At 41.5% G+C, this 230,686-nt stretch carries 202 protein-coding genes, 1 tRNA gene, 3 rRNA genes and 15 pseudogenes (2 of these 221 running past the window's edge); 136 read left to right on the top strand and 85 right to left on the bottom strand.

Going from position 1 to position 230,686, the window contains the following annotated elements; translation table 11 throughout:
* The 3 genes from ACX27_RS33600 to ACX27_RS33590 form a co-directional block, all read left to right on the top strand.
* On the top strand, positions 1-228 hold the 3' portion of the coding sequence (locus ACX27_RS33600; protein WP_235526572.1) for a cupin domain-containing protein. It extends 171 nt beyond the left edge of the window; the window shows 228 of its 399 coding nt (coding positions 172-399); its start codon lies off the left edge, out of view; its stop codon occupies positions 226-228.
* Positions 183-482, top strand: a complete 300-nt coding sequence (locus tag ACX27_RS33595) for a JmjC domain-containing protein (RefSeq protein WP_235526571.1) — start codon at positions 183-185, stop codon at positions 480-482. Before ACX27_RS33600 ends, ACX27_RS33595 begins: the two co-directional genes overlap by 46 nt.
* Positions 483-560: 78 nt before the next feature.
* Positions 561-851, top strand: coding sequence for a hypothetical protein (locus ACX27_RS33590; RefSeq protein WP_235526570.1), 291 nt, complete (start codon positions 561-563; stop codon positions 849-851).
* Between the two features lie 246 nt (positions 852-1,097).
* Here ACX27_RS33590 and ACX27_RS09480 read toward each other — a convergent pair whose 3' ends face one another.
* The gene (locus ACX27_RS09480) at positions 1,098-2,414 is read right to left on the bottom strand and encodes a Tudor-knot domain-containing protein (RefSeq protein WP_062291351.1); all 1,317 of its coding nucleotides are present in this window, start codon (positions 2,412-2,414) and stop codon (positions 1,098-1,100) included.
* A 179-nt stretch (positions 2,415-2,593) separates the two neighbouring features.
* Between ACX27_RS09480 and ACX27_RS09475 the strand changes: the two genes are divergently transcribed.
* The gene (locus ACX27_RS09475; RefSeq protein WP_062291348.1) at positions 2,594-3,412 is read left to right on the top strand and encodes a Uma2 family endonuclease; all 819 of its coding nucleotides are present in this window, start codon (positions 2,594-2,596) and stop codon (positions 3,410-3,412) included.
* An 89-nt stretch (positions 3,413-3,501) separates the two neighbouring features.
* On the opposite strand, the gene ACX27_RS09470 is transcribed toward ACX27_RS09475, so the two are convergent.
* Positions 3,502-4,626, bottom strand: coding sequence for a site-2 protease family protein (locus ACX27_RS09470; protein WP_062291345.1), 1,125 nt, complete (start codon positions 4,624-4,626; stop codon positions 3,502-3,504).
* 221 nt (positions 4,627-4,847) lie between these two features.
* Positions 4,848-5,906, bottom strand: coding sequence for an RNA 3'-terminal phosphate cyclase (gene rtcA, locus ACX27_RS09465; RefSeq protein WP_062291342.1), 1,059 nt, complete (start codon positions 5,904-5,906; stop codon positions 4,848-4,850).
* Between the two features lie 516 nt (positions 5,907-6,422).
* Here rtcA and ACX27_RS09460 point away from each other — a divergent pair.
* Positions 6,423-8,597, top strand: a complete 2,175-nt coding sequence (locus ACX27_RS09460) for a di-heme oxidoredictase family protein (RefSeq protein WP_083468706.1) — start codon at positions 6,423-6,425, stop codon at positions 8,595-8,597.
* Positions 8,598-8,917: 320 nt separating this feature from the next.
* Here ACX27_RS09460 and ACX27_RS09455 read toward each other — a convergent pair.
* Positions 8,918-9,407, bottom strand: a pseudogene (locus tag ACX27_RS09455) (hypothetical protein).
* A gap of 164 nt (positions 9,408-9,571) precedes the next feature.
* On the opposite strand from ACX27_RS09455, the gene ACX27_RS09450 reads away from it, so the two are divergent.
* Positions 9,572-11,419 (top strand): serine/threonine protein kinase, encoded by a 1,848-nt coding sequence (locus ACX27_RS09450; protein WP_062291340.1) that lies wholly within the window; start codon positions 9,572-9,574, stop codon positions 11,417-11,419.
* Positions 11,420-11,560: 141 nt separating this feature from the next.
* Here the strand turns inward: ACX27_RS09450 and rbfA are convergent, their stop codons facing one another.
* Positions 11,561-11,965, bottom strand: coding sequence for a 30S ribosome-binding factor RbfA (rbfA, locus tag ACX27_RS09445; protein ID WP_062291338.1), 405 nt, complete (start codon positions 11,963-11,965; stop codon positions 11,561-11,563).
* A gap of 177 nt (positions 11,966-12,142) precedes the next feature.
* Complete coding sequence (locus ACX27_RS09440) at positions 12,143-12,349, bottom strand: DUF751 family protein (RefSeq protein WP_062291335.1); 207 nt, start codon at positions 12,347-12,349, stop codon at positions 12,143-12,145.
* Positions 12,350-12,511: 162 nt separating this feature from the next.
* On the opposite strand from ACX27_RS09440, the gene ACX27_RS09435 reads away from it, so the two are divergent.
* Positions 12,512-13,345, top strand: coding sequence for a DNA adenine methylase (locus tag ACX27_RS09435; RefSeq protein WP_062291332.1), 834 nt, complete (start codon positions 12,512-12,514; stop codon positions 13,343-13,345).
* Here ACX27_RS09435 and ACX27_RS09430 read toward each other — a convergent pair.
* From ACX27_RS09430 to ACX27_RS09420, 3 genes are all read right to left on the bottom strand, one after another.
* Positions 13,342-13,818, bottom strand: a complete 477-nt coding sequence (locus ACX27_RS09430) for a PD-(D/E)XK nuclease superfamily protein (protein WP_062291329.1) — start codon at positions 13,816-13,818, stop codon at positions 13,342-13,344. The two genes, ACX27_RS09435 and ACX27_RS09430, sit on opposite strands and share 4 nt — an antisense overlap.
* A 256-nt stretch (positions 13,819-14,074) precedes the next feature.
* Positions 14,075-15,292, bottom strand: coding sequence for a HetZ-related protein (locus tag ACX27_RS09425; RefSeq protein ID WP_062291326.1), 1,218 nt, complete (start codon positions 15,290-15,292; stop codon positions 14,075-14,077).
* Between the two features lie 372 nt (positions 15,293-15,664).
* The gene (locus ACX27_RS09420; protein ID WP_062291323.1) at positions 15,665-16,333 is read right to left on the bottom strand and encodes an L-threonylcarbamoyladenylate synthase; all 669 of its coding nucleotides are present in this window, start codon (positions 16,331-16,333) and stop codon (positions 15,665-15,667) included.
* Positions 16,334-16,421: 88 nt separating this feature from the next.
* On the opposite strand from ACX27_RS09420, the gene larC reads away from it, so the two are divergent.
* Positions 16,422-17,687 (top strand): nickel pincer cofactor biosynthesis protein LarC, encoded by a 1,266-nt coding sequence (larC, locus tag ACX27_RS09415; RefSeq protein ID WP_062291320.1) that lies wholly within the window; start codon positions 16,422-16,424, stop codon positions 17,685-17,687.
* Between the two features lie 90 nt (positions 17,688-17,777).
* On the opposite strand, the gene ACX27_RS09410 is transcribed toward larC, so the two are convergent.
* Positions 17,778-18,347, bottom strand: a complete 570-nt coding sequence (locus ACX27_RS09410; protein ID WP_062291317.1) for a hypothetical protein — start codon at positions 18,345-18,347, stop codon at positions 17,778-17,780.
* A gap of 75 nt (positions 18,348-18,422) precedes the next feature.
* Positions 18,423-18,938 carry a DUF6658 family protein gene (locus ACX27_RS09405; RefSeq protein WP_062291314.1) on the bottom strand — a complete coding sequence of 172 codons (516 nt, stop codon included), beginning with the start codon at positions 18,936-18,938 and terminating at the stop codon, positions 18,423-18,425.
* A gap of 526 nt (positions 18,939-19,464) precedes the next feature.
* On the opposite strand from ACX27_RS09405, the gene ACX27_RS09400 reads away from it, so the two are divergent.
* Positions 19,465-20,403: a lysylphosphatidylglycerol synthase transmembrane domain-containing protein gene (locus ACX27_RS09400; protein WP_062291311.1), complete on the top strand. Its 939-nt coding sequence runs from the start codon at positions 19,465-19,467 to the stop codon at positions 20,401-20,403.
* Positions 20,404-20,416: 13 nt separating this feature from the next.
* Here ACX27_RS09400 and ACX27_RS09395 read toward each other — a convergent pair whose 3' ends face one another.
* The 4 genes from ACX27_RS09395 to ACX27_RS09380 are packed head-to-tail and all read right to left on the bottom strand — an operon-like array spanning position 20,417 to position 22,417.
* Positions 20,417-20,644, bottom strand: coding sequence for a DUF167 domain-containing protein (locus tag ACX27_RS09395; RefSeq protein ID WP_062291308.1), 228 nt, complete (start codon positions 20,642-20,644; stop codon positions 20,417-20,419).
* A complete protein-coding gene (locus ACX27_RS09390; RefSeq protein WP_062291306.1) occupies positions 20,616-21,041 on the bottom strand; it encodes a ribosomal maturation YjgA family protein in 426 nt (141 codons plus the stop codon). The genes ACX27_RS09395 and ACX27_RS09390 overlap by 29 nt, the downstream gene beginning before the upstream one ends.
* A gap of 60 nt (positions 21,042-21,101) precedes the next feature.
* Positions 21,102-21,650 carry a DUF2231 domain-containing protein gene (locus tag ACX27_RS09385; RefSeq protein ID WP_062298243.1) on the bottom strand — a complete coding sequence of 183 codons (549 nt, stop codon included), beginning with the start codon at positions 21,648-21,650 and terminating at the stop codon, positions 21,102-21,104.
* 26 nt (positions 21,651-21,676) lie between these two features.
* On the bottom strand, positions 21,677-22,417 hold the full coding sequence (locus ACX27_RS09380) for an LmeA family phospholipid-binding protein (RefSeq protein ID WP_062291303.1): 741 nt from the start codon (positions 22,415-22,417) through the stop codon (positions 21,677-21,679).
* Between the two features lie 259 nt (positions 22,418-22,676).
* Between ACX27_RS09380 and ACX27_RS09375 the strand changes: the two genes are divergently transcribed.
* Positions 22,677-23,732: a hemerythrin domain-containing protein gene (locus ACX27_RS09375; RefSeq protein ID WP_062291300.1), complete on the top strand. Its 1,056-nt coding sequence runs from the start codon at positions 22,677-22,679 to the stop codon at positions 23,730-23,732.
* A 154-nt stretch (positions 23,733-23,886) separates the two neighbouring features.
* On the opposite strand, the gene rrf is transcribed toward ACX27_RS09375, so the two are convergent.
* The 3 genes from rrf to ACX27_RS09360 form a co-directional block, all read right to left on the bottom strand.
* Positions 23,887-24,003, bottom strand: a 5S ribosomal RNA gene (rrf, locus tag ACX27_RS09370).
* A gap of 100 nt (positions 24,004-24,103) precedes the next feature.
* Positions 24,104-26,924: ribosomal RNA gene (locus tag ACX27_RS09365) — 23S ribosomal RNA — on the bottom strand.
* A 340-nt stretch (positions 26,925-27,264) separates the two neighbouring features.
* A 16S ribosomal RNA gene (locus ACX27_RS09360) occupies positions 27,265-28,750 on the bottom strand.
* The 16S, 23S and 5S rRNA genes sit together here, the layout of an rRNA operon.
* Positions 28,751-29,127: 377 nt before the next feature.
* Here ACX27_RS09360 and ACX27_RS32325 point away from each other — a divergent pair.
* From ACX27_RS32325 to dhaL, 3 genes and pseudogenes are all read left to right on the top strand, one after another.
* Entirely contained in the window at positions 29,128-29,301 is a 174-nt protein-coding gene (locus ACX27_RS32325; protein ID WP_158507362.1) for a hypothetical protein, read from the top strand.
* Positions 29,302-29,322: 21 nt separating this feature from the next.
* Positions 29,323-30,396, top strand: a complete 1,074-nt coding sequence (gene dhaK, locus ACX27_RS09355; RefSeq protein WP_062291297.1) for a dihydroxyacetone kinase subunit DhaK — start codon at positions 29,323-29,325, stop codon at positions 30,394-30,396.
* Between the two features lies 1 nt (position 30,397).
* A pseudogene (dhaL, locus tag ACX27_RS09350) lies at positions 30,398-31,034 on the top strand (dihydroxyacetone kinase subunit DhaL).
* Between the two features lie 41 nt (positions 31,035-31,075).
* On the opposite strand, the gene ACX27_RS09345 reads toward dhaL, so the two are convergent.
* From ACX27_RS09345 to ACX27_RS09325, 5 genes are all read right to left on the bottom strand, one after another.
* On the bottom strand, positions 31,076-31,891 hold the full coding sequence (locus ACX27_RS09345; protein ID WP_062291296.1) for a carbon-nitrogen hydrolase family protein: 816 nt from the start codon (positions 31,889-31,891) through the stop codon (positions 31,076-31,078).
* 383 nt (positions 31,892-32,274) lie between these two features.
* On the bottom strand, positions 32,275-32,493 hold the full coding sequence (locus ACX27_RS09340) for a type II toxin-antitoxin system HicB family antitoxin (RefSeq protein ID WP_062291293.1): 219 nt from the start codon (positions 32,491-32,493) through the stop codon (positions 32,275-32,277).
* A 21-nt stretch (positions 32,494-32,514) separates the two neighbouring features.
* Entirely contained in the window at positions 32,515-32,754 is a 240-nt protein-coding gene (locus ACX27_RS09335) for a 2Fe-2S iron-sulfur cluster-binding protein (protein ID WP_062291290.1), read from the bottom strand.
* A gap of 15 nt (positions 32,755-32,769) precedes the next feature.
* Complete coding sequence (gene cobQ, locus ACX27_RS09330) at positions 32,770-34,245, bottom strand: cobyric acid synthase CobQ (protein ID WP_062291287.1); 1,476 nt, start codon at positions 34,243-34,245, stop codon at positions 32,770-32,772.
* 376 nt (positions 34,246-34,621) lie between these two features.
* On the bottom strand, positions 34,622-35,026 hold the full coding sequence (locus tag ACX27_RS09325) for an Npun_F0494 family protein (RefSeq protein ID WP_062291283.1): 405 nt from the start codon (positions 35,024-35,026) through the stop codon (positions 34,622-34,624).
* Positions 35,027-35,185: 159 nt separating this feature from the next.
* On the opposite strand from ACX27_RS09325, the gene ACX27_RS09320 reads away from it, so the two are divergent.
* Positions 35,186-35,623: a peroxiredoxin gene (locus ACX27_RS09320; protein ID WP_062291280.1), complete on the top strand. Its 438-nt coding sequence runs from the start codon at positions 35,186-35,188 to the stop codon at positions 35,621-35,623.
* A 127-nt stretch (positions 35,624-35,750) separates the two neighbouring features.
* On the opposite strand, the gene ACX27_RS09315 is transcribed toward ACX27_RS09320, so the two are convergent.
* From ACX27_RS09315 to ACX27_RS35665, 4 genes and pseudogenes are all read right to left on the bottom strand, one after another.
* Entirely contained in the window at positions 35,751-36,161 is a 411-nt protein-coding gene (locus ACX27_RS09315) for a hypothetical protein (protein WP_062291277.1), read from the bottom strand.
* A 40-nt stretch (positions 36,162-36,201) separates the two neighbouring features.
* Complete coding sequence (locus tag ACX27_RS09310; RefSeq protein WP_062291274.1) at positions 36,202-37,080, bottom strand: ABC transporter permease; 879 nt, start codon at positions 37,078-37,080, stop codon at positions 36,202-36,204.
* A gap of 126 nt (positions 37,081-37,206) precedes the next feature.
* Positions 37,207-38,225, bottom strand: a pseudogene (locus tag ACX27_RS09305) (ABC transporter ATP-binding protein).
* A 262-nt stretch (positions 38,226-38,487) separates the two neighbouring features.
* Positions 38,488-38,655 (bottom strand): DUF2934 domain-containing protein, encoded by a 168-nt coding sequence (locus ACX27_RS35665; RefSeq protein WP_083468705.1) that lies wholly within the window; start codon positions 38,653-38,655, stop codon positions 38,488-38,490.
* Positions 38,656-38,892: 237 nt separating this feature from the next.
* On the opposite strand from ACX27_RS35665, the gene ACX27_RS09300 reads away from it, so the two are divergent.
* The 5 genes from ACX27_RS09300 to ACX27_RS09280 all read left to right on the top strand — a co-directional run bounded on the left by ACX27_RS09300 (position 38,893) and on the right by ACX27_RS09280 (position 42,878).
* Entirely contained in the window at positions 38,893-39,585 is a 693-nt protein-coding gene (locus tag ACX27_RS09300) for a class I SAM-dependent methyltransferase (RefSeq protein ID WP_062298242.1), read from the top strand.
* Positions 39,586-39,785: 200 nt separating this feature from the next.
* Complete coding sequence (locus ACX27_RS09295; RefSeq protein ID WP_062291271.1) at positions 39,786-40,736, top strand: AAA family ATPase; 951 nt, start codon at positions 39,786-39,788, stop codon at positions 40,734-40,736.
* A gap of 66 nt (positions 40,737-40,802) precedes the next feature.
* Positions 40,803-41,075 carry a DUF2281 domain-containing protein gene (locus ACX27_RS09290; RefSeq protein WP_062291268.1) on the top strand — a complete coding sequence of 91 codons (273 nt, stop codon included), beginning with the start codon at positions 40,803-40,805 and terminating at the stop codon, positions 41,073-41,075.
* Positions 41,076-41,133: 58 nt separating this feature from the next.
* Entirely contained in the window at positions 41,134-41,511 is a 378-nt protein-coding gene (locus ACX27_RS09285; protein ID WP_062291265.1) for a type II toxin-antitoxin system VapC family toxin, read from the top strand.
* Positions 41,512-41,558: 47 nt separating this feature from the next.
* Positions 41,559-42,878, top strand: a complete 1,320-nt coding sequence (locus ACX27_RS09280; protein WP_062291262.1) for a DUF58 domain-containing protein — start codon at positions 41,559-41,561, stop codon at positions 42,876-42,878.
* 126 nt (positions 42,879-43,004) lie between these two features.
* Here ACX27_RS09280 and ACX27_RS09275 read toward each other — a convergent pair whose 3' ends face one another.
* Entirely contained in the window at positions 43,005-44,153 is a 1,149-nt protein-coding gene (locus tag ACX27_RS09275) for an NAD(P)/FAD-dependent oxidoreductase (protein WP_062291259.1), read from the bottom strand.
* A pseudogene (locus ACX27_RS35660) lies at positions 44,154-45,063 on the bottom strand (isopenicillin N synthase family dioxygenase).
* Between the two features lie 155 nt (positions 45,064-45,218).
* Between ACX27_RS35660 and ACX27_RS09265 the strand changes: the two are divergent.
* Entirely contained in the window at positions 45,219-45,725 is a 507-nt protein-coding gene (locus tag ACX27_RS09265; protein WP_062291256.1) for a GNAT family N-acetyltransferase, read from the top strand.
* 197 nt (positions 45,726-45,922) lie between these two features.
* On the top strand, positions 45,923-47,599 hold the full coding sequence (locus tag ACX27_RS09260) for an NAD(P)H-quinone oxidoreductase subunit 4 (RefSeq protein ID WP_062291253.1): 1,677 nt from the start codon (positions 45,923-45,925) through the stop codon (positions 47,597-47,599).
* An 86-nt stretch (positions 47,600-47,685) separates the two neighbouring features.
* Here the strand turns inward: ACX27_RS09260 and ACX27_RS09255 are convergent, their stop codons facing one another.
* Entirely contained in the window at positions 47,686-48,438 is a 753-nt protein-coding gene (locus ACX27_RS09255; protein ID WP_062291251.1) for an alpha/beta fold hydrolase, read from the bottom strand.
* A 229-nt stretch (positions 48,439-48,667) separates the two neighbouring features.
* Between ACX27_RS09255 and ACX27_RS09250 the strand changes: the two genes are divergently transcribed.
* Positions 48,668-48,850, top strand: coding sequence for a hypothetical protein (locus ACX27_RS09250; protein WP_062291247.1), 183 nt, complete (start codon positions 48,668-48,670; stop codon positions 48,848-48,850).
* A 26-nt stretch (positions 48,851-48,876) separates the two neighbouring features.
* Here ACX27_RS09250 and ACX27_RS09245 read toward each other — a convergent pair whose 3' ends face one another.
* From ACX27_RS09245 to ACX27_RS09230, 4 genes and pseudogenes are all read right to left on the bottom strand, one after another.
* The gene (locus ACX27_RS09245; protein ID WP_062291244.1) at positions 48,877-50,136 is read right to left on the bottom strand and encodes a proton extrusion protein PcxA; all 1,260 of its coding nucleotides are present in this window, start codon (positions 50,134-50,136) and stop codon (positions 48,877-48,879) included.
* Between the two features lie 99 nt (positions 50,137-50,235).
* Complete coding sequence (locus ACX27_RS09240) at positions 50,236-50,910, bottom strand: carbonic anhydrase (RefSeq protein WP_062291241.1); 675 nt, start codon at positions 50,908-50,910, stop codon at positions 50,236-50,238.
* A 78-nt stretch (positions 50,911-50,988) separates the two neighbouring features.
* Positions 50,989-51,282 (bottom strand): P-II family nitrogen regulator, encoded by a 294-nt coding sequence (locus ACX27_RS09235; RefSeq protein ID WP_062291238.1) that lies wholly within the window; start codon positions 51,280-51,282, stop codon positions 50,989-50,991.
* A gap of 4 nt (positions 51,283-51,286) precedes the next feature.
* Positions 51,287-52,265: pseudogene (locus ACX27_RS09230) on the bottom strand (sodium-dependent bicarbonate transport family permease).
* 361 nt (positions 52,266-52,626) lie between these two features.
* Between ACX27_RS09230 and ACX27_RS09225 the strand changes: the two are divergent.
* The 5 genes from ACX27_RS09225 (at position 52,627) to ACX27_RS09205 (ending at position 56,087) form a co-directional block, all read left to right on the top strand.
* Complete coding sequence (locus ACX27_RS09225) at positions 52,627-53,190, top strand: COP23 domain-containing protein (protein ID WP_062291235.1); 564 nt, start codon at positions 52,627-52,629, stop codon at positions 53,188-53,190.
* Between the two features lie 37 nt (positions 53,191-53,227).
* Positions 53,228-53,989, top strand: a complete 762-nt coding sequence (locus tag ACX27_RS09220; protein WP_062291231.1) for a S1 family peptidase — start codon at positions 53,228-53,230, stop codon at positions 53,987-53,989.
* A gap of 10 nt (positions 53,990-53,999) precedes the next feature.
* A complete protein-coding gene (locus ACX27_RS09215; RefSeq protein WP_062291228.1) occupies positions 54,000-54,797 on the top strand; it encodes a S1 family peptidase in 798 nt (265 codons plus the stop codon).
* Positions 54,798-54,846: 49 nt separating this feature from the next.
* Positions 54,847-55,575 (top strand): hypothetical protein, encoded by a 729-nt coding sequence (locus tag ACX27_RS09210; RefSeq protein WP_062291225.1) that lies wholly within the window; start codon positions 54,847-54,849, stop codon positions 55,573-55,575.
* Between the two features lie 158 nt (positions 55,576-55,733).
* Positions 55,734-56,087, top strand: coding sequence for a DUF4279 domain-containing protein (locus ACX27_RS09205; RefSeq protein WP_062291221.1), 354 nt, complete (start codon positions 55,734-55,736; stop codon positions 56,085-56,087).
* Here ACX27_RS09205 and ACX27_RS31630 read toward each other — a convergent pair.
* A pseudogene (locus tag ACX27_RS31630) lies at positions 56,047-56,253 on the bottom strand (hypothetical protein); the annotation flags it as partial. The gene ACX27_RS09205 and the pseudogene ACX27_RS31630 overlap by 41 nt on opposite strands.
* On the opposite strand from ACX27_RS31630, the gene ACX27_RS32690 reads away from it, so the two are divergent.
* From ACX27_RS32690 to ACX27_RS09170, 7 genes are all read left to right on the top strand, one after another.
* Complete coding sequence (locus tag ACX27_RS32690) at positions 56,237-56,557, top strand: hypothetical protein (RefSeq protein ID WP_062293814.1); 321 nt, start codon at positions 56,237-56,239, stop codon at positions 56,555-56,557. The pseudogene ACX27_RS31630 and the gene ACX27_RS32690 overlap by 17 nt on opposite strands.
* On the top strand, positions 56,557-56,868 hold the full coding sequence (locus ACX27_RS09195) for a hypothetical protein (protein WP_062291215.1): 312 nt from the start codon (positions 56,557-56,559) through the stop codon (positions 56,866-56,868). Before ACX27_RS32690 ends, ACX27_RS09195 begins: the two co-directional genes overlap by 1 nt.
* Before the next feature lie 3 nt (positions 56,869-56,871).
* Positions 56,872-57,576, top strand: a complete 705-nt coding sequence (locus ACX27_RS09190; protein WP_062291159.1) for a hypothetical protein — start codon at positions 56,872-56,874, stop codon at positions 57,574-57,576.
* The gene (locus ACX27_RS09185; protein ID WP_062291155.1) at positions 57,573-57,863 is read left to right on the top strand and encodes a hypothetical protein; all 291 of its coding nucleotides are present in this window, start codon (positions 57,573-57,575) and stop codon (positions 57,861-57,863) included. The genes ACX27_RS09190 and ACX27_RS09185 overlap by 4 nt, the downstream gene beginning before the upstream one ends.
* Positions 57,841-58,287 carry a hypothetical protein gene (locus tag ACX27_RS09180; protein ID WP_062291152.1) on the top strand — a complete coding sequence of 149 codons (447 nt, stop codon included), beginning with the start codon at positions 57,841-57,843 and terminating at the stop codon, positions 58,285-58,287. Before ACX27_RS09185 ends, ACX27_RS09180 begins: the two co-directional genes overlap by 23 nt.
* Positions 58,288-58,481: 194 nt before the next feature.
* Positions 58,482-58,691 (top strand): hypothetical protein, encoded by a 210-nt coding sequence (locus ACX27_RS09175; RefSeq protein ID WP_062291149.1) that lies wholly within the window; start codon positions 58,482-58,484, stop codon positions 58,689-58,691.
* A 92-nt stretch (positions 58,692-58,783) separates the two neighbouring features.
* A complete protein-coding gene (locus ACX27_RS09170) occupies positions 58,784-59,137 on the top strand; it encodes a hypothetical protein (RefSeq protein ID WP_062291146.1) in 354 nt (117 codons plus the stop codon).
* 200 nt (positions 59,138-59,337) lie between these two features.
* Here the strand turns inward: ACX27_RS09170 and ACX27_RS09165 are convergent, their stop codons facing one another.
* From ACX27_RS09165 to ACX27_RS32315, 11 genes are all read right to left on the bottom strand, one after another.
* Positions 59,338-60,447 (bottom strand): site-specific integrase, encoded by a 1,110-nt coding sequence (locus ACX27_RS09165; protein ID WP_062298240.1) that lies wholly within the window; start codon positions 60,445-60,447, stop codon positions 59,338-59,340.
* Between the two features lie 316 nt (positions 60,448-60,763).
* Positions 60,764-61,306, bottom strand: coding sequence for a hypothetical protein (locus ACX27_RS09160; protein WP_062291211.1), 543 nt, complete (start codon positions 61,304-61,306; stop codon positions 60,764-60,766).
* A gap of 125 nt (positions 61,307-61,431) precedes the next feature.
* Positions 61,432-61,641, bottom strand: coding sequence for a hypothetical protein (locus ACX27_RS31625; protein WP_144427431.1), 210 nt, complete (start codon positions 61,639-61,641; stop codon positions 61,432-61,434).
* Entirely contained in the window at positions 61,641-62,885 is a 1,245-nt protein-coding gene (locus ACX27_RS09155; protein WP_144427430.1) for a type IV secretory system conjugative DNA transfer family protein, read from the bottom strand. Before ACX27_RS09155 ends, ACX27_RS31625 begins: the two co-directional genes overlap by 1 nt.
* The gene (locus ACX27_RS09150; protein WP_062291206.1) at positions 62,882-63,247 is read right to left on the bottom strand and encodes a hypothetical protein; all 366 of its coding nucleotides are present in this window, start codon (positions 63,245-63,247) and stop codon (positions 62,882-62,884) included. Before ACX27_RS09150 ends, ACX27_RS09155 begins: the two co-directional genes overlap by 4 nt.
* A complete protein-coding gene (locus ACX27_RS32320; RefSeq protein ID WP_158507361.1) occupies positions 63,223-63,372 on the bottom strand; it encodes a hypothetical protein in 150 nt (49 codons plus the stop codon). Before ACX27_RS32320 ends, ACX27_RS09150 begins: the two co-directional genes overlap by 25 nt.
* 30 nt (positions 63,373-63,402) lie before the next feature.
* A complete protein-coding gene (locus ACX27_RS09145) occupies positions 63,403-63,618 on the bottom strand; it encodes a hypothetical protein (RefSeq protein WP_062291203.1) in 216 nt (71 codons plus the stop codon).
* Positions 63,593-63,829, bottom strand: a complete 237-nt coding sequence (locus ACX27_RS09140) for a hypothetical protein (RefSeq protein ID WP_062291199.1) — start codon at positions 63,827-63,829, stop codon at positions 63,593-63,595. Before ACX27_RS09140 ends, ACX27_RS09145 begins: the two co-directional genes overlap by 26 nt.
* A gap of 116 nt (positions 63,830-63,945) precedes the next feature.
* Positions 63,946-64,269 carry a hypothetical protein gene (locus ACX27_RS09135; protein WP_235526568.1) on the bottom strand — a complete coding sequence of 108 codons (324 nt, stop codon included), beginning with the start codon at positions 64,267-64,269 and terminating at the stop codon, positions 63,946-63,948.
* A 62-nt stretch (positions 64,270-64,331) separates the two neighbouring features.
* Positions 64,332-64,625 (bottom strand): hypothetical protein, encoded by a 294-nt coding sequence (locus ACX27_RS09130; RefSeq protein ID WP_144427429.1) that lies wholly within the window; start codon positions 64,623-64,625, stop codon positions 64,332-64,334.
* A 23-nt stretch (positions 64,626-64,648) separates the two neighbouring features.
* Positions 64,649-64,804 carry a hypothetical protein gene (locus ACX27_RS32315; RefSeq protein WP_158507360.1) on the bottom strand — a complete coding sequence of 52 codons (156 nt, stop codon included), beginning with the start codon at positions 64,802-64,804 and terminating at the stop codon, positions 64,649-64,651.
* A 338-nt stretch (positions 64,805-65,142) separates the two neighbouring features.
* Here ACX27_RS32315 and ACX27_RS09125 point away from each other — a divergent pair, with 338 nt between their 5' ends.
* Positions 65,143-65,511, top strand: a complete 369-nt coding sequence (locus ACX27_RS09125; RefSeq protein WP_062291193.1) for a hypothetical protein — start codon at positions 65,143-65,145, stop codon at positions 65,509-65,511.
* Between the two features lie 87 nt (positions 65,512-65,598).
* On the opposite strand, the gene ACX27_RS09120 is transcribed toward ACX27_RS09125, so the two are convergent.
* Positions 65,599-65,949: a KGK domain-containing protein gene (locus ACX27_RS09120; RefSeq protein WP_062291190.1), complete on the bottom strand. Its 351-nt coding sequence runs from the start codon at positions 65,947-65,949 to the stop codon at positions 65,599-65,601.
* A 209-nt stretch (positions 65,950-66,158) separates the two neighbouring features.
* Here ACX27_RS09120 and ACX27_RS32825 point away from each other — a divergent pair, with 209 nt between their 5' ends.
* From ACX27_RS32825 to ACX27_RS09035, 19 genes are all read left to right on the top strand, one after another.
* Positions 66,159-66,662, top strand: coding sequence for a hypothetical protein (locus ACX27_RS32825; RefSeq protein WP_200929930.1), 504 nt, complete (start codon positions 66,159-66,161; stop codon positions 66,660-66,662).
* Positions 66,663-66,731: 69 nt separating this feature from the next.
* Entirely contained in the window at positions 66,732-66,983 is a 252-nt protein-coding gene (locus ACX27_RS09110; RefSeq protein ID WP_062291185.1) for a hypothetical protein, read from the top strand.
* Positions 66,980-67,300 (top strand): hypothetical protein, encoded by a 321-nt coding sequence (locus ACX27_RS31620; protein WP_144427428.1) that lies wholly within the window; start codon positions 66,980-66,982, stop codon positions 67,298-67,300. The genes ACX27_RS09110 and ACX27_RS31620 overlap by 4 nt, the downstream gene beginning before the upstream one ends.
* Positions 67,301-67,457: 157 nt before the next feature.
* Positions 67,458-70,064, top strand: a complete 2,607-nt coding sequence (locus ACX27_RS09105) for a VapE domain-containing protein (protein WP_062291182.1) — start codon at positions 67,458-67,460, stop codon at positions 70,062-70,064.
* 332 nt (positions 70,065-70,396) lie between these two features.
* Entirely contained in the window at positions 70,397-70,702 is a 306-nt protein-coding gene (locus ACX27_RS09100; protein ID WP_062291179.1) for a hypothetical protein, read from the top strand.
* Positions 70,703-70,705: 3 nt separating this feature from the next.
* A complete protein-coding gene (locus ACX27_RS09095; RefSeq protein WP_062291176.1) occupies positions 70,706-73,222 on the top strand; it encodes a hypothetical protein in 2,517 nt (838 codons plus the stop codon).
* A 114-nt stretch (positions 73,223-73,336) separates the two neighbouring features.
* A complete protein-coding gene (locus tag ACX27_RS33585; protein ID WP_235526567.1) occupies positions 73,337-73,537 on the top strand; it encodes a hypothetical protein in 201 nt (66 codons plus the stop codon).
* A gap of 179 nt (positions 73,538-73,716) precedes the next feature.
* The gene (locus tag ACX27_RS33580; RefSeq protein WP_235526566.1) at positions 73,717-74,157 is read left to right on the top strand and encodes a hypothetical protein; all 441 of its coding nucleotides are present in this window, start codon (positions 73,717-73,719) and stop codon (positions 74,155-74,157) included.
* A gap of 128 nt (positions 74,158-74,285) precedes the next feature.
* The gene (locus tag ACX27_RS09085; protein WP_062291173.1) at positions 74,286-74,486 is read left to right on the top strand and encodes a hypothetical protein; all 201 of its coding nucleotides are present in this window, start codon (positions 74,286-74,288) and stop codon (positions 74,484-74,486) included.
* Positions 74,446-74,793, top strand: a complete 348-nt coding sequence (locus ACX27_RS33575; protein WP_235526565.1) for a hypothetical protein — start codon at positions 74,446-74,448, stop codon at positions 74,791-74,793. Before ACX27_RS09085 ends, ACX27_RS33575 begins: the two co-directional genes overlap by 41 nt.
* 36 nt (positions 74,794-74,829) lie before the next feature.
* A complete protein-coding gene (locus ACX27_RS09075; protein WP_062291168.1) occupies positions 74,830-75,048 on the top strand; it encodes a hypothetical protein in 219 nt (72 codons plus the stop codon).
* Between the two features lie 170 nt (positions 75,049-75,218).
* Positions 75,219-75,536: a hypothetical protein gene (locus ACX27_RS09070; RefSeq protein WP_062291165.1), complete on the top strand. Its 318-nt coding sequence runs from the start codon at positions 75,219-75,221 to the stop codon at positions 75,534-75,536.
* 33 nt (positions 75,537-75,569) lie between these two features.
* On the top strand, positions 75,570-75,878 hold the full coding sequence (locus tag ACX27_RS09065) for a hypothetical protein (protein WP_062291162.1): 309 nt from the start codon (positions 75,570-75,572) through the stop codon (positions 75,876-75,878).
* 2 nt (positions 75,879-75,880) lie between these two features.
* The gene (locus tag ACX27_RS33570; RefSeq protein WP_235526564.1) at positions 75,881-76,513 is read left to right on the top strand and encodes a hypothetical protein; all 633 of its coding nucleotides are present in this window, start codon (positions 75,881-75,883) and stop codon (positions 76,511-76,513) included.
* Between the two features lie 3 nt (positions 76,514-76,516).
* Complete coding sequence (locus ACX27_RS09055; RefSeq protein ID WP_062291159.1) at positions 76,517-77,221, top strand: hypothetical protein; 705 nt, start codon at positions 76,517-76,519, stop codon at positions 77,219-77,221.
* Positions 77,218-77,508, top strand: a complete 291-nt coding sequence (locus ACX27_RS09050; RefSeq protein ID WP_062291155.1) for a hypothetical protein — start codon at positions 77,218-77,220, stop codon at positions 77,506-77,508. Before ACX27_RS09055 ends, ACX27_RS09050 begins: the two co-directional genes overlap by 4 nt.
* Positions 77,486-77,932, top strand: a complete 447-nt coding sequence (locus ACX27_RS09045; protein WP_062291152.1) for a hypothetical protein — start codon at positions 77,486-77,488, stop codon at positions 77,930-77,932. Before ACX27_RS09050 ends, ACX27_RS09045 begins: the two co-directional genes overlap by 23 nt.
* A gap of 193 nt (positions 77,933-78,125) precedes the next feature.
* A complete protein-coding gene (locus tag ACX27_RS09040; RefSeq protein ID WP_062291149.1) occupies positions 78,126-78,335 on the top strand; it encodes a hypothetical protein in 210 nt (69 codons plus the stop codon).
* Between the two features lie 92 nt (positions 78,336-78,427).
* Positions 78,428-78,781, top strand: coding sequence for a hypothetical protein (locus tag ACX27_RS09035; protein ID WP_062291146.1), 354 nt, complete (start codon positions 78,428-78,430; stop codon positions 78,779-78,781).
* Positions 78,782-78,862: 81 nt separating this feature from the next.
* Here ACX27_RS09035 and ACX27_RS09030 read toward each other — a convergent pair.
* From ACX27_RS09030 to ACX27_RS08990, 8 genes and pseudogenes are all read right to left on the bottom strand, one after another.
* Positions 78,863-78,934, bottom strand: a tRNA-Lys gene (locus ACX27_RS09030).
* Between the two features lie 131 nt (positions 78,935-79,065).
* Complete coding sequence (locus tag ACX27_RS09025; protein WP_062291140.1) at positions 79,066-81,291, bottom strand: GAF domain-containing protein; 2,226 nt, start codon at positions 81,289-81,291, stop codon at positions 79,066-79,068.
* Between the two features lie 559 nt (positions 81,292-81,850).
* On the bottom strand, positions 81,851-82,420 hold the full coding sequence (locus tag ACX27_RS09015; RefSeq protein ID WP_062291122.1) for a hypothetical protein: 570 nt from the start codon (positions 82,418-82,420) through the stop codon (positions 81,851-81,853).
* Between the two features lie 212 nt (positions 82,421-82,632).
* Positions 82,633-83,421 (bottom strand): DUF928 domain-containing protein, encoded by a 789-nt coding sequence (locus ACX27_RS09010; protein ID WP_083468703.1) that lies wholly within the window; start codon positions 83,419-83,421, stop codon positions 82,633-82,635.
* Positions 83,418-85,338, bottom strand: a pseudogene (locus ACX27_RS09005) (CHASE2 domain-containing protein). The gene ACX27_RS09010 and the pseudogene ACX27_RS09005 overlap by 4 nt, the downstream one beginning before the upstream one ends.
* A gap of 483 nt (positions 85,339-85,821) precedes the next feature.
* A complete protein-coding gene (locus tag ACX27_RS09000; RefSeq protein WP_062291119.1) occupies positions 85,822-87,249 on the bottom strand; it encodes a DUF1822 family protein in 1,428 nt (475 codons plus the stop codon).
* A gap of 9 nt (positions 87,250-87,258) precedes the next feature.
* Entirely contained in the window at positions 87,259-89,034 is a 1,776-nt protein-coding gene (locus ACX27_RS08995) for a hypothetical protein (RefSeq protein ID WP_062291116.1), read from the bottom strand.
* Between the two features lie 415 nt (positions 89,035-89,449).
* Positions 89,450-90,001 (bottom strand): hypothetical protein, encoded by a 552-nt coding sequence (locus tag ACX27_RS08990; protein ID WP_062291113.1) that lies wholly within the window; start codon positions 89,999-90,001, stop codon positions 89,450-89,452.
* Between the two features lie 477 nt (positions 90,002-90,478).
* On the opposite strand from ACX27_RS08990, the gene ACX27_RS30780 reads away from it, so the two are divergent.
* From ACX27_RS30780 to ACX27_RS08970, 4 genes and pseudogenes are all read left to right on the top strand, one after another.
* Positions 90,479-90,757, top strand: a complete 279-nt coding sequence (locus ACX27_RS30780) for a mersacidin/lichenicidin family type 2 lantibiotic (protein WP_083468702.1) — start codon at positions 90,479-90,481, stop codon at positions 90,755-90,757.
* Positions 90,758-90,860: 103 nt separating this feature from the next.
* Positions 90,861-94,112, top strand: coding sequence for a type 2 lanthipeptide synthetase LanM family protein (locus ACX27_RS08980; protein WP_062291110.1), 3,252 nt, complete (start codon positions 90,861-90,863; stop codon positions 94,110-94,112).
* 60 nt (positions 94,113-94,172) lie between these two features.
* A pseudogene (locus ACX27_RS08975) lies at positions 94,173-96,390 on the top strand (peptidase domain-containing ABC transporter).
* A gap of 39 nt (positions 96,391-96,429) precedes the next feature.
* Positions 96,430-97,920: an HlyD family secretion protein gene (locus ACX27_RS08970; RefSeq protein ID WP_062291107.1), complete on the top strand. Its 1,491-nt coding sequence runs from the start codon at positions 96,430-96,432 to the stop codon at positions 97,918-97,920.
* Between the two features lie 24 nt (positions 97,921-97,944).
* Here the strand turns inward: ACX27_RS08970 and ACX27_RS08965 are convergent, their stop codons facing one another.
* The 4 genes from ACX27_RS08965 to ACX27_RS08950 form a co-directional block, all read right to left on the bottom strand.
* Positions 97,945-98,853 carry a DUF4351 domain-containing protein gene (locus tag ACX27_RS08965; protein WP_062291103.1) on the bottom strand — a complete coding sequence of 303 codons (909 nt, stop codon included), beginning with the start codon at positions 98,851-98,853 and terminating at the stop codon, positions 97,945-97,947.
* A gap of 189 nt (positions 98,854-99,042) precedes the next feature.
* A complete protein-coding gene (locus tag ACX27_RS08960; protein ID WP_062291100.1) occupies positions 99,043-104,583 on the bottom strand; it encodes a CHAT domain-containing protein in 5,541 nt (1,846 codons plus the stop codon).
* A 287-nt stretch (positions 104,584-104,870) separates the two neighbouring features.
* Positions 104,871-106,130: a glycoside hydrolase family 10-like protein gene (locus tag ACX27_RS08955; protein WP_062291097.1), complete on the bottom strand. Its 1,260-nt coding sequence runs from the start codon at positions 106,128-106,130 to the stop codon at positions 104,871-104,873.
* Between the two features lie 825 nt (positions 106,131-106,955).
* Entirely contained in the window at positions 106,956-110,057 is a 3,102-nt protein-coding gene (locus tag ACX27_RS08950) for an NACHT C-terminal alpha/beta 1 domain-containing protein (RefSeq protein WP_062291095.1), read from the bottom strand.
* Positions 110,058-110,180: 123 nt separating this feature from the next.
* On the opposite strand from ACX27_RS08950, the gene ACX27_RS08945 reads away from it, so the two are divergent.
* Positions 110,181-110,408, top strand: a complete 228-nt coding sequence (locus tag ACX27_RS08945; RefSeq protein WP_062291092.1) for a hypothetical protein — start codon at positions 110,181-110,183, stop codon at positions 110,406-110,408.
* Positions 110,409-110,477: 69 nt separating this feature from the next.
* Here the strand turns inward: ACX27_RS08945 and recN are convergent, their stop codons facing one another.
* Positions 110,478-112,223 (bottom strand): DNA repair protein RecN, encoded by a 1,746-nt coding sequence (gene recN, locus ACX27_RS08940; RefSeq protein WP_062291088.1) that lies wholly within the window; start codon positions 112,221-112,223, stop codon positions 110,478-110,480.
* Between the two features lie 316 nt (positions 112,224-112,539).
* On the opposite strand from recN, the pseudogene ACX27_RS08935 reads away from it, so the two are divergent.
* Positions 112,540-114,532: pseudogene (locus tag ACX27_RS08935) on the top strand (ABC1 kinase family protein).
* A gap of 197 nt (positions 114,533-114,729) precedes the next feature.
* Here ACX27_RS08935 and ACX27_RS08930 read toward each other — a convergent pair.
* A complete protein-coding gene (locus ACX27_RS08930) occupies positions 114,730-115,107 on the bottom strand; it encodes a colicin V family bacteriocin (RefSeq protein ID WP_062291085.1) in 378 nt (125 codons plus the stop codon).
* A 16-nt stretch (positions 115,108-115,123) separates the two neighbouring features.
* Positions 115,124-116,699, bottom strand: a pseudogene (locus ACX27_RS08925) (GMC oxidoreductase).
* A 491-nt stretch (positions 116,700-117,190) separates the two neighbouring features.
* Between ACX27_RS08925 and ACX27_RS08920 the strand changes: the two are divergent.
* Both ACX27_RS08920 and ACX27_RS08915 read left to right on the top strand, forming a co-directional pair.
* A complete protein-coding gene (locus ACX27_RS08920; RefSeq protein WP_062291082.1) occupies positions 117,191-118,096 on the top strand; it encodes an SMP-30/gluconolactonase/LRE family protein in 906 nt (301 codons plus the stop codon).
* Positions 118,093-118,623, top strand: coding sequence for a DoxX family protein (locus ACX27_RS08915; protein WP_062291079.1), 531 nt, complete (start codon positions 118,093-118,095; stop codon positions 118,621-118,623). Before ACX27_RS08920 ends, ACX27_RS08915 begins: the two co-directional genes overlap by 4 nt.
* Before the next feature lie 9 nt (positions 118,624-118,632).
* Here ACX27_RS08915 and ACX27_RS34635 read toward each other — a convergent pair whose 3' ends face one another.
* The 4 genes from ACX27_RS34635 to ACX27_RS08905 form a co-directional block, all read right to left on the bottom strand.
* Entirely contained in the window at positions 118,633-118,878 is a 246-nt protein-coding gene (locus ACX27_RS34635; protein ID WP_250635702.1) for an AI-2E family transporter, read from the bottom strand.
* A complete protein-coding gene (locus tag ACX27_RS34630; RefSeq protein ID WP_250635697.1) occupies positions 118,787-119,176 on the bottom strand; it encodes an AI-2E family transporter in 390 nt (129 codons plus the stop codon). Before ACX27_RS34630 ends, ACX27_RS34635 begins: the two co-directional genes overlap by 92 nt.
* Entirely contained in the window at positions 119,160-119,678 is a 519-nt protein-coding gene (locus ACX27_RS34625; RefSeq protein ID WP_250635696.1) for an AI-2E family transporter, read from the bottom strand. Before ACX27_RS34625 ends, ACX27_RS34630 begins: the two co-directional genes overlap by 17 nt.
* A 260-nt stretch (positions 119,679-119,938) precedes the next feature.
* Entirely contained in the window at positions 119,939-120,970 is a 1,032-nt protein-coding gene (locus tag ACX27_RS08905; protein ID WP_062291077.1) for a hypothetical protein, read from the bottom strand.
* 327 nt (positions 120,971-121,297) lie between these two features.
* Here ACX27_RS08905 and ACX27_RS08900 point away from each other — a divergent pair, with 327 nt between their 5' ends.
* Positions 121,298-121,870: a Yip1 family protein gene (locus ACX27_RS08900; RefSeq protein ID WP_062291074.1), complete on the top strand. Its 573-nt coding sequence runs from the start codon at positions 121,298-121,300 to the stop codon at positions 121,868-121,870.
* 51 nt (positions 121,871-121,921) lie between these two features.
* Here the strand turns inward: ACX27_RS08900 and ACX27_RS08895 are convergent, their stop codons facing one another.
* The 6 genes from ACX27_RS08895 to ACX27_RS08870 form a co-directional block, all read right to left on the bottom strand.
* Positions 121,922-122,890 carry a VOC family protein gene (locus tag ACX27_RS08895; protein WP_062291071.1) on the bottom strand — a complete coding sequence of 323 codons (969 nt, stop codon included), beginning with the start codon at positions 122,888-122,890 and terminating at the stop codon, positions 121,922-121,924.
* A 32-nt stretch (positions 122,891-122,922) separates the two neighbouring features.
* Positions 122,923-123,591 carry a cytochrome c oxidase subunit 3 gene (locus ACX27_RS08890; RefSeq protein WP_062291068.1) on the bottom strand — a complete coding sequence of 223 codons (669 nt, stop codon included), beginning with the start codon at positions 123,589-123,591 and terminating at the stop codon, positions 122,923-122,925.
* Positions 123,592-123,789: 198 nt separating this feature from the next.
* Positions 123,790-125,475 (bottom strand): cytochrome c oxidase subunit I, encoded by a 1,686-nt coding sequence (locus ACX27_RS08885; protein ID WP_062291065.1) that lies wholly within the window; start codon positions 125,473-125,475, stop codon positions 123,790-123,792.
* Complete coding sequence (locus ACX27_RS08880; protein ID WP_062291062.1) at positions 125,465-126,382, bottom strand: cytochrome c oxidase subunit II; 918 nt, start codon at positions 126,380-126,382, stop codon at positions 125,465-125,467. Before ACX27_RS08880 ends, ACX27_RS08885 begins: the two co-directional genes overlap by 11 nt.
* A 140-nt stretch (positions 126,383-126,522) precedes the next feature.
* On the bottom strand, positions 126,523-127,110 hold the full coding sequence (locus tag ACX27_RS08875) for a DUF2231 domain-containing protein (RefSeq protein WP_062291060.1): 588 nt from the start codon (positions 127,108-127,110) through the stop codon (positions 126,523-126,525).
* Positions 127,107-127,544 carry a DUF2231 domain-containing protein gene (locus ACX27_RS08870; protein WP_235526658.1) on the bottom strand — a complete coding sequence of 146 codons (438 nt, stop codon included), beginning with the start codon at positions 127,542-127,544 and terminating at the stop codon, positions 127,107-127,109. The genes ACX27_RS08875 and ACX27_RS08870 overlap by 4 nt, the downstream gene beginning before the upstream one ends.
* Here ACX27_RS08870 and ACX27_RS34855 point away from each other — a divergent pair.
* The 34 genes and pseudogenes from ACX27_RS34855 to ACX27_RS08730 all read left to right on the top strand — a co-directional run bounded on the left by ACX27_RS34855 (position 127,505) and on the right by ACX27_RS08730 (position 161,550).
* Entirely contained in the window at positions 127,505-127,633 is a 129-nt protein-coding gene (locus ACX27_RS34855) for a hypothetical protein (RefSeq protein ID WP_256364413.1), read from the top strand. The genes ACX27_RS08870 and ACX27_RS34855 overlap by 40 nt on opposite strands.
* 460 nt (positions 127,634-128,093) lie before the next feature.
* A complete protein-coding gene (locus ACX27_RS08865) occupies positions 128,094-128,906 on the top strand; it encodes an SDR family oxidoreductase (protein WP_062291054.1) in 813 nt (270 codons plus the stop codon).
* A 106-nt stretch (positions 128,907-129,012) separates the two neighbouring features.
* The gene (locus ACX27_RS08860) at positions 129,013-131,142 is read left to right on the top strand and encodes an amylo-alpha-1,6-glucosidase (RefSeq protein ID WP_062291053.1); all 2,130 of its coding nucleotides are present in this window, start codon (positions 129,013-129,015) and stop codon (positions 131,140-131,142) included.
* Positions 131,143-131,145: 3 nt separating this feature from the next.
* Positions 131,146-132,075 (top strand): cation diffusion facilitator family transporter, encoded by a 930-nt coding sequence (locus ACX27_RS08855; RefSeq protein WP_062291050.1) that lies wholly within the window; start codon positions 131,146-131,148, stop codon positions 132,073-132,075.
* Positions 132,076-132,186: 111 nt separating this feature from the next.
* Positions 132,187-133,377, top strand: a complete 1,191-nt coding sequence (locus ACX27_RS08850; RefSeq protein ID WP_062291048.1) for an SDR family oxidoreductase — start codon at positions 132,187-132,189, stop codon at positions 133,375-133,377.
* Between the two features lie 3 nt (positions 133,378-133,380).
* The gene (locus ACX27_RS33565) at positions 133,381-133,722 is read left to right on the top strand and encodes a hypothetical protein (protein WP_235526563.1); all 342 of its coding nucleotides are present in this window, start codon (positions 133,381-133,383) and stop codon (positions 133,720-133,722) included.
* Positions 133,619-133,966: a hypothetical protein gene (locus ACX27_RS33560; RefSeq protein ID WP_335337828.1), complete on the top strand. Its 348-nt coding sequence runs from the start codon at positions 133,619-133,621 to the stop codon at positions 133,964-133,966. Before ACX27_RS33565 ends, ACX27_RS33560 begins: the two co-directional genes overlap by 104 nt.
* Positions 133,953-135,770, top strand: a complete 1,818-nt coding sequence (locus tag ACX27_RS08845) for a glycoside hydrolase family 15 protein (RefSeq protein WP_418006816.1) — start codon at positions 133,953-133,955, stop codon at positions 135,768-135,770. The genes ACX27_RS33560 and ACX27_RS08845 overlap by 14 nt, the downstream gene beginning before the upstream one ends.
* A 606-nt stretch (positions 135,771-136,376) precedes the next feature.
* Complete coding sequence (locus tag ACX27_RS08840) at positions 136,377-138,317, top strand: transglycosylase domain-containing protein (protein WP_062291045.1); 1,941 nt, start codon at positions 136,377-136,379, stop codon at positions 138,315-138,317.
* Positions 138,318-138,409: 92 nt separating this feature from the next.
* Complete coding sequence (locus tag ACX27_RS08835; RefSeq protein ID WP_062298239.1) at positions 138,410-138,850, top strand: cupin domain-containing protein; 441 nt, start codon at positions 138,410-138,412, stop codon at positions 138,848-138,850.
* A gap of 242 nt (positions 138,851-139,092) precedes the next feature.
* Positions 139,093-139,952: pseudogene (locus tag ACX27_RS30775) on the top strand (IS5 family transposase).
* 1,050 nt (positions 139,953-141,002) lie between these two features.
* Entirely contained in the window at positions 141,003-142,220 is a 1,218-nt protein-coding gene (locus tag ACX27_RS08820; protein WP_062291038.1) for a glycosyltransferase family 4 protein, read from the top strand.
* A 28-nt stretch (positions 142,221-142,248) separates the two neighbouring features.
* Positions 142,249-143,508 (top strand): glycosyltransferase family 4 protein, encoded by a 1,260-nt coding sequence (locus ACX27_RS08815; RefSeq protein WP_083468701.1) that lies wholly within the window; start codon positions 142,249-142,251, stop codon positions 143,506-143,508.
* A gap of 118 nt (positions 143,509-143,626) precedes the next feature.
* A complete protein-coding gene (locus tag ACX27_RS35230; RefSeq protein WP_335337778.1) occupies positions 143,627-144,283 on the top strand; it encodes a Wzz/FepE/Etk N-terminal domain-containing protein in 657 nt (218 codons plus the stop codon).
* 13 nt (positions 144,284-144,296) lie between these two features.
* On the top strand, positions 144,297-145,373 hold the full coding sequence (locus ACX27_RS35225) for a GNVR domain-containing protein (RefSeq protein WP_335337777.1): 1,077 nt from the start codon (positions 144,297-144,299) through the stop codon (positions 145,371-145,373).
* Complete coding sequence (locus ACX27_RS35220) at positions 145,351-145,785, top strand: tyrosine-protein kinase family protein (protein ID WP_335337776.1); 435 nt, start codon at positions 145,351-145,353, stop codon at positions 145,783-145,785. The genes ACX27_RS35225 and ACX27_RS35220 overlap by 23 nt, the downstream gene beginning before the upstream one ends.
* Positions 145,775-147,220, top strand: coding sequence for an O-antigen ligase family protein (locus ACX27_RS08805; RefSeq protein ID WP_062291035.1), 1,446 nt, complete (start codon positions 145,775-145,777; stop codon positions 147,218-147,220). The genes ACX27_RS35220 and ACX27_RS08805 overlap by 11 nt, the downstream gene beginning before the upstream one ends.
* Positions 147,221-147,269: 49 nt before the next feature.
* Positions 147,270-147,593, top strand: a complete 324-nt coding sequence (locus tag ACX27_RS32820) for a methyltransferase domain-containing protein (protein WP_200929929.1) — start codon at positions 147,270-147,272, stop codon at positions 147,591-147,593.
* Positions 147,590-147,973: a hypothetical protein gene (locus tag ACX27_RS32815; protein WP_200929928.1), complete on the top strand. Its 384-nt coding sequence runs from the start codon at positions 147,590-147,592 to the stop codon at positions 147,971-147,973. The genes ACX27_RS32820 and ACX27_RS32815 overlap by 4 nt, the downstream gene beginning before the upstream one ends.
* Before the next feature lie 157 nt (positions 147,974-148,130).
* Positions 148,131-148,838, top strand: a complete 708-nt coding sequence (locus ACX27_RS08795) for an acyltransferase family protein (protein ID WP_235526562.1) — start codon at positions 148,131-148,133, stop codon at positions 148,836-148,838.
* A complete protein-coding gene (locus ACX27_RS33555) occupies positions 148,798-149,211 on the top strand; it encodes an acyltransferase family protein (protein ID WP_235526561.1) in 414 nt (137 codons plus the stop codon). The genes ACX27_RS08795 and ACX27_RS33555 overlap by 41 nt, the downstream gene beginning before the upstream one ends.
* A 55-nt stretch (positions 149,212-149,266) precedes the next feature.
* A complete protein-coding gene (locus tag ACX27_RS08790) occupies positions 149,267-150,457 on the top strand; it encodes a glycosyltransferase (RefSeq protein WP_062291032.1) in 1,191 nt (396 codons plus the stop codon).
* A gap of 2 nt (positions 150,458-150,459) precedes the next feature.
* Positions 150,460-151,416 carry a glycosyltransferase family 2 protein gene (locus tag ACX27_RS08785; protein WP_062291030.1) on the top strand — a complete coding sequence of 319 codons (957 nt, stop codon included), beginning with the start codon at positions 150,460-150,462 and terminating at the stop codon, positions 151,414-151,416.
* A 102-nt stretch (positions 151,417-151,518) separates the two neighbouring features.
* Positions 151,519-152,356, top strand: a pseudogene (locus tag ACX27_RS08780) (ABC transporter permease).
* Positions 152,357-152,371: 15 nt separating this feature from the next.
* Positions 152,372-153,638 (top strand): annotated as a pseudogene (locus ACX27_RS08775) (ABC transporter ATP-binding protein).
* A 55-nt stretch (positions 153,639-153,693) separates the two neighbouring features.
* Complete coding sequence (locus ACX27_RS08770) at positions 153,694-154,611, top strand: polysaccharide pyruvyl transferase family protein (RefSeq protein WP_062291028.1); 918 nt, start codon at positions 153,694-153,696, stop codon at positions 154,609-154,611.
* Between the two features lie 325 nt (positions 154,612-154,936).
* Positions 154,937-155,698 (top strand): class I SAM-dependent methyltransferase, encoded by a 762-nt coding sequence (locus ACX27_RS08760; RefSeq protein ID WP_062291023.1) that lies wholly within the window; start codon positions 154,937-154,939, stop codon positions 155,696-155,698.
* A complete protein-coding gene (locus ACX27_RS08755) occupies positions 155,695-156,423 on the top strand; it encodes a class I SAM-dependent methyltransferase (RefSeq protein ID WP_200929927.1) in 729 nt (242 codons plus the stop codon). Before ACX27_RS08760 ends, ACX27_RS08755 begins: the two co-directional genes overlap by 4 nt.
* 4 nt (positions 156,424-156,427) lie before the next feature.
* Positions 156,428-157,423 (top strand): class I SAM-dependent methyltransferase, encoded by a 996-nt coding sequence (locus ACX27_RS08750; RefSeq protein ID WP_062291020.1) that lies wholly within the window; start codon positions 156,428-156,430, stop codon positions 157,421-157,423.
* 50 nt (positions 157,424-157,473) lie between these two features.
* On the top strand, positions 157,474-158,529 hold the full coding sequence (locus ACX27_RS08745; RefSeq protein ID WP_062291016.1) for a polysaccharide deacetylase family protein: 1,056 nt from the start codon (positions 157,474-157,476) through the stop codon (positions 158,527-158,529).
* Between the two features lie 51 nt (positions 158,530-158,580).
* Positions 158,581-159,507: a glycosyltransferase family A protein gene (locus tag ACX27_RS08740; protein ID WP_200929926.1), complete on the top strand. Its 927-nt coding sequence runs from the start codon at positions 158,581-158,583 to the stop codon at positions 159,505-159,507.
* A gap of 13 nt (positions 159,508-159,520) precedes the next feature.
* The gene (locus ACX27_RS31615) at positions 159,521-160,060 is read left to right on the top strand and encodes a glycosyltransferase family 2 protein (RefSeq protein WP_144427427.1); all 540 of its coding nucleotides are present in this window, start codon (positions 159,521-159,523) and stop codon (positions 160,058-160,060) included.
* Positions 160,057-160,470 carry a hypothetical protein gene (locus ACX27_RS31610; protein ID WP_144427426.1) on the top strand — a complete coding sequence of 138 codons (414 nt, stop codon included), beginning with the start codon at positions 160,057-160,059 and terminating at the stop codon, positions 160,468-160,470. The genes ACX27_RS31615 and ACX27_RS31610 overlap by 4 nt, the downstream gene beginning before the upstream one ends.
* A gap of 120 nt (positions 160,471-160,590) precedes the next feature.
* Positions 160,591-161,550, top strand: a complete 960-nt coding sequence (locus tag ACX27_RS08730) for an NAD-dependent epimerase/dehydratase family protein (RefSeq protein WP_062291010.1) — start codon at positions 160,591-160,593, stop codon at positions 161,548-161,550.
* Positions 161,551-161,806: 256 nt separating this feature from the next.
* Here ACX27_RS08730 and ACX27_RS08725 read toward each other — a convergent pair whose 3' ends face one another.
* The 5 genes and pseudogenes from ACX27_RS08725 to ACX27_RS35210 form a co-directional block, all read right to left on the bottom strand.
* Positions 161,807-162,658, bottom strand: coding sequence for a DUF1206 domain-containing protein (locus ACX27_RS08725; protein ID WP_062291008.1), 852 nt, complete (start codon positions 162,656-162,658; stop codon positions 161,807-161,809).
* Between the two features lie 237 nt (positions 162,659-162,895).
* A pseudogene (locus ACX27_RS34850) lies at positions 162,896-162,976 on the bottom strand (peptidoglycan-binding domain-containing protein); the annotation flags it as partial.
* A gap of 12 nt (positions 162,977-162,988) precedes the next feature.
* Positions 162,989-163,195 carry a peptidoglycan-binding domain-containing protein gene (locus ACX27_RS08720; RefSeq protein ID WP_235526560.1) on the bottom strand — a complete coding sequence of 69 codons (207 nt, stop codon included), beginning with the start codon at positions 163,193-163,195 and terminating at the stop codon, positions 162,989-162,991.
* A gap of 60 nt (positions 163,196-163,255) precedes the next feature.
* The gene (locus ACX27_RS35215; RefSeq protein ID WP_335337775.1) at positions 163,256-163,537 is read right to left on the bottom strand and encodes a M48 family metalloprotease; all 282 of its coding nucleotides are present in this window, start codon (positions 163,535-163,537) and stop codon (positions 163,256-163,258) included.
* The gene (locus tag ACX27_RS35210; protein ID WP_062291002.1) at positions 163,522-163,728 is read right to left on the bottom strand and encodes a M48 family metalloprotease; all 207 of its coding nucleotides are present in this window, start codon (positions 163,726-163,728) and stop codon (positions 163,522-163,524) included. The genes ACX27_RS35215 and ACX27_RS35210 overlap by 16 nt, the downstream gene beginning before the upstream one ends.
* Before the next feature lie 11 nt (positions 163,729-163,739).
* On the opposite strand from ACX27_RS35210, the gene ACX27_RS31605 reads away from it, so the two are divergent.
* Positions 163,740-163,895, top strand: a complete 156-nt coding sequence (locus ACX27_RS31605; protein WP_418006814.1) for a hypothetical protein — start codon at positions 163,740-163,742, stop codon at positions 163,893-163,895.
* 230 nt (positions 163,896-164,125) lie between these two features.
* Here the strand turns inward: ACX27_RS31605 and ACX27_RS08705 are convergent.
* Positions 164,126-166,719: pseudogene (locus ACX27_RS08705) on the bottom strand (chloride channel protein).
* Positions 166,720-168,043: 1,324 nt separating this feature from the next.
* On the opposite strand from ACX27_RS08705, the gene ACX27_RS08700 reads away from it, so the two are divergent.
* Positions 168,044-170,293, top strand: a complete 2,250-nt coding sequence (locus ACX27_RS08700; RefSeq protein WP_158507358.1) for a cytochrome c family protein — start codon at positions 168,044-168,046, stop codon at positions 170,291-170,293.
* A gap of 330 nt (positions 170,294-170,623) precedes the next feature.
* The gene (locus ACX27_RS08695; protein WP_062290997.1) at positions 170,624-173,125 is read left to right on the top strand and encodes a beta strand repeat-containing protein; all 2,502 of its coding nucleotides are present in this window, start codon (positions 170,624-170,626) and stop codon (positions 173,123-173,125) included.
* A 109-nt stretch (positions 173,126-173,234) separates the two neighbouring features.
* Here ACX27_RS08695 and ACX27_RS33545 read toward each other — a convergent pair whose 3' ends face one another.
* From ACX27_RS33545 to ACX27_RS34845, 4 genes are read right to left on the bottom strand one after another with little or no spacing between them, the layout of a single operon-like run.
* Positions 173,235-173,519 (bottom strand): ATP-binding protein, encoded by a 285-nt coding sequence (locus ACX27_RS33545; RefSeq protein WP_235526655.1) that lies wholly within the window; start codon positions 173,517-173,519, stop codon positions 173,235-173,237.
* Between the two features lie 43 nt (positions 173,520-173,562).
* Entirely contained in the window at positions 173,563-174,564 is a 1,002-nt protein-coding gene (locus tag ACX27_RS08690) for a HAMP domain-containing histidine kinase (RefSeq protein WP_235526559.1), read from the bottom strand.
* A 5-nt stretch (positions 174,565-174,569) separates the two neighbouring features.
* Positions 174,570-175,304: a two-component system response regulator RppA gene (rppA, locus tag ACX27_RS08685; RefSeq protein WP_062290994.1), complete on the bottom strand. Its 735-nt coding sequence runs from the start codon at positions 175,302-175,304 to the stop codon at positions 174,570-174,572.
* 54 nt (positions 175,305-175,358) lie between these two features.
* A complete protein-coding gene (locus ACX27_RS34845; protein ID WP_256364388.1) occupies positions 175,359-175,490 on the bottom strand; it encodes a hypothetical protein in 132 nt (43 codons plus the stop codon).
* 1,123 nt (positions 175,491-176,613) lie between these two features.
* Here ACX27_RS34845 and ACX27_RS08675 point away from each other — a divergent pair.
* The 35 genes from ACX27_RS08675 (at position 176,614) to ACX27_RS08505 (ending at position 224,469) form a co-directional block, all read left to right on the top strand.
* Positions 176,614-178,410: a glycoside hydrolase family 2 protein gene (locus ACX27_RS08675; protein WP_235526558.1), complete on the top strand. Its 1,797-nt coding sequence runs from the start codon at positions 176,614-176,616 to the stop codon at positions 178,408-178,410.
* A complete protein-coding gene (gene galT / locus ACX27_RS08670) occupies positions 178,389-179,489 on the top strand; it encodes a galactose-1-phosphate uridylyltransferase (RefSeq protein ID WP_062290991.1) in 1,101 nt (366 codons plus the stop codon). Before ACX27_RS08675 ends, galT begins: the two co-directional genes overlap by 22 nt.
* A gap of 413 nt (positions 179,490-179,902) precedes the next feature.
* Positions 179,903-180,529, top strand: coding sequence for a hypothetical protein (locus ACX27_RS08665; protein WP_062290988.1), 627 nt, complete (start codon positions 179,903-179,905; stop codon positions 180,527-180,529).
* Positions 180,526-181,971 (top strand): 7-cyano-7-deazaguanine synthase, encoded by a 1,446-nt coding sequence (locus tag ACX27_RS08660; protein ID WP_062290985.1) that lies wholly within the window; start codon positions 180,526-180,528, stop codon positions 181,969-181,971. Before ACX27_RS08665 ends, ACX27_RS08660 begins: the two co-directional genes overlap by 4 nt.
* Before the next feature lie 11 nt (positions 181,972-181,982).
* Positions 181,983-183,191 (top strand): XRE family transcriptional regulator, encoded by a 1,209-nt coding sequence (locus tag ACX27_RS08655; RefSeq protein ID WP_062290982.1) that lies wholly within the window; start codon positions 181,983-181,985, stop codon positions 183,189-183,191.
* 9 nt (positions 183,192-183,200) lie between these two features.
* Positions 183,201-183,749 carry a PIN domain-containing protein gene (locus tag ACX27_RS08650; protein ID WP_062290979.1) on the top strand — a complete coding sequence of 183 codons (549 nt, stop codon included), beginning with the start codon at positions 183,201-183,203 and terminating at the stop codon, positions 183,747-183,749.
* 115 nt (positions 183,750-183,864) lie between these two features.
* Positions 183,865-184,974 (top strand): M24 family metallopeptidase, encoded by a 1,110-nt coding sequence (locus ACX27_RS08645; RefSeq protein ID WP_062290977.1) that lies wholly within the window; start codon positions 183,865-183,867, stop codon positions 184,972-184,974.
* 95 nt (positions 184,975-185,069) lie between these two features.
* On the top strand, positions 185,070-186,149 hold the full coding sequence (gene galK, locus ACX27_RS08640) for a galactokinase (protein ID WP_062290975.1): 1,080 nt from the start codon (positions 185,070-185,072) through the stop codon (positions 186,147-186,149).
* Positions 186,150-186,820: 671 nt separating this feature from the next.
* Complete coding sequence (locus ACX27_RS08635) at positions 186,821-187,645, top strand: glycosyltransferase family protein (RefSeq protein ID WP_062290972.1); 825 nt, start codon at positions 186,821-186,823, stop codon at positions 187,643-187,645.
* A gap of 16 nt (positions 187,646-187,661) precedes the next feature.
* A protein-coding gene (locus ACX27_RS30765; protein ID WP_144427403.1) for an IS1 family transposase occupies positions 187,662-188,380 on the top strand; the annotation gives its coding sequence in 2 pieces (ribosomal slippage) (positions 187,662-187,983 and positions 187,983-188,380; 720 coding nt in all).
* Between the two features lie 297 nt (positions 188,381-188,677).
* Entirely contained in the window at positions 188,678-189,469 is a 792-nt protein-coding gene (locus ACX27_RS08625) for a S1 family peptidase (protein WP_235526557.1), read from the top strand.
* The gene (locus ACX27_RS08620) at positions 189,466-191,064 is read left to right on the top strand and encodes a WD40 domain-containing protein (RefSeq protein WP_062290969.1); all 1,599 of its coding nucleotides are present in this window, start codon (positions 189,466-189,468) and stop codon (positions 191,062-191,064) included. The genes ACX27_RS08625 and ACX27_RS08620 overlap by 4 nt, the downstream gene beginning before the upstream one ends.
* 157 nt (positions 191,065-191,221) lie before the next feature.
* Positions 191,222-192,904: a WD40 domain-containing protein gene (locus tag ACX27_RS08615; protein WP_062290966.1), complete on the top strand. Its 1,683-nt coding sequence runs from the start codon at positions 191,222-191,224 to the stop codon at positions 192,902-192,904.
* A gap of 563 nt (positions 192,905-193,467) precedes the next feature.
* Positions 193,468-196,044, top strand: a complete 2,577-nt coding sequence (locus tag ACX27_RS33540; RefSeq protein ID WP_062290963.1) for a phage tail sheath subtilisin-like domain-containing protein — start codon at positions 193,468-193,470, stop codon at positions 196,042-196,044.
* 28 nt (positions 196,045-196,072) lie between these two features.
* Positions 196,073-196,597 carry a phage tail protein gene (locus ACX27_RS08605; protein ID WP_062290960.1) on the top strand — a complete coding sequence of 175 codons (525 nt, stop codon included), beginning with the start codon at positions 196,073-196,075 and terminating at the stop codon, positions 196,595-196,597.
* A 69-nt stretch (positions 196,598-196,666) separates the two neighbouring features.
* Complete coding sequence (locus ACX27_RS08600; RefSeq protein ID WP_062290957.1) at positions 196,667-197,419, top strand: T4 family baseplate hub assembly chaperone; 753 nt, start codon at positions 196,667-196,669, stop codon at positions 197,417-197,419.
* Complete coding sequence (locus ACX27_RS08595) at positions 197,416-198,156, top strand: hypothetical protein (RefSeq protein WP_062290955.1); 741 nt, start codon at positions 197,416-197,418, stop codon at positions 198,154-198,156. The genes ACX27_RS08600 and ACX27_RS08595 overlap by 4 nt, the downstream gene beginning before the upstream one ends.
* Positions 198,156-199,538, top strand: coding sequence for a Pvc16 family protein (locus ACX27_RS08590; RefSeq protein WP_062290952.1), 1,383 nt, complete (start codon positions 198,156-198,158; stop codon positions 199,536-199,538). The genes ACX27_RS08595 and ACX27_RS08590 overlap by 1 nt, the downstream gene beginning before the upstream one ends.
* Positions 199,539-199,729: 191 nt before the next feature.
* Entirely contained in the window at positions 199,730-201,652 is a 1,923-nt protein-coding gene (locus ACX27_RS08585) for an ATP-binding protein (RefSeq protein WP_062290950.1), read from the top strand.
* A complete protein-coding gene (locus ACX27_RS08580) occupies positions 201,643-201,909 on the top strand; it encodes a hypothetical protein (RefSeq protein ID WP_062290945.1) in 267 nt (88 codons plus the stop codon). Before ACX27_RS08585 ends, ACX27_RS08580 begins: the two co-directional genes overlap by 10 nt.
* Positions 201,906-203,300: an eCIS core domain-containing protein gene (locus ACX27_RS08575; RefSeq protein ID WP_062290944.1), complete on the top strand. Its 1,395-nt coding sequence runs from the start codon at positions 201,906-201,908 to the stop codon at positions 203,298-203,300. Before ACX27_RS08580 ends, ACX27_RS08575 begins: the two co-directional genes overlap by 4 nt.
* 164 nt (positions 203,301-203,464) lie before the next feature.
* Complete coding sequence (locus ACX27_RS08570; RefSeq protein ID WP_062290941.1) at positions 203,465-206,473, top strand: hypothetical protein; 3,009 nt, start codon at positions 203,465-203,467, stop codon at positions 206,471-206,473.
* Positions 206,474-206,612: 139 nt separating this feature from the next.
* Complete coding sequence (locus tag ACX27_RS08565; protein ID WP_062290938.1) at positions 206,613-207,266, top strand: hypothetical protein; 654 nt, start codon at positions 206,613-206,615, stop codon at positions 207,264-207,266.
* A 9-nt stretch (positions 207,267-207,275) separates the two neighbouring features.
* Positions 207,276-207,569: a hypothetical protein gene (locus ACX27_RS08560; RefSeq protein WP_062290935.1), complete on the top strand. Its 294-nt coding sequence runs from the start codon at positions 207,276-207,278 to the stop codon at positions 207,567-207,569.
* A gap of 330 nt (positions 207,570-207,899) precedes the next feature.
* On the top strand, positions 207,900-209,039 hold the full coding sequence (locus ACX27_RS08555) for a hypothetical protein (RefSeq protein WP_062290931.1): 1,140 nt from the start codon (positions 207,900-207,902) through the stop codon (positions 209,037-209,039).
* 72 nt (positions 209,040-209,111) lie between these two features.
* A complete protein-coding gene (locus ACX27_RS08550) occupies positions 209,112-209,594 on the top strand; it encodes a phage baseplate assembly protein V (RefSeq protein ID WP_062290928.1) in 483 nt (160 codons plus the stop codon).
* Positions 209,594-209,929 carry a hypothetical protein gene (locus tag ACX27_RS08545; protein WP_062290925.1) on the top strand — a complete coding sequence of 112 codons (336 nt, stop codon included), beginning with the start codon at positions 209,594-209,596 and terminating at the stop codon, positions 209,927-209,929. The genes ACX27_RS08550 and ACX27_RS08545 overlap by 1 nt, the downstream gene beginning before the upstream one ends.
* 89 nt (positions 209,930-210,018) lie before the next feature.
* Positions 210,019-210,375: a GPW/gp25 family protein gene (locus tag ACX27_RS08540; protein ID WP_062290923.1), complete on the top strand. Its 357-nt coding sequence runs from the start codon at positions 210,019-210,021 to the stop codon at positions 210,373-210,375.
* A gap of 1 nt (position 210,376) precedes the next feature.
* Positions 210,377-212,848: a putative baseplate assembly protein gene (locus ACX27_RS08535; RefSeq protein ID WP_062290920.1), complete on the top strand. Its 2,472-nt coding sequence runs from the start codon at positions 210,377-210,379 to the stop codon at positions 212,846-212,848.
* Positions 212,845-215,733, top strand: coding sequence for a putative baseplate assembly protein (locus ACX27_RS08530; protein ID WP_062290917.1), 2,889 nt, complete (start codon positions 212,845-212,847; stop codon positions 215,731-215,733). Before ACX27_RS08535 ends, ACX27_RS08530 begins: the two co-directional genes overlap by 4 nt.
* A gap of 35 nt (positions 215,734-215,768) precedes the next feature.
* Complete coding sequence (locus ACX27_RS08525) at positions 215,769-218,156, top strand: BAR domain-containing protein (protein ID WP_062290914.1); 2,388 nt, start codon at positions 215,769-215,771, stop codon at positions 218,154-218,156.
* A gap of 242 nt (positions 218,157-218,398) precedes the next feature.
* Positions 218,399-223,399: a DUF6519 domain-containing protein gene (locus ACX27_RS08520; protein WP_062290910.1), complete on the top strand. Its 5,001-nt coding sequence runs from the start codon at positions 218,399-218,401 to the stop codon at positions 223,397-223,399.
* Between the two features lie 91 nt (positions 223,400-223,490).
* Positions 223,491-223,709: a hypothetical protein gene (locus tag ACX27_RS08515; protein ID WP_062290907.1), complete on the top strand. Its 219-nt coding sequence runs from the start codon at positions 223,491-223,493 to the stop codon at positions 223,707-223,709.
* Positions 223,710-223,724: 15 nt separating this feature from the next.
* Positions 223,725-224,036, top strand: coding sequence for a hypothetical protein (locus ACX27_RS08510; RefSeq protein WP_062290904.1), 312 nt, complete (start codon positions 223,725-223,727; stop codon positions 224,034-224,036).
* Entirely contained in the window at positions 223,993-224,469 is a 477-nt protein-coding gene (locus ACX27_RS08505; RefSeq protein ID WP_062290901.1) for a hypothetical protein, read from the top strand. Before ACX27_RS08510 ends, ACX27_RS08505 begins: the two co-directional genes overlap by 44 nt.
* Here ACX27_RS08505 and ACX27_RS35205 read toward each other — a convergent pair.
* The 3 genes from ACX27_RS35205 to ACX27_RS08495 all read right to left on the bottom strand — a co-directional run bounded on the left by ACX27_RS35205 (position 224,466) and on the right by ACX27_RS08495 (position 230,512).
* A complete protein-coding gene (locus ACX27_RS35205; RefSeq protein ID WP_335337774.1) occupies positions 224,466-224,813 on the bottom strand; it encodes a sensor histidine kinase in 348 nt (115 codons plus the stop codon). The genes ACX27_RS08505 and ACX27_RS35205 overlap by 4 nt on opposite strands.
* Positions 224,788-229,896: a trifunctional serine/threonine-protein kinase/ATP-binding protein/sensor histidine kinase gene (locus ACX27_RS08500; protein WP_335337773.1), complete on the bottom strand. Its 5,109-nt coding sequence runs from the start codon at positions 229,894-229,896 to the stop codon at positions 224,788-224,790. Before ACX27_RS08500 ends, ACX27_RS35205 begins: the two co-directional genes overlap by 26 nt.
* A 415-nt stretch (positions 229,897-230,311) precedes the next feature.
* Positions 230,312-230,512, bottom strand: coding sequence for a hypothetical protein (locus ACX27_RS08495; RefSeq protein ID WP_062290898.1), 201 nt, complete (start codon positions 230,510-230,512; stop codon positions 230,312-230,314).
* Positions 230,513-230,600: 88 nt separating this feature from the next.
* Between ACX27_RS08495 and ACX27_RS08490 the strand changes: the two genes are divergently transcribed.
* On the top strand, positions 230,601-230,686 hold the 5' end (the start) of the coding sequence (locus ACX27_RS08490; protein WP_062290895.1) for an EF-hand domain-containing protein. Its footprint extends 142 nt past the window's final position; 86 of the gene's 228 nt are visible here — the first part of the coding sequence; the start codon lies at positions 230,601-230,603; the stop codon falls past the right edge of the window.

Here is a 230,686-nt window from a genome sequence, read left to right as displayed (position 1 = left end):
CTCGCAGCAAATCTGCGCCATGAAATTGGCTATGAAACCCACATTAATTTATATTGTTCACCCGCCAAACAGCAAGGTTTTGATTGTCACTACGACACTCATGATGTCTTGATTCTGCAAATTGATGGTGAAAAAAAAAATGGTTTGTTTATGAAGCAACAGTTTTATATCCTACCGCAGATATGCCATCATCAAAACAACAGCAACCACAAGCACCTCCTTATCTAGAATGTGTGTTGCAAGCTGGAGATTTATTGTATATTCCTAGAGGACATTGGCACCATGCTGTTGCTTGTGAACAGCCATCTCTTCATCTTACTGTTGGGATTGAATGTCAAACAGGGCTTGATTGGCTGATCAAAGATTTATGCGAAAGTGTCAGTTGGCGGCAAAGTTTACCAGCGATCACCAATAGTAATACAAATGTGATAGAAAAACAGTTACGTGCATTACGTCAGCATTTAATTGAGACTTTACAGTAACCGGATATTTTCCACAGATATATAGAATCGCTCAATTATCAACATCAACCGCAGTTATTAGTTAGTTTACCCATTCAAATGGGAACTAACATTTTTTCTAACTTATTTACAACTCAGTTTATTTGGTCGCCACTGCACCGGATTCGGATTAAACAAATCGATAACGCACAATATCAAGTGCGGGTTGGTTCTAAACAAATTGACCTCAAAGGTATACCAGAAAAATTAGTAGAAAATTTATTTAATTGTGATGAATTTAGTTTATTTGATATTGCTGATTGGTCACCAGATTTAGATTTAGAGGGTGATATTATTCCTTTAATTACACGTCTTGTAACTGAAGGAATTTTGTTAGTTAAATCTAATTAATACTTGATTTTTAAAGCAGATGGGTGCAATGGTAAGCGCAAGTAACACAGAGCGAGTAATTATTTTATGGCACAGGATGTTAATATATTAGATTTCTTACATAAATACTTTGGTGTCGCTGACAATATTATTTAAAAGCTCACGCAAAGGCGCAAAGACGCAAAGAAGAATGCAGAAAATTTTATATTCCGATTGTTCAATTATTCGTGCAAGAGTTATAACGGCTAACCCTGTGCCATAAAATATTTAGCAAATTTCTTCTAAATCAACCCACTCATCATAAGAGGAGTCATAATCAGCATAATGTACAAAGTATTGCTGACCGCGAATTTCTTCAATTGTGGCAGTATACCATTCTTCGTTTTCATCATCCCAGCATTTGATTTTTTGACCAACAGCAAATCCATTATCATCGGATGATTCAATATCACGAATCCGAATATCTTGTTCACCAACCCACTCATCAGAAGATGAACCATAGCCGATGTAGTTGATATAGAATTGGTCGTCTTTAATTTTCTGAATTGTGGCTTTGTACCATTCTTCGTCTTCTTTGTCCCAGACTTCTACTGTGCTATTGACTGCATACTGGCTGGTATCTGATTTAGACTTACTAGCCGATGCAGTATCTTGTTTTTGTGGTTTTTTAGCTTCTTCGGCGATTTCGGCTTTGACTAGAGTGTGAGCTTGTAAAATTATGGTGCGGGCAACAGTTTGAATACCTGTATGCTCAAAATAATTTGTAGTTTGATCTAAGACTGCGGCTACAAAGTCTAAATTATCGTCAGCAATCTGAACAAAGCTGCTCAAACCACTCGCAACTGACTGTGGTGTAATTCCTGTCTTGGCTACAAGGCCATTCATCCAGCCTTGGACTGAGTTAAAAGCTTGGGAAAGAAAACCAACTTTATCAGCAGGGCTATTACCAGGTAAAGAACTATTAACAGCTTGAAAGACAGGATTTTGAGCGATCGCATCATTAGCATTAGCACCACTAATAATTTCCTGAATTTTAATCAGAAAGTCAGGGCCTAAAGGTAAAATGCCATCGATACATACCAAAGCAGCCATCCGCATCAGAGAAGCATTTTGATAGTTATTCGCTAAAGTATTGGCAAATTCTTGGGGGTTCGGTTGGGGAATTCCGTTGATTTTGCAGAAGGCGATAATTTCGACAGCGATTTTGAGAACTAAGTCAATTGTTTGGGTGACATCGGCTTTGGGCGTAATGTTACCTAAAAACGAAAGAAAACTAATTTTTTCACCCACTTTGTTAGCTAAAGCCGCAGTTCCCATTGCTGCATCAGCTTTGTCGATGATTTGATACAGTTTGACAGCCGCTTGATAACCGTTTTGTGGATCTAAGTATATGCTATCGGCGCGATCGCGGATTCTTTGAATCACGTTAGCATCAGTTTCGCCAGTAATCGCACGCACAGTATTATCAAATCCCACCAAATTATCCCACTGCCCCGGCGCTACATAATCAAGGGCTTTGAGAACTTTGACAGTAATATTGTCACTGGGTAACTCATCAACTAACTGAACAATGGATTTATCCATGAGAAGTCCTTGTGAAACAAAACCTTAATTGCTAGAGTTCCCTAACTAGAGATAAAAGTAACTTTGTTGGGACTGGGTGTAGGGGTGAAAGGGTGAAGGGGTACAGGGGTAAGCTATCGAAAAAGCACTGTAAAATATTTGCATGAGCTTTCAAGTCCACAAGCGACATTTTAACCATCATGGTTCTAGCCGCACCTCAGCGCCAAAACCCTGTTGTCACTTGGGAAAAACTCCCAGATGATTTTATTCTGCCCGACGATCCAGTGGAAAATATTCAACAGCCTTTTTTAGCAGCAGCGTTAACAGAAGCATTAGCTACAAGCGATCGCATTCAACCAGAGATGTTAGTTGCATCTAATTTTGGCATCGTCGCTAATATTAATCAAAAAACCGTTGTTAAAGCGCCTGATTGGCTATATATACCCCGTGTTTCACCCGTGGGTACAGGTGTAATTCGGCGCAGCTACACACCTAACATCGAAGGTGAAAATGTGGCTGTGGTGATGGAATTTTTATCAGATACCGATAACGGCGAATATTCAATTCGTCCCACCTTTCCCTATGGAAAACTCTATTTTTACGAACAAATATTACAAGTTCCAGTTTATGCAATTTTTAATCCTTACGAAGTCAGTTTAGAAGTTCTGCGTCTGGAAAATGGGCGATATGTTTTGCAACAACCAACAGAATCAGGACAATTTTGGATTCCTGAATTGGAATTGTTCTTGGGAATTTGGCGAGGAACTCGCTTAGGGATGAATATTTATTGGTTGCGATGGTGGGATGAAGCAGGTAATTTGTTGCTGTGGAGTTCCGAACAAGCTGAACAAGAACGCCAACGCGCCGAACAAGAACGTCAACGTGCGGAACAAGAACATCAACGCGCCGAACAAGAACGCCAACGTGCTGATGATGCGATCGCACAATTGGAAATTGAACGTCAACGTCAAGCTGTATTATTAGCAAAGCTACGAGAGTTGGGCATAGATGCAGAGTAAAACAATTTTTGATTCATACTGTTCCCAGAAAAAAACTCCCTCAGATGAACTGAAGGAGGTGTGAGAAGGAGTCTTTAGTGATGAAACATTTATGCGGGGTTAGTTACAGCTTGTCCTTGCAAAAGTTGAATAATCGCTGCTTTTTCTAAAATCCCCACGAGTACGCCATTTTCTCGAATTACAGCTAAAGCAGAGAGTTTTTGTTGTTCTAGTAGCTGGATGACTTCTAAGAGGGGTTGATCTGATTGTACTGTGGTGGATGCAGCAACTGGGCGTATGATTTCTTTAACTTGAGTTTCTGTCCACAGAGTAGTCGGAATCTTTCGCAAGTCATCGAGTGTAACCGCACCAACTAATTGTCCTGCATCATCTGTAACTAAGAAGCGTTTCCAGTCTTGTTTGTGTAGAATTTGTTCATCAGCAAATTCTCTCAGAGTCAGGTTTGCAGAGATGACTGGGCTATTGCTGGTAACAACATCTGCGGCTGTTAAACCATCCAGTTTTGCTTGGACTCTAGCAAATTGGGCTGCATTTCCAGCATTTTGTAATAAGAAGAAGCCGATTAATAAATTCCAGAAATTAGCGGCACTGCCAAAAAATACTAGTGGCAGTATACCAGAAGCGATCGCCACCCAACCAAATACTTGTCCAACTCGGCTGGCAAAAGTCACACCTTTATAGGGATTACCTGTAATTTTCCACACCAGAGCCTTGAGGACATTACCACCATCTAAAGGTAAGCCAGGAATTAAGTTAAACAGTGCTAAGGCTAAGTTAACTGTAGCTAGTACACCAAGAACTGCTGCCAGCGGCCCCGATACAGGTGTTGTCACACCAATTATGGTAACGATACCACATAATAATAAACTGACTAACGGGCCCGCGATCGCAATCCAAAAAGCTCCTCCGGGAGTCTTTGATTCTTTTTCTAAATTCGCCAAACCACCAAAGATAAACAAGGTGATGGATTTAACATCAATTCCTTGGCGTAAAGCTACAAAACTATGTCCTAATTCATGGGCGACGACAGAAGCAAACAATAACAGCGCCGTCATCGCTCCTAGTAGCAACGCTAACCCCCCAGACAGTTGAGGAAATTGTGCTAACAAGCCACTACTATAGCTCCAGGTTACTAAGCCAAACACCAAAAACCATGACGGATGGATGTAAAACGGAATCCCGAAGAGATTACCAACGCGAATTGTGCCATTCATGTCGTTCACCTTTGAAAGCTGCCGAGAGATTTAGTTTTTCCTCTCGATGTTTTTAGTGTAACGAAACGTAACAAATATTAAAATCAACCAAGAGTTGTGCTTACCGTCCTGAAAGGTGCGGTTTACCAATTTTGGTATAGAGGTCATAGGCGACAAGTAACAGATTTAAAAGTCTTGCTTGCCTCTAAAGATGAAAAGAAAAATATCTCTCAAACTCTTACTCACCGAGTCTCTGCGTGAGATATAGGTACAACCTTCACAATCTTCTCTACCTCATCCACCATTACCCGCGACAGTCCAAACTTCTCAATCACCGTTGCATTCGTTGTCAAATGGGTACTAATATTCGCTACGTGATACTGGCTTGCTTCTGTAGCCAAAGTTGCTGGCAAGATTAACTGATCTCCTAAATGCTCATCGACAGGCGCACCCGTTTGATGAAACTTCAGCAGTTGTTCACAAGCAATTTCAGCCACCCTTTCCGATGACATCCGCCACCGCCCAAACCCACCAAATCCTGTCAAGCTGTTCTCATATTCAGCCGTCAGGAAAATGCCGGCTCCTGCTGCGACACCTCTTTCCCGTAAAGCTTGTATAGAAACTTTGAACCCAGCTATGCGTAATATTTTCTCAGCCCGATTCGCCATACGTTGAGGAATATGAGCAGGTAGTTCCGTTACCACCGCCAGTCCCCGTACTTGGCGTAAATTACCGCGTTTGAGTAAATGTATGCCACTGAGTTGACTACCACCACTCACCTGCAATGTTACCTCTCCGCCGCCTTGGGGATACCATCCCCAAGCACCTAATTTTACAGATGCTTTTACTCCCATACGCTGGAGCATTGGCAGATATACCTGCTCAATATATGTCATCGTCGGGCTAAAGATGACATGAGTACCACCGCGTAATGTTACTTGAGAATTACCCTTGGCTAAAGCTAAAGGTAAAAGAATTGTTTGTAAAACTAAAGTAATTGCCCCAGCTGAACCACCTTCAAGCACTTCACTGACATCAAAAGTATAGTTTCCCGCCTGCACTGGGCGACTGGGAATAAATTCCAGCATCATCGAACCCAAAGCATCACCCTGTAATTGAGCCTGACAAATCCTCGCCGCCGCCCGAACTGCTGTCAGGTGTTGTGGCGCTAACCCTGGCTTTTTGCGTCCGGCGCGAATATTGGCAATGCGAATAGGTTCACCCGTGATAGTGGCTAAACTCAGGCAAGTACGGAGAACTTGTCCGCCTCCCTCCCCATAGGAACCGTCAATGTCAATCATGAGCAGTGTTTGAATGATGGATGTTGGGTAATGCCCAAGTTTTGACAATTAAACCACAGATGACCAGAAATAAACACAGATTAGTTATCGGTGTTTGGTTGGTATAGGCACAAATTAACAGCTGACAAATCAGGAGTATCATGCCGGATGGAACGATTTTTCGTCATTCCAACAGATGTATAAACGTAGCAATGCTACATCTGGACAAATCAATTTTTAGCTGCATAAAGAATTAAATCCAACATCTGCAACGGTGTATTGCTACTTAATACACCGTAAATTATTCATCTGAATTTTAAGTAATATTTCGTCAAACGTTTTCATAGGCAATTACCCACCAACACACAGGAAAGTCTATTTATAACTCAATATAAGGATTTCAGCCTAATACCTTCAAGTATTTAGTTAAAAAACCTTAAGTGCTTAATTTATCTCAGATAAATTTTTATGTGTTTTACGTATATTTACTGTCAATTCTGTTAATAAGTAAGCAAAACCTTTTCGAGGTATCCTATTATGGAAACCCAAAAAATTAAATCAAAAAATAATTTATTTAGAATATTTTTTGCCAAAAAAAACCGGATTTTCTGGTTAATTTACGCATTCATCATGGCTGTTGCTGGTATTTTGCTATCAAATAGTTGGATGGGAAATCAACCAGCTTTCGCTACTTTTCCTAGATATAACTTTCAAATTCTACAGCCTGCTCCAACTCAACCAGTAGGCTATTATGACTATTTTGGTAAACTGCTGAGTCCTAGACAAGCAGCCAAGCTAGTTAAACACCAAGGACTCAACCCGCGTGATCCCGTTTCCTATCAAAAAATAGGAGCGGTTGAAATAACTCAGGAATTAATTGACAAAGGCGAAGAGATATATTTCAATCGCAAAATTGGTGATAACTTTGGGCTACAAGGAGTATTCGGTTTTGCACAAGGTTTTGCTACTGTCTTACCAGAAATCAGAACAGCGATCGCACAATTGAACGGTCAACCAACAAGCAACTTACAAATTACCCTTCAGAAGAATATCACTCTAGGTAACCGGACTTTCCACATTGGCGATGTGATTAATACAGGTTTAAAAGTAGAAAAGGGAGGAAAATTCCCTTTAGGATTTATCCCTGACGAGAAAACTGGCACCATTGGAGTTACCTGTGCCGCTTGCCATGCAACTGTTTCCCAAGAAGGTAAACGTCTGGCAGGAGTGCCGAATGGTGAACTTGCTATTCCTTTTTTGATTGCATTGTCACCAAATTCAGCTGCCGGGTTTGTGCGGTTGAATACACAGTTAGATCCTAATAACCCTTTAAATCTTAACCCTCTCAACCCAATATACAAAGGCGATGGTAAAACGATCATTGACAGTAAAGGTAATCAAGTAGAACTCCCCGACCCACAAAAGTTTGAAACAGCCTTTGATGATGCTGTTTTAGATGTACCCTTCGGTCATTTTGAGAGTTCACCAGATGGCATTGATGACACCACTCAAATTCCCAGTGGTTTCACATTTCAGAATCATCCCTATACCGCTGACGGCGGATTTAGTGTCGGTTCTTTTAACGGACTTAGTGTTTTCAACAGTGCCGTTCACTCTTCAGAAATTAATCTTTTAGCTGCGGCCCAACTTAGTGAACAAACACTGGGAATTGACTCAGAAGTGTATATTGGTACATTTCTTCAGAATGCTGCTGACCCAAGGTTACGTTTACCGGAGCGTTTGCCAGATGGAAACTATGTTCAACCTTCGGTATGGCTGCGACAACAACAGCAACAATTAGGTATTCTCTTTGCAGAATTAGAAGACCAAATTCCCGCACCAGGTGCGGGGAATTACCCCAAACTGAAGCCTAGTTTGGCTACATTCAATGGTTTATTTTTCAGTCCTAATAGTGGTCAAGCTGATGACATAGCTAGTGGCAAATTCTTCTTTGCAGCTAATGCTATGTCTGCTTTCCAAAATAGCTTAGTACCACCTCCAAACCGCTCACAGGAAAACTGGAAAGCCTTAAGAAGTGGTTCAGTGCAGCGAGGCGCAAGAGTTTTTCAGAAAGCCAATTGTGCAAGTTGCCATATCCCCCCCTTCTTTACCGACAACAAAATTCATCCTCTTGAAGAAATTCGTACTAACTCAGCGCGTGCTAAGTCTCGATTAGGACTCAATGATCTGTTAGTGAAACCCAAGTTATACACTTATGACACTACTGTTCCCGTGTCTGCTAGTGCAGAAGTGCTGGACGTGCCAACTGAGGGGATTTCCGATACGCCCACAACTTTACCCAAGGGAATATTACCCAATGGTGGCTACAAAACAACCACCTTACGCGGTCTTTATTTCAGCGCACCCTATTTACATGATGGTGGTGTAGCCGTGCGCGAAGGAAGCTTAAAGGTCTTTTGGGATGGCAGATATCGGGTAGTTGATCCCACTGGTTTAGGCTTAACGGGAACTCTCAGTCGAGGCCTACCTGCTGATCCCGCTAGTAGTTTACGTGCATTGTTAGATCACCAGCTGCGTGAGCAAGTTGTGGCAGCCAATAAACGTAACCCAGCTTTAAGTCCACAGCGGAGTAATTTGGATGGTACAGGTCATGAGTTTTATGTAGATAATCAGACTGGGTTTAGCATACAACAGCAAACAGACCTGATTAATTTCTTACTAGCACTTGATGATGACCCAGGTAACTTTTAATATCAGTTAAGTTTGGGCATCTCTGATGAACGTGCCTATCATTCAAGGCTCAGTTTAGTAACGGTTAAATGATAAGCACTCTTTTAGCCAGTCTATTGTGTAATTTTTAGCTTGCACTAGTAAGTGCAGGCTTAATTTTTTCGATAATTTTCAGTGGTATGGCGGTAGTCAGATAGATTAGAACAAATGGATGCGCTTGAATGCCAGGAATACTAATATTTTTACCTCCTGCCTTCTGGAGACACTTGCGTGGGCGGGTTTCCCGACTTGAGCAAAGTGTCGTCCTCCTGCCTCATACCAAAAATTCCCAGTTTTCTAACTTAACTATCAGGTAAATTTGCAAACACCTGTGCTACTAATTTTTTTTGTCTTATTTTCCAGATTTTGCCAATCTACTTCACCCAACTCATCAATTAAACTAGTATCAATATCCACAGCCTCATTCTCCGGGCTGTAATTGGCGAAACACACTTGATAACACAATTCCCACAAATCAACGCTGACTTGCTGCTCTTGACGTTGCAATTGCAAATGATATCCTGGATGGGGCATTGGCAACCGAGACAGGGTATTACGGATTTCGTCTGCTTGTTCTGGTGCGGCACTTTCCATCTCTTGCAACAGTCTTGTTACCAAGGCTTTTATTTCGTCAGTGGTACTAGGCGGCCAAATCAGCACATCATGGTAGGTTCCCTTCCAAGCAGATGCGTCGAGTTGCTTGCGAATGTTATCCACAACTCTAATGAAAGCTGGTTGCATGAGGAGTTCAGCCTGTTGCCATGCAACTGGATTGGTTATTTTAGGTGGCATCGGTCGTCAATGGCGATATGAAAAGAAAAGTTAATTAACAGGGTTTATAAAAAAGCTACGTATTTATTTCAAATCTTTTCTCAAGATAGCGGATTTCAAGGAAAAAAAATTTGGAGATATTTATTACCAGCTAGAAAATTAGGTAATAACTCTGGGGAGGGAATATGATCGGTAAGCTACTGGATAATCGTTACCAAGTAATTCAAGTGCTGGCTAAGGGAGGATTTGGTCAAACCTACATCGCCCAAGATACAAGACGGCCAGGAAACCCTATCTGCGTTGTCAAGCACCTCAAGCCTACCAGTTCTGACCCCAAAATTTTTGAAACTGCCAAACGCCTGTTCCAAAATGAAGCAGAAACCTTGGAACGGTTGGGATATAATGACCAAATTCCCCGGCTTTTGGCTTACTTTGACGAAAATCAAGAATTCTTTTTAGTTCAAGAATATATCGAAGGACATCCCTTAACTGATGAACTCATTCCTGGTCAACGCTGGAATGAAAATCAAGTTCTGCAAATGTTGCAGGAAGTATTAGGGATTTTAGAGTTTGTGCATCAGCAAGGTGTAATTCACCGCGATATTAAACCAGATAATATTATTCGGCGTTCTTCAGATAATAAATTAGTTTTAGTAGATTTTGGCGCAGTTAAACAGTTAAGTTCCTCAATGGTGACGGTGAGTGGACAAACTACGGCTACTGTAGCTATTGGAACTCCTGGCTATATGCCCACCGAGCAAGGACAAGGTAAACCCCGCCCCAATAGTGATATTTATGCTTTAGGTATGATTGCCATTCAAGCAATTACAGGCGTATCAACTTCCGAGTTACAAGAAGACCCGGATACAGGCGAAATTCGCTGGCAACATTTAGCCCCCGTTAGCTATCGCTTGGCATCTATCCTAACGAAGATGGTGCATTATCACTTTAAAGACCGCTACCAAACTGCTACCGAAGCACTGCAAGCTTGTGTAAATGTGATGAGTCCAGTATTAACACCCGCTGCACCACCAGAACCTTCGCTAAATCACACTTACCCTGGGGCTAAACCTGCTTCGTCTTTCCAACCAACTTTGGCAGTAGCACCAGCAAATCCTGGTGCTAGCAAACCTACCCGCAGAACGTCTAGTAAATCTGACCCTCTACCATTATTAATTGGAATACTTTTAGCTGGTAGTGCGGCGGCTTTGGTTGCAAACTTATATCCGAATGTGAGGAATTTTGCTGCTAATTTCACAGGTCAAAATGCCACTGTGGGAAATAAGTGCTTGGCGATGGTGACAGGCAATTCTAATATTCGTTCAGAACCAAGTTCAATAAATTCTGATAATGTTCTCAAAACCATTGGTGAGGACACAGCTTTTGAGGTGACTGGACTACGGACAAAACGCAATTGGATACAAGTTAGATTAAATTCTGGGCGCTTGGCTTGGGCCTATGCAGATGTGATTTCTAACAATGATGAATGGCTGGCTTGTCTGCGGGATAAAGGTATTGCAATTAAAACGGTTGATGATAGTACGCTAATTGCGGCTAGACCTCTTCCCAAACCAAAGGCGGTTAAAACAACAACTCCACCAGAGACAGCAAATTCCAACTCGGAAAAATCAGAACCAGCAAAAGCTAATGAAAATAGCGACCAGGTTGTTGAACAAGCTAAGAAAAAGTATGAATCAGGAGATTTAGTTGGTGCGATCGCATTATTAAAGTCAATTCCTGCCAATGCTTCTGCTAGTATTCAAGAAACAGGTAAAATCATTAGCCAATGGCAGCAAGATTGGTCTAAGGCTGATGCTCTATTTAATGACATCAACAAAGCAATGGATGATGGTAATTGGGATAAGGTTTTAGATTACAGAAATCATCCCGAAAAGTTACCTGATACCCAATACTGGCGCAATAAAATCGAACCTTTATTTAAACAAGCAGCCGAAAATGTCGGTAAACAAGCTTTTCCGCCGGAAGATCAGCAAAATAACCAAAAAACTCCCAAAACAGAGGAGAAACAATAGAGGCTAAAGAAGAAAGTTTTGTATGAGTGAATATTTTGTCCTATAAGCTAAAACATATCCAAATTGCATAACCACCAGGAAAAATTGTCCTTGGTCATTAGTCATTTGTATTGACCAAGGACAAATGACTAGGGACTATTCTTAATCTTCTTCTGCACCAATGTCTTCTTCAGTGTCGTCAGGTTCTAGCGATCGCTCATACTGGAGTTTATTCAACAGCGATAATACCTTAGTACCGCGTTCTATAGAACGGTCTTCGATAAAAATTACCTCTGGGGTGCGACGTAGCCTAACTCTAGCGCCAAGTTCACTACGTACATAACCAGTGGCGGACTTTAAGCCTGCCATTGTTTCAGCTTTAGCTTCTTCTGTACCATAAATACTGACGTAGATTTTGGCGTGCTGCAAATCGCCAGAAACGTCTACATCAGTTACACTAACCATACCTGAACCCACACGGTCGTCTTTAATGCCGTTGAGTAACATTTGGCTAACTTCCCGTTTGATTAATTCAGCAACACGGGAAACGCGGCGATTTGTAGCCATAAAATCTTTGCCTGTTCACAGAGGTTATAAATAAAGTGCTGAGTGCTGAGGAGCCACTGCGTTGCCGAGGTTTCCTCCGTTGAAGCAAGTGGCGTTGCTGAGTGCTGAGTATGAACCGATCAGCCAGTGACTACGGCTATAACAACATCAAAAGCAACAGCCCCCATATTTCCCAGTCTAAACCGCACTCAACCCCAGCATAGCGCGGAGGGTGAGTGTCACGAAAGCCAGACCGCCCAGTAATAAGCCGACAACAGCAACTAAGGTGACTGGACGTTTTAATAAGGGCAATAATGGCTCGAATGTGTTCACCAGAAGCCCAACGAGGATAGTAACTAAGTAGCGGGGGTAGCGAAAAACGTTATCCCAAAATCCGTCAAACATGGAAATCTAAACTGCCTTGTTATGAACTGACGTTTGTTTTGATATGCTTTACCTACCTAATTGTAATCTATGCAGATAAAAATTAATCACTTAATATAGAATACGCTGCATTAGCGATATTTCGTTATATTTACTAGCTTAAATTAGTGAACTTATCAGTCAATGGTTATTCAAATGCTTCCAGAAATTTGCCCACGTCCATTTTTAAAATGGGCAGGGGGTAAAAGTCGGTTAATTCAACAATATATCCATTATTTTCCTAAGTTTTATCAGGCTTACTATGAACCCTTTTTAGGTGGTGGTGCTGTTTTTTTTCATTTACAACCAACCACAGCACTGTTAACAGATATTAACGCCGAACTCATTACTACTTATCGCTGCGTCAGAGATCAAGTGGAAGATTTAATTAGCTTATTACAAGCGCATAAAGCTAAACATAGTCGAGATTATTATTATAGTGTCCGCTCCCATATAAGTAATAATGATTTAGAAAAAGCGGCGCGGTTAATTTATCTCAATAAAACTTGTTACAACGGTTTATATCGGGTAAATTCTCAAGGTAAATTTAATGTGCCTTTAGGTAGTTATAAAAATCCGAGTATTTGTCAGGAGGATTTACTCAGAGCCGCATCTCAAGCTTTGAAGTCATCGGAAATCAAGCAAGCAGATTTTATTAATGTGCTGAAATATGCTAAGAGTAGTGATGATTTTGTATTTTGTGATCCGCCTTATCATCCTATTAGCAATACTAGTTATTTTACAGGTTACAATGGCAATTCTTTTGGGGAAAAAGACCAAATTCGGTTGCGAAATGTTTGTGCTGAATTAGCAAATCGTGGTGTTAAGGTGATGGTGTGTAATTCCGATTGCGAATTTATCAGAAAAATCTACACAGAAATCAGTTTTAATATTTATGATATCTCTGCATCTCGCTCTATTAATTCTAATACTAAAAAGCGAGGTATCATTAGTGAATTATTAATTACTTCTTATTAAAAATTTTTGTTAGCCCAGGCAATAAACCTATCTAAACTGTAAACTCCGAGTAAGTTATGGTTTAGTTTTACTTGCTGTCTGAGCCATTGAATTGCACCTTCGCGCATACCTTCGCCACCAATCACCACAATTGTTGGCGCTGGATAATATTCTTGAATGTTCATACTCAAATACGGAAACTTTTCATCGACAGAACCGCCACTTTCTTGCCATTTACATTCAATAATTAATCCAGTGGGTATGCTTGGTAAGCCTACAACAAAAAAATCTACTTTTAACAAAGTATTATAAAGACCTGCGCCGATATAAACTTGTTTAGCGTAGCGTTTAGGCAATAAATGAGCAGTTAAAAGATATTCTTTGGTGACATGATTTCCGATTTGGAAATAATTATGTCCGGTTAATATTGCGTCTACATTACTTTCTAAAATGCGCCCTGCCTGATTTGCCCGTTTGCCTTGAGTCATAGTCATTCTCAAGTCCTCCGCCAACTTTCCATATATTCTAGAATTTCATGGAAGCAGGGACATATAGACAGTTACTTAATATGAATTTTCAAAGGAGAAAAAAGTAGGATATTTTTGGTACTTGTGTACTAAAAAAGTAGTGGAAAACGGTTGAGATTCAGAGTAATTAACCGCCGATACACGCAGATAAACGCCAATAAATTTGGATGAATAAAACCCCTGTGTTCTGTGTGTTGACTTCAGCGATACTCTGCATTACAACTCAACCGGTTTGGACTTCGCTATTACCGTTACGGATAGACCAAGCAATTTCTAGCAGATGAGTCCAACGTTTTTGTAATTGTTTGGGAGTACATTTTAAGGCTTTAGCGATCGCTTGATCACTATGTCTGGCTGCTTTTAATTGCAAAATTTGCTGTTGCTGGGGAGAAAGTACTTGAATAAAAGTTTCCCACTGTTGGGAAGATAAACCTAATTTTTGTTCTAAACCTGCACCTAACCATTGATGAACCAATTGCCATTGGTGCTGCTTGGCGAACTTTTCTACATGATATTTAAAGCGTTGTTGCAGATAATCACGCTGGCGGCTAGTTAAACCGAGAATTTGGTCAATTTCGGGTGCAGACAGGTCTTGCAACTTCAAGCTGAGGTAATCGATACAGTCAGATTGACCTTGAGATTCTAAATATTTTACTAATTCGGAGATGACGCGATCGCGTTCTGATTCTTCCGACAAATCACCATGACCTTGAGCCACCATTTTAGAGCGGATTTGCTGCACGGCTGGATTACGTTGGTAAGATTCTGCATCTTCACCCTTAGCCGACTCTACCGCCATTTCAATATCTACAGGAGTTTCTTGGGGCTGACGACGGGCAAAACCTTGAGCGCGTAAGATAATTAACTGTTGATTATTGCCCCCAGGTAAATTAATGCGGCGTTTGGCATATTGCTCTGTAAATGCCATATATTCTGCTAATTGCAGCTGAGTGCGTGGCTGATAATCTTCAGCCAATTCATTTTCCCGCCGGAAAGCTTTAATCGCCTCAATATAAAAAGCTTGCAGAAAATCTTCAATCAAGTTGTAACGTGCATCAAAACCGTATTCTGAGCCTGATGGCGTAACATGACGGTAAACCATTGCACCCAAACTACTGTGTAACTCTACCCGTCCTCGCCGAGAACCAAGTTGGTAGTAGTGCAGACACTTGTGCAGACGATGTTTTGCTAAAGTTAGCTGCCAAGATTGAACTTGTCCAGATGTTTGAATACGGGAACTTTTATCACAAATCCGTCTAACTTCTTTGGCTATGCGTTGCGCTACAGCTTTAACACATCCAGAACTTGCCTTGACTTGCGCCTGTATTTCCTGACACAGCAATTGTATTAAAGTATCTGTCGGGGGGAATTCTTCAATAGCAACATTGCTAACAACAAAATTGGGTGTGGAGGTTGGTAGATTTACAAGGTTAGCTTTCATGAATTTTCCTAGGGTAGGGTATAGCACCGTAACTACAACGCAAAGATAGCATCTGAAAACGTTCTTGTCTGGAAAGTTATTAAGTATTCATCCATACAAGATTCATTGCCAGCACTGCTTATGTATATGACTGTAGGAAATTTAAAAAAGTTACAGTGAAAGTAATGTGTCGCTTTTTGACACCGTAACCAAATTGCAGACAGCACAAATATAAGAATCGCGTCCACAATTGATGCAAATCCTTGCTAGATATACTTTTACTCCTATCCTGACTACCCACTCCCAGCCATGATTCAGTATGACAATCCCCAAACTGGAGCGTTTTTAACCTAGGTTTGCGAAACGGCAGTTTCAGTTTGTGAAGTATGTTTCTTAAACCCAAGCTGCTACTGCTTCCCAACCTAACCCCCGTCTCGTAATCATTGGTTCGTCTCCCGTCAAGTCCAAAATTGTCGATACTTGATATGTTGGTTCTTCACCAGTGTCTACAATTACATCCACTAAGTTATCCAGATAATCAAATAACTCTACCCGTGATAGCTGAGGTTCGCCATCTGAGCTAAATTTCCCATCATCCACCTCATAACTTGGCAAATGTGCCGAAGTGGAAATAATTGGATTTTCTAAAGCTTCTAGCAAAGCCAGACATACAGTATGATTTGGTACGCGAATCCCAGTTGTTTTTCGCTTTGGATTTTGTACCAGTCGCGGTACTAACTTAGTGGCGGGGAGCAGAAAAGTATAAGGGCCGGGAATTAGTCGCTTCATCAATCTATAAGCTGTATCGCTGACAAACGCATAAGTCGCTACATTTGACAATGAAGGACACAAAAATGTTAATGGTTTATCATTTGCTAACTGCTTGATTTTCCTCACTCTTTCCACCGCCGACTTGGCATTTAAATCACAACCGATCGCATAGACCGTATCAGTAGGGTAAAGCATGACCGCCCCATGTGAGAGCGCAGACTTTATTTCTTCTATTCGACGACTTTGGGGATTATCCGGATGCACTGTGAAAATTTTTTGCCATAGAAACACGGTGATTTGGAAAAGGAGGACAAGAGACAAGGAAGACAAGGAAGCAGGGGGATAATAACTAATGACAAGCGACTATTGACTAACCCCTATGAGTAAAATAGCTTATCTTCAATGTCCAACGGGAATTTCTGGTGATATGTGCTTGGGAGCCTTAGTCAGTCTGGGTGTTCCTGTAGAGTATTTGGTTACAAAATTAAATGATTTAGGAATTGCCCAGGAGTACCATTTACGAGCGGAACTTGTACAAAAAAATGGTCAACAGGCAACTAAGGTTCATGTGGATTTAGTGGAGGATGATCACGATCACCACGAACATCATCACCATCATGGCCGCCATCTGCCAGAAATTGAGCTTATGATTCGTCAGGCAAAGTTACCAGCACGGGCGGAGGCTTGGAGTTTAGCAGTATTCCAACAATTAGCAGTCGCAGAAGGGGCAGTGCATGGAGTTGCCCCCGAAAAAGTCCACTTCCATGAAGTCGGTGCCGTGGATGCGATTGTAGATATTGTCGGCACTTGTTTGGGTTTAGATTGGTTGGGCATTGATAGCGATCGCTCAGGATTCCCCTTACTTTACTGCGCGGCATTGCCAACAGGTGGCGGTACGGTGCGGGCTGCACATGGTCAAATGGCAGTACCAGTGCCAGCAGTGTTGAAATTATGGGAAATGAGAAGTTGCCCGGTTTACAGTAACGGCATTGAAAAGGAACTGGTAACACCAACAGGAGCTGCGATCGCCACTACATTAGTCAGAGAATTTGGTAATCCGCCATCGATGGCACTTAAACAAGTGGGATTGGGAGCGGGAACTATCAATCTTCCTATTCCCAATATACTACGCCTGTGGCTGGGTGAAAGCACCAGCCTACAGGCAGATGTCCTTAATTTTCAAGAAATCAGCCCGTTTTTAGAACCCATCTCCGTACTCGAAACTCAAATTGATGACTTAAGTCCCCAAGCCGTTGGCTATGTGTTTGAAGCCTTATTTGCCGCAGGTGCAGTGGATGTCTTCACCCAACCCATAGGTATGAAAAAGTCCCGTCCTGGTATTTTATTAACAGTGATCTGCCATCCAGATAATTTAAATCAATGTGAAGCAGTTTTATTCCGTGAAACCAGCACTTTAGGTATTCGCCGCACCACCCAGCAACGCGCCATCCTCCAAAGAGAAATTCAACAAGTAGAAACAAAATATGGTAGGGTACGTGTCAAAGTTGCATGGCAAGGAACATCACCAGATAAATCAATCACCAATGTGCAGCCAGAATATGAAGACTGCGCCGCATTAGCCCGACAACACAATTTGCCTTGGAGAGAAGTTCACAGAGTTGCCCTGCAAAATTGGTATTCATAAAATCATTTACCAATAAAAAATTTAGGAGTCAGAATAATTTTGAATTCTAACTCCTAAATCTTTGATTAAATATTTGAAATTGACTAAATTTTAGTCAATATTTCTGAATGTCCGGTTTACTGCATCACCAGCATCTTCACCTGCGCGTTGAGCATTTCGGGTTAAGTCTTGAGCAGCATTACTGGTGTTTTCTTTGATATTTTCTAAACCACGTTTAGTTCCCTTCGCTACACCTTCGGCTGTTCCTTGAGCAGAACTACCAATATCTTCACCTAAGTTTTTCACTCTTTCGGGTAAAGGTGTACCTTGGCGATAATTACGAGCATATTGTTCTGGGCTATCAATGCCTTTTTCGTTAATATTTCTTTCGGCATTGCGGCTCAAATCTTCGGCTCGATTTTTAGCAGCTTTTTCAAAATTTTTCGCTCTCGGATCTACATCACTAAAGTTATTCATCCCACCTTCAGGACGATTAAGATTATAAGATTTAGTGGGATCGTAACGCTCAGTATTAGGTGATTGGGCGCTGGGCTGGGGTGGTTGACCTGCAATAGTAGGCCTGTTGCAAGCTTGTGTCAAAATCAGAAAAACACCTGCTAAGAATACACTGAGAACTTTCAAAGGGCGAATATTCTTGAACCAATTAATGACTCTGTTCATAGTTTTACTCCTGTTTCAATTTGGTGTCAGTTAAAAATTTATGGAAGTATCCCACACTAGAACAAAACAAAAATTCTATCTGCCTACTGCCGGATTTTTTTGTAACTCTGGTCTAGCACTTGCTTCATCAGCTTTTTCTTTGACAAAGCTGCTGGCATCTTGGAATTGTTCTTTTACAGTCTCCAGCCTATCTTGCACTCGACTTCCTAAATCTGGTTCATTTTGAATTAAATTTCCAGGCTCAGGTTTTTGAAAGTTTTCTTTTGTAATTACTGGTAATTCTTTTTCTTTCTCGACTCTGCCTTGAGGAGTTTCTGCACCAGGATAAAGGATTTCTGACTCTGGATTTGTAGCAATTAATGAACTAGAAGGTAAATAAGCGTTATTGCTTAAATTTCTAGTATATTTATCTCCACCATTCTTATAGGGATTGTTTGCACCACCAGCTTGTACAGCAGGATTTTGGGGATTTGCCCCTGTCACATCTCCACTACTACAAGCAGTGCTGACTATCAAAATCATAACTGCCAAAAATACTGTGATAACTTGGCGTAGTTTGAAGTTTTTTAATAACGCCGTTAAATTTTTCATTAGTGCCTCCTTTCAACTATTCACAAGTTTCATTTGCTTTTCATAAATTAATTAAGCAAGTTAAATTCTTGTTTTAGTTGACTATTATTTAACTAACAATTACCAATATTAATAATGAAAAATAAATTTTACATCTGGCTTAAGTCACATTATATTGACTTAAAATGTAATAATTACATCTGACTGTAGAGAGATAAGACTAAGATTTTTAAGTCTCCTTATCATGAAAAACATAATAAAATTATTTTGATTTAGAAAATTTTAAAAATAGCAATTAATTACTACCTTTGGGAGATTTTAAATACTAAAAAACGATATAAGTAGAGCAGTATCAAATAATAACAATAAGCAAAAATCAATATATAAATTTTAAAAAATTATTAAATACCAGTACTATGAACAAAAATTGTTAAAAGCATTACTTAAAATATATCAAATCAAATTAGTAATTTATTCCAAGTTTTGGTATGTAACTGATGTACCATAAGACTTGTGACATTCAGCCCTTGGTGCTTGAGCTAGATAAATGACCAAAGTTATGAAGCAATTTTTACGCTGGCTGATTTTGGGTGGGACGCTGTTTTTTGTTACCAAAGCCTTAAAGGATAATTGGGCAGGGGTGACAAGTATCAAAATCGATGCAGCAGGATGGGCAATTTTAGCGATCGCCACGGGCGTAACTTTATTAGCACATACTTGGGCTGGCTGGATTTGGACTTGGGTTTTACGTGATTTAAATCAACCTGTACCATCTATTCCATTTGTTCAAGCTTACTTAAAAACTAATATTGCCAAATATCTTCCGGGTAATGTTTGGCATTATTATGGGCGCATTATGGCTGCCAAAAATGCCAATGTTTCTGGAGGTGTAGCAACTATTAGTGTGTTATTAGAACCACTCCTGATGGCAGCAGCCGCTTTAATGATTGTGGTTGTATTCGGTAGTCAGTTGGCTGTGAGTCAAACTAATTTCTCTCTAAGAATATTACAATTTGTAATTTTAGTTGTGATACTTTGTGGTATACATCCTTGGTTCTTAAACCCCCTAATTCACCTTTTATACAAATTAAAAAATAAAAAATCGCCTAATAGAAATCAGTCACAAGTGACTATCAATCTTGAACGTTATCCCTTTCGCCCCTTGTTAGGAGAAGTAGTATTTTTAGGAATGCGTAGTTTGGGGTTTATTTTGACTATGTTGGCAATTTACCCGATAAATCTTAGCCAATTTCCTTTATTATTTGGGGGTTTTAGTATTGCTTGGCTATTAGGGCTAATAGTTCCCGGTGCGCCAGGGGGGATAGGTGTATTTGAAGCCACAGCGATCGCACTTTTACAAAATCGTTTTCCTTCATCTGTGGTAATCAGTGCGATCGCTTTATATCGTCTCATCAGCATCTTAGCGGAAACGTCTGGCGCAGCTTTAGCTTGGCTAGATGAACGTTCGGTTAAAAGCAATAGCTAAAATAGCATCAATACTAAATTCCAATTTGAATTTCAATTAGCTTTTGTCGAGAAAATAACCCTGATTTAATGCTGACATAAGACTTTGGCACATCAAATTTATCCGCTAAAACCTTAATTAATTCTTCATTGGCTTTTCCGTTAGTCGGCGGCGATTTTAAATATACAGTTAAACTTCCATCTGCTTGCTCTTCAACTTTTTGTTGTTTGGAATTAGGTTTGACCTTGACTCTTTTTTGCATTATTGTCTATTTCCCTTAATTTTCTTAGCCACAACCAACCTAAAATACAACCAAATACATAATGAGGAAAATCCCACCAAGAAAAAGTATTGCCCAGTAATAATTTACCGATTAATGTAGCTCGCATCGCTTCTAATATTGGTGGATGCCAAAGTTGGAGAAATTCTAGTATACAAGTAATCACAAACACCCAAATAGGAATTTGTACTATTGCTTTGCGACTGTTGAAAAACCAAAATGCTAACAGACACCAAAATATTTCGTAAAATATCGCTGAACCATTGTTATTAAACCACTGACGACCCAGACCTGGATAATATTTAAATAAAAAGCCCACCGCTGTGACGATGAGCAAGGAAAATATCATAAATATTTTTGAGTTACTGTTGTGACGCATGTTCCCAAACTTAGAGACTCAACAAAATTCTAGCCTTCATAACTTGAATCTCAAATAAAGTTATGGATATCTTTTACTACCAGCCCCTACTACACCAATTTTATGGCGATAGGAGAGTTCTGCACCAAACCACCCAGAAACACTAGTCAACGTTCCCACTACCAGAGATATTAATAATCCCCAAGGTAAAATCCTGGCTTCTGCGTCACCCCAACGCAAAATAAAGTTAAACAGCGTTAAGACTAGAAGAGAAACATTCAGGATCATGTGCGCCCAGCCCGCTGTGCGTTTCCGGACTCGCTCAATTTTTAAAAAGTCGCTTAACCCAATCGCAGCAGCAATTAAACCTCCAACTAGTCCGAGTCCAATCAACCACAAGGAAGCCCTCGCCCAGAAGAAATCACGAGTTAGCCAATAGCCAAAATCGCTTCCCAAAGCTGCGGCTAAAAATGCTATCGGAAAAATTACACTTAAAGGGTGTAAGGGATGTCCTGCGATCGCTACTGTGCTAGGTACGCCAGTATCACGATACTCTCGATCATCACTCTCAATAATTGGCGGAATATTGGGAAAAGGGCTAGAAGCCGATGTTGTTTCTGAAGTTTCCATAGTTTCCATAAATAATTATCCTTTGTTTAAGCCGAGGGAATCTGTTCTACATAAGCTTCTGCTTGCAGAGTTAATTTACTTGGTTCTACTTCTATTTGCTTAACTCGCAAGCTCATACCTTCTAAATCGAAATTAGATAAATTTAGAATTTCGCTGGTTTGATCAATTAAAGCTTTTGTCAATTCTGGTGAGATTTCATCCCCTTCACCATACTCGACATTTTCTAAAGATACAGTTTGTCCATTACCACTGACTTTAGGTATTGCAGAAAAGGCAACTTTTTGAGTTTCGCCGGTTTCTGTTAATTGAATAGTTGCATTTAACCCTATCTTTTGATTATCAAGTAAGCGAACGTCTACAGATTGGGTTTCTATATTCATAGATTGACCATCGATATCCACTTTCTGGTTTTGAAGTTGGGATCGTACATATTCAGAATTAAAAGCACGGTTGATATCATTTTCAGTTAACACAACTCTTGCACTAGCTTCTGTAGGTTTGGTTAGTTCAATTTTGCCAAAAGCTACACTTAAAGGATTAATGGCAACATTGCCCATTTGCATTTCTAATTCCTCCATTCGGAGGTCTTTCTGCATCACTAAACCTTCGCCTGATATTTGTACTGCATCTACTTGTCCCTGAACCATTTTTAGTGGATCAGTTTTAATATTGACATCTAGATTTTCAACCTCATCCAACTGGCTAGATAATCCTATTTCGGCAGCTTTATTTAGTGCTTGCTCTCCTATCCCAGGACTTTCTGACATTATGTTGTTATCTCGTTTTTGAATCTCTTTGGACAATTTAGAAAAATAATTTCAAAATTTTATCTACCCAACGATGGAGACAAAATTTATTCTGCGTATCTCCAAAAGAAGAATCAGAAATTCTTATGTAAAAAAAAAAAAATTGTTTTTCTATCTAGAGTTACCCATTAATCGCTCAAAAGAAAGAGGGAATATGATTAACTCCTATGACAAGCTGTGACTAGTAATAATCTGATTACTTTTTGAGGAGAACTTTAGAATGGTATCAACTTTAGATGATACAAAACGCAATGCTATTGCTAGTAAATTAGCTAGTATTAAATTGGTTCAACAGTTATTGATTGAAAATGAAGAGCTATTTTTGAGAGAGTCTACCGATAGTGAAATCTCTGATCGGATTCGCAATTTCCTTGAAGATGACCGCAAAAATCTGGGCATTATAGAAACTGTAATTGTGCAGTATGGTATTCAGCAAGAGCCGAAACAAACTGTTCAACAAATGGTTGAACAAGTTCGTAAATTGATGCAAGGCTCTGAACTGAGTTTCTACGAAAAAGTATCCCAGCACGAACTATTAAAGCATCAACAAGTTATGAGTGGCTTGTTAGTACATAAAGCAGCACAAAAAGTTGGTGCTGATGTGATGGCAGCAATTGGGCCTATTAATCCTGTTAACTTTGAAAACCGCGCTCACCAAGAACAACTCAAAGGTATTCTAGAAATATTAGGTGTGCGTGAGTTAACTGGACAAAATGCAGACCAAGGAATTTGGGCCAGAGTTCAAGATGCGATCGCAGCGTTTAGCGGCGCAGTAGGTAGTGCTGTTACCCAAAGTTCAGACAAACAAGATATGAACATCCAAGACGTGATTCGCTTGGATCATAACAAGGTAAATATCTTGTTTACTGAATTGCTCCAAAGCAATGATCCTCAAAAGATTCAAGAATACTTTGGTCAAATCTACAAAGATTTAACTGCCCATGCTGAAGCTGAAGAGGAAGTAGTTTACCCTAGAGTCCGTTCCTTCTATGGCGAAGGCGACACCCAAGAACTTTATGATGAACAAGCTGAAATGAAGCGGCTTTTAAACCAAATTAAAGGTATTAGTCCTTCAACCTCTGAATTTAAAGATAGAATTAGGAATTTGATGGATATCGTTGGCGACCACGTTCGTCAAGAAGAAAGTACAATGTTTGCTGCCATCCGCAACAATTTGAATACTCAACAAAGTGAGCAACTCGCTACAGAATTTAAAGCAGCTAAAGCCAAAATTCAACAACGATTGGGTGGAACTGCAACTGGAGCAAATATCTAATTTTCTAATTTATAGATAGCGTATGATTGGCTATCTTAATCACAATAGGGGTCAGTTTTTCAACTATCCCCTATTCACATATAAATTCACATATAAATACTAAAAAGCTCCTTAGTATAATGTTAGAACTAAGGAGCTTTTAGTGGAAAAAAAGACCTGGCGCCGAGCAATTGTGGCAGGAGGCGACCCTCCAACTATCGTAGCCGCAGCAGCGTTTCACCTCTGAGTTCGGGATGTATCAGTGTGGTTCCACCGCGCCATAGGCACCAGGAAAGACAGTGAACAGTGGGCAGTTATCAGTTATCAAACAACTGTCACCCATTCAGAAACCCTGAAGACTGCAAGAAACGCGATTTACCAAATAAATGTTTGAGGTCAAGCCCTCGGTCTGTTAGCACGGCTCGGCTACATACATTACTGCACTTCCACCTACCGCCTAAGAACCTGTGTTCTACAGGTGACCTTACCTACTTAAAGTAGTGAGAACACTCATCTTGAGGTGGGCTTCCCACTTAGATGCTTTCAGCGGTTATCCGCTCCGCACTTGGCTACCCAGCGTCTACTGTTGGTACAATAACTGGTACACCAGCGGTGCGTCCTTCCCGGTCCTCTCGTACTAAGGAAGGCTCCTCTCAATGTTCTAACGCCTGCACCGGATATGGACCGAACTGTCTCACGACGTTCTGAACCCAGCTCACGTACCGCTTTAATGGGCGAACAGCCCAACCCTTGGGACGTACTTCCGCCCCAGGTTGCGATGAGCCGACATCGAGGTGCCAAACCTCCCCGTCGATGTGGACTCTTGGGGGAGATCAGCCTGTTATCCCTAGAGTAACTTTTATCCGTTGAGCGACGGCCATTCCACTCTGCGCCGTCGGATCACTAAGGCCTACTTTCGTACCTGCTCGACTTGTCAGTCTTGCAGTCAAGCTCCCTTTATGCCTTTACACTCGCCGCACGGTTTCCAAGCGTGCTGAGGGAACCTTTGCGCGCCTCCGTTACCTTTTAGGAGGCGACCGCCCCAGTCAAACTGCCCACCTGAAACTGTCCTTCTACCGGATCACGGTAGTAAGTTAGAATCCTAGCTTCGCCAGAGTGGTATCTCACCGTTGACTCCATATCCCCCACAAGGAATATCTCTTCGTCTCCCACCTATCCTGCGCAAGCGAAGCCCGGACACCATTCCAGGCTACAGTAAAGCTTCATAGGGTCTTTCTGTCCAGGTGCAGGCAGTCCGTATCTTCACAGACATTCCTATTTCGCCGAGTCTCTCTCTGAGACACCATCCAGATCGTTACGCCTTTCGTGCGGGTCGGAACTTACCCGACAAGGAATTTCGCTACCTTAGGACCGTTATAGTTACGGCCGCCGTTCACCGGGGCTTCGGTCGTCAGCTTCATGTTGCCACTGACCAACTTCCTTAACCTTCCGGCACTGGGCAGGCGTCAGCCCCATACTTCCTCTTGCGAGTTTGCGGAGACCTGTGTTTTTGGTAAACAGTCGCCTGGATCTCTTCACTGCGACCCACTCTCGTGGGCACCCCTTCTTCCGAAGTTACGGGGCCATTTTGCCGAGTTCCTTAGAGAGAGTTATCTCGCGCCCCTTGGTTTACTCAACCTCCCTACCTGTGTCGGTTTCGGGTACGGGTACCATATGTTCATCACATGACTAGCTTTTCTTGGCACTATCTTTCACTACGCGGAGTTCGTAAACCCCTCCCAAACCAATTAGGGTGTAGCTATTTTTCATGCGTCCCTTGCCATGCTCCCATATCGTAGTCAGGGAATCTTCACCCTGTGTCCATCGACTACGCCTTTCGACCTCGCCTTAGGACCCGACTCACCCAGAGCGGACGAACCTGGCTCTGGAACCCTTAGGGTTTCGGGGCATTGGATTCTCACCAATGTTTGCGCTACTCAAGCCGACATTCTCACTTCCGTTTCGTCCACAGCTGCTCGCCGCTACTGCTTCTCCCTACTACGGAACGCTCCCCTACCGATTAATTTCTTAATCCCACAGCTTCGGTACATCACTTAGCCCCGTTCATTTTCGGCGCAAGACCGCTTGACTAGTGAGCTATTACGCACTCTTTCAAGGGTGGCTGCTTCTAGGCAAACCTCCTAGTTGTCTATGCAGTCTCACCTCCTTTATCACTTAGTGATGATTTGGGGACCTTAGCTGGTGGTCTGGGCTGTTTCCCTCTTGACGATGAAGCTTATCCCCCACCGTCTCACTGGCAATGTGTCCATCGGGTATTCTGAGTTTGTCTCGATTTGGTACCGGTCTCCCAGCCCGCACCGAAACAGTGCTTTACCCCCCGACTATATTCATTACCGCTGCGCCTCAACACATTTCGGGGAGAACCAGCTAGCTCCTGGTTCGATTGGCATTTCACCCCTAACCACAGCTCATCCGCCGATTTTTCAACATCGGTCGGTGCGGACCTCCACTTGGTGTTACCCAAGCTTCATCCTGGCCATGGTTAGATCACCAGGGTTCGGGTCTATAAACACTGATTATCGCCCTTTTCAGACTCGGTTTCCCTTTGGCTCCAGCATTCTCGCTTTAACCTACCAGTGCCTATAAGTCGCCGGCTCATTCTTCAACAGGCACGCGGTCATCCGTTTAATCGGACTCCCACTGCTTGTAAGCTCACGGTTTCATGTTCTATTTCACTCCCCTTCCGGGGTTCTTTTCACCTTTCCCTCGCGGTACTTGTTCTCTATCGGTCACACAGTAGTATTTAGCCTTACGAGATGGTCCTCGCTGATTCACATGGGATTCCTCGTGCCCCATGCTACTCGGGATTCAGCTTCTATCCTTTGACTTTCGACTACAAGACTTTCACTTTCTCTGGTGCAGTATTTAGCTGCTTCGTCTAGCCTCTAGATTCGATATTGCTGTCCCACTACCCCAAAAGGTAAACCCTTTGGTTTAGGCTCTTCCCCTTTCGCTCACCACTACACAGGGAATCTCTTTTGATTTCTTTTCCTCCAGCTACTAAGATGTTTCAGTTCGCTGGGTTGGCTCATACCTGTCTATATATTCAACAGGCTGTATTTAGGGTTGCCCCATTCGGATATCTCCGGCTCAATGTTTGCTTCCAACTCCCCGGAGCTTTTCGTCGGTAACCACGTCCTTCTTCGCCTCTGTGTGCCTAGGTATCCACCATTAGCTCTTTTTCGCTTGACCACTTAACAATTGGTGTTTCACCCGCAGTCTTTTGTCTTTTGTTTCCGGTCTTTTAGCTTTTTTGCCTTTTGACTTTTCACTTTTGACTTTTTTGACTGCCTGCTATACAATCGCGTTTCTATGCAGTTTTCAAGGTTCTGGCTAGGATTCAACCCAGCATTCTAACTCTTTCTATTTGTTAGGTGCTGGTCTTTTTTCCTTTGTTTTAGTTTGTACTTTTAAACTTGAAACCATTAAATAACTTTGAAAAGCTTTTTACCCCATCTCGACCGACCTAGGTTGACCATCTTGTTCTCTATTTGCTGTGCGCTTTCGATTCCAAGTTGGGTAGGTCTCCCTAAAAGGAGGTGATCCAGCCACACCTTCCGGTACGGCTACCTTGTTACGACTTCACCCCAGTCACCAGCACTGCCTTAGGCATCCCCCTCCTCACGGTTGGGGTAATGACTTCGGGCGTTGCCAGCTTCCATGGTGTGACGGGCGGTGTGTACAAGGCCCGGGAACGAATTCACTGCAGTATGCTGACCTGCAATTACTAGCGATTCCTCCTTCACGAAGGCGAGTTGCAGCCTTCGATCTGAACTGAGCTCCGATTTCCGGGATTTGCTTGCTATCGCTAGCTCGCTGCCCTCTGTTCGGAGCATTGTAGTACGTGTGTAGCCCAAGACGTAAGGGGCATGCTGACTTGACGTCATCCCCACCTTCCTCCGGTTTGTCACCGGCAGTCTCTCTAGAGTGCCCAACTTAATGCTGGCAACTAAAAACGAGGGTTGCGCTCGTTGCGGGACTTAACCCAACATCTCACGACACGAGCTGACGACAGCCATGCACCACCTGTGTTCGCGCTCCCGAAGGCACTCCCTGCTTTCACAAGGATTCGCGACATGTCAAGTCTTGGTAAGGTTCTTCGCGTTGCATCGAATTAAACCACATACTCCACCGCTTGTGCGGGCCCCCGTCAATTCCTTTGAGTTTCACACTTGCGTGCGTACTCCCCAGGCGGGATACTTAACGCGTTGGCTCCGGCACTGCGAGGGTCGATACTCGCAACGCCTAGTATCCATCGTTTACGGCTAGGACTACTGGGGTATCTAATCCCATTCGCTCCCCTAGCTTTCGTCCCTCAGTGTCAGTTGCGGCCTAGTAGAGCGCCTTCGCCACCGGTGTTCTTCCTGATCTCTACGCATTTCACCGCTACACCAGGAATTCCCTCTACCCCGAACGCACTCTAGCTATGTAGTTTCCACTGCTTTTATCTAGTTAAGCTAGACTCTTTAACAGCAGACTTACATCGCCACCTGCGGACGCTTTACGCCCAATCATTCCGGATAACGCTTGCATCCTCCGTATTACCGCGGCTGCTGGCACGGAGTTAGCCGATGCTTATTCCTCAAGTACCGTCATTTTTTCTTCCTTGAGAAAAGAGGTTTACAACCCAAGAGCCTTCCTCCCTCACGCGGTATTGCTCCGTCAGGCTTTCGCCCATTGCGGAAAATTCCCCACTGCTGCCTCCCGTAGGAGTCTGGGCCGTGTCTCAGTCCCAGTGTGGCTGATCATCCTCTCAGACCAGCTACTGATCGTCGCCTTGGTGCGCTCTTACCACACCAACTAGCTAATCAGACGCGAGCTCATCTTCAGGCAGCTAGCCTTTCACCTCTCGGCACATCCGGTATTAGCCACCGTTTCCAGTAGTTATCCCCGACCTGAAGCTAGATTCTCACGCGTTACTCACCCGTCCGCCACTAAATCCTAAGATTCCGTTCGACTTGCATGTGTTAAGCATACCGCCAGCGTTCATCCTGAGCCAGGATCAAACTCTCCGTTTTGTTATTTTTTGAGTTTGTTATCTGAAAAAACTCGTTCTTCAGATTCCTTGCTATAATTTTTGAAGTTTTTGGGATGTCCCAAAACCAATTTGTTTGACGAGGATTGGTTTAAATTTAAGCTTTCAAAGTATTGTTTTTTCTCGGTTCAGTCGTCTTGGCTCTTGCCTTGACACTTATCTAGATTAACAACTGGTTATAGGAACGTCAAGGGGTTGGCAAAAAATTTTTTTGAATTTGATTGGAACGAAAGTAAAAATCAATAAAAACATTTAAATCAGCGGAATGGCAAGTATTTGAGTTTATTTAGTCATATAAGGCTAATTTTAGTTTAAATCAATTAATTTATGTAATGGTGCATAGCCTAATAGAAGCAATTTATGTGGAAAAATCAAAAAATTCCTGAAAGAAAATTATTTACAAAATTTTTCTTGAGAAGCTGCTTCAAAGATATGAGCGATCGCACGCACCATAGCAAAACCATTCCGGCAGAAAATACATTAATCTGGCGTATATTTGTGTTTTCTACCCGTTGGATTATTCTGAATCTGTAGCAATATTCTCAATTACAGACAATGAAAAAGCTGATTAATCAGCCAGAAGACTTCGTAAGAGAAAGTCTAGCTGGGATGGCGGTGGCTCATTCGGATTTAATCAAAGTCAACTATGATCCCACTTTTGCTTATCGAGCTAATGCAACCAAACCAGGGAAAGTTGCAGTTATTTCTGGTGGAGGTAGTGGACATGAACCGATGCACGCAGGGTTTGTGGGTACCGGAATGCTAGATGCAGCTTGTCCGGGAGAGGTATTTACGTCACCTACCCCTGACCAGATGCTGGCTGCTGCTCAAAAAGTAGATAGTGGAGCGGGTATTCTTTATATTGTCAAAAATTATAGTGGCGATGTGATGAATTTTGAGATGGCAACGGAGTTAGCCAGAAGTGAAAGTATCCGTGCGCTCAGTATTTTGATTGACGACGATGTGGCAGTGAAGGATAGTTTATATACCCAAGGTCGTCGCGGTGTAGGAACGACAGTGTTAGCAGAGAAAATTTGTGGTGCGGCGGCTGAACAAGGTTATGACTTGCAACAAGTAGCAGATTTGTGTCGTCGGGTAAATCTGAATGGGCGAAGTATGGGAATTGCTTTAACATCTTGTACTGTACCAGCGAGGGGTACTCCAACATTTACATTAAGCGATCGCGAAATGGAAATTGGCATTGGGATTCATGGTGAACCGGGAAGGGAAAGAATTGATGTAAAATCAGCAGATGAGATTGCAGAGATATTAACCCAAACAATTATTGATGATGTTGGCTACAGTCGAGTGGTACGAGAGTGGGATGAAAATCAAGGCGAGTGGGTTGATGTGGAATTGATTGATCCACCTTTGCAAAGAGGCGATCGCTTGTTAGCCTTTGTTAATAGTATGGGTGGTACGCCCATTTCCGAACTTTATCTGATTTATCGTAAGCTGGCAGAAATCTGCGACAAACAGGGAATGATCATTGTCCGCAACTTAATCGGCCCTTACATCACATCTTTAGAAATGCAAGGTTGCTCAATTACATTGCTGAAGTTGGACGATGAACTCTTGCAGTTATGGGATGCACCAGTACATACAGCAAATCTGCGTTGGGGTATTTAATATGGTCACTCAAGCTCAAATTCTCCAGTGGTTACAAATCTTTGGCTCTGAGATCGAGCAGAATAAAGAATATTTAACTGAATTAGACGCAGCAATTGGTGATGCTGACCACGGGATTAATATGGATCGTGGTTTTAAAAAGGTGATAAGTCAGTTACCAACTGTGACTCAGCAAGATATTGGCAGTATTTTGAAAACTGTGAGTATGAGTTTAATTTCTAGTGTTGGGGGTGCTAGTGGCCCTTTATACGGGACATTTTTTTTTTAAAGCCAGCACTGTAGCGGCTGGTAAACAAGAACTCACTACACCAGAGCTATTAGAATTGTTGCAAGCTGGTTTAGATGGAGTTTTGCAACGTGGTAAAGCCCAACTAGAAGACAAAACAATGGTTGATTTGCTGTCTCCGGCTGTAGTAGCTTTTCGGCAAGCGGTTGAGGAAGGTAAAGATACTGTGACTGCACTGCAAAAATCTGTAACTGTCGCGGAACAGGCGTTAGAGAACACCAAACCGATGTTAGCGAAAAAAGGACGCGCTAGTTATTTAGGAGAACGCAGTATTGGACACCAAGATCCTGGTGCAACTTCGTCTTATTTTATGTTGAGGAGTTTACTAGAAAGTATTCAAGATGCTGAGTAAAGTCTGAAGCAGGCAATTTTAGACTTCAGACTTCTCATACTTTAGCCAAACACGCGGTGTTGTAAAGATGGCATTTGGCGACGTACTTGTTCTAAACGTGAGGGATTGATTTCTGCGATCGCAATTCCGGGTTTTTCCCCAGCATCAGCTAAAATGACTCCCCAAGGATCAATAATTACAGCATGGCCGTGGGTTTGGCGACGAGCGTAGTTTGTTCCAGTTTGGGCTGGTGCAATCACATAACAAGTATTTTCAATTGCTCTTGCTTGTAATAATACTTGCCAGTGGTCTTTGCCAGTAAAAGCAGTAAACGCTGCAGGAATAAACATTACATCGGCTCCCTTGCTGGATAGATGGCGATACAATTCTGGAAAGCGCACATCATAACAAACAGAAAGACCAATACCGCCCAGTTCTGGGGAAAAATATACTGAAGGCAGTTGTGTACCAGCTACTACAGTGCTAGATTCACGATAAGTATTACCATCGGGAACATTCACATCAAATAAATGTACCTTTTGGTAACGGACAACTTCTAAACCACTTTGGTCAATTAAGGTGGAAGTATTATAAACTTTGCCTGTCTCTTCTACCAAAACAGGAAAGCTACCGCCTAAAATTGTGACTTGGAAGCGTTGAGCCATTTTTTTGAGAAACTGTTCTGTTTCGCGGGTGATGGTTGCAGCTTGGGCGAGTTTATCTTTTTCTTCTCCCATAAAAGAAAAGTTTTCTGGTAGCCCAACTAATTCAGCACCTCGACGCACAGCAAGCTCAATCAATTCTTCTGCCTGTGCCAAATTTTTGTATAAATCAGGCACACTTGTCATTTGAATAGCGGCGGCTAAATAAGACTTCATAGATTTAATAACAAAAAGTAGATGTGTGCGGGACAGATACTCAAATATATCGTTACTTCAAGAACTTCGGAACTTAAGCAGCTATGAGGAAATATTGCTTTTCTTTAAGGAGCTTGCTATCCCTAATGTTTAGCTCTATTAATTGTCACCGGATTTTAACACTTTGAGGAATTACATACAGGCTACGGAAGAACAAACCCAAGAGGCGCAGAGAGAAGTTGCGTGCGCGGGTTCCCCGCGTTGAGCAAACTTCGGGAGTTCATAGAGAAATGAGAGTTTGAGAGGTGTTTTGCTTAAGTCCTAAATTTGTGTGGCGGACTACTACTTTTGTGTAGCTAGAATTTTGTGATTGTTAGGTCTGGTTCTAATATCTCAAGTTTGTGTTATGCAGCGTTAAACACGGTTGGCTGTGGCAGTGGATCTCCCGCAGCTTCATAAGCAATAATTAAAGATTCCAGTGCTTCAATGCCATTGGCAACAGCTGACTCGTAAGTATCCCCATGAGTGCGCCAACGTTGTCCAGGGAAATCAGGAAATCCTACCAAGAAGCAATCATCATCTTCTGACCACTGAATCACCATTTGGTACTTGAGTTGATTCATTTCATCTGGAAGATACAATCACTACCAAGTTGGGTCGCTAAATATATGTATTCTCAACTCCTCATCGGTTGGCGGAACTGCGGAAAGGCAAGCGCGAATGACATCGCCATCTTCAAGTTCTACAGTACAGGCGTGACATGAACCCATGAGACAGCCAGTGGGAATAAAAACTCCAGCGCGTTGCGCTACATCTAGGAGTGCTTCTCCCACTTCGGCGTTAATGGCGACATCATCTGGTAAAAATCGAATGCTAACACTCATGCAATTTTTGGCTAACTACGACAAAAACGGTGTTAAGTCTAAATGGCGTTCTACTTCTGTAGCCAGCGAGTCTAAGATTTGTTCTCGCTGTTCTCGGTAGTTGGCGACACCTGTTGGCAAGGATTTCAAACCACGCTGTTGACGCAGACGATTTAACCAAGCACGTCGCCAAGGGCCATTGTCAAACAGTCCGTGCAAATATGTACCCCAAACTGATTGACAGCTATCCACCAACCCTAGGTTAACATCATCAAATAGGGGTTGATACGCTTGACTATCGGGTGGTTGTTCAATACGCGATCGCCCTTGATGAATTTCAAAGCCATTGACTGGCAATCCCATCTGCGGGAAATTAGAACTTACTTGCCGTTGACGAGCGATTTTTTGTCCGGTAATGACGGTTCTAATGGGTAATAAATTCAAGCCTTGGAATCTACCTGCTTGACCTTCTATACCTTCGGGGTCAGCAATAATTTGTCCTAGCATTTGGTAGCCGCCGCAAATCCCTAAAACTGTGCCACCGGAAGCAGCATAATTTTGGATGGCTTCTGCCATACCGCTTTTCTGCAATAAAATTAAGTCGGCAATGGTGGTTTTTGTACCAGGGATAATTACTGCGTCTGGATGTCCTAAATCTTGTTTTGGACTGAGATATCTAACAGAAACAGATGGTTCTGATTCTAAGGGGTCGAAATCGGTAAAGTTGGCGATTCTAGGTAAGCGAATCACCACGATATTCAAGTCAGCTTGAGCTTTATGAGCTTTGCGTTCTAGTAAGTCGAGAGAATCTTCTGCGGGGAATAGTTCTTGAAAATAAGGCAGCACACCAATTACAGGTTTTTTGGTGCGTTCTTCTAGCCATTGGATACCTGAATCTAATAGCGATCGCTGTCCACGGAATTTATTAATTACAATACCTTTAATTAAATCCCGTTCATCGGGGTCAAGTAACTCTAAAGTCCCTACAACGTGGGCAAAAGCACCACCACGGTCAATATCAACTACCAGAATTGTTGGTGCATTTAAATACTTAGCGATCCGCATATTGGTCAAATCACGGTGCTTGAGGTTAATTTCTGCGGGACTCCCTGCACCTTCGCAAACCAACATATCAAATTCTGTGGATAGATGTTGTAGAGATTCTTCTATCGCTCGCCAACCAAGGTCGAAAAATTGCTCGTAGTAATCTGCTGCTTTGACTCTCCCGACTGGTCTACCCTTAACAATTACCTGAGAAGTCATATCACCTTGGGGTTTGAGTAAAATGGGATTCATTTCTACCCAAGGAACCACCCCAGAAGCCCAAGCTTGTACCGCCTGTGCATAACCGATTTCTCCTCCATTGGCAGTGACATAAGCATTTAAAGCCATATTTTGACCTTTAAAGGGAGCCACTCGCCAACCACGCCGCGCTAGTAAACGGCAAATAGCCGTAGTTAAAAGTGATTTCCCCGCGTGGGATGTAGTTCCCACTACCATAATTGCTTTCATACTTAATATGTACTTTTCAATAAGAGGGTGAAATATTCAGTTATGAACGGCTCATGAGATCACATCCGTTCATCAACAGTTATAGCAGCAGGCAGAAGAATTGGAGATTTTAGATTGAGATCAATTAAAAACTGTGAGATTCCAGCTTTCACAAAGTCTTCATCAACGTAGTTACTGCTATAAATCCAGAAGCAATCAAAACTTGAGGGAGGACAAATATCCATACCCAAACTCTTGACCCCCGTGATTTATGCAACTTTCATCAAAATCTGAGCAAAGCTATCAGATGTTAATGAAGAATTTATCTTGGGCTTGATGCTTCCGTAAGTATATTGTTCCCTTTTGTAACCTAATCTTAACTTTAAGATTTTTAATTCTAAAAAGGCAGCCTCAACCAACGAATGGAGGCATTGTAGAGGGAATCTCGCCAGGAAGGGGCAGGAAAATTTTGTCCCTGATATTTTTCGATTAATTGATGACCTAAAGGTGTGAGGCGAAAACTATCGGTAATTCCTTGACCATCAACTTCGCGCCGCAGGACACCAACTTGAATTAACCAGTCTAAAGCGTTGTAACAAGCTAATTCTGATAAGGGATGCTGGGTATAGCCATTTTTAATGCCGTTTTCTTGGGCGATCGCATTTAATGGTACACTCTGGTTACGCATGGCGCTAAATAAACCAACTCTGAAAGGAGAACAAATGAGCGATCGCTCTGCTCTTTCTACTGTACTAACAGGGTAAGAGAAGGATTTTGGGGTTGGGGAATCAAGTCTATTCATAGAAATATTTATTTATCTCAACACAAATTAATTTACAACTCATAAACTCACTCAATTAATTCTGAATCCTGTATTCTGACTTCTGAATTGTTCTTTAATCATTGTAAATTATTGTAAAATTTCAAAGTCATCAACAAACTGAAACAGGAAAGGTTCATTATGCCTCTAGCAGTTGGTACGGATGCACCTGCATTTACCGTCAAAGATACTAATGGCAACACTGTCTCATTGTCTGATTTTGCTGGTAAGACAGTTGTTTTGTATTTTTATCCCAAAGATGACACTCCCGGCTGCACCAAACAAGCGTGTAGCTTCCGCGATGCTCAAGAGCAATATCAAGGTAAAGATATAGTTGTTTTGGGTGTGAGTGCCGATGATGAAGTGTCGCATCAAGCTTTTACCCAAAAATTCAATTTGAACTTTCCTTTATTGGCAGACACCGATAAGTCTCTGATTCAAGCTTACGATGTTGATGGTGGTGGTTATGCCAAGCGTGTTACCTACGTCATCAACCCCAATGGCACGATTGTTCATGTTGATGCCAATGTGAATACATCTAACCACGCCAGCGATATTTTAGCGGCTCTGGGCTTGTAATTAATCAATCCAAAATCTAAAATTCAAAATGAATTGACCTCACCTTTTGTCGTCATACCCTTTCACTGACTACCAAACCTAGCTTCAGTTAAGGATTTACAGACAAGGTGAGGTTTTTGAATTAGATTCAGTTTTGGGGTGGAACAATCTGCACTGGAGAAACCACACTAGGAGATGTGATAGCTGGTAAACCAGGAACCGCTTGTCCTGTAGTGCTATTTACGGGTTGATTGGCATTTTGTTTGAGTACAGCCCGCTTTCTGTTTAATTCAGCCACCGCTGAATTTAATTCTTCGTCTTTTTGTTGAGCATTCCAGTTGAAATTACCAAATTGAGCGCGGTGAATTAAATCAAGGGGATTTAAATTACCTGTATTGGGCGAAAATGGATTGGTATTATCTTGAGAATTATCGCCAGGATAGGTATCGATTGTATTTAGCTGCGCCAAACTGGGTTGGGCTGCGAGGAAAGAAGCACAGCCAATTCCTGCGAATGTAGCTACAAAGAAGCTTTTAACTGATAAAAATGATTTTTGCATGAGATTCTCCAATACGCTCCAACGACACCATGTTTTTATCTTAAGCAAGAGTTTTGCGTAGTTGGGGTTGAATGCTGAGTAAAGCCACAACAGCAAAGCCCAACAAAATTAACAAAGCACTGCCAAAGGTAACATCACCCCAAGGTGCTTGCATCACAACGCTACTCAATCCCCAGTCTTGATGCAAATAAAGATAACGGATAGGTTCAATAGCGTAACTGAGAGGGTTGAGAGTGGCGACAACTTGTAACCACTTGGGCATGAAAGATAACGGCGCTAAAGCGGTGCTGGCAAATAATAAAGGCAGGTTAGTAACGAATATTACAGCAATTAATTCAATATGTCCTGGTAGGGCAAAAGCTAAACCAAGGGAAATTGCAGTTACACCCAAAGCTAAGAGGAAGACGATGAGAGCGATCGCACCCAAGCCTGCGGCATCTGGTATGCCCGCACCTAAAAAAGCTGCTGCACCAACAATTACGGCTGCTTGTAGTAAGCTTTGGCTAATAATAAAGATGGCGGAAGCAAAGACAATGGAAAACCGCGATGCTAAAGGCGCGACTAATAAACGATTCAAAAAGCCAAATTCGCGGTCAAACATCACAGGTAATCCGGCGTTCAAAGCTCCAGCAAAAGCAGTAAAAACAATTACCCCCGCAGCTAAAAATTGACCGTAGTTTGTCGTACTACCAAATAAACCCTTCGGTGCATTTTGGAATAACGCGCCAAATAACACCAACCACATCACAGGCTGAACAATTCCCGCCAATAAAGTGGAAGGACGACGTTGTAATTGAATAAACAAGCGACGAGTTAAAGCCAGTGTCTCTTGGACTAATTCACCAAAAAAATTAGGTGCGGCACCCGCAGGTGAAGCTAGTTGCTGCCAATTTAAATCAGATTTAGGAGTTACACTCATAATATTTTGTCATTAGTCATTAGTCATTGGTCAATAGTTCAGTAGTCAATAGTCAGTCAATGGCCAATTGCTATTAGTAATTACAAATGACAAAGGACAAATGACTATTGACACTGCGAAGCAGTTCTATCTCATATTTTGCTTCTTTTCTGCTTTCGGATCGCGGTTAGCAATGGCTGCTAGTTCTGCATCCATTAAGGTGCGTCCGGTGGCGGCGAGGTAGACATCATCTAGGCTGGGGCGTGATTGGGCGATGCCGAAAATTGGTAAGCTGGCGTTATTCAGCGTTTGTTGGATGGTAATTAAGGCATCACTTTGGGGCGTGACTACCAAGTTGAGGGAATTACCTTGGGCGCTGTTGATGATGATTCTTGGACGAATGGCAAAGCTTGTAAGAGGTTTTTGGCTTTTTCGGCTTCCTCAACGGGGGAAAATTCCCGGATGCGTAAGGTAATGCGATCGCCTCCTACCCTATCTTTTAATTGTGAAGGTGTACCTGTGGCAATGACAATCCCACGGTCAATAATAGCCACGCGATCGGCTAGTGCGTCAATTTCTTCTAAATAATGGCTGGTAATTAATACAGTAGTTCCTGATGCTCGCAACTTTCGTAAAAACTCCCAGACAACAAAGCGGCTTTCAATGTCCAGTCCAACTGTAGGTTCGTCTAAAACCAAAACATCCGGTGCATGGAGTAGCCCAGCTGCTAAATCTAGCCGTTTACGTAAACCGCCAGAATAAGTTCCTGTCTTTTTATCGGCGTACTCTTGCAAACTCAGTAAATCTAAAACGGTTTGAATTCGCTGTTTTGCTACCGCGCCAGGGAGGTGATAAAGCGCCGCTTGCAATTGCAGTAGTTCGCGTCCAGTTAACACTTTATCGATAGCGACTTCCTGCGCGACATAACCGAGTTTTTGCCTTGCAACTCTGGGGTTATCCAACACAGAAACACCAGATACTTCGATTTTGCCTGCATCGGGAGTTGTGAGGGTACACAAAGCACGCAGAGTCGTAGTTTTACCTGCACCGTTGGGGCCGAGTAAACCAAAGATTTCTCCTGGTTCCACCTCAAAGGAAACGTCTTTGACGGCTTCAACAGTACCGTAGCACTTTTGCAGATTTTGAATTAAAACGGCGGGAGCCATGACAGCCAATCCCTAACTATACAATTCGCAACAAAGTCTATATATATTGTAGTTGAGTAAGGTGAGGTGAAGCGATCGCTGGGATACGACTCTTATATATTTAGGGTACAGGGATATGGAGGTGTACTTCGACAGCACTCAGTAACCAGGGTGTAGGTTTTCAAAACCCTTACACTTTTCGACTGATACTCACAGCAAAGCCCTAAACCCTCACACCCTTCCACCAATTTTTAACAGACAATCTTGGCGCTTAAGTCCTACTTTATCTCCTATTTCTCTTATTCCTCATGAGTTCCTTCTCAGCCTCCAGCCAATTTTCCCAAGCTTTGTCGTGAGGACATCCCATTTTCTGCCAAATTTCATAAGCTTTTACCCGAATTGCTGATTCATCTGGTAGGTTACTAATGAAATATTCACAGCAATTATTCATAAAACTATAAGGTGGTTTTACAAAAAAAATCTTGACGACCTATAATTTCAGCCGTAAAACGATAGCAGTTTTTTTGGATTGGGCAATTCTTTCCTGGACATAGAGTAATATCGTAAGGCATATATTTTTTGACTAACAACAAATTTTATCGGCAGAATTCAGGAGTGAGAAGTCAGAAACTAGAATGATTTATGATTGCTATATTTGATTTGGCAAAAATCTATTAGTATCAATTTTATGGCAGAAAAACAATCAGGAAATTTACAGAATTATGTTAAACAGTTGGCTACGGAAGCTTTAGAAAAAGAACAGCCATCTGCATGGTTTGAAATTTTGTATGCCCAAGCTGAAGGTGATGTAACACAAATTCCTTGGGCAAAATTGACTCCTCACCCTTATTTGCAAACATGGTTAAATAATCATCAACCATTTATGAAAGGCCAAAAAGCTTTAATTATTGGTTGCGGTTTGGGAGATGATGCTGAAGCTTTAGCAAAACTGGGATTTGATGTGACAGCTTTTGATATTTCTCCTACAGCGATATCTTGGTGTCAGCGACGATTTCCTGATTCGAGTGTTAACTATGTAGTTGCAGATTTGTTTGCACTTCCCTTAGAATGGCATCTTGCTTTTGACTTTGTGTTTGAATGTCGTAACATTCAAGCCTTACCTTTAAATGTGCGTTCTGCTGTTATTTCGGCGGTTACGTCTTTGGTTAAGCCAGGTGGCAAGCTTTTGCTAATTACTCGTATTCGGGATACAGAAGCAGAACCTTCTGGGCCACCTTGGTCATTATCAGACTCAGAACTACAACATTTGGAAAGTTTCGGTTTACAGCAAGTAGAAAAAATCGTATTTAGCGACCATCCGCAGGAAATGGATATTAAGCAAGTAAGGATTGAATATCAAAGGCAAAATTCTCAGAGGTAGTTGCACAATTAGAACTTACGTACGTAGTAAGACGATAAATCAAAGGTTTGAGTAATGGTAAAACGGTATATGGGTATAAGAAATTAGGTGTCTAAACCTCCTTACACATATTCTTAAAAAATAAATTTTATGCGTAATTTTTAATAACGTTGTTATGCAAAAATTTGATTTGTAAATTTCGATTTTTATAAATAAAAATTATGAGCCAAAACCATTCTGTATTAACTAACCTGGAACAAAAACTAAATCAAATTGTAGTTGGACAATCGAGTCTCATTCAGCAGTTGCTAATAGCATTGTTAGGAGGTGGACATGTAATTTTAGAAGGGGTACCTGGAACAGGTAAAACACTTTTAGTCAAAGTTTTAGCGCAGTTAATTCAAGGTGATTTTCGTCGCATTCAACTTACACCAGATGTTTTACCCTCAGATATTACCGGAACAAATATTTTTGACTTAAATAGTCGCAGTTTCACCCTCAAAAAAGGGCCAGTTTTTACCGAAGTTTTACTAGCAGATGAAATTAACCGCACTCCTCCCAAAACCCAGGCGGCGCTGTTAGAAGCAATGGAAGAAATGCAAGTAACTTTAGATGGTGAAAGTTTACCGCTACCGGATTTATTTTGGGTAATTGCGACACAAAACCCCTTGGAATTTGAAGGGACTTATCCTTTACCAGAAGCGCAATTAGATAGGTTTTTATTCAAACTCTTAGTAGATTATCCCGACCAAGCCGCAGAAAAACAAATGTTACTCAATCGTCAAGCTGGTTTTGCAGCGCGACGGATAGATATTTCTAATTTACAACCCGTAGCAACGGTAGTCGATATTTTACAAGCACGGCAAGAAGTTAAACAAGTACAAATATCTGAAAAAATTATCGATTATCTCTTAGCTTTAGTGAGAGCTTCGCGTCAATTTCCTGATTTAGCTTTGGGTGCGTCACCGCGTGCTGCTGGTGCTTGGTTGCAAACATCCCAAGCCGCCGCATGGTTAGTAGGACGCGATTTTGTCACACCAGATGATGTCAAAGCTGTAGCTTCACCTTTGTTACGTCATCGCTTACTGCTCAAACCAGAAGCCATGTTAGATGGTTTACAAATTGATGCGATTATTGCGTCAGTAATTAATCAAGTACAAGTTCCAAGATGAAGTGTGAATGATAAAACTTGATAAGACAATCAATAGCTTACAATTGGATAAATAATCGAGGTAAAAATGACAATTAAAGAACAGATTAACCAAGAACTAGCAAAATTACCTGAACCTTTATTACAGGAAATTTTAGATTTTATTCAGTTTTTGCAATCCAAACACCAGCCAGAAAATATATCAGCAAATAACCCAGTTTCTCAACCACTTACGGCAGAACATAATTGTACTAGTTCTACTGCCGAAGATTTATTAGAATTTGTCGGTAGTTGGGAAGGTTCAGATATCAGAGAATGTCTGCAACTAGTTCATGAAAGCCGGATGCAACTTGAATTTTAATCATATATCTTCTTGATACCAATCACTGTTCTTTCTTGATGGAGGGTGTACCTAGTGTTTGCGATCGCTTAGTCAAATACAACTGTCTACTAGCGTCATTGTGGCAGAAGAGTTACGCTTTATGGCGCAAAATTCGCAACAGAAAGCTGCTAACTTAATCAAAATAAATGCGTTTTTGCAGCGAATTAACTTATATGGAATCGATAAAGAAACTACAGAAATTTATGGTGACTTTAAATCTGAATTAATCAAGCATTTTGGCCCCAAAGAAAAAATTAAACGTAGCACAATTCAATTAAATACTATCGGGATTAGTGAAAATGACCTCTGGATAGCTGCGACAGCTTTACGCCATTCATTGATAATTGTTTCATGCGATAGTGACTTTAAGCGAATGCAACAAGTAAGAGAAATTGCTTGGGAAAGTTGGGTTTAGATTTCTAAAAAATACTTGTAAAAATTAGCAAAAAAACTAAATAAAAAATGATTCCTTCTCAACGACTTTATTTATTCTTGATATCGGCAATTGCGATCGCTCCCATCCTATCCTTATTTATCACAATTCCCGTTAGCATCGCCATCATTTTATTCTTTGATGCCATTATTCTGATATTGATGATTGTGGATGGGTTGCGAGTCCGTCCATTACGAGCGCAAATCAAGCGCGACTTACCGCAACGCTTATCAATTGGGCGAGATAATCCGGTAATGTTGACGGTAACAGCCGCAAACACGGATGCAATTATTCAAATTCGTGATTACTATCCCGCAGAATTTGGCGTATCTACCCCAACACTCACCAGCACTATTCCCGCTAACACTACCCAAGATTTAACTTACACTGTCCACCCCAGACAACGGGGTGAATTTCCTTGGGGAAATATTCAAGTGCGACAGTTGGGAACTTGGAAGTTAGCTTGGCATAATTGGCAAATACCGCAAAATGTTCCCGTCAAAGTTTATCCTGATTTAATTGGGTTGCGATCGCTCTCTATTCGCCTCACATTACAATCATCAGGTTCCATCCGCCAATCTCGCCGTATGGGTATCGGTACAGAGTTTGCGGAACTGCGGAACTATCACACTGGTGATGATTTACGCTTTATTGATTGGAAAGCCACCGCCAGGAGAACTACTGGGAATACACCGCCTTTGGTGAGGGTATTAGAACCAGAACAAGAACAAACCTTGATTATTTTATTAGACCGTGGTCGGCTGATGACAGCACAAGTCAAAGGCTTACAGCGATTTGATTGGGGTTTAAATGCGACTTTATCATTAGCATTAGCCGGATTACATCGGGGCGATCGCGTCGGAGTGGGTGTATTTGACCGCCAAATGCACACATGGGTTGCACCAGAACGCGGTCAATCTCATCTTGGTAAGTTAATTGATTATTTGACTCCAATTCAACCAGTTTTACTCGAATCTGATTATTTGGGTGCAGTCACTAATGTAGTACAAAGGCAAACTCGCCGCGCACTTGTAGTAGTAATTACTGATTTAGTTGATGTCACCGCTTCTACTGAATTATTAGCCGCACTTTCCCGGTTAGCACCAAGATATCTACCATTCTGTGTTACTTTGCGAGATCCTCAAGTTGATCATCTAGCACACACATTTACTCAAGAAGTCACAGCAGCATATAGTCGTGCTGTTGCCTTAGATTTATTAGCACAACGCCAAGTTGCTTTTGCCCAGCTAAAGCAAAAAGGTGTCTTGGTACTTGATGCACCAGCAAATCAAATTACGGATCAGTTGGTTGAACGATATCTGCAACTCAAAGCACGAAATCAGTTATGAATTGTTAATATAGAGGCTGACTTAATACTGATGCTATGCCCAAGTTAGATAAGCTATCCAGCATTTAATTTGCACAAAAGAGGCTCGATATTTTATCTATGAGCCTTATCAATTCTAAGGTTTAACTTACTTCATACCTATGATTATTTGATTCATAATTTCATCTTCCTTCCCCGTGACAAAGTTAGCAAAACGTTGTGCTAAAGGTGGTACAAAAACAAGAGGATTGCTGAATCCCGAAAAAATATGCACACCTGCAAATTCTGGGATAGCACCAATTACAGGTAAACGATTGTTACTAAATGCAACTAAACAATGATACCAAGTTCCTGGTAAATTACCCAATGCCGGTAACACTGAAGTAATATTATTTCGCAACCAATTTTCGCTATCTTCGGCATTTACTTGTGCATCAGGATTTGTGAGTGTCCGACTAATTTGACCCACACGCAAGCTACCATCTAAAAACTGCACTGCACCTACATCTAATATTGGTGGGACTAATTCATTTCCCAATTCATCCCACAATTCATCAACTTGTGTTGATGCTGCTTCTAATTGAAATCTTTGCAGATTAGCTGGCATTACTAAAGTTTGTAAACGCAAATCTACAGGTGGAATTTCAATCATTTCGGCGTGGGTAAAATACACTTTGACGGAAATACCTGCTGATTTGAGTATTTTTCGGCTGAGTCCACCAGCGCAAATCACAACGTTAGCACTATGATAAGTGTCGGTATTTGTTTGGACACCACCTTTGAGGATTTGCAAAACTTGACTAATTTGCATTTCCCCGCCAGCGCGTAAAAAAGCTTTTATATATGCTTGTGCTGTTTTGTCTGGATGAATATGGCCATGTTTCACAGTTAAAGCACCGGAAATAACCTCCCGATTTAGTAATGGTTCTAACTCATAAGCTGCTTGTACACTCAGTAAACTTGGTGGTACGGCACAATTAGCATAAATACTGGCGGCGGTTTGTGGGTGAGTATCGGCTGAAATTGTCAGTAATAAATCTAATTCTCGCAATTCAATATCAGCATCTAACTCTTGAGACAAAATTTGATAACGGGCGATCGCTTCTTGGCATAATTGACGAGTAAGTGGTGTTGTTCCTGACCAATAAGCTAGTCCACCATAACTATATCGAGTTGCATTGTCTGGTGTGGCGTGTTGTTCTAATAACAGTACACTCAAACCGACTTTGACTAATTCATAGGCAAGTGTCGCACCCGTAATTCCGCCACCAACCACAATCCAATCGTAGGTTTTCATTTAATATGTTGCTTGTAAACGACTCAAAAGATATTCTCCCGCAAGGATGGGAGGATAAATAGGCGCACGTTGTTTTTGACAAGTTTCCAAACAAGCAATTTCTGTATCATCATTAGGATGACAGAAAAACGCGATTGAATAGCGCGATCGCTGTACCCTGTGATCCTTGGGAATCATCACCCGATGCTTAGTTGAACAAAACACATCATTTGTCCAACGCTGCATCAAATCTCCTGTATTCACAATCACCGTATCAGGAATTGTCGGCGCAGTTATCCACTCTCCAGTTGTTGTTTGCACTTCCAAACCACCCACATCATCTTGGAATAGCAAAGTAATACTGCCATAATCAGAATGCTCACCCGCACGCACTTGTCCAGGTTTCGGAAGTTCTTGTAATGGTGGATAATGTAGCAGTCGCAGAGTATGATTTTGCTGATTGTGTCTAACCGTAAAAAAAATCTTCTGGTAATCCTAACGCCAAAGCAAATGTTGTTAATACTTTGTTAGTTAGTTCTGTACAAGCTTTATAAAATGCAATAATACAAGGGTCGTTTGCCAGAGTCACGCCATTTATAGGAAACGCAACTTCTACCTTGCTAAAATTAAACGCTTCTTTTAAGTCTCCTGGTTGACTTGGATTGAGCCTTTCTCTTTCTTTGCCAACATAACCAGTGTTACTAAATTCATTTTGCCAAGCTATTTGTTGTTTAACTTCTAGCGGTAAATTAAAAATATGTTGACTATAGCTAAATACTGCTGCAATCAGTTCTTTTGAAATGCCCTGATTTTGTAAGTACATAAAGCCAACTTTATGGCAAGCTTGATAAATTTGTTTTACTACAGCATCTTGAGCTTGTGAATGACTATTTATCAAGGCTGATAAATCAATAATTGGTATTCTATACATTGGAAAAATCTATATCAATCCTATTTATAAGTCTCTTCTTTAATAAAAATTAATTTCCCTAAAATCCTTTTACATCCTGCCTTCTGCATTTTTCTAACTACAAATTAACTACAAATATTTACCTCGCTCTACTGATACATAGTAAGGAAGTTATTTTGCTACAAATTATTCAATGCGAAACTGACAAAGACAAAGCGCACATCAAAGATTTGCTGTTTGAATATTTTAGCTGGATAAATTTGATGTGGAGCCAGGAATTTAACATGGGTTTTGATATTAATTCTTCTTTAGAAGAATGTCTTGCTCAACTCGATGAATTTATGCCACCAGATGGACGCTTACTTTTGGCAAGATATAAAGGCAAAATTGTTGGTTGTGTTGGCTTACGCAGCATTGATCAGGGAATTGGAGAGGTAAAAAGGCTGTATGTCCAGCCAAAATTTCGCGCCAAAGGTATAGGTCGAGAGTTATTAGAAAATATTATCTATGAAGCTGCCAATATAGGTTACTCAAAACTGCGCTTAGATACGGCTCCTTTTACGAAAGCAGCGCAAGCACTCTATCATTCACTCGGTTTTCAAGATATTGCACCATATTTTGAAAAAATAGAAGTCCCTCCAGAATATCGAAATAACTGGATTTTTATGGAATTGAGACTTTAATAAAGATAAGCTGTGTAACTACACAATTTTAGAGTAAAGTAACCTAATCTTACTTATTGTTCAATAAATTGTCTGTTATTTCGACCTTTGCATAATAAATTCCTTCTATAGCAATCTGCGGTAAAGATTTATGAAGAAAATTTAACGTAATTGCATATAATGAGTTTATTCAACTATGAGTATTTTTGCTTACTGCCATGATAGCGGATGGATTTCCTTGGCTAACCGCGATTATTCTGCTCCCACTCGTTGCTTCCATGCTCATTCCCGTGCTGCCTGATAAAGACGGCAAACTTGTGCGCTGGTATGCTTTAGGTGTGGCGATCGCGGATTTTACCTTGATGTGCTATGCCTTTTGGAAGCATTACGATGCCAGCAGTGCAACTTTTCAACTCGCGGAGAAATATACCTGGGTGCCTCAGTTGGGGTTCAGTTGGGCAGTTTCAGTCGATGGAATATCCGCGCCACTTGTGCTACTGGCAGGATTAGTAACAACCCTTTCAATGTTTGCCGCATGGCAAGTTAACCTCAAGCCACGCTTGTTTTACTTCTTGATGTTGCTGCTGTATGGCGCACAAATCGGCGTATTCGTCGCCCAAGACTTACTGTTGTTCTTCATTATGTGGGAACTAGAATTAGTTCCTGTTTATTTACTTGTCTCTATTTGGGGTGGTCAAAAACGTCGTTACGCTGCCACCAAATTCTTACTTTATACCGCCGCAGCTTCTATTTTTATTCTCGTAGCGGGCTTGGCAATGGCGCTCTACGGCAATAATACAACCTTCGATATAGTCGAACTTAGTGCAAAGAATTATCCTTTAGCTTTAGAACTGTGGTTATATGCTGGGTTATTAATTGCCTTTGGTGTCAAATTAGCCGTATTTCCCTTACATACATGGTTGCCTGATGCCCACGGTGAAGCATCAGCCCCTGTATCCATGCTATTAGCAGGTGTACTGCTGAAAATGGGTGGATATGGGTTAATTCGCCTAAATTTAGAAATGCTTTCTGATGCCCATGTTTACTTTGCACCAGTTCTTGCAACTCTCGGTGTCATCAATATTATTTATGGTGCATTAAACTCCTTCGCCCAGACGAACATGAAGCGCCGCCTCGCTTATTCGTCTATTTCTCACATGGGCTTTGTACTTTTGGGAATTGCCTCCTTCACTGATGTCGGTGTCAGTGGTGCAATGCTGCAAATGCTTTCCCACGGTTTAATTGCCGCAGTCCTATTTTTCTTAGCTGGTGTTACATACGATCGCACCCATACAATGGCAATGGAAAGTATGGGCGGTATTGGTCAAATTATGCCAAAAGTATTTGCCCTGTTTACCGCTGGCGCAATGGCATCACTAGCACTTCCCGGTATGAGTGGCTTTGTGAGTGAACTACAAGTATTTGTTGGCATTACCACCAGTGACATTTACAGTCCTACATTCTGCACCGTCATGGTGTTCTTAGCCGCCGTCGGAGTTATCCTCACCCCGATTTATCTGCTGTCGATGTTGCGACAAGTATTTTACGGTACTGGCGCAGAACTCAGCTGTGATATTGGTAACTCTGCTTTTGAAAATCAAGAAGATGAAGGTACAGTTTGCTTTGGTACAGACTGTCTCCTACCAAGCGAAGCAGTTTACCGAGATGCCCAACCGCGTGAAATCTTTATCGCCGCTTGCTTCTTGGTACTGATTATTGGTGTTGGTATTTATCCCAAATTAGCTACGCAAATGTATGATGTCAAAACTGTGGCTGTTAACACCCAAGTACGCCAATCATATATTCAATTTGCCGAAGCCAAGCCCGAAATTTATGCCAAGGGATTATTTGCACCCCAAATTGCCCAACCGGAAGTTTTAGGAATCATTAAATAAATTCTTCCACCAAACAATTAATTAGCCGTTATTAACTGTGTGGTGATGAATGCAGTTGATGACGGCTAGTTTATTGATTGTGTACTTCACTTACTTGAAATCTGCTGTAATACTGAAGCCAGCATTTCAGGACAAGACAAATGTGGGCAATGTCCAGATGGTAATTCGATCGCATCAACTCCTAGACGCTGGCGTGCAGCGTAGCGTGACCATGCAGGAGAGATAATGCGGTCATTAATACAAACAATATATTTACGCTCAACTGTAGGCAAGGCTTTTAGTGGATGGGTTTCAAATATATATGCTAAAGATTGTTGCGATCGCCCCTTCGATATTGCCCAATCTACCACATCTGGTTGACAATCATGATAGAAAAAATGCCTTAATACTGCTTCGTCTGAATAGTCTTTCCCTAAAGAATCCGGTTCATACATACTCGGTTCTGAGTGGAACTGTTCAAGTTGACTTGGATCTTTTAGTTGATAATTGAAGGATTGCAGCGTATCAGAATTAAGCTGATGAGCAAATTGGTCAAGTGTACTAATTCCAGGATAGGGAAGTAGCGCCGCCACAAACACTAGTTGACGCACTTTTACCGCTTCTGCAACCAAAGGAATTATCGTACCAGCCATTGAGTGACCTACTAGGACAATATCATCATCTGTTTTAGGCAGTACTTTAATCACTGCATCTGCAAATTGAGACAAAGTTGTAGAAGCATTTTCAATTGGCAAATCCATTGCTAGAGTTGTGTGACCCTGAGATTCTAAGTAAGGCGTTAGTAGATTCCAACACCAAGTGCCTTGAAAAGCGCCATGAACCAGGCAAAAAAGACTCATATCGCAATCCTATTTGATTTCTAAACTACTGGTTGATAGAAATAGTAGGTCATAGGCAGTAGATTTGTAATTCATTTAGGACTGCTATCTTAAATACTAAATTGAATAGATCGTAATGATGAATTGATTGAATAAAGTTTAATTTCATTTAAATCCCTACTTTTAGATACATGACTATTCGCACTGTTGTTAGTTAAGCTACAACTAGAAACTAAAACAGGTGCAAAATATGAATAAAACATTAATCACTAGCATAATTTTTGCAATGTTAATCTTGTTGATTTTTTCTCCCTTTGCTGCCCTTGCTAGTTTAATGATTGTGTTGTTAGTGACTGCAACTTTTTGGTTTATCAAAAACATATTTCAAGCAATCATTAGTGGCAATGTTCAGCCAACAGAAGAAGGAGATTGACAATCTATTAACGTAATTGGCGAATCTTATTCGTTCATTTCTTTATATGTAGCCAGTGCTGAAGGTGACAAGCGGCTGAGGTAACGGAATATCCAGTATTTCACAACTGTATCCAAAATTACGGGAAATGTGGCAATAAAGAGAAATATCAAACTTCTATTAGGTGCTAGTCCCAAATGTTCGGCTAACCCTTCAAGAATGACTTCCCAACCGTGTGGGGAGTGAAAACCAACAAATATATCAGTAAACAAAATAATCACAAAGGCTTTAGCACTATCACTCAAGCCAAATATCAGTTCATCTATAAAAGATTTAATCGCCGCAATTTCTTTTTTGCCATTAGCAACTACGACAGCAAAGGCGACTAAAGAAATTAAATCAGCGAAAACATTACTAATGGCTTCTTGACTTTTACTGCGGAATTTTTGAGCTATTTCAATGGCTTTTTCTTTGACAGTAGTTTTGATTTCCTCTGGAGATAAACTAGGCGCTTTCTTGAGGAGAGTTTGAAATTTTAATTGTTCTTCAAAGGTTTTTAACTCCTTGAAAGCTTCTTCCTCCATCTCAGAATTAATAAAAATACCAGTAATTTTTTGACTTCTAACATGCTCTACTATAGGACTCACTAAAAATTCTTTAGAAAACCGCTGAGTTAGTAACGGAATCACAATTAACAGTAACAAGAACCGCACAGAAGTTCTGGTGCGATTTTGGGAAATGTGGTAATTCCGAATAAAATCTGCTTCGGCGTTGGGAGAAAAGTCTGTGGTAATTCGGTTAATGGTTCTACCAATAGAACTAGGGAGAAATCCTATACTTCGATTGTTGGTGGTAGGGTTGATGACATTAGATGTATTTTGATAAATTTCACTGTCAATTTTTAGCGGTTGAGATGCTGATTGTTGATTTATTTTGCTAATTATTAAGGTTTGTTGCTGATACTTTTCAATAACTTCATCAATAAACTGGAGTTTATCTAATAAAACAGGGTTAGAGATTTCTAATAGTGCGCGGCTGGCTTGGAATTCGGCGAGTCTCAGTTTAATAACAGTTAAATTTTGGGTCAGTATGTTATGCCAATAAGACATGACATTTGGTGTCTCATTTACAGATGCGGCAGAAATGATTTGATTGTCAAAATGCTCTATTTCAATATTTCTGATTTTCTTGGCAGCATCATAAGCTTGAGCAAGCGATCGCTCTGGTGTATTGAAAAACCATTGTTTCACCACTTCCCAATATTCATATACCTTTTGCCGCAGCAAATCACTATTCTTTGTAAACAAAAAAATTCTTCATTGCCGTATTTAGTGTAAACTTAAATTAAGATAGGGTAATCAAGAGTTTAAAATCTCACAATTACCCTATCAAGCATTAATAATTAATTACTCTGAATATACACCAATCAACGGATTTGGTACAGGGAAGGGACGATTTTCTAAAATCTTAAATTGCCCTGCATTGGCATCATAAGCAAATACTTCACCAGTCTCAATTTCATAAATCCAAGCATGAAGAGTTAGTTGACCGCTATGCAGTCGAGAACGAATAATTGGATGGGTTTCGAGGTTTTCGATTTGTGTAAGTACATTTTGTTCAATGGCAATTCTTAAAAGCTTATCACTGGGATAATCTTTATAGTTATCCATCACCAAACGGCGAGTTGGTTCAGCGTACTGCCTTAACCAGTCATAAACCAACGGCATTTGCTGTGCCAAACTACCTATCTGTAATAATCCTCGCATTGCTCCACAATGAGAATGACCACAGACAACTACATCATTGATATTTAAAGCCTGAATTGCATACTCTATTCCTGCACCTTCAGCACCATGAGGTGAGCCATAAGGTGGAATAATATTACCAACATTACGAATAACAAATAAATCTCCCGGCTGACTCTGGGTAATTAAAAAAGGATCAATCCGAGAATCAGAACAAGTAATAAATAATACTTCTGGTGTTTGTCCCTGCGATAAATTTTCAAATAATTCCCGGTGTGTAATAAAATAATTATCGTGAAATTCATTCAGCCCCGCAATTATGCGTTTAATTGGCACGGTTAAAAACTCCTGAATAATAAGCTAATGTGATTTTGAGAGACGTTGATACTATCAATACGCCTCTTCAGAGCTTATCTAATGTGCAATCCACTTGGCATCAGAGACAATACACACACCTCCAAATTTTTTCAAAATCGGCTCAATTTCTGTTACTAATTCTTGTTCTTGTGCTTGTGTGCAAACACTCATAATATAGCCATTCGTGAGCGTATGAGTTTCTAAATCATTAAACACTCTGCCTCTATCTCCTTTACCTGTGACATCTTCAATTACTGTGTAACCAGAAACCCCGATTTTTTCTAAAATATCTAGAACTTTTGGTAGTTCTAAAGAGTTTGTAACTATCTCGACTTTCTTGATGGCTTCCACTTATTTAAACTCCGATCGCTTTGATAATATTGAAATACAAAGGAATGCCAATAATAATATTGAAAGGAAAGGTCAAGGCTAATGCCATAGATACATACAAACTAGGATTAGCTTCTGGAACTGTCATTCGCATCGCTGCTGGAACTGCTATGTAAGAAGCACTCGCACAAAGGACTGCAAATAGTAAAGCATTACCCGCAGACATGCCAATTAATTTGGCAATAATTATGCCGAAAATGGCATTAGCTACAGGCATTAATATCGAAAAGGCAATTAAAAAAGAACCAGTTTTACGCATATCTTTGATTCTTCTGGCGGCAACCATTCCCATATCTAGTAAAAAGAAGGCTAAGACTCCGTAAAAAAATTTCTTGGGTGAATGGATGTAGTTTTTCCCAACCTTTTTCACCCGTGAGTGTGCCAATAATCACGCTACCAATCAAGAGAAAAACTGAACCATTTAAGAAAGCTTCCCGTAAAACTTCACTCCAAGAAAATTCGGCTTTTTGGTTTTCTTTCGGTGGTGCAAACAATCTCACTAGCAAAATCCCCACAATAATTGCTGGTGATTCCATTAATGCTAAAGCGGCTACCATGTGTCCGCCAGAGGAAATATTCAAAATTTTAAGAAAAGATTGAGCAGTAATAAATGTCACTGCACTAATTGAACCATAAGTTGCTGCTATGGCGGCTGCATTGTATGCGTCTAATTTAACTTTTAAAATGAAAAATGAGTAAACAGGAACAGCCGAAGCCATTAAAATCGCCGCAAAAAGTGTGAGAGCAATTTCAGGATTGATACCACTTTCGGTAATTTCATATCCGCCTTTGAAACCAATAGCTAGTAACAGGTAAAGGGAAAACAATTTAGGTAAAGGTTGTGGAATTTCCAGATCAGATTGCAAAAAAATTGCCAGCATTCCTAAAAAGAAAAATAACACTGGCGGGTTTAGAATATTGGACAGAATTAAACTGGAATTCATGTCTAACGCCCCTGATATTGATTCTGAAGAACAAACAAAAAACTAGCCGATTGATTCATGAATATAATCTCTGTAACAAAAGATTAACTATTTTCGGTTAATATATTTCAACATTGTGTCCAAGGTGTGTTTTTTGTATGTCATTGCTATGAATTAGCTCAAGAATATACTTACTGATTAGTATCGAAATTAAAATTTTAAAGTCAATTTCTATCTACAACAAAACTTTGTCATACTCAGGGAAACTCGGTTTAAGTTAAATTAATTTTCTAGCGGGAACTATCACCGTGATTTTACGGTCAATGATGTTTTACACTTTCAGTAAGATACCTGATATTTTTGAGGAAGTTAGGTGTTAACCATGAAATTGAGGTTGTTTGGCCAAGGCTTGATGGGGATTGGAGTCACTTCTGTAGCGGCGTTGAGTATGGTTGCAACTATTGATCAGCCTAGCTATGCGGGAGGGACGATTTTTAAGTGTGAAAAGCGTCAAGGTGTACCTGTCACAGTTGCTCAAACGCAAGATGGTAGGAAAGTCCCGATGATTCAATGGTCATCCCAAGATTACTTTCCTAGAGAGTGGAACTCAGAACGCCGTTGTTATGAAGTGTCTCGGAGGTTTCAAAAAAGTTATGACAATGGCAGACTTAAGTACATTAAAACAGGCGTGTTGCGTGGACAACCTGTAGTGTGTGCCGCGATAAACCAGAATGCGCCTTGCACTGATAGTTCTTTGTTATTTACTCTCAAACGTGGTAGTAATGCGAAAACAACTTTGAGAAGACTGATGAATCGTCGGGGATTAGTCGCGGGGAATGTTCTGAATGAAAGTGGGGGAGACTCATTGAACATTGATTTTGATACATATTTAAATAACGCGACAAATGACCAAAATAGCGATATTAATCAAGATATTAATGAATAAAGATGCGATCGCTATTTTTTATCTGTTGTAAACCCAAATGAATGGTTCTCCGTTGACACTGGTTGTCTGTCTTGGCAGTATTTCCCTAATTTTGTCGGCATCAGCACCAGTTGTCAGTATTCCTACACCAAATTACATTGCTCGGTCGATTACTGTCAAAGTTCTATCTCAAGATTTTTTGGGTTCGGGTATTTTGTTGCGGCGTAGAGGTGCAACATATACAGTACTGACCAATGCTCATGTATTACAAGCTGGTGATCCTCCCTATCGTGTACAAGCGCCAGATGGTAGGATTTATAGAGCTAATTTACCTCAACGCTTAAACTTCGGAAAAAACGATTTGGCTGTGTTGCAATTCAAAAGTGCAGGCAGTATCTATGCAATAGCATCTCCTGGTGCATTTCCCGCATCAGGAGATGAAGTATTTGCTGCGGGTTATCCGGCTGTGGAAGAACGAGGTAAAAAACAAAGTTTGGCGTTTACCACAGGCAAGGTGAGTTTAGTTCTAGCCAAACCTTTAGAGGGTGGTTATCAACTAGGCTACACCAACAATATTAAAAACGGTATGAGTGGCGGCCCTTTATTAAATGTTCGGGGTCAAGTGGTGGGAATTAATGGGATGCAAGCTTATCCATTGTGGGATCAACCATCAGTATTTGCTGATGGTTCTAAAGCCGATGAAAGATTGCATCAAATGATTATTCGCCTCAGTTGGGCTGTACCGATAACAAAGGTGATACAGATGATGCCAAAAGCCGAAAACACTACGGTTACTACTGTATTTAATCAGGCTGATTAGAGGTCAGATTATGAAACTTAATCGTGGATTTACAACAGCAATTGTCGGGGTAGCGATCGCCTTGACGCAACCAGAAGTTGCTCAATCCTTAACTGCACAAGATGTCACTAATCTTGCTCAAAACATTACTGTCATGATTAGTGGCCCTAAACTTGGTTCTGGAGTGATTATTTACCGCAAAGGCAAAACCTACAGCGTGCTGACTAATTGGCATGTGGTTGATGCGCCAGGAACTTACACCATCCAAACAAGAGGTCAGACCCAATATCAAGTTCAACCCACGTCTATCACCCGTGTTCCAGAAGCAGATTTAGCAATTTTACAGTTTAACAGCGATCAAGCCTACAATGTGGCGATTTTTGGCAATTCCGATGCCACCAGGGAAGGCACAACAGTATATGTATCGGGCGCACCGGAACCATTACACGGCATTGAAAACCGCACTGTGTTAGTCCCAATGGGACAAATTATTGGGACTAATTCTCAAGACAAAGAAGGTTACACCTTAATTTATAGCAACACGACTTATCGCGGGATGAGTGGTGGCCCTGTGCTAGATGATAACGGCCGTTTAATTGGAATTCACGGACGCGGTGCAAGATCCGACGGGGAAAAAGTTGGGTTTAATTTAGGCATTCCCATCAACATCTTTGTTAATTCTAAAGCCGTGAGAACTTTGAAATTAGCAATACCGATTTCTCAACCAAAAGATAAACCTGCATCTGCTAATGTTCCTACCATTGGCAGACCATCAGTCATCAACGGTTCTGGCGGAGCCGCAGGTTCTTGTCCTGGTAGAATTTGCTAAAGACGGCAGAATTTAGAATAAAACATTTTAATTTACACATTTTTTTCAGATGAAAAAAATTTTAAATTTTAGTCTTTTAACTGTATTACTATTGCCAAATTTGCTAAATTTTGCTGGTGAACAAGCGATCGCCCAAACTGCGATCGATGAAGATAAACTCAACACAGTCAATGGAATGCCTTGGGCGGGCGGTGGCTTGCCTTTTAGTAAACTCGTAAATATCCAAGATACTCTAGTGAACTCCGCTTTAGGCAAAGTAGTTATTGATGCCCACGGTGAAGACCCCTTAAGCAGTTTAATTAAAAGTCCCTTTAGCGGCCCCCGTCCCGGCAGATTTGTAGTTGTGTCTTTGTGGGGAAGCAAAATTGAAGGCTGTTTTGCGAAAGTCGTCGTCCAAACTGCCCCAGCCGATGGCCAGGCAACATTAGAACAAATCGCTCCTACCACCATAGAGTTAGGTATTGATGGTCAAATTCTGCAATTAACTCCTAGCCCCAATAGCAAAGTCAGAGGCTTTTCTGGCAAATATACATATACCGAATATGAAAACAATCAAAACGTTTCATATAGCAACACTTGGTATATGTCAGATACTTTATTTGCTATTAATGCCGATGCTGCTAACATTTTACGCAAAGCTCAACCAAAAGAAGTCCGCGCTCGGTTAACTTTTGCCAATGGTGATACTAAAGTCTTTCCTATCGGTAAAGGAACGGTGAAACATTGGCAAGAAGCTTATGGGTTTAATAGTGCTTGTACTGCACCAAATCAACCGTAAATAAGGCAAAAGGTAAAAGGGAAAAGGCAAAAGAATAGATGCTATGCCGGAGTTAAAAAACTATAATTAATAGCTAATTGCTGGTGATTTTCCAACCTAGCGATTAGCTATTTTTGTTTTTATGAAAATCCCTAAATATAAACAATAGTCAATAATTTATGGATGAGTCATTGGAACCACCACTAAGATTGCCACCAGGGAACCCTGTAGGAGAGATTGTTTGGATAGCAGGAGGAGAAGTTGATGAGTGTTCGGTTTCATTGCGATTTTGGAGTGATGATTTGGTTCCAGATGAGGTGACAGACCTTCTTGGTATTAACCCTACTCAGTCATACAAGAAGGGTGATATTTTTCGAGGCAAAGTCTATGATCGAATCCGTAAAGTTGGATTCTGGGTATATCCAGAAATGTTGAATGATGATATAAAACTTTACATAAATAATTACACGGATTCTAAGAAGCCAAAAAATGTCAACATAACATCATCTCTTCAAACCAATGAACATAACTGATTTTCTGACACATACAAGACTGAAGATAGCGAAATTTATCTAATAATGTATTACCCCATTGTTCAGGAATAGAGACAAGCTGTAAAATCAGATAAGCAATCAGGCTAGTATAAATTTGGATAGTGATGCCATTGAGGTTTTTGGTAATTATGCTCAACAACTCTAGCAATACGGTTGAGGTTATCCGATTTAATAATTGTACCCACGGGGAAAAAACATTTACCAAAAATGTCGGAGATGAGGTTTTAAACGAGAATAGCAATCGTCAATATGCGGTCTTTGTTAATAATTCACTTTACGATATCACCTTGATATTAGGTGATAAATCTAAAGGGACTGTTGGTAAAGGCATCATTTTAAAACCCCGTGGTGGTAGCTACGAAATTAATCAAACCAATCTCTATGTCGGCAAGGTTTCAGCTATATCTGCTAATAATTGCAAGCTTTCTTTTGTGGAGTGTGTTGAATAATGGCTTTATACAATCCAGCAAGCGTTACTGTAGTTGAATCAACTAGTAGCACTTCTACTCCTTCAACCGTTGCCGCTTCTACAAATAGTCAAACCATCGCCGCCGCCAATTCCAATAGAAAAGGGTTAACTATTTGGAATAACTCAACAGCCACTTTGTATATTGACTTTGATTCGGCTGCTACTACCTCAGAAGCGGCAGTTCCAATTGCTGCTGGCGGATATTTTGAAATGCCATTTAATTACACTGGTGTAATTAGTGGTATTTGGAGTGCTGCAAATGGGAATGCTCTAGTAAGAGAATTGACCTAAAAAATGCCTTTAACTATTCCGCCTAGCACCTATGCCAGCCAAATAACTTTTAATCCAACTACTAACATTACCGCAAATACTGTACAAAATGCCATTGTTCAACTTTATGATTTAATGGCACATTTATCAGGTGATGAATCGATTGGAGGATTAAAAAGATTTACTGATACCACCCAAGCGACAAACACAACAACAGGCACTCGATTTGATGGTGGCGTTGGTATTGCTAAAAATCTCCATGTCGGCGGTAATTTAGTAGCTGATAATTTACCAAAAGCATCAGCGATTAGAACCAGTAGCACCTCAAGCCTTAGCACTAGTGCTGTAAATAAAATTGTTTTCAATTCAGAAGAAGTAGACAATCAAAACATTCATAATATATCTACTGGTAATTCTGTTATCCCTTCTGAATACGCTGGTGATTACTGTTTAGAAACTTACATTTCTGGAACTTTCACAACAGATGGGACGGCTACAACTAGGCTAAGACTTTCTGTTTATAAGAACGGCTCTTTTTTTAAAGATATAGCCAGAACCACAATACAGCCCACCTCTGGCGCTTTTACTTTAGCCGTTCATGGCTCCGTAACTCTATTTAATCTTGCAGCCAACGACACAATAGATATTCGTACTACAACAGCTACAAATAATGGGGCTACTTTTACGATTGATTCTGGTAGTTGGTTTTCGCTCTATAAAAAGCCATGACAATTCAAACCATAGAAATACAAAAAATCCCCCGAATCTGGCGCATTCAAGGCGACATTACAGAAGGCGATTTAAACACACTTGTTTTAGAAATATTTTGGCGAATTGATTGGGTGACACTAGAAGGCACAACTATTAATAATGAGTCGGGAGGAATGATTAAATTCACCACTACTTCAGAATTATTATTAAACTTCTCAACTATTGCTGAGGCTATTTACGCTCAAATAAACTCGCCAGAGATTCCACTAATAAATAATCCCGATGAAACTAGTAATAGCAGTTAATCCTGCCGCACCTCAGCCGCAGGGCATGAACGTCACTTTAGAATCAACTAGTATTTTTCTAGGGATAACTGTAAGCGTTGTGATGTTGGTAGGCACAGCCGTTAAAGTCGTTTCTAAATTTAATTCGATTACTAATCAGGTTCGAGATTTGAGAGAAGATTTAAACTCTCACTCTCAGGCGTTGGATCAAACCAAACTTTTAAGTGAGAAAATTTTCACGATTGAGAAAAGGTTTGAAATCCACTTACAGGATTATGTCAACTACAAGGATGCGACCCTTTTGGCTATTAACGGTAACAAAGAAAGAATCGACCATAAAGCCGAGAGGGCTGAGGACTACTTTAAAGAGTTGAAATTTGAAATTAAGGATCTTCAGGGATTCTTGCAAAAGCACCAGAATTTTAGAATCCGCAATGACCAGTGATACCCTCTGGGGATTCAGGGTAACTGAAAAATTAGGTTAATCAGACCAAAGTAAAACGCAAAGCCTAAACACAACATCCCTGCTAACTGTAGTCGTCCCCAAGGATAACCATACAAGTCATCGTAATAGGTTATAAACGTTTGAGGGTAAAGACTCCCAGTATTTTAAAAATTCCTGAATTTTCTCTAACATATATGACTCAACACACATTAGAGCAGTATTTTAACCTTCACCAAGGTAAAGCTATTGATTTTTCACTGAGGGCAGAACATCGAGATGGCGGTTGGTTGTTCTACATTCATCCTCAAGGTGTTAACGGCGAAACCTGGGATTTTAGAGTCAACGGGAACCAGTTAACAAATATTGTTCCTGGAGAAGAGCAAGAACGCGATCGCAGTGAGTAACTCTCTGGGGATTCACTCTAGTCAGAAGTTTAGCGATAAAGCACTCATGAATACCCTACAATATGCTTGTTACACGGCAATGTAGGGTTTTTATGTCTGAACACGGCGGACGCAGAACAACCACTTGGGAGATAAGTAGCAGTTGGAAGCACGGCAAAACTAAAACCGTCAGAATCCCGATCGCACTTGAAGCACAAATCATGGATTACGCTCGGCGCTTAGACGCTGGAGATAGCTTGTTACACGGCAACTCAGCCGATGAGCGAGAGGTTATATTAAGCGCGATCGCCCGATATATTGGCTACAAAAATACTCACTACCACGCCAATCAGCACAGCAAGACACTCGACATCAGCACCAGGGCTTGGGATGAACTGCGGAGGTTTCGGGGGATGGTCGCTCAAGAACCGGAGAAACTGGGAATTAAAATAAACAAGACGACTTAAAAGCAAGGGTTTTGAGGCGGGATATTCTCTTGATTTAGTCACGTTTTAGTCAAACGCAAGTATCGAAAATTCTCAAAGCAGTGGGTGACGAGGGATTTGAACCCGCAACCAATAGATTAAGAGACAGGATTGGTATACTTTTATAGCACAAAAAGCCAGCAAGGGTCTTGCTGGTTATTTTTTTGTAAACAATCATGAACTTATATTTTTGGTGGCTTTGGTCTATCGGTTTTACTCAAGGCCAACTCAAACGCCCGTTGGTGGTGCTTCGCCTGTATCCAGGTGTGGTAAAGGTTGCTGTGTACAGCTAGGCTATGCCCCATCTGTTGCGCTGCCAGAGAAATATCAATGCCATACTCAAGCGTTCTGACTGCCCAGCAATGGCGCAAATCATAGACCTTAAAGGGAATGCCGTCGTTTCGTCTCAGTCTCTGGCTGACGGTTGCGCCGATGTCTGAGTTGGCGCGATCGCAGTTGATGTTAGGAATTTTGACATTCTGCAATCCGAACTGGTCAAACCATTCTGGGTGAAAAGGCCAAATGTTTCGATAACCAGTTTTACCTTGAAGTACACTTAACACCTGATTTCCGGCTCTCAACGCCTTTAGGTCAAGGAAGAACACCTCATGATTCCTCAACCCATAAGTCGCCAAAATGCCATAAACCCATTGCCACCTAACGTCCTGAATTTTGTAATACCACTCAACTATTAATTCGTCATTTGGTAAATCTCTCGGTTGTCTGCTTTTGGGGCTGTAATTACCTGCGTACGGGCTGGGGTCAAAATCGATTCCGGCAAATTTAGCTAATGCCCCCAGGGTTTGACAGAATCTTTTACGGGTTCTTGTGTCCGGTTGAGTTGATAAGATGACCTGTTTCAACATTTCAGCCGTTAGCTGACTGCTGGAATCTAGTATTTTGAAAACTGAGGCATATTCAATCTTCCATGTTGATTGTGATTTGAAATTTTCGGAACGGCGTTGAAAATAATCTTTTTTAAAGTCTTCAATTAATTGACCAATGTTTTGATTTGCACCAACGGAAAAGGCTGTGTGATCAGCCCAATCAAATGTTCTAGTAGCTAGTCGAACTCTTAGTATTTTGGCTTCTTTTTCGGCGATTTTAACTCCATCTGCATTGGCAGGGGCAATGCTTATTCTTTGTTGATGCCAGCCAGTTTTACCAGAGTTTGGTTTGGGTGGAAGTGTTGCCCGTAGATGAATCTGTCCCCCTAGCTGTTCAATGGTAATACCATAATTGTTGGCTCTCAGCCGTCCGTTAGCTTCCCTGATTCGTTTATCAATGTCCATGATTATGGCAAAATCCAATACGGAATTCTATCTTCATCAAAGTCTGCAATTAATTCGTTGATTGCTTCCAGGCGCTCATTACTTGATTTCAAACACTCCTCGCACTCGCATCTATTGAAATCACCAATTAATAAATCGAACCAATCATAGTAACCTTGTAAACTGTCGATTTTTCTTCACATCATTTCGGGTGGAAACAAGGTGGATTTATTTAAATGCTGAATACGAGGGTCTTTAAAGTTCCAAATAAATTTTTTCGCGTGGAACATAAACAGCTTCGATACCAAAAGTTATGTCAGGAAACTCATCGTTGCTATTATTCATAGTCGTAGTCCCTGGTAACCTCAAAATCACTAGGCCAATAGATGACCCAATCTGTGTAAAATCCATCAGCTTCGATGTACTCAGTCCAACAACTATCATGAGGCCAGCCATCTACTGGCACGGGTGGAATGAATGCTTCCCAGTGTGGAGGTGCGTAAATAACCCCTTTAGAAATCCAAGGGGTAGAAAATGTCACTGTATTGTCAAGCAGCAATTCTTGAGTTACTTCTAGTCCCCCATCAGGGTGTGCTTTGTAAGGCAGAGCGATAGCTCTCCACCACCCCGCAAGCCAAAGCTCGTCTCTGATGCTGTTAACCCAATCGTTGTGGCGGTCTACAAATGTCTCCTCCCATTCATTCTCTGCTTCTTGATAGCCGGGCAATTGCACTACAAAACCGCATTCTTTTCTCCATTTGGGATTGATGAAATACCAATCAAAAAATGGCAGCGGCCACGGACGGGCTAATGATTCGCAGTAGTAGCGACAGCCCTCCTCGAAGTTTTCACAAATTAAACCAATTGGGCATTCACTCATCTCTACTTAATTTGTTTGGGCTAAACTGTGGGCGTAAAACTTTCACCAGTGCGATCGCGATTCTGTAGCATCAAAACGCGATCATTTCGCACTTTTTGGCATCCCCGAAATTTTGTCTACAATCGCTACAGTGCTTTTCTGGTGGGGATTTCAGCGTCTACAGCCGATTTTTCGGGGCTGAAAAATTGTAGAGGCTGTAGACGAATTTTTGACCTACACCTAATGAACTGTTGGCTGGGTACTGGCATAGTCGCAGTATTGGTGAATTGCACAGTAAATTGGTTGAAATGCGGTGTAGATAAAGTGTTGACGAACTGTAGACAAGGTGTAGACATTACTGTGACCACCTCCAGCCCAACCTGTCACCATCACCAACCACTTCACCGATGAGCCGATCTGCTAGGGATGCAAACAAAATTCTGATGTCATCTGGCGGCATCTTTTTAAAAGGGGGGCTGGCTTGCTGAAGTATTCGCGCTTTTAAAACTACTCCTGGATTGGTTTGTCCCCAATTCACAATAATTTGCTCATATTCATTGAGGGAAGACATTAGTGATTGCACCTCATCAACACTCCCGCCGGAGATTTGCGCCACTGCACCACTGCCCATACTCCAGTTGCTCAAATCCAGTTCGCAAGGGACATCATCGACCATGAACCGCTTTTTACCACCAGCTTTCAACCACTGCTCAAGTTGTGGATTTTTGAGAACTGTTCGGGCATAGTCACGGGCGAACTGTCCCAAACGCACCAGACAGCAGCAGCTGTACAAGGTTTCCTTGTCCCCTTGCAAGCCATAGTTTTCGGCGGTGTCATTCTGGGCGATCGCCAAAACGAACTGCTTATAACGCCGTCCCCGCTTGAGGTGTTTCTTAAACCATCGGGCTGCATTGTCGCATTCATCTACTAACAGCGGAAATTCCTCAGCAATGAGAAAGCGATCGCGCCCAATAATCGCGTTATCTCCCCCATCACCACGCAACTCTACTAATTCTTCTAAGGTGGTTAAGTCGTTGCCCATTGCGGTATCAATGGCTTTAAAATTCCCCTTCCGCCCAATGACATCTTTTTGATCTAGCCAACTCCAATCATCCGGTTTGGCATCAGAATCATAAACTACGACCCTGCCACCGATTTTGGAGGACAGGTACTGGGTGAAAGTTGACTTGCCATCACCAGTACCCCCGACTAAGGCAACGTGTTTTTGTTTTTTCTGGATGTATTCCACTGGATCTGTAATCAGGTTGGCAGGTGTCCAGTCGGCATCATTGGCAATTGTCACCGCTAACTGTGCAGTGGGTTGAGTTTTAGTCCGTACCCAACCCAGAAAATTAGCTCGTGATGCTTGGTCAAAATCTCCTAGTGCCTGCTGCAACTGTTTGGCTGTTTGGCGTTGGTTTCTGCCCACAGTTAAAGCAGCTGACGCACAACCAATCAGCCAGGGCTTTGACTGTCTTTGTGCGTCGATCGCTGCACACAGAATTAGCATCGATGTTATTAAACCACACCATGATGTCCAATTGGAACGCTGGTAAAGCTGTAGGTACGAATGTACTTGTGATGGGTGCAGTTCGCTCATAATCCCACTACTACCCCAACAGCGACTAGTATCAGCCGAAATACCAAAATTCCCCGAATCTCTGCAAAGGACAGCATCTGCCATAGCACCAGAGCTGATACTGCTAAAGCTAGTAATCCACCAACTCTGATAAATCCTGGTAGTGGCAGTACTGACCAGCAGCTGCTAATTAAGGCGGGGATGGTAATTGATGTGGTGATATCAAAAATTAAATCACTCAAGTTGTCGGGCAGTGCAACAGCGTTTATCCACCCCCGCTTAAATTCCTCCAGTTTGTTGGGTTGAGAGTGGGGAATGGGGACTGGGGAGTAACCACGCTCTGAGGGAATTTCAACTACTATTTTTTGTTGGTCATCGGACATTGGTCACTCCTAACTATTTCAACAGCAGCTTTTAAGGTTAGTGCAGCAAAGGGAATCATCAAAAACATGATCATCAGCGCCAGCATTGCTTCATTTAAATAAGACCTTGGTTTTTCACTGTTCATGGAGGAAAGCCCCAAAGTAGGGGCTGGGTGTTAGCTGAATGCGTCGAGAATTTCGTTGAGGTTATAAACTGAGTTGGTTGATTGCTGTGGTTGAGTTTCTGCTTGTGGCATTGGCTCAAAACTCCCGTTGATTACACTTTTGGCTTCGGCTTCACAGGCTGAGAGGTGAAGTTCAAAGTCGAGTTCGTTGGCGGCAAGTGCGGCTTGCATCTCGTAGAACTCAGGAGACAGACTGCTGGCTTCCATGCTGTTCACTTCCTTGGTTCTGCCCGTAACCACTGGTTTTCACTAAGCGTTCTGTTATCCGGTTGATAACGGGGTTATCACTCGCTGGCATTGGTTTGCCTTGGTGATAGGCTGCTGAAATTTCGGCGCATTCTTCGGCTGATGCACCATTGCCTAACAATTGTCCTTCTGGGAAGCCGACGCGGTTGATTTCGTTGTGTAAGTAGTCCATAATTTCTCCAGGTGGATGTTTGTTTTGACATCTGAAGTTGGGGCGATCGCACTTTAGGGTAGATGCGGTTGCCCCTTAAAAATCTCCTTTTGATGCTGTGATTGAGTTAAAGCTTGTTACCAACAAACCTGGGTAGTTTGGCGAATGGACGGTTTAAATTCGATTGGCTGACGGGTATCTAAGCTGACAGCACGACCATCATTAAGCTTGACGTAAAGATTCTTACCCGATTTGGTACGGCTGAATAATTGTCCCGCTTCTAAAGTTACCCATGTCACTGGAGCTTTACCAACGACATATTCGGCGATATGACTATCAAACCCCTCTGATAGTGGGTCAACTGTTAAATCCTTCCACTGCCTTTGTTTACCTTTTCTCGGTGCAATGTGGGAGGTTTTACCGTTTGTTGAAGGTTTGTTAATGGTGTCTTGTTCGCTCATTGTTGGTTAATTGTTTGGGAATACTAGTGGTTGAGATTTACTTATCAAGTCCAAAAAGGTTGTTAGGTTGTCCGCCGGAATCCTTTGCTGTAAGGGTTTCGGCGTTTTTTGTTGTCTTGTGGTGCTTGGTAAATGGTTACGCTGGAGCCGCGTATCAGCTTCCAAACTGCTTCTCCTGCACTTCCCCGTAACGCTAATTTGTCGCATTCGCCGTTGAAGTGAATGAATACGTTTGTCCCCATTTTTCCGACATAGTTGATGCTGTCTACGTTGAGAACGATTTCAAATTCAGATTCTTGAATGTGGACGAGAGTTGGTTTGCTCATGCTGTTAACTGTTGACTGTTGACTGTTCACTGTTTACCCCTAGCAGGTCTTTGCTATTCGCTCGGTTCTTGCCTTACCCATCGGTAAGGTTCGTTGTTTCCCCTTAGCTCGTCATTGCGACTCTTTGCATCAGAAATACTCATCCACTGCTCTGCTTCAACCTCTTCTGTTTCGGTGTTAACAAGTTCGTAAATTTGTCTGTCTTCCATTTGCTAGTGCTAGTTGACTGTTGACTGTTCACCCCTAGCAGGTCTTTCGTTGGCTCAGTGCTTGCAGGCCGCTATCTCTGCATGGTTTGGGGTTTGGGTATCGGGTACAAAAAAAAGGTTTCACTCAGCGCGGGCAGGTCTTTCTGTGCCTCATTGGCGGTAGGCTGCTATCTCTACTGGTTTGTTTTGAGTGTTGCAATCCTCTGAACGTGATGGACTATGCTATTATTTATTGCACGTGCAAAGACAAGAGTCAAGCAGCTTTCTTGTAACGCACGTGCATCTACCGTTCTGTTACACGTGCAATAATTAAGGGGTCAACTATATGGCGATACCAAATGGGAGAAAACCACAACCAGTCAACGGTCAACAAAACAGTAAATGCCACTCTGAGGATGTCGGCGGACGATTGGGAGTTGCTGAGAGAGAAAGCCTCTCAACTGGGACTGACCCGAACACAATTTTTTTATTCAAATAGCGAGGGGACAGATAAAACTAGAACATGGACTACTCCTGGAGGACAAACAACTCCTGGGGGAATCCGGCGTAGGCTGAATGAACTACATAAAGCTTGTTTAATCCTTATCGAATCTCAGCAGAGACAACTAGAGTTCAGCCTACAAGAGAGCAAAAAACTTGCAGAAGAAATGCAAAATCTGCAAGCGGTTCTATCAGAAGTAAGTGAATCTTTTTCAGAGGAAGAATAAAGCCGTCTAACCGATTTCGCGGGTAGACGGCTTTATTTGTGGCGGTTGCGTTGGTGCGATCGCCAAGTAATCAAATTATGAGCATGGTTATATGTCTAAATTTGTCCGTAAATCATCAAGTGGTGAGTTTGGGTCTTTCTGCGGGGGTAGTGCTGGTTCGTCAGGGATAAACTCTAACCGAAATCTGAATCTGCCTTTCATCCACCCTCCGCCACTCGCTCTCAAGACTTCGCACCTAAAACCTTCTTCCGTAAACCATTTGTGTTCAGGGGGAGGAAATCTGCCAGCCGTAGTCCAACTAATGATAGCCGTCATCAGCGAGTTCATCTTAACCATGTCTGACATGCCAAAACATAAACCCCCAGGAGCAGACACAACATCGTCATCGCTCAAGCCTGCCCTGTCTTCAGGGTAGCCAAGTCGATATTTTTTACTCATTAAATTTTCCTCGTTTGTTAGCTACACGGCGGATCAAGTTCGCAGCTTAGATCCGCCTTCCCTAATAATTCCCACTCCATGAAAGGCAATCACTTGTAGAGGCGCGAGCCAAAGTAATCAAATTATTCTAGGTGTGCTTATGAATCACTCAAGTAGCTTTAAAAACAAATACGGATATCCCCTGATGCTCGCAATGGGGATACCCGTAGATGCTGGAAAGAGTTGCATCACCAACTCATTTTATGGAAATTCTAGCTTACTGGTTTATCAAAACAATTGTTATGTTACTGGTATTTATATGTATTGATTACTACCAAAAATATAAGCACCAAAAACCTAAGCCCTCTACTGAGAAACAAGCCAGATATTCTCATACCTATCTCACCAATCCGAGAAATCGCCAACTACAAGCTCAACTTTTACAACTGCTACAAGGCGATGTCTCAACAGCCAAACAATTATTGTGGCAACAACGCCAATTCTTCCCAGGCAGGCATGACAACTGGTATCTGGCGAAAGTTATTTACAACGTGGAACACGGCATAGATGAACTCAGAGATTACGAAACTTATTCAAGACTTTTGGCGATGTTGCAGGGAGACAGTACTGCTGCTTCAAATCTAGTGAGCCAGCAGCAACAGATACATCCTGGTAAAACATATCACTGGTATCTCGAAAAAGTAATTTACGACTTGGAGCGTGATCGGCGTTGACCCTAACTCGAAGAAGTTTAGCGGCGGCTGACACATCCAAAGTCAGCCGCCATTTTTTTGAACATGACCATGACACAAAACAAAGACCACCTACTAGAACTGTGCCGCCCCTTCCTCCTGGATTTATCCACGGCAATAATCGAGTCTCTCAAATTCCCCAATGAGCCACTTTACGAAACAGTCGAAAAGCTGGAAGGTAAAACCCGCCTTCAATTGAGAGACTACGACAATATCAGCGACCTCACCGAAATTGACAAAATCAGAGTCTTGAGTGCGATCGCCACCTGGATGGAACAATCCCAAAGACCCAACCAACCATGAACGAACCAATTAACTGCGATGTCCGCAAAGAATTAAACCGTTATGAAAAACTACTGCTATTCCTGCGCCTCTGGCAATACGCCGCCATGCACTCAAAACTGTTCTACGCCTGTGAACTTCGCCTAATTGACCCGCCAATCAAAATATCAACAGCCTCATGGGGATGCCCCACCGCCGCATTCGTAATTTGCTTGTCCTTCTGCTATCCCCGCCTAATGCTGAGATTCCCCTATCCCATCATCAAATCATTCATTGAGGAGGTTAATTCCAGAGGAGAAACTATCAGCTATTTAGACGTTGATAGCGTGTTGTTTTAGTTAATTTCCTTGTCCAAAAAAAAACTCCAGTTTGGCGACTGGAGAATCAACAAAAAAAGGAATCTAAATATGAATAGAAACTTGTTTAGTTTCTCTTTCAGAGTAATTAATTGCTCTGAATTACTAACAATTATAGCATCAATCGGAGGGTAGAACAATGATTGCATCTACTCTTCAGAGTGTCAACTCATGTGCATCGCGACACTGGGATGAATGGAAATCAAGTGCTATTTCCGATGAAATAATAAATCTCAACTTTCGCACAATTGAAGATTCTAGCGAAATCGACAAAATACTAAATAGAAACAATAAAAGACGCTGGAAGCATTCAGAAGATTTAGTACCAGCATGGTGTGTAGCTGGTGTAGACCCCCTGACAGATGAACCGACACTACAAGGCGTTCAAGTTAAACCAGATAACCCACCTTTAGGTAAAGACGGTAAACCACAAAAGTATTTTGGTGCAAAAGATTTTGATACAGCACCACTGTTTTTAAACAATGGTTTAGCTGGGTATTGGAAATCAATAATTGATGACATTCTTAAATACGTACTCATTACAGAGGGTGCTAAAAAAGCAGCATCAGGGTTATCAATTGGTATTCCTACCATCAGTATTCCTGGTGTATCAACTTGCCGAAAAAAAGGAAGATTACATCCACTTTTAGAACTTTTTGCTGTACTAGGAAGAACATTCTATTTAGCCTTTGATAACGACGTACTTAAAAAGAAACAAGTACAGAATTCACTATTGGGTATGGCTAAAGAATTAGCCGCCAAAGGTAGCAAGGTCATGGTGATCATGTTGCCTGAAGGTGAAGCTAAAGGTATGGATGATTACATCGCCTTGCATGGTGAAGAAGCTTTCAAACAGTTGATTAAAGATGCGCTTACCTTTGAGGAATGGAAGGAACACATTGATTCTCTGGAATCAGAGGATGAGCCTTACAAGCGGAAATCCAAAGTAGCCCGAAACTTTCAGATAATTAATGACCGATGGGGTGAAAATCTGCGCTACAACACCTTAAAGAAAAGAGTTGAGCTACACGGCTCAGAACTCCCTGCTGATGATGTGCGATTAGCGGCGGCTCTCGAATTCGATGTTGATATGTCTACTTCAGATGTTCTCTCAATTGTTCGCACCATATCGAAAGCCAACGCTTATTCTCCCGTTGTTGATTACCTGGATGAAGTAGAAGCAAAATTTCCAGACATCAACCCATCATTTTTAAACAATCTGGCTGGGGAATACTTTGGCACTACCGACCCCATGCACACAACTTATTTCATCAAGTTTTTGGTTGCAGCTGTCGCCCGTGCCAGGAAGCCAGGGGAGAAGGTTGACTCTGTTTTTATGTTGGCATCTCAAAAGCAGGGATTATATAAGTCAACCTTCTTCAGAGTTCTGTTTGGGGATGATTGGTACAGCGACCAGTTAGGTGATGCCAGCGACAAGGATGAAAGACAGAAAATGCACCTTTACTGGTGTTTGGAGTGGGCAGAATTTGAAACCGTTTACAAGAAAAAGGACGTAGCAACCCTCAAAAATTTCATTACTGCATTAGAAGATGTTTTTCGAGCGCCTTATGACAGAGTACCCATAACTTATCCGCGTTCCTGCATATTTGTTGGCACTACAAATGAGCAAGAGATTCTCAATGACCCAACAGGTGACAGACGGTTTTGGGTTGTGCCAGTGAAGAAACGAATCGACGTGGTTCGAGTAATGCGGGACAAGGATAAAATCTGGGCTGCGGCCAATGCACTGTACAAATCTGGTTTTGAGTGGAAGCTAACTGATGAAGAAGAATCCCGGCGGGAGATACTCAACCGCGATTATCACAATATTGACCCGTGGTCGGAAGTTATCGAAACGCATATCACTGCTAACAATTTAAAATTCGTATCAACCGAAAGTCTTTACCGTCTACTGGATATTGAAGTGGCTCATCGCACCGGAGCCGAATCAAGACGAATCTCTAATATTATGCGCCGTCTGGGTTGGGGTCATAGTCGAGCCAAGATTGATGGCGTTTGGCGACGTGGTTGGGCTATTGAACAATCTGAAAATAAAAATTGTGATTTTTCTCAAAACGCGATTTTTGATGGATCACATGGATCAACCTCTGAAAGCCAGTCTATACAAGACACTCAAGTTGATCCATGTCTTTGTCATGACATGGATCGACATGGATCTAAGGGATCAAGTTTTCCACAAGTTCCAAATAATACAGAGCAAATGTTGATCCCGGAGATCCATCTTGATCCATGTCCAAAATCAGACATGGATCAGCTAGAACCCTCTCCCCACCTAGCTGATCCATGTGATCCATGTCAAAGTGCGATTTTGACAAAAACTCAAGATTTTTTTGATCACAATATCAAACCGACACAACCAGCTAATGAGTCAACTGGCGATCGCGCGGTTGAAACTCCCCCGCCAGCTAAGAAAAATATTGGAGTTGGTCAGGTTTGGTGGTGGCTACCGTTCAATCAGAAAGTTGAGATAGCTGAAATCAACAACAGATCACGCAAAGCCACAGTTAAAAGCTTGAAAACTGGGCGAACTGCACCCGCCAAGTACACCGAACTTTACCTACTGCCTGATGAAAACTGGACATTAAATATTGGACATCTGGTTGATTACGCTGGTGAGATTTGTGTAATTGTTGGGCGTGACCAACAGAAGGGCTGGCAACTTGAGTCTAGTTCGGGGCTGTTCATGTATGCCAAGTCCAAACAACTTAAGAAGCCAGAGTTGTAGAGAATGCGATCGCCCTACTGGATACAACTTCAATGGGCGATCGCGCTATCAAGATAATGGCTAATACTAAAAATTCACACAATCTTAACAATCAGTGCAGATACGGGTGATTGTCACTCTGTTTATGGTTGCAACTTCCGGTTTTACACCTCTGGAGGGTTAATCCGGTATAAATTATCGTGTCCATTGCTGTACTTGTTCTGAAACGTAGGTACAGCAAGGTTTAGCCTGCGTGAAGATATGCGTGTTTTACATAAAACTGGAAGATTTACACAGTTTTAGTTACTGAATAAAACTGATTTATTAACTCTCAAAATTGGTGAGATAGTTTTATGTCAGTTATTAACATTGCCACTCAAATTCCTAGCCAAATCGACACTTTAGAAAAATTAGCTGTTTGGTGTGGTTTAGCTCTCGCCAATGTCAACCCCTCTTTAACCGCAATTGAGGGTGTAGGGTATACAGAACGAGTAAGCCAAGCCGGAATTTTTTACGTACAAGCTGACAACAAATACAGAGCATTAATCAGACATTCTATTCAGATGTCTCCAGATTATCTCGCTGGAGGTTCAAAGCTTTGGACTTACGCACAAGAACTAAGTAACACAGCAATTCCTACAATTTTTACTGGTAACTAATTCATGAGTGATGTTGCCGTCCCTTATCGCTCTCTTGACTGGGCGAATGCTGACTTGTACGACGGCATCAGCGCCCGTCCAAAATCTTCAGTTCCCCTAGACATCCCTTTACAACTCAAGCCAAAACCAGAGGGTTCAACACCTGCTTACACCATTGGCGAGAAAAATTTAATTCTGGAAGAACAAGCGGCAATGCGCGAATACTTTCGCCAGCAAAAAGCCGCACAGGAAGCCAGAGAAGCCGAGATATTCAAGCGGGAACAAGCTCAACGAGACTTATTGAGGCAACGTCCCCCAACCGCCGAACCCTCTGAACCCAGAATTACAAATCGTAACCCAGCATGGGAACAGCCCACACCCACAACAAAATCGCCAACCCAAACACCGAGACCATCCAGCGCCAAACCACCACCGACACCAAATTCAAGTGCTGGCACACGCGGTTCGTCTGCATTTGAACCCACAATTACACCAGCACCAGTAACCTTTGCAGAACCTGTACCACCAATAGCACCGCCCAGAAGTAAACCCCCAGGTAATCCAACGCCAGCCGGAAGCGGACGGTTTGCCGGCCCTGCCATTGGTGCGGGAATAGATTTGGGAATGAGATTAGCTAGTGGACAGCCAGCTGGTCAAGCTGCCTTTGGTGCCGTGGGTAACTTCGCAGGTGCAGCTGCTGGGACTGCTATTGGTGCAGCCTTCGGGCCAGTCGGAATGTTTGTTGGTGGGATGATTGGTGGTTACGTTGGTGGCGCGATCGCAGATCAAATTTGGAATCACGCCTTCCCACCTCCAGCGACAGTAGCCCCGCAGCCATTCCAAGCACCGCCGCCATTTACAGGTGGTCAATCAGCAGTTCCTTACATTGTTCATTACAGTGCAATACCAGGTGATATTTACACCCAAAACAGAACTTCTAGTGTATTAGGGCCAGTAGAATCGGTTGAATTAGTCAGGATGAATGGCTTACCTTACGTCCAAATTGGCTGTCACGGCACAACCGAATTTGAAACTCCAACCCCTGGTATTTACTACGTTTTTGATGGGCCGTTGGGAAGCAGCGAAATCCTAACCTTAAGCAACGTCTACGTAGAAAGACTAGACGGGCAACCAGACATCGGCGGAAATATCCCCTCATTCACACCAGCACCGCCACCGGAAAACAGACCTTATACAATTCCCAACGATGGCGACTACGCCCCACCCCGCGCTTACCCTGGTGCTGGCACAAATCCCGGCCCATCAAACTATGCCGCACCAGGCACAGCACCAGGTGGCACACCAAGAGGTGACGCAGTTGGCTGGATGCCACATGGCGGACTAGCACCAGGGCAGAACCCCAACCCCACCCAATCACCAGGAAACTTAGGCGGCGAACTTCCGGCAACAACTCCCAACAATGCCCCAGGTTCTTCACCAAACAGTATCCCCGGCTGGCAATCAGCACCAACCGGACAAGGGCAGGGCAATGTACAGCCGGTGCCTCTGGGGAGTACAGGCACTGCATCCTTTTCAATACCTTTCATTCCAGCAATTGGTAAAGCCAACCCAACACCAGATAAAAATAGCCCTGCACCAAAAAACCAAGACCCCACCAAGCCCAAAACACCAACTACGCCTAGTACTGGTGGATTGAGTAAAGAAGAAACACAAGCCGCAGTTTGTGAATTAACACAGCCAACATCTTGTTTAGGGAAACCATTAAATCGAATTGAAGATAAAGCAAATCAGAACAACAACAAGCTTGACCAAAATAACAATAAATTAGACCAACTTAATGCTTTATTAAACGGGTTGGATTTAGCTGGTATCGCTGCTTTAAATTCCAAGCTAGATGTCATGAATGCCAAACTTGGCCCACAGTTACCCAATGGCGGACTTGGCGGATTATTATCAAGAGTCTGGGACAAACTTAATAAAGTTGCCGATTGGTTGAAACTTGACAGAATCTTAAACATTTTGATTTGGTGGCAGACTCTACATAATGCCTATATGTTGTCTAATAACTTGGCACAGACTTTATTCAGTGCAATCTCCAATGTATTAGCAGCAATAGGAATAAAAGATGCAGAAGGCAATCCAATAGACGTTAATGCAGTATTTGGTGGTGCTATTGATGAATTAGCCAAAGCACTCATAGGCGTTGAAACTTGGCAAGGCATGAAAGCTGAGTGGAAGAAGTGGAATAGGATTTATCAAGCTGCTGCTAATATTTTAAATGCCGTTCAATCAATTGGTTATTCAATATTAAGCGCATTAGAAGTAGTTGGTAGTTGGGTAGCATCTATAGGGAATGCTCTCAGAAAATGGGGGGAAGTTGGAGAACGTGCTTATCGATGGATGAACCCTACTCCCAACTTTCAAAATAAATTCTTTACTACCTTAGAGAATGTTGAAAATGTGGTCAGTCAAGTTGATACAGTCGCCAGTGAAGTGTTAAGCGTTCAAGAAAACATTAACCAAATTGGCGAAACAAAAAGAACAATTCACAAAAGCTTTAGGAGAGGAAAGCGGCAGTAAGCAAGGAACTGAGTCACCAGAAGCGACACAGGTTAAGGCTGCATTTGATATTTCTAAACTAGTCAGTGCTACAGGATTAGCAATAACAGATGAGGACAAGGAGGCAGACGAATAATGCCCTTACCCGAAGGTTTTAGCGAATGGGAGAACTTGCAAGATTTAGTCAGGCTTGAACACAATAAATCTGTTCGAGCCTACTTCAAAAATCAACCAGACGAGGATGTTTCTACACCAAAACGTAGATTAAAACATACCTGCATCATGAAGGACGACGACACCGCAACAATGACTTTTAATGCGAATGTGGTTGTTTGAAATTACTTGCGGTCATGCTCAATCATTACAGCGCCCGGTCTATGGTATTCCTTGGCAAGAATTTCAATTTGACCGTACTTTTAAACCGCAAATAAAACTTTATTTTTTTAGAACCTTATAATTTCTCTACACATGGGGATGGTACGCCACAATCAGAAGGCGAAATTACTTTTAGATTGATGAACGAATCTAGCGAAACCATTACTAGAAGTGATGCCGAAAGATTAGCTAGAGAAATCAAAACTGTTTTTGCTACTCCGCCTTTTACTTGGAATAAAGGCAAATTCAAATGTACCTACACAGATAAAGAACGCGGTTACGAATTGAAATTATTAGTAACAAGTAAAGCTGAAGGGGAACGAATCATCAAAGCTGTACTTTCTATTCAAAATCACCCGTTTGACCGTGATTATCTGCAATACATTGACAACGACCGAGTTTATTCATCAACTCCCGGTACACATCGAGTTTATGGGCGTACTGTCAAAAAATTTGTTCGCAGGCGAACAGCAGACGTAAAATTTCGCTTTGCACAATTACTAATTTGGGGACAACAAAACCCTGTAAATTTAGTTTCTGTTTCCGGCACTCGCCTGAGAAGCGTTATTGAACGGACGTAAGTGTAGATTTTGGAAATTGTGCCAAAAAATTTAACAGACAACCAAATGTTATCCGCCTGGAAATCATGACCCGCAAACCCTGCTATGACTGGAGTGTAGATAAATACAAGTCATAACCAAACACTGATATGGGCAGACGTAAAAGCGCCAAAGAACTAGAGAAACAATTGCAATACGCCAAGGCGCGTGAAGCATATAATCCACCTTTGAGAGAAGATGGTGCAGCTACGCGCAGACAACCCAAGGTAGCTGTTAAGTATGCTGTTCTTTCACCATTAGCTGAAGCTGATGCAGCATTTACAATTCAAGCATCACAAAAGGGGGCTTAATTTCTTCGGAGACCTCGCAGCATTAGGTCTAGCCGAATCCGATACAGACCCCTCAGCGCCGAGAGGATTTAAGCCAGCCACGATTCATGCAATGATCGCTGACTCTTCTCCCGCAGTCATTCGCGCTCAAGGCAGTAATCGTCCTTATGTTCGTTACGGTGCAGGTACTAGAGGTGGTGGTACTCAATACAATTTCACCGCACCAATCACGGCGGATACTCCTACAAACTTGAAAACCAAGGTAACTAGCATAATTGCCCGCCAAAAAAGGATCTGTTGGTGGTGGATATGGTCGGATCTGGTTTGAACCAGAAGATTATCCCTACGCAGCTAGTGGAGTATAATGCCTAACTTGTCTACTCCAGTTCTTTGGTATCCAGGACAGACAGAGGTTGATTTACAAGAGGAAATTGACCTGATGCTGGTTCGTACTAAGTGGACAAGTTCGTTTTTAAAAGGTGAAATTCAAGCTGATACCTTCCTAGATTTTCTGAATGAACAAGGCTATGACGTGTTCGACCTAGCCGACGATTGGGGTCTAGGGGATGGTATTACAAGTTGATTTAAAAGCCGTCGGAGCTTGGGAACTCACTTATTACCAAAAGCACACGGGCAATTTTAAATAACCGCCGAATCAAAGCGCCAATTATTGACCCGATTGAACTGCCCTACCTGACGGATAAACATCTATTCCTGGTTGGAGCAACCTCCAGCAAAGCCAAACCAAGCTGGGTGAGAGCAGGATACTTTTACCAGCAAATTGACGGCATCCAAATCAACGACGCGATCATCTTTGATGGATTAGGGGCAGTTCCCAGCACTGAGGTAGACTACAGCCGCAGGATGATCAAGCTCAACGCCATTGAGCTTGTTCAATTCCCCAAAATTTCAGATACATTCCGCCTACGATTTGAGGCACTACCCTGGATTGAAGAACTCACCCTTGGCGTTTGGGAGTACGTAGGAACAGAAACCGACTCTACAGAAGAATTAATTCAGGCTGTGAGAGCCAAATTAGAAACAATTGAATTCAAAATCGATAATCTATGACTTCATTAAGCTATTCAGCATTGGCTGAAAAAATTGCCCAATGGTGCAATTGAATTTGTTGGGAATAATCAAGTAAAACTCAATTTGAGTCTAGCTACAGAATCAGGCTCGACTCTAACATTAGATACCTCTTGTGTTAAGGGTATTGTCAAGTTAATGCAAGCGTTATCAGAGTTGACCGACCAAGTAAATGAAGAAAGAGTCAACGATAACCTGGCACCAATTCAGTTCGCCTCTATGCAACTTACTGGCACACCTGAATCACCAGAATATGAATTTACTGTGCGGGTGAAGGTGGATACAGCTTTGTTTATTGATAATCTTGATGATCCAACTGACTAATTATGCTCAACAACTCTAGCAATACGGTTGAGGTTATCCGATTTAATAATTGTACCCACGGGGAAAAAACATTTACCAAAAATGTCGGAGATGAGGTTTTAAACGAGAATAGCAATCGTCAATATGCGGTCTTTGTTAATAATTCACTTTACGATATCACCTTGATATTAGGTGATAAATCTAAAGGGACTGTTGGTAAAGGCATCATTTTAAAACCCCGTGGTGGTAGCTACGAAATTAATCAAACCAATCTCTATGTCGGCAAGGTTTCAGCTATATCTGCTAATAATTGCAAGCTTTCTTTTGTGGAGTGTGTTGAATTAATGGCTTTATACAATCCAGCAAGCGTTACTGTAGTTGAATCAACTAGTAGCACTTCTACTCCTTCAACCGTTGCCGCTTCTACAAATAGTCAAACCATCGCCGCCGCCAATTCCAATAGAAAAGGGTTAACTATTTGGAATAACTCAACAGCCACTTTGTATATTGACTTTGATTCGGCTGCTACTACCTCAGAAGCGGCAGTTCCAATTGCTGCTGGCGGATATTTTGAAATGCCATTTAATTACACTGGTGTAATTAGTGGTATTTGGAGTGCTGCAAATGGGAATGCTCTAGTAAGAGAATTGACCTAAAAAATGCCTTTAACTATTCCGCCTAGCACCTATGCCAGCCAAATAACTTTTAATCCAACTACTAACATTACCGCAAATACTGTACAAAATGCCATTGTTCAACTTTATGATTTAATGGCACATTTATCAGGTGATGAATCGATTGGAGGATTAAAAAGATTTACTGATACCACCCAAGCGACAAACACAACAACAGGCACTCGATTTGATGGTGGCGTTGGTATTGCTAAAAATCTCCATGTCGGCGGTAATTTAGTAGCTGATAATTTACCAAAAGCATCAGCGATTAGAACCAGTAGCACCTCAAGCCTTAGCACTAGTGCTGTAAATAAAATTGTTTTCAATTCAGAAGAAGTAGACAATCAAAACATTCATAATATATCTACTGGTAATTCTGTTATCCCTTCTGAATACGCTGGTGATTACTGTTTAGAAACTTACATTTCTGGAACTTTCACAACAGATGGGACGGCTACAACTAGGCTAAGACTTTCTGTTTATAAGAACGGCTCTTTTTTTAAAGATATAGCCAGAACCACAATACAGCCCACCTCTGGCGCTTTTACTTTAGCCGTTCATGGCTCCGTAACTCTATTTAATCTTGCAGCCAACGACACAATAGATATTCGTACTACAACAGCTACAAATAATGGGGCTACTTTTACGATTGATTCTGGTAGTTGGTTTTCGCTCTATAAAAAGCCATGACAATTCAAACCATAGAAATACAAAAAATCCCCCGAATCTGGCGCATTCAAGGCGACATTACAGAAGGCGATTTAAACACACTTGTTTTAGAAATATTTTGGCGAATTGATTGGGTGACACTAGAAGGCACAACTATTAATAATGAGTCGGGAGGAATGATTAAATTCACCACTACTTCAGAATTATTATTAAACTTCTCAACTATTGCTGAGGCTATTTACGCTCAAATAAACTCGCCAGAGATTCCACTAATAAATAATCCCGATGAAACTAGTAATAGCAGTTAATCCTGCCGCACCTCAGCCGCAGGGCATGAACGTCACTTTAGAATCAACTAGTATTTTTCTAGGGATAACTGTAAGCGTTGTGATGTTGGTAGGCACAGCCGTTAAAGTCGTTTCTAAATTTAATTCGATTACTAATCAGGTTCGAGATTTGAGAGAAGATTTAAACTCTCACTCTCAGGCGTTGGATCAAACCAAACTTTTAAGTGAGAAAATTTTCACGATTGAGAAAAGGTTTGAAATCCACTTACAGGATTATGTCAACTACAAGGATGCGACCCTTTTGGCTATTAACGGTAACAAAGAAAGAATCGACCATAAAGCCGAGAGGGCTGAGGACTACTTTAAAGAGTTGAAATTTGAAATTAAGGATCTTCAGGGATTCTTGCAAAAGCACCAGAATTTTAGAATCCGCAATGACCAGTGATACCCTCTGGGGATTCAGGGTAACTGAAAAATTAGGTTAATCAGACCAAAGTAAAACGCAAAGCCTAAACACAACATCCCTGCTAACTGTAGTCGTCCCCAAGGATAACCATACAAGTCATCGTAATAGGTTATAAACGTTGAGGGTAAAGACTCCCAGTATTTTAAAAATTCCTGAATTTTCTCTAACATATATGACTCAACACACATTAGAGCAGTATTTTAACCTTCACCAAGGTAAAGCTATTGATTTTTCACTGAGGGCAGAACATCGAGATGGCGGTTGGTTGTTCTACATTCATCCTCAAGGTGTTAACGGCGAAACCTGGGATTTTAGAGTCAACGGGAACCAGTTAACAAATATTGTTCCTGGAGAAGAGCAAGAACGCGATCGCAGTGAGTAACTCTCTGGGGATTCACTCTAGTCAGAAGTTTAGCGATAAAGCACTCATGAATACCCTACAATATGCTTGTTACACGGCAATGTAGGGTTTTTATGTCTGAACACGGCGGACGCAGAACAACCACTTGGGAGATAAGTAGCAGTTGGAAGCACGGCAAAACTAAAACCGTCAGAATCCCGATCGCACTTGAAGCACAAATCATGGATTACGCTCGGCGCTTAGACGCTGGAGATAGCTTGTTACACGGCAACTCAGCCGATGAGCGAGAGGTTATATTAAGCGCGATCGCCCGATATATTGGCTACAAAAATACTCACTACCACGCCAATCAGCACAGCAAGACACTCGACATCAGCACCAGGGCTTGGGATGAACTGCGGAGGTTTCGGGGGATGGTCGCTCAAGAACCGGAGAAACTGGGAATTAAAATAAACAAGACGACTTAAAAGCAAGGGTTTTGAGGCGGGATATTCTCTTGATTTAGTCACGTTTTAGTCAAACGCAAGTATCGAAAATTCTCAAAGCAGTGGGTGACGAGGGATTTGAACCCGCAACCAATAGATTAAGAGTCTACTGCTCTACCGTTGAGCTAGTCACCCCCACTGCATAATGATTATAGCAGCTTTTGTGGTGTGATGCCAAGGTAAAGTTAATCAGGAAGCGGGTTACAGCGTAGTTGATCTAACAGAATTTAGAAGTCAGTGGCTCATTCTGACTGCTAAATTCTAGTTCATCTGGGCAATGTAATGATGAAGGTGGTTTGGTGATTTACGCTCTCTACATTAATTGACCCGCCTAAATGCTTGACCATTTTCTGCACTAAAGCCATTTCTAAGCCTGTACCGCTATACGTCCAGGGGTCATTTTTCATTAGGCGATGGAACGGTTCAAAAATTCGGGGTATTTCACTGGCGGGAATTTCTAAGCCGGAGTTGTGAATCTTGAGTTGCACTGCATCAACTGTCAAATCAGCCGAAACGGTGATGACTTCGCCTGATGGGGTGTATTTGCAAGCATAGCTTAAAAGTTCGGTGACTATGCGTTCTAAATCGGTGATGTCTGTTTCTAGGGGTGGGAGTTGATGATTAATATTGAGGTATAGTTTTTGTTTTTGGCAATGGGAAATGTCTCGAAATGACTCAACAATGGGTGGTAGCCATGTTTGTAAGTCAATAGTAATCAATGTGGCTATATTTGGTTCGGCTTCGAGATAAGAAAGCTGCATCAAATCGTTGATTAACTTACTTTCTCGCCCACATTCGTTTTGCAAAATCTGCAATAGTTGGGGGACAAGTTCGATATCTAAGATGCCTTCTGGGGTGAGGACACTTTCGAGGGTTTGGGCGGCAAGGCTAATGCTGGTTATAGGTGTGCGTAGTTCGTGGGAGAGGGTTCGCAAGAATTCGTTTTTGCGGCGTTCTTGCTGTTCTAATGTTTGCATTTGGGCTTGAGTGGTGGATGCTGTTTTGGCTTGGCGAAGGGCGATCGCACATTCATTTGCTACCTGCTGCACTAAACTGATTTCAAATTCATCAAACATTTCTTGGCTTGGTCGATGCAGCCATAAGTTACCCAAAATGCCTTGGTTATCAAAAATTGGGCAAGCTAACTGAGTCATAACCCTGAGTTGTGGGTGCCATCCCGGAATGATTTCTAAAGATTGCCAATGTTGTTTGGCTAACAATGGTTGATAAACTTCTGGCAAGTCGGCAATTTGGCGGGTTAATCCTTGAGATTCTGGGGTGCTAGTGCTGTATTCATAGATAACAGTTGTTTCACTACCACCAGCATTGTAAGTTTCAAGGTAACAAGACTGGAGTTGGAATAACTGAGTTAGTTCTTGAGTGGCTGTTTGCATTACCTGGGTTGCAGATTGATGGTCGCGGATTTGTTCGGTAATGCGACACACTAATGTTTGAAAGTTATTTGCTTGCTGTTTTTGCAGTTCTAGCTGGGTTTGCAAATGCTGTACTTGTTCTTGCAATTTGGCTTGGTGGACGGCTATGCCAATTTGGGTGGCTAGTTGTTTGAGTAAGTCAATTTCGATTTCTTGCCATTGATGGGGTTGATGACAATGCTGGGCGGTGATTAACCCCCAAAGCTTTTGTTGTGACCAAATGGGGACAACTAAATTTGCCCTGACTGGCCAAGATTCCAGTAAATTAATTTGGTCAGGATGTAATCCATCTGTGTAAATATCTTCAATAATTTGAATGCAACCGCGTCCACTGCGTTCTTGATATTTGCCAATCAAACTAGGATCGGGGAATTTCTGCCCTAAACAAGAATTGGCGGTGACTGTCGATTCCGCAATGACTACGCCAGTCTCATCAGGCTGCATGGCATAAACTAAAATGCGATCGCACCCCAAACAATGCCGCACTTCTTTGACAAGTTGATGCAGCAATGTATCTAAGTCTAACGATTCTCGAATCCATTGGGCGATCGCTTCTAGGAGTTGTTCTTGCGCTGTTTGAATTTCTTTTGCTTGGGCTACCTGCTTCACGGGAGTGATATTACTACTTGTGCCAATCAGTCGATAAATGCGAAAGTTTGTATCTCGCAATGGTGTTAATGTGGTACTCCACCAAGTCGCCACTCCTTGAAATTGCAAGCATTGTTCGTAGGAAATGGTTTTACCAAACCGCACGCAGTCAGCATAATGCTGACGCACATTTGCCGCATCATCAGGCGAGAGAATATCTTCTGGTTTTTTTCCCTTCAGATTCTCAGAACTAATGCCAATCCATCGTTCATGGGTGGGGTTTAAGGCTACGTAGCGAAAATCTCCATCATCTAGCACATCCACGATAAATATAGATGTCTGCACAGAATTATAAATGCTCAGTAAAAACTGTTCACTACCACTGTGTTTCGCTAATTCTGGGTCAAAGAGAATTTGAGAATGCAATTGTTGTTTCAACTCAACGGTTGATTCACCCGGATTTATATTCATGGGAGAGTCCCTGTCTGCTATTAATGACTCCTCTAAGCGCAACCCCTGATGATGCTAAGTGATGAAAAATGATTTTTTGCACTTACAGCAAAGCATTGTCGGTCTTTGCTCAACTGATTTTTGGATCTTTTTCTATTCTTATCAGAAATATCGGAAATTTAATAGCAGTCAACTCAACAAATATATCTCCTTGAAGGTAAGAGTACATTTGCAATCAGATGCAAATTTATTGGTCATTTTTTATTAAGAATGATTTAAGATTGTTGCATATATCTAAGTATACTCAAAAGCAAGATTTGCTAAAAATTACATTTCTTAACATTATTTTAATGTGTACTGCTATTAACAGCATAATAACAAAACATTGCATGATGATTTTGGCTGTAGTTGTGATGTTGAAGAATTCAGGAGTCAGAATTCAGTATCAATTCTGTAGGAAGGCGGGGATGAATAAGAGATGAAACATCCCGCTCAATTTAAAATTGAGCGGTCTCTGTAATAACTAGGGTATTCAGAGTCGTCGTTAATTGATTCTGATTTCTGAATTCTGAGTTCTTGTTCAATACAATAGTCGGTAAGCATTGATCCCTGTGAAGATGGCGACAACAATCCAAGCAATAGCTAAACCAACAACTTCACCTAAAAACAACCGTGTCAACCGGAGTAAAACTATTCCCACAATTGCGCCAATGGGTACAGCCATCGCCCAAGCGATCGCACTCACAAATATCCATTGCCATGACGCAGCTACAGACTTGGGAATAGCTGTCCACTGTGCCGAACCAATAATCAAACCAGCAACAGCACCTAAATTTGTTCCCCAAAATATTCTCAGGGGTAAAGCTGGTGTACTGGGAACAATCCAACCCACAGCACCCACACCGATAGCGGTGATGATTACCCAAGCCAACAAAGTCGCTAACACCCAGCGCCCAGATAAAATCTGATGGCGAATGAGTAAACTTTGGGGAAATGCGATCGCCAAACCACCCAAAGAAGCCTGCGCCACCCCGACATCTGGCTTTTCCCCGACTTCAATCCAACACAAACTGATCAAAAAACCGCCCAAAGTTGCGATCGCCCACTGCAAGATAAAACCAAATTGAGTTTTAGTAGATGTGAAGAACATGAACTTCTCGCCAGTAAAGCACGGTAGAGATTACTATACAGCGCGAGAAAAATCAAAAAAGTTCAAATTGTTAAAAGGGAACAGGGAACAGGAAACAGAGGGAGAAAGAGTTTTGTCTTTCTGCACAGATGTGTTGAGTCATAAATGATTTGCCCGACAAGATATCAATTTTAGATTTTAGATTCAATCCAAAATCTTTTACCTCCTGCCTTCTACCTCCTGCCTCCTGCCATACAACATGAAACAATAGGTTTATTAGCAATCTCTTTTAAACCGACATCACCGAGTAATTTCCGCCAATCTTGCATCAAAGTTTTGCTTTGGGGATTGCGGCGGCGGAGTTGGGCTAATTGGGTTAAAGCATCGTACCAAATGCCATTTTGAGCATACAAAATTACTTGCTGGCGATTCACGGAAGGAGTATGTTGAAATTTGACTCGTTGAATCCAGCCGTTGACATTGATTGATTCATTGTCACCCTGACAATTGATATTTAAGGATAAATACCAATGATAGTTTTTATCCGGTTCTAGTTTAACTGTAGGTGGCAGACTGAGAGCGATCGCTCCTGGTGTTTGCTTAACCGTGAAAGTTGTTTGATAAATTTGCTTGTAATTTCGCTGTTCGCGGCTAGTTTCGTCCCATAATTCTAATTCAGCGCCCTGAATATCTTTGGCCTGGTAAGGAACATAAAACCAGAGTGTCGGAGAGGCGCTAACAGTTAATCCCCAAACATGGCTCATTTTTGGTTCTGATTCTACAGCCGGTACTAAAGCGGTGAGACGCTCTTGAATATCTAGAGCGGCGCAATTGCGACCGTCACGAGTTCCGCCACCTTGGCGATTTCCCGGTGCGCCTCTGGATGATAGGGGTGGTTGATTAAAAATTACCGACGAAATTCTAGCGGGTGTTGACTGAGACTGCTTGATAGGGGATGAATCAACTTCTCCCTGACTCATAGCTAAAACCCATACCAAACCTAATCCTATCAACCTGATCATGATTTCCCTCCTAAACTACGCTTGAAACGAGTTGTGGTCACGTAGGCGATCGCCAAAGCAAATACTGATGGTATGAGGGGGATACAAAGACCACTCAAAAAGAAGCCAAAGCACAGACTAACAAGAATAACAATGGCGATCGCAGCTACAACACGCCGATATAAAACTGAGTCCAATTTCCCAACACATAAACCCCCAATCAGTGACCAAATCCAAATCCAAATCGCATCCCAACCCTGGGGCCAAAAACGGAGTAAAGGGCGTTCTTGTTGCGCGACACTGAGCATTTGACTCACCATTTGGGCGTGAATGACGATACCGGGCATTTTTTTTGTCAACTTCTTTACCAAAGGGCGTAAAAAAGCGATCACCAATTGAGGACGCTGTCACACCAATCAAAATAATCCGATCTTTCACCCATTGGGGCGGCAAATCATTGTTGAGAACTGCTGCTAAGGTTACTTCTCTAGCGACTTTTTGCGAGGAACGATAATTGAGTAAAACTTGATGACCACGCGGATCAATGTTGTGATAAAAACCAGTATGATTTTCCAAAGGCTGAAAAACAGTAGAGCCAAGCTGTAAGTTGCCCTCTAATGTGGCTTGTGGTTTAATGCCTTCAAAATCGAGGTAACGCCGGGCTAATTCGGCACTGAAGGCAAATGAAGACTGACACCGGGAATCTCCTGGATCTATATGCAACAAAGAACGCCGGATTGTGCCATCTGATTCCACTACTAAATCACTAAAACCCACATTGGTTGGCGGACTAGTAGGGGGAGGCGCAACACCAAATTTATCAGTGTTCAACTCTGGTTTGCTAACTTCGCAAGTCGTTACCAGCCGGGAGTTTTTCGGGATGTGGGCGGCTAGTTCGCGGTGTCCGGGTTCGACTGGTAAATCGCGGTAAATATCTAAGCCAATAACTCTAGGTTGATAAGCTTGGAGTTTCTCTAGAGTTTGCAAAATTACGCGATCGCTCAGAGGATACCGCCCTTGCTCTTGAATATCTTGTTCTGTCACTTTGACAATCAAAAGACGCTCATCAATTCCGCCATCTGGTTGTAGGCGCATAAACAAATCAAAAGCCCACAATTCTAGAGGCTGGAGTCCACCTAAAAACCGCAATGTCATGATTAAGCCAGTCGCTAGTAAACTCCGTACCAAGATATCTGGCAAATCTTTCCAGTCTAGCAGCCGGCGGTAATGAGGACGGCTCATCGGCCGCAAATCTTTCCAAGTCGGTGGTACTTGGGCGGGGTTTTGGTAAATCATCGGTAGCCAAGTCGCCCCCGGTAAATCCGTAAATTCCTCTAGTCGTTCTTGGGCGCGGCGCACAGCAGTATATAAAGTTTGTCCCACCGCATATTCCTTCAAGAATTCTTTGAGAAACGATTGGGCGACGACATCGGGGACAATCTCTTGCATGACAATGATCACCGGGACATGTAAATCAGCTAACTGCTGCGCTAGTCCCAAACCTTCACAGGAGTTAAAAACAGCAATCTTTAAGCCTTTTTGCATCGCTTCTCGAAAAGCATGTTTGAATTGCTCAGTTTCGATGCTTTCTCTGTTACTAAGACTAATGCGTCCTCTTTGTTCTATAGTCTGACTATGGCCAGCAAAAAAGAAAATATCCCAGCCTTGAGGATTTCGGAGTTGGGTAATTAATTCTCTCCCTTGGGGTTGATGACAAAAAACTGATTCTGTTTGTGGAAGATTGGCGATCGCCTGACGATCTACTTCTAAATCTAGGTGTTGATGATCACCAAAAATTGCCAGTAACCGGACGCGATCGCGTGGCGTTTGTTGTTGCGGAATTTCCCAAGATTCATATTCTATCGGACTGTAGCTAACACCAACATTTGGATAACTCGCTAGTAAATCCCAGGTATGCCAAGGTAATTTCCATAACATTACTTCCTTGGCTTTAATCGCTAACCGCAGAGTCTCCGGTTGACTAGCTAACTCTTTACTCAACCTTTCCCGAATTTTTTGCCAACCAACTTCCCCCGATGCTTGCAACCATTGGTTGAGGTTGGTTTCTACTTGTCTCATTCTTTGCCAACAGTCAGCCGCAATTTCCCTAGTAGCGCGGTTCGTCGGTAAACTTTCCTCAATTTCCCAACCATCATGGCGGGCGCTCTTAGTGAGATTCCGAAAAGATTGTTGCCACAAAAAATACAAGCCTTCAATCTCCGTATTAGCTCCCAGTCTACCTTCAATTTCCCCCACAGGCGAACCGCCATCTTCCCTCAGTTCTAGGGATACTTCAAACCCTTGAGCAAAATCTCCCCTACCAATTTTGAGAACTGCTACCCTGCCCATCGCTGCTTTCCGGTTAATTTTTTGTCTTACGCAGAGACGCAAAGATTAACACAATAATATCGTCTAATTTGTTCACGCAATAAAAGTCTCACTCACGCTGACTTTATCCAAAGTTATCCGCACCTGGAATTGAGTTCCTGATGGGGGACTAAAACCCAATTGCAGAATTTTATCTTTTCCTGCGCCTTGTTCGTCGCTTCTTGTTTCTGCTTGCAAACGAGTTTCACCGCCAGCAATCACGCTGAGAGTCAGATGTGGTGGTAGTTGATGTTGCTGGTTGATTGGCTGTACTTGTAGCCGCACTGCAATTTTTGATTCTGTTTTGGGACGAATAGTGACAATCAGCGCCATTTGACAACCCGCCAATTGCAGCCCCAAATCAATCAATCTGGCTTTACTGATGCCGGCTTGGGGATGATCAGGGGCGATTTTGCCTAAACTTAAAGCCGCTTCCCAACGGGTTTCTTCATCCTGAGCAACTTGTAACAATTCTACCAACGCCGCGATCGCCTCTGGATGACCGACACCAATTTGTCCTAACACCCCGGCGGCTTGAGCGCGTTCCTTTTCTGGGCGATTGGATTTGAGGAGGCGAATTACTGGAGCGATCGCTTCCACAGAAACTTGCTCTTCCGCACCCCGCACAGCAATAAACTCTGGTGGTGTTAAAACTGCCTCTACAGCTTGCCAAATTTCTGTAATTATGCTGTCAGCCCTCTGTAACCACTGGCGCAAGTTGACGACAGCTAAATGCGTCGGTGATAACCGTTGCTCATAGAGCTTTTGCCGCAACTCTTCATTGACTAGCAATGCTGCCCATTGTTCAAATGTTACCGCTAATCTAGGGGAATATAAATCAGGATTACTGATTTGCGTGCATAAATCTGCCACTACTTCTGTCGATAACTGCGGTGGCGCTGCTGTTTGGGGACGAGAATTGGGTTGGGGCAGGAGAAGCAATTGTGTGATATCTTCCGTCAAGACAGCCTGATTAATATAGTAAGAGCGATCGCCCTGATCATATATCCCCCGACTCTTCAGTTTTTGATAGCTGACATATCCCCACAACCGCAGCCAAGATTGCTCAGGTTCACCTAAATTAATCTGCACAGCCAGATAATAATCTTTTCGCCAGCTAGGAATATCAACCCACTCGCCGGGAACAACAAATTCCTCTAAATCACTCGTTTCACTGGGAATCAAAACTAATCTAATTTCCCCTAAATCAATAGGAGTTCCATTCACAAATTCCCATAGAGAGTTACAAGCATTCGCAGAAAAAATATTGTTGATGTTAATGTGAGCATCTTCTTCTGCTAACCACGCCTCTAACCAAGGTACAAAAGACTTTAAGCACAGATAATTAAGATAAGCTTGACAGCAAGCTGCGGCATTAGTATGAGCTTGAGATTTCTGCCAAGCTTCTTCTTGCAGTTTTGGTGATAACGGCAAGCATATCTGATTCGGATAAATCGTGGCAAGTTTTTGCAAATTCAGCATTTTCCTTCCTCAAGTTCTCTGAATTTCTTGGTAGAGAAAGTTTGTCGATAGCCAATCTTCAATTATTTTCCCAATTTGTTGAATTTCTGTTTTTAGAGAAATACCAAACCTCTTGTCAATTCCCTGGATAAAAGAACGCTGCAACTGCTGTTTAGCTGTGGTAATTGTTTGAGAATCACTATTGGATTTGAGGATTTTTTGAGCATATTTTTGCCATAAAATTTCTTGGTATGGTGATTCTAATTGGGTAAACGATTTTAATAATTCAGCTTGAATTAAATTTTGATAATAGTTTTTCAGCCATGATTTGATATAGTTATTTTGCCATTGCTTGAGTATATTTAAGAAATTGCTCTGTAATTCATCTTCAGCTATAATTAGTTTTTGTGTTACTTCTTCTTGAGTGAGAGATTTATTCTGAGCAATAATTTTAGTTAGCTCAACAATATTGAGTTGCTGACCATATTTAAGTTTGATAATCTGTTGTAAGTCGGGTTCTAAATCGGCGATTGCAGCAATTAATTGAGATGCAATAGGATTAGCTAATAGTTTAAAATTACTAAATTTTTCAGTTAAAAATGTTTTGACATAAGTTGCCGGATTAAATTGTTCACGGGTTAGCTCCTGAAACTTTTCTAATAATGGCGTTTCTATATACTTGGAAATATAGCGCGAGACAGTTCCTTGATGGACGTTCATTCTACTAGCGAACTGTTCTTGAGTTAGCAGCGCCAAGCGATGGGGATAGCATAAAGGCATCACAGCCTGACGGTAAGATGTGGGAATTTGGCTGCGAATTTTAGCTAAATTCTGCTCAATCAGTTCAAGTTCGCTACGTAAAATCAAGTCTACTGCTGCTAAAGATTCTGCTTTTTCTGCCTCTGTTTCTCCGACTTCCCAAAAGTTGAAACTGGCTGTATCTGGCTGTTCATTACTATTAGCATCGTAAGGCACTTCCTTAATTTGCTCCGATTGCTGTAAAGCTTCAATACAGGTATTCATCCATTTTTGAATCATGATTGGTGTGATGGCTGCACCAACGGCGACTTGCAGGGGTGCGCCTGGTTGAAATCTCTGAGAGTTATAATCTTTAGCCGTTTGAACAAAATCTGAAAATTCTGGTTCTGGCCATTTTCCCCCGCCTTTTCTCTGAGGATGGTAGACACGGTTGTTTTTGTAAACAGGAATAAAATATTGCCAAGCAAAAAGATACTGGGAAATTTCTGGTTCTTGTTTACCAGCACTTTGCAATGCTGCTTTCAGGCGTTCGGCTGCGGTTTGCAATTTTCTGCGACTATTAATATCAACATTGCACAACAGATGCCAAGGTGATTCCCAATTGATATGCTCACGAGTAACATTTTTCAGTACCCCTAAGATATAGGTTTTGAGACTTGCACCACTATAGTCATTAGTTTTGTACTTGTTGAAATATTGCTGTAATTTTTCGCGGTTACACAGGTGTTCGTTAGTCAAAGCATATAAATTTTCGGCATAAGCAGCGTAAAACGGCAAACGACACCAATTGCGCCAAATGAGATAACAGCGATCGCGATCGAAGTAAGCTAATAAGTGCCAGTGAGCTAACTTTTTCTCTGTTTCCGGTTGGGAATCATCATTGAGAATTGTGACAAAATAATCCACATAGTCGCTCTCACTCCATTGGGGATGCAACCGCACCAGCTTTTCTATTCTCTCTCGCAAACGATTTTGAATTAACCGTTTGAAGGGAGGATAACCACTAGTTTCTGTAAAGTCATACAAAGTCCAGAATTGATCATTCATTTGCAGAGATTTTCCGCTTAATGTTTAGTAGCTTGCTCCTTGATGGCAAGAAGCTAGTTTAACAGAGCTTTTCAGAACTTACGCACTAGTGACAGAAGACTAAACACAGAAAAGCCAGTGCATTACTTTGGTTGCCAAAGCCACAGCAACTAGCACAACACCAAAAAATCAGAGTTGCAGATGATTTTTGCGTAAGTGTTACTTTTTTAGGAGAACTTGATTTTATTCTTCCATATTATTTTCATGAAAGAGGCAACAATTTTGTGATTAGTAGTATTATGAACTGACAATATCAACCAAAATTGTCACCATTCAAGAAGTATGGAAAGAATGAGGGTTACAGGTTTTAGCCAGATGATTTAGCCTGTTCCCCTCAAATTTATCAGCTTGATAATTAGCTTTTGAGACTCACCGTCTACAGTGGTGCGATAACAGGGAAATCAATTCCACTGAATGCAGGGTTTTGTGTGGTGTTAGTTCTCTGCATAGTTACCACGAATGAGTAAAGTCTGTCCAAACCTACATCGTGGATCAGATCCACAGATCGGGTTGTATTATCTATTATGTTGAACCCATTAGAACTCCATGTACCGCCGACTGTCGTTAAACCAGTAGCGTCTCGATAGGTAAGGTTTACCTTAATTTCCGATGCCGTTCCAATTCCATCACTATCTCGATAATAGACTCGGTATCTGGAGATATCGTTGTCGTTAGAAAAATCGACTACTGTGTTAGCGTTAATTGGCAGTGGACAGTAAAGGGTGACTGTACCAGTAGCAGAACCATTAAACACATAAGCTCCATTAGAGAGGACAACTGACGCATCCGCACTGTCACTATTTGGACGGCAAGCAGTGGCGGGAATGGTTGTAGCTGTTATATCCCGATCATTAGCTAACGCAGCACTAGGAACAATTAAAGACGCGGCAATGGTGGCGGCTGCTAGGAAGTTTTTTGAAATAAACATAAGAAATCCTTTGACTAGTTATTGTTATTTGGGGTTTGAACCCTTTGATTTGGTTATTGGGATAGGATTTGCTAATTTATGCACTTCCAGTTGAGAAAAGCACTTTGTAAAGGATTGTTAACAATAAAAATAATCCCTACAAACCAGTCAGGATAAGAATTTCAGCAGTTTGATTGGCTAAAAAAACATTTATTAATCAGGGATAAGTACATAAATCAAAAAAGCCTATCCCATTAACTCTAATGAAAGGGTTCAAACGCAACGATGTAAAGGAAGCGAGTTAAATTCACTGTCGCTCATCACATCATTAAGTAAACACTCTTTTAAGCAGTAAAAAGTAAGAAGTAAAAAGTAAAAAGATAATCACCATCAATAAATTTAGTGATAATTATTCTTTTTCTTTATTTTGCTTTTTAGTTTTTTACTTTTGCCTTGTTCATTCAACAATTTACATCATTTAAATTAAGGAGAAAAATCATGTCTAACTTTGACATTATTCGCGCTTGGAAAGATGAAGACTACCGCAATAGCTTGAGTGATGAACAACGTTCTCAATTACCTCAAAACCCAGCAGGAATGGTCGAATTAACAAATACCAGCATGGAAACTGTTGTAGGTGGTAATCAACAACTCGCCACCGGAGGAACAGTTGGTCTGAAAAAACAAACTATCACTGTTTCTATTGATGTTTGTTGCTCAACAGGTGACTTGCCTTGTAATGGTAAGACCCAAGACCTACTCTGCATAGTCTACTAAATCATAGCTACTTCTGAATAGGCTATAAGAATGCGCCCATATTAATTTATGGGTGCGTCAAATTCCAAGCATAAATTATTATCTTGCTACCTATTATAAAGTTATGAATCAATCATTCTTTAAATCATCAAATTGGTATTCTGCTAATACTCTAAATGAACGTATTTCATCATTATATACTTGTAAATATGCGATACCAACAATTAATACTAAACTTGCCCAGCAGCGAATCCAAAAATGGCGATCACAGTTTCCATTACCCATCGAACCTTATTTTCAACAACGCTTAAAAATAGATGGGATAACTGAGCAAGAATTTTTATACCTGCTTGGTGAATCAATTGAGAGTGTGTGCCAACGTCAATCTGTTACCCCAAAATGGTTAACAGACTTAATTAGTGCATTTTCTAGTTCTCATAGCGAAGTATCAAGACATCTGCCTCAGATATTCCACAAAGAGGCGATGTTTGGATTCTGCTATGTAATTGAGCCACTGATTCACCAAGCACTTGAGAGGGTAAATCACGAAGTCCAAGAACTTGTTGAATCAGAAATTTTTCTTCCTTTTAATAGGGGAAACATTGCAGATATTCTTTGTACATATTTACCATCACAATTGCTGAGAATACTAAACCGCACGATGGTATTAGAACTCAATGTTGCCCGCCTAAACGGGCTGCTCAAAGGCAATACCCCAGATGAACGATTTAACAGTTTTGTAGAGCAACTACGCCAACCAGATGTAGCTCTTGCCATCTTACAAGAGTATCCAATTCTTGCTCGTCAAGTTACTATTTGTCTCAATAATTGGGTTAATTTTAGTTTGGAATTTCTGCATCATTTGTGTAACGACTGGCAGAAAATTCAAACAATTTTTAGTCCTGATAATGATTTGGGTGTTCTGGTTGCTATTGATGGCAATGTAGGAGACAAACATCGAAAAGGGCGGTCAGTTTTGATTGCTAAATTTAGCTCAGGATTACAGATAGTTTACAAGCCAAAATCACTAGCTGTTGATGTTCATTTTCAAGAATTTCTCACTTGGCTCAATCAACGGGGTGATCATCCACCATTCCAAACATTAAAAATACTTGACTGTGGAACTTATGGATGGGTGGAATTTGTGAGTGCTAAAAGTTGCTCTTCCACAGAAGAAATTTGGCGTTTTTATGAAAGACAAGGTGGTTATCTCGCACTCTTGTACCTCTTAGAAGCCACTGATTTTCACTCTGAGAATATCATTGCGGCTGGTGAACACCCGATTTTGCTTGACTTAGAGGCGCTTTTTCATCAACGTGTTGGTGGTTTAGATGAGACAAAAGCCAAACAGCGTGTTATCAGTACTTTTAGTAACTCTGTTTTTTCAACGGGGTTATTACCTTATCGAACTTGGTCAAACGCAGAATCAGAAGGGGTTGATATTAGTGGATTGGGTGCGTCGGCTGGACAAATGATTCCCTATGAAGTTCCTAAATGGGAAGGAGTCGGGACAGATGAGATGCACTTAGTTCGCCAAAAGCAAGAAATACCAAAAAGACATAACAGACCAATTTTGAACGGTAGGGATGTTAATTTACTGGACTATGCAGATGCTATAGTTCAGGGATTTACGCAGATTTATCAGTTACTGCTGAAACACCGTGATGAGTTGTTGTCAGATCAGGGGCCACTGTCGCGCTTTGCTGAGGATGAAGTGCGGATTGTCATTCGAGCAACATCAACTTATAGCCTGTTGCTTTATGAAGGCTTTCATCCTGATATGCTGCGGAATGCGCTGGAACGCGATCGCCTATTTGACCGTCTCTGGTCGGGAATTGAAACTGACCCCCAGTTGATCAAGATTATCCCTACTGAGCGCGATGACTTACAAAATGGTGACATTCCCATGTTTCTCACCAGTCCCAATTCACGCGATTTGTGGACTAGTTCAGGTGAAAGAATTGTTAACTATTTTGATAAATCGGGTGCAACTCTTGTCCAAGAACGCACACAACAACTTTCTTCCGCCGATTTAGAAAAGCAGCTTTGGGTGATTCGCGCCTCTCTGGCGACATCTACGATGGGAGCAGACCGCCAGGGATCAAGATGGCCAGCTTATTCCTTGAGAGAACCTCAGACAATCATAAATCCAATATCTCTATTAGCGGCAGCACGGGCAATAGGCGATCGCTTAGAAACACTCGCATTTCATGGTGAAACTGATATCTCCTGGATTGGTATCACAGTTACCGAAAAAGGTAGCTGGACTCTCGCTCCAGTGGGAATGGATGTTTACGACGGAGTGTCGGGAATTGCACTTTTCCTGGCTTATCTAGGAACGGTCACAGGAGAGGAACGGTACATCAAGTTAGCACAATCCGCTTTGACAACACTGCAACTGCAAATAGAAGAAGGACAAGCATACCTCAAATCAATTGGCGGCTTTAATGGCTGGGGAGGAATGATTTACACTTTCACTCATCTGGCTAAATTGTGGAACAAACCAGACTTATTGGCTGAAGCTGAAAAGTTAGTTGAATTTTGCTCAGATTTGATTGAGCAAGACGAAATGCTTGACATTATTGGTGGTACTGCGGGATATTTAGCCAGCTTAATCGGCTTATATCAATGCCAGCCTTCATCACGCACTCTTGCTGCTGCTATTAAATGTGGAGAACACTTGCTTGCGAAAGCGCAACCCATGAAATATGGCATTGGTTGGGTCAATCATCATATAGGAGAAAAACCCTTAACAGGCTTCTCTCATGGTAATGCTGGTATTGCTTGGACACTTCTAGAACTCGCCGCGCTCACTGGCGAATATCGTTTTCGGACAGCAGCACTAGCAGCTATTAACTATGAGCGCAGTCTTTTCTGCCAGAAGGTGGAGAATTGGCCTGATTTACGCAAATTCTCCCAGAAAATTTCGGGAAATCAAGACAATAGTTTTACTTGTATGACAGCCTGGTGTCATGGCGCACCTGGCATTGGCTTGGCTCGATTACTTTCTTTGCCATACATTGATGATGCAGAAATCCGTTTTGAAATTAATACAGCCCTAAAAACCACCATAACCCAGGGTTTTGGTCACAATCATTCCCTCTGTCACGGAGATTTAGGCAATCTAGAACTGCTGTTGCAAGCCAGTCTAACTCTTGATGATTCGCAGTGGAAAACTCAAGTCGATCGCTTTGCTGCTGCCATTCTTGAAGGTATCAATCAACACGGCTGGCTATGTGGTGTTCCTTTGGGAGTTGAGACACCAGGACTAATGACGGGACTAGCAGGTATTGGTTATGAATTACTGCGCCTCGCTGCACCAGAGATTGTTCCTTCAGTTTTGGGACTAGAAGCACCCAAGGCTAATATCTTGTGAAATTACTTAGAACACATCTATCCCATCGGCGTTTATCGGCGTACATCGGCGGTTTAATTCATGAAATACCACTTAATTCAACAACATAGCGAAGAAGACTGCGGCGCTGCCAGTCTTGCAACAGTAGCTAAACATTATGGTAAAACCTTTAGCATGACTCGTTGTCGGGAAGCTGTCGGGACAGGACAGCGAGGAAGCACTTTATTAGGATTGAAACAAGGCGCAGAAATTCTGGGTTTCAATGCAAGGGCTGTCAAAGTACCTCTGGAGACTTTCAACGAAATCACCCTTCCTTTACCCGCGATTATCCACTGGAAAGGCTATCATTGGGTGGTTTTCTACGGACAACAAGGTAATAAATACGTTGTTGCTGACCCAGGTGCAGGTATCCGTTATCTAGAAAAAAAGTGGTTGTTAGAGGCATGGACAAACGGAGTTATGCTGCTGCTGGAACCAGATCCAGTGCGCTTTTTTACCCAGGAAGATGAATCAGAGAAAATTGGCGGTTTTGGTCGTTTTTTTGCGGCGTGTTGCCCCTTATCGTGGCATTCTGAGTCAAACCTTATTAATCAACTCGGTTTTAGGTTTACTTTCCCTTGCTTCGCCCTTTTTGTTGCAAATTCTCACTGATGATGTGCTGGTGCGGGGAGATACCCAACTGTTAACTAGTGTTGCCATTGCTGTGATTGTGATGCACTTAGTTAGTAGTAGTCTGCGATTAGCACAATCAAATTTGGTCGCCCATTTTTCGCAACAGTTACAACTAGGATTAATTTTAGAATTTGGCAGGCAGATTTTACGCTTACCTTTAAGTTACTATGAATCTCGACGCAGTGGTGAAATTGTCAGTCGCCTAGAAGATATTCAACAAATTAACCAATTAATTTCGCAATTTGTTGTCAGTCTACCAAGCCAATTTTTTATTGCTTTAGTATCTTTATGTTTCATGCTGTTTTACAGTATTAAACTTACAGTTGTGGCTGGAGCGATCGCGCTAGTTATGACCTTATCTACCGTGGTTTTCTTGCCCACATTACAGCAAAAAATCCGCAGTGTTTTAGTTTTATCTGCCGAAAATCAAGGTGTTTTGGTAGAAACATTTAAAGGTGCTATTACCCTAAAAACTACTACTGCGGCTCCGCAATTCTGGGAAGAATTTCAAAGTCGATTTAGTCGTCTTGCTAATTTGACTTTCCGTACTATGCAAATTGGAATTGTTAACGGTATATTTTCTAATTTAGTATCTAGCGTTGGCAGTATTACTTTAATTTGGTTCGGTAGCAGTTTAGTCATTCAGCAAGAATTATCAATTGGGATGCTCTTAGCTTTTAATAGTATGAATGGCAACTTTACCAGTTTTATTCAAACTGCGATCGATTTTGTTGATGAATTTACCCGTGCTAAAACTGCTACCCAACGGCTCACAGAAGTTATTGACGCGACTCCAGAAATTTTAGACCACAATCAAAAGCCTTGGGTAAACATTCCTGGTAATGCAGATATCACTTGTACCAACCTCAACTTTCATCATCCTGGTAGAGTTGAACTACTGCAAGATTTCTCGCTGACGATTCCTGGGGGTCAGATAATTGCTTTGATTGGTAAATCTGGTTGTGGTAAAAGCACTCTGGCAAAATTGATTGCAGGTTTATATCAACTCCAGTCGGGTAATATTCGTTTTGGTATTTATAATTTAGAGGATCTTTCTTTAGACTGTCTCCGCCAACAAGTGGTGCTAGTACCGCAAGATGCACACTTTTGGAGTCGGTCAATTATGGAAAATTTTCGTTTAGGTTCACCTCACATTAGCTTTGAGCAGATTGTCAAAGCTTGTCAAATTGCTGGGGCTGATGAGTTTATTAGCAATCTCCCCGATAAATATCAAACAGTATTAGGGGAATTTGGGGCAAATCTTTCTGGTGGACAACGGCAGAGGTTAGCTATTGCGAGAGCGATTGTGAATAACCCGCCAGTTTTAATTTTAGATGAATCTACTAGCGCACTCGACCCAGTGAGTGAAGCTCAAGTATTAAATCAATTGCTAACTCACCGTCAAGGTCAAACCACTATTTTAATTAGTCACCGTCCCAAGGTTATTCAGCAAGCTGATTGGATTGTGATGTTGGAACAAGGAAAATTAAAAATTCAAGGTTCTCCAGAGGCTTTGTGTCATCAAGCTGGTGAGCATTTAGATTTTCTTGATGCTGGGAATTTATCAGTCAGCAAAAATTCTTGTCACTGTTATCCGAAAGCAAGTTTCCGCAGCAGCATTCGCTAATCTCTATCGTACTCAGCACTCTTCATCAGAAATACTTTTATGCTTAGTCAGTTTAATGCAGACTCTTTGCCCCCAGTGGAAAAAAATGAATTTCTGCCACCGTTGAGTAATTGGGTGAGAATCGGCAGTTTGATACTTGTTAGTGCGGTGGGGGGAGCGATCGCTTTATCCTCGATCATCGAATATAGAATAACTGTGCCAGGACAGGCGATCGTCCGACCTACGGGAGAATTGCGGCTTGTTCAAGCAGCGATGAATGGGCAGATAACCAATGTTTTGGTTAAAGAAAATCAGGCAGTGAATCAAGGAGATGTGCTGGCGACAATTGATGATTCCCGCCTGCAAACTCAAAAAAGCCAACTGCAAGGCAACATCCAACAGGCGCAATTACAATTACAACAAATTGATGCTCAAATTCAAGCTCTCCATCGCCAAATTCAAGCAGAAACTGAGCGCAAAAACCGTTTAGTGAGTTCGGCGCAAGCTGGATTCAATCGCGCTCAACGCAACTATCGAGAACAGAAAATTAGCGTCCAAGCAGAAGTAGCAGCAGCCCAGGCGAATTTAAACAGAGCGCAAAATGAATGGTACAAAGCCCAGATAGAATTACGTGCGGCTGATGCTCAGTTGAAGTCAACAAAAATAGCCATGAGTGCGGCGGAAGCTAAACTCAATCGCTATCAAAAAATAGTTCAAGCGGGTGTTTTGTCTTTGAATCAATTAGAAGAAGTGCAGTTAGATGTGGCTCAACAAAAACAAGCGATTGAGATGCGACAAGCGGAGGTAGAAGCACAAAAGCAAATTATTGCCCAGCAACAACAAACTGTAATTGCTGAACAAGCCAAACTCCGCCGCGCTCAAGCAGCCCTCAATCCGATTGATGCTGAAGTAGCGATCGCACAAGAGACGATTGCTCAAGAAATTGCTGGTGGACAAGCTACTCTCGCTACCCTCAACCGTGAATTGCAAGCTTTGTTGCAACAGCAACTACAAATGAAAAATCAGATCCAGCGCGACACTAGGGAACTACAACAAGTGATCATGGATCTCAGCCAAACTAAAATTACAGCCAGCGAAACCGGGATTCTCACGCAACTCAATCTGCGAAATCCTGGTCAATCAGTGCGTCAGGGTGAGGAAATTGCTCAAATTGTTCCTAGCAATGCTCCTTTAGTCATCAAAGCTGCCGTTGCCCCTGATGATGTCAGTAAATTAGCCAAAAATCAAGAAGTCCAGATGCGGGTGTCTGCCTGTCCTTATCCCGATTACGGTACTCTTAAAGGTGTTGTTAGTCAAATTTCTGAAGATACTATCAAACCTTCAGGAAATCAAATTGTTTCTACTGTTGCCAATAATCCTGTTTCTGCTGTTTACGAGGTGACAATCATCCCCAACAGTTTTAGTTTTGGTAGAAACCAGCATCTATGTCATATTCAACCAGGAATGCAAGGCAGAGCTGATATTATTTCCCAAAAAGAAACAGTTTTGAAATTTTTGCTCAGGAAAGCTCGGTTAATTGCCGATGTTTAACCGCCGAAGTCCGCAGAGTGTTTGTTAAGGAAGGTTCTGAAGAAATTCATCTACAGAGTTGACAGCGATCGCCGCAGCCATTAAATTTTCTAGTTGTTCAATGCTCTGATCTTCCAGCCTGTCTTGTACTTCTTGGGGAATTGCACCGAAACGCAGTTGCAATACCTGTATTAACTGTCTTCTCGCACCTTGCTGTAGTCCTTGCTGTAGTCCTTGCTGTACACCTTGTTGTAGTCCTTGCTGTACACCTTGTTGTATTCCTTTTTGTAGTCCTTCTGTAAGAATTTCTTGATACCAAGGTGATTCACGTAATACTGTCATATCCCACCTCATAATTTGTTGGACTAAAGGTATGTCTAGTACAAAACTAGCAAAAAATGCTAACAATGGTTCTAACTGATTAAATTGTTCTGAGGTTCGTAGTTGTTGTAATGCACGTTGTACAAATGATGTTTCTGCACCACCTCGTAAAATCGGCACAAATGGCAATAGTGAGGGTAATGGTTGGCTAAACACAATCTCTGCGTCTACTTCCCACAAGTTAATCACGTGATAGTCTTGAATTACTCTTAGTCCCAAAAACTCGGATTGGTAACTACTAACAACGGTGATGGTGGATGGAGGAGGCAAGATATTGATGAGTACTGGATAGATTGGTAGTTGATATTTTTCTTCTGCTAAGGCTGCATAAGCCCTCATCCGGAGAGGCATATTTTTTGGGTAACGCAACTGCAACTCATTGAGAATTAAAAAGTCTCCACAGGCTTCGCTGTATGCTTTGATTAGCACATCTGTTTCCCGACTAATCCATTGAAACTCAGCACTCAGAATTTCCTGAGCTACGACATCGGGAAGTTGTGTTACCCATTGCGCCCAAGCATCGGGCGCGAGGCTAATTAATCTTTTACTGCCTGTATCTGCTGCTTTTGCCACGGGATAATTTTTAAGTTTAATTGTTATGAGTAATCATCATATATAGCAGAAGGCAGGAGGCAGAAGGCAGAAGGCAGGAGGAAAAGTCTTACTGTTCGTGGCATTCCAGTTTTCAAATTGTCCTAACATATCTGACTACCGCTACATATCAGGCGATCGCACTCACTACAAGATAGCTAAAAACCTCGCTCACAAGCCATTGCCAATCAAAATAAAGGCTGACCAGTAAAAAGGATGACTGAGATGCTCGCTTAACTGTGGTGTTAAGTTACCGTATTTGCCAGTAATTAGGGCGATTTGTGCTTGACGTAGGGCTGCGGCTTTGGTTGTTTTGCCTTGGGCAAGAATGTTGTAAAAAGCATTCATTAATACTTGTGTACCGCCATCATCTACTGACCACAAAGAGGCGATCGCGGCTCTTGCGCCTGTTTGTTGTATCTGGTAGCCAAAACCCAGAATTTCTCTACCATTGCCAAATTGATCGCCTAATCCGGTTTCACAGGCTGAAAGTACGATTAAATCGACGTTTGGCAATCGCCAGTTTTTGATATCTCGGAGGGTGACGCGATCGCCATTTCCTAACAAAATAAATGATTCTTCTGGTTGTCCGGTGGTAAATGCGGCGTGAGTTGCTAAATGGACGACGGCGTAATCATTCATTTCCAGCACAATATCTGAATTGAATTGCTTGTCTAATAATTTTTTGGTGCTGGGAATGGTTTGAGCGAGTGTTTCCACTTCTAAACCAGCAAAGGGTAAACCAGAAAAGTCAAACTGCTGAGATCCTACCTGAAAACTATATTTGCCTTGGGTAAAGGCTGCCGCTAAGACATTTAATTGATTTTGGGGTTTGGTGTTGAGGTCGGTTAAGCTGACGGCAGTAATATTATTGATTTGGAAGCGTTCGATTAACCATTTTTCACCGTCATAAAGGGCGGCTAGGGGAATATAACGCAGTTGTCCGTCGGGAGCATAGATAATGGTTTGAGCTTGAGCTTGCGCTAAGTCATTTTCTAGGGGTTTAATCAGCAAATCGTAGAGTTTTTGGGCGGGAACTGTGATTTTTGGGGTACGTTTTGGTAAAGTGGTGCGAAATTCCACAATCGCTCGGTTGAGTTCTTCTTGGGTGACAGCCACGGTGCGGCGGATTGGCGGTGCGTAGGGGGTGACTAAAACTAGTTCTAAGCGATCGCTCAATACTAGAGGATAAAGTATAACTGCGCCTTGCTGAAGTTTTTTTAAGTTATCTTGTAAGGCACTGGCGGAGGATTCCAAGTTAAAACTTTGCCCCTGGGTGGTTTGCTGGAGTTGGGCAATCCATTCTCGCACTTTCGGGCTATCTAGGAAGGTGTTAAAGTCTTTGGCTAGTGACTGCTGGATTTTGCGTAATTCTAAAATACGCTGTTTCTGCTCTGGGGTGCGGCTGCTCACACTAATGTTTTCCAGTTGGGCGAGTTCTCTACCAAGGGCGATCGCTTGGTCAAATTCCGCTTGCATCACCTCTCGTATTTGCCGTTCTTGGGGACGTTCCACAACACCAGTCGCCGTTTTTTCACTCCCCCGCACGTCGCGCAGATAGTCGTCAATTTCTTGGACTTTGAGCAAGTCCAGTACTTGTTGCGCTTCTAAAATTCGGTTGCGTTGCAGTAGGATATCGGCTAAATGGCGATAATCTTTGGCAATGGTTTCTGTATAAGATTGCTGTTGTTCTTTGCTTAATTCTCGAATATTATTGCGAATTGCTTCTCGCACATTTACTGATTGTTTGAAGAAGATAATTGCTAATTCTGGTTGGTTCTGTTTTTCGAGTAAGTTACCAATAGTATTGAGGATATGTCCTTCGCTTTCTTTGTTGCCAATTTCCTGAGCAATCACTAAACTTTGCTGTAATAATTTCCCGGCTAATTCATATTTTTCTTGCTCTAAATAAACTTTGGCGATCGCGTGGAGAGTTATCCCCTCTGTCCGCCTAAATTTTAATTGTTGATAAATCGTCAAAGCTGGTTGCAAATAATCTAAAGCTAATTGATATTGTCTTTGTTTGAGATGAACAACCCCAATATTGTAATATGTTGTTCCTTGGAGAAAATTTTGCAGTTCTTTGTTGTTAATTTTTGCCAGCACTGTTAAGGCTTGCTGATGGAAATTTAATGCTAATTCATACTTTTCTTGTCTGGAATAAATACTGCCGATCGCATTCAGGGCGTTGACTTCACCGTCAATATCTCCGATCCATTTCCCGTCTGAGTCAATCAGTACAGGTCTTTTGGCGATTTTTAAGGCTTCCTGATAAGATTTTAAAGCCAGTTCGTATTGTCCTAACACCTCATGAATCTGCCCCATATTAAATTCAATTCCTACCCAGTCGCCTAAAATTTCTTGCTGGATGGGTAAGGCTTTTTGATAGTAATCGAGAGCTAATTTATACTCTCCTAAATTCCTGTAAATGATTGCCATTTGATGGAAAGTCCGCCATTGCCTTGGCTCATCACCTAGTTTTTTGGCAATCTCCAAGACTTGCTGGTATTTTTCTAAGGCTGCTTGATATTTACCCACTATCAAAAATTCACCAGCTTGATTTGTATAAATTGCTGCTATGACTTTGAGGCTGGATTTTTCCCAACCGCGATCGCCGATTTCTTGTTGAATTGCCAAAGCTTGCTGATAATATTTCAACGCCTGCTGATAATTTCTTTGGTGATGGTAAACGTCTCCCAGGTGGAACAAAGTTCTGCCCGTACCTGTTTTATCTTCTATTTGTTGATACATTAATAAAGCTGTCTCAAAGGTTTTGATGGCTCTGGCATATTCCCTTTTGATATACTGCCGCAAACCTGCTTCATACAGTTGATCAGCTTTCAATTTTTCTGGTGTTTGAGCGAAGAAAATCACGCCACCTGCGGGGTTAAAAGTTGTAATTTTGCCAGATGGCAAGCGAATTTCGATCTCTTCGCCATAGACAGCCCCACTCAACGGCGTTTTACTCAAAAGAGTTGCTGTTTTCTCACTTTGTTTTGCGATTTCCTGTCTAATTGCCAAGGCTTGTTGATCAACTTGAGTAGCGGCTTGATTTTCTCCTAATAGTTTGTAAACTGCACTCATCTGGGTGAGAATTATCCCCTCCCAAGGGCGATTTTTTTGCTGGCGAACAATTGTTAAGGCTTGCTGGTAAGCTTGTAATGCAGCTTGGTACTGAGTTTTGAGGTATTGCCCTTGGGTGGCGTAACTGTTCGCCCTTGCAAACAAAACTACCGCGTCTCCTTCCAATGGCTGTACTTGCACAAGGGTTTTTTTCGCTGCATCCCTGCCAACTTCCGTAATTAAGACTGCTTTTTGACCAGTAATATTTTCTAGATTACGGTTGCTAATTTCGCGCTGTAATGTGTTTGCCTGCTCACGATACTCCTGCGCTGTTTGATTCTGTCCTAATTTGGCGTAAATTGCAGCGATACTGTTGAGAATTGCGGCTTGATCTGGCTTTTCAAAGGGGATTTTTGTCCAGCGAAATAATTCCTGTTGTCCAAATTGGCGGATTTGCTGTTCTGGTACAAAATAGTTATCTTGAGTTTGAGGATCACGAGCGATCGCTAATGCTTGCTGATAAGCTGTCAACGCTGCTTCATACTGGCCTAAATTGGTGTAAATTTCCCCAATTTGGCTTAACAGTATCGGTTTTTGATTAACCAACCTGTGGCTGCTGTTCTCCATGTTCACAATTGCCAGAGATTGCTGATAATAATCCAAGGCAGTTTGATACTGTCCTAATGCGGCGTAAACTGCACCCATGCTTCTTTTAATTCGCTGTTCCTGCTGGCGATAATCTCCTGGTGACAATTCCTCTCTGCGCCAACGAACTTCGACATTTTCTGGGCTGGACATTTCTGCATTGATGATTGCCAAGGCTTCTTTGTAGAATTGCAAGGCAGTTTGGTACTGTCCCAGAGTTTTGTAGATATCTGCAATATTCGCTAAGGTATTTTCTTCCTCATTTTCAGCAAAGTTTTGCCATCCAGCTACCCCAGCAATCACTTCTAGCCGTTGTCCGCGTTTCTCTATCTCGGCTATTTCTGCGGATTCAACAGTCGTGATGGCAGTTTTGATGGGTTTTCCTTCCCCTACCTTAATCAAACCGTTGCTGAGTCCATCTTCTAGTTTGATTCCCACTGGGCGATGAATGTTAACATCAGTACCAAAGGCTACCCGAATTGTATGGGGGATTGGTGTTTTTGTTGACTGTTCAGCAACTTCCCGACGAATTGCCAAGCTTTGCTGATAGGTATCTAAGGCTACTTGTAACTGTCCGAGAGTTTCGTAAATTGTCCCCATTTGATTGAGAATTACCCATTCCCAAGGGCGATTTTTTTGCTGACGGACGATCGCTAAAGCTTGCTGATAGGATGACAAGGCGGCTGGGTATCTTGCAAACTTGGCGTGAGCTTCCCCGTTGCGGTAGTGAATGAGTGCTTCCCCTGTGAGGAGTGTAATTAAAGTTGGTCTTTTTTGGGGTATGTTGTAAGTCACCAAAATTGCCTGTTTGACAATATTTGTCGTCCACCCCACATGAACACCCATTTCCTGTCTGATGGCTAAAGCTTGTTCTTCATACTCCTGCGCTGTTTGTGGGTAGCCTTGGCTATGGTAAATATAGCCCAGATTATTTAGGATTTCCTCTTCCAGGGAGCGATCGCCAATTTCTCGCGCTATTGGTAAAGCCTGTTGATAATACTCCAGGGCTATTTGCGGCTGTTCTCCTTTATTTTTGTAGGTGGAGGCGATCGCAATCAGGATTTTTGCTGTTAACGGGCGATCGCCAATTTCGCGGACGATAGCTAAAGCTGGTTCGGAAAAATCCAGAGAAATCGGGCGATATTCCCGTTGATTGTCGATTCCCCAGTTGTAATCTTGGCTTAAATTCAACATTACTGTAGCTTCGCCGATGCGATCGCCTGCTTGGCGCATCTGGGCTAAGGCTTGTTCGTAATATTTTACAGCTTGTTCTTTTTGATCTAACGTCGCGTAAGTCATCCCAATTCCGTTGAGACTCCAACCAACACCCGCGCGATCGCCCAAAACACCCATAATCATTAAGGCTTGCTGGTAATATTTTCTTACCTCCGCGTAAGACTTAATTTCCTCCGGCTTTTTGATTTGCTGGTAGTAAAGTTGCGATTTAATGTAGCTGACGTAAGTATTTCCCAAGCCAATCAAAGTAATCGCTTCCCCAGATTTATCTTTTACCTCACGCCATATAGATAAAGCTTGCTGGTAGAATTGCAGGGCATTTTTGTACTGTCCTTGGGTTGCGTAAACTGCGGCGATGTGATGCAGTGATGCGGCTTCCTCTGCGCGGTTATTCAATTCCTTTGTAATTGCTAAGGCTTGTTGATGATGTTGAAGGGCGGTTTGAGTTTGTCCTTGATGGCGATAAACTTCTCCTAATTTGTTGAGAACTGCGGCGGTGTGAGCGCGATCGCCAATTGCTTGATAAATATTTAATGCTTGTTGAAAAGACTGTAATGCCGAAGCAAATTGACTCCGCGCCATTTGTTGATTACCTTGCTCAAACAGTTTTTGCGCCTCCGGGATTTGAGCCACAACTTGGTTATCAGCAATTAATTCTGCTGCCCACACTCGCCCTTGTATGGGATGATAATTCATCAACCCACTATCAATGGAAAAGATAGCCAATAAAACAGCAAGTGCAGGCATTCTCAATGCGAGGGATTGCATCAAAAATATTTTGATAAATTTGTAAGTGGTGGGACAAAATTCAATTCAACAGTGGAAATAGGATTGCTCTTATACCAATTTAATGTGAAGCTGCACTAAATGAAACTCTAGATTCTTGGCGTTCTTGGCGGTTCGTTTCTTAAGATTCTGTGCATCTTCATACAGAATTGGTATTACTTAATTATTAGTCCCTTGCCATTAATATCTTGAATAATTTCTGTTAGTCAATCCAATGTCACAAAAATATTATTAAGTCGAAAAACCCCTCATCCCCCTTGTCCCCCAAATCACAACCTCAACCTACTACCTGTTTCATCAATAGGAAATGGCCTGATGGCTTTGGTGTTAAACAGTTCTTGGAACACCTTGCGGCGCTTTTGGGGTGTTTCGGGTGCGATGTAACCCCATAAACTTTCCCAATAGAAAAAAGAGATACCAGAAAAAGAGCGATCGCGTACCATATCAATTTGTTCTTTAATTTGGGAAATTCTCACCGGGTTGCGTAAAGTCCCGGTAGAGATACCAATCACAACCGGAATTTTGCTGAGGGCTAATTTTATGGCTGGTTGTTCTAATTCAGTTTTAAAACTATTTTGGTTATGACGGTATACTTGCAACACCAACTCATCCACCCAACCATTTTTTACCCAAGTTTCCCAATCTTGCAAATAATATTTATATGCAAAAGCTTTTGCATTGGGAGACAGAGATAATTTTGCATTCGGTTCAATTTCTTTGATGCTGCGATAGATTCTCCCCATGAATGCCGTAATTTTGTTAGCACGCCAACGCATCCATTCTGGGTTAAAAGGGTTAGTAGGCGGATTTTTCCCTTGATGTTCTTGTTTGTAGAGTTCGACAGTGAAGCGATCGTAACCAAATTGTACTGGCATTCCAAAATGGTCATCCAGTTGAATACCATTTACATTGTAATTACTCACCACTTCTAAAATGAGTTCTAAAATAAAATCTTGAACTTCTGGATTTAGAGGATTTAGCCAAGCTTGTTTAGTTACAACCCCATTGTTAGCATCTTCTGGCAAAACTTCTTTGACAGAATTTACACCTGCTTGTCCAATTGTTAACCAATCAGGATAACGTTTGGCTAACTCAGAATTTGGCGGTGTCATAAAACCATATTCAAACCAGGGAATTACAGTCAAACCTTTGGGTTTAGCAAGTTTAATAATCTTGGCTAAAACATCTTGTCCACCGTGCATAAAATTCAGTGTTGGTTCTGCTTCTTCCCCAATCGTATTTTTAGCAACAGTGCTTTTATAAAAAGTATTACCCCGATTCCACACTACAGGATAAATCGTATTAAAATTCAACGCCGCTAATTGATTAATAGCGCGATCAATTCCCCAAGGAACAAATAAAACACCACTAGCAACGTTAGTTAACCAAACACCTCGAACTTCTGTAACCATTGATTGGTTTTTTGGTTGAGCATAAAATGAAAATGAAGGTAGAGTAAATACTGTTAAACAAAGTATAAATTCTAAAACTATTAAGTAAATAATCCAATGTTTAGTCAACCGATTCATCAGTGGGTTTGACTGCTTTTGCAAAGAACAATTATAAATACAAAATAATTCAGCATCTTCCGGAGGATGTGAATCTAATTCTTAATTTGTAGGGGCGGGTTTACCTAAATCATCATTATTATGTGTCAACCTGCCGATACATGAGCATCTAAACCCCTCATATCATGTCCGCTTATCATGAAGAAACCGTAGGGGGCAGGGAGAGAAAGAGTTTTCAGGTTTTTGCACAGATGGGGGAATTATAACTAAGAGGATGTCTGAGAAGTATTAAATATTGCACTTGATCCCCCCTAGCCCCCCTTAAAAAGGGGGGAACCAGAGTTAAAGTCCCCCTTTTTAAGGGGGATTTAGGGGGATCTACAAGTCTTTAATACAACACGAAAAAGTTTTCAGACATCCTCTAATACCATTTCACTAAAATTCTGATACAGATCCAAACCCAGAAACCCTTGTCAAATCAGGATTTATCAATTGCGAATTGCGAATTCCGAATTGTGAATTGGTATAATTAGGCGGAAATGATATCAGAAGTTATACCATTTCACTTTAAAAATGATACAGATATGAAAGCAGCACCTCGACTTCGCTCGGCGACCGGAAGCAGAGTTGCAGAGGAAGTGATTTGTATCAGTAATTTCGTGAATTGGTATTAGTGATCTAACGACACAACATTCTGTCGTAAGAACAGAAGTTTATGATCTAAGGACACAACATTCTGTCGTAGGGACAGAGGTTTATGATCTAAGGACACAACATTCTGTCGTAAGGACAGAGGTTTATGATCTAACGACACAACATGCTGTCGTGACTAACGAACAAATATCATCAACTAACGCGCAACCATTCTAAAATTTCATCAACTGATTGGTGGGGTGTAAAGACTTTGAGGGTGTTGTAGTTTGGTATGGGGTCGCTAATCAAACAAATTGTACCCTCAAATTTGCTGATGGCGTTGAGAAATGCTTTGCTGTATGTCGCCTCATCTGTAGGATTAGTTGCGCCTGGGTAAAATACTAAAACTACTCGTTTGTCAGTTTTTAGTAATTTGAAGTAAACTTTTAAACCTGACATATTGTTTGGTTCGCCAGAAGTACGTTCTGGACAACCTTGGCTAACCATTTCGGCATAAATTTCGGCTGCTGAGTTATCTGGTTCGATGAATTTGCTGGTGTCGATATAGATTAAGTGAATGCTTTGGCTAAGGTGAGGGTCATTTTTAATTGCAGTTTGCAAGCGTTGGGGTAGGTTAGGTTGGTTGAGAGTTACTGGTTTATGCTTTTCCCAATGCCATGCGTTATAGAAATCTGGGTAAGTCATATTTTGGGCGCAGTGCCAAACAATTTCATAAATGTATTGATATCGAAAATGCTTATTTTCTACTTCGTCTGACAAATATTCATGTAATTCTAACAGATAAGGTTTAAAAGTTTTAACAATCTCCACTAATTGACTAATTTTTAGTATATTTTGTAGATTTTCAGTAGCTCTTACAATTACAAACCAATCTTCAGAATTCTGAACTTGCTCTATTAATTCGCTATCTCCCAGTAAAAAAGAGTCAAATAATTCCAAGTTTTGACTATCATTTAATAATAAATCTGTTGTATGTGAAGGCTTACTATTACTTGATAATTTAATTATATTTATTAATTGCTTAACAGATTCACTTACATGTGGTTTCAGCTTTGAAGTCACTCCAGCAGTAAGAATTGCTTTTATTTTTTTGTTACTAACTCCAATTTTATCTAAAGTATTAGCAATATCCCAACGCACATTAGAATCTGAACAATTATCAAGCAATTGGAGTAAATAACTCTTTATTTTTTGTACTTCTAGTTTCTTTTGTATTATCTTTCTAGCTTCATGAGAAATTGGTTGGACAAAAAAGCACCATTTTAACTGCTGCTTATCAAAATAACCAAACGCGTATTTAATAACTTTTAATATTATTTTTTTAGGTTCAATGTCTAAATAATATCTCAATTCCATAATACACTCTGCTGCCAAAAAATATGCCTTGAAATAGTAAAAATCTCCACAATAATCTTGAAAATTTAGCAAATCATTCAAAAATTGCTCTTTTAATGTTGTTTGTATATCCTCCCTACCCAACCACAGCAAAATTACCTCTCGCCACTGTGGTTCAAAAATGCGATAAATTCCTTGTGTTGGATTCTCAGGAATATGATTCAGAAACTCATGCCAATCATCAACATTTAACGCAGCAAAATATTCTTGAAAGTTAGGATGAAAGAAAGCATAAACTTCTTCATCATCTACAGCTAATCTATCTACTAAATTCAACCAACCAACTTTCTCAGCTAGTTTAAATAATCTCTCGCCCATTTCTTGACGTGCTAAACTCCGCCGCAAGCGAAACCGCGCCGGACTGTTAATTCCTGCAAAAGCTAATTTGCTTAAAGCGCGGTGTAATTCATCTTTTAAATCATCAGAGTTACACAACTCAGGAAATAACTCTGATTTCCATTCATAAAAATAGCGGGTAAATCTCTGATAAAGTGCTGCTTTCGTTTCTGGTAATTCTCCTTGCTTATCCAAATAGAATGTCTGACACAACAGCGACAACCGCAGAGGATTTGTTACTAAATTACGAATATTTTCATGTTGAGTTGCTTTTAACTTATCCTGTAGTGTCTTCCCTTTCGCTAAATTGCCAGCACGCTCAAACCACTGTTGAATAAATTCATCAATTTGTTCTGGTTTAAACTCTTGAGTTTTATAAGTATCAAATCCTGTAAGTGTATTATTAACCTGAGCATCCCAAACATTTAACCGACAAGTTAAAACCACTCGCGCCTGTCTCAGTGATGCTGTCAGTTCTCGATTAATTTTGGTTAATGCTTGCACGGGTGAATCTTCGCCCATCTCATCTACACCATCTAACAGTAGCCAAACTCTCTCTTTAGCAAAACACTCAAGTAATTGACGTTCAATTTCTGGCGTGACGACAGCATCAGATTTAACTAATTTCATTGCGTCAGTCAGCCATTGCTTGAGTAAATATTCCTCAATAGTTCTTCCCTGTAAGTTGGCGAGAGAAATACAAATGGGTAAATCTTGAGTTTTGTTGTGAATAAAGGCAGCAATTGTACTTAATAAAGTGGTCTTACCTGCTCCCGGTTCACCGATGATAGCAATATGTTGATTATTGCCGCTTGGCTGTTGTGTAATTACTTCTTGCAAAAATGCGTCATGTTCATAGGTTTTGACTATAACTTCTTGGGTTAACTCATAGATTTGCGCCCTGTCTTGACATTCATCTATCTGTCGGCGTTGCTGCTGTTGGCGTTCCACCAACCCCAAGGGAACATAAACGTTAACTTCAAAACCTTGTTCTGTCGCCTTGCGTCTGAGTCTTGCTGCTTCCTGCTGATTTTTTAGTATGGTGGTGCAAACTTCGCGCCAGTCAATACTTTGAGATTTAGCAACCGACGACTGGGAAACTTTACGAGATTTAGATTTTTTAGCTTCTCGACGCTGATCCCATTCTCCGTCTGACTTAAACAACCAGTTGAGGTTTGTTTCTTTGTCGATGCTGGGAAACTTTACCGCGAAACGCCACACTTTTGAGTTAGTTCTAGTTTTAGTGTTAGTGGCTTCGCGCTTGTCTTCTAAAATATCTAAGGCTTTTAGACAGTTAAGTGCATTCCGAATTGCCTCAATATCTAAACTGCTTGTTAGTTTAGCCAGTCCTTCTAAGGTGGAATGCGTTACCCATAGCTGATGATCATCTTGCCAATCAGCTTTAATGTCCCTTGATTCTCCCACATCTTCAACAAAGGAGAGTAAAGCATTAAGCAATATCTTGGCATTTTCTTTACCAGCCTCGTAGCTAAGATTTCGCCCCATGTGAGTTTCGCCATCAAAAACCAAAAGAGTTAGCAAAAAAGTTTTTGGCTTTCCCAAGCACAAAATCTTTCCCAAGCATCTTGTATTGATTCTACAAAGCTTTGCAGTGTGCTTGGGAAGATTTACTTGTCAATAAATCCCAACCTTAACCTCGATTTGTACATGAGGTGAGGTAAATCAATGAAAATCCAACGCCAGCAACATCAAAGTCGTCGCCAGAAGTTTTATCGCCAAGTTATGGTGATTTTACTAGTTTTGCAAACTTTACTGTTAGGTGTTCAAGCTAAAAGCCGCATTCAGCAAGGAGACTCAGCTATTGAGGTGATGATTTGGTTGATTAATCAATATATCCCTGTGCTGCAAAAGGTTAAAGGTTTGGAGGATGAAGATAAAAAGAGTAAAGAGTAGTAACTAAACCAAGCACTCCTGTATCTAAGAGGATGTCTACTGAAAATGAAGGTGCGTTAAATTTCATGGTTAACTTTCGCGGCGGCGGTGGTTGGCTGCTTGTAATAAGAGAGATTCAGCAAATGCGATCGCATCTGTTGCAGATTTACCCCCAGCTAACTGCGCTAGTTCTTCTCTGCGAGTATTGATGTTATCTAAATAAGTAACTCTGACAACGGTACGCTGTTCTGTGCTGCCGTTGTTGCTTTTTTTACCTTTGCCTTGGGTGATAATTTGCTTATCCACTCGAAAATGACGGTCAGCCATTGCTGCTACTAAGGGTTGGTGCGTCACACAGAGTACTTGATGATGTTGACCGAGTTGGTATAATTTTTCAGCGATCGCTTGGGCGACTCTGCCAGAAACACCAACATCAATTTCATCAAATACCAATGTCTCGGCGGAATCTGCTTGGGAAAAACAAGCTTTCAAGGCTAGTAAAAAGCGGCTCATTTCCCCACCAGAAGCAATCTCGGTTAATGGTTGCAATGGTTCGCCAGGGTTGGGACTAAACACAAAGGTAATTTTATCTGCACCCGCCGCAGTGGGAACGATGGGTACTATTTCCACTTGGAATTGTACTTTTTCCATCGCTAGGGGTTTCAGTTCGGCAATCAACCGCGATTCTAAATTATCCGCAGCTTGACGGCGCAATTTAGTTAATTTTTGACAAGCTTGGGTCAGTTTATCAAAACAAGTTTTTTCTTGCTGTTCTAAACTTTCGATGGATTGTTCACTATCGTTGAGTTCGGCTAATTCTTGTTGGATACGTTGATAGTAAGCGATCGCTTCTGTGAGTGTCGGCCCGTACTTGCGGCAAATTTGCTTTAACTCTCGGATTCGTTCTTCTACTTCTTCCAGTCTTTGGGGGTCGGCTTCTAAACTATCCCCATAAGCGTTAATTTGTCGTCCAACTTCTACAACTGCCGTTTGAGCATCTCTGACCAATTCTAATAATGATTGCAGTTGGCTATCATATTCCACCATATCGTTTAAGGTGGTTTCACTATCTCCCAGTAAGTCGGCTGCGGCTGGTGTATCACCGTCGTTTTGATACAAGGCTTGATAGATTTTGTAACTCATCTGTTGCAAGTCAACGACGTGATTTAAGCGTTCCCGTTCTTGCGTGAGTTGTTCTAATTCTTGCGGTTCGCTGAGGTTAGCTGTTGACAACTCCTGTACTTGATAAGTCAGCAAGTCGAGTTGTTGTAAACGTTCCCGTTCAGATGTGCGGCGTTTTTCTAAGGCGAGATGGGCTTGTTGGTAAGCATTATAGGCTGTAGCAATAACTTGACGCTGCTGAATTAAACCATCGCCACCATACACATCTAACCATTCCCGGACTTGGGCTGGTTGTCCGACTTGGACTGTTTGACCTTGGGCGGTAATTTCCACGAGGCGATCGCGCAATCCTACCATGATTTGCCGATTTACTAATACACCATTCACTCGCGATCGGCTGCGGACATTACTACCTGTAGCGGTAATTTCTCTACTAATTACTACTGAGTGATCATCAATTAAATCTATTTCCTGTTCCGTTAACCAAGCAGCTAGGGCATGATGAGATTTAAAAGTTGCTTCTACCATTGCGCGGGTTGTTCCAGTGCGGATAACTCGACTGGAGACTTTACCACCCAAGGCTGCATCAATCGCATCTAAAATAATCGATTTTCCCGCGCCGGTTTCACCTGTCAAAACATTTAGCCCAACGCCAAATTCTAGTTCCAGTTGGTCAATCAGGGCAAAGTTTTCAATTCGCAGACCAAGCAACATCAAGCTTCTCCCCCGTTAGTGCTGAGTGCTGAGTGTGCTATTAAAAAAAGAATCTTGAATAGGGAGTACGGTAAGCACTCACTGTCTTGACTCAGCACTTTCTACTCAGCACTTAAAATGGAACTAGTACGTCCATTTCAGTGTAGCAAACCTAGCCTTTGCCTCTGATGGTGTAAATAAATATTTTGAGTCTTTGTAGCCACAGCAATATTATGCGGAAAATGCTAATAAAGCTGATCCCCAAAATTGGGGATGTGGCCAGCTAAACATATTGTTACAATACTTAACAAGTTTCATTCGACTGGTGGCTTTCTTCATGATGGTTAAGACACTTCCCCGAACTTCCCAAACGATTGAGGGTGAAATATATAAGACTGAAGTAGTATCAGACAATGGTACACAAGCTTTGGTAGTGCGATCGCCCAATCTGCTGATTCCAAGTGCCGAACCTGAAGCAGTGAAATATAACGCCGCAGAAATAGCGGAACATTATCAAAGCCGACCTCTACAGGTTTTACAGCGAATTATTACTGTATTGCGTCCGACTTTGGCTTTTTTCTTAGGTTTGTGGTGGGACAGCAAACGCGGAATTGTCGTCAAAAATGACCGTCGCCGCGCTGTGCAGTTACGGGAATTGTTAACGAAACTAGGGCCTGCTTACATCAAAATTGGTCAAGCCTTATCTACTAGACCTGATTTAGTTCCGCCGACATATTTAGAAGAACTAACCAGACTACAAGACCAGTTACCACCTTTCCCCAATGAAATTGCTTACCAGTTTATTGAAGAAGAACTGGGCGCACCACCAGAAGAAATTTATGTAGAATTATCAGCCCAGCCAATTGCCGCCGCTTCCTTGGGACAAGTTTATAAAGGTAAACTGAAAACCGGTGAAGAAGTTGCTGTCAAAGTGCAACGCCCTGATTTAAGAGAAAGAATTACCATTGACTTATATATTTTGCGCCGCCTCGCTGGTTGGGTACAAAGAAACGTCAAACGAGTGCGGAGTGATTTAGTTGGGATTTTAGATGAATTAGGCGATCGCATTTTTGAAGAAATGGATTATATCCATGAAGGTGAAAATGCCGAGCGTTTTTTTTCAGTTATATGGTCATATTAAAGACATATACGTACCAAGAATTTACTGGGAATACACCAATCGTCGCGTACTGACGATGGAATGGATTAACGGTACAAAATTAACCCAAACAGCCGAAATTGCTGCTCAAGGGATAGATGCGCGTTATTTAATCGAAGTTGGGGTGCAGTGTTCTCTGCGACAACTTTTAGAACATGGATTTTTCCACGCTGACCCCCATCCAGGGAACTTGTTAGCCACACCCGATGGAAAATTAGCGTATCTCGATTTTGGAATGATGAGCGAGATTAAACCACCCCAAAGATATGGTTTAATTGAGGCGATCGTTCACGTAGTCAACCGTGATTTTGAAGGTTTAGCGCAGGATTACGTCAAACTAGACTTTTTAACACCAGATACAGACTTAACCCCAATTATCCCAGCATTTGCCAGAGTATTTGCTGATGCTCAAGGTGCAAGTGTCGCCGAACTCAACATCAAAAGCATCACTGATGAACTCTCAGCTTTGATGTATGAATATCCCTTCCGCGTTCCTCCTTACTACGCTTTAATTATTCGCTCTCTGGTAACTTTAGAAGGAATTGCAATCTTTATTGATCCTAACTTCAAAGTTCTCAGCGAAGCTTATCCTTACGTTTCTAAACGCCTGTTAACCGACCCCGCACCACAACTGAGAACATCACTGCGAGATTTACTGTTTAAAGAGGGCAAATTCCGTTGGAATCGTTTAGAAAATCTGTTACGAAATGCCCGCAATAATGAAGATTACGACTTTAATTTAGTGTTAAATCAAGGTTTAGATTTTCTCTCTTCTGAACGTGGTGCATTTATTCGTGACAGATTAGTAGATGAATTTGTCAACGGAGTTAACGCTTTAGGAAAAAATGTGCTGCACAACTTCACTTATTTACTGCGCGAACAGGTAGGTTTAACAGCAGTCAACGAAACACCAGCAGCCACAGTCGAACAACAGCAGACCTTAGAGCATATCAAAAACATCTTGAAAATTCTGCAAGAAACCCGTGGTTTTGACCCTGTAAAAATGGCTCCTCAGTTGGCTCAACTATTAGTAAATCCTGGTGTACAGCGTTTAGGTCAACAAATCGGGACACGTTTAGTTCAGAAATCTTTAGCACATCTAATTCGGGAGTTATTAGCAGCAGAAGATATCGAACAAATCAGAACACCAACACAAGGAGTCAAAGCTTAACCGGACTGACGCACAAAGATTGTCTGTTAAGGATGGGTGTAGGGGTTTGAGGGTGTAAGGGTGTAATATCAATTCAATGTGAAGTTGCACATATCTCTCTCCCTTGTCTACCCTGTCACGCCACTGAGGGAGCCAGGAAACTTGTCCCACGCAGTGGCTTCTCCTTGTCTCCCTTGTCCACATATCAAATAAAACTGCTACACATTGCTTGATTGAAGTTGAATTGCTCCACCTTGGGGTTTTGATAGTGCTTTGAGTTCTTCCCAACTGTAATGACTTGGTAATTCAACTGGCTTGTGATCTGCGCCTAATCCCAAGCCAGTTGTTGGTTGAAGCTCTTCAATAAATTCCCCTGCGTATTCTGCTAATTTATTACCTGCGACTGATCCAGTAATTGCACCTGCAACACCACCAATTGCTGCACCTACTTTACCACCAATTGAGCGACCGATCGCAGCCCCGGCTACACCACCACCCACAGCACCTAAACCTGTAGCTAAAGGATGGGATGTAGTGTGTGAATCATTCTGTGAAGATTGCTGTTGGGGTGTAATTTGTCGTTCTTCGTTTGTCATTATTTTGTATCCTATATCACTTCAATCGTTCAGCTAGATGATCGCCAACGCGCAAGGCATTCGCCATAATTGTGAGTGTGGGGTTAGCACCAGAATTGGAAGGGAAAAAACTACTATCGACAACATAGAGATTATCGATATCATGAGTACGACAATTGAGGTCAAGAACTGAGGTTTGAGGATCTGTACCAAATCGACAACTACCGCATTGATGGGCTACAGCTTGTTCTGGTAGATGAGTGCGGGGATAAATACTAAATGGTAGGACGTGTTTAGCCGAGTGAGGAATTGACTTGAGTACAGATGTCCAACGATGGATGAGGCGATCGCTGGCTTCGGTATTATTTAATGTATAGTCAACGTGAATCTTTTCACCCACTACCCGAATCCGATTATTGGGATCTGGTAAATCTTCTGTTTGCAACCACCAACCAACCGACCTCTCTGCTAATAAATGGCGCTCAAAATGAGGTATTAATTTCACAAAGGGAGCCATCAACGGCGGTGCTTCGGCGGGAATCATATCTGCAAGTACATTACCAGTATTCTGCACCATACCCATCGGATAAGGAAAATCCGGTTCTCCCCAGTAAAAATCATTGACAGCGATGGTTTTTTGAAAGTTGGCGTGATTTACCTCTAGGTGGATGGAAACTATAGCCGTTTCCAACTGTTTCATGAAATTCCGCCCTACCTGATCAGAACTATTGGCTAATCCATTGGGATGTTTATCGTTAGCAGAACGTAACAACAAAGTCGGTGAATTGACAGAACCACAGGCAATTACCACAATATCACCAGCAAACCAATGTTTTTCTCCAGCAATTTCAGTTTCTACACTTGTTACCTCTCGTCCTGACTCACTGGTATGTAGTCGCACAACTTTAGCATTGGTTTTCAGGGTGAAATTGCTATACTTTTCACGAGCCGGACGAATAGCATTCACCTCAGCATCAGCTTTGGCTTGTACCAGACAAGGATAGCCATCAAAAGTATCGCAACGAATACAAGGACTTTTGGTGCGATCGCTTTCATTCAGCTTTAACCCTAATGGTAAGTGAAATGGATAATAACCCAGTTCACGAATCCCATCAACAAGAGACTGCATATCAGGCTCATGACTCACAGGCGGATAAGGATAAGGCTCACTGCGGGGTGGTTCAGTGGGGTCTTCTCCTGCTTGACCATGCACATCATATAGCTTTTCTGCTTGGCTGTAATATGGCTCAAAATCTTGATACTTCAAAGGCCATTCCGGCGAAATTCCTCCCTTGTGAATTACCTTTTCAAAATCTCGCTCTCGTAATCTGACTAAGGCTGCACCATAAAGTTTAGTATTACCACCCACCCAATAACCTGTCTGGGGTTGAAAAGCTTTGCCCTCCTTGTCATACCATTCTTCATCAGTGTGGTAACGATGTTTTTGATAAACTTCTTGAGGATTCCAATTATCTTTTTCTCTCGGCAAAAAGTCGCCTCGTTCCAAAACCAAAATTTTTTTTACCTGTAGGTGCAAGACGATGAGCTAATGTTCCTCCCCCTGCTCCGGTTCCGATAATAATAATGTCGTAATGTTCTGTAATTCTCGTCATAATTGCATACTTATTTCGAGTTAATTTCCGCAGGTTTTCTGCTTATAGAAAGTCCAATAACTCTAAAGATAGATTTCTATACTTAGGCTAAAACTAGAATTTTATTATTGCTTCTATCTAATGGTTTAGTAATTTATCTACCTAAAGTTATGGGAATTTTTTCATCTTTTTTTCACATTTTTTTATATTATTTTTAATAAATTAAATGAGAAAATTTTTTATCGTAAAAACTTTAATTAAAAATTTATATTTAATCAAAGATAAACCAAAATATATATCTGTAGTTTGAGGTAAATAACAGTTATTGAAATAATAATAATTCTTATTCAAAAGTTGTTGGCAAAATATTTAGCACAGCTTTATATGTCCATCCTAAATTATTCACAAACAACAATCTTTCTAAATAATCAAAAAACTTGGGATTTGAGCCAAGTATTAACCTAGACCTACAATTTTTTGTCAGCCGCTAAGTTAGATAATGGGAGAATCTGATGGCTGAAACTATAGAGATTTATGATGATCGCCTGCAAGCTATTGTATCGACCAAAGCTTCATTGCAAAAACTAGCCAACGGTGCAGTCCACAGTGAAGGCCCCGTTTACATCCCCGAAGACGACAGTGTGATTTGGAGTGATGCACACGGAAACCAACTTCTGCGATGGAGTGCTGCTGATCATGTATCTATCCTGCGTGACCCCTCCGATTACCAAAGCGGTAATTACCGCGACTTGGAAGGTCGGATAGTTGCTTGTTCCTCTGGTTTACGCGCCATCATTCGCCGCGAACACAATGGCGAATGGAAGGTTTTATGCGATCGCTACAATGGTAAACGCCTCAACAGTCCTAATGATTTAGTCGTCAAAAGTGACGGTACAATTTGGTTTACTGACCCGCCTTATGGAATCACCGAGCCGAATCAAGGTTATGGCGGTGAACAAGAACAACCGGGAAGCTATGTATATCGCTTTGACCCAGTAACAGATGAGATTTATCCTGTAGTCACAGACATGGTGCGCCCTAATGGACTGGCTTTTAGTCCTGATGAAAGCCTTTTGTATGTCTCTGATACAGCTGCGTTTAATATTCCAGAGGGGCCGCATCATATTCGTGTGTACGATATGGTAAATGGTCGAAAAACCAAAAATGGCCGAGTGTTTGCCACCATTGAGCCAGGATTACCTGATGGATTGCGGGTGGATGAAGCAGGTAATATTTTTACGAGTTCTCAAGATAGCGTGCAAGTATATACACCGGATGGAACGCTGTTAGGCAAAATTCTAGTACCGGAAACCTGCGCTAACCTAACTTTTGGTGGTCAAAAACGCGATCGCCTCTTCATCACAGCAGGTAAATCTTTATATGCTATCAACCTGAAAACCCGTGGTGTGCAGCTATGATATATCAATTTGTACCAGGTGTAGCGTTAGCTGTAGTTAACTATCCATTCTTGGGCTTTCATTTAGTGAGTTCTCTACTTCATACATACCCTGGCGGACTCGCTGGATTAATACTTTTACTACTGAGAGTTAGTGTTGGTGGGTTGTTTTTAATTCACGGCTACCCCAAAGTATTGCATCTGCGTCGGTGGGCTGACTCTATCAATACACCCGTGTTTCTTTGCTTTATCTCTGCATGGACGATGTTGGGTGGGGGATTGTGCTTAATTTTAGGATTTCTCACACTTTTAGCAACTTTGCCAATTTTGGCTTCGATGTTGTTTGCTATCTTGTTACATCTAATGCAAGGTAAGCCGTTTGTCGCTACAGATCCTTACTTAATTCCCGAAGACCAATATAAAGGCCCACTCGGCAAAGCGGAACCGCCAAGTTGGGAAAAAGCCTTTATGTATTGTGTCATGCTGATTGCGATCGCAGTTTTAGGCCCTGGTGCTTATTCCATAGATGCTGCAATTTTCGGACGATAAATTATTGATTTATGTAGGAGGTACTTCCGTTTCAGACTTAAGAGCGAACTCATCGATGAGTGTCACAATAATAGCGGCGGCTGGAACTGCAAGTAATACACCAATCAATCCGAATAATTTCCCCATCACCAAAAACGTCACAATTACCATCACAGGATGTATATTAACTTGCTGCCCCATTACCAATGGTTGCACAATATGAGCATCTATCTGATTCAGAACTAAAAATAGTATGAGAACAAATACTAATTTTATTGGTGAAATACTTAGTGCTACTAAGGCTGGTAAAAAAAGTCCCAATAATAGAACCAAAATAAGGAATAATTTCAAATAAGCTAGCAATAATACCGAAGGCAAAAGCTGACGGAATCTGCAAAATCCAAAGTCCCAAGGCAGCTCCTACACCAAGAAATATCATGGCAATTCCTGTGCCAAAAATCCAACCACGGAGTCTGACTTGGCAAGCCTTGAGGACTCGTGTAAACCTTTGGTGATGTCGGCGAGGAATTAATCGTAAAATCCCATTCACCAAAGATTTAGGATCGTAAGCCATATATAGAGCTAAAATTAGTGTCGCCACCAATTCCAGCGTAAAGTTGAAGGCTTGACTCAAAAAAAATTGGTACTCCACCTAGTAATTGATTAATAAAATTTCGCAATTGTATTAGTGATAGGGAGATGTCAGGAATAAAGGTAAATTTGCGACGCAATTGCTCAACATCTCCTGTCAATGTATTGAGATAAGCTGGCAGTGTAGTTAGTAGATTTTGCACCTGAAATGTAACATTAGGTATGACTACAGTAGTCAGCAATACACCAAAGCCAATTATCAATCCAATTAATAGCAGAACAGCAACATCCTGTGATTTAACTAGTTTTTGTAAAAAGCGTAATAATGTTCGTAAAACTAAAGCAATTAATGCTGCAATAGCTATGAGTTCTAAAACTGGCAAAAGTTGATATATAATGTAGAGTCCTGCTGCCAGAATTACTGCCAAAGGTGCGCCACTAGTTAATCGAGAGCATTCATTGTCTCTATCCCTAAAATTTCCCATTTTTGATAATTTTTAATATTTATTAAAATAGATTTGTTTGAAGATAATAATTAAATAATAGCAATGACACTAATCATTAATAAATAATAAATCTAACCTTCTATTTTTTAGATACTGTTTAAAACATACAATAGATTAAATTATAAATAATTTAATCTACAGATAGTATTAATAATACTCTAGCTAAAGACTGAAAATATCAAAATCTTGTGGTTGATATTTCTGTAAAAACATAAGTATTATCAATACAAATATTTTGATTAGCGGCGCTGAGATTGCTGTGAATTTTGATTAGACCAGATTGGTAGTTGATTTACTTTTCGGAGTGTTAATTCTACATAAGTTGTTTGGGTTTGTCCGATTGTTGTTGTGCCAAAATAACCTTGAGAACCGCTATGAGCATGAGGGCCTGTCTGCAAAACCTGATAACGTCCTTGACGACGAGCTTGATTAAAAGGTGAACCTACTGTGATTGGCCAACGTGAAGCAAATACAATCTGACTAATATCTTCAATCCAGTCTCGGCTACCGACAAGTTGGTACATATAATCAACTTTATCAAAGCCATTTTCGCCATCAAAATCACCACCAATAGAAACAACAATTAATTGAGCATTTAACCATTGGTCAAGATAAGTAGCTGCACCAAGAGCAACTTGCACTCCGCCACTAGTTCCAACTAAAATCAGCTTGATTTTTTGTTGGGGATTTTGTGGTACAGGATAGACAGCATTCATCCGATCAACGATCGCATTTGCAATTCCCAAGTTATAAATATGTCCATAACGGTTATCAGCAGAAATAGCAAACCGCCAAAGATTACGAATTTTAATTAAAACATCTGTATTTGATAACCAACCATCTGATTTTTCCGCAGCACTCCACAGCGGCGCTAATAACCTTCTTCCTCCCAAACTTTCGTTAGCAGCAGAGTAAGGAAACACATCTCGCACTGCTACACAATTAGGATGAATTTGCTCTAATTTATTTAAGAAAAATTCTTCACCCGAAGTTAATTGATTCGCAGAAAAATCTCCCACTCCTGGTAAAAAAACTATATAGCAATCAATATTTCTCGATTTGGCAACTTTTAATTTACTGCTATCTCTGGGGACATTTTTCGTGAGATTTTTCTTCATCCCCAAATTTTCAGAATTTTGTCTCAACCACCATACTAGGGTTCCTACAGGAGCAAAAGTTCCCCAAGTCAAAAGTATTATCCCTGCCAAAACTAACAGTTTTAATGTTCCATTTTGGAACCATAGCAGTATATGTCCGCCAATTTTACGCATTTGAGATGATTATCTTTGATAATTTATAAGAAAATTATGATAATATAATTTTTACCATTTTTTTATAAAATTAGTTTTTACCTACTTTCAAATCAGCTAAACATGAAATAAAAATATTCTCTATTATTCACTTCCTACTTTCAAGCTAAAGGCAGAAAATAATAACCAGCCTGTCAAGATTCACAATTTAACATTTTGTATTTAATTGTGTTTATTTACTTAGTTCAGGAATAAAATAATCTTGAGTTTTAAGCTTTTGTTTTTAATTGCTTACTTTTTATGAAATTATGCTTTTTGGAATTTGTCATCTTTCATTAGTTAGAAAAAATGAGCAGCAATAAAAAATCAAGGCCAAGTTTGTGTAGTACACTTCGGTATGCTTTAGCTTTGGATAGCAACTTTTATGAAAATGCTCGTAATACAAAGCGTAACCGGATATTAGCTCTGAGTATTGTAATTTTGGCGGCTGTTTCTCATGCCATAGGTAGTGGCGTAATTTTATTAATAAATCGAGCTACTGTTTTTGTATTGTTAACGGGTCTTTTGATTGATGCGATCGCTATTGTTGCAGGATACTATTTTTGGACATTCACAATATGGAAAATTGGGCAGTGGCTCAAAGCAATCGATCCTACCTACAATGACTTATTGATTCCCACTGGCTTTGCCTACGCACCGCAAGTACTGAATTTTTTAACTCTTATTCCCTTACTCGGACGACCAATTGAGCTAATTTTAGCTGTGTGGAGTTTGTTGGCAATCATTGTTGCAGTACGCCAAGGTTTAGATATTACTACTCAACGAGCAGCTTTTATCTGTTTAGTAGGCTGGCCTTTAATCCAAATAGCGATCGGTTCTGTACAAGTTTTGGAGCAACAATTGGTCAGATGGACAAGCTAAAAGGCATTACGTACCATCTTAAAAAGAGAGACAAGGCTAATTTTGTTCACTTCATTCTGTAATTAGTAATATTGCGTGTCCATCAGGATCTTTAACTAAGCAACCTTGTCTATAAGGCAATAAACTATCCCTAAACTCTATGATTTGTGGTGATAGAAATTGCACTTGATTACGCCGTAACTTATCGACTAACGACTCAAGATCATTCACAACAAGCTGAATCTGCACGTTTGCAACATCGCAACTTTTCCAGTCACTTGGGATGGGACGACCTTTACCCGGCAAAATATAATCTAGCAGTTCAATTCCTACACCGCCTTGAGTTGGTCGGAGTGCGGTAATTTGGACTTCGGCTCCTGGTAAATTATCCATCCGCGCTTGAGTTGCACGCCAGTTGAGGCTGTGGCTATCAACTTGCATTCCCAAAAGGTCGCGGTAAAAGTGTAGACTTTGTTCGGTATGGGAAATTGCGATCGCACTATGATCAATTCCCAAAAACAAGCGATTCGTATTTTGATGCCATTTATCTTGTCCCTTATCAGACGGAAACCAAATTAACTCTAAATCATGTCCGTCAGGGTCTTTAAACTTGAAAGCGCGAACACCACCAGAGGCTTGATTATCGGCTGGTATTGTTTGCGGTGCAGATGATATGGGTTGAATCGGAAATGAACTGAGATGAGCATAAGCCCTATCCATATCACTCACCACAATCGCTAGATGTTGAAACCATAAATCATTGCTGCGAGAATCACTAGGAATCGGTCGAGAGTCAATGTTACGATATTCCATCAACTCAATGATTTCATCACCTAAACATAAAGTTACAATCCGAATTTCTGCATCAATCACACCTTCTAAATCGCTGTAATCCTTTTGTGCAACAGTGATATCAGAAACAAGTTCAAAACCCAGGGCTTGCGTGTAAAAATTTAAAGAGCGATCGCAATTTACGACCGTTAAGCCAATGGCTCTAATTTTTTGTCCTTGGACTGTATGAGTATGACTAAAAGTATTCATAAATGATATTGCCTTCAATCATAATTAAAGTTTTACGCTTGCCAAAGATAGAGAAGCGAGAACAGAAAAACCCAAATAATATCAACAAAGTGCCAAAACAAAGTAGCAGCACTCACGCCAAAGTGACCTTTTTCGTAGTTACCTGGAATAAAAGAACGAACCAGCATAGTGATTTGAAGAATCACACCAGTCAGAACGTGTAGACCGTGAAATCCTGTTAAAACATAAAACGTAGAACCAACTAGTCCTGTACTTAACCCAAAATCCAGTTTGCTCCACTCAATGCCTTGACCGATTAAGAAATAACTGCCCATACAAATTGTTATCAACCATAGCCAACGAAATTTCTGAATGTGATCATGCTTGAGAGAATTTTCTGCTGGTTGAATTACAAAGCTACTGGAGAGTAAAACTACCGTATTAATAATGACAAAAGTAGACAATTCTGGCCCCGAAACACCAGGCGGTAGCCAATTTCGTGAATGTGTTAATCGTAGACCAACGTATGTAAAAATAAAGCTCAAAAAAACTATACTTTCAGATAATAGAAATACAGTAAACCCAAAAATTGCTTTACCGTGATGGTCTTCAGAACGACCACCGCGAACTGGCAAATAACGCTTGAGCCAATTGGGTAGAAAACGCCGCCACCTTTCTAAAGGAACAGGACTTTCATCTACATGAATAACACCACGATTCATAGGCTGATTTTTATAAGTAGTTGCACAAAATTAAATTCATTCGTGGAGGTAGGGAACAGGGAACAGGGAACAGCAAGAGAATGTGTGTAATTAATTCTGTGTTAGTACTTAGCAAAGTTATGAGTGCTGAGTGCTGAGTAGAAACTTAGTAGTCAAAATCGACATATAACAAAACTTCACCCTGTAACCTGTAACTTATTACCTACTATGATTTTCTTGCTGATGATAATCAGGTGGTTCAATCACTGAATATTTGGGATCGCCATAATCATAAGGTGGTCTTTTGACAACTGGAATTTCTTCAAAATTATCTCGCGGTGGTGGTGAAGTTGTTTGCCATTCCAGTCCTGTAGCCAACCAGGGATTGTTACTTGCTCTTTGTCCATATAGACAAGAACCTACCATATTGGCAATAAAAGGCAGTATAGATACTCCCAACAAAAATCCCCCTAGACTAGCAACAATATTCCATCCTTGATAGCGTGGTTCATAGGAAGAAATTCGCCGTACCATTCCCTGTAAACCCAGTGGTAACATCGGGAAAAAAGTCAAGTTAGCACCGATAAAAGTTAACCAAAAATGTATTTTTCCCCAGCCTTCAGCGTACATCCGTCCAGTTATCTTGGGAAACCAAAAGTAAATGGCAGCAAAGATGGCCATTGTAATGGTGTTAAAGACAATGTAGTGGAAGTGTCCCACTATAAAGTAAGTATTGTGGACGTGAATATCAAACGGTACGGCTGCCAACATCACCCCAGTGACACCACCAAGTAGAAACATGGCTGCACCACCCATCGCAAACAGCATTGGTGTTTCTAGGTGCAGCTTACTTTTCCAAATCGTAGCTGTCCAGCCAAATGCCTTGACACCGGTAGGCACAGCCACCAACATTGATGTCACCATAAATAACATTCGCATCCAACTTGGAGTAGCACTAGTGAACATGTGATGCACCCAAACAAAGATGCTGACTATAGCAATGCCTAAAGAAGCAATAGCTAATGAGCGATAGCCAAATAAAGGGTTACGGGAAAAGGCTGGTAGAACCTCGGCAAAAATACCAAAGGCTGGGAGCGCCATGATGTAAACTGCGGGGTGAGAATAGAACCAGAATAAATGCTGATAAATAATTGGGTCGCCATTTTCTAAGGGTTTAAAGAATTGCGTCCCCAAACTGAGGTCAAATAAAAGTAAGATTAATGCCCCTGTGAGAGAAGGCAGATTAACTAGCTGCAACAACTGGGCGCTAAGAACAGACCAAACAAACACAGGCATTCGGAAAAATGTCATCCCTGGCGCACGCATCCAAAAGATAGTGGTGACAAAGTTAACAGCCCCCATAATTGAAGAGATGCCGATGAGAACTATACTGACAATCCAAATAAATTCACCATTAATTGGCTGACCAGGGGGAATTTGCAAACTAATCGGGGGATAAGACCACCACCCAGATTGCGCTGTTCCATTGGGTAACAAGAAACTAGATATTAATAAAATCCCACTGGGGGGAATCATCCAAAATGAGATGGCGTTGAGAAGCGGAAACGCCATATCCCGCGCTCCCACCATCAGCGGCACTAGGTAATTAGATATACCTGCATTAAAGGGGATAATCCACAGGAAAATCATAATTGTCCCGTGCAAGGTAAACAAACCGTTATACAAGGGACGGTCAACTACATTTGATGGCGGCGTAATCAGTTCAGCACGAATTAGCATCGCCAACAGTCCGCCAATCAAGAAGAAGATAAAAGTCGTCACCATGTACTGAACACCGATTACCTTATGGTCGGTGCTGAAACTGAGGTATTGTCGCCAGTTATTCTCCAACTCGTTGGACGGTTCTCGATTGATAATTATGTTTTCGCTAGATTCATGTGTCATTCCTTACTTTCCTTTTTTCTGCGATCGCCGGCTGCTCAGGTACGACAGTGTACCAGTTACTCTTAAATAATGTTTTTGGTGGTTGTTTATACTCGGCAACTGCCTGATTTTCCCAGGCTATTGTTTGGTTTTCTGCGGTGGTTAGCCATTGGTTATATTGCTCAAAAGATTCAATCTGAACCTTGGCTGTCATCAAAGCAAAGTATGTCCCGCTGAATAAAGCATCTTTCAGCTGATATTCCCCCATACGAGTGGGTGTAACGACAATATCAATGTCCCTTCCAGGGACAATATACTGCTGTAAGCGAAACTCTGGGACATAAAAACTGTGGAGTACGTCTTTAGCGTGTAGATTCAGGCGAGTCCGACGATTGACAGGTAAGTGTAATTCATTACTAGTAATATTGTTGGGATAGCGAAAAGACCAATCCCACTGTTTTACAAAAACATCAATAGTTTCAGCCGCCGGTTTAGGTTGGTCATCACTTAGTTCAGCATAGACTGGTTCTTCTAGAGGTGTATGCAAATGTACAATTTGCTGCAAACCGAGAATATCTAATTGCTGATAAATATTGAAACTTTGGAAAGCCAGCCACAACACTAACAAGGTGGGAGTCACAGTCCATAAAAATTCCAGTCTTAAATCACCTCTGGATGGGTGTCCTTCGCTGTAGTCATTTTTAGGGGCGCGAAAGAACAGTACTGAGTACACCATCATACCTAGAAGGCCAAGAATAATAAATGCACCAATCGCAGTTAAAAAACTAAATAACCTATCTACCTTTTGGGCTTCTGCTGTAGCCTCAACCGGCATCCAAGAATAAGCTTGATCCCCAATCCAATGACTGACAACAAGCAAAACTACAATATAACCAGCTATTAATAAATATTCTAAAAATCTCCACATAAAATCAGCATAATTGCCTGTTTAGGTTAATTTTCGTTTAAATTTTACTATATTCACGGAAAGAGAATGAAAATCTCTCCCTTGCGCTCTGCTCCCTGCCCCCTTTCGCTCTCAATCTGCTTTCTTATATGCTGAACAGCTTATTTAGCACCCGCTTGGAGTAATTTCGCAGCAGTAACATGAACCCCAAATTCCGATCCTAATTGTCCTCCTAAAGTTCCGTGGACATATAAAATACCTAGCATTGCCAATCCTACTAACAAGTAACCCCATTGCACTTGTCTAGAGTCATTTTTGCGCCAATGATAGCGTTGCAAACCTCGCCAGACAGTCATCGCCACAATCATCCCCAACAACACAACACCACCCAAACCATGTAAAAGCATTGTCCAAGAGGCAGTTAATCCCCAATCACTTTTTTGATTTATTGGTGGGTTTGCTAGTAGTAGTTCAAAAAAACCAAATCCAACAGTAAAAAAGGTGATAATAGATGCGCCTAAAAGGTTGTACCAACCAACATCAAAAAAGCCAGCACGAATGGCGGGAAGCCCCAAAAATTTAAAGATGGGTCTTTCTATAGGAAAAATAGAACCTGCTATATCAAAAAAGATGGCAATAATAAATAAGCCTAATGTCAGATGTACCAAGTTTGGGTGTATGGGAATTTCGTAGGGTAGTCCATTCGCACCTAAACGCAATCCTAAAGAGTCAATGAGGGGCGAGTTCATGGGGAAACTCCGTGCTTCATGGCTTCTACGACAGGTTCAACGTGCAAACCATACACCCAAAATAGTTTGCTGCCTAGATATACTTGCAAGAACACTAGACAAATCAAAAATGTTGCCGCACCTAGGTAAGCAGGCGGTACTTTTAGAGGATTGCGATCGCGGATGGCAAACCGCCAAGCTGTAATTATGGCCACAATTGCCCCCAATGACCAACCCATAACAGTGTGAAAATTGAGTGTAGACTCAACTGCTGGATATACTTGCGCCAAACCTGCTTCAAACTGTCCAAAAATTATGGCAACAAAAATTGCGATCGCTGCCACAAACATATTCCAAAAAGCGACCTCAAACAAACGTATGTTGTGGGTGAAATAACCCAGCACATCGCAAATGAATGAGAAAAGCACCATTGCAATCACGAAATGGACAACAATCGGGTGGATGGGGTCAGGATATGGGAGATTTTCGCTATTCAGAGGCAGAGAGAACATCGCTTTCTCCTGGCGATCGCTGGACGCTGTAATCTAAAAAAACACAGTTCATAATTGTGTTTCAACTTTAAAATTGTTCTCCACAAAAGTATTCTTAACTCTTACCTACGAAATAGAACCATGAATACTATCGTTAGAATGATTTATCAAAAAATAATTTATTGATTTTTATTAAAAAAATCTTGCATATCATATATAGCTGTCCTAATTTCAGATAATTATGAAAAGCCCATGAAATTTTTCTCAACCTTTAGAAATAACTCTTAATTCCCCCAATAGCTGGAGGCAATTCTGGCTCCAAAATTTTAAAGTAATGCCAGAATCATTCAGATAAAAATAAAATTATCGTAGTAGACTATTTCAGATTTACTTCATAAATTGTCTCTAAGTTTAACTTTGATTGTATAGATAATTCTTAAGAAAAAAACGAAGACAAAGCATATTTTTTAGCATTAGCTACAGCCTTATATATTTAAAAGGAAAAATTAAATTATGAGCTATTCTCCTTACCTGCTCAAAGGTCAAAAAGCAATTGTCACCGGTGCTAGTTCTGGCATTGGTGAAGCTATAGCTCGTTATTTGGCTTTATCAGGTGCAGCAGTAGCTATTAACTATCATTCCGAAGCTGAAGAAGCTGAAAAAATAGTTGATGATATTAGAGCAAACAATGGTGAAGCATTTGCCATTCAAGCTGATGTCAGTAAAGAAGACCAAGTTAAGGCAATGTTTCAGCAAACACTCCAGAACTTTGGCACTATTGACATCTTAGTAAACAATGCAGGTCTGCAAAAAGACTCACCTTTTGTCGATATGACTCTCGATCAATGGAATACAGTTATTGGAGTCAACTTAACAGGACAATTTTTGTGCGCTAGAGAAGCTGCTAAAGAATTCTTACGTCGAGGAGTGCAACCGCAGATTTCATCTGCCGCAGGTAAGATTATCTGTATGAGTTCAGTCCATCAGGTAATTCCTTGGGCTGGTCATGTTAACTATGCGACTAGTAAAGGCGGTATTGATATGATGATGCAAAGTATTGCCCAAGAACTAGCTCCCCATAAAATTCGTGTGAATAGCATTGCACCAGGGGCAATTAAAACTCCTATCAATAAATCAGCTTGGGATACTCCACAAGATGAAGCAAAGTTGTTGCAGCTGATTCCAGCAAAACGAGTCGGTGAAGTAGAAGATATTGCCAAAGCCGCAGTTTGGTTAGCTTCTGATGACTCTGATTATGTTAACGGTACAACTTTGTTTGTAGATGGAGGTATGACTTTATATCCAGGTTTTACGAATAATGGCTAAAAAAGGACTAGGGATTGGGGACTGAGGAAGAAAAATACAGTTTACCAATCACCAATTACCTCCTGCCTCCTGCCTCCTGCCTTCTGCCTTTTGCCTTCTTCCTCTTATGCCCACCCAAGTTACTGTCAATCCTGGTTTAATCACAATTAACGATGGTTCCTCATTTCTGGTGACAGCTAATGATGGTTCCATTGATGATAATCAAGCACAAGGTTTCTTTGTGCGGGATACACGTCTCATTTCTTACTACGAAATTTCTCTCAACCGCTACCAATTGGTGCTGTTAGCTTCTAGCAATCTTGATCATCATACTGCCCTTTATCAATTTACCAATCCGCAAATCCCCACAGTTAATGGCAACTTTCCTGCTGGTAGTTTGCTCGTAACCATTCGACGCGACATTATCGGAGGAATGCACGAAGATATTGACATCACCAACTATCACTCAGAACCAGTTGAATTTCAACTTATGTTGGCGATTCGCTCTGACTTTGCAGATATTTTTGAGGTAAGAGCCAAGAACATCGTCACGCGGGGTAATACGGAAACAATATGGAAAGATCATGTCTTAACTACTAAATATTGTAGTGGCTCTTTTGTCCGAGGCATCGTCACTGAGCCAGTTTGTTCTACTTCTGGAGTAAGATACGCCAACGGTCGTTTGATGTTTTATGTGGTGATTCATCCCGGTAAGACTTGGCACACCTGTATTAACTTTACAGCCTTAGCCAATGGAGATATCCTCGTACCTCAGCAAACCTGTGCTGTATCTCATACTACAAATGCCAGCAAGGTAAGAGATGAATTTCTCACTAATGCGACACAGTTGCAATCTTCCAATGCTGAGATTAGAGGATTTTATCAGCAGGCGCTTGTTGATATGGGAGCGTTGCGGATTGAGGTAGATGATAATAGTCATCAATTTTGGATGCCTGCGGCTGGTATTCCTTGGTTTATGGCTGTTTTTGGTCGTGACTCTGTAATTACCAGCTTACAAACAATGGCGGTTTATCACGAATTTGCCCGTGGTACGCTGTTAAGGCTGGCGCAGTTACAAGCAAAACAGTTAGATGACTGGCACGATGCTCAACCCGGCAAAATGCTGCATGAATTACGGCGTGACGAATTAACCAAACTCAATCAACTGCCATACAATCCCTATTACGGTACTGTAGATACTACTATTTTGTGGATTGTTACCTTAGCTGAGACTTACAACTGGAACGCTGACCTCAGTATGCTTGATGAGTGTCGATCGCCATTAGCAAAAGCCCTAAATTGGATTGATAAATATGGCGATTTTGATGATGATGGGTTCGTTGAATATTTAACTCTTTCTAGTCATGGATTACGTAATCAAGGCTGGAAAGATTCAGGAGACTCAATAGTTTATCCCAATGGCAAATTAGCTGAACCGCCAATTGCTTTGTGTGAGGTGCAAGGTTACGTTTACGATGCTTGGCTAAAAGCCGCTTTAATTTATGAAGTGTGGGGAGAACAGGAACAAGCAAACAAGCTACGTCAAAAAGCAGCAGAACTATATCAACGCTTTAACGATCGCTTTTGGATGGAAGATGAAGGCTTTTACTGCCTTGGTTTAGATAACCACAAACAACAAATTAAATCTATCGCCTCTAATCCTGGTCAATTGCTCTGGTCTGGTATTGTACCCCCAGAAAGAGCGAAAAAACTTGCAGAGCGACTTTTTCACGCAGATATGTGGTGTGGTTGGGGTATACGAACTCTTTCATCGCAAAATCAAGGCTATAACCCCATTAGTTATCAACGCGGGAGTGTTTGGCCGCACGACAACTCAATTATTGCGGCTGGGTTAAAGCGATACGGCTACCACAAAGAAGCTAACCACATCGCTGAAGGAATTTTTGCGGCTGCTAGTTATTTCCAAGCTGGACGAATGCCAGAATTGTTTGGCGGAATTGAACGCCGAGATGATAACTTTCCCGTCCCTTATCCAGATGCAAATATACCCCAAGCTTGGGCGGCTGGTTCTATTTTCTTACTGATTCGCAGCATACTAGGACTCGAAGCCGATGCACCCCAACGGAAATTAAAGGTACAGCCAAGTTTACCAGAATGCTTGCCAGATTTGGAATTGCTCAATTTGAGTGTGGGAGACGCGAAAGTGTCATTACGTTTTTGGCGTGAGGGAGAACAAACCAAATGGGAAGTTACTCATACTGATGGCGAACTACAAGTAATTGACGGGGAACAGTAAACAATGGCTTCAGATTCATCGAAAAAAACTATTTTTGCGGCGATGGGTGCTAATTTAGCGATCGCTATTACTAAATTTATCGCTGCTTTCATTACCAATAGTTCAGCGATGATATCTGAGGGTATTCATTCACTCGTAGATACTGCCGATCAATTATTACTGCTGCTGGGAATTCATAGAAGTCAAAAACCAGCAGATGATAGTCATCCCTTTGGTTATGGACAAGAGCTTTACTTTTGGACTTTCATTGTTGCTATCTTTATTTTTGCCATTGGTGGTGGAATGTCTATTTATGAAGGCATTACTCATTTAATTAACCCCAGTCCTTTAGAAGACCCAATGTGGAATTATATTGTGCTGGTTGTAGCAATATTCTTTGAGGGATATTCTTGGACTGTGGCTTTAAAAGAGTTTCTGCCAACCAAAGGTAATCAAAGCTTTTGGCAAGCAATTAAAACCAGTAAAGACCCTACTGTATTTACAGTATTATTTGAGGATTCAGCAGCAATTTTAGGTTTACTGGTTGCTTTATTGGGCATTTTCTTAGGACATTGGTTTAACAATGTTTATTTTGATGGTATTGCCTCAATTATTATTGGCATTATCTTAGCTGTAGTTGCAGTTTTACTAGCAACAGAAAGTAAAGGATTATTAGTTGGTGAAAGTGCTAATCCTCAAACTATTGCCAATATTCGTTCTCTATCTAAAACAGAGCCAAAAGTCCAAGAAGTTTTGCGTATACTTACAATGCAGCTTGCTCCACAGGAAGTATTACTTAACTTAGAGATTCAATTCTCTCGAAATCTTACAGGTGAGGAAATAGCATCAACTGTAGACAGTTTAGAATCAAAAATAAGGAAAAAACATCCTGAAATTAAACAAATTTTTATTGAAGCTAAATCTTTATCAGCCACTCGTAAATCTTCTCAATAATCTGTCAAATTACCTTCTACGCAACACAAGTAATTATTTAGTACAAGCTTGCAGAAATTTGGTATCAACAGAAAACACTATAAACAATTGTGATTCCCAAGAAAGTAGATTATGAAAACATCAAAACCTGAAGTAGTTGTGATTACCGGAGCCTCAGCCGGTATTGGAAGAGCCACAGTCCGAGAATTTGCCAAACGTGGGGCTTATATTGGATTGATTGCTCGCAGTTCTGATGGGTTAAATAAAGCGCGACAGGAAGTTGAGGCGGCTGGTGGTAAAGCGTTAGTCTTGCCAACAGATGTTTCTGATCCTGCACAAGTAGAAATAGCGGCGGCGATGGTAGAGAAGGAGTTCGGCCCGATTGATATTTGGGTGAATAATGCAATGACATCAATTTTGTCGCCATTTTTAGAGATCACACCAGAGGAATTTCGCCGCGTCACTGAAGTGACATATTTGGGGTATGTACATGGCACAATGGCAGCCTTGCGGCGGATGAAACCACGCGAGCGCGGTACGATTGTCCAAGTTGGTTCTGCTTTGGCTTATCGCTCAATACCCTTACAATCAGCTTATTGTGGTGCCAAGGCTGCTATTCGCGGCTTCACAGACTCGATTCGTTGCGAACTGCATCACGACGGTAGCAATGTTCACATCACAATGGTGCAAATGCCAGCCGTGAATACGCCGCAGTTTGACTGGATTAAGAACAATATGACCCATAAATCCCAGCCAGTACCGCCAATTTTCCAACCAGAAGTGGCAGCAGAGGCAATTGTTTGGGCAGCAACTCACAAACGCCGCGAACTTTATGTAGGTAGTTCCACAGTGGAGGCTATCTTAGGGAATAAAGTCGTACCGGGAATTTTAGACCATTATCTTGGTAAAACTGGATACAAGAGCCAGCAGACAGAGCAACCAGAAAATGAGAATCGTCTGAGTAATTTGTGGGAACCTCTACCAGGCGATCGCGGCGCTCATGGTAGATTTGATGACCAAGCACAAAACTACAGCGCCCAACTTTGGGCAACAGAAAATCAAGATTGGCTGGTTTTAGGCTTGGGTGCTGGTGTGGCTTTAGTCGCACTGGGGGCTTATTTAGGACATCAATCTCAGCAAGATTCTCAAGATCACAGAATCACCGAGTCAGATATTAATCAAGAAGTATCACGACAGTTACATCAAACTGTAAATCGCAGCAGCAAACTCAATAACTGGAATCTGCTCACAGGATTGGCTCGATTCGCTTGGAAAACATTAGCAACAGAATCCAAAAATCACCAAAAAGCTACTCAAAGCTAAATCATGAAAATTCTTAGTCAAGCACAGGCTTTTGGCTCACCAGGGATTGAGCCACGATGGACTCATGCTAATAAGGATGCAGTCGGAACAGCTTACTCTACCTCTAGTCGCGTGTGGTTTACTGTCTGGAATGGGATTGTAACTGAAGTTTACTATCCGACAGTAGACAGACCCCAAATTCGGGATTTGCAATATCTCATTTCTGACGGCAAAAGCTTTTTTCACGAAGAAAAAACGCCATCTGCAATCAAAAGTAGAACACCTGTGGACTCATGGTTTAGGTTACCGCATCACCAATGCCGATCCCCAAGGGCGTTATACCATTATCAAAGAAGTCATTTCTGACCCACATTTATCCTGTATATTACAGCACACAAAAATTCAAGGAGAGCGTGAGTTGATTTCTCAACTTGATTTATACGCTTTGTGTGCGCCACATCTGGAAGTTGGCGGTAAAGGTAATAATGGGTACATAGTAGAAGTATCTGGACAACAGATTCTGGTAGCAGAAAAAAAAAGGAACTTGGCTGGCGCTAGGTGCAACAATTCCATTCACGTGCCTTTCCTGCGGCTATGTGGGTCAAAGTGATGGTTGGACAGATTTAGCTGATAATTTCCAGATGGATTGGCAATTTGATAGTGCTGTGGATGGTAACTTAGCTCTGATGGGAAAACTAAATTTAGAGCAGAGTGACGAGTTTACTTTAGGGTTGGCATTTGGTACAACACTGCACAATGCAATTTCCACATTATTTCAATCGTTGAATCTACCTTTCCCACAGCAGAAGCAGCAATATAACGAACAGTGGAAGCGATCGCGCAACGATATCAAACCATTAGAAAATATTTCTTATGACGATGGGAAGTTGTATCACAACAGCGTTAGTTTATTGTTGGCACATGAAGATAAAACTTATCCTGGTGCTTTAATTGCATCTCTGGCCATTCCTTGGGGTGAAGCTAAAGATGACCAAGACCAAGGCGGATATCACCTAGTCTGGACGCGGGACATGGTGAGCAGTGTAGCAGGTTTAGTGGCAGCTGGAGAAACAGATACAGCAGTGCGATCGCTAATTTATCTCGCCACCAGTCAACAGGAAGACGGTGGATTTGCTCAAAACTTCTGGGTTAATGGCGAACCATACTGGACAGGTATCCAACTCGATGAAGTCGCATTTCCCATTCTTCTAGCGTGGCTCTTACACCAAGAAAAAGTACCACTCAACTTTGATATTTATCCCATGATTTTGCGGGCGGCGGGTTATTTAATTCGTCGTGGCCCTATTACCCAACAAGAACGCTGGGAAGAATGTAGCGGTTATTCACCTTCTACACTTGCTTGTAATATTGCAGCTTTAATTTGTGCTGCTCAATTTGCCCGTGAACGCGGGGATGAAGCAACAGCAAAATTTATCGAAGAGTACGCCGATTTTTTAGAATCTCATATAGAAGACTGGACAGTCACAACCGAAGGAACCCTCGTTCCTGGCATCAAACAACACTATATCCGCATTCATCCTATAGATATCAATAATCCTCAACCCAACGAAAATCCCAATCAAGGAACTCTTTTCATTAGTAGTCAACCACCAGGAAAACCAACAGAATTTCCCGCCAAAGAAATTGTCGATGGCGGTTTTCTACAATTGGTACGTTATGGGATTCGTTCACCTCATGACCCAATTATTGTTGATTCTGTCAAAGTAATTGATGCAGTTTTAAAAGTAGATACACCCGTTGGGCCTTGTTGGCATCGTTACAATCACGACGGCTACGGACAGCAAGAAGATGGTAGTCCCTATACAGGTTGGGGTAAAGGCCAGGCTTGGCCTCTTTTAACTGGAGAACGAGGACATTATGAATTAGCTGTTGGCGGTGATGTCAAAACCTATATTAAAGCAATGGAAGGATTTGCTTCCGATACTTGTTTGTTACCGGAACAAGTTTGGGATGAAGCAGATAAACCTGATGTCCATCTGTCTTTAGGACAACCAACAGGTTCAGCCATGCCTTTGATGTGGGCGCACGCCGAGTATATCAAGCTGCTACGGTCAACTCATGACGAACAAGTGTTTGATTTTATTCCAGCAGTAGCGAATCGATATTTAGGTGAAAGAAAGCAATGCAAATTATTAGAAATTTGGAAGTTTAATCGACAAGTAAACAAAATCAAAAAAGGTCATACATTGCGAATCCAAGCTTTAGCAAATTTTCAATTGCACTGGACACAAAATAATTGGCAAACTACACAAGATACACCTTCTAATTCCACAAAGCTAGGAGTAAATTTTGTAGACATTCCTGTTTCTGATCAACAACGAATCAGCTTTACATTTTTCTGGATTGACAGCAACAAATGGGAAGATCGTAATTATACAGTTGCAATTTATTAGCTGTCAGATTATCACACCTAGGCTAGATGTTTTTGCTCTAACATTTCTTACACTTAGATAACCGAATATTTCTTAAAAGGAGAAAAATATCAATATGCCCCAATGGCTTTACAATCTAGCGATTATTTCATTGATGACTGCTGGTATTTGAGCTTTGATAATTGCGCTTTATAAGTATATACCAGTCAATTATTTATTGAATTGCAGTTATCATTTCTAACTTTTAGCTTTACGCTCTCTATCTTTTATCAGAGGATTATATTTTCCAGATTATCACAATAGATATATATACTTTGTATGTAGAGGATAATATTTAACAGTTATTGATGCGGATTTTTAATGGTATTTTTGGTATAAAATAACAAATAATTGTTGAGTCTTTAGTTAAATTTGCGATTTTTCAATTAATACATAAGGATAAGAATTTAGGTTACGCCAGTGACATTTTCAATGTATCATTTCCCCATCTATCTACAGTTAGATTAATTATATTGGCAAGCAATTTATTCACTTTCCTAATTGTCAAACTACAGTTGCCAAGAATTATCTAACTAATTTCGTGGAATAAATTGTAGGCATTTTAATAAGTGAGTAAGTGTAATTGCTATGTCTTCGTCAAATACGTTTGAACAGCAGCAACCCGAAATTCAACCTTCGCCTAGTTTCGAGTTTTGGAGACAAGTAGGATTAATTACTGGTGGTACCATCTTATCAATTACTATGCTGGCAAGTTCTGTTGTGGTTGGAGGACTGCTTGGTTTAGGTATTAGTTTTCGTAACTTGCCGGATGTCAGACAACTACAAAAATTATCACCAGCACAAACAACTTATATTTATGACATTCAAGGAAAATTCTTAGTAGGTATACACGGCGAAGCCAACAGGAAAGTTGTATCACTAGATGAAATCTCTCCACATTTAAAACGAGCAGTCTTAGCCAGTGAAGATAGTTCTTTCTATCACCACCACGGTATTGAACCGAGCGGTATCGGACGTGCTGCGTTAGTCAACTGGATGGCGGGTAGTGTGAAAGAGGGAGGTTCTACAATCACCATGCAGCTGGTGAAAAATCTGTTTTTATCTCACAAGCGTGCTTTTACACGCAAAGTAGCAGAGGCGATACTTGCAATTCGTGTAGAGCAAGCTCTCAGCAAAGATCGGATTTTAGAAATGTACCTCAATGAAGTTTACTGGGGTCATAATAACTATGGTGCAGAAACAGCAGCAAAAACTTACTTTGACAAATCAGCAGCAAATTTGACTTTGAGTGAGTCAGCAATGATGGCTGGTTTAATTCAGGCTCCAGAAGAGTTGAGTCCTTTTGTGAATATGAATTTAGCCAGGCAAAAACAAAAATCAGTCCTCCAAAGAATGCTGGACTTAAAATGGATTACCCAGCAAGAATATGATGAGGCCATCAATCAAAAAATTAAACTTGGTAAAATCAGATCATTTCAAGTTAGTAGCCATCCGTATGTCACTGATACTGTGGCACAGGAAATAATTAAAAAATTTGGGCGTGATGCAGTCATTAAAGGTGGAATGCGTGTACAAACCACAGTAGATACAGCCTTTCAAAAGATGGCAGAAGAAACTATTCAAAAGTGGCATAAAACTCTTAAAAATCAAGGTTTATATAAGAATCAAATGGCTTTAGTAGCAATTGACCCACGCACACAGTTTATCAAAGCACTAGTGGGTGGTGTAGACTCGAAAAAGAGTGAATTTAACCGGGCAACTCAAGCTCTCCGTCAGCCTGGTTCTTCTTTTAAGCCATTTGTTTACTATACTGCCTTTGCTAGTGGTAAGTTTACACCAGATACAACGGTGCTAGATACACCAGTCAGCTATCCTGATATTGACGGTCTATATTCTCCACGCAACTATGATAATAGCTTTAAGGGTGCAATCCCGATTCGTAGAGCCTTAGCATTATCCCGTAATGTCCCTGCTGTAAAGATGGGTCAAGCTGTAGGCATTAATAAAGTCATCGCTACTTGTCGCACTTTAGGAATTACAAGTCCGATGGAACCTGTGACATCTTTACCACTAGGTGCAATTGGTGTGACACCGCTAGAAATGGCTAGTGCTTATGCCACCTTCGCTAATTATGGCTGGCGATCGCCGCCAACGCTGATTGTTCGTGTCACTGACAGTAGTGGAAATGTATTACTTGATCACACCCCTAAACCTCGTCTAGTTCTTGACCCTTGGGCCTCAGCCGCAATTATAGATGTGATGCAAACAGCAGTTAAAGAAGGAACTGGTAGAGGTGCAGCTTTAGATAGACCGGTTGCTGGCAAAACCGGGACAACTTCTTCAGAAAAAGATATTTGGTTTATTGGTTCCGTACCACAATTAACAACTGCCATCTGGGTAGGGAGAGATGATAACCAACAATTGGTTCGGGGTGCGACAGGTGGGGGTATGGTTACTCCCATCTGGCGCGATTTTATGCAAAAGGCTCTTAAAGACGTACCAATAGAGAAATTCAAGCCGCCTTCTCAGTTTTCTCGACCTAAGCCAACGAAAAAAACGAAAAATTAACCTCTACATTAGGTTAGCTCAGAGTTAGACCAGTAGATCATCTAGATTGAAGTTCACCATCGGCAAAGGTAATGTTATGGAGAAAAACTTTTATGCAGAATAACCAATCACAAAAACCGACGCTTGATTATTGGTATGTTTGGACTGATGAAAACGGCGTAAGTCACCAGTCTCGTCGTCAAATCGAGGACTTCGTTCAGCAAGGCGTCACACCAGATACCTCTCCTCAATGGATGTCTAAATTAAAACAGTCTGGCGCTACTATCTCGTATACAGTGTTACCAGTTGGATGGGTTGGAGAGTGGCATGAAAATCCCAAGCCTCAATGGGTTGTTCCCCTATCAGGACGCTGGTTTGTAGAAACTATGGATGGTCAGAGAGTAGAGATGGGGGCTGGTGATATTTCCTTTGGAGGAGATCAGGGAACAGAAGAGGATGAACAAGGCCATAAAGGTCATCTGTCTGGAACAGTAGGTGATGTACCAGCTGTATTAATGATGGTGCAATTTGATGAGAAACCAAGTATGGACTAGTAAAATAAGGAAAGGCAAAAGGCAAAAGAAAGAATAGTGATATCAAAAGCCTTGCTTTAGAAATGAGTTGATGTTTATGAGGTACAGCAACTGATTGAAAAAAGTAATGAGTAATGAGTCAGAAATTTACTTATTACTCACTACTTATTAGAGCTGATTCGTAAAGAAAATCTAAAGAGAATTGATTTTGGTTTTGTTCAGGTTATAGGTTAAATCGAGTGAGCATAGTTCTTTGATTGTGAATGAGCCGTCTACCGAAAATTGAGAATCCACACCGCAAACCTTATCCAAGTGATTTAAGCGATGCCGAATGGTTGATTCTCAAGCCTTGTCTACCCACACCCAAGGGATTTGGGCATCCTGTAGAAGTAGATTTGCGAGAAATTTTGAATGCTATTTTCTACGTACAGCGTACTGGGTGTCAGTGGGAAATGCTACCTCATGACTTTCCTCCTTACACAACGGTTTATGGTTACTTTCAGAAATGGCAACGCAAAGGTATTTGGCAGAAAATTCACGACCAAGTGCGCCAGCAGCTAAGACACGATTTAGGAAAAGATGAACATTCTACCGTAGCGATAGCTGATTCCCAATCTGTGAAGACTACAGAAAAAAAGGAGCCAGTGCGTTGGGCGGCTTCGCCGACTTGAAGCAACTGGCGTGGGAGGTCTACGGCTTTGATGGTGGTAAGAAGGTTAAAGGGCGTAAGCGACATATAGTTGTAGATTCTCAAGGGTTGTTGATTGGTGTTTTAGTGACTGAAGCCAATGCGTCGGAACGTTTAGGTGCTGTAGTTGTACTGCATGAGGCAGCTCAGAAATTGTCTAAATTAGAAGTTGTTTGGGTAGATCAAGGCTATTCAGGTGAAAACTTTGCTCAAGCAGTTAAGCTCCTTTGCGGTGAGCAGGTTCGTGTTGAAGTAATTCAAAGGCGCTCGAAAACATTTGAGCGATTACCAAAACGATGGATTGTGGAGCGGACATTCGGGTGGCTTAATCGATTTCGCCGTTTGAGTAAGGATTATGAGTTGTACACAGAGTTAAGTGAAGCAATGATTTATGGCTCATTGATTCGTCTGATGATCAGGCGTATGGCATCTTAATATTTTGTTTACGAATCAGCTCTAACAGTAACTATCTCAAATCCTGATTATTACGTTTTTACGCAAATATCAAAGTTTTGCCCCAAAGCTTTGAACAGTCTGGCTTTGGAGTTTCCGGACAAGTCTATTGCTCAATCTCCATATCATCAGTGATCGCTACCTTTCTCAGTCTCTGAGTGTATATGTACTATATTCAGTCTCTGAGTGTATATGTACTATATTTAGATGCGTTCGCCCTGCTGGAAGTGTGATGCCTTTTCACCTTTTCTGCATACCATTCACCTAAAATTAGATTAATTGGTGTTGCATAAGATCTAGACATAATACCTGTATGTTTGTATTTTAAATATCACATTCTCAATACGATTCAGATAAGAAAATTCTTCGCAAAGGCAATTAGGGCTAAAAGAATGCACAGATTCAGGGAAGAGAACTTGCTGTATGATTTTTCTATTGTTGCCAAAAGCGAAAACAAGTCTTAACTGAGTGTCATTGTGACTACGTGACTACTGCCACTACAATTATCTGTTAACAGTAAATTCTTCACTTTTCAGAGTTGTGCTTCAATTAGCCATCTTCCGTCACTCTGAGTTAAGAGCCTGTCAAAAAGTAACTTTTACAATTTGCTATCCACAACACTTACTGAGAAAGCATTTTCAACTTAAAAAAGCAAGGTTGTTATGTGACAAGCTCTCAGAAGAATTCAGAATCAATAAGTTGGAGAAATACATCAACCATTGACTGGAAGAGTTTGCTCCAGTCGAGCCACTGTCTTGCCGAGGTTCTCTCCGTTTTAGCAAGTGGCTTGACAAAGCTACCCACGCAAATTTTTGCTTTCTTGTTAATCACCGAATTTTTAATTTGGTGTAGTATTTCAGGATTAATTCATCTACCATTCGCATAGAATGTAAGTATGAATTGTGGCATGTGATTCTTGAATTCTCCTTCAAATAAATTACTCAATTTCTGCATCCAGAAAAACTATTAGATTATTCTTTTCCTACTAAATATCCATTATTTGCAACTAAATCCTTTTCCTACTTTTACTAAATGTATAAACCTATTTTAACAATTTTTTACCAGTTCAATCCTTGGTATAGTACTATTGGCGGCATTCAAACGCTAGTTAGCTTGTTTATCAAGTATGCACCTAGTGAATTTGATCTGCGGCTGGTAGGAACAGGACATGATAGATGTCAGCCAAATCTGAAGTGGCAAAAAGCAGAATTTGCTGGTAGAGAAATTAATTTTCTGCCTTTATTTACTTTAGAAAATGATAATATTCGGAGTCTAATCCCAACCACAGTTAAGTATACGAATGTACTTTTAGGACGTTGCTTTGCTTCAGACTTTATGCATTTTCATAGGTTGGAACCAACTTTAGCTACATTGAATTGGCAGGGAGAGAAAACTTTATTTATTCACAATGATATTCATCAACAAATGCAACCTAATGGTGACAAAAAAGCAATTCTATGGCGTAGATTTCCGGCTGCATATTTTGCTTTGGAAAGTTTGTTAATTCGTCAGTTTAACCAGATTTTATCATGTAATAGTGATTCTGCTAAATTTTATAGCCAACGTTACCCTACTCTAAGTAATCGCATTTCTTACATCAAGAATTCATTTGACAGCGAAATTTTTTATCCTTTGAGCCATCAGGAAAGAGAAGCTAAAAGGAGGGAACTGGCTGTTAGATTGGGTTTAGTGCCAGAAACATGTTTTATTTTGTTTGCTGGTCGGTTGCATCCACAAAAAGATCCACTTTTGTTAGTACGTGCATTCGCGGCTTTAAATGAATCTAATACTCATCTACTCATAGCTGGAGATGGAGAATTAGCAACAAAAATTCGTGCTGAAATTGGTCGTCTTGGTTTAACTGAACGAGTGACAATGCTGGGAGCAGTTAACCAAACAGAAGTATCACAGTTGCATCAAATCTGCAATGTCTTTGTTCTTACTAGTATCTACGAAGGGTTACCTTTGGTGGTTCTAGAAGCACTTGCTAGTGGGACTCCAGTAGTTACAACTCGCACTGGTGAAACCCCAAAATTATTGACAGATGATAGTGGAGTAGTGTGTTCTCAACGTACTCCAGAATCCATAGCAAACAGCATACGCCAAGTACTATTACATCCAGAAGATTATCCTAGTGTTTCTTGTGTGCAAACTGCACGTCCCTATGCGGCTTGCAATGTGATCAGGGATATCTACAGTGAAATGCTAAATCGCTGGGAATTGCGAACTTTCTCAGCAGTGAGTTCATAGATAAAACTAATATTTTTGGGAAAAATTCATGAAGATTGCTGTTATTGGTGTCAAAGGTCTACCACCCAGACAGGGAGGCATTGAACATTACTGTGCAGAAGTGTATCCTCGGATGGTACAGCAGGGTCATAGTGTTGATTTATTCGCCCGCTCTTCCTACACTGATTGTCGTTGGTTTGATAATTATGACTTTCAGGGTGTTCAAGTTATTTCTTTGCCTGGTTTTGATTTTAGAGGTATAGATGCTTTTATTAGCTCTGCTTTGGGAGCGATCGCTGTTTCTGGAACTCAGTACGATATCATTCATTTTCATGCCCTTGGCCCATCTCTTTTTACTTGGTTACCAAGACTGACCGCCAAAAAGGCAAAAATTGTTGTTACCTGTCAAGGTTTAGACTGGCAAAGGGCTAAATGGGGTCATTTTTCTAGTCGTCTGATTCTCAAAGGAGAAAAGACAGCAGTGCGCTATGCTCACGGGCTAATAGTAGTTTCAAAAGCTTTACAATCCTATTTTTGGCAAACTTACGGTCGGCAGACAGTCTACATTCCTAACGCTGCTGCCAACTATCCTGAATCAGACCCTAATTTCTCTTATGGCACTTCTCTCAAATTAATCCAGGGGCGCTATATTCTATTTTTGGGGAGACTTGTACCAGAAAAGCGCCCTGACTTACTGATCGAAGCTTTCTGTAAACTCAAACCACCAGGATGGAAACTGGTTTTAGCTGGTGGCATCAGCGATACTAAGCCTTATGTGTCCAAATTATTAAATACTATTGCCGAGCATCGAGAAGTCATATTTGCCGGCGAACTGCGCGGAGAACGTCTAGCAGAGATTGTTCGGGGAGCAGGGTTATTCGTCTTACCTTCTGATGTAGAAGGATTACCTTTAGCGATGCTAGAGGCAATGCGAGAAGGTATTGCGGTAATGGCAAGTGATATTCCGCCCCATCAGCAGTTGTTAAGTGAGCAACGTGGCATCCTCTTTCAGGCGGGAAACCCAGACTCTTGTATTAGTTGCTTAGACTGGGCGATTAATCATCCCCAGGAATTAGCAATCATGGCTCATAATGCCCAAAAGTATGTAGAACGCAACTATAGTTGGGAACAAATTACCACCGAAAATTTGAAATTATATAGAACACTGTTGAACTCCCCTGCAACTATCAATACATCCAAGCCTCATGCTATGAGAATAGGTGGAGTTAACTCAATACCACAAACTCCAAGTGCAGTTATTGCACATAAAGCTGTAATTTCTGAACATGCCACAGTCTCAGAAAAATAATTATTTTGTGTAATGAAATTCAAAAAATATCTAGATTTCTGTACAGAAAAAATCAAGTTGAATTTCAGGATGTATCAGCCTGTTATTTCCTACAAAGTAGTTGAGGTAGCGAAAGCTAATGGGAAAAGAAATTTCATCTTTAGTAAAGGTTTTGAAACGGCGTAGTATACCTGCCATAACTACATTTACTTCAGTCATTGGTGGGTCAGTTGTCTACTTGGCTGTTGCCCCAAGATTGTATGAAACTTCCGGGCGGCTAATACTAGACGAAAAACAAGTAAGCGTCTCTCAATTAGGACGTGACCTCAGCCAAGTGCCTGTAACTACACCTGGAGGTTCTAACCCGCTGGCTACTCAAGCAGAATTAATTAAGTCGCAACAAGTTTTGCAAAAAGCGATCACACAAATTTCTCCTCCAGAAAGCATCTCAACCGCTGAACTGAGTGGGAATTTGAAAGTCAAGGTTATTCCAGCGACCAACATTCTGGAACTAAGTTATCGCTCACCAGATCCTGATTTAGCTGCCAAGATTCTGAATGCTGTGTCAGAAACAATGGTCAAGGAAAGTGCAGATACAATTAGTTCCGAAGCTCGTTCTGTGAGGCAATTTTTAGAAGTTGAAGTTCCTAAACAGCGATCGCGGCTGAAAATAGCGGAAGCATCTGAAAACATCTACAGGAAAAAAAAGTGGCATTGTCTCTATAGAAGAACAAACAAAAACTTTAGTAGAAAGTTTAGCAACAATCGAAAATCAAGAGCGGACTCTTGTAGGTGAACTGCAACAAACTTTGTCTCGGATTGCTAATTTAGAGCAAATTACCAAAGCTGACAATCTCAACAATGCTTATTCAGCAGTACGTGGTGGTGGGGATGAAGAACTGAGAAATTTACGGGCTAAATTGGTGGAATTAGAGGCACAGGTAGTAGAGGCTCGTGTGCGTTTTACTGAAAATCATCCTAGCTTGCTCAACTTAATCGAACGACGGGATGTTTTACGTCAGTTGTATCTACAAAAACTGGCTTTGGTTTCACCTAATAATAGGGCGATCGCACCAGAAAAAGTCGCCAACGATCAGCTATCGCAGAACTTGACATCTCAACTGATTACTCAAAAAATCGAGCGATCAGCCTTGGAAAATAAACTCAAGACTGTTCAAGTCCAGCGTGCTAAACTTCAGGCTAATCTAGTACAACTGCCAATTAAACAAGAAACTCTCAACACTCTTGTTCGCCAACGACAAGAAGCGGCAGATTCTCTGAAATTACTACAAAGCAAATTGGAAGAAGCACGGATCGCTGAGGCTCAACTAGTCAGCAATATCCGTATTATTGCTAAAGCGACAGTACCTGATACACCTGCATCACCCAAGCAGTCAGTAGTGCTAGTAATTGCTAGTTTCTTTGGGATGATTTTAACCGTTGGGGTTGTGTTGTTATTGGAGGTGTTGGATAACACCTTGAGAGATGTGTCGCAGGCAGAAGAGTTACTCAAGTTGCCATTGCTAGGAGTATTGCCACGTCTGACAGCTACCACCCTGAAGCTAGATTCCGTAGACAGTTTCTTAAATGATGCGGGTTTGATTGAGCCTTATCGAATGCTTCTCAAGACCCTAGAATTTCGCTGCCGTGAGAACTTGCGACTGATAGTTGTTAGTAGCGCCCTCTCTGGTGAAGGTAAATCAATTGTCGTTTCACATCTAGCTACTGTCTCTGCTATGTTGTCACGCCGCACATTGATTATTGATGCCGACTTACATAAACCAATACAACATCAATTATTTGATTTAACTGCAACACCAGGAATCAGCGAGGTTCTAGAAAAAAAATCAATCTCTACTGGAAGTGATACGCCCAACAGCAATTGAAAATCTTTCAATCTTAACTTGTGGTGAATTATACCAACATCCTTCTCAGTTGCTAGAGTCTACAGCCATGAAATCCTTAATGACAGAAGCCGCCGCACATTTTGATTTAGTAATTATAGATACCGCCCCTTTATGTGCAAGCATTGACGCTGCTACATTGACTCAGCAAAGCCACGGAATGGTTTTGGTCACCCGTCCCAACTTGACTCGTAAGGAGGTTCTGCAAAAGACAGTATCAGAATTAACTGGAAATGGCATACCCATATTGGGAGGCGTGATGAATGACATGACTACTGATGTGGAAAAATATTACCGCAATTCTGTTTATACATACCAATCTCAAAGACGTTTGACCACTCAAAAAGTCTCTCACACTTCTAGCGATCGCTTGGAGTCTGAAGATGTTAAATAATCAAAGCGCAAATCGCTCTGTGGCTTTAGCAATTTTGCTTTGGTTGGTAGGTGTGGGGGCTGCTATGGTTGCAGGATTCTTGGCAGTAACTAGCCCCAAGTTATTGGGGTTAGCCATAGTTGCAATCGGGATAGTTTATTACTTCTTTAGTAAATTTGAGCAAGCCGTATTGGGGTTATTAATATTGCGTAGCTCTTTGGATGTTTTCTCGGCTCAACAAATACCAGCCGCCTTTGCTATTGGGCTAGATGCTCTGACTGTGCTGTATGTAATAGTCTCGTTGTTGACAGGTCGCATTGTCCGTACTGATGGATTTTGGTGGTTCTTTGCTAGCTGGGTCGCATTACAAGGGCTATGGCTAATACTATTACCTTTAGGTGGGTTAGCACTAGAACCTTCACTTACATCAAATGCTTTATTAGTTGGTATGCGTGAGTGGGTACGCCTATTCTCCTGGCTGATGGCCTATCTGTTAGTAATGCAACTTCAGGAGCGGATTCCTCCTGAAAAAGTGATTGCAACTTTGTTCTTCAGTTTGGTCATACCACTGACAATAGCATTAATCCAAGTATTAATACCTCCTTCACTTCTTCCCCCTTTTCTTGTGTTTGACACTCATGGGCAATTTGAAGTGGGTTCTCGGATTAATGGTACTCTTGGTCATCCAGCTACCTTTGCATCATTCTTATTGCTATTTATTGGCTTAACCTGTTGGCAAATAGGACGGAAATACCAACGTTTGCCGTGGATACTACTGCTGGCTACACTTGCTTTTTTCATAGTTAGCACCAAAGCTCTAACTATTTTATTCATGCTATTGGTTTTTTTACTAGTGTTAATTATTCCTAAATTGAACTTACTCAATTTACTCACTGGCATATTACTCTTTGTAGTAATAATCAGCTTATTCACTAGTACTGAATTTGGACAAGAGCGTTTAAATTCTATCTTAGCAACTCCACTTTTGAATCCAGACATTGATATATCACGGGCTATTTTATTGTCAAATTCAGATGGAAACAGTTTTAATTGGAGAATTGCTCAATGGACTTTCTTACTGCAAGCTTGGCAAAATTCACCAATTTTTGGTTACGGTTTAGGTACTACTCCTTACTTAACTATTTTTACTGGCTATTATGCACACAACGATTATATTCGTGCCTTAGCTGAAGGAGGAATAGTTGGTTTAGCAGCTTTTATCGTCTTTCTTGGGGCGCAGTTTATTCGTCTTGTTCAGTTAATGCGGTCTTCACCTCCCAAAAGTTCTCGGCGAGATATCTGCTTAACCCTGATGGCTATTTTGTCTGGACTACTCGTGGGAATGTGTACAGACAACATATTGACTCACACCACTCTCTTCTTCTATTGGTGGCTTTTGTTGGCAGTAGCTGGTTGGAACTGGAATGAACGACAGCCTGAAGAAGGTCTACTTTAATACCATTTATCTTCTAACTTAATAGGTTCACTGTTTGAGGAGTTAATCAATGATTTCACAGCAAATTTATACGGATGGCAAATATCTACAGAACAATCCAAATTGGCACGTCGAAGATTCACCTTGGAAAGCACAGCAAATTATCAAAATTATCACGCAGAATAAACTTTCACCAAACACAATCTGTGAAGTAGGATGTGGTGCTGGAGGAATACTTCAGCAATTACAAAAAAATATGAGTAATGATTGCAAATTTTGGGGATATGATATTTCTCCACAAGCAATTGAGTTTTGTCAAATTCACTCTAATGAAAATCTTCAATTTGAAATAGCAGATTATTACACAAAAAAAATGCTGTTTTTTTTGATATGATTTTAGTAATTGATTTACTAGAGCATTTAGAAGACTACTTCAGTTTCTTGAGAAATATCAAATGTAAGAGTAAATATAAAATTTTTCACATACCCTTAGATATTTCAGTACAGTCAGTTTTGCGAACAAAGCCAATTATCAAGCTAAGAAAATCTGTAGGACATATCCATTATTTTACAAAAGAAACAGCTTTGGAATTACTGAAAGATTGTGGTTATGAATTTCTAGATTACTTCTATACTGCTGGATACGTTGAACTACCAGCTAAATCAATCAGAAATCATATCGCCAGAATACCAAGGAAAGTTTTTTATTCTCTTCATCAGGATTTAGCTGTCCGTGTTCTTGGTGGTTATTCTCTAATGATATTAGCTAAGTAAATTATTTTATTGCATCAAACTTTTTTATGACAGGTTACTTGATTTAAAACATTCGATATTTAACTCTTTTATCCATCAAAAATTGTTTGACTTTTCTAAAAAACAAGCATTGTTAAGACCAATAATTCTGAAAAATAGCATCGCTAGATAAACTTCAATGACTAATTCTTTAAAATTTAAGAAAAAAATTACTCTCATCCAAGCTTTGCGGGGAATGGCAGCACTTCTTGTAGTTTTGGCACATACGGATTTAATATTTAATCAGAATTTCAATCGAGATTTTTTCTTTTCTCTATTCAATTTTGGTGGTTCAGGTGTAGATTTGTTTTTTGTAATCAGCGGTTTTATTATCTTTTATAATCATCATCATGATATTGGTGATAAATCTAAAACTAAATTATTTTTTATCAAACGAATTATCCGTATTTATCCCCTTTACTGGATAATTTTAGCCACAAAATTAATTTCTTCTTTTTTATTTAATTACGATGTCGATACTAGTCAGCGTAATTTTGTCGAAATTGTTAAGGCTTTTCTTTTATTCCCTCAAGATCGAAATATACTTTCTAGTAGTTTTTTAGGAGTAAGTTGGACATTAAGCTCTGAAATGCTTTTTTATATTTTATTTGGGCTAGCTATATGGTTTAAACCAAAGTTTTCTTTTCTAATGATCATGTTTTGGTTGTGTGGAATAATTCTCAATTTTCTAGCTATAACTGATATTTCAAATAATTTGATTTTAGATTTTGTTTTTAATTTACATAATTTACAGTTCTTTTTAGGTTGTTTGACCGCTTATATATTTTTGAAAGGCTCCATAAAAAATGAAAAAAAAAATAATTTTAAGCGCATTGTTATTGTATAGTTTATCAATAGTAAATTTTTCCTACCTTTTGATATATCAAGAATTACGAGTAATATTTTTCGGAATAGTATCAGCCTTATTAATTATAGGTTTGGTTAATTTAGAATTTAAAAATCAAATCAATATACACAATGCCTTTATTTATTTAGGTAATGCTTCTTATTCTATTTATTTAACTCACGGCTTTTTTATAAATAATATAACTAAATTTATTTACTCGGCAAAACCTGATATTATTGAAAATATTATGGAAATAAATTTTTTGGGTTTAATAATTATTAGTATATCTTTAGTCTTTGGTTGTTTTATTTATAAATATTTGGAAAAACCTTTAGTAGTAATCACAAAACTAATAGTAGCTAAAATTGAATAGTTTAATTGAAGACAAGAAGGAATATCTAAAAGAAAATAAGCAATAAAGTAAAAATATGATTACACAAAAATTTATCGGCTGGAAGAATAATCAAAAAGAGAGCAGCAAGTCTCAAAAGACTTACAAAGTTGCCATAGTTCATCCCTGTGCAGGAGTTAATTGGAGTGGTGGTACAGAAAACTTTGCGATTGAGATTGCTCATCGCCTTGGTTCGGATTTCGAGATAGAACTACTCGCAGGATCTCCTTGCAGTCCTTTTTACTACCCTACTGGTGGTATTACGCGTGTAAAGGCTCGTCAGATATTACAAAATCCTTTGATTTACTCAGCAATGAGTAAATTTTGCACCCATCCTGATATAGTCATTGAGCATTTAACTAGTTTTTTACCCTGTGCTTTGCGACTTTTAAAGCAGCCAGCTGATTTGATTTTTCCCTGCAATGACTATGGCGGGTTGGCAATGGCTGCTTTTGTGAGAAAACTGACTGGTACACCAATTCTGTTCAAAGCACATACTGGCTTGACTAATGGTGGACGCTCACTAGCGCGAAGTCTAAGATTTCATCCAAATCATCTAGTTGTTTTCTCTCAAAAGATGGTGGAATTTGTTACAGGTTTACATCCAAATCAGGCTGTCACAATCATTCCGAACGGTGTAGATATTGGATGGTTTAAGCCAGAAGGTACTTATATTGATGTGGGTCTGAAAAAGCCTATAGCTTTGTGTGTTGCTAGTTTGAATCGTAGTGATCACAAACGAGTTGAATTGGCAATTCGAGCGATCGCACGTTTACCTGAAGTTAGTCTTTTACTTTGTGGAGATGGCCCTGATCACAATTATTTTCAAACGCTAGGTGAAGAATTACTGGGAATTAAGCGCTTTGTAATCAAGAAATTTCCTTTTCATCAAATGCCTGATGTCTATCGATGTGCAGATATATTTACCCTTCCTTCTATAGATGAACCATTCGGACAAGCCTATATACAAGCAATGGCTTGCGGCTTACCAGTAGTTGCAACTAATGATGAAATGCGGCGTTACATTGTTGCTGATGGTGGCATCTTATGCGACGTGACTGATGTAGATGCTTATGCTGCCACCATCGCAGAAGCTTTGAGTAGAAATTGGAAAATGCAGCCTAGACAGAATGCTATGCGTTTTAGCTGGGATATTGTTGCCCTACGCTATCGCGATTTAATCATACAAATGATTAACCAATCTCAACAACTTACTTTAAAGAGTTGAATATGCCAAAAGTTACTGTAGTTATTCCCGCATACAATGCTATGCAATTCCTTCCAGAAACGGTAGAAAGTGTTTTAGCACAAACTTTTTCTGACTTAGAATTGCTAATTGTCAATGATGGTAGTTCAGACAATATTGTGCAATGGGCTAATAATATTACAGATGAGCGAGTCAAACTGATTTCACAGGAAAATCAGGGCGTTTCTGCTGCACGGAATACAGGCATCATGCAGTCAAACGGAGAGTATTTAGCGTTCTTAGATGCAGACGATTTGTGGAAACCAACTAAACTGGAAAAACAAATACTTCGTTTTGAGGAATATCCAGAAGCAGGTCTGGTTTATACTTGGACACATCTGGTTGATACTTTTGCTAAGCCTATAAATAGAGTACTTGCATCCCGACTCGAAGGAAATGTCTGGAAGCAAATTCTCGTGGCTAACATGATTGGCAATGGTAGTTCAGCGATGGTTCGTCGGAGTTGCTTTCAAACAGTTGGACTGTTTGACCCCGAACTCTCAGGTGCAGCTGATCGAGATATGTGGATTCGGATTGCAGTTCATTACCCATTTGCAGTGGTCAAAGAACCGTTAACTTTATGGCGACAGCACACCAATAGTATGTCTAAAAAGCGCCAGGAGATGGTAAAAGATTTGCGCCGAACCATAGATAAAAACTTCCAATCAGTTTCTTTCGATTTGTTGTACTTGCAAAACCGGAGTTATAGCTACATGAATCTCTACCAAGCATGGAACTCAATAGATGAAGGAAATATTGAAGAAGCAATATATTTCCGTCAACAAGCTTACCGTAACTATCCACAAATATGCTTGACTAATAACTATATACGGCTCAGTTTAGCAATCTTATTAATACGCTTTTTTGGAACAAATGGCTACGATGGTATGAGAAGTTTAACCCGTTTTTTGCGGTGGCAATTCTTAAATCTTGTACGATAAAATATCATTTAAATTAATGTTGAAGTTTTGATAAAAATTAAATGGTAATTAACATTGTTAAATGGTTTATTTATATGATATTTAAGTTGGAAAATATAAATTATGAAAAATAAATTTCAATCTGAATTAGTTATAGAAGCAGGTCGTATAGAGCAACAATATTGGCGAGATTTATGGCAATACAAAGAATTGTTTTATTTCTTAGCTTGGCGTGATATTCTTGTACGCTATAAACAAACAGTGATTGGTATTACATGGGCGTTAATTCGACCATTTTTAACAATGGTGGTCTTTACAATAGTATTTAGTAATTTAGCAAAACTACCTTCTGAAGGTGATGCTCCTTACCCAATTTTAGTTTTTTCTGCTTTATTGCCGTGGCAGTTTTTTTTCTAATGCTTTAAGTGAATGTAGTAATAGTTTAATTAATAACTCTAACTTACTCTCTAAAGTATATTTTCCTCGTCTAATTGTACCGACTAGTGCCGTAATTGTTAGCTTTGTAGACTTCATGATTTCCGGTATGATTTTGCTAGGGCTAATGGCATGGTATGATTTTGTACCAACCTGGCGAATTTTAACACTACCGTTTTTTATTTTAATAGCTTTTGCAGCGGCAATAGGAGCAGGTTTATGGTTAGCAGCATTGAATGTACAATATCGTGATTTTCGCTACGTTGTACCCTTTATTGTGCAATTTGGACTCTACATTTCACCAGTGGGATTTAGTAGCAGTATTGTGCCAATACAATGGCGTTTACTCTACTCTTTAAATCCAATGGTAGGAGTAATTGATGGTTTTCGCTGGGCAATTTTGGGAAATGAGTTAATTATTGACTTACCCAGTTTTGTCTTGTCTGTAGGATTAGTATTTTTATTATTTATCAGTGGAATTTTGTACTTCCGCAAAATGGAGCGGATATTTGCTGATGTAATTTAAATAGGAATTAACTATATGAGTAATCCAGTAATCAAAGTTGAAAATTTAGCCAAAAAATATATAATTAATCGCCAGAAAGAGTTAAAAAGTAAATATAACACTTTGCAAGATGTTATAGTTGATAGAGCTAAATTTTTAATCAAGTCAATCCATAAACCAAAATATTACACCTCGAATTATAGTGAGGATTTTTGGGCATTGAGAAATCTTTCATTTGAAATTAAGCAAGGAGATAGAGTTGGAATTATTGGTACCAATGGGGCAGGTAAATCAACCCTATTAAAAATTTTGAGTAGAATTACAGAACCTACATATGGTAGAATTTCAATTAAAGGAAGAGTGGCAAGTTTATTAGAAGTTGGTACAGGTTTTCATCCAGAACTAACAGGGAGAGAAAATATTTTTCTCAATGGTGCTATTTTGGGTATGAGCCAAACAGACATTAAAAGAAAATTTGATGAAATTGTTAATTTTGCAGAGATTGAAAAAATTTTTAGATACACCTGTTAAGCGTTATTCATCGGGAATGTATGTCCGTTTAGCATTTGCAGTAGCAGCGCATTTAGAACCAGAGATTTTAGTTGTTGATGAAGTATTAGCAGTGGGAGATGTGCAGTTTCAAAAGAAGTGTTTGGGTAAGATGGAGGATGTGGCACAAGAAGGCCGAACAGTTATATTCGTAAGTCATAATCTAGGTACTGTTCAGGCACTTTGTAGTCGTGGGATCTTTTTAGAGCAAGGAACTATCTTAGCTGATGATACAGTAGATGTAGCCATTAGGACTTATCTAACAAAACTTGAAAAAGCCTCTGTTCATAACCTTTTAAAACGCACAGATCGCCAGGGTATGGGTCATCTACGACTTTCCCAAATAGAAATTTCAAATAGTAGAAATTATCCATCTCATACTTTAGCAACAGGGTTTCCTGCTATTTTCACTTTTCATGTGACTGGGATTCGTTCAGGGCTTTCTTGCTGTTTTACTATTTACGACCAATATGGTCAACCAGTCACATATTTTGACTCATCTGTACATAGTCAAGAGGATATGACTCATCCGCAGCAAGAGACAAAGTTTATTTGCGAGATTGATGAATTATTACTAATCCCTGGTCGCTATCGGATCAATGCAGCAATCATGTGTGATGGAGAATTTCAAGATGATGTTAAAGCAGCAGCCTTTTTTGAAGTGGAGCAAGGAAACTTAAGAGGTCGCCCTGTGAATAGGGTAACTGGTTATGGTAATGTCCTTATCCAACATCGATGGATAAAGCCCATATAAGTACAATCAACTACTACGAATTGTATTTATCCCTCATTTGTTAAGGAGATTTTTTGTGAAGGCTCTTGTTACAGGTTGCTTTAGTTTAGAAGGTGGAGGTGCAACAGCCGGTGACTTATTGGCTGCCGAACTTGTCTGTGATTGGCTTGATTCTGTTGGTTTCCCCTACGATATTGCAGTTATTCCTCCATTTAGAGGAGGAATAGATTTTCGTCTTGCTGATCCAAAAAACTATTCACACGCAATTTTTGTATGCGGCCCTTTCGGAAGAGAAAGAAGGGGAGATGATTTCCTGAACCGTTTTTCTAACTGCCAGACTATTGGAATTGACTTAACCATGCTTGAGCCACTTGAAAAGTGGAATCCTTTTGATATTTTGATTGAGCGGGATAGTTCTGTATGTGCTCGTCCCGATATTACATTTTTGTCACGTCGAGAGTTAGTTCCTGTTGTGGGTGTTTGCTTAGTTGAACCTTATGGAGCCGCTTTTGAGGAAGTTGCTTATGCTGCTATTCAACGGCTTGTGGCATCACGACAGATATCAGTAGTAGAAATAGATACACGTTTAGATACGAATAGTCAAGGGTTCCGTAGTCCAGCAGAGATTGAGTCAATCCTTGCCCGAATGGATATGGTTATAACGACACGACTGCATGGGACAGTGTTGTCCCTTAAGAATGGAGTTCCTACGCTCTCTATCGATCCAGGTGGTGACAGCCTAAAAATTAAACGTCAAGCAGAAACTATCGGTTGGCCTGTAGTGTTTACGGCAGATAAAATCACTGACGAAGCATTACAGCAAGCCTTTGACTACTGCCTGACAGAAGAGGCACAGTTGAAAGCCAGAGAATGTTCTGAAAGAGCAAAAAAGATGGTTGAAGAAATACGCAACGAATTTATCAAGGTTTTAACCTGTTCCAATGAATTAGCTTGTCAGGATACTACTTGGACTTCCACCAAAAAAAAATTATGATGAAAGATTGAGCAATAAGAACAGTAACCGTATTTCTGCTGATCTCAAGCTTAAACTCTTCTGGGGTGAGGTTGTAAGTAAGAATAAACATCCTATGCAGCACATGAAGGAACTACTAAAGTTCTTAGGTAAAACAAAACTACCTATCCCTATTCATCAATGGCTGAGAAACCAATTGATTCACTGGAAAGGCGCAGCAAGATAATAAATTACAAGCTTTAAATTTCTGTTGGTAAACAATGGGCTAAAGAATAGCACTACACAAATGACTCTGCAATATATTGCTCATTAAACTTTAGTGAATAAATTATTGGAAATTTTTCTAATGAAGAAAGAACATTTAAAACAAATAGCAAAGCGGACTCTGCCATCATCTATTAATAATTTGTTGCAAACTCAATTTAAACGAAATCAATATTGCCCAGGAATAGGGAAAGTTAATTTTGGCAACTTGAGACGCTTAAAACCTATAAGTCGGGATTTTGGTTACAATCGGGGTCTTCCCATCGATCGCTACTATATAGAAAATTTTCTGGAGCGTCAGGCTAAGGATGTGCAAGGACGAGTATTAGAGATTGGCGACGCATCGTATACCCGGAGATTTGGTGGCGATCGCGTTACTCAAAGTGACGTACTACATGTAATAGAAGGGAACCCAGAGGCAACTATCATCGGCGATCTGACTAACGCAGATCATATTCCATCAGAGGTTTTTGACTGTGTGATTTTGACGCAGACATTGCACCTTCTCTACGATATGCGTGCGGCTTTAATAACCCTCTACCGCATCTTAAAACCAGGTGGAATTTTACTAGTAACGGTTCCTGGTATTAGCCAAGTAGTCAAATGCGACTGGGGTGATGATTGGTGTTGGGCGTTAACAACTCAATCAGCAAGGTTGTTATTTGAAGAGAAATTTCCTAAAACCAATGTGCAATTTGAAACTCATGGAAATGTTCTAGCGGCGATCGCCTTTTTGCAAGGACTGGCAGTACAAGACTTACATCAGGAAGAACTTGATTATCAAGATAATGAATACCAACTCTTAATTACTGTAAGGGCAGTCAAACCAGAGGTGGCAGCATGAATACCAGCTTAGTTAAGAAATTGCCAACTCCTGTCTACCATTGGCTGCAAGATATCCGGTATGGTCGGTCACCAGTGGGATGGATAAATTTTGGTAGCTTAGGACGACTCAAGCCAATTAGAACTGACTTCGGTTTAGGTCGAGGTTTAGCAATTGACCGCTACTATATTGAAAATTTTCTGGCTCTTTATGCTGAAGAGATTCAAGGACATGTACTAGAGATTAAGGAACCTTTATACACAGAAAAATTTGGTGGCGATCGCATTACTAAAAGCGATGTGCTTCATGTAGAAGCAGGTAATCCAAAAGCGACAATCGTAGCAGATTTAACCAACGCTGACCATCTGTCATCCGATACTTTCGACTGCATTATCCTCACTCAAACCCTGCAATTTATCTACAATGTCCCAGCTGCAATTAAAACTCTCCACCGGATTCTAAAACCACGAGGGGTTTTACTAGTCACTGTTTCAGGTATTAGTCAAATTAGCAGCGAAGATATGGAACGCTGGGGACAATATTGGAGTTTCACCGCTCTCTCAATTCAAAAGCTATTTCAGGAAGTTTTTGAACCAGACAAAATAGAAGTTACATCCTATGGAAATGTGTTGAGTGCGATCGCTCTTCTGCACGGGATTGTAACTGAAGAAATAGAGCAATCAAAGTTAAACTATCACGATCCTGAATACCAGGTTTTAATTACAGCTAGAGCTGTAAAGGAATAAGTCGATGGAGTTAACTACAGAAATGCAACACCTCAAGCTTAACGATATAAATAACGCATCCCTGTTTTATAACAATCGCTATGAAGGCGATTACATGGATGAATGGCCTACCCGAAAAAAGAGACGTGTCTATGAACTGCTATTGGAACTAGGTCTTCCTGAAGAAGGAGTAGCTCTCGACTTTGGTTGTGGAACAGGTGTTTTTACTTCTGTTATCAAGCAGGCTTTACCAAGATGGCAAGTATGCGGTACGGATTTAAGTCCTGTTGCATTAGAAAAGGCTAAAGCGAAGAATTTAAATTGTGATTTTTTCACAGTTGACAACTGTACTTTAAATTCCTTTAAATTTGACTTCATTTTCAGTCATCACGTTCTTGAACATGTATTAAACATTGATGAGACCTGGATAAAATTGTTACAATTAAGCAAACCGGGAACTAAGATGCTCCATATATGTCCATGTGGAAATGAAGGTAGTTTTGAGCATCATATTTGTAGCTTGAGAAAAGATGGTCTGAGACAGCACCCTCAAAATACTTTTTTTTATGAAGACAAAGGACATCTGAGGAAACTTGATACTCAGCAAATGCGAGTGCTTGCTGCCAAATATGGTTTTGATATATGCCTAGAGTATTATGCCTGGCATTACTACGAAGCAATTGAAGGAATTACAGGTGAGGGGTATCACTACGTTCGCTACTTAACCGATCCGACTCAAGCCGCCAATGATGCAGCGCGGAATAAATTACAGGTTTTAAGGAAGCATCTCCAAACGATTGCGATACTCCGTACTCCAACAGCCATTATTGACAAGCAACAGCAAAAACCGGGAAAGTCTTGGAAAGACTACGTTGTAATCAATATCTTAAAACCTTTAACAGTGATTTCATGGCTGACAAGCCTCATCCTAAAATTTTTAGCAGATAATGAGTGGCATCAAAGACGCAAAGATCCTAAAGGTGCAGAGATGTATTTTCTTTTTAAGCTTCCTGAACGTTAATCTAATGCTACACCAACAGGTGGTTTTAGAGGTGTGAAAGAAACAAAACCATGATCATAGGCAAACTTAGTAATAAAGTACGACACACCGTTCGGCAGATTAAGAATACAATTTTCCCTGGTGCGATCATCTTAATGTATCACCGTGTAGCTGAAGTAGATTCAGACCCTTGGTCATTATGTGTCACACCAAAACACTTCGCTGAACACTTAGAAGTTTTACGAAAATATGGTCATCCTCTGCATTTACAACAATTGACAAAAAGACTGAGCGATCGCCAATCCATACATCGGTCAATTGTAGTTACATTTGATGATGGTTACGCAGATAACTTCTACAATGCCAAACCTTTATTAGAAAAGTACGATATCCCAGCAACAGTTTTTGTTACCACTGGAGGTATTGACCAAAAGCGAGAATTTTGGTGGGATGAACTAGAGCAACTGTTATTACAACCTGGTATCTTACCCGACTTACTCCAGTTAAATATTAATGGCAGAACCTATCGATGGGAATTAGGCGAAGCAACATATTATAGTGAAGCTGATCGTCAGCGCGATCGCCATTGGAAAATGGAAAGAGAAGAAGACCCTACGCCTCGTCATGCGCTATATCGCTCAGTGTATCAATTGTTGCAGTTTTTGTCTGCCTATGAGCGAAGTCAACTCTTAGATGAACTAGGTAGCTGGACAAATGCTCAACCAGTAGTTCGCTCAACCCATCGCTCCCTTTGCAACGAAGAGATGCTTGCATTAGAGTCAGGGGGATTGATTGAAATTGGTACTCACACCGTAACACACCCGTTTCTTTCTCAACTTCCAATAGCTTCACAAAGAGATGAAATTCAACAAAGTAAAGCCTATCTGGAGAAAGTTCTCAGACATCCAATCACGAGTTTTTCCTATCCCAATGGTAGTTATACAAAAGAGACCATTTCTCTAGCTCAAGAAGCTGGATTTAACTGTGCTTGCGCTAGTGTTCTTGATAAACTTCAACAACACAATAACAAAATTAGTCAACATAGTAACCGTTTTTTATTACCCCGATTTGTAGTTGAAGATTGGGATGGAGAAACATTTGCCCGTTGGTTATCAAGGTGTTTTTAGTAATGACTAGCAAACCCCTAATCTCTTGCATCATCATCTTTTTTAATGCTGGTGAGCAGTTTTTTTATAGAAGCGATACAAAGCGTATTTGACCAGACTTACAAGAATTGGGAACTATTACTGGTCGATGATGGCTCTACTGATGGTAGTACGGAGATAGCTCTACGCTATACACAAAAATATCCAGAAAAAGTCCATTATTTGGAACATGAAGGACATCATAATCGCGGTATGAGTGCAACTCGCAATTTAGGTATTCGCCACGCCAAAGGTGAATATATTACCTTTTTAGATGCCGATGATATCTGGATACCAAATACTTTAGAAGAACAAGCCGCTATTTTAAATTCTCACCCCGATGCTGGTATGGTTTATGGGCCAATTCAGATATGGTTTGATTGGACGGGAAATTCTGAAGATCAAAAACTTAATTATCTGGAACAACGTGAATATGAAGAACTGAAAAAGCTGGGTATGGAGACTAATACCCTAATCGAGCCACCAATTCTATTTTTGCTGTTATTACAAATGAAAATTAGCATAGCGGGAATGCTAGTGCGGCGACAAGTAATAGAAAAAGTTGGTGGTTTTGAAGATTCATTCCGAGGTCTGTATGAAGATCAAGTCTTTTGTACAAAGGTTTGTCTACAATTTCCTGTATTCGTAGCCAGCCAGTGCTGGTATAAGTATCGACAACATCCTAAGAGTTGCTGCGTAATCGCCCAAAAGACTAAAAAAGAGTATTGGCACATACAACGTCCAGTTTTTTTGAACTGGTTAGAGCAATATCTATCCATAAAAGGGTTCAAGTACACAGAGGCTTGGGAGGTACTTCAAAAAGAGCTATGGTTATCTCGTCATCCAATCCTAAGCTCTTTATTAAACCGTCCTCAGCAGATTATAAAGCGTATTAAATGGAGAGTAAATCGCATAGCATTGCAGAAATTGCTTGTCAAAACAGAAAAATTGAGAATATGAGGAACTTTCTTTAATGAATAAAAAGCCTTTAGTTTCCTGTATTGTCATATTCTTCAATGCAGGCGAGAAATTCTTTATAGAAGCGATAGAAAGCGTATTTGCTCAAACTTATGACAACTGGGAACTGTTGCTAGTAGATGATGGTTCTACTGATGGTAGCTCTGTGATCGCCTTGCAATATGCCGAAAAATACCTAGAAAAAGTACGCTATCTACAACATGAACACCATCAAAATCGCGGTATGAGTGCGACGCGCAATCTTGGCATCCGCAATGCTAAAGGTGAATATATAGCTTTCTTAGATGCTGATGATGTTTGGTTACCGCAGAAACTAGAACAGCAACTAGCAATAATGGAATCTAACCCTCAAGCAAAAGTAGTTTTTGGCTCAACTCAGTTTTGGTACAGTTGGACGGGGAATCCTAAAGATAGTAAACGCGATCGCATTCGAGAACTTGGTATTCCGAGCAATGGTTTGTTCCATCCACCAAAACTGCTAGTACTTTTGTTGCAAAAAAAAAAGTTAATACACCTGCTACTTGTAGCGTATTGATCCAACGTGAATTATTTCAAGAGATTGGGGGATTTGAAGAACGCTTTCGAGGTATGTATGAAGATCAAGCCTTTTTTGCTAAGGTTTATCTCAAAGCATCTGTATTTGTAGAGACTAACTATTGGGATAGATATCGACAACATCCTGGTTCTAGTTGTTCTATTGCTAAAACAATAAGACAATACCATCCTGTTAAGACAAATCCCTCACACCTAGCATTCTTAAACTGGGTAGCGGAGTATTTATCTCAAGAAAATGTCAAAAATGCTGAAGTTTGGCAGGCTCTACAGAAGGGTTTGTGGCCATATCATCATCCGAGACTGTATTTCCTTTTATACCCCTTTCAACGAATTAAATCTAAACTATATCGTATAGAGCGAAAAATTTTGCCCCTTTTCATTCGCCACTAAGTACGGTCTCGAACAATAAGCTCTGCTTGCGCTCATAGAAAACAAGGATAATGCAGAGATGGACTTAAGTTTATCTCCAATCTTGATAAAAATATTTGTTTTTAACCTGACTTGAAAATTATGCATTTTATTGTCACTGGTGGAGCTGGCTTTATCGGCTCCCATCTAACAGAACAGCTTTTGTCCGATGGTCATGATGTCACAGTTGTTGATAACCTATTGACAGGCAATTTGCAAAACTTACCTAAACATCCTCAAATCAAAGTACTGATAAAAGATATATCAAAATGCCAACCCAATGATTTTACCGAGCCGATTGATGGACTAGCCCATTTAGCCGCTACCCCATCGGTAACGCAATCTTGGCTGCAACCACTCAAGGCTCATCACAATAATCTTTCTGCAACCATCACTGTAATTCAACTTTGCCAAGCTTTAAACATTCCCAGACTAGTTTTTGCCAGTTCAGCAGCTGTATATGGAAATCCAACGCAACTACCAATTTCAGAAAATCAACTAACTTATCCCATTTCTCCCTATGGCTTACAAAAACTGGTGTGCGAACAATATGCCAAATTATTTGCCAAACAATTAGGGTTTTCATTTGTAGGATTACGCCTTTTTAATGTATTCGGCCCTAGACAACAACCTAATTCTCAATACTCTGGTGTAATTTCCATTTTTGTAAATGCTATGCAGCAAGGTTTACCCTTAACTATTTATGGAGATGGAACTCAAACACGAGATTTTATATATGTTAAAGATGTAGCAAATGGATTTGCTAAAGCTTTAACTATTCCTCTAAAACCAGGTTCTTCTTTAATTTGTAATTTAGGTAATGGAAAAAATATATCTCTGATTGAGTTAGTTGATATTCTCAAAACTTGTTTTCCTCAGCACTTATCAGTAACGAATTTTATGCCTGCCCGTTTAGGAGATATTCAGCATTCACATGCTGATATCTCAAATGCATTTTCAATGTTAGGCTTTACGCCTCACTGGTCGCTAAAATCAGGTTTACAGGCTTTAATTGACCAAGATAATACAACGTTATATCCTATTTTCTGCCCAGCTTACTGACTTCCAAAACTGATTCACAAAAACTGTAATTGCTATGTCTAAACTCTCTAGTTATTACTCAAATTACATACCTGATATAGATGATACTCGCGCTACTTATTTTGCTAATTTTTCAATTCATCCTTCTGTTAGCAGCAAAATAAAGCCAAAAACTAGAGAATTTTTGACTTTATTTTGCCCTTATACCCTTGCTTAAACCCTTGATTTTTTGCCTTTGGAGTTAGTCCTATGAATATAGCTTCTTTTTTTTACTAATTTATAAATTAGTAATATGGCGATAGCGAGCCTCAATGACGGAATAGATACCATAAGCAATCAAACCTAAAGCCACTATACCTAAAATCCAAGGGCCAAATGGTTGCTGTGCTAAGGATGTCAATGCACCACCTAATCCTCTAGCTTGAGTGCCATCCAATTGAATGGCTGCCACCATTATAAAAATACCAATGATATCAAAAACAATACCGCGAGCGGCAATCCCAAATTTACCCAAACGCATTGCCCAAATTTGCTCAGTCCTGCTCATTTGATGAAGTTTAAAATTGCGGCGGAATTTGCCTTTGTATGCTTGATAAAGAAAAGAGATACCAACAGCAATTACTGTGAAACCGACAAGTAATACTAACCATCTGCCAAAAGGTTGATTAAGCAAATATATTGTCCAATCTTCGACAGAATCGCTATTGTTACTACTAGAACCAATAATTAGTTTGATAGATGTTACAGCTAAACTGACGTAAGCGATCGCACTAAAAGCATAGCCAAGACGTTTAGCAATTCTTTTACTATTCATTTTTTGACCAGAATGTTCGGGAGCGAGAATAGTTTGCACAAAACGCCAAAGTGCATAACCAATCAGTCCCAAGGTAACGATACTCAAGAGAAATTTACCAAAAGGCTGGGTGACAATTGTTTCTAGCGCACCATTCGTATCTGTAGTTTTCCCACCAAAACCAAATGCTGCCTGTGCTGCTAAAAAGCCGACGATAAAATAAACTAGACCTTTGGCTGCATAGCCTAATCTGGCTAATCGCTCAACCCAAAGATGAGAAGCTACTTGTCTAATTGGTTGTTTTATTTTTTCAGGAACTGGATCACGTAATGCCATATTTTTATTTTTTTAGGCTGGATTAAAGCTAAAATTTTCTCTAACAATAATGTGGAGGATACGACAATTGTCTGCATCCTCTTTAATAGAGAGATAGGCTCTATCTTTAGCTAGGAATTTAGCTAATTTGATCCCAAATTTCTGATATGTTGATGATGATTAACTTCTACTAGAGCCAATAAGTTTCACTATCTGTTAGACGGGGCCTGGCATAGGGAAGACATTATTGTTGTTCCGTCATGCTTGCCAAGTGAGCGTTCCTGCTTGACCGTCACCGACTAATCTCTGCGATCGCTGAAATGCTACTACTGCTCTAGCTGTTCTATTTCCCTAGCTACCATCAATCACTCCGTTATAAAATCCCCAAGAGCGCAAAACAGCTTGTACATCTCTGACAGCTTGTCCACGCGATCCTATTCTCAAAAAAGGAGCTTTTAGCGGAGTATATTTTGATAGTCTACCTGTAACTGGGGCATTATTTGTTTGTGCTTCAGCCGATGCAAAACTGAAGGTAAAAATACTTAAAGTGAAGCTCAATGCAAAAGTTAATGAGCTATGTTGTTTCTTCCTATTAAATCTGTAGCAATTGATGGATAACTAACTTAAAGGTTGGATTTTTTCTTGATATGCAGCGTTGTTTAAGCCACCGCTTCGATAAGCTGTTTGAGAATTAATTTCACGTTTTAATACAGCAATGCGATCGCTTGTGGCAGGATGGGTACTCAAAAATGATGGTAGTGATGGCTGATTGAGTAGTTTTTGCAGAAATGCAATCATGGCAGAATGAGCATAACCAGCACGTCCTAATGTTATTATTCCTTTTTGATCAGCTTCAAATTCATCTTGGCGGCTGTGGGGAAGGTTTAAGGCCAAATCCAAATCTGAACTGCGGTACTACTGTCTAGTCCTGTTGCTGTTGCAATACCGCGCGTGATTGCTGTTTTTCGCATCTGATTTATTGCTTGACAACTGGGGATATGTCCAATTTCGTGAGCAATCACACTGGCTAATTGAGCTTCGTTATCTGCGGCTTTTAATAATCCAGTAGGAGCAGGTTGAAAATCTCCCAAATTTTAATGATTTGGAGAAAATCGATTACGACTATGAAGAACGAGTACGTGGTGTTTATCGTACTCCAGTCAGACAATCATCCTTAGAAATATCCACTCCTGTAGATACTCCACCTATCACAAGCGATCGCAAATCTTATGCTCATGATCGTAATACATATAATTGAATCATTAATTTATTTGTTTATGAAATTGTCGCTAGAAGGAAAATGGATTGCCTCTGGCTTTAGCTTATGCTTATTATTCATGGGTACAGTTAGTCTTATTTCTTACCAAAACGCTACTCAGTTAATTTTAAGTAGTTAATGACGTACCAAATTCAGATTTTATCAAACAGAATATATGGGCTATTTCGCCAGAATTTAGAATCACTCCTGAATTCTTATATTTGTATATTTTACGTTTTGACCATAATGACTGTGCAATTACTATTACGGGCAATCTTTTCGGGAATATTTCCTTGAATTGCTTGTTGTAATAAACTTTCACGACTAGCACCTAAAATAATCACATCGGTGTTGTCTTGTTCGGCACACTCAATGACAGCTTCACAAACAGAATTGGACTGGACTGAAGTAGCAAGTACTTTACCATTGACTCGGCGTTGGAGAAAATGAAGGGATTTTTCTAAAAATCTTGTGTCAGGTGTGAAATTATTAGGCTGAAATACTTGACACAGCTTAATTTTAGGGGATGAACTTAAAGAACTCAAGGCAGGTAATAATTTAATTGCTTGACGAGAGTTAGGCCCGCCTGCAATTGGGATTAACCAACGCTCAAAGGCTTTCTTGTCATCTAATTTAGCTAAGATCACATCACAAGCAGCTTGTCGAATTATTGTATCTACTATTCGGCTAAACACTCTACCAGGAGTTGATGTAGTGCCTTTCCAACCCATTAATACTAAATCAATATGTCGCTCTTTGACAGTTTCCAAAATTGCTTGAGCAACATTATGGGCAACTCGTATCTGGGTATGAATAGGAATACGCTGTTTTTGACCTAATAATATTGCTTGTTCTAGAAGACGATGACTTTTGGTAGTGTCTACTGGTGTTTCTGAGGGAATACGGCTTGGTGAGACAATAATCACTTGTAAGCATTCTATTTCATAGTTGCGCTGTTTGGCGATCGCAACTGCCATTTCTAATAAAGTCTTGGCTGTCTGTGGATGTGAAAGCGGTACTAGTAATCTGCCTTTGCCTGTTGCCGGAGTGCGAGTTTGATAAATTACATAAGAAGGCGCTGATTTTGATTTGATCGCTTGCAGCTGACCACTTAACTTCTCTGCTTCTACACGAATAATGTCACTGCGAGTAATAATTCCTACTAATTTTCTGCCTTCTGTTACAGGTAAGCAGCTGAGATTATGACGATTAAGTATATGCAAAACATAGGCCAGTGTGGCTGTGGGGCTGACAGTCACTGGCTCTGGTGTCATGATATCGCTGATAGTTTTATTTCCCTTTATCTGTTGCGAAGCGTTGGTAACTAAATCTTTCTGAGTGATAATACCTACAACTTTACCATTGTCTAAAATCGGGAAATTGCGATGGTGAGACTGAGAAAATGCTTGCACTGCTTCATCAATACTCATCTGGCTAGAGAGAGTTTCAACACGTCTTTGCATGACCTCTGCGGCGCTGAGTTGAGCTAACAGTCCATCTGTAGTTGGCTCTTTTTGAATGTGAATGCCTTTTCTTTCGAGTAAAAGGTCATAGAGCGACCTGTGATCAATTTTTTTCTGCTACTAAATAAGCAACTACAGATACAATCATCAAAGGTAGCACTAGATTGAAATCTGTCGTCATCTCAAACACAATGATGACTGCTGTAATCGGTACTTTAGAGACAGCACTAAAAAAACGCTGCCATTCCTACATGAGCATAAGTTGTTGCGGCACTCATACCTAACCAACTTTGTTCAGCAGCACCCACCAAATAACCAAGAGCAGACCCTAAAACTAAAGTGGGAACCAGTAAACCCCCAGGCGCTCCAGAGCCATAAGTTAAAAGAATCAGGGTAAATTGGACTAAAAGAGCGATCGCGGCAAATAACCAATGAGCATTACCCATCAATATAATTTCTCTCAGCCCAGCATTATTGCGAAAAGTTACAGGCAACAAAGCGATCGCCACTCCACTAACCAACCCCACAATTCCAATTCGCCAAGGCAAACTCAGGTTTAGTAAACGCTGATTAACCTCCAAACTAGCAATCACACCTTTATTAAACAAAATCCCTAATAATCCTGCTAATCCACCCAAAATCAAGTAAAAAGGGATTTCCTGAGCAAAGAAAGTCGTATGCCCAGATACTAAATTGATTTGACTCAAATCAAAGCTGTGACTACCATAAAGGCGAGAAATCACGGAAGCGATAAACGAAGCCAAAATAGCTGTGCCAAGAGTAATACCTGACACATCTTGAAGTAACTCTTCTACAACAAACAGTACACCAGCGATCGGTGCATTGAAAGCAGCCGCTAACCCGGCCCCTGCACCTGCTGCAATCAGTTGACGGCGATGTTCAGGAGAAGTCGGTACCGAATTACTCAGTTGATTTGCCAAAGCTGCCCCAATCTGTACAGTTGGGCCTTCTCGTCCCAAAGGCATCCCAGAACCCAGCACCAATGTAGCACTAATCAACTTGACCAAAGCAATCCGCAAATTTAACGGCATCGGTACGCGAGCCAACACCGCTTTTACCTCAGACATTCCACTCCCAGATGCTTCCGGTGCAAAACGCTCAACTAACCAACCAGCTAAAAGACCTCCGACTAGCCCAATCCCCGGTAGCACCAAATAAGCAGGCCATAAGTAAGAAACATGCACTCGCCACGCCCCTGCCCAGTCCACAGCTTGCCCTAACAAAACTGCCGCTAGACCAGAAACTAGACCAATCAAGCAAGCTTCAGCAAACGCCAAGCGCCGAGGTTGGAGCATTTGTCTAGAAAGCCTCAACCAGAGAATTTTACCTCTGACGAACATATTCCTAGCAATCACTTGTCATCAGTGAAAGTCTGTAAATATCTGAAGTTTTTTACAGTTTATCTCATCAAGAGCTACTTTCAAGAAAATGAAATTTAAATGAAATTATTTTCTACCAAAAGATAGACATAGAAAAATGTAATTGTTTATTAATATCAGTCAATGTAACTGCTCCTAAAAATGAAATTTAAATGAAATCATTCCCTATTCAAAGATAGACATATAAAATTGTAACTTTTTATTAATACAAGTCAATGTAACTGCTTCCAAAAATGAAATTTAAATGAAATCATTCCCTATTCAAAGATAGACATATAAAACCGCAACATTTTATTAATATCAGTTTATTTTTTCTTGCAAAAATGAAATTTAAATGAAATCATTCTCTACTCAAAAATCAGCTATATTATTAAAATCTGATAGAAATACCAGACTGATTGACTACTAAGTTAAAAGTAGTGTCAAAGGCTGACTTAGCATCCCGATTGTTCAAGTATATATAAACAGTCAAAATCTTAATCTTGTTGGACTATCGCGCCAGAATAAAGCTACCACTGGCACAGCTTATACTTTGAATTAAACCGCCATACCTGATTTTTTCAGCAGTTAATCTAGCCTTAACAGCAGATACGCATACGCCACAAGTATTGCTATACAAGGCTTTTATTTCTGTATTGACTCTGAATGACTAACTAGAGTATTACTAAATACTCATTATGTCTGATGCTAATCTCAACACCAGATATTGATAGCCAACCAGAATAGTAGTAGTAAGTATTTCAGAAAAAAAAAGGTGATTGCTCATTATCCAGCACTCACCTTTAACTTAGTTAATGCGAGCCTTAATTATGACACAAAAGACAAACAATAATCTAACTTGTCAAAATCTAATAAATAAAATTTACAAGCAATTAAATATATCTTCTCTTAAGAGTATAAGTTGCTTACTGTTATCATCACTCGCTAGATAAAAAGTTAAAAATATAAGTTAACACTCGGTTAATACGCATATCTTTGAGTAAAATCTTCATCTTGCTGCTGTATACTAGCTTGGAAAACTTTATTCACGTCTCTATCAGTAAATTTTTCTAGAGGATGTGAAGCGATTATTAAATTATTAGTAAAGAGATGCAGAATTTACTAGTTATATACTGTATCTTTTATTTATGTTGAAATAGTGTATGTTTCTGATAGGTAGGCAGTACAAATCATCACCTAGTTGATGATTGACAGCCTTGTAACAAGCAACTTTCCTATGAAAATCTAGAAACTTATGAGAGAGCGAAACATCATGAGGTTTACGCGTAAGCGTAGGCTTCCAACTTTGTTATTAATAGTATGCTGTTCATTTGCCCTAGCCATATCTTCGGCGGCACTCTTCCCAGAAGTCGGTTTGGCAGGTATTTTCTCTTCTGCTCCCATTGGTAGTAATGTCCCAGACGATGCGACGTTGTTAGCTCAAAGACAAACTGAGTTAGGCAATGGAATCAATAACGTATTTGATGTAGCAGAACCAGCACCAGGAATCGCGTTGGCTCCAGCAGAACGTGTTCCCCGACAAAAATTTGGTGTGGTTGGAGCCTTCCCACTGGGACTAAAAGACCTTGATGCCTTAGTCTATCCTTCTGCAACTCGCACACAAAAAGAGGCCTTGGTAGAAGGAATACAATTCTTTACAACACCGCACCTTGCTGTAGAAGGTGCAGGGCCAATTGCCAACCAACAAATGTGTTTAGGTTGTCACTTGAGTTCTGCTGAAGCAACTCCCAACAGCCGAGTAGTACGTGACGTTTCCAACGTATCCCGTGCTGCACGCTCGACACCAACAAACTTCAAGTTTACAGCCCTCGATCCTGCTACTGGTGGTGGACGGCCTGCTGATAACCTTGATGCCATCAATAACACTGGACGGACAGCTGCCTTTACAACCTTCGGTGACTATAATCCCGCACAAAACATATTTGACCCTCTTGATGGAGTGGCTAGGGGCGGACTTTCACCACGCCTCGGCGGCTTTGTTCAACATACGCGTTTTTCCCTTCCTGAGTGTTTGCCTGAGCGCATCCCAACAATTGCTGAAGATCCAAACTTACCTAATATTGACCCAGTAACAAAACTTAGCTCTCTAGGTTTCCGAAGAGGTGTTGTAGAGTTCGCTGGACCTCCATACATTGGTCGTGGTTTGATGGAAGCTATTCCATCAAACGATATCCGCCGCTTTGAAGATGAAGGTTCTGATAGTCAAAGTATCGCTTCATCTCTCAATAATGCAGGTATCTTTGCTTGTACAGGTGATTGTATTACTGGTAAAACCAACACCATTCCTACACCTTCAGGCACTGCTATCTCTGCCGGTTCAGCTTTTACTGGTGGTGTAGGACGCTTTGGGTTGCGGGCTAATGGCGCAGAAATCCTCCAGTTTGTTGCCGGTGGTTTGCAAGGGGAAGTTGGGTTTACAAGTATTCTCAACCGTAATGAACCAACAGACTCTCCTACTAACGTTGGTCGTCCAGGTTGTGTTGACCCATACCCCAACACACTAGAATCACACCTCAGTGTGCCACTCAGCGAACGGAACTTCTTGCGGATGACCGCTCCTCCCGAATTTGGTGACACACTATTGGCAGTGTTGAATAATCCTACACGCTCTCGTTCTCCACAAAGCCCTGAAGGTCAAGTTAAGCGCGGAGCAGAGCTTTTTGGGATTGATTTAGTAGCCTTCTCTAACCGGATGATTCCAGGCCGCTTCCCCGCAGGTGGTGATAGTCGTGATCCTAATGCTATTAACCGTACAGATTCTATGGTGAGCTGTGCCAGCTGCCATATCCCTGTTCAAAGAACCGGTCAGTCACCAGCAGCCACAACCAGAGATGGTGCGATCGTTGCTCAACATTTGAGCTATAAGTGGGCTCCTATTTTTTCTGACTTACTTCTGCACAACGTACCTCAAATTGATGCAGAACGTTGGGCTTCTTTACCTCGTGATCCGTTAGTTGTTAACAGAAAATATCAACCAACTCTTTCTAGAGAACAAGGTGCTAGTACTGCGGTAGGTCGCTCCTTCGCTACCTTTGATATTCCTCGGAACCTAGCTGGTGACGTATTTAGCAATGTGCAAGGTACTGCGTTTGGTGATGAGTTCCGCACCGCACCACTGATGGGCTTGGGTAGAATGGGCGCTCCATTCTTACACGATGCTCGTGTGTACTTAAGCCGACTCACAGTTAACAGCAACCCAGCTGGTACTGTATTCACCAACAGTGAAGTTACTAATGCACCATTAGTTGTGCGTACTTTAGATGATGCTATTCGTGCAGCTATTGAGTTACACGATTTACCAGCCCCCGATAACAGTCGTACACCCAACGTCCCTGGCGCAGGATGTCCAGTACCACCAGGGGGAGCCGTTGGCAACATTTCTTATGGCTCTTCACCAGCAGACGTGATTTGTCCTCCTTACAATAGCGAAGTTTCTAGAACCCATCGCAGTGATGCGAAGGAAGTCATTCGTCGCTATCGTTCTTTAAGTCCTGCTGATCAACAAGCCATGATTGAATTCCTCAAAGAGTTATAAAATTTACCACTACTAAATATTCCTAACTCTCAAGGAATTTCATCATTGTTCATTTTGATCATCAAAGGAGAGATGAGCAATGCTCACCTCTCCTTTTTCTTATTCCAAGGAATAACATAAATAGCGGTTATTAACTGGATACACCAAAAAACATGAAAAAAGTCTAGAGATTAGACACTAAGAAGTAGAAAATAGCTTAACTCAGCACTCAGCACTTTCAAGCTAGAAGGTAGTAAATATTTATGGCAGGGATAAGGCTTTAAAACAACACAAACTGCAATTTGAGAATTTTCAAGTTACTGAAACAATCGATTTATTTAGGTAAAAGTTATGGTGAATATCAATGGTACAAATGGCAATGATAATCTCATTGGCACAAATGGTAATGATATTATTAGGGGTCTTGCTGGGAATGATACCTTATTTGGCAATGGTGGCAATGACATTTTAGATGGTGGTGAGGGAAATGATAGCCTCAATGCAGCCACTGGTTTTGTCAGTTCCACAGGGAACAGTATCCTCAGAGGTGGAACAGGAGATGATTTTTTAGATATTACCCGTTCTTCTGGAAATAACCTTTTAGAAGGGGGTGATAATAATGACACTCTATTAGCTCTATTTTCTGAGGGCAATAACCTTATTAGTGGTGGATCAGGTGATGACATAATTGACATTAGTACCTCCACAGGCAATAACCTTGTGGAAGGTGGTGATGGTAATGATGAGATTTATGCTGAACGTGTAGCAGGAAATAACAGCCTCTATGGTGGTGCAGGGGATGACTCCTTCTATCTGAGCAACATTGTGCCACAAGAACCAAGTCCCTCTACCATTGCGATTCAAACAGTCGATGGTGGAGATGGGGAAGATTATCTTTTTGTTGATTACAGTGATGCTGATGCAGCAATATCTTCAACCTTCAATAGTGCCACCAACACTGGCACCATCACAGCCAGCAGCAATGAAGTCAGCTACAGCAACATCGAACGTTTGAACATTATTGGTACACAGTTCGATGATTTCATCACCATTAGTAATGCACGTTTAGATGACAGCATTGATGTGAGTGATGGAGACAACAACATCGCAGGTGAAGGTGGAAATGATGTCATACTAGCGGCTTTTACAACCGGGAATAACACCATTAGTGGCGGAGAAGGTGATGACATCATTGATATCAGTACCTCCACAGGCAATAACCTTGTGGAAGGTGGTGATGGTAATGATGAGATTTATGCTGAACGTGTAGCAGGAAATAACAGCCTCTATGGTGATGCAGGGGATGACTCCTTCTATCTGAGCAACATTGTGCCACAAGAACCAAGTGCCTCTACCATTGCGACGCAAACAGTCGATGGTGGAGATGGGGAAGATTATCTTTTTGTTGATTACAGCGATGCTGATGCACCTATCTCATCCGCATACAATGCTTCAAGCAACAGTGGCAGAATTAACGCAGGTACAAATCGAATTCGCTACAGTAACATCGAAAGTTTAAATATTATTGGCACAAGCTACAGTGATAATATTGTTGGCAGCAATGGCAATGATACACTTTTTGGTGGTAGTGGTGGTAATGATCGAATCAGTGGTGGTGCTGGTAACGATACATTAAATGTTGACTATTCGACCGGGAATAATCTGCTAAAAGGTGATGTAGGAAATGATACGCTTTCTGCTATTGGTGCTTCTGGTGATAACACCTTAGATGGTGGTGCGGGTGATGATAGGCTAATTGCGGATGATTCCACAGGCGATAACTTGCTAAAGAGTTTTAGTGGTAATGATTATCTGTCTGTGGTTGGTTCGTCTGGAAATAACACCCTCAATGGTGGTGCTGGTGACGATACATTAGTTGCAGATGATTCTACAGGCGATAACTCACTCAATGGCGGCAGTAATGATGATTATCTGTTTGCTGTTGGTTCATCTGGAAATAACACCCTCAATGGTGATACGGGTAACGATATATTAGTTGTGGATGATTCCACAGGCGATAACTTACTCAATGGTAGTAGTGGTGATGATTATCTGTCTGCTGTTGGTTCGTCTGGAAATAACACCCTCAATGGTGGTGCTGGCAGAAACACATTAATTGCCGATAATTCTACAGGCAATAACCTGCTAAATGGTGATAACGCTGATGAGTATCTGTCTGCTGTTGATTCATCTGGGAATAATACCCTTATCGGTAGAAATGGTCACGATATATTAATTGTGGATGATTCTACAGGCGATAACCTTCTGAGTGGTGACAATGGTAATGATTATCTATCTGCTGTTAGTTCATTTGGTAATAACACCCTCAATGGAGGTAATGGTAACGACACATTAACTGTGCAGAATTCTAGTGGCACTAATGTACTGAATGGTGGCAGTGGTAATGATTATCTTTCGGCAATGGGTGCTTTAGGGAATAACACTCTCGATGGTGGTACTGGTAACGATATCCTAATCGGCGGTAGTGAAAATGATGTTCTCATTGGTGGCGCAAATAACGACCTGATCACAGGCGGTAGCGGTGCAGATACCTTTGTCTTTAATCGTTTTAATGAAGGTATTGATACGATTACTGACTTCAGCATCAGTGATGACATCATTCAGATATCTGCGGCTGGTTTTGGTGGTGGTTTATTAGCTGGGGCGCTGTCGATTAGTCAGCTTACTTTGGGAACTTCTGCAACCACGACTGATCAAAGATTCATCTATAACAACATTACTGGTGCGTTGTACTTTGACCAAGATGGTAATGCTGGTGGATTTAGACAGGTGCAACTTGCTCAACTGTCTGGTTCACCTGCGCTGAATGTCAGCAATTTTGTGATTGTTTAAAGACTGTCGCAAAATAAACACAAATTACGATCGCCCATAGATACCCGATTTTTAAAAAAAGTCGGGTATCTGAACATCTGTAAGCTGTCAAAATCAATTGAGTAGAGTATTACAGAGGAATTCGGACTGTAAATGTACTTCCCAGGCTGAGTTGACTTTGAACCTGAATATTGCCTTTGTGGGCTTTAGCGATCGCTAAAGCAATGGCTAAACCCAAGCCAGAACCACCAGAACTACGAGAGCGATCGCGATCTACTCGATAAAACCGATCAAAAATTCGCTGTTGATGTTCGAGGGCAATACCAATTCCTGTATCTTGAACTTTAATAATGGCGTAAAGCTCATTCACTTCTAAAAAAACAGTGACTTCTCCTCCACTCGGTGTTGCCTGAATTGCATTAATAATTAAGTTAGAAATTAAGCGATAAAGCTGTTCTTCATTTCCCTGAACATAAACTTTTTTTTGTCACTAACATCTGTCCAGAAAGATTGACGTGATTTTCTACTGCTAAAAATGCTAACTCTTCAATTAAATCGCTAATTAAATCATTCAAACAGCAAGGCTGATGTTTTGCTGTTATTTGTTTTTGATCTATCCTTGTCAACAGTAATAAATCACTAACTAATTGTGATAAGCGATAATTTTGGCGTTTGAGGACATCTAAAGTTCCATGATTTGCTTTGGCTTCTGGCTGTAACTTGATAGCGGCTTCAATAGTAGAGTGCATTGCTGCTAAAGGTGTGCGGAACTCATGAGCAGCATCAGCAGTAAATTGTTGCATCTGTTGATAGGAAAGATACACAGGTTGCATTGCCCTTTCTGCTAACCACCAACTAGACAAAGCCACAAAAACCATCGAAATTGGCAGTCCCAAAATTAAAGTTAATCTCAAATAAGCCAAATGTTGATCTAAATCAGTAATACTACGTGCTACTTGTAAATAACCTGAAATTTGGTTTTGAGTATACAACGGTAAAGTAATTTGGCGGTATCGCGTACCAAAAACATCAGTAATGATTTGCCAAGGTTGTGATGATAAGGCAGGTTGTAAATTATCAAATTCTATGCCTGTGCTTGCAAATACTTTTTCTGAACTATCCAACAAGCGCACATAGTAATTAACCTGATTAGCTGTCTCATTGATTGGTTGTTTAATAATAGTTTTTTGAGGCAAACAATTTGTACTAGCTATACATAATTCTAAGGAAAGCTCTTTTGCTAGTTCCTGTAAATGTCCAGGTTGTTGCCAAGCTGGTTCAACACTTTTCCGGAGTGCTTTTGCGACTGATTTTAAGCCCTGGTCTATGGTTTCATAGTAAGTGTGGGCAACTACAGTATATACTCCGAAACTAGATAGCCCTAAAATACTACCCATCACTAGGGTATACCAAGCTGCCAATCTCAGCCGGGTTTGGTAGAAAATAGGATTACGTTTCATATAAATCAACTACTTATTTCTGTAGTCTGAATATTAAGACGATAGCCTACACCATAAATAGTTTCTATCAAAGCTTCACTGTCTTCTTCTCCCAATTTACGTCTCAATAAGCGGATTTGGGCTGCTACGACATTGCTGACTGGTGCTGTACCAATTTCCCAAAGTTGATTAATAATTTGGTCACGGTTGATAATTTGGTTAGGATGCCGCATAAAAAACTCTAACAATTGAAATTCCTTAATTGTTAAAGTTAATACTTGCGTTTCTCCGTTAGTATAATGCCGAGTCAGTTCATGAGTGTTGTAGTTAAGTGTCAGATAACCTACTTCTAAAAGTCGAGGTTTGACTTGGGGCGTAAACGTTACGCCTGTATAAGAAGCCCGCCTGTGCAATGCTCGCAATCTGGCTAGTAGTTCTGCCATATCAAAAGGTTTAACTAAATAATCATCTGCACCGCTATCTAAGCCAATAATTTTTTCTTCCATACGGTCTTTAGCCGTTAGCATTAGCACAGGTAAGGTTAACTGGCACTTTCGTAACCATTTACACAACTCTATTCCAGAGACTCCAGGCAGCATCCAATCAAAAATCGCTAATGTGTACTCAGTTGAGCTATTTTCGAGATGTTGCCATGCCTGATTCCCATCTAAAAACCAATCGACTACATACGCCTCATGGCTGAGAACTTGTTTGATAGCTGCACCTAAATCTGTTTCATCCTCAACTAATATCAGTCGCATAGTTAACTAAGTACCTGAAAGCTGCTAAAAATTTCTGCTTCTAGACGGATAATATCATTCCACGCTAAGACTAAATTTAGCCCTGCCAATACAACCAAACATCTTGACAATTTGTTGTTCTAAAGCATTAAAGTTCTCTGCTGGTTCACGACTAGATACTTTTGCATAGCTATATAGAATAACCATGTTTTGCTTCAGTAGTTTTGTTCACAAGCGCCAATACTCACTCAAGTGCTAGAACCATTTTGCCAGTGTTCTTTTTTCCAAAAATGTAAGCAATTAAGTGCTAGCAGTCTACGAAATCAAAATTTTCGGATGTATACAACATAACGTATGGAGGTAAAAGAAAGAATTGCGATCGCCCTTCACGCCTTGGGTGGTAGCAAATTTGCGGGGTTAGGATGGTTGCAATGAGTTTCATCAAATATTTTGGGAGAATGCAAAATGACTAAAATATTAGATCCGTAGGTGGCGCTAAAGGTGCAAACAGCAATTAGTCAAGCTGAAGATGCTTTAGTGATTGCTATTCAAACAGCTTTTGATAATTGTGAATATGAAACAGAAAGAAAGGAAAAGCTAGAATAATTGCAGTATTATAATTTGTTGAGAGTTGCAGATACAACTGATAGTCCAGAAGTAATCAAAAATTTCATTTGCTACCAAGTTGGTCGAGATAAAAAATGGGGACGAGGTAGAAATGTTTTGCTTCATATTTGTGATACTCTCCCTCAACTGTTTCCTTTGTCAATACTCTGTTGCCTGAATTATTATAATTTAAAAACGTAAATGTATTTACATATTGCACTATATATACTCCTGAATCTTTTTTGAGCAAAGGTGTTTTGATTATCTGTCTAAATTCAATAATTTTTTTTTAGCTTACTTGGCAAAAATTGTTAATGTATGTGCCATAATGTCACGAGTTAAGAGCAGATAAACTATTTTGATGCCCTAACACGTCCTGTGCTGATGGTAACAGTATTTATACGAATAAATAACAAGAATAACTATAATCAACCAACATCAGATAAAAACTCATTTTATATCGGAGAAACTAAATATTTCGTCTAAAAGCTAATTCTTAAAGACAATTCTAATGCTATTCACCCCATTGCTGGGTATGGCTTTCAATCAATCAACATTTGATTGGCTCAAATTCTTGAAATTCTTACCAAATAAAGGTTTTATTCTAAAGTTTAATTCTAATTTTAGACAATAGCTCTAAATAGATAGCGAGGACAAGTTATGAGATTATTGGCTCTGACAAATCGTGAAGTTGAATTACCCTCTGAAGCTGATAGCAATTTTTTTGTCTACAAAAACGACAGTACACCCGCGACCACTCTTAAAACGCTCAGTCTGGCAAAGCTTGGATGGAGCTTGGAAGTTCACATTTGATGACGAGGGAAAATATGTCCAACCAAGTGACCTTAATCATTGGTGTCATGATATAAAAGTTCCTTTTGCCCCCGAATCTGCCAAAAGTGGTATTGGTGATCAGGGTTATCATCCTAACTGTTGGTATGAAAGGGAATTTGCCACACCACCTGGAGATGGCAAATTACTGTTACATTTTGGTGCTGTCGACTATCGCGCTCGTGTGTGGGTCAACAATCAATATATAGCCGAGCATGAAGGCGGACATACCTCTTTCAGCCTTGATATTACCCATGCCTTAAACAACAGTGGTACAACGAAGGTGACGGTGTGGGCGCAAGATGATCCCCACGACCTCGCCAAGCCGCGAGGCAAACAGGATTGGCAGTTAAAACCCCATAGTATTTGGTATCCTCGCACGAGTGGTATTTGGCAGACTGTGTGGTTAGAACGTGTCGGTAAGACGTATCTTGGTCATCTACGTTGGATTCCCGACTGTGAACGCTGGGAAATTGGATTTGAGGCAGGGTTGGCTGGTAATGTACCGACTTCAGGTGTACGAATCAAAGTTAAATTGAGTGTTGAAGGATTGGTGTTAGCTAGTGATACCTATGAAGTATTTAGTGGGGAAATTAGTCGCCGGATTGCTCTAGGTGATCCGGGAATTGATGACTGTCGTAATGAATTGCTGTGGAGTCCAGAAAAGCCCACATTGATTAATGCGGAAATTCAGCTATGGCACAAAGACCAACTACTAGATGAGGTGCAATCTTATACAGCGATGCGGACTGTCAGCGTTCAACGCGATCGCTTTATGCTCAACGGTCGCCCCTACTATCTGCGGTTAGTTCTCGACCAAGGTTATTGGCCAGATAGTTTAATGACAGCACCCGATGACGAAGCATTACGGCGTGATGTAGAACTCGTTAAAGCTATGGGTTTTAACGGTGTCCGCAAACACCAAAAAATTGAAGACCCCCGCTTTTTATATTGGGCAGACGTTTTAGGGTTGTTAGTATGGGAAGAGATGCCTAGTGCCTACCGCTTTACGCCGAAAGCTGTGGAACGTGTGACCCGTGAATGGACGGAAATCATCAAACGAGATGTTAGCCATCCTTGTATTGTGGCGTGGGTGCCGTTTAATGAGTCTTGGGGAGTGCCAAATTTAGTAGAAACGGCGGCTCATCGGAATTACGTATTGGCAATGTATCACCTGACTAAAACTCTTGACCCGACTCGCCCAGTAATTGGGAACGATGGTTGGGAAAGTACCGATACCGATATTCTGGCTATCCACGACTATGACAGTAAGCCTGAACGATTAGCCCATCGCTACAGACCAGATATCAAAATATCAGATTTATTTGAGCGTAGCCGTCCAGGGGGACGCATCCTCACCTTAGATAACTATCCCCATCAAGGACAACCAGTAATGTTAACCGAGTTTGGTGGTATCGCCTATACTCCGCTTGACAATCCTGATGCAGATAAAGCTTGGGGATATGAAAACTGCTCCAATATCTCCGAATTAGAAATGAAATACGCTGCTTTACTGGAAACCGTAAATAACATTGAGCTATTTAGCGGATTCTGTTACACACAATTCACAGATACCTTCCAAGAAGCTAACGGTTTATTGTACGGCGATCGCACACCGAAATTTCCCATTGCAGCCATCCGTGCTGCTACCCTCTCAGGACAAGGATTATGTACTCCCACCAGCTGTTAAAGCCCGACGGACGCAAACTCACATTATATAGTCGCAAACCAATTGCTAGTCAGATAGAAGCTACTAGCCCTAGTAACGAGCCAGTGCAAGCAAATCCTCACTTGCGCTGGCATCCCTTGCGCGGCGAATGGGTGGCTTATGCTAGTCACCGTCAAGGGCGGACATTCATGCCACCCCCAGAATATAATCCCCTGGCTCCTACCAGCAACCCGAATTTCCCCACGGAACTTCCCCAAGGTAAGTATGATGTGGCAGTGTTCGATAACCGCTTTCCTTCGATGAGCCTCACAGCTAACAATCCACCCCAGACTATCGTGGAAACGTTACCTGCTAATGGAGCTTGTGAAGTAGTAGTTTTTACTCAAGATGCCCATGCTTCTCTAAGTTCTCTAGAATTGACGCATCTGGATTTGCTGTTAGAAGTATGGGGCGATCGCACCCGCGAACTAGGGTTGAATCCGCAAATTCAGTACGTATTGCCTTTTGAAAATAAAGGTGTAGAAGTAGGTGTAACTTTGCACCATCCCCACGGGCAAATTTACGCTTATCCATTTGTTCCTCCTATACCAGCGCGGATGTTGGCAATGCAGCAGGAGTATTATCAAGAACATGGGCGGGGTTTACTGCAAGATTTAATTCAGCAGGAAATTGCCGATAACCAACGAATTATCTATCAAGATGAAGATGCGATCGCCTTCGTCCCAGTTTGCGCTCGTTACCCTTACGAAGTTTGGATTGCACCTATTCAGCCTGTGAGCAATTTTACAGAACTTAGTCCAAAACAACGCTTCGGGCTTGCCAAAGCATTAAAAACCGTCACACTCAAATATGACGGTTTGTGGAATCGCCCATTTCCTTATTTAATGGCTTGGTTTGGTGCGCCTACGGATGGTTTAGCTCATCCCGAAGCACATTTACACGCGCAGTTTTACCCGCCATATCGCACCAGAGAAAGGCTGAAGTATTTGGCAGGAACCGAACTTGCAGCCGGAATGTTTGCGAATGATGCTTTACCAGAGGAGAAGGCAAAAGAGTTACAAGCGGTGGCTGTAAATATTGAAATGCCAGTTTCGGTATAAAGGGAAAATAGCCAAATATATCGCTTCTTATTTGGATGAAATACAGATTCATCCGCGTCCATCTGCGATTAATTATTTTCTCGTATTTCACTGCTATAAAACAGGCACATAAGTAACAAGATATGCTAATTTTTCAGAAAAACCCAAAATCGACGCAGGTTTGTGTAGGTAAAATCCAACATTATCAAAGTTCTTGTCGGGTTGTACCTTTTGGCATCAACCTGCGATTTTTTAACCTAAATTTTTTTGAGAGCAATTAGATATTGTGGTGATTGATCGAAAACATAGCAGATTTGTCTACTGAACTAACGAGTCTGACATTTCTTGTATAGATATAACCTTATGACTTGACATTGTTTGAAACATAAGCTAAATTAATCATATTAAGGGGCTTCAGCATCGGAGGTCGATCCATGCCTGACGGGGATGTACTCCACAGTGGGCTTTCGGGAATGTATCAGAAGCCATACCGAATCCTCTGTGAAGGAAAGTTTGAAGTTAACGAATGTGCCAGAATTATCACGGGAGCTTTACTGAAAGATATCAAGAAAAAAGGTGCTGATCCCATTGTGTTAGCCAAGCAGATGGGGGAACTCCTATCTCAAGAAATTAAAGATTTCAGCAATCATAAATTTGTGAATTGGGCTGATTTAAGTAGAAAGCTAGACAAATTAGCACAACAAACAAATATACCCAATCGAACGAAGTCACTAGTCCTTGATGCAGGTAAACACATCCTTCATGATTTGCGTTATGGTCAACGGGTTGATAGCACTAATATTCCAGAGCTAGTGATAGAAAGATATATGCAGAAAATGTATGTATCAAACTTTGAGGAACGGATACCACTTACTCCCAACCACCACGCCAACGTTGACCAGGTTATCCTGACAAAACGTATAAATTCACTTCAGCCAGATATATTTTCCCAGTTCAGTCAATGGGCGAAAAAGGCGAATTTAGATGAGGATGTCGCCAACCTGAAACGGACTCGGCGATCGCAAATCAAAGAGATAGACCTTGAGGAAAATCTCCTATGAACTACCAAACGTCGCTTGTGCAAGAATCTGATTACAGTGATTACCAAGATTACACTTTGGACTTTCAACCTGTATCTAATATTGATGGATCTGTGCTGTTTATCGATCACTCACGGGGTAAGCAACTAAATTTTGGTATTAATGTGGACGATAAAGAGTTTAAATATAGAGTTAAGGCAGATTTTTCACCTGTTGTTGCCGATCTAATTGATATTGCTATTGCTATTTATACTTCAGATCGTCTTGCACCTCAAAATCTTACAGAGAAGCAGCGTCGGTTTCATGTAAAATTGCCAGTACGTAATCCAGAATGGCTAAGTTCTGAAACATTTCGCACAAAACTAGATGATTTATTAACATGGACTACTGATAGCAAATGGATTTTCGACTTCCAAAAAAGGATTGCACCAGAACGCCTTGTTGAACAACTATCTCTTCCAATAGCACCTCAAGGATGTGAAGTAACATTATGGAGTGGTGGGCTGGATGCTCTAGCAGGTTTGTACACTCGCCTTGTGATGTATCCAGAACAACAGTTTGTCTTATTTGGAACTGGCAGTAATGATAGTGTCTATGCCCGCCAGGAAAGAGTGTATCAGGAAATTCAGTCTATTTTCCCTGGGCGTTGTCATCTTTTTCGTATCCCAATCCGATTTGATTCTAGTAGTGAGCAGCACAAAAACAAGCTTTCTCGTGCGCGGGGCGTTGTTTTTACTCTCCTTGGTTCTGCGTGTACGTACCTTATGGGACAACAGGTTCTTTATTTGTATGAAAACGGAATTGGAGCAATTAACCTTCCATACCGTGAATCAGCTGTAGGACTAGATCACTCTCGTTCTGTTCATCCTTTAACTTTGCAGAAGGTAAGTGATGTTGTTTCTCAGCTTTTAGGAAAGGAGTTCCAAGTAAAAAACCCCTTTCTGTTTTGGACTAAAGCCGAAATGTGCAAATCATTGGCTGACGATGGGAGAGACGACTTGCCACCTTTAACTATGTCCTGTGACAGTCCACATCGCCAAAAGCCAGTTCAATGTGGTTACTGCTCTTCTTGTCTTTTAAGACGACAATCACTTGCCGCTAGTAGGATAACAGATAAAACTCGCTATGTAGTATTGCATGGAGAACGTTCAGTTAAAAAGCCGAGCTTATGTTTTCTGAATATGCAGGCACAAGTTAAAACTCTTGACTCTTTGCTAAGTATCTCAGATGAACCTTGGAAAAATCTAACCAAAAAGTTTCCAATACTGGATGACATAGTTGATCGCACTGCTACGGCAGAAAATTTATCGCTTATCGATATGCAAGGTCACCTTGTTCAACTTTATCAAAAGTATGTTTCCGAATGGAATGCTGTAGAATCACATATTGCTACTGAGTTATCAAACAAACACAGTGATCATAAGGCATCTAGTAAATACGTAGTCTCATCTCAACAAGGTTGAGGGAAAATATTATGGCTACCAACATCCTGGATAACATCGATCTGCGGACATTAGGAGAACTCCTACAACAAGCCCGTAAAAAATGTGGCATGACTCAAGCTGATGCAGCCAAGGTTATTGATGCTGCACGCACCACTATGATTGCAATTGAGAAAGGAGAACGTCGTCTCAAAGCCAATGAACTGATTAAACTTGCTCGTGCGTACGGACGTTCTGTGAGTGACTTTGTTCGGCCACGCCCAGTTGTGCAACCTTTTGAAGTACAGTTTCGGGCTGTTTATCAACGCAGTCAGGAACAACAGGCGGAAATTGAGCCATTCATAGTTGATTTAGAAGAATTATGTCAGAATTACCTAGAACTTGAGAAAATTATGGACGCGCCACTAACGCGCAACTATCCTTTTGAGTATCAAGTAACCGATATGCCCATCAAATCTGCTGCTGAGAGTATAGCTGTAGCAGAACGCCAAAGGCTCGGTTTAGGTGATGCTCCTATTCCCCAACTCCGAGACATTCTAGAGCAAGATGTGGGTTTACGTATTTTCTATTTGCCCATGCCACAGAAATACTCAGAAGTCTATAGCTATAACGAGCAAGTTGGCGGTTGCATGGCCATCAATGCTAATCACCCAGAGGAGCGAAGACGCTGGTCAATGGCGCATGGATACCTGCATTTTTTGGCACATCGGCAAAAGCCTGAGTTCCACTTTGATGGTCAATATCAACGATTTCCTGAAAGTGAACAATTAGCAGAAACGTTCCCCAAATATTTCCTCATGCCTACCAGTGGATTGCTCAAGCGGTTTAATGATATGTACCGTACACATGGCAAATTCACTCCGACTAATCTATTTACACTAGCTCACTACTATGGTGTTTCAGTAGAAGCATTAGTTTATCGGTTAGAGGAAATGGAACTTCTACCTTCAGGAACTTGGGATAAATTACGAGATAGAGGTTTAAAAGTTAGAAAGGTACAGGAGGAACTTGGCTTAGAACAAATCCCGCAAAGGATTGATATGATGCCACTTCATTATCAACACCTAGCAATTGAAGCATTAGATCAAGGTTTAATTACTGAAGGACGTTTTGCTGAATTTCTCCATGTAGACCGTTTAGAAGCCCGTCGCATCGCCCAAGTATTACGCGAACATTCAAGCGGAATGATGGAGGAAGACACAGATTTTGATTTGCGTCAAATGCAAACAGGTGAGAAGTGAGGATAGGTTATGCAAATTACTCACTCTCACGTTCTGCTTGATGCTTGTTGTATTCTTAACTTTTGTGCATCAGGCCAATTCCTGGCAATCTTGAAATCTATTCCTGCTGAGGTGGTAGTGACTACAGTTGTCCAAGAGTACGAGTTAAAGACACTTCAAAGTCTGGAGGAAGAGGATAAAGATGCTGTATTTCAGTTTCAGGAAGCTATTAAGCAAGGTCTACTCAAAGTTGTAGATTTTGAATCAGAAGATGAGGAGGAAACTTTTGTAAACTATGCTGTTGATCTTGATGATGGCGAATCTGCAACTTGTGCGATCGCAGTTCATCGACAATGGGCAGTAGCAACTGATGACGACAAGGCGATCAAGTTTCTTCAAAAGAATTTTTCCCATCTTCAGATTTTATCAACCCCAGAAATAATTAAACATTGGTCAGAAGAGCAAAGAATTGATTCTTCAATTTTAAGTAATGTACTCAATGCAATTAAGATTAAAGGACGTTACGTACCACCAAAAAATAATCCTCTGCGAAATTGGTGGCAAAAGTCCTCTGAATAAGCATTCTCCCTATGCTAAAAGATTTGTACCAAAAAATCTTATTTCAAACCCTCAGACAGACGCAGAACGACACAGATGAATTTGATAATTATTTGTATCTATCTGTGTTTTTCCTATGAACGAAGAAGTCTCCGTAAAACTGGGGTTAATCAGGGAAACTCTGTCTCAAACGGAAGTAGAAGGTGTGCGCCTACGTGGTACAGATTGGTTTGCTTGGGCTACTGGTGGTGCTTCTAACACTGTCTTGTTGACTGCTGAAACTGGCGTAGCAGAAGTGTTAGTTACAGGCCAAGATGCGTGGATATTAACAGATGAAATTGAGGCGCAACGCCTCATAGATGAGGAATTACCTAGTAATTTTAAGCTGCATATTAATCCTTGGGCTGATGCTGGGGCGCGTGAGAGTTTTGTTCGGGAAGCGACTGCTGGCGGGGAAGTTATAAGCGATGTCTGCGACAACGCGAAGCGCGTACGCCCTACTTCCCAAGAGCAACCAATACCACCCTCTCTACAGGCTTATAAACGAGTACTAATGCCCACTGAGCTAGAACGATATCGCCAAGTTGGACAAAAAGCCAGTGCAGCGATGACAGAGGTATTAAAAGCCGCGCAACCTACCTGGACAGAATATCAATTAGCAGGTGCAGGTGCAGAAGCGTTATGGGCTAGAGGTTTGCATCCAGCGTTAACACTAGTAGCGGGAGACAGACGCTTACCCTTGTATCGCCATGCTACCCCGACTGAAGAACCAATAGGGCGACAAGCAATGCTGGTATTTTGCGCGAGAGGATATGGTTTGTATGCGAACTTAACTCGCTTTGTTTGTTTTAGTAGCCTTGCAAAAGAAGAGGCCGAATTACATCGTCATGTGCGAGAAATAGAAGCCAAAGCCCTATCCGCATCGCAGCCTGGAATGACACTCGACGCAGTTTATTATGCACTAGCTCAAGCTTATAAACGGCATGGTTTTGCTAATGCTATCCGTGAACATCATCAAGGAGGAACCACAGGCTATCTAGCGCGAGAAATTGTGGCAAATCCACATACAACGGAAGCTTTGACAGAAAATAAGGCTATTGCTTGGAATCCTAGTTTACCAGGAGCAAAAATTGAAGATACTTTTGTCATTCTCAAAGATGAAAAGCTAGAAAACCTAACTTTTGACCCTAACTTTCCTAATGTTGAGGTGGAGGGAAGATTGCGTGCAGTGCCTTTAGAAATTTGAAAAATAATTCAAATACATTTCCAAATATTTATTAACCAATACATCATTTTTTGTTTTAGGTTAGGCAGAATTCAAATATCAGCTTTTAAAAAGTTATGAATTTTCAACACGTATTTGGTAAACTTCCAGAAACGCAAGCTAACGCACCGGGAAGAGTGAATTTACTGGGCGAACATACCGACTACAACGATGGTTTTGTTCTGCCAACAGCAATTCCTCAACAAACAACGATACAGCTGAGTTTGAGTGATGATGGACAACATCATTTTTATTCAGAAAATCTTCAAGAGCGTGTCAGTATTTTAGATATTAATCATAGTCCTTCTGGATTTGCTAGTTATATTTTTGGTTGTATTGAAGTTTTAAAACAAGCAGGCTACACTGTTCCTTCGCTGAATGTGTACGTCCACTCATCGGTTCCGATGGGTTCTGGATTATCTAGCAGTGCAGCTTTAGAAGTCGCAACACTAAAAGCAAGTCGCCAACTTTTGCACCTCCCAATAGATGATGTGGAAATTGCTCAACTTGCCCAACAAGCAGAAATTCACTATGCAGGTGTACAATGCGGCATTATGGATCAAATGGCTTCTAGTCTGGCTGACACTCAACATATTTTGTTTTTGGATACCCGAACTTTAGAACGTCGTTTACTTCCTTTACCCAACAAAACAAAGATTTTAGTTATAGATAGTGGTGTACCCCGCACCCTAGCAATTAGCGGGTATAACCAACGTCGAGCAGAGTGTCAGGAAACAGCGCACTTGCTAGGAGTTAAGGCACTCAGAGACATCGCTGATCCTCAAGTGACAGAAACATTACCAGAACCATTAAACCGCCGCGCTCGTCATGTCGTGACAGAAAATAATCGTGTCTTGGAAGTTGTGCAAGGAGTAACACCTGAGCGTTTTGGCGAGTTGATGAACGCATCTCATGCTAGTTTGCGGGATGATTATGAAGTTTCTGTGCCAGCCTTGGATACATTGGTAGAAATTCTTCAGAAAACTCCAGGCGTATTTGGTGCAAGGCTAACAGGTGCAGGTTTTGGGGGTGCTTGTGTGGCGTTGGTAGCATTAGGCAAAGAAAAAGCTGCCACTCAAGTTCTTGAGCAATATAAAAATGCAGGTTATACAGGGAAAATTTTAGTTCCTAACTTTGAGATGAATGATGCAGCCTAAAGTTATTTTTGGCAATGCTGTTAGTGAAGGGACAATCCTGATTATTGATTCTTCTTGTTTCGCTGCTCACTTCAATAGGTAAACTTGTTAACCGAACCGTATTTTAAACTTCTTAAATAATCATACTATCCTTTTCATATTGTTGAGCTTGCCCCAATTCAGGATACTTATGTGATAGTAAGTTAAGTAAATTTCGCATAACTAAAAACTTGCATCACAAATACTAGCTAACAGTGCTATGACAATCAGTACATTACTAGGGATGCCTAACATTCACATCTCTCAAGAGTAAGGCAGATATTTTACAAGTAATTGTTAGCTAAAATACAAGAAAAAATTAAATATAAAATTTAAACTATCTAATATTAGGTATTTTGTTTTATTTATTAGAGTACTCATAAAATATTTAATTTATTTACTAATTTAAATGATAGTTTTTAAGATACAAATCAAACTATGTATCCATAGGCAGAAGTATAGATAATAAAAACTATTTATTATTAGGTATTAATAAGAAGATATGCAGTATCTACAAATTAATTGCAGAGATATGTATTTAACTATTTTATGACTCAGCAGTAAACAAATAGTTAAAGCTTTATCCTTTTATTTGCCGATGTTGTTGGCAATTTTTTACTTGGTTACAAAATATAAATCTAGTTGTTGGAAATATGACACAAAAGAAATCTAGAATTAAAGTTAATAGTTTCAATCATCTAAAATCACCGGAATTGAATGAAACAAACTTATCAGAATTATCAAAAAAACAAGCTTTAAGTATATCACCACCTGATTTATCTGCTAGTAAAAAAGAATATCAAAAAAACAAAGTTGATACACCTGATATAGTTTGCCTATCTCATTTGCGATGGAATTTTGTCTATCAAAGACCCCAACATCTTTTAAGTCGCTTTGCCCAAGGAAGGCATGTATATTTTATTGAGGAGCCAATTTTTAGCAAAGATTGTTTAGGGCGGCTTGATATTAGTCAAGATGATAGCGGTGTAGTTGTTGTTGTACCACATCTACCAGACCATTTAAGTGAAGAAAGCATTAATGCAGATTTACGGATGTTAATCGATAGACTATTTGCTGAACAAAACATCAGCAATTATATTTGTTGGTACTATACACCAATGGCGATCGCCTTTACTAATCACTTGCAACCCCAAGCAATTGTTTACGATTGCATGGATGAATTATCTGCATTTCAAGGCGCACCGCCTAAATTAAAGAACTATGAAGCAGAATTATTCCGCCGTGCAGACTTAGTATTTACAGGCGGGCAAAGCCTTTATGAAAGTAAAGTCAACCAACACCCCAATGTTTATGCTTTTCCCAGCAGTGTAGATGTCGCCCACTTTGGCCAAGCCAGAAAGATTGCAGAACCAGCAGAGCAAGCAAATATTCCCCATCCGCGTCTGGGTTTCTTTGGTGTAATTGACGAACGAATGGACATTGAACTATTGCGTGGGCGTTGCATAATGAGAATATGAATTAGGGTGAATCTTCATGGAATGTCCGCGTTGTAATTCCTCTCATATCCGTAAGAACGGTAGACAAAGAGGTAAACAAAACTACATTTGTGCAGATTGTGGTCGTCAATTTATTGAATATCACAATCAAAAGGGTTATGGTGACGAAATTAAACGAGAATGCTTAGAAATGTATGTTAATGGTTCTGGTTTCCGTGCCATAGAAAGAGTAAAAAAAGTACATCATACAACAGTAATTTATTGGGTGAAACAAATGGGTGGTCAGTTACCAGAACATCCCGAAACAGCTGAAATACCTGAAATAACTGAAATTGATGAATTAGAAACTTTTGTCGGGTCAAAAAAAACAAAATTTGGGTATGGAGTGTAGTCAACCACAAGACTTCGGGGATTTTAGGATGGGTTTTAGGAGATAGAAGTTCAGAAACTTTTCAACAGTTGTGGCAGAGGATTAAAGCGTGGAACTCATATTTTTATGTAACGGATGGCTATCCGGTTTATCCATGTTTTATTAATCAAGAAGACCATCTTGTGTGTAAAACTTATATGACACGAGTAGAAGGTGAAAATAGCAGATTAAGACATTATTTAGCCCGATTACATAGAAAGACTTTTTGTTATTCTAAGTCAGTAGAAATGCTGGAACTCTCTATTAGATTGTTAGTTTATTATCTCCAGCATCGTTGTATTCCAATGCGGGAGCAAAGCCCCCGCGAGGATATAGCGATCGCATAATTCATCTTGTGATTCAGCAACGCCGAAAATTCTTCTAGATACTCTCAAACCTGGAACTGATACAGGTGCAGTTTTAAAACGAATACTTGATTTCCGTCGTGGTGCTGCGGCTAAACCAATTAATTTAAGTGGATGTCAAGCAATTACCTACGACAGTCAAGGTGATTTGTATCTTGATGTAAAGCAATTTTTAGATGCTGAAGAGTGTAGTCAATCAACTACTAGCACTAATAGTAACTAAATATAACCCGTCGAACCTCGTTTTTAGTTGCAGGTTCTTAAGGAAGTCACTTTAACATGAACTGGCGATCGCTCAGAAGTAGAATAGTTTATCTGGTGTGCTTGATGATTTGTCTTGGTGGTGTTGAGTTAGCACTCTCAAAACCGCAAAGTGTTCCTGATAAGTTTAGCAGAGTGGAGCGATCGCCCACTCCTCTTTCTGTCGAGCAATTGCAAAAATTAGCTCAGACTATCACCGTCAAAATTTCTGCACAAGAGTTACTAGGCTCAGGAACTATACTGCAACGCCAAGGTCAAATTTATACGGTAATTACCAATGCTCACGTCTTGAGGTCTGCTAAACCACCCTATCAAATTCAAACCCCAGATGGGCGTTTATATCAAGCTTTTGTGTTGCAGGTTGCCAAGTTTCAGCAGGATGATTTAGCGGTGTTGCAGTTTCGTAGTCCCGATATAGTTTATTCTGTGGCTAACATTAACTATGTATCTAGCTTGCAAGTTGGGGATGAGGTTTTTGTGGGTGGATTTACATCAGGTTTAACTGTTCATCAGTTTGTCTTTACCTCTGGCAAAATCACCCTATTGCTAGAAAAAGCATTAGAACAAGGCTACCAGATTGGCTACACCAATGATGTGCGTAAAGGTATGAGTGGCGCACCATTGCTGAATATATATGGTGAAGTAGTGGGGATCAATAGCTTACATAAAGACCCAATTTGGAATACACCAGAAGTTTATCAAGATGGTTCTCAACCAGAAGCCCATTTGCAAGAACTAATTACACAATCTAGTATGGCTATACCGATTAGAAAAGAAGTATTGCAAAATCATCAGGAGAATCAATCATGAGAGTTGCTGGTGTAGTGACAGCACTATTCTTAGGTACAGCAATTGTCATAGTGCAACCAGTTGCTACAGCATTGACACCCTCAGAAATTTATCCCATTGCTGAACAAATTACAGTCCGTATTGATGGTACTAATACTGGTTCTGGAGTAATTATTGAGCATAAAGATAATACTTATACCGTTGTCACAAACTGGCACGTTATGCAAGTAAAAGGTAGTTACACAGTTCAAACAGCAGATGGTAAAAAATACACTATCAACCACAGCCAAATAAAGCGATTACCAGGCGTTGATTTGGCAGTATTTGAATTTACCAGTAATCAAAATTATCGTGTTGCAGAAAAGGGAAATTCTGAGCAAATTACCGGAGGTAAAACTGTTTATGTCGCCGGTTATCCCGACGGCATCCCTGGTATTCCAGAACGAACTTTTCAAGCTTTACCTGGACAAATTGCGGGTTTTATACAAAAGCCCAAAGATGGTTATGCTTTAGTTTACACAGTCAATGCTTTTCCCGGTATGAGTGGCGGGCCAATATTAGATGAACAGGGAAAATTAATTGGTATTCACGGACGTTCTGGAACTCGTCCAGATACAAATGCTACTGCGGTGTTTGGGATTCCTTTGAAGACTTATTTGAGTCTTGCACCATCTATAAATATCAACAACGCCTCTACTAAATTTTCTGTGCTGAAAACGCTGAGAGGACATTCTACAAAAGTTGATTATGATGATTCGATAGAAGGAGTTGTTACTTCAGTTGCATTTAGTCCAGATGGTAAAACATTAGCTAGTGGTAGTCATGACAAGACTATCAAAATCTGGAATGTCGCTACTGGTCAAGAAATTCGTACACTCAATGGTCATTCTAAGGATGTTTATTCAGTCGCATTTAGTCCAGACGGTAAAACATTAGCTAGTGGTAGTCATGACAAGACTATCAAAATCTGGAATGTCGCTACTGGTCAAGAAATTCGTACACTCAATGGTCATTCTAACTGGGTTAAATCAGTCACCTTCAGTCCAGACGGTAAAACATTAGCTAGTGGTAGTTATGATGAGACTATCAAAATCTGGAATGTTGCTACTGGGCAAGAAATTCGGACACTCAATGGTCATTCTCATTGGATTGATTCAGTAGCGTTTAGCCCAGATGGCAAAACCTTAGCTCGTGGTAGTGGTGATAATAACAATATCAAAATATGGAATGTCGCCAATGGTCAAGAAATTACTACTCTCAAAGGTCATTCTAGTGGGGTTATGTCAGTAGCGTTTAGCTCAGATGGTAAGATTTTAGCTAGTGGTAATTTTAGAACTATCAAAATATGGAATGTCGCCGCTGGTCAAGAAATTATTACCCTCAAAGGTCATTCTAATTGGGTTAAGTCAATCGCCTTTAGTCCAGATGGCAAAACTTTAGCTAGTGGTAGTTGGGACGCGACTATCAAATTATGGAATGTTTCCACTGGCCAAGAAATTATTACCCTTAATGGTGATTCTGATCTTATTGAATCAGTCGCATTTAGCCCAAATGGCAAGACTTTAGCTAGTGGTAGTCGGGACGCAACTATAAAAATTTGGCGCTTGTCTGAGTAGTTATTTAATTTAAATTTTTGATGTTATTTTGTTTAAATTAACTTTGTATTTTAATAACTTTTAATAATTTAATTATACAGAGAATCAATTACATTTACTCTCGTATGGCTGTACCGATTAGAAAAGAAGTATTAAAAAATCATCAGGAGAATCAATTATGAGGTTGGCTGCTGGACTTTCGGCATTATTATTGGGTACAGCAATTGTCATAGTGCAGCCAGTAGCCACAGCATTAACACCACAAGAAGTTGCTGATATTGCTCAACAAATTACAGTCCGCATTGATGGCACAAATACTGGCTCTGGCGTAATTATTGAGCAACAAAACAATGTTTATACTGTTGTCACTAATTGGCACGTAGTACAACTCCCAGGTAACTACACAATACAGACACCAGACGGCAGAAAATACACTTTCAACCACAACCAAGTAAAACAATTTCGCGGCGTTGATTTAGCTGAATTTCAGTTTACAAGTAACCAAAATTACCGCGTTGCTGAAAAAGGAAATTCTGACCAAGTAACATTAGGGACAAATATTTCTGTAGCAGGTTATCCCCAAGGAACATCTGATATAAGTTTTCTCAGGGGTGCAATATCGAGCCGATTAACAAACCCAAAAGATGGTTATACCTTTGTTTATTATGTAGGGGGTTTGCCGGGAATGAGTGGCGGGCCGATACTCGATGAGCAGGGTAAATTAGTCGGGATTCACGGACGCGCCTCAACTCGCCCAGATACTAATGCTACTACTGTCTATGGGATTCCGTTGAAAACTTATTTAAGTCTTGCGCCATCTGCGGAAAGGATGGCAACTGCACCAGCACCAAAGCCAAGAAATTCGTCATTCCCTCCACCACTAGTTTTCACTTCTCCATCTGTAAAACCAGCCGCTAAGTTTACTCTGGCGCAGACTCTGACTGGACATTCCCAGCAGAAAGAAATTGATTTGTTGGGTCTTTCACATAATGAAGGAAACGTTAAATCAGTTGCCATTAGCCCAGATGGTAGGACTTTAGCTAGTGGTAGTGATGATGCAACTATCAAAATTTGGAATCTCGCCAATGGGCGATTCATTCATACCTTCAATGGTCATTCTTCTTCAGTTAAATCAGTTGCTTTTAGTCCAGATGGTAGGACTTTAGCTAGTGGTAGTGGTGTCAATGACAAGACTATCAAAATCTGGAGTGTTGTCACAGAGCAAGAAATTCGTACTCTTAACGGTAATTCTAATGGAGTGGATTCAGTCGCGTTTAGTCCAGATGGCAAAATTTTAGCTAGTGGTAGTGACGAGACTATCAAAATCTGGAATGTTGCTACTGGGGAAGTAATTCGCACCCTCAACGTTCATCCTGATCTGGTTAATTCAGTCGCGTTTAGTCCAGATGGCAAAACTTTAGCTAGTGGTATTGGTAGTTGGCGCAAGACTGAGAATATCAAAATCTGGAATATCGCCACAGGACAAGAAATCACTACTTTTAATGGTCATTCTTCTTCAGTTAATTCAGTTGCGTTTAGCCCAAATGGTAGAACTTTAGCTAGTGGTAGTGATGATGCAACTATCAAAATCTGGAATATAGCCACAGGGCAAGAAATCACTACTCTCAATGGTCATTCCCATTCGGTTAATTCAGTCGCCTTTAGTCCAGATGGCAGAACTCTAGCTAGTGGTAGTAAGGACAACACTATCAAAATCTGGAATATAGCCACAGGGCAAGAAATCACTACTCTCAATGGTCATTCTGATCAGGTTAATTCAGTCGCCTTTAGCCCAGATGGCAAAACTTTAGCTAGTGGTAGTTATGACGCTACTATCAAAATTTGGCGCTTATCTGAGTAGTTATTGAATTTAAATTTTGGATTTATTCCTGTTAAATTAATTTTGGATTTTAAGAGTTTTTAGTAATTTAATTAGGCATAAAATTAATTACAGAAACGTTGAATGTTGATGTAAAGTTTTATATCAACATTCAACGTTTCTGGTTCAGATGGTAACGATGGGTGAAAAAAGACTAATTTTTTTTAAATTTATCAAAAGTCATTACTAAACCTATATATAGTATTTAAGACTCTAGTGTACAAAAATACCAGGGTGATCGCATCTAAATTACTCTTGATCAAAACCAAAATTGACCATCAACTAAAATCAGTATTTACTGCTGAATTTACTTTTTGAGACTCAAAACAAAATGAGCGAATCTATAATTTACCCAGTTATAATTCGTTTAATGTTGAAACGTCTTGCAAAATCTTCTTTAACTACTTAATAATAGTTTACAAACAGCCTCTAACATGATGCGGTTGCCCTGATAGACAAACAAAGTAAAAAAAATTGTTAGAAGGTAAGCCTTGAAGTTCGCAGTGCTTTGACTTAAACTCCACAATTTTTGGGAGATATTTATCATGGCAGTCACACCAACTTATCCGGGAATTTATATTGAAGAAATTTCTAGTGGTGTTCGCACAATAACAGGAGTTGCTACATCGATCGCTGCTTTTGTAGACACTTTTGAGAGAGGTTTATTAAATCGGCCGGTTCGGGTATTTAACTTTGGCGATTTTGCACGAGAATTTGGTGGTTTAGATAGTAGAAGTGAAGCAAGTTATGCCATCCAGCAATTTTTCCTGAATGGAGGGACTGAAGCTTGGGTGGTGCGTGTGGCAGGTGCTGGTGCTGTAGCAGCAAGTACAACAATTCAAACAGCACTGACTGTTGAAGCAGGCCGTTTTAACTTTAGTAATCCTGGTCGTTGGGGCGATCGCTTGAGAATCAATATCGATTATCCCACTCCTACATCTGGCGATCGCTTTAATATGACCGTGATTCTGGTCGAACTCAGAAATGGAGAGGAAGTCATTCAACAATCAGAAACCTTCCGCAATCTATCGATGAATCCAGTCGATACAAACTTTGTGCGGACGATTGTTAACGATGAATTCGCTGGCTCAAAACTAGTTCGTGTCACTGCAACTGGAACTCAGCGTCCACTACCTACAGGGACACTATCTGGAGTATTAAATCCTTTTCCCACAATTACTAACACTAACCCAGAAATCTCCGTTACCATCGGCACAGTCGGACAAGGTATCGCCAGATTAGCCTCTGTTCCAACATCGCTAACACAGGCACGTCAATTGCTGGAGTCTGCCATTAGAGGCGCTAGACCAGAACTCAAAGCATTTGCCCAAGCCACAGTTTCAGTAGTAGACAACCGCTTACGCATCTTAGCCGGGCCTGTAGCCGCAAATTCACAAGTTACTTTTAGTGCCGCCACAGATGCCAGCACCCTCAGCAGTCTAGGTTTAGCCAATGGGACTAGTTTACAAGGAGTGTTATCTGAAGATTTAAGCGGGGCTTTTCCTGTTGCGGCTGGACAATTGCAAGTAACAATAGGCAGCAGTACAGTAACTCTGAGCCTAGGCGACATGGCAGACTTAGCAGCCGCAAGAACAGAGTTAGAAAGCCAAATTCGAGCAGCCGCAGGCAACCCCGCCGTGTTACCAGCCGAAGCGGATGCTTTTGCTAATGCCCGTGTAGTTACTTACACTGATGCAGGTAGTCAACATTTAATTGTCTTGTCAGGTTTACCGGAAACCAGCGTTAGCTTCAGCCAAGAAGGAACAGAGACCACAGTTGATGACTTAGGATTAAATGCTGGTACTGCAACTGCCATCACGGCCTTTGTGTCAAATGAAATAGCACCAATTCCCGCAGTAGCCGCCAGTGCAACCGTAAATTTGGCCATTGGTGGGTTAGGGCCTCATACCGCCACAATCACGACCGCAGCCAATGACTTAAGTGCGATCGCCACCCAACTGCAAACAGCCATCCGCAATGCTGATCCTGGTAGTAGTTCTGCCTTTACAGGGACGCGAGTTGCCAGCTATGAAGCAGGCGAAAATCGCTTGCTCATCATCCCAGATACAAGTGATACCATCACCTTCACGGCTGGGACAGTGGACAACATAACTGTCACACAATTGTTGCTTGATGCCACCAATGCCCAGGTAAATGTGCAGAGCTATGAACTGAGCGGTGGGGCAGATGGCAATCCCGCCGATGGCAATGCCTTGATGGGTGGTGGTGATCCCAATGCCAAAGCCGGAATTTATGCCCTGGAAGATGTCGATTTGTTCAATATCCTCTGTATACCGCGTGCAGCAGTTCTAGCTGGTGACAGTGCTACAGAGACCGAAGGGGTAGCAGTCATGACCGTTGCCAACAACTACTGCCAACAAAGACGTGCCTTCTTCATCATGGATACTCCCCCAAATATTGATGAAGTAGCAGAAATTAATAACTGGCTAGACCGCCATGCCACATTGCGAAACAAGAACGCCGCCCTTTATTTTCCCCGTGTCTACATCCCTGACCCGTTAAACAACTTCAAACTGCGCTCAGTCGGAGCAAGTGGCACGATCGCCGGATTATTTGCCCGTACAGACAGCACTCGTGGCGTATGGAAAGCCCCAGCCGGAACAGATGCCACACTCCGCAATGTTGCCAAATTAGAAATTGCCTTGACCGATCAAGAAAATGGTGTACTCAATCCCCTAGGCATTAATTGCTTACGCACATTTCCTGTCTATGGCAGTATATGTTGGGGAGCGCGGACACTCAACGGTGCTGATCAGCAAGCCTCAGAATGGAAGTATATTCCCGTAGTGCGAGTGGCACTCTTTATCGAAGAAACTTTATATCGGGGGCTGAAATGGGTAGTATTTGAACCGAATGACGAACCCCTGTGGTCACAAATTCGCCTGAATGTAGGAGCATTTATGCAAAACCTGTTTCGTCAAGGTGCATTCCAGGGCAAATCGCCACGAGAAGCTTACTTAGTGAAGTGTGATAAAGAAACCACCACCCAAAACGATATCAATCTCGGTATTGTCAACATTGTCGTCGGTTTCGCACCACTCAAACCGGCTGAATTCGTCATTATCAAAATTCAACAATTAGCTGGTCAAATTCAAGTTTAAATTTGCAGAGTGGCATCAGGAGACAACTATGGTTCAATTTAGTGTCAATGCTGGTCGTCTTGACCCTTACAAGAATTTTAAGTTTCGGGTCAAATGGGATGGTCGCTATGTTGCCGGAGTGAGCAAAGTGGGAATGCTCAAGCGCACAACAGAAGTAATTGAACATCGGGAAGGAGGTTTGCCCAGCACAGTCATCAAATCGCCTGGCCAAACAAAGTATGACCCGATCGCACTGGAGAGAGGAGTTACCCATGATGTAGAGTTTGAACGATGGGCTAACAAAGTCTGGAGTTATGGGGCTGGATTGGGGGCAGAAGTATCTCTGCGTGATTTTCGCAAAGACATCATTATTGAAGTCTACAACGAAGCTGGACAGTTAGCGATCGCTTATAAAATTTATCGCTGTTGGGTATCAGAATACCAAGCCCTGCCAGAACTAGATGCCAACGCTAATGCGATCGCTATTCAAATGCTCACCTTGCAAAATGAAGGCTGGGAACGTGATGTCGATGTCACAGAACCTCAAGAGCTATCATTTAATATTCCTGAGTAAGTGCTGAGTGCTGAGTGTTGAGTTAAAAGTTCTTCAATGCCCCATTTATAAAATTTGAATTTTGGATTTATGAATGCCCCACGCCCATTGACATCTAGCGATATCCTGCGAATTTGGGAGTGGGGGATAGATCAGTCACCACTGCACCGCGCATTAGCAATTTTGTCGGTGGTATATCCAGATGTGGCATTGACGCAATTGGCAGCATTATCAATTGGTGGACGAGATGCACATTTATTGGCAATTAGAGAGCAGACCTTTGGCACACATTTGCAGGGAACAGCCGCCTGTCCTGCTTGTCAAGAACGACTGGAATTTGGTTTAACCGTAAGTGAGATTCGCACTGCTACCACCTTGCCCCATTTCACTGCACCAGAACCAATTCAACTGGCGATCGCAGACTATACCTTATTGTGTCGGCTACCTACCACCCAAGACTTGTTAGCATTATCACAAGATGGTAATCTTGCCCATAATCAACAACAGTTAGTCGAACATTTTGTTTTAGAAGCAAACCATGATGGAGTGATCATTGCTCCCTCGGCGCTACCAGCCAACATCATCTCAGACTTAATTCAGCAGTTGGCCGTCGCCGATCCGCAAGCAGAGATTATTCTCAATCTTACCTGTCTTGCTTGTCATTACCAGTGGTCACAGCTGTTCGACATTGCAACTTTCCTCTGGACAGAAATTGCCGTCCAAGCACAACGCTTACTACAAGAAGTGCATCTTTTAGCATCTGTCTACGGTTGGCGGGAAGCCGATATCTTAGCTCTCAGTTCCCACAGGCGAAATGCGTATCTGGAGATGATTCGGTTATGACAGACTTTCTGACTCGCCTAGTAGATCGCAGCATGGGCAACATAGCATCAGTGCAACCCTTAATTGCACCTCGGTTTGCCCAAAGTAATTTACAAGTGATACCCGCAGTTGTGGACGAGGTAGAAACTGAAGCAGCACTACCGCTAAACGAACCGCGATCGCCTCTCAACACGCCACCAATGCAGTCACCACCCAGGTTGCCAGATCAATCTACACCACAACCTCCACCACTACCAAATCCTGCCTTACCCCAGATAACTCAACTACCTGCTGTTACACCATCCCAGCCAACTCCACCAGAATCTTTACCACCCCAGGCTATAACTAACTCATCACCAGTGATTGAGGCGATCGCACCATCTGTAACATCATCTATCAACCCATCTAGTCAACCACCATCCCCAGAAATTATCACATCACAGACAATTATTAAATCACAGCCATTACCACCGCCACCAATCAAACCTACTGTTCAGACAATCCAGCCTTTTCAGCCACCTCAAACCCCAGCAATTCAGCCAACAGTCGAACCATTGCCGTATCCTCGCCTTGAGCCTCAGCCATCATCCCCAGAACCACAACCCCCCACACCCACAGTCCGCATTAATATTGGTCGCATCGAAGTGCGAGCCGTTACGCCAACACCTACGGCTAAATCGGTAACAAAAACCAGAACTACTTACCAGCCGAACCTGTCACTCAACGCCTACTTACAACGACGCAACGGGAGGACGTGATGGCAAATGCACTAGCGATCGCCGCAGTTACAGCTGTTCTCAAAGACCTCCTGAACAATGGACTAATTGATGCCCAACTCGACAATGATGTTACCGTTACTGCCTTGCCCCCTGATCGCATCCCAGTCAACCAAAACGGGCAAAATACTACTCAATTAAACCTATTTCTCTATCAAGTTACAGCCAATCCAGCTTGGCGCAACGAAGGCTTACCCACCTATAATGCACGAGGCGATCGCGTCTGCAATACACCTTTGGCACTCGATTTACATTACTTACTTACTGCTTATGGTAGCCAGGAGTTTGAGGCAGAAATCTTGCTGGGTTATGCCATGCAACTACTCCATGAAAATGCCATTCTCAATCGATTAGCAATTCAACGTACCTTTTCTACAGAGGCTGTAGTTACAGGTAGTATATTGCCGCGTAGTTTTCAGTCTCTTGCTGCGGCTAACCTAGCCGACCAAGTAGAACAAATTAAAATTGCCCCCAAATACCTAGATATGGAGGAGATGTCCCATATTTGGTCAGCACTGCAAGCAAATTATCGCACCAGTACAGCCTATCACGTCTCTGTTGTGTTGATAGAAGGACAACAACCCACTCGTTCCGCCTTACCCGTACAAACCAGTAACATCTACGTCACCCCCTTTCAGCCGCCCGTGATTGAGGAAGTCACACCACAAGTGAGCGCAACCGGAAACACCCTCACCATTCGTGGCACAAATTTGCGGCGCAATCTTACCCAAGCGAGTTTTAATAATCCTGCCGTTGCGGACATAGATTTACCTGTCGGCACAAATACCTTCACCGACCGAGAAATTCGCCTGCCTTTACCTAGTGGTTTGCTAGCAGGCGTAAATACCATCCAGATCATTCATCCTTTGGATTTAGGCACACCCCAAGAACCCCATCGTGGTTTTGAGTCCAATCTTGCCGCCTTTATCTTGCGTCCAGAAATTGTCAACGATGGTAATACACCTCCCACCTACCAAATACAATACCTCCCAGATCAAGCCGCCTTCGATGCCGCTATTCCACCAGATGTAGCCAGTCGCTTAACCAGAACCATCACCCCCCCAGCCATGCGCCTCCAGATCAACCTTGAGATCGCCGACACACAGCGAACATTACTTTTACTCAATCAAACTAATCCTGGTGTTGAACCTGCGATCGCCTATAATTTCCCAGACGCAGCCCTACTCCTCCCAGAAGGGCAAACTCCCGCCAACACACCAAAAGCAGCACAACGCAGCCCAACTTTAGTCTTTGCGGTTCCCAATATCTTAAGTAGCAGCTACTTAGTACGAGTGCGGGTTGATGGTGCAGAAAGTCCCCTTGCCCTAGCCACAGATCCACCACATCCACAAATTACGATTTAAAGGGCAGGGGGAATTGGAATTCAAAATTCAAAATTTATTTTACCTTCTGCCTGATCGCACCCATGAAATCATGTCCGGCAAATCAGTTATGACTGACGCATATCTGTGCAGAAAGACGAAACTCTTTCTCCCCCTGCACCCTGCACCCTTCCCCCTGCGGTCTTTATGATAAGTCTTTTACCGGATACGATATGAAACCTCATGCTCCTTCCTGGTCTATCATTAATCACCGCTACCTCATGGCAGCACTGGCAGAGGTGCATCATTGTCTAAAAATTTATGCCCAGCAGGAGTCAACGACTACACCACCTCCCGATTTACCAGAAACACTACCCGCCTTAGAAATTCTGTGTCGCGTCTTCAAACTTTCCCCATTTGAACGGCAACTTTTATTACTCTGTGCTGGTATAGAACTAGAACCAGAATTTGCCAGTTTGGTAGTGACTTTAATCAACCGTTCTGCCCCTACCTTTCAACTAGCATTGGCAGCCTTACCGCAGGCTCATTGGGACGCTCTCACTCCTACTGCTCCCTTACGTCATTGGCGGTTAATTTACATAGAAACAGGAGAAACCCTAGTCACTAGCTCATTGCGGATTGATGAACGCATCTTACATTACCTCATGGGTGTAGCTTACCTCGATCAAAAACTATACGGACTTGTTACTTCCATCGTCACCAAGGTCAACTTACCACCCTCACACCAAGCTACGGTAGACCAAATTCAGCAGTTGTGGAAACAGAGGCGATCGCCACTTTATCCGATAATTAATTTGTGTGGTGCAAACATGAGTAGCCACGAAGCTATTGCCGCCACCACCTGCCAAAGTTTGGGCATCCGTTTGTATAGCCTCAACGCCGCAGATATCCCCACAGATGTGACTGAGCGAGAAACCCTGCGAATTCTCTGGGAACGAGAAGCGATTCTTAGTGGCAGTGCTTTATTAATTGATGCTAGTGATACAGGCGATCATAACCAGCAGCGAACCTTAATCAGTTTCCTGCAATCTTTCACCAGCATGGGATTTGTGGCATCCAGAGAACCCTTGAGTTTACGACGACGAACAATAGTACGGTTTGATGTTAATCGCCCCAATGCCGATGAACAGGAAGCACTTTGGCAACGGGCCTTGGGAGACGCGACATCATCTCTCAATGGACAATTGGCACAAATCGTCAGTCAGTTTAACTTAGAGCCGGAAGGAATTCAGCAAGCCAGCGACCTTGTGTTACAGCAAACCACATCATCAGCATCTTTCAGCCATCAGTTATGGCAAACTTGCCGTCAACAAGTCCGCACCCAACTAGATGACCTGGCCCAACGCATTGAACCTGTAGCAAAGTGGATGGATTTAATCCTACCAGAACCGCAAAAGCAAACACTCCGGGAAATTGTCGTTAGTGTACAACAGCGATCGCAGGTTTACCAAATCTGGGGCTTTGGCAACCATAGCCAACGCGGATTGGGAATTACAACCCTATTTGCTGGCGGTAGTGGTACAGGAAAAACAATGGCGGCAGAAATTCTTGCTCAGGAGTTACAGCTAGACCTCTATCGCATAGATTTGAGTTCTGTTGTCAGTAAATATATTGGCGAAACCGAGAAAAATCTGCGGCGGATTTTTGATGCCGCAGAAGCAGGAGGCGTAATTTTGTTGTTTGATGAAGCTGATGCTTTGTTTGGCAAACGCAGCGAAGTCAAAGATGCCCATGATCGCCATGCCAATATTGAAGTCAGCTACTTGCTACAAAGAATGGAATCTTACGGAGGACTGGCCATTCTGACGACCAATTTCAAACACGCCATTGATGTAGCATTTCTGCGCCGCATCCGCTTTGTGATTCCGTTTCCCTTTCCTGATGTGTCGCAACGCCTGGAAATTTGGCAGCGCATGTTTCCGCCCCAAACCCCAGTTGCCGATTTAGATTTTGCCAAACTAGCACGGCTGAATGTCGCAGGTGGTAATATTCGTAATATCGCCCTCAATGCCGCATTTTTGGCAGCCGCCGAGCAGCAACCCGTACAGATGCGACACATCCTCCGGGCAGCCCACAGTGAATATGCCAAGCTAGAAAAACCCTTAGCAGATGCAGAGGTGCGGGGATGGATCTAAACTCAGTCATTCTAGAATTAGAGATTGCGGAACTAATTGTTACAGGTATTGCACCACAAGATGGTGATCGCCTGCAACTGGCATTGACTACCGAACTGACTCGTCTATTTACCCAAGAAGGTATTCCCCACGCTATCGTACAAGCATCCCAGCAGCAGTACTTAGACGGCGGCAGCTTTGAAGTTAAACGCGGCATGAGTCCCGAAGCAATGGGTATGCAAATTGCTCAGGCGATGTATGGAGCTTGGAAGTTATGAAAATAGCTGTTGCCAGACAATCAAAAGTCCAAACTAAGACAGAACTGAAAAAGCGATCGCCCCAACAGCCAAAAAATCAAAAATCTCAGTTATTAAAAACACCATTCTCGCTTTTAGAAAAGGTAGTTACACATAGCGAATCTCATACGGATACAGAGTCAACTCAGCAACAATTATCACCCACAGATGACCAAAACCTAGTTGCCGAACCTACTTTAGGTTTCCAAGAAAAAACTCAAGCAGCAGGTAATTCCTCCCCTGCCTCTCTCCACGATCCGCGATCGCTAATTCAACACGCTACCCAAGACATCAGCCCCATCCCCTTACCCTACAGCCCGATATTAGAAAGCCGTTTGGGGACATCCTTAGATCACCTCACCGTCTACGCCGGGACACCAGAAATTGCTGCCACCCTGGAGACCTTACAAGCCAGTGCTGCCACCTACGACGAAACAATTATTCTGGCTGATCCTGACCCTGACTTGGCAACCATCGCCCACGAAGTCATTCATGTGATGCAAGCTAGTACCGAGCCGTCACAATCAGCACCAGTCGTTTTACCCACAACAGCCAGCGCCGAACAGGAAGCCATTCGCCTCACCGCCAAACTGGTACAACCGGATGCCGACACTGCACCCATCCAGGTCAACACAGCCATTTCCCCCCAGACAATCGCCCTACTACGGGAGATGCCACCACCCACCGTAGGTGAAACTGCTCCTCCTAGCGATCGCTTTACCGCCACCGTTGAGCAAACTGAAACTCCAGCCCCAGCCCCACCCACAGAAACACCAGAACCAACAGAATCAACAGCCCAAGAACAAACAGAAGCAACCTTAGAAAGCTCAGAAATAGCACCAGTCGGTGGTGATTTAGAAGCAGTACCCGCCCTCGAACCTCCAGCCCCACCAGAGCCAGGGATTACCGCCGAAGATGTCGCCGCCAGAGAAGCCCAATTAGCAGCAGCAGAAACGGCTCTAGTGAGTGCTGCCGATGTCGATGAATTGGTGGATGCCTATGCCACTGCTCCCCCAACCCTCAAAGCCAGGCAATATGACAGTTTAGGGACTGACTTGGATCGCCTGGCAAATGAAGAAAATCATACTTTCCAAGCAGAAGTACCTACCTTCACTGCCGAGTTATCTGGAGAAACCGAAGAATTGCCAGAACTCCAAGTGAATGCACCACCACAAGAAGAAGTATCCCTAGAACAAACCCCACCAGCCCCCGCCCCAGATCCAGACATTCCCCCTACCCCAGACCCCACTGCCTACACCGCTAATAATGCCATTTTGCAGGCAGTATCAAGACTTTCACCTGATCCAAATACTGACCGCGCCACCGAAATCGGCGATGCCTCAATCAAGTACGCACCACAGACGAGGAAGTAGAAACTTCACCAGGAGAAGCCCCGGCTGTACCCTTAGAGGGGGAAACTGACCCAGAACGCATCAACGAGCAACTGCACAACGGTATTGAACAAGCGGATACATCCCGCCAACAGGCACAACAAGCTGTACTGACAGGCCCAGGGCCAGAACGGGTACAGCCTCTGGTGATCAATGAAGAAGTACCTTTAGGGGAAATTAACACCTTAGCTGTACCATCGCCCCAACCAGTCGAAGGTGTCGCTGCTTACACCCAAATGGGATTACCCCCTGAAGTCGAAACCGCCTTTGACCAGAATCAACAGGAGGTGATGCAGAACAGTTTGAGTGAAGCCCAAAACCAAGTTCATCAAGTTACAGATGAACGAGACCAAGCCAGACAAGAGCAACTAGAACACGCCCAAACTGAGGCAGAAGCTCAAACTCTACAGGCTGACACAGACCAGAGACAAGCAATTCAAGAACAGCGAGAACAGATTCAAACCGAGCGACAAAATACCCTCCAACAACAGTCTCAAGCTGTCGCAGACATTGAGCAGCAATCAGAAGACCAACGCCGTAGCGATCGCGATCGCATTGATACTCGTGTCCGAGAAGACCAAGCGCAAATTCGTGCAGACTATCAACAAGCAGAAAGAGACGCACAAACCGAAGTCAACGGTGGCGAACAACGTGCAGAACAGCGTCGCCGTGAAGCTGAACGCGAAGCCGAAAATCAAAGTTGGTGGGATCGGGCTGTTAGCTTTGTCCGTGAAGCCTTTGAAGCCCTCACCAGCGCAATTACAGCCATTTTTGATGCAGTACGGCAGGCAGTCAACAGCATTCTCGATGCTGTGAAAGCGGCCGCGGAAGCTTTAATTGATGCAGCTGCTAACTTTATTAAAGAGGCGATCGCGGCCTTTGGTGATTTTCTCAAAGGTTTGGTAGATAACCTTTTGGGTGAAATATTTCCCGAACTCGCAGCCGCACTCAATCGCTTGATTGATGAAGCAGTAGACCTAGCACAACAAGCCGTAGATGCAGTAGCAGCAGAACTCAAAGCCGGAATTAATGCTTTAGTAGAAGGGTTAAGAGCCGGACTCAACGCCGTTTTAGATGTACTGCAAGCTGGATTAGAATTTGCCATCAATATTATGCAGGCTGTCCTGACCGGCGATTGGAGTGCCTTGGCGCGGTTGGTGCTAGAAGCTGTACTAAAAGTTCTGGGGATTGATCCGGCAGAATTTTATGCCTTTATCGGTCAGATTACCGACACCTTCCAAGCGATTATTGATGATCCCGGCGGTTTTGTGAGTAACTTAATTGATGCAGTTGTCTTAGGAGTGCAGCATTTTGCTGATAATTTCCTAACTCACTTGCAAGCAGGGATTATTGGCTGGCTGACTGGGGCTTTGGGAGACATTCAAATTCCCCAGGAATTTAACTTGCTGGGTGTACTTGACTTAATACGTCAGATTCTCGGACTCACAGGTGATCTGATCCGGCGGATTGCTGTGAGAATTTTGGGCGAGCGCAACGTCGAACGGATTGAATTTGTCTGGAACTATGTACAAACCCTAATTACGAGTGGTTGGTCAGCTTTCTTCGAGCAAATCACTCAGGATCTCGCCAACTTGCGTGACATGGTACTAGAACAAATTAAAGAATTCCTGCTAACGCAAATCATTACAGCAGCAATTACTAAGCTGGCAACTTTATTTAATCCTGTTGGGGCAATTGTCCAGCTAGTTCTGACGGCGTGGAATCTCTACACCTTCTTGCGAGATAACTTGCAAAACTTGATCCAAATCGTGCAAACAATTGTTGAGGGTTTAGCCGAAATCGTCAATGGTGTCATTGAGCCAGCCGCGCAACGTGTTGAACAAGTCCTGGCGAATCTTTTACCTGTAGCAATTTCGTTCTTGGCAAATTTGATCGGGATTGGCGGGATTGCCAATCGAGTGCGGCAAATTATCAGCGATTTGCGAGAACGAATTGAAAATGCGATCGTCAATCTCATCCGTCGCATTGGGCAAACTTTTAGAGGTGGAGATAGAAATACACAAACACCAACAACTCCAGTAGCAGAAACAGAAAGTAGAGCAATTGACCTACAAAGTTCTTTTAGCATGTCTGGAGCTAGGCACCAAATCTTTGTTCAGTTACAAGAAGGTCATCTAGTTGTAGAAATGGCTTCTGAGCGGCGTGAGCGTTTACAAACTCTTGCCAGTAACTTGCAAAATGACGAGGATGTAACTCACTTAGAAACTGGCCAACGAAATGAAGTGATGACTTTTTTAAATCATGTTCTTGCTGAACTACGTGACATTGCCGAGTTTGAGCGTGCGCTGGAAGTGGGTTATAGCGAGCAGACTGTTGAACAACTTGAAGCTAGAATCAGCCGTGTGGTTACTGCGCTTGAGGGAGCTGGAAGGGAGTTTCAGATTCAAAGCTTACACGATATCGAGACGCTGATTAATCGGGATACAGAGCTTCTGAAAACAGCAGTTGAATCTGTTGGCATTTTAGAGTTTATGAAAAAGATGGCTCGTGGAGAAGAGGTAAATCGAGTCAATCGCCAAATTTTCTTTGAAATTTATAGTAATACAGATAAACAAATTGGTAATAAATCTGCTCGTGAATGGATGCAAGATAAGTTTCGAGATGTGAATGATAAATCTCACGAATGGATTCCGACCAATTTAATCAATGAAATTGTCAGACGTGCAAGCACAGGTAGCGGTTTTCTTGGTGGTGCTAATTGGATAGATTTACAGAATGAGCTTCGCACTGATACAACTTGGGTAATTTTCAAGCCTACTATTTCATCAAGAAAAATAAAAATCAATGGGATTGATTATCTTGTTCTTCAAGGTCATCCTGGGGCTATTTATTTAGCAGGTCGAGAGCAAGTACACAGGTCTAATGAATTTCATAATAATCTAGAAACAGCAGTAAACTCTAGTGGAACAATCACCATAGCAGCCAGCATGGATAGATTAAAGTCAGTTTTCTTGGAGTGGGTTTGGAAAGGAATTGATGAACCTCTTACTATGTCAGTTCATCCTGAACTTACTTCCGGCAGAGATTTACAATTAAGTGTTCCTGCCAATCTTAGCTCCTTACAAACCCGGCAAAAAAGAAACTTTGAGCAAACAGAGCAAATGTTTGATCGACTCAAACAAAAGTATCAGTAGACTTCATCTACAGTAGACAAACAAATAAATCCTAATTGTAATGTTTGATAAATAAAGAATAAGAATCTTCTAAAAAGCCTAGCGATCGCAGCTGAATTAAAGTTAGCTAAATAAGTGTGCAGCTAAGTAATATTTATTTATGACAACATTTCCTGGCGCACCAAGATTATTAAAAGGGGCGATCGTTGCCTTAGATGAAAATCAGCCCAATCCAATTGTGATTCCGTTTCAATATAATCCTGGGACAGTGAATCGCACATTGGAACTGCAAGCAGCAGGAGAAGAAGGAAACACTACAGAAGCACTACGCCTTAAGGGCGCACCTGTCGAAACTCTCAAGTTGGAAATTGAATTAGATGCCACAGATGATTTAGAAACAGGCGAGTCTAATGCCGTGCAGATGGGGGTTTATCCTCGGCTGTCAGCACTGGAAATATTACTTTATCCGCCTAGTGATTTAATCGTTTTAAATGAACGTTTGCTGTCGTTAGGCACAATTCAGATTACGCTACCAATAGCACCATTAACTTTATTAATTTGGGGAGAACGTAGGGTTGTACCTGTGCGAATTAACGAATTTAGCATTACGGAAGAAGCCCACGATGTCAATTTAAATCCGATTCGTGCCAAAGTTTCTTTAGGACTGAGGGTATTGAGTTATAACGATCTGTCCGCTAACAATCGGGGGTATCATCTGTTCTTGTCTCATCAAATTGTTAAAGAAACGATGGCAAACTTAGGACGTGTTAACAATTTAGATGCTGTTACAGGTAGTAACCTTAACTTATTGTGAACAAATGCCATGTTTGAATTGAATAGCCGTTATTATACTCTCGAAATCGTAAACAAGAATACCAAAGACGGGCGGCAAATTCCTTACGTCCGGCGGCGGTTTCTTCCTGATGCAGATTTAATGCCGACATTAACAGAAGTGACTGTCACCGCAGGCGATCGCCTTGATTTGATCGCAGCCCGCACATTAGGAAATCCTGAAGAATACTGGCGAGTATGCGATACCAATTATGCCATGAATCCCAATGATTTAACGGCTCAAATTGGTCGGAGATTACGCATTGGTTTACCACAAAGTTTCTAAATTCAGCTTTTATTAAGATAGTCACAAACCTAAATCTTTAACTATTAACAAACGGATTTGATTCCTGAACATACTGGATATGGGGAGGAAACAGGAGACAGAGAATAAAAAAGAAGGAAGTTAGAGCTTACTTAAATTTAGGAAAAATCAAATACGAGTTGTATATAGCGTTTCCTAGTCTGCTGAGGTACGAACTTATCTATTCCCATCTGCGTTCATCCGCGTTCATCGGCGGTTAATTATTCTTGCTTGTATCTCACTAGAATAAAAAACGCTATATGTATTTTCTTATTACATAGCCAGTGAATTTTGAATTCGGAGTGAAGCAACGTGACATCACTAGGGATTCGCCTAACATTACTTGCAGGCCCCACTGTGCCGATTCCGCCGCTACGTGAGGTGATGGAATCGCTAGGAAGTGTGGAAATTACCCATAGTGATGAAGGGCGATCGGGTTTTCAAATCATCTTTCAAGTCGGACAAAACAAAGCCAACTTTTTAGATTATGCTCTACTCAAAAATCCGCAATTCCAAACCTTAGCGCGAGTTGTCGTGATGGTGAGTTTCGGTACAGTTCTCCAAGTGTTAATTGATGGTATCATTACCAACCAACAATTTTCGCCGAGTAACGAACCAAGTGGTTCCACACTCACCCTCACAGGTGAAGACATCAGCATTATGATGGATCGAGAAGAGCGTAACACAGAACACCCCGCCCAATCAGAAGCTGTTATTGCCCTCAAAATCATTGGTCAGTATGCCCAGTATGGGCTAATTCCTGTAGTGATTCCACCGCCTACAGTAGATATTCCCACCCCCATTGAACGGATTCCTACGCAACAAGCAACTGATTTGATTTATTTGCAAGAATTGGCACGCAGATATAATTATGTGTTTTATATTACTCCAGGTTTGGTTCCAGGTAGTAACTTTGCTTATTGGGGGCCATTAATTCGACAGGGCATTCCGCAAAAGGCATTGTCCTATAACTTGGGGGCTAATAGTAACGTTGATACCCTGAATTTTCAAAACGATGCACTCAGTCCTACAAGTATCATCGGTCAAGTACAGGATCGGTTGACCAACCAAACATTACCAGTAGTGTCTTTGTCCAGTCTGCTACCTGCATTGTCTGCCAATCCTCCTGATTTGAGTGATTTACTGACAACGGGTAGAGAAATCCTCAGAGCTAACGGATTAAACGCGATTCAGGCATTTGCCCAAGCCCAAGCCCGTGCTGATGCTTCTACTAATGCCGTAGTCACAGCCGAAGGAGAATTAAATACAGCTCGTTATGGAGGAATATTAAGAGCGCGATCGCTCGTAGATTTACGAGGTGTAGGGTTGAGTTATAGCGGCACTTATTACGTCAAACAAGTCACCCACAAAATCACAGGCGATGCCTATAAGCAACAATTTACGCTAACGCGGGAAGGATTAGGGGCCGCTTTACCAACGGTGAGGGTCTGAAACTTGAGGGATATCTAGGACGGGTGGAGTTTATTCCCAATCCAAAATCTAAATTCTAAAATCTAAAACGGTATGAGACAGTTCTTTGGTAAGTATCGCGGCAGAGTGGAAAACAACATCGACCCCCTACAATTAGGTCGGTTACAAGTGAGTGTGCCAGCTGTTTTAGGAGAAGGGCGTAATAGTTGGGCCATGCCTTGTGTTCCCTATGCTGGGGTGGGAGTGGGATTCTTCGTAATTCCACCCAACGGTGCAAATTTGTGGGTCGAGTTTGAAGGTGGTAATCCAGATTATCCGATTTGGGCGGGCTGTTTTTGGGGAACCGGAGAAGTACCTGCCCTCCCAGCAGCAGCTGAAGTGAAAGTTTTAAAAACTGATGTTGGTTCAATTACCCTCAATGATTTGCCAGGGGTAGGCGGAATCAGCATTGAAACTAATGCTGGGATGAAGATTGCTATCTCTGCTACGGGAATTGAGATTTCCAACAGCCTCAGTAAGATTCAACTGACAGGCCCGCAAGTTTCAGTGAACGATGGTGCGTTGGAGGTAACTTGATGTCAGGATTTGTCTTTCATGTAGGTGCAAACGCCCTTTGTCCCCACGGTGGGCCTGTTACGACTGTATCTAGCAATGCACGGGTAAAAGTTAGTGGACAGCCTGTAGCTACTCTGACTGACACTTATCTAGTTACTGGTTGTGCCTTTACTGTCCCAACTGCTAAACCCCAACCTTGTACAACAGTGCAGTGGCTAGTCCCTGCTAGTCGGGTGCGGGTAGGTGGCCAAGCTGTGATTTTACAAAGCAGTACAGCTATCTGTCAGAGTGCGGAACAAATTCCCCAAGGGCCACCGAATATCGTCGCTACTCAAACACGGGTAAGGGGAATTTAAGAAAGTTCTTTTTACTCAGCACTCAGCACTTTCAAGTTAGGGGGGCAGAGGTTATTCAATTTTAAATTTTGAACTCGGAGCGAAGCGACGTGACTATTGACTATCCCTTCCATATCAACTTACAAGGACGCACCGCAACTACTGATCCTAACGACCACATCCGGGATTTGATTGAGCAGGTGTTGTTTACATCCCCTGGTGAACGTGTGAATCGTCCCGATTTTGGCAGTGGATTGCTACAACTGCTGTTTGCAGGCAATAGTGATGAACTCGCAACCGCTACCCAATTCATGGTGCAGGGAGCATTACAGCAATGGCTAGGTGAATTAATTCAGGTAGAAGGGGTAGCAGTGATGAGTGAAGATGCTACTCTCCAGGTGACAGTGCGGTATGTAGTATTACGTACCCAAGAACGCCGAACTGAGCAGTTTACTCGGAGTTTATGACATGAAAACCCAGTATTTCTGCCAAAACCTCCGTCGTCGGGCAGTAGTCCGGGATACACAACGTAGTGATGGCACTCCTAAACTTAATGGTTTGGATTATCTAGAGGTGGTAAGTGCAGACCAAACCGTGCTGGTGGTATATTTTATTCATTCTGCTCCACCTTTGAGCATAGATAACTTTGCCATTGTGGGTGGGGTGCGAGTGCGGAATATTCGGGTAATTGGGGTAGAAGCGATCGCAGATCATCCCCAAGCTTTACAAATTACAGTCAACCAACGGGGTGATTTTTCTACCTATACCCTCAAACTCGTACAATCTTCCGTTGATGACACTTTACCCAGTGGTTTTACCCCACCCCTCGACCGACAACTAGCAGAAATTCCCTTTTCCTTCAAAGCCAACTGTCCCAGCGATTTTGATTGCCCCCAACCACCCGACTGTCCACCTGTTCCATTCCCCCAACCGCAAATCGATTATCTCGCCAAAGACTATGCCAGTTTCCGCCGCGTGATGCTTGATCGTCTGGCTATCACCTTACCAGAATGGCAAACCAGAAACCCTGCTGATATCGGCATAGCCATAGTTGAAGTGTTGGCTTATGCAGCTGACTATCTCAGCTACTATCAAGATGCTGCGGCTACTGAAAGTCTGTTAAACAAAGCTAGACAACGCCCTTCTGTCAGACGGCATGGACGCTTGTTGAATTACTTTATGCACGAAGGTTGCAATGCTCGGACTTGGATACAGATGCAGTCGGAGGTAGATAATCTAGTTATTCCTGAAGGTACGCAGTATTTGACACAGGTAGCTGGACAACCAACGCAAATTACACCAGATTCTTTGGCATATCGAGAAACTTTACAACAGCAGCCAGCCATTTTTGAGGCGATGCACTCTCTTTGCATTTACATAGGACATAACGAAATCCAGTTTTATACCTGGAGTGATGAAAATTGCTGCTTACCCAAAGGTGCAACACAGGCAACTTTGCAAGATGATGTCACTCACCGCCTACATCTAGTTCCTGGTGATGTTTTAATTTTGGAAGAGCGTTTGAGTGCTGAGACTGGCAGAATTGAAGATGCTGATATTACCCGCCGTTGGGCAGTCCGACTCACAAAAGTTCATCCAGCCGCTGAAGTCACCGCCGATGGTACACGCATCCCTACAGTCGCATTACGCGATCCTTTGACAGAAGTTCCTATCCTAGAAATTCAATGGCATGAACAGGATGCTTTGCCTTTCCCTTTTTGTCTCTCAAAAGTGATTGATGGACAACTGCAACAAAGCATGAGTGTGGCGCGAGGGAATATTCTCTTGGCAGACCACGGACAAACCCTGACAAAACAGCGTCTTATACCAGCAGAAGTCCCAGAAAAGCGACGTTATCGCCCATATTTAGAAGAACCAAATATTACCCATCGCATCCCCTATAATGCCTTTGTTGATAATCAAAGCCCTGCTAGTAGCTTAATTCAACAAGAGCCACCTCAAGCCTTGCCTGCGGTCAATCTGCAAAGTAATACTGGCGAAGTATGGCAGCCGCGTCGGGATTTACTCAACAGCGATCGCTTTGATCCGGGTTTTGTGGTAGAAATGAGCAGCGATCGCACTGCCTATCTGCGTTTTGGTGACAATATCTTTGGGCAACGTCCCGCCCCATTCACTCGATTTCAAGCTACATATCGTGTTGGTAATGGTCGGGACGGCAATATTGGTGCTGGAGCGATCGCGCATATTGTTACTACCCTCACTGGTATTACTACTGTTTCTAACCGCCTCCCCGGTACAGGTGGCAGCGACCCAGAATCAATACAGCAAGTCAAATTGGATGCACCCCAAGCCTTCCGGGTTCAGCAAAGAGCCGTGACTGAGGAAGATTACGCCCGTGTTGCCGAACGTCATCCAGAGGTACAAAAAGCTGCCGCCACCCGTCGCTGGACGGGTAGTTGGTACACCATCTTTATTACCGTTGACCGCAAAAGCGGCAAGTCTGTAGATGCAGAATTTGAGCAGGAGTTAAGACAATTCCTGGAAAAATACAGGATGGCAGGCTATGACCTAGAAGTAGATGCACCCCGCTTTGTACCTTTAGATATTCTGTTTAGTGTTTGCGTCAAACCAGGTTACTTTGCCAACGATGTCAAAGCCGACCTTTTACAAGCATTTAGTAATCAAGATTTGGCCAACGGTCAACGAGGTTTCTTTCATCCCGATAACTTTACCTTCGGTCAGCCTGTTTATCTCAGCCAACTAATTGCCACAGCTATGGCGATACCGGGTGTGCAGTGGGTAGATGTCAGCAATCAACCCTCCAAGCTTCACCGCTTCCAACGTTGGGGACAAGCTGCCAATGGTGAACTAGAAGCCAGCGAAATTAGGTTTGGGCGATTGGAAATTGCCCGACTAGACAACGACCCTAACGCCCCAGAAAACGGCCGGATTGATTTTCTCATGGAGGGTGGGCAATGAGTGATTTCAACCAAGACCCCAATCTTGACCCCTGCGGTTGCTGTGCAGGTGATCCACCGTCACCCAACCGTGTGAACCGTCCAGGACTGCCAGAGTTAAACTACCGCATCGGCACTTATGGCAGCTTCTTTGCTGAACTTTTAGCCAACATTGCCAAACCTGTGCTGCCCAATAATTTCAGTCTGGAGGCATTAAAAACTCGTCGCCAAGATGATGCGGCGATCGCTTTTTTGGATGCTTGGGCAGTGGTAGCAGATATTCTTACTTTTTATCAAGAAAGGATTGTTAACCAGAATTATCTCCGCACTACTACTGAAAGACTATCAGTATTAGAATTAGCCAGGACAATTGGCTATGAACTCAACCCTGGTGTTGCAGCTAGTACCTACCTCGCCTTTATAGTAGAAACTACACCAGGAACCCAAGGGATTGCCACCGTACCACAGGGAACACAAATTCAAAGTATTCCCGGTCAAAATCAACTACCCCAAACCTTCGAGACAGCCGCAGATTTGACGGCTAGGCTGGAATGGAACGAATTGCGTCCCCGGCAAACTCAACCCCAAGATTTGTGTATCTACGACAATAAACTTTATTTGTGGACAGTAGATGCAGATATTGCTCCGCTCATCTCAGAAGCAGAGTTATTACCAATTGCCGATGTCTTTTTTATAGCAGAGATTCCCAAGGCAGAACCAGAAGAACCACCCCTGACCAATGTTACTGCCATTCCTATTGAGCAAATTTATCTAGATGGAACGACAAATTTAAAAAAAGGCGATCGCATTTTATTTGTGGGTAAATCAACCACAGGTACAATTCAGACTTTGGTGCATTCAATTCAAAACATCCATATCGAAGCAGAACGCCGTCGGAGCAGAATCGACTTTACAGACGTAGTTCGACAGATTCCGTTTCTGCGTCGTTTGCCCAAATTGATCAATGCTATTTCAGTAGTTAATACATCGCTTCCTTTTAATGTCGCCCAAATTAATCAGGTATTGAGACAACCGATTTCCGAAACAGCTTTGCAAGCAACCTTGGTGATCAATAACTGGAATGAATTACAGTTTGGCTTCCAGGCTTCCACCCCCACACCTCCCCCACTACCACCAGCCGACCAAGGCATTTTCGCTTTTCGTCAACAGGTAAGTTTCTTTGGACACAATGCTCCCAGGTATGAAACTTTACCTCAACCTGATCCTGAAGAAACTCGCGGTGCAGATCCTTATTCTCAAAGTTGGGATGCAGGTTCTGGTCGCACAATTTGGCAGAACTCCCAAGGGCAAGCTTACACGGAAGCTGATGTATATTTAGAACGGAGTATTCCTGACGTTATCCGCAATAGCTGGTTGGTAGTAGAAGCCAGTAACCGCGTCCAGCGAGTTTATCGAGTGCAGGCAACATCAGAAACATCCTTGGTAGATTACGCACTCAGTGGTAAATCGACTGGTTTACAGTTAGCTAGTGCCGATAATTCTGCACCGTTAGATAAATATGATTTCCGAGTCCGGCGGACTGTTGCCTATGTGCAGAGCGAACGATTAACTTTAGCAGCTATACCTATTGATGAACCGCTACAAGCAAATGATCAAGATGGAGTCGAGGCGATCGAACTAGAGCGAATTGTTACAGGGTTAGAGATGGATCAACCAATCGCTATCCAGGGGAAAACAGTTGATACACCCGATGTGAATACAGCCGAGATAGCGTTTATTCGAGCAATTGTCCATGAAGGCAAACACACAACTTTGTATTTTCGCGATCGCCTGCAACACCGCTACAACAGAGATACAGTCACCATCAATGCCAACGTAGTTTTAGCAACGCACGGGGAAACTGTCAGGGCAGTTCTGGGTAGTGGTGATGGGGCGAAAACTTTTCAAACCTTCATCCTCAAAAAGCCACCATTAACTTATATTTCTGCTAATACTCCTAGTGGCAACCAAACTACGTTATCGGTCAGAGTCAATCAAATCCTCTGGGAAGAAACCCGCGCTTTTTACAGTTTGCCAGCCAACGCCGAAACTTACATTGTGCGAATTGAAGATGATGGTACAACCAAAGTTATTTTTGGAGACGGCAAACAAGGGGCGCGTCTGCCTACAGGGATGGAAAATATTACTGCTACCTATCGTAGTGGCATTGGTTTAGCGGGGGAAGTATCAGCCAATAGTTTGACACTCCTAAAAACCCGTCCCTTGGGCATTCGCAGCGTCACTAATCCCCTCGTAGCCAGTGGTGCTGAGGCCCCGGAAAATCTCGAAAATGCTCGGATTAACGCACCCCTCACAGTCTTAACCTTAGAGCGAATTGTTTCCCTGAAAGATTACGAAGATTTTGCCCGTGCTTTTGCTGGTATCGGTAAAGCCCAAGCCGTTGCTTTATGGGATGGATTTAGCGATCGCGTACATCTGACAATCGCGGCTGCCAACGGCAATCAAACCGAGCCTAGCTCTACACTTTACCAAAACCTAATCTCAGCCATTACCTCTGTCCGCGATCCTGCCCAACCCTTGCATATAGAAAGTTACAAATTACGTTTATTCAATCTCCAAGCTAAAGTGCGAATTGACCCCCGCTATCTTGCCGAAATTGTCCAAACCCAAGTCGAGACAGCACTGCAAACAGCCTTTGCCTTTGCTAATCGTAGCTTTGGGCAGGTAGTCAGTGCAGCAGAAGTGATTAGCCTCATTCAGCAAGTGCCAGGAGTGATTAACACTGATTTAGACCTCCTTTACCGCTCAGATCAGCCGCCTGCACTCAACAGTTATTTAGATGCGGCGATCGCTACTTGGAATCAGTCACAAAACCAACCCCAACCCGCAGAACTCTTATTAATTCATCCCATTGGCATCTCTTTAGAAATAATTCCTAATTCGTAACGCACTTGTTCAGTAATTTTGAATTTTGAATTGATATGAATCCCAACGTTAGCGATCGCCTCTACAACCTCCTGCCAGCCATCTACCGCATTCGGGATAGTGAACCCAGTCAAGGGCAAGCACTGCGGGCATTAATGGCATTAATCGAATCACAGTTGCTAGATATAGAAGCCGACATTGATCAACTGTATGACAACGCATTCATCGAAACCTGCGAAGACTGGGTAGTGCCGTACATTGGCGATTTATTGGCAGTGCGTCCCCTGCAAAACTTTGACAGCCAACGGTCATATGTAGCGAATACCTTAGCTTATCGGCAACGTAAAGGTACAGCAACAGTTTTAGAGCAATTAGCGCGGGATGTTACTCAATGGACAGCGCGGGTTGTGGAATTTTTTGAGCGATTATCCACCACGCAATACTTGAATCATATCCGACTGCAAAATCACCGCACCCCTGATTTGCGAGACACCAACGCCTTAGAGCTGATTGCCACCCCCTTTGAAACAGCCACCTATACTGGTGAAGTGCGCCGCATCAACAGCCGCCGGGGTTATTACAACATCCCCAACATTGGCATATTTCTTTGGCGATTGCAGGCATATCCCCTAGAACGAGTGACAGCCAAAGCCGTAATTGATAATTCCACTGGGCTTTACTGGATTAATCCCTTAGGGCAAGATATGCCCCTATTTAATCGTCCCCGCCCAGAAACCGAAATTACCCACCTAGCCGCAGAGATTAACGTCCCCACACCCCTACGCAGGCGATCGCTTTATGATGAAGTCGAAGCCCTAGCCCAAAATCAACCTCCAACTACAGACTATTTCAATAATCCTCCTGTGTTGCGGGTGTTCTTCGATGGGGTAGAAATTCCCCCAGCACAAATGAGTATTTGCAATCTCAGTGGTTTACCTAATGCTCCTGAGTCCAATTGGCTACGCCCAAATGTTCCCCGGACTGTTGCTGTTGACCCGGTTCTGGGTCGGTTGGCAATTCCCAACAGTGCAGAATTACCAACAGAAGTTTTAGTCAGTTATGCCTACGGCTTTAGTGGTGATTTGGGGGGTGGTGCATACAATCGTTGGGATGGGTTAGATAATGCCTTACCCCGTCCCATCAACTGGCAAGTAGGAGTCAGCCGTGAGTATACCCCTGTAGGCAGTGAAGAGATTTTCACAACTTTAGGGGCAGCAATTACTGCTTGGCACAGTCAGGTTGATGCTTGGGAAGCAACCTTAAATAACTGGGCAATATCCCATCCTGGTGAACCACTACCCGCTAGTTTCATGCCACCCACCGGAGCGATCGCTCTGATGGATAATCAAACATACACCACTGATCAAACCGCGATCGCTCCCATTAGAATTCCCTCTGGTGCGGCTTTGCTGATGATCGCTGCTAACTGGGCAGAAGTGGAAATACCAGAGTTAGTAGGAGTCAGAGAACGACGAATTGGGCAGTTAATCCCCAACCAACGGCGATCGCATTTGCAGGGCGACTGGTATATTTTGGGTACTGCTCCCAGTAGTAATGAAAACCCTGGTCAGCTAACTTTAGATGGCTTATTAATTGCAGGTAAAGTAACTGTCCAACCAGGGAATTTAGGAAAACTCCGGGTTGCCCACACCACCTTAGTCCCCCAGAACGGTGGTTTGACTGTACAACCAAGCACCACCGAGGGCGAAACAAATAATCGTTTGGTAGTGGAATTAGACCACAGTATCACAGGGGCAGTTTACCTACCACAAACCCTAGCAGCACTACAAATCACTGACAGCATTTTAGATGCCACTGAAGCAGGACATATCTTAATTTCTGAACCTGGAGCTTTTCCCTTACCTGCGGGAGAAGTAGAAGTCAACTTGAGTAGTGGTGAGACATTTACCTTATCTTTGGATGCTGCCAACGATATCGATACAGCCCGCAGCATCTTAGAAACTGCCTTGCAAATTGCCCCAATTAATGCCCAGGTGGAGAAATTCGAGCAGCGATTGATCATTGTTTCCCAGGCAGAGAGCAGACATATATCCTTTGCAGCTACCGCCACAGATGCCAACACTGTGAAGACTTGGGGATTAGATACAGTCGCCAGTGCGATCGCTTCTCCCACACCCACTCAAGCCGCACCCCCTACCCGCATCGAACGCAGCACTATTTTGGGGTCTAGCTACGTCCAAGCCTTCGATTTGGGTTCTGAGGTCATTTTCACCGCCGCCGCCATTGCTCAACGCCGTCAAATTGGATGTCTGCGTTTCAGTTATGTGCCTCCCACCTCTCGCACTCCCCGCCGCTATCGTTGTCAGCCAGAGTTAGAAGTTAGCATCCAGCAGGAACTCAGACAAAAAAAAATTAGGGCGATCGCTCACTGTTACCGAACAAGCGGACATCCAACAGCGTGTTCAGCAACAACTCATTCCTAGTTTTACCTCTATTCGGTATGGTGATCCCGCCTACTGCCAATTAAGTCTCACCTGCCCTGTACAAATTCGTACCGGAGCGGCAGATAATTCCGAAATGGGTGCATTCAGTTTCCTCAAGCAACCACAACGGGAAGCCAATCTCCGCATTGCCCTAGATGAATATCTCCGCTTTGGTTTAGCAGCTGGAATTTTCTATGTGACTTGAAATTTTGAATTGATTACTCTATTTTTTCAGGATATTTATGAGTGATATTACTAAATCAACTTTTGATCCGCGCAAACACTACAGCAGTGTCCGAATGCAGCAAGGTCGTGTGCAGATGGATGCTGACTGGAACGAAGCCCAAGATATTGCTACCTATTTAGATGAAACTACGCGTATTGATGTAATTGGGCGATGTGGTGTGCCGAAAGGTGCGCCAGGTTTTGCTATGCAAGTGGATGGCGATAGTCTGATCATTGCACCGGGTCGCTGTTATGTTGATGGTATTCTCTGCGAAAATGAAGCAGAAAATCCTGTAGATATTACTGCACAAACAGACTTGCCTGATTACGAACTGCCTACAGAACCAGGAATTTATCTGGCTTATCTAGATGTTTGGCAACGGCCAATTACAGCTATAGAAGACCCCGAAATTAAAGAAATTGCCCTAGTTGGCCCTGATACCGCCACGCGTCTGAAAACTATCTGGCAAGTGAAGCTAGAACAAGTGACCAATCCTGATGACTCGACCCCTGAATGTGCTGATTTTGAGGATTGGTTGCCTAGTAATGCCCAAGGTAATAGCCAACTCAAAGCCAGGTCTACACCGAATCCTGATGAAAATCGCCCCTGTTTAGTACCAGCACAGGCAGGCTATCGCCGTTTGGAAAACCAACTTTACCGTGTGGAAATTCACCAAGGCGGTGCAGCCGGGACAGCTACATTCAAATGGTCACGGGATAATGGCTCTATTGTGACTGAGTGGTTAGCACCAGATACACCCAACACCGATACTTTAGTGGTCAGAAGTATTGGACGAGATGCGGTACTGCGTTTTGCTACTGACCAGTGGGTAGAATTACTCGATGATACCCGCGAACTTTACCAGCAGCCCGGAACGTTAATACAGTTAGCACGGGCTGGAGGCGATCAATTAGAACTACGTGGTAACGCCTCTAGAAGCGATTTTCCCCGCACACCCAAGGTGAAACGCTGGGATCATCAAGAAACGATCGCCACCAATCTTGATGGTAGCACTACAGAACTAGAGCTAATTGATGGGGCAATTCCTGTTCAAGAAGGGGCTTGGATTGCCCTAGAAGATGGTGTTGAAGTTTGGTTTGAACCTGGTGGTAACTACCTGACTGGGGATCACTGGCTAATTCCTGCCCGCACCATTGGCCAAGATGTGCTGTGGAACAGAGATGATAGTGGTAATCCTTTGTTAGAACCACCCCACGGCATTATTCATCATTACTGCCATTTAGCACTACTGGAACTCGATAATGCAGGTAGTTGGGAAGTTTTACAGGATTGCCGTCCCGAATTTCCTCCGCTAACCGATCTGAGCGATCGCGGTTGCTGTATTCGCGTCCGACCAGGAGATAATGTGCAACAAGCCATTAATCGCGCGATCGCCGTTGGGGGTGGCTGCATTTGTTTAGGACATGGTGTGCATCGTGTAAATGGGGTGTTGAATTTGACTAATGCCCATCACATCAATATTTCTGGGGAAAGTGATGTCACCACACTAGAATTAATCGGTACAACTGAATCGGGACTAGGGGGTATTGTGTTACAAAATGCCTCCCATATTGAACTTGAGCATCTTTTAATTGTTGGCGAAAATACCCCAGCACTGATTCAAACTCGCCAGGATGAAGATAGACCAGCAAGCCAAGTTCTACAAATTCGCCACGCTACTTTGGTAAATCTATCTTCTTTGAATTCAGACAACAACGAATTTACCTGCGCCTTAAAACTGACTCATATAGAAGATGTAGTTTTAGAAAAATGCCGCATCGTTGCAGATATCGGCATTTTAGGATTAATTGGCGATCGCCTGCCAGCCGCACCTGAGACTAAAGGTAATTCACCCACTATCAACCGCATCGATTTTTCTGGCGTAGCTGTTGGCACTACGTATCGTGTCGGTGAGACATTCCCTGCACCTTCTGGTGTCACTGTCACAGCTAGAGAATTTCAATGGAGCAATGGTCAAAATACTAGTAATGGTTTTGCCAGAATAGATGCTGGTAACAGGGCTGGCGGCACAAGTCCAGAATTACAATGTAACAATATCAATTTTCAATTCGAGTTTGCTGCACCTCCCAATCAAGTCACAGTCAGATTTGCCGATTTTGGCGGTAACGTGAATCTCTCAATCAATGGTGTATTTCGTAACCTTGGTGATCTGGTCGAAGTGAATGGACAAAGTATTGGTGGTGTGCAAGTGAGTGTCACCCCAGGCCGGGTGGGACTGTTGACGCTGACAGGTGCTATTAGTAGATTTGCGGTTGGAGGACAAGAATTTTGGATTGACAATGTGCAGTTTGGAGAGACACAACCAGAGCCACCACCCACAGTTTATCCGGGTGGTATTACCAAACTCCAACTTGATCATGTAGGCATTCGCTATCGCTTTTATGGCATCTGGACAATCCAAGCCTTAGACTGGCAAATTGAGCATTGTGATTTGCGTCCTTTATTATCTCCTAGACCCAGACCAGATGGGAGTTTCAATACATTTGATAGCTTTTTGGCAATTGATTTGGGCAATGGTAACAAGTTGTCTGTTTACCGTCAGTTAATCGCACAACTGGATGAATTATTTTTAACGCCTAGTAATACTAACTTTGGCACTGCGATCAAAGCTGTGATTTGGCAAAACTGCAAACTGCGTGATAGTCACCTGCAAGGAGATATTGCTATCTATATTAATTGGTCGTTTGCTAGTGATGCGATCGCTAACCAAATTCAGGCTCAAAGCCAAGGTTTGCAAGTCTTTTGGCTGCATCAAGGACGTTGGGAAGCCAATCGGGTAACTTGTTCTGGAGGTGCAGCTTTGAGTTTTGCAGGTAGTTACCGCACCTTAATTACAGGTAATCGCATCACCAATAGCCGCATCGGTATAACTAATTTCCTACTCCCACAAGCCATAGAAGATATATTGTCTACAGTGCAGGAAATTACTTTTTTCTATGGTAACGATGACGATGACGCATCATTATTAGCGGTGTGGTTACTGTTAACGCGACTGATAGGCCGATGGGACTTACAAACAGTTGTGAATCGAGTGCAATCTGTACTTTATCGGACTAATCTTAACTTTCCCGCCTTATATCTCTTAGCTAATTACCTATACTCTTACCTCAGCAATTCCCAAAACCGACGTAATTGGCCATTACCTATCATCGCTTTGCAAATCAGAGAAAATGATATCGAAGCCAGAGATTTTTGTATTCGTCTGACAGAATTTTGGACATTAGGTGGATTGGGAATTACGCACAACCGCCTGCATACTATTACTGGTCAATCTGTACTCATAGAAACTAATTTTGCTGCTGCCAATGTTGACTTGTTGGTGCTGTTGTGGCGTTACTTGATGGCGGGGATAATTAGTGTTGTTGCCCAGTTAATTGAGCAATGGCAGCAAACAGCAACGAATAATCCAAACTTGCAACCTGTTGTAGTAGTGGTTGGAAACTTACTGCAATCACTCCAGCAGCGTTTCATCAAATGGCAACAGGAATCTGAGGGCTTTTTAGAAGCAGATTATCGCATTGTTGCCAATCAAATTCGTAGCTTTGATACTGCGATCGCTAGCAACATTTTTGAGTTAGCGATCCTCGATAACCATATCACCATACAAGAGCGTCAAATTTCTATCGCCGACGCTAATAATCTGACAACTGCTTTGAATAACGTTGATATTTTTGCACCCTTGGGACTGGCACTGCAAGAAGGTTCAACTAGCGATTTACTCAATATTATTCAAAGTTTTCAAAATAATGCCACTCAACTTACAACTGATGCAGCCAGAAGGCAAGCAACAGCAGCGTTAACTGACATTAACAATAGCAGCAGAATTAATGATACTAACCTGCGAACAGCAGCCTCAACACTTACCACCGCCTTGCAAAATCCCGGTAATACTTCAGTGCTAAGGGATGCTTTGAATGTTTTTGCCCAAGCAATATTACCCTATATCAACAGTTACGGCATCTTTGCGAAAGGGGCTGGTTGTCGAATAGTAGGCAATCATATCCTTGTGCCTGCCGATATTAACCCTGATACTTGGACAAGGGGTGGCATCCGGCTATCCTTAAACTTACAGGCAGTGATGACGTTTGTGTTGATTGCTCAAGCCATCCAACGGCAGATATTTAATGATCAGGCTGGTTTCACAGCTAATAATCCTTTATTTGGTGTAACGGAAACTTTAATTGATAATAACGAAATTCTGGGTGGCATAGGTCATGGCATCGACATCCAAGGCGCAAATGATGTGCCAGAAATTCTTGTTAAACTCAAACTCCGCCACAATCAAATCAGCTACATGGGTGGGGCTGGTATTTTCATTAACGAAAATGCCTTGGTAATTAACCTTGATGTTGAAGCTAATCGCATTAGTGACTGCGCTCAATCAGCTAATCTGGCAAATTTCAGCCTTGCAAAAGGAGGTATTGATATTCAAGGCGCGGCTTTTTGCCGTTTGCATAATAATCGTGTCAATAATTGCAGCAGCGAAACCAGACGGAGATTTATACCTGCTGCCGTTAACTTAGAAACTATATTTGATTTAGTATTTACAGATAACAGCATTCAATACAACCCTGTGGGAGGTGTGCGTCTGACTAATGTGTTTGGGACAGTAGCGATCGCTGATAATGATATTTCTCAAAATCGCGGTGTAGAATTAGCCTGGGGTAATGCCGAACCTTCGTCTGACTTTGGCAACGTTACAACATTAAGTAAATACCAACCTCAAACCTTTGCACCTACACTCGCTTTGGCATTGTCTGCCAATCAGTTAAACCAGCCAATCCCAACTCAATTGCAGTACACTCAAGCTAATGTTCAAGGTAATCACTTCCATGTTCCTGAAGGTTTATTAAATATTTCTGCTTTTGTCATAGCTGGCATCAATTCTCTGATTTTTACTAGCAATCATGCTTCTAATCATTCCACTATCCCAGTAGGAAACATTAGTAATATTGAGCAAAGCGTGATTGCTAACAATCTGTTACGAAATCTTTAATTGAAAAACACCGGATGTAGAAGATAGTCACGATAAAAAATTTCATCCTTAAACATGAAAGAAATTTTCTTCCCTACACCCCCACACATCTATGGAAGCTAATAACATTGTTTACGCCTACTTGCCTTTTAACTACATTGATTTTTTCGTTGCTAATCCAGCAGTTACTCCTTGTTTGCTGATTACTAAATTGCAACATGGTTCAATCACAAGTAACGTCAGTCGAGCAGGTTTTCCTATTCAACTCAAAGGACAAAATTCTAATATTCAACAAGGGTTAAACGTTCCTCAAATCAACATTTCTGCATAAACTCGGAGGATAGCCATGAGCAATCATCGCCTCAAAATCAACCTAGAAGATTTTGCAAACAAGCTTGTTGAAGATTTGCAAGGACTGATAATTCAAGCAGAGAACACGCAGACTAGACAAGATTTATCAAACTTAGAAATACCCCAAAGTGCTGTAAAATTCTTGCAAGACTTGACCAATCAGATTGATAGCGATTATCAGCAAGCCCGTGAACAACAGCGTGCAGAAGTTCGTGTACGCACCGAAGCGATCAGATCGGGTTTACTTCAACGGCAGCAATTTCTTGAAAAAAATTGCCGATTTACGTCGCCAAACAATATTTATTAAACAAAGTGAACGCTTCGTTATCGCAGGACGCATTGTTGATGAGAAAAGCGGCATCAGTCTACCCAACGTCACTGTCAAAGCATCTACAGGCGATCGCAAATTAGATGAGCGCCTGGGTAGAACAATAACAGATAAAGATGGTTTCTACCGTTTGGAATATAGTGAAGATTTACTCAAAGAATTTGGAGAAAAAAAAACCGAAATCAATATTGAAGTGCTGGATCAGAACAACAAAACTCTTTATCAATCTCCCAAGGGTATCACCTTCAAAATTGGAGAATTATACGCCATTGATGTTAAAGTAGACAGCAATAAATTACCGAATAGCAAACAATTAGCCCAAGAAATTAATGCTGTTCGTAGTCAACAAATTCAGGCATTAACCCAAAAACAAAAACAGTTAAGCACTCGCTTACAAATAACTAGCGATTAAACCTTAATTGGCAATGTAATTACAAACTCTGTCTTCTCATGGGGAATAACATCTACTTCAATTGTGCCGCCATGAGCTTCCACTACAATTTGACGGGCAATAGCTAATCCTAATCCCGTTCCTTTGCCCACAGCTTTGGTAGTGAACAAATGGTCAAATACTCTCTGCTTTACTTCTTGAGACATTCCTACACCATTGTCGGCAATTTGAATCACAACGTGCTGACCTGATTGGTCTAAACTAGTTTGGATAGTAATACAATTAGGTTTAGCCGCGATCGCTTCCATACTCTTGCCTTGATTAGATTCTTCTAGAGCATCAATGGCATTTGCTAACAAATTCATAAAGACTTGATTGAGTTGTCCAGCAAAGCACTCTACTAAAGGTAGTACACCATAATTTTTTTTTCACCTCTATTGCTGGACGCAATTCAGTGGCTTTCAAACGGTGTCTGAGAATTAAAATTGTACTGTCAATTCCTTCGTGAATGTTGAAAGGGACTTTGTAATCTCGATCAGTTCTGGAAAAGGTTCGTAAACTGTTGCTGATACTACGAATCCGATTAGCACCCAAATTCATGGAGTCAAGCAACTGGGGTAAATCTTCGCGCAAGTATTCCAAATCGATCGCTTCAATTTCATCTTCAATTTCTGGGCCAGGATCGGGAAACTTTTCTTGGTAGAGGTTGATTAACCCAAATAAATCTTGAACATAATCTTTAGCTGGTTCAATATTGCCAGCAATAAAGCCAACGGGATTATTGATTTCATGTGCAACGCCAGCCACAAGATTTCCCAAGGCTGACATCTTTTCACTCTGGACTAATTGCAACTGCATCTGCTGCACTTCTTGTAGCGATCGCTCTAATTGTTGAGTATTTTGCAGTGATTTTTGATACAAACGGGCATTTTCCAGAGAAATAGCGGCTTGAGTACAAAGAAGGTTCAATATATCGACGCGATCATCAGTAAATGCGCCAATAGAATGATTATTTTCTAGATATAAAATGCCCAACAATTTCCCTTGATGCAATATTGGGCTACACAAAATACTTCTAGGCTGGTGCTGCTGAATATATAGATCATGAGTAAATCTAGAATGTACAGTTGCATCAACAATCACCAATGGTTGCAAACTCCGTTTCACAGAGTTGATTAAGCTCAAGGGTACTTCTAGGCTTTCTTCTATTGGTTGTGGATGGAGTAATGTTACAGAATTATCTAGATTGGCGATCGCTTGCACTACCAAATGATCGTTCTCAGATAGCAGCAATGCACACTTATCAGCTCCAGCATTTTCTAGAGTAACGTGCAGTAAACTAGAGACAAGTTTTTCTAATTCAATTTCACTCGAAAGAGTTTGAGAGGCTTTGAGAATTACTGCTAAATCTAAAGCCACAAAAGCATTAGTATTACCTGAAGAAGAGGAATTGTGAGAACTTGTCCGGCCAGAGACAACGATTGTTTCATTGGTAGAGAAAATGCCAGATCCTTTTTCCAGGATCGGAGCTAAAAGTTGGGGATAACGAGTTTCTAAATCAGTAACTTTGGCTTTAGCACCCCAACGGGTATAGCAGTAATAAGCTTCAATCATGTAGGTTTGTGCTAGTTGCTGTTTGCCCCAGTTCAGATAAAATTTAGCTGCGAGTTCATTAGCGATCGCTTCTGGTTGAATATAGCCCTGCTGTTTAGCATTTTCTATAGCTTGGTCATACATTTCGATAGCGGCGGCTTTGTTACCCAATACCCGGTTTGTTTCTGCTTCGACCAAACACCACAGATGTTGAAAGTTCATTGGCGCATGAGTTGCCCAATGCTGCATCTGGGCTTGGTTTTCAGCTACCTGTTGGAGATATTGTTGTTGTTCGCTGGCTGATACATCTGGGTAATGTGCCAGGAGTGATAAAGACGAATACAGGTTGTATTCTATAAAATGAACTGTATTTCTAGTACCGTTTTTGTATGGTTGGGCTAGTCGCAGATTTTCTATCGCATCAGGATAAACTTCAAAGAAATAGGCCAGAATTAATTTGTATAAATATACAAAAAATAAGATGAATCCCACCTGATATTTAATCCAGATTGGCAACATTTCTGTTTCATTGCAACTCTCACCCACCAAACGCAACTTATCAATTGCGCGACCACTTAAATTTAAGAGAAATTGTCTACTGATTTGACTTTGAATTTGCTGATATTCTTGTTTTAAATTTTGAATAATCTCAGTATACTGAGTTTGCTTACCAAGGACTGTTTCTAGCTCTGACTCAGCATGAAAAGCAAAATCGCAATATGTCGTAGCATTGTAGCAAGCAAATTCTAAATCACCAGTTTCCAACCCAAGCTGAAATCCTTCCTGCAAAGGTTCCAAGGTAGCTTGAAAGTGTTCTTTCCAATGGCGAATGCTGCTATTAAACATCATATAGATTTTAGATTTCAGCTTCTTGCTATCAAAGCGATCTAACAACTTGATTGCCATTTGACCAAATTTGTAGCCAGACTCAATATCCCCCCCACCACAAAGCAATAATCCATAGGTGACATAGGCATAAGCAGCAAGGTTAGAATTGCCATATCTGATGCACAGATTGACCATTGTAAAGATAATTGATGGGTACATCTGGGGATTCGCTAGGAACACCGCAGGAGCGACGGTCATCAATATTCGCTGTGCTGCTAGTTTATCTAGGTCGGTCATTTCTGGTAGGTCAATTAATGCTTCAATATCTAAGGTGGCGATCGCTTCTGGCTCTAAACTGACACCTAACATCTGCAAAACTTCTAATGCTATGTCTATCGCTGACTGCATCTGAGATTGCGAAATTAAAGATTGAATTTTAATTTCGTAAACACTGGCTTTTTGTAATGTATCTTTGACATTTTCGAGAAGTGTCTGTATCAACAAATTAGCTTGCTCGTAGTTTGTATTCAGGTATTCTGCTTCTGCTGCTGCTGAATACAAAGAGAGTGTTAAATCATATTGAGTCTGCCAGCTTTGCGGTTCGAGCAACATTATGCCTGTATTAAAATACCTCACTGCCGCTTCGTATGCTGTTGCAGACTTTGCCTGACGACCTGCGATCAAATTGAGATTCGCTAATGGCTCTCGTTCACTAGGAGTGGTAATCAATTCAGATCCCAAGTTGAGATGGTTAATAATATTAAAAATTTTCTCTTGCTGGTCTGCTGCGGATGTATTTTCTAACAAGCGTCGCCCAATCTTCAGGTGAGTTGCTTGCTTCTGGTCTAGGGGAATTAATGAATAAGCAGCTTGCTGGACGCGATCATGTAGAAATTTATAAGCGACTGTTGTTTGGCCTTTATCCTTTATCCTTTGTTCGGTGTTTTCTAATGACGAATCCTGGTAAAACTTATAAACATCATTTTGCGGTAGAATCAACCCATCTTTGAGAGTTAGCCACAAATCTTTGGCGGTTTGAGTCGGGGATTGTTGATAAACGATCGCTAGTGTTTCCAAGTCAAAAGTGTTACCAATACAAGCTGCTAACTGCAACACTTCTTGAGTCGCTTGGGGTAACTTCTGGAGTTGAACTGCCATAAACTCTACCACATCATCAGTAAGGGCAAGCGATCGCACCTGTGCAATGTCACATTCCCAATAACCACCTTGAAAATTGAATGTAATTAGATGATCTTCGTATAGTGCTTTGAGAAACTGAGTTGTGAAGAAGGGATTCCCTTGAGTTTTGCTAAATATCAACTCTGTCAATGGCAAGGCCAACTCTAGGGAACAACTGAATGTATCAGCAACCAATTGGTTTACTGAGGGCTGATCTAGGGTCGCAAGAGTAATGGTATTGACTGTAGCCTGTGACTTTTCAATTTCTTGCAGCGTCAGCATCAGGGGATGGGTTGTAGAAACCTCGTTATCTCGGTAAGCCCCAATTAGCAACATATATCGGGTATCTATCTCGCTCATTAACAGTTGGATAAACTTGAGAGAAGCAGAATCCGCCCACTGCAAGTCATCGATAAAGATCACCAGTGGATGATCTTGCGTCGTGAACACCTGAATAAATTTTTGAAATAAGATATTGAAGCGGTTTTGAGCAGCACTACCAGAGAGTTCAGGAACAGCAGGTTGTTTACCAATTATCAGTTCTAGTTCGGGAATTACTTCAATAATGACTTGGGCGTTTTCTCCTAAAGCCGCGAGAATTTTGTTATTCCATTGATCTAATTGCGTATCATTTTCACTCAGCAGTTGCCCAATCAAATCACGAAATGATTGTAAAAAAGCAGATAGGGGAATGTTGCGCTGAAACTGGTCAAATTTACCTTTAATAAAGTAACCGCGCTGGCGCACAATCGGTTTGTGAATTTCGTTGACTACAGCAGTTTTGCCGATACCAGAGAAACCAGCTACTAGCATAAGTTCGCTACTTGCTTGCGAAATTCGCTCAAAAGCTGCTAGTAAAGTTGCTACTTCGTTATAACGACCATAGAGCTTTTCTGAGATGATAAAGCGATCGCACACATCTCGTTGTCCAATCTCAAATGGCGCAATCTGCCCAGTTGTTTGCAGTTGGTTGAGACATATCTCTAAATCATTTTTCAGTCCTAATGCACTCTGATAGCGGTCTTCAGCATTTTTCGCCATCAGTTTCATCACTATATTTGCAATCACTGGCGGAATTTCTTCCCTTCTGCCTCCTGCCCCCTGCCTTCTGCCTTCTAATAAGGGTTGTTTAGCAATATGACAGTGAACTACTTCCATTGGATCGTTAGATTGAAAAGGTAATTTTCCGGTAAGTAGTTCAAAGAAAGTTACCCCTAGAGAATAGAAATCACTGCGGTAATCAATACCTCGGTTCATCCGTCCGGTTTGTTCTGGAGATACATAGGCGAGTGTTCCTTCCAAAATATTAGGACTATAAATTTCTTGGGTTTCTCTAGACAGTAAGGAAGCAAGGCTAAAATCTATTAACTTCACCTGCTGGGTATCTGGATTAATTAAAATATTGGCAGGCTTAATGTCTTTGTGGATGATCCGGTGACGATAAAGTTCATCAAGAATTGTTGCTAGAGCGATCGCAATTTCCAAAAAAGCTTTCAGGTGATTCTGCCAAAGAGAGCCGCCATTGCTGTTAATTTCTTTATGTATCCATTCTCGTAAAGAAATACCACCAAAATCCTCCATTACCAGTGCATAGCTGTTGTGGTAATGTTCCAAGTTGTAAAGACGAACAATACCCGCAAAGTCAAGATTTTTAGCAATGGCGTACTGATTACGGAATTGCAGCAATTCATTAAATGATGGATACTCTTGTTTAAGTATCTTGATGACTACTGGCAGTTGATCCACCGTGCGAATTGCTCGGTAAACTAGGGTTCTAGAGCCTTCATAAAGTCGCTCGCTAATTCGATAACCCAGAAGCTTGGTAAGTGGCTCAACTGCTGTAGTCATTTTAAGTAATTTGGGTAAAGTAGACTGATTTATTTACAGTATTTTTCCCAAATCATAGTGATTTCTAACTCACTTGCTAGAAACGCTATAATCCCTTAGAACCTAATTGTTGCTTGGGTAGCTCCTCTAAATTTCTTGAGATTAATTAGCAAAAATTAATATTTTTCAACTTGATACTTTCAATTATTTTTTACATTTTGAAAACTAAGGTATGTTGTAAAATTCGATAGCAATATCCAGAGATTGCGATCTGTCAAAGGAACTAATACCAATTTTCTATAAGCCTGCATAGAGAATTGGTATAACGGGAAACTGTTACGCGCGGTTTTGAAAACCAACGGGATTGTCACCAATCTCGTTGAGTTCATTTTTGAATACGGACTATTGCGGTGACATTTACCATCCACACTCCTCATTAATGAGGATCTGAAGGGACAGGAAAACCCCACTGATTTGTGGTGGCAGCAGGCAATACTAATTCGCAATTGAGAATTGATTTTGTGGCGTTTGAGGAGGCACAGCCACAGTTGTTTGGGTAGTCGGCGGCGGCTCCCGATTGGGTGCAGTGGATGGGGTGAATTTTTTGGTTGAGCTTGTTTTGTTCTGCTAATCTCAACCCCAGAGAAACCTACTTTTACGCCTTTTGATATAAGTTTGTTTATTTTTGAAATATTAAAGTGAAAGATTAATTCAGATAAAAACTTATGACAACCGAGCAAGAACTTCGATCCCTTTTTAATACCTTAGACCGCGATCAAGACGGCAAAATCTCCATTAATGAGCTTTTTTT

The sequence above is a fragment of the Nostoc piscinale CENA21 genome (assembly GCF_001298445.1).
Taxonomy (GTDB): Bacteria; Cyanobacteriota; Cyanobacteriia; order Cyanobacteriales; family Nostocaceae; genus Nostoc_B; species Nostoc_B piscinale_A.
This window is presented reverse-complemented; position numbering and strand designations above follow the sequence as displayed.

What these genes read in the sequence shown, in the direction of transcription:
- ACX27_RS08560 (WP_062290935.1), top strand. Translation starts at nt 207,276, where the DNA reads ATGTTTGAATTGAATAGCCGTTATTATACTCTCGAAATCGTAAACAAG.
- ACX27_RS09260 (WP_062291253.1), top strand. Translation starts at nt 45,923, where the DNA reads ATGATAGCGGATGGATTTCCTTGGCTAACCGCGATTATTCTGCTCCCA.
- ACX27_RS09160 (WP_062291211.1), bottom strand. Translation starts at nt 61,306, where the DNA reads ATGAGTGAATGCCCAATTGGTTTAATTTGTGAAAACTTCGAGGAGGGC.
- ACX27_RS31625 (WP_144427431.1), bottom strand. Translation starts at nt 61,641, where the DNA reads ATGTCTACACCTTGTCTACAGTTCGTCAACACTTTATCTACACCGCAT.
- ACX27_RS08650 (WP_062290979.1), top strand. Translation starts at nt 183,201, where the DNA reads ATGCAAATTACTCACTCTCACGTTCTGCTTGATGCTTGTTGTATTCTT.
- ACX27_RS09145 (WP_062291203.1), bottom strand. Translation starts at nt 63,618, where the DNA reads ATGGAAGCCAGCAGTCTGTCTCCTGAGTTCTACGAGATGCAAGCCGCA.
- ACX27_RS09385 (WP_062298243.1), bottom strand. Translation starts at nt 21,650, where the DNA reads ATGGAAACTTCAGAAACAACATCGGCTTCTAGCCCTTTTCCCAATATT.
- ACX27_RS09290 (WP_062291268.1), top strand. Translation starts at nt 40,803, where the DNA reads ATGACAATTAAAGAACAGATTAACCAAGAACTAGCAAAATTACCTGAA.
- ACX27_RS09095 (WP_062291176.1), top strand. Translation starts at nt 70,706, where the DNA reads ATGAGTGATGTTGCCGTCCCTTATCGCTCTCTTGACTGGGCGAATGCT.
- ACX27_RS09255 (WP_062291251.1), bottom strand. Translation starts at nt 48,438, where the DNA reads ATGAGTCTTTTTTGCCTGGTTCATGGCGCTTTTCAAGGCACTTGGTGT.
- ACX27_RS08970 (WP_062291107.1), top strand. Translation starts at nt 96,430, where the DNA reads ATGCTTAGTCAGTTTAATGCAGACTCTTTGCCCCCAGTGGAAAAAAAT.
- ACX27_RS09410 (WP_062291317.1), bottom strand. Translation starts at nt 18,347, where the DNA reads ATGAACAGAGTCATTAATTGGTTCAAGAATATTCGCCCTTTGAAAGTT.
- ACX27_RS08530 (WP_062290917.1), top strand. Translation starts at nt 212,845, where the DNA reads ATGAGTGATTTCAACCAAGACCCCAATCTTGACCCCTGCGGTTGCTGT.
- galT (WP_062290991.1), top strand. Translation starts at nt 178,389, where the DNA reads ATGTACTCCCACCAGCTGTTAAAGCCCGACGGACGCAAACTCACATTA.
- ACX27_RS09390 (WP_062291306.1), bottom strand. Translation starts at nt 21,041, where the DNA reads ATGCGTCACAACAGTAACTCAAAAATATTTATGATATTTTCCTTGCTC.
- ACX27_RS09375 (WP_062291300.1), top strand. Translation starts at nt 22,677, where the DNA reads ATGGTATCAACTTTAGATGATACAAAACGCAATGCTATTGCTAGTAAA.
- ACX27_RS32315 (WP_158507360.1), bottom strand. Translation starts at nt 64,804, where the DNA reads ATGGAAGACAGACAAATTTACGAACTTGTTAACACCGAAACAGAAGAG.
- ACX27_RS32820 (WP_200929929.1), top strand. Translation starts at nt 147,270, where the DNA reads ATGATTTCACAGCAAATTTATACGGATGGCAAATATCTACAGAACAAT.
- ACX27_RS09100 (WP_062291179.1), top strand. Translation starts at nt 70,397, where the DNA reads ATGTCAGTTATTAACATTGCCACTCAAATTCCTAGCCAAATCGACACT.
- ACX27_RS08665 (WP_062290988.1), top strand. Translation starts at nt 179,903, where the DNA reads ATGCCTGACGGGGATGTACTCCACAGTGGGCTTTCGGGAATGTATCAG.
- ACX27_RS08535 (WP_062290920.1), top strand. Translation starts at nt 210,377, where the DNA reads ATGAAAACCCAGTATTTCTGCCAAAACCTCCGTCGTCGGGCAGTAGTC.
- ACX27_RS08625 (WP_235526557.1), top strand. Translation starts at nt 188,678, where the DNA reads ATGAACTGGCGATCGCTCAGAAGTAGAATAGTTTATCTGGTGTGCTTG.
- ACX27_RS09055 (WP_062291159.1), top strand. Translation starts at nt 76,517, where the DNA reads ATGCCTTTAACTATTCCGCCTAGCACCTATGCCAGCCAAATAACTTTT.
- ACX27_RS35230 (WP_335337778.1), top strand. Translation starts at nt 143,627, where the DNA reads ATGGGAAAAGAAATTTCATCTTTAGTAAAGGTTTTGAAACGGCGTAGT.
- ACX27_RS09135 (WP_235526568.1), bottom strand. Translation starts at nt 64,269, where the DNA reads ATGAGCGAACAAGACACCATTAACAAACCTTCAACAAACGGTAAAACC.
- ACX27_RS08980 (WP_062291110.1), top strand. Translation starts at nt 90,861, where the DNA reads ATGAATCAATCATTCTTTAAATCATCAAATTGGTATTCTGCTAATACT.
- ACX27_RS09310 (WP_062291274.1), bottom strand. Translation starts at nt 37,080, where the DNA reads ATGAGTGTAACTCCTAAATCTGATTTAAATTGGCAGCAACTAGCTTCA.
- ACX27_RS09185 (WP_062291155.1), top strand. Translation starts at nt 57,573, where the DNA reads ATGACAATTCAAACCATAGAAATACAAAAAATCCCCCGAATCTGGCGC.
- ACX27_RS09435 (WP_062291332.1), top strand. Translation starts at nt 12,512, where the DNA reads ATGGTTATTCAAATGCTTCCAGAAATTTGCCCACGTCCATTTTTAAAA.
- rtcA (WP_062291342.1), bottom strand. Translation starts at nt 5,906, where the DNA reads ATGATTGACATTGACGGTTCCTATGGGGAGGGAGGCGGACAAGTTCTC.
- ACX27_RS08815 (WP_083468701.1), top strand. Translation starts at nt 142,249, where the DNA reads ATGAAGATTGCTGTTATTGGTGTCAAAGGTCTACCACCCAGACAGGGA.
- ACX27_RS09040 (WP_062291149.1), top strand. Translation starts at nt 78,126, where the DNA reads ATGACTCAACACACATTAGAGCAGTATTTTAACCTTCACCAAGGTAAA.
- ACX27_RS08855 (WP_062291050.1), top strand. Translation starts at nt 131,146, where the DNA reads ATGGCTTCAGATTCATCGAAAAAAACTATTTTTGCGGCGATGGGTGCT.
- ACX27_RS09320 (WP_062291280.1), top strand. Translation starts at nt 35,186, where the DNA reads ATGCCTCTAGCAGTTGGTACGGATGCACCTGCATTTACCGTCAAAGAT.
- ACX27_RS09475 (WP_062291348.1), top strand. Translation starts at nt 2,594, where the DNA reads ATGGTTCTAGCCGCACCTCAGCGCCAAAACCCTGTTGTCACTTGGGAA.
- ACX27_RS32320 (WP_158507361.1), bottom strand. Translation starts at nt 63,372, where the DNA reads ATGAACAGTGAAAAACCAAGGTCTTATTTAAATGAAGCAATGCTGGCG.
- ACX27_RS08905 (WP_062291077.1), bottom strand. Translation starts at nt 120,970, where the DNA reads ATGCGTAAAATTGGCGGACATATACTGCTATGGTTCCAAAATGGAACA.
- ACX27_RS08545 (WP_062290925.1), top strand. Translation starts at nt 209,594, where the DNA reads ATGTCAGGATTTGTCTTTCATGTAGGTGCAAACGCCCTTTGTCCCCAC.
- ACX27_RS08695 (WP_062290997.1), top strand. Translation starts at nt 170,624, where the DNA reads ATGGTGAATATCAATGGTACAAATGGCAATGATAATCTCATTGGCACA.
- ACX27_RS08605 (WP_062290960.1), top strand. Translation starts at nt 196,073, where the DNA reads ATGGTTCAATTTAGTGTCAATGCTGGTCGTCTTGACCCTTACAAGAAT.
- ACX27_RS08890 (WP_062291068.1), bottom strand. Translation starts at nt 123,591, where the DNA reads ATGAATCGTGGTGTTATTCATGTAGATGAAAGTCCTGTTCCTTTAGAA.
- ACX27_RS08955 (WP_062291097.1), bottom strand. Translation starts at nt 106,130, where the DNA reads ATGAATCGGTTGACTAAACATTGGATTATTTACTTAATAGTTTTAGAA.
- ACX27_RS08745 (WP_062291016.1), top strand. Translation starts at nt 157,474, where the DNA reads ATGATCATAGGCAAACTTAGTAATAAAGTACGACACACCGTTCGGCAG.
- ACX27_RS08860 (WP_062291053.1), top strand. Translation starts at nt 129,013, where the DNA reads ATGCCCACCCAAGTTACTGTCAATCCTGGTTTAATCACAATTAACGAT.
- ACX27_RS08795 (WP_235526562.1), top strand. Translation starts at nt 148,131, where the DNA reads ATGACTAATTCTTTAAAATTTAAGAAAAAAATTACTCTCATCCAAGCT.
- ACX27_RS33575 (WP_235526565.1), top strand. Translation starts at nt 74,446, where the DNA reads ATGCAGCATTTACAATTCAAGCATCACAAAAGGGGGCTTAATTTCTTC.
- ACX27_RS32325 (WP_158507362.1), top strand. Translation starts at nt 29,128, where the DNA reads ATGTGGAAAAATCAAAAAATTCCTGAAAGAAAATTATTTACAAAATTT.
- ACX27_RS30780 (WP_083468702.1), top strand. Translation starts at nt 90,479, where the DNA reads ATGTCTAACTTTGACATTATTCGCGCTTGGAAAGATGAAGACTACCGC.
- ACX27_RS35665 (WP_083468705.1), bottom strand. Translation starts at nt 38,655, where the DNA reads ATGAATAATTGCTGTGAATATTTCATTAGTAACCTACCAGATGAATCA.
- ACX27_RS08820 (WP_062291038.1), top strand. Translation starts at nt 141,003, where the DNA reads ATGTATAAACCTATTTTAACAATTTTTTACCAGTTCAATCCTTGGTAT.
- ACX27_RS08585 (WP_062290950.1), top strand. Translation starts at nt 199,730, where the DNA reads ATGAAACCTCATGCTCCTTCCTGGTCTATCATTAATCACCGCTACCTC.
- ACX27_RS32815 (WP_200929928.1), top strand. Translation starts at nt 147,590, where the DNA reads ATGATTTTAGTAATTGATTTACTAGAGCATTTAGAAGACTACTTCAGT.
- ACX27_RS09140 (WP_062291199.1), bottom strand. Translation starts at nt 63,829, where the DNA reads ATGGACTACTTACACAACGAAATCAACCGCGTCGGCTTCCCAGAAGGA.
- ACX27_RS09395 (WP_062291308.1), bottom strand. Translation starts at nt 20,644, where the DNA reads ATGCAAAAAAGAGTCAAGGTCAAACCTAATTCCAAACAACAAAAAGTT.
- ACX27_RS09470 (WP_062291345.1), bottom strand. Translation starts at nt 4,626, where the DNA reads ATGAATGGCACAATTCGCGTTGGTAATCTCTTCGGGATTCCGTTTTAC.
- ACX27_RS09120 (WP_062291190.1), bottom strand. Translation starts at nt 65,949, where the DNA reads ATGAGTAAAAAATATCGACTTGGCTACCCTGAAGACAGGGCAGGCTTG.
- ACX27_RS35205 (WP_335337774.1), bottom strand. Translation starts at nt 224,813, where the DNA reads ATGAATTTGTTAGCAAATGCCATTGATGCTCTAGAAGAATCTAATCAA.
- ACX27_RS09405 (WP_062291314.1), bottom strand. Translation starts at nt 18,938, where the DNA reads ATGAAAAATTTAACGGCGTTATTAAAAAACTTCAAACTACGCCAAGTT.
- ACX27_RS08960 (WP_062291100.1), bottom strand. Translation starts at nt 104,583, where the DNA reads ATGCAATCCCTCGCATTGAGAATGCCTGCACTTGCTGTTTTATTGGCT.
- ACX27_RS09280 (WP_062291262.1), top strand. Translation starts at nt 41,559, where the DNA reads ATGATTCCTTCTCAACGACTTTATTTATTCTTGATATCGGCAATTGCG.
- ACX27_RS34630 (WP_250635697.1), bottom strand. Translation starts at nt 119,176, where the DNA reads ATGGCTTACGATCCTAAATCTTTGGTGAATGGGATTTTACGATTAATT.
- ACX27_RS08520 (WP_062290910.1), top strand. Translation starts at nt 218,399, where the DNA reads ATGAGTGATATTACTAAATCAACTTTTGATCCGCGCAAACACTACAGC.
- ACX27_RS08805 (WP_062291035.1), top strand. Translation starts at nt 145,775, where the DNA reads ATGTTAAATAATCAAAGCGCAAATCGCTCTGTGGCTTTAGCAATTTTG.
- ACX27_RS08920 (WP_062291082.1), top strand. Translation starts at nt 117,191, where the DNA reads ATGGCTGAAACTATAGAGATTTATGATGATCGCCTGCAAGCTATTGTA.
- ACX27_RS08525 (WP_062290914.1), top strand. Translation starts at nt 215,769, where the DNA reads ATGAATCCCAACGTTAGCGATCGCCTCTACAACCTCCTGCCAGCCATC.
- ACX27_RS09335 (WP_062291290.1), bottom strand. Translation starts at nt 32,754, where the DNA reads ATGAGTGTTAGCATTCGATTTTTACCAGATGATGTCGCCATTAACGCC.
- ACX27_RS08600 (WP_062290957.1), top strand. Translation starts at nt 196,667, where the DNA reads ATGAATGCCCCACGCCCATTGACATCTAGCGATATCCTGCGAATTTGG.
- ACX27_RS33585 (WP_235526567.1), top strand. Translation starts at nt 73,337, where the DNA reads ATGCCCTTACCCGAAGGTTTTAGCGAATGGGAGAACTTGCAAGATTTA.
- larC (WP_062291320.1), top strand. Translation starts at nt 16,422, where the DNA reads ATGAGTAAAATAGCTTATCTTCAATGTCCAACGGGAATTTCTGGTGAT.
- ACX27_RS08865 (WP_062291054.1), top strand. Translation starts at nt 128,094, where the DNA reads ATGAGCTATTCTCCTTACCTGCTCAAAGGTCAAAAAGCAATTGTCACC.
- ACX27_RS33590 (WP_235526570.1), top strand. Translation starts at nt 561, where the DNA reads ATGGGAACTAACATTTTTTCTAACTTATTTACAACTCAGTTTATTTGG.
- ACX27_RS09250 (WP_062291247.1), top strand. Translation starts at nt 48,668, where the DNA reads ATGAATAAAACATTAATCACTAGCATAATTTTTGCAATGTTAATCTTG.
- ACX27_RS09155 (WP_144427430.1), bottom strand. Translation starts at nt 62,885, where the DNA reads ATGAGCGAACTGCACCCATCACAAGTACATTCGTACCTACAGCTTTAC.
- rbfA (WP_062291338.1), bottom strand. Translation starts at nt 11,965, where the DNA reads ATGGCTACAAATCGCCGCGTTTCCCGTGTTGCTGAATTAATCAAACGG.
- ACX27_RS31620 (WP_144427428.1), top strand. Translation starts at nt 66,980, where the DNA reads ATGAACGAACCAATTAACTGCGATGTCCGCAAAGAATTAAACCGTTAT.
- ACX27_RS09075 (WP_062291168.1), top strand. Translation starts at nt 74,830, where the DNA reads ATGCCTAACTTGTCTACTCCAGTTCTTTGGTATCCAGGACAGACAGAG.
- ACX27_RS08835 (WP_062298239.1), top strand. Translation starts at nt 138,410, where the DNA reads ATGCAGAATAACCAATCACAAAAACCGACGCTTGATTATTGGTATGTT.
- ACX27_RS09180 (WP_062291152.1), top strand. Translation starts at nt 57,841, where the DNA reads ATGAAACTAGTAATAGCAGTTAATCCTGCCGCACCTCAGCCGCAGGGC.
- ACX27_RS33595 (WP_235526571.1), top strand. Translation starts at nt 183, where the DNA reads ATGCCATCATCAAAACAACAGCAACCACAAGCACCTCCTTATCTAGAA.
- ACX27_RS09340 (WP_062291293.1), bottom strand. Translation starts at nt 32,493, where the DNA reads ATGAATCAACTCAAGTACCAAATGGTGATTCAGTGGTCAGAAGATGAT.
- ACX27_RS09450 (WP_062291340.1), top strand. Translation starts at nt 9,572, where the DNA reads ATGATCGGTAAGCTACTGGATAATCGTTACCAAGTAATTCAAGTGCTG.
- ACX27_RS08990 (WP_062291113.1), bottom strand. Translation starts at nt 90,001, where the DNA reads ATGTTTATTTCAAAAAACTTCCTAGCAGCCGCCACCATTGCCGCGTCT.
- ACX27_RS09175 (WP_062291149.1), top strand. Translation starts at nt 58,482, where the DNA reads ATGACTCAACACACATTAGAGCAGTATTTTAACCTTCACCAAGGTAAA.
- ACX27_RS08580 (WP_062290945.1), top strand. Translation starts at nt 201,643, where the DNA reads ATGGATCTAAACTCAGTCATTCTAGAATTAGAGATTGCGGAACTAATT.
- ACX27_RS08790 (WP_062291032.1), top strand. Translation starts at nt 149,267, where the DNA reads ATGATTACACAAAAATTTATCGGCTGGAAGAATAATCAAAAAGAGAGC.
- ACX27_RS09225 (WP_062291235.1), top strand. Translation starts at nt 52,627, where the DNA reads ATGAAATTGAGGTTGTTTGGCCAAGGCTTGATGGGGATTGGAGTCACT.
- ACX27_RS09380 (WP_062291303.1), bottom strand. Translation starts at nt 22,417, where the DNA reads ATGTCAGAAAGTCCTGGGATAGGAGAGCAAGCACTAAATAAAGCTGCC.
- ACX27_RS34845 (WP_256364388.1), bottom strand. Translation starts at nt 175,490, where the DNA reads ATGGTTATTCTATATAGCTATGCAAAAGTATCTAGTCGTGAACCAGCA.
- ACX27_RS08875 (WP_062291060.1), bottom strand. Translation starts at nt 127,110, where the DNA reads ATGAACTCGCCCCTCATTGACTCTTTAGGATTGCGTTTAGGTGCGAAT.
- ACX27_RS08595 (WP_062290955.1), top strand. Translation starts at nt 197,416, where the DNA reads ATGACAGACTTTCTGACTCGCCTAGTAGATCGCAGCATGGGCAACATA.
- ACX27_RS08730 (WP_062291010.1), top strand. Translation starts at nt 160,591, where the DNA reads ATGCATTTTATTGTCACTGGTGGAGCTGGCTTTATCGGCTCCCATCTA.
- ACX27_RS08785 (WP_062291030.1), top strand. Translation starts at nt 150,460, where the DNA reads ATGCCAAAAGTTACTGTAGTTATTCCCGCATACAATGCTATGCAATTC.
- ACX27_RS08725 (WP_062291008.1), bottom strand. Translation starts at nt 162,658, where the DNA reads ATGGCATTACGTGATCCAGTTCCTGAAAAAATAAAACAACCAATTAGA.
- ACX27_RS09425 (WP_062291326.1), bottom strand. Translation starts at nt 15,292, where the DNA reads ATGAAAGCTAACCTTGTAAATCTACCAACCTCCACACCCAATTTTGTT.
- ACX27_RS08510 (WP_062290904.1), top strand. Translation starts at nt 223,725, where the DNA reads ATGAGCAATCATCGCCTCAAAATCAACCTAGAAGATTTTGCAAACAAG.
- ACX27_RS09215 (WP_062291228.1), top strand. Translation starts at nt 54,000, where the DNA reads ATGAAACTTAATCGTGGATTTACAACAGCAATTGTCGGGGTAGCGATC.
- ACX27_RS09430 (WP_062291329.1), bottom strand. Translation starts at nt 13,818, where the DNA reads ATGACTATGACTCAAGGCAAACGGGCAAATCAGGCAGGGCGCATTTTA.
- ACX27_RS08945 (WP_062291092.1), top strand. Translation starts at nt 110,181, where the DNA reads ATGAAAATCCAACGCCAGCAACATCAAAGTCGTCGCCAGAAGTTTTAT.
- ACX27_RS08930 (WP_062291085.1), bottom strand. Translation starts at nt 115,107, where the DNA reads ATGACAAACGAAGAACGACAAATTACACCCCAACAGCAATCTTCACAG.
- ACX27_RS08995 (WP_062291116.1), bottom strand. Translation starts at nt 89,034, where the DNA reads ATGAATGATCAATTCTGGACTTTGTATGACTTTACAGAAACTAGTGGT.
- ACX27_RS33565 (WP_235526563.1), top strand. Translation starts at nt 133,381, where the DNA reads ATGAAAATTCTTAGTCAAGCACAGGCTTTTGGCTCACCAGGGATTGAG.
- ACX27_RS09125 (WP_062291193.1), top strand. Translation starts at nt 65,143, where the DNA reads ATGGGAGAAAACCACAACCAGTCAACGGTCAACAAAACAGTAAATGCC.
- ACX27_RS09400 (WP_062291311.1), top strand. Translation starts at nt 19,465, where the DNA reads ATGACCAAAGTTATGAAGCAATTTTTACGCTGGCTGATTTTGGGTGGG.
- ACX27_RS09195 (WP_062291215.1), top strand. Translation starts at nt 56,557, where the DNA reads ATGGCTTTATACAATCCAGCAAGCGTTACTGTAGTTGAATCAACTAGT.
- ACX27_RS09010 (WP_083468703.1), bottom strand. Translation starts at nt 83,421, where the DNA reads ATGATCAGGTTGATAGGATTAGGTTTGGTATGGGTTTTAGCTATGAGT.
- ACX27_RS09275 (WP_062291259.1), bottom strand. Translation starts at nt 44,153, where the DNA reads ATGAAAACCTACGATTGGATTGTGGTTGGTGGCGGAATTACGGGTGCG.
- ACX27_RS08850 (WP_062291048.1), top strand. Translation starts at nt 132,187, where the DNA reads ATGAAAACATCAAAACCTGAAGTAGTTGTGATTACCGGAGCCTCAGCC.
- recN (WP_062291088.1), bottom strand. Translation starts at nt 112,223, where the DNA reads ATGTTGCTTGGTCTGCGAATTGAAAACTTTGCCCTGATTGACCAACTG.
- ACX27_RS09205 (WP_062291221.1), top strand. Translation starts at nt 55,734, where the DNA reads ATGGATGAGTCATTGGAACCACCACTAAGATTGCCACCAGGGAACCCT.
- ACX27_RS08635 (WP_062290972.1), top strand. Translation starts at nt 186,821, where the DNA reads ATGACACAAAAGAAATCTAGAATTAAAGTTAATAGTTTCAATCATCTA.
- ACX27_RS08565 (WP_062290938.1), top strand. Translation starts at nt 206,613, where the DNA reads ATGACAACATTTCCTGGCGCACCAAGATTATTAAAAGGGGCGATCGTT.
- ACX27_RS09300 (WP_062298242.1), top strand. Translation starts at nt 38,893, where the DNA reads ATGGCAGAAAAACAATCAGGAAATTTACAGAATTATGTTAAACAGTTG.
- rppA (WP_062290994.1), bottom strand. Translation starts at nt 175,304, where the DNA reads ATGCGACTGATATTAGTTGAGGATGAAACAGATTTAGGTGCAGCTATC.
- ACX27_RS09045 (WP_062291152.1), top strand. Translation starts at nt 77,486, where the DNA reads ATGAAACTAGTAATAGCAGTTAATCCTGCCGCACCTCAGCCGCAGGGC.
- ACX27_RS08500 (WP_335337773.1), bottom strand. Translation starts at nt 229,896, where the DNA reads ATGACTACAGCAGTTGAGCCACTTACCAAGCTTCTGGGTTATCGAATT.
- ACX27_RS08760 (WP_062291023.1), top strand. Translation starts at nt 154,937, where the DNA reads ATGAAGAAAGAACATTTAAAACAAATAGCAAAGCGGACTCTGCCATCA.
- ACX27_RS09165 (WP_062298240.1), bottom strand. Translation starts at nt 60,447, where the DNA reads ATGGACATTGATAAACGAATCAGGGAAGCTAACGGACGGCTGAGAGCC.
- ACX27_RS09050 (WP_062291155.1), top strand. Translation starts at nt 77,218, where the DNA reads ATGACAATTCAAACCATAGAAATACAAAAAATCCCCCGAATCTGGCGC.
- galK (WP_062290975.1), top strand. Translation starts at nt 185,070, where the DNA reads ATGAATTTTCAACACGTATTTGGTAAACTTCCAGAAACGCAAGCTAAC.
- ACX27_RS09035 (WP_062291146.1), top strand. Translation starts at nt 78,428, where the DNA reads ATGTCTGAACACGGCGGACGCAGAACAACCACTTGGGAGATAAGTAGC.
- dhaK (WP_062291297.1), top strand. Translation starts at nt 29,323, where the DNA reads ATGAAAAAGCTGATTAATCAGCCAGAAGACTTCGTAAGAGAAAGTCTA.
- ACX27_RS08885 (WP_062291065.1), bottom strand. Translation starts at nt 125,475, where the DNA reads ATGACACATGAATCTAGCGAAAACATAATTATCAATCGAGAACCGTCC.
- ACX27_RS33540 (WP_062290963.1), top strand. Translation starts at nt 193,468, where the DNA reads ATGGCAGTCACACCAACTTATCCGGGAATTTATATTGAAGAAATTTCT.
- ACX27_RS08840 (WP_062291045.1), top strand. Translation starts at nt 136,377, where the DNA reads ATGTCTTCGTCAAATACGTTTGAACAGCAGCAACCCGAAATTCAACCT.
- ACX27_RS08895 (WP_062291071.1), bottom strand. Translation starts at nt 122,890, where the DNA reads ATGAATACTTTTAGTCATACTCATACAGTCCAAGGACAAAAAATTAGA.
- ACX27_RS08660 (WP_062290985.1), top strand. Translation starts at nt 180,526, where the DNA reads ATGAACTACCAAACGTCGCTTGTGCAAGAATCTGATTACAGTGATTAC.
- ACX27_RS08550 (WP_062290928.1), top strand. Translation starts at nt 209,112, where the DNA reads ATGAGACAGTTCTTTGGTAAGTATCGCGGCAGAGTGGAAAACAACATC.
- ACX27_RS08750 (WP_062291020.1), top strand. Translation starts at nt 156,428, where the DNA reads ATGGAGTTAACTACAGAAATGCAACACCTCAAGCTTAACGATATAAAT.
- ACX27_RS08915 (WP_062291079.1), top strand. Translation starts at nt 118,093, where the DNA reads ATGATATATCAATTTGTACCAGGTGTAGCGTTAGCTGTAGTTAACTAT.
- ACX27_RS09190 (WP_062291159.1), top strand. Translation starts at nt 56,872, where the DNA reads ATGCCTTTAACTATTCCGCCTAGCACCTATGCCAGCCAAATAACTTTT.
- ACX27_RS33570 (WP_235526564.1), top strand. Translation starts at nt 75,881, where the DNA reads ATGCTCAACAACTCTAGCAATACGGTTGAGGTTATCCGATTTAATAAT.
- ACX27_RS08690 (WP_235526559.1), bottom strand. Translation starts at nt 174,564, where the DNA reads ATGAAACGTAATCCTATTTTCTACCAAACCCGGCTGAGATTGGCAGCT.
- ACX27_RS32690 (WP_062293814.1), top strand. Translation starts at nt 56,237, where the DNA reads ATGCTCAACAACTCTAGCAATACGGTTGAGGTTATCCGATTTAATAAT.
- cobQ (WP_062291287.1), bottom strand. Translation starts at nt 34,245, where the DNA reads ATGAAAGCAATTATGGTAGTGGGAACTACATCCCACGCGGGGAAATCA.
- ACX27_RS09440 (WP_062291335.1), bottom strand. Translation starts at nt 12,349, where the DNA reads ATGTTTGACGGATTTTGGGATAACGTTTTTCGCTACCCCCGCTACTTA.
- ACX27_RS08645 (WP_062290977.1), top strand. Translation starts at nt 183,865, where the DNA reads ATGAACGAAGAAGTCTCCGTAAAACTGGGGTTAATCAGGGAAACTCTG.
- ACX27_RS09345 (WP_062291296.1), bottom strand. Translation starts at nt 31,891, where the DNA reads ATGAAGTCTTATTTAGCCGCCGCTATTCAAATGACAAGTGTGCCTGAT.
- ACX27_RS09110 (WP_062291185.1), top strand. Translation starts at nt 66,732, where the DNA reads ATGACACAAAACAAAGACCACCTACTAGAACTGTGCCGCCCCTTCCTC.
- ACX27_RS09085 (WP_062291173.1), top strand. Translation starts at nt 74,286, where the DNA reads ATGGGCAGACGTAAAAGCGCCAAAGAACTAGAGAAACAATTGCAATAC.
- ACX27_RS09150 (WP_062291206.1), bottom strand. Translation starts at nt 63,247, where the DNA reads ATGTCCGATGACCAACAAAAAATAGTAGTTGAAATTCCCTCAGAGCGT.
- ACX27_RS08655 (WP_062290982.1), top strand. Translation starts at nt 181,983, where the DNA reads ATGGCTACCAACATCCTGGATAACATCGATCTGCGGACATTAGGAGAA.
- ACX27_RS09025 (WP_062291140.1), bottom strand. Translation starts at nt 81,291, where the DNA reads ATGAATATAAATCCGGGTGAATCAACCGTTGAGTTGAAACAACAATTG.
- ACX27_RS09210 (WP_062291225.1), top strand. Translation starts at nt 54,847, where the DNA reads ATGAAAAAAATTTTAAATTTTAGTCTTTTAACTGTATTACTATTGCCA.
- ACX27_RS08900 (WP_062291074.1), top strand. Translation starts at nt 121,298, where the DNA reads ATGAGCAGCAATAAAAAATCAAGGCCAAGTTTGTGTAGTACACTTCGG.
- ACX27_RS34625 (WP_250635696.1), bottom strand. Translation starts at nt 119,678, where the DNA reads ATGGGAAATTTTAGGGATAGAGACAATGAATGCTCTCGATTAACTAGT.
- ACX27_RS09220 (WP_062291231.1), top strand. Translation starts at nt 53,228, where the DNA reads ATGAATGGTTCTCCGTTGACACTGGTTGTCTGTCTTGGCAGTATTTCC.
- ACX27_RS34855 (WP_256364413.1), top strand. Translation starts at nt 127,505, where the DNA reads ATGAGAAAAGCACCATTGCAATCACGAAATGGACAACAATCGGGTGGA.
- ACX27_RS08620 (WP_062290969.1), top strand. Translation starts at nt 189,466, where the DNA reads ATGAGAGTTGCTGGTGTAGTGACAGCACTATTCTTAGGTACAGCAATT.
- ACX27_RS08755 (WP_200929927.1), top strand. Translation starts at nt 155,695, where the DNA reads ATGAATACCAGCTTAGTTAAGAAATTGCCAACTCCTGTCTACCATTGG.
- ACX27_RS09325 (WP_062291283.1), bottom strand. Translation starts at nt 35,026, where the DNA reads ATGAATAGACTTGATTCCCCAACCCCAAAATCCTTCTCTTACCCTGTT.
- ACX27_RS08590 (WP_062290952.1), top strand. Translation starts at nt 198,156, where the DNA reads ATGGCAAATGCACTAGCGATCGCCGCAGTTACAGCTGTTCTCAAAGAC.
- ACX27_RS09315 (WP_062291277.1), bottom strand. Translation starts at nt 36,161, where the DNA reads ATGCAAAAATCATTTTTATCAGTTAAAAGCTTCTTTGTAGCTACATTC.
- ACX27_RS09015 (WP_062291122.1), bottom strand. Translation starts at nt 82,420, where the DNA reads ATGTTCTTCACATCTACTAAAACTCAATTTGGTTTTATCTTGCAGTGG.
- ACX27_RS09170 (WP_062291146.1), top strand. Translation starts at nt 58,784, where the DNA reads ATGTCTGAACACGGCGGACGCAGAACAACCACTTGGGAGATAAGTAGC.
- ACX27_RS09295 (WP_062291271.1), top strand. Translation starts at nt 39,786, where the DNA reads ATGAGCCAAAACCATTCTGTATTAACTAACCTGGAACAAAAACTAAAT.
- ACX27_RS08575 (WP_062290944.1), top strand. Translation starts at nt 201,906, where the DNA reads ATGAAAATAGCTGTTGCCAGACAATCAAAAGTCCAAACTAAGACAGAA.
- ACX27_RS33555 (WP_235526561.1), top strand. Translation starts at nt 148,798, where the DNA reads ATGAAAAAAAAAATAATTTTAAGCGCATTGTTATTGTATAGTTTATCA.
- ACX27_RS09460 (WP_083468706.1), top strand. Translation starts at nt 6,423, where the DNA reads ATGGAAACCCAAAAAATTAAATCAAAAAATAATTTATTTAGAATATTT.
- ACX27_RS33580 (WP_235526566.1), top strand. Translation starts at nt 73,717, where the DNA reads ATGAACGAATCTAGCGAAACCATTACTAGAAGTGATGCCGAAAGATTA.
- ACX27_RS09000 (WP_062291119.1), bottom strand. Translation starts at nt 87,249, where the DNA reads ATGCTGAATTTGCAAAAACTTGCCACGATTTATCCGAATCAGATATGC.
- ACX27_RS09105 (WP_062291182.1), top strand. Translation starts at nt 67,458, where the DNA reads ATGATTGCATCTACTCTTCAGAGTGTCAACTCATGTGCATCGCGACAC.
- ACX27_RS31615 (WP_144427427.1), top strand. Translation starts at nt 159,521, where the DNA reads ATGAATAAAAAGCCTTTAGTTTCCTGTATTGTCATATTCTTCAATGCA.
- ACX27_RS09480 (WP_062291351.1), bottom strand. Translation starts at nt 2,414, where the DNA reads ATGGATAAATCCATTGTTCAGTTAGTTGATGAGTTACCCAGTGACAAT.
- ACX27_RS08880 (WP_062291062.1), bottom strand. Translation starts at nt 126,382, where the DNA reads ATGTGGAGATTTTTAGAATATTTATTAATAGCTGGTTATATTGTAGTT.
- ACX27_RS08515 (WP_062290907.1), top strand. Translation starts at nt 223,491, where the DNA reads ATGGAAGCTAATAACATTGTTTACGCCTACTTGCCTTTTAACTACATT.
- ACX27_RS08615 (WP_062290966.1), top strand. Translation starts at nt 191,222, where the DNA reads ATGAGGTTGGCTGCTGGACTTTCGGCATTATTATTGGGTACAGCAATT.
- ACX27_RS32825 (WP_200929930.1), top strand. Translation starts at nt 66,159, where the DNA reads ATGCTGGAAAGAGTTGCATCACCAACTCATTTTATGGAAATTCTAGCT.